A 199,299-nucleotide genomic window follows, 5' to 3' on the forward strand; every position below is an offset into this window, starting at 1 on the left:
GCCGATGGTACTGCAGGGGGGACCCTGTGGGAGAGTAGGACGCCGCCGAACAATCATTGTGGGAAAGCCCCGCACCTTATGGTGCGGGGCTTTTCCGCGTTCACGGGCCGACCCGGTGGGCGGAGCCGGTCGTGGCGAGAGGTAAGGTCAGGGGTCAACGTCGGTACGGTTCCGAGCAGGAGGCCCCCCGGTGGAGGTCCAGGAGACCGAGGTCCAGACGGACCGGGTCCTCACCATCCCCAACATTCTCAGCATGGCACGGCTTCTCGGCGTGCCGCTGTTCCTGTGGCTCATCCTCCGACCGGAGTTCGGCGGGCCCAACAGCGATGTGTGGGCGCTGCTCGTGCTGATGCTCAGCGGCGTCAGCGACTACCTCGACGGCAAGCTCGCCCGGAAGTGGAACCAGATCAGCAGCCTCGGCCGGCTGCTGGACCCGGCCGCGGACCGGCTCTACATCCTGTCCACGCTCGTGGGACTCACCTGGCGCGAGATCCTGCCACTGTGGCTGACCGCCGTACTTTTGGCGCGGGAGCTCATGCTGCTCGTCATGGTGGGAATCCTGCGCCGGCACGGATACCCGCCGCCGCAGGTGAACTTCCTCGGGAAAGCTGCCACTTTCAACCTCATGTACGCCTTCCCGCTGCTGCTTCTCAGTGACGGAAACGGATGGCTGGCGTCACTCGCTGAAGTTTTCGGATGGGCTTTCGCTGTTTGGGGTACAACTCTGTATTGGTGGGCAGGGATCCTCTACGTGGTCCAAGTCCGCCGACTCGTGAAGGCGGATACCGCGGCCGATTGAGCCCGTCCGCCCCGTGCCGTGCAACGTCGCCGGCAGTAACGAGGGCGTCCGAGGCCCAGTGACCAGACTGGTTCGGCCGGCAGGACCGTCGTCTCTTCAAGGAGGACGCTTCCGACATGAAGGCCGTCGTGATGGCCGGTGGCGAAGGAACCCGCCTTCGCCCCATGACCTCGAGCATGCCCAAGCCCCTGCTGCCGGTGGTGAACCGGCCGATCATGGAGCACGTCCTGCGACTGCTCAAGCGGCACGGTCTCAACGAGACCGTCGTCACCGTGCAGTTTCTAGCGTCGCTCGTCAGGAACTACTTCGGGGACGGCGAGGAGCTCGGAATGGAGCTCACGTACGCCAACGAGGAGAAGCCGCTCGGCACAGCGGGCAGTGTGAAGAACGCGGAGGAGGCGTTGAAGGACGACGCCTTCCTCGTGATCTCGGGGGACGCCCTCACCGACTTCGACCTCAGCGACCTGATCCGTTTCCACAAGGAGAAGGGCGCCCTCGTCACCGTCTGCCTGACGCGCGTGCCGAATCCGCTGGAATTCGGCATCACGATCGTCGACGAGGAAGGGAAGGTCGAGCGCTTCCTGGAGAAGCCGACCTGGGGGCAGGTCTTCTCCGACACCGTGAACACGGGCATCTACGTGATGGAGCCCGAGGTCTTCGACTACGTCGAACCCGACGTCCCGGTCGACTGGTCCGGCGACGTCTTCCCCAAGCTCATGAAGGAAGGCAAGCCGATCTACGGCTATGTCGCCGAGGGCTACTGGGAGGACGTCGGCACCCACGAGAGCTACGTCAAGGCGCAGGCCGACGTGCTCGAGGGCAAGGTCCAGGTCGACATCGACGGCTTCGAGATCTCGCCCGGCGTGTGGGTCGCCGAAGGGGCGGAGGTGCACCCCGACGCGGTGCTGCGCGGGCCGCTGTACATCGGCGACTACGCCAAGGTCGAGGCCGGCGCCGAGATCCGCGAGCACAGCGTCGTCGGCTCCAACGTGGTCGTGAAGACCGGAGCCTTCCTGCACAAGGCCGTGGTCCACGACAACGTCTACATCGGGCAGCAGAGCAATCTCCGCGGCTGCGTGATCGGCAAGAACACCGACGTCATGCGCGCCGCCCGGATCGAGGACGGCGCCGTCATCGGCGACGAGTGCATGATCGGTGAGGAATCGATCGTGCAGGGCAACGTCCGGGTCTACCCCTTCAAGACCATCGAGGCCGGTGCCTTCGTCAACACCTCGGTGATCTGGGAGTCCCGCGGCCAGGCCCATCTCTTCGGCGCGCGCGGGGTCACCGGCATCCTGAACGTCGAGATCACCCCCGAACTGGCCGTGCGACTGGCCGGCGCGTACGCGACGACGTTGAAGAAGGGCTCCACCGTCACCACCGCGCGTGACCACTCACGTGGCGCGCGTGCCCTCAAGCGGGCCGTCATCTCCGCGCTCCAGGCCAGCGCCATCGACGTGCGGGACTTGGAGAACGTGCCGCTGCCGGTGGCCCGGCAGCAGACCGCGCGGGGCAGCGCCGGCGGGATCATGGTGCGTACCTCCCCAGGAGTGCCCGACTCCGTCGACATCATGTTCTTCGACGAGCGGGGCGCCGACCTGTCGCAGGCCGGGCAGCGGAAGCTGGACCGGGTCTACGCGCGGCAGGAGTACCGGCGGGCCTTCCCCGGCGAGATCGGCGACCTGTCCTTCCCGGCGAGCGTCTTCGACTCGTACACCGGCTCCCTGCTACGGAACGTCGACACCACCGGCATCGCGGAAGCGGGCCTCAAGGTGGTCGTGGACGCATCCAACGGAAGCGCCGGCCTCGTCCTGCCGAGCCTCCTGGGACGGCTCCAGGTCGATTCGCTGACCATCAACCCCGGGCTCGACGAGTCGCGGCCCACCGAGTCCGTGGAGCGGCGGCGGGCCGGGCTCGTGCGGCTCGGGGAGATCGTGGCCTCGGCGCGGGCGGCGTTCGGTGTGCGGTTCGACCCCGTGGGCGAGCGGCTGTCGCTCGTCGACGAGCGGGGGCGGATCATCGAGGACGACCGGGCGCTGCTGGTGATGCTCGACCTGGTGGCGGCCGAGCGGCGGTCGGGCCGGGTGGCGCTGCCGGTGACCACGACCCGTATCGCCGAGCAGGTGGCGGCGTACCACGGCACCCAGGTGGAGTGGACGACCACCTCGCCCGACGACCTGACGCGGGTCGGCCGGCAGGAGTCGACGATCTTCGGCGGGGACGGGCGCGGCGGGTTCATCGTGCCCGAGTTCAGCAGCGTCTTCGACGGGGCCGCGGCCTTCGTGCGGCTCATCGGGCTCGTGGCGCGGACGCAGCTCACGCTGAGCCAGATCGACGCCCGCATCCCCCGGGCGCACGTGATCAAGCGGGACCTCGCGACGCCGTGGGCCGTCAAGGGCCTGGTGATGCGGCGGGTGGTCGAGGCGGCCGGCGGCAGGGCGGTGGACACCACCGACGGCGTGCGGGTCGTGGAGGCCGACGGACGGTGGGTCATGGTGCTGCCGGACCCGGCCGAGGCCGTCACCCATCTGTGGGCGGAGGGGCCCGACGACACCTCCGCGCAGGCGCTGCTCGACGAGTGGTCGCGGGTGGTCGAGAGCGCGGGCCGCTGACCGGAAGGCGGAGAGAGGCCGGGCGGTGCCGTCGTGGCGCCGCCCGGCCCTTCGTGGGGGCCATTCGGCGGTAGGGCGCGCGACGTGCGACGATGTGCGGCATGTCGCAGCAGCCCCCCGTTCGGAGCACCGGTTCTCCGCCCCCGCGCCCGGACGCGTCGATGTCGCTGCTGAACAACGTCATCGACCACGCGCTGGACGACGGGTACGCGGAGGCGACCGCGCGGCGCAAGGCGGAGGGCGGCGCCCTGCCCAAGCCGCTGCGGGCCAAACTGGGGTTCGCGGCGGGGCTGGTGCTGGCCGCCGCCGTCGTGACGGTGGGCGCGGCCGAGGCCCGCGTCTCGGCTCCCGTCGTCGCCAAGGAACGGCAGGAGCTCATCGACCGGATCGAGGACGCCAACGCGACGGCCGACGGCCTGGAGCGTGACGTCGAGCGGATCCGCGTGGAGGTCGGCGACCGGCAGCGGGCCGCGCTGGAGGAGCACGGCGGCGACCAGGCGGAGCTGGTCGCCCTGCTCTCCGGTGCCACCGCCGTGGAAGGCCCCGGGGTGAAGCTCGTCGTCGACGACGCCAAGGGGTCGGACAGCGGGGGCGGCGGGCCGCGCGAGAGCGCCGGCTTCTCCGACACCGGGCGGGTGCGCGACCGTGACATGCAGCGGGTGGTCAACGGACTGTGGGAGTCCGGCGCGGAAGCCGTGTCGATCAACGGCCAGCGGCTGACGACGCTCTCCGCCATCCGGGCCGCCGGTGACGCCGTGCTCGTCGACAACCGGCCGCTCGTGCCGCCGTACACCGTCCTCGCGATCGGGGACGGGCAGCGGTTGAGCACGGCCTTCCAGGACAGCGCGGACGGACAGTACCTGCACGCGCTGGTGGAGAACTTCGGGATCCGCAGCAGCATCTCGGTCGAGGGCCGGCTGAGCCTGCCGGCCGCGCCGAGCCTGATCGTACGTACAGCAGAGCCGAGGGGGGCCGGGGCGGCGACGCCCAGCGGTCGGGCCACGGCCGACAAGGGGAAGGCAACATCGTGATCGCCGTACTGGGCCTGATCGTCGGAGTCGTGGCGGGACTGCTGGTCCGGCCCGAGATCCCGGCGGTCGTCGAGCCCTATCTCCCGATCGCCGTGGTCGCCGCCCTCGACGCGGTCTTCGGCGGCCTGCGGGCCATGCTCGACGGGATCTTCGTCGACAAGGTCTTCGTCGTCTCCTTCCTCTCCAACGTGGTCGTGGCCGCGCTGATCGTCTTCCTCGGCGACAAGCTCGGCGTCGGCGCGCAGCTCTCCACCGGTGTCGTGGTCGTCCTCGGCATCCGCATCTTCTCCAACGCGGCCGCGATCCGCCGCCATGTCTTCCGGGCGTGAGGCCGATGAGTGTGAACCCGAACGAGAAGCCGGAAGCGGGCGGCGAGAAGCCGGAGGCCCCCGGAACGCCGGGGAGGCCCGAGACGCCGGCCGTGCCCGCGGCACCGGCGAAGCCCCAGGCGGCGGCGAAGCCCGAGGCGTCCGAGAGACCGGTGCTGCCCGAGAAGCCGGTGGCGCCGCCCGCGGAGGGCGGTGAGAGCGCTCCCGGGGCCGCTGGGGGCGCCCAGGGCGGCGGAGCGGGTGCCGGGGCGCCGAGCGGCCGTCGGCGGCTCGCGGACGCCCTGTGGCCGCCGCGGGTGACGCGTGCCCAGCTGGTGGTGGCGCTGCTGCTCGCCTGTCTGGGCTTCGGCCTCGCCATCCAGGTCTCCTCGACCAGCGAGGGCAGCGCGCTGCGCGGGGCGCGGCAGGAGGACCTGGTACGGATCCTCGACGAGCTCGACGACCGTACGCAGCGCCTGGAGGACGAGAAAGCGCGGCTGGAGAAGCAGCGGTCGGAGCTGGAGTCCAGCTCCGACCAGGCCGAGGAGGCCCGCCGGCAGACGCAGGAGAAGGAGCGGCAGCTCGGGATCCTGGCCGGCACGGTGGCGGCCGAGGGGCCGGGCATCACGCTGACCGTGACCGACCCGGTCGGCGCGGTCGAGTCCGACATGCTGCTCGACGCGATCCAGGAGCTGCGGGCGGCCGGCGCGGAGGCGATCCAGGTCGACGGCGTGCGGGTGGTCGCCAACAGTTATTTCACCGGTGGCGGTGAAGACATGCGGATCGATGGAACGCCGGTGACCGCTCCGTACGTCTTCAAGGTCATCGGCAAGCCCGAGGATCTCGAGCCCGCGCTCAACATCCCCGGTGGAGTCGTCCAGACCCTCGAGAAGGAGCAGGCCACGGCCACGGTGGAGCGGTCGGCGAAGATCGTCGTCGACGCCTTGCGACCCGCGAAGCGGCCTGACTACGCTCGGTCGTCCTCTCCGTGAGAGCGGTGACGAGGGGTCCCGCGACATGGGCTGGAGCGTTGCGGGGGGTCGGCGCACCACAACGGTGGTGCGTGGTGGAAACTGTCCGGAGGATACGGACGTTGTGAAGGTGTCCGGGTCGGCAGGTGTGATGGATCTCGGTTCGTCCTGCCCCACGGGCGGGTCTGTTTCGGTCAAGGGGAATCGCCCGTGAAGTTGTTTGCGAAGTTGTTCGGCAAGAGCGCACGCGAGGACGGCGGCAACGCCAGGCACCGTGCGCCGCGCCACGCCCAGAGCGAGGAGCAGGGCGGCGAGCGTCCGCTCTTCCGTGACGAGGTGGGTGGTCAGGGCGCGTCGTCTGTTGACCCCGCCGGTGCCGCGCGCATAGGTTTCGGTGAACCATCAACCTCAGGTACGGGTGGAGGGTCGACCCCCGATCCGTACGCGACCCAGACCTCCGCGGGGCAGCCGCGGCAGGAGGACGCGTCCATGCCGGTGTGTACGAGGTGCGGTCACCGCAATACGGCGGACAGCCGGTTCTGCTCCCACTGCGGCACGCCGCTGCGGGGCGGGGTCGCCGCCGAGCGTCCCTCCGAGACGACGTCGACGATCTCGATCTCGGGTCTCGAGGCGTACGACGCGGAGACCACCGGCCAGATCGCGATGCCGGCGCTGTCCGCCGAGGCCCTCGCGGCCGTCGAGGCGCTGCCGCCGGGCTCCGCGCTCCTGGTGGTGCGCCGCGGTCCGAACTCGGGCAGCCGCTTCCTCCTGGACGGCGAGCTGACGACGGCCGGCCGGCACCCGCAGAGCGACATCTTCCTGGACGACTTCACGGTCTCCCGGCGGCACGTGGAGTTCCGCCGGCGCCAGGACGGCAGCTTCACCGTCGCCGACGTGGGCAGCCTCAACGGCACCTACCTCAACCGCGAGCCGATCGACACCGACGTGGTGCTGAACAACGGCGACGAGGTGCAGATCGGCAAGTACCGCCTGGTCTTCTACGCGAACCAGCGGGGCGTCTGACACGCCTGGCGGAGATCCTTCAGGAAAGGTCCATGGTGCGAACACCGACGGGCGGTGCCGGATCCGGCACCGCCACCGCGGGCGACCGGCTGGTGAGTATCGGCACCGTGCTGACCCAGCTGCGGGACGAGTTTCCCGAAGTGACGATCTCCAAGATCCGCTTCCTGGAGGCCGAGGGGCTCGTCGAGCCCCGTCGTACGGCCTCCGGGTACCGGAAGTTCAGCCCGGAGGACGTGGAGCGGCTCGCCGCCGTCCTGCGGATGCAGCGGGACCACTACCTTCCGCTGAAGGTCATCCGGGAGCACCTCGACGCCCTCGCCCGGGGCGAGCAGGTGAAGCTCCCGGCCCCCGGTCGGCGCCGTGACCTGCTGGACGGGCTGCTCGACGGGCCGGTGGCCGAGGAGGCCGACGAGCGGCCGACCGCGGCGCGCCTCGGCCGGGCCGAGCTGGTCGCCGCGGCCGGGGTCACCGACGCGGACTTGACGGAGTGGGAGTCGTACGGCCTGATCGCCGAGAGCGAGGGCGGCGGCTACGACCCGGAGAGCGTCACGGTCGCCAGGATCGTCGCCGACCTCGGCCGGTTCGGCCTGGAACCCCGGCACCTGCGGTCCGTGAAGGCCTCCGCGGACCGGGAGGCGGGGCTGATCGAGCAGGTCGTGGCGCCGCTGCGCCGGCACCGCAATCCGCAGACCCGGGCGCACGCCGAGGAGACGGCCGCCGATCTGGCGCAGCTCTCGGTGCGACTGCACGCCGCGCTGGTGCAGACGGCGCTCGGAATCCGCCTCCAGTGACGGCCTCGGAGCGCTTCGCGGCGGGGTGCGGAGGCCGCTGAGCGGGGGCCCGACTATCCAAACCGGTCGGCCACGTCCTAGGGTTGCTGTGTGAACGAGCTCGACGTTGTGGGTGTCCGGGTGGAAATGCCCTCCAACCAGCCGATCGTGCTCCTGCGCGAGGTGGGGGGCGATCGGTACCTGCCCATCTGGATCGGACCCGGCGAGGCGACCGCGATCGCCTTCGCCCAGCAGGGCATGGCCCCGCCGAGGCCGCTGACGCACGACCTGTTCAAGGACGTGCTGGAGGCCGTGGGGCAGGAGCTGACGCAGGTCCGCATCACCGATCTGCGGGACGGGGTCTTCTACGCCGAGCTGGTCTTCGCCAGCGGTGTGGAGGTGAGCGCGCGGCCGTCGGACGCGATAGCGCTGGCCCTGCGGACCGGTTCGCCGATCTTCGGCAGCGACGGCGTCCTCGACGACGCCGGCATCGCGATCCCCGACGAGCAGGAGGACGAGGTGGAGAAGTTCCGCGAGTTCCTCGACCAGATCTCTCCGGAGGACTTCGGAAGCCAGTGAGGGCCCCGCTCCCGGGCCCCGTGGGCGGCGCTCCCGACGGGGGCGCGCGCCGGGCGGACCGGGGCGGCCGGAAGGCTCCGTCGGCGCATTCGAGTAGCCTTTCCCCGGAGTGGGTCACGTGAAACCACTCTCTGGGTGATTATCACTCGGCGTGCCGAGTGTGGCGATCGTTGACGCACCCCTAGCGACTGCCTACCTTCGAGTGGGCAGGTCAAGGACGGAGGGTCGGCGTGATGAGCAGCGCGGACGGTACGGCAGGGAGCTCGCTCGGACGCACGTCCGGGGAGAGCACCGCGTATCCGCTTCACGGCAGTGTGGGCGACTTCGGTGGCTTCGGGACGGAGGCGGCGAGCGTCGGGGTGGCGGACGAGGCGATCGGATACCGCGGTCCCACGGCCTGCGCGGCCGCCGGCATCACCTACCGCCAGTTGGACTACTGGGCGCGTACCGGGCTCGTCGAGCCGAGCGTGCGGCCCGCGTACGGCTCCGGAACCCAGCGGCTCTACAGCTTCCGGGACGTCGTCGTCCTCAAGATCGTCAAGCGGTTCCTCGACACCGGCGTCGCGCTCCAGAACATCCGGGCCGCCGTGCAGCACCTGCGCGCCCGGGGGTTCCGCGACCTGGAGCGGATGACGCTGATGAGCGACGGCGCGACCGTCTACGAGTGCTCCTCGCCCGACGAGGTCGTCTCGCTGCTCCAGGGCGGCCAGGGCGTCTTCGGCATCGCGGTGGGCGTCGTGTGGCGGGACGTCGAGGCGGCGCTCTCGCAGTTGCACGGGGAGCGCGTCGACACCGGGGAAACCCTGGTGGGGCACAACCCGCAGGACGAGCTGGCGAGACGCCGGCGCGACCGGGCCGTCTGACGGCCTCGGGCGGTACGCAGGCGCGCGGACGCGGGTCGCTTCTCCGGACGGTCTCGGTTCCGACGGTCTCCTTTCCGGATGGTCTTCTTTCCGGACGGCCGCGCGCGGGACCCTTGCGCAGCGGCCTTTGTCAGTGGTGTGGGGGAGGATCGGTGGTGTGAGAGCCGCCCCCACGATCCTCCATCTCGACATGGACGCCTTCTTCGCCGCCGCCGAGCAGGCGTCGAAGCCGAGCCTGCGCGGCAAGCCGGTGGTCGTGGGCGGTCTCGGGCCGCGCGGAGTGGTCGCCACCGCCTCGTACGAGGCGCGGCGCTTCGGCGTGCACTCGGCGATGCCGATGGGGCAGGCGCGGCGGCTCGCGCCCCACGCCGCGTACCTCGTACCGCGCTTCGCCTTCTACCGGGCGATCAGCGGGCAGGTGATGGAGCTGCTCGGGCGGCTGTCGCCGCTGGTGGAGCCGCTCAGCCTCGACGAGGCCTTCGTGGACCTGGAGGCCGGCGGGCTCGCGGACGACAGCGCCAGCGCCCGGGCCGTGGGGGAGCGGCTGCGCGCCGAGATCCTGGCGACCACGGGGCTGACGGGCTCGGTGGGGCTCGCCGGCTCCAAGATGCTCGCGAAGATCGCCTCCGAGGAGGCCAAGCCGGACGGCCTGGTGCTGTTCGAGCCCGGGACCGAGCGGGCGCTGCTCGCACCGAGGTCCGTGCGCATCATCCCGGGGGTGGGCCCGGCGACCGGTGACCACCTGCGGCGGGCCGGGATCACCACGGTCGCCGACGTCGTGGAGGCCGGCGAGGACGAGCTCGTACGGATCCTGGGGCGGTCGCACGGCGCCTCGCTGTACCGGATGGCGCTGGGACACGACGGGCGGCCGGTGGTGGCCGAGCGGGACGCGAAGTCGGTCTCGGTGGAGGACACCTTCGACATCGACCTGCACGACCGGACGCGGATCCGCCTGGAGGTCGAGCGGCTCGCGGAGCGGTGCGTGGAGCGGCTGCGGCGCTCGGGGCACTCCGGGCGGACGATCGTCCTGAAGGTGCGGCGGTACGACTTCTCGACGCTGACGCGGTCCGAGACGCTGCGGGGGCCCACGGACGACCCGCTGGTGGTGCGGGAGGCGGCGGAGCGGCTCCTGGAGCTCGTGGACACCACGGGAGGGGTGCGGCTCCTGGGCGTGGGGGTCAGCGGGCTCGCGGACTACACGCAGGAGGACCTCTTCGCCCAGGCGGAGGCGGGCGCGGAAGCGGAGGCAGAGGCAGAAGTGGGCGCCCGGGCCGAAGCGGGGGGCGCGGAGGGTGAGGGCGGAGGACGCCCGGTGGCGTCGCCGACGGCCGCCGCGCCGCCCACCGCGACCGAGACCGCCACCCGGCGGTGGGCGCCGGGGAACGACGTGCGGCACGCGGTCCTCGGGGCGGGCTGGGTGCAGGGCAGCGGGCTCGGGCGGGTCACCGTCCGCTTCGAGGAGCCCGGGAGCACGGCTCCCGGGCGGGTGCGCACCTTCTCGGTGGACGACCCGGAACTGGAGCCGGCCGATCCGCTGCCGCTGGTCCCGGGAGGGGCGACGGGGGCGGAGCCCGCCGCGCGAGCGCACGCACCGGGAGCCGCTTCCTGATCCGGCTTGATCCGGCGCCTCCCGGCCTGTTCGGCCTGGTCCCGCCCGGAGCGGCCTGATCCCGGCCCGATCCCGCCCGGACGGCCTTCGGCCGGCGTGATCCGGCGATCCGGCCGGATCTCGTCCGATGCGGAGGACGCGATCTAGGCGGGGTCCTCCTGGCCCGCGATCCGGCCGAAGTCCGGGATCGCCTCCGAGGGGGGCGGGAGGGTCAGTTCGTAGTGGCGGTAGAGCTGGAGCTCCTGCTCGGGGGAGAGGTGGCGGCCCACGCCGAAGTCCGGGGCGTCCTTGATCAGGGAGCGCTCGAAGGGGATGTGGAGGCCGTCGTCGGTCAGCTCGCTCGGTTCCAGGGGGACGAACGCGTCCCTGCCGAACAGGCCGGTGCGGACCGCGGCCCACTCGGGGATGCCGGTCGCGTCGTCCAGGTACACCTCGTCCACGGTTCCGATCTTGTGTCCGTGACGGTCGAACGCCTTGCGGCCGATCAGGCTGCGCGGATCGATGTCGGTCTGCACGGTCCCTCCAACTGGTCGCAACTGCTCTACACCCCTACGAAAGTGCACATCTGGGATGTCGGCCACTTGAGCGAAGGGACCGACAACCGCGCTGGTAGGCTGGCTGTGGCTGTCGACACCGTGCGGGAGAGTCCATCGGAGAGGTTTCCGGTGGCGCCGAAGGAGCAAATCCTCCCCGGAATCTCTCAGGCACCCGGTACCGCGCGGGCGAGGTCACTCTGGAAAGCAGGGCGGGCGTCCGACGGCATCCGCTCTCACCGACGGTGAAAGCCGGCGTGCCCCCGGGCGTGCCGGTGAAGCTCTCAGGTTGAGATGACAGAGGGGGAGGCCGTCCGGGCACCCGCGCCGTGGTGCCCCTCGCAGGTCGTGACGACCAGGAGGCCCCCGCATCATGACCGCCAACCGCACCCCGCTCTCCGAGCTCGAGCAGGGCATCCCCTTCGAGCAGCGGCACATCGGACCCGACGCCGAGGCGCGGGCCAAGATGCTCGCCCAGGTCGGCTTCGGCTCGCTCGACGAGCTGACGGCCGCCGCGGTGCCGGACGTCATCAAGAACGCCGAGGCGCTGGCCCTTCCCGGCGCCCGCACCGAGGCCGAGGTCCTCGCCGAGCTGCGCGTCCTCGCCGGCCGCAACGAGGTGCTGGCCCCGATGATCGGCCTCGGCTACTACGGCACCTTCACCCCGCCGGTGATCCTCCGCAACGTCATGGAGAACCCGGCCTGGTACACGGCCTACACGCCCTACCAGCCGGAGATCTCGCAGGGCCGCCTGGAGGCGCTGCTCAACTTCCAGACGATGGTCGCCGACCTGACCGGTCTGCCGACCTCGGGCGCCTCCCTCCTCGACGAGGGCACCGCCGCCGCCGAGGCCATGGCGCTCGCGCGCCGTGTCGGCAAGGTCAAGAACGGCGTCTTCCTGGTCGACGCCGACGCCCTGCCGCAGACCATCGCCGTCATCGAGACCCGCGCCGAGCCGACCGGCGTCGAGGTCGTCGTCGCCGACCTGAGCCACGGCATCCCCGCCGAGATCGCCGAGCGCGGCGTCTTCGGCGTCCTCCTCCAGTACCCGGGCGCCTCCGGCGCGGTCCGCGCCATCAAGCCGCTGATCGACGCCGCCCACGAGCTCGGCGCGATCGTCACCGTCGCCGCCGACCTGCTCGCGCTCACCCTGCTCGAGTCGCCCGGCTCGCTCGGCGCGGACATCGCCGTCGGCACCACCCAGCGCTTCGGCGTCCCCATGGGCTTCGGCGGTCCGCACGCCGGCTACATGGCCGTCCAGGACAAGCACGCCCGCTCCCTTCCCGGCCGCCTCGTCGGTGTCTCCGTCGACGCCGACGGAAACAAGGCGTACCGCCTCGCTCTCCAGACCCGCGAGCAGCACATCCGCCGCGAGAAGGCCACCAGCAACATCTGCACCGCCCAGGTGCTCCTTGCCGTGATGGCCGGCATGTACGCCGTCTACCACGGTCCGGACGGTCTCAAGCAGATCGCTCAGCGCACCCACCGGTACGCCGCCATCCTCGCCGCCGGCCTCACCGCCGGGGGCGTCGAGCTCACCCAGGGCGCCTTCTTCGACACCGTCACCGCCCGCGTGCCGGGCCGCGCCGACGCCGTCGTCGCCGCCGCCCGCGCGGCCGGCGTCAACCTGTACCGCGTCGACGCCGACCACGTCTCCGTCTCCTGCGACGAGACCACCGGCCGCGAGCAGCTCGCCGCCGTCTGGGCCGCCTTCGGCGTGACCGCCGACATCGAGGCCCTCGACGCCACCACCGAGGACGCCCTCCCGGCCGCGCAGCTGCGCTCCGACGCGTACCTCACCCACCCGGTCTTCCACGCGCACCGCTCCGAGACCTCGATGCTGCGCTACCTGCGCCGCCTCGCGGACCGCGACTACGCGCTCGACCGCGGCATGATCCCGCTCGGCTCCTGCACCATGAAGCTGAACGCGACCACCGAGATGGAGCCGGTGACCTGGCCCGAGTTCGGCCAGATCCACCCCTTCGCGCCGATCGACCAGGCCCAGGGCTACGTCACGCTCATCACCGAGCTGGAGGAGCGCCTGGCCGAGGTCACCGGCTACGACAAGGTCTCCATCCAGCCGAACGCCGGTTCGCAGGGCGAGCTGGCCGGTCTCCTCGCGGTCCGCGCCTACCACCGCGCCAACGGCGACGAGCAGCGCACCGTCTGCCTCATCCCGTCCTCCGCGCACGGCACCAACGCCGCCTCCGCCGTGATGGCCGGCATGAAGGTCGTCGTCGTGAAGACCGCCGAGGACGGCGAGGTCGACGTCGAGGACCTGCGCGCCAAGATCGCGCAGCACCGCGACGAGCTCTCGGTGCTGATGATCACCTACCCGTCGACGCACGGCGTCTTCGAGGAGCACGTCGCCGACATCTGCGCCGAGGTCCACGAGGCCGGCGGCCAGGTGTACGTCGACGGCGCCAACCTCAACGCGCTGGTCGGCCTCGCCAAGCCGGGCCACTTCGGCGGCGACGTCTCGCACCTCAACCTGCACAAGACCTTCTGCATCCCGCACGGCGGCGGTGGCCCCGGCGTCGGCCCGGTCGGCGTCCGCGCCCACCTCGCCCCGTACCTGCCGAACCACCCGCTCCAGCCCACCGCGGGCCCGGAGACCGGCGTCGGCCCGATCTCGGCCGCTCCGTGGGGCTCGGCCGGCATCCTGCCGATCTCCTGGTCGTACGTCCGCCTGATGGGCGGCGAGGGCCTCAAGCGCGCCACCCAGGTCGCCGTCCTCGCGGCGAACTACATCGCCAAGCGCCTGGAGCCGCACTACCCGGTCCTCTACACCGGCCCGGCCGGGCTCGTCGCCCACGAGTGCATCGTCGACCTGCGCCCGCTGACCAAGGCGACCGGCGTCACCGTCGACGACATCGCCAAGCGCCTGATCGACTACGGCTTCCACGCCCCCACCATGTCCTTCCCGGTGGCCGGCACGCTGATGATCGAGCCGACCGAGTCCGAGGACCTGGCCGAGCTGGACCGTTTCTGCGACACGATGATCGCGATCCGCGCCGAGATCGAGAAGGTCGGCTCCGGCGAGTGGCCCGCCGAGGACAACCCGCTGCGCAACGCCCCGCACACCGCGGCCGCGCTCGGCGGCGAGTGGGCCCACGCCTACGACCGCGACGTGGCGGTCTTCCCGGCCGGCGTCTCGACCGCCGACAAGTACTGGCCGCCGGTCCGCCGCATCGACGGCGCCTTCGGCGACCGGAACCTGGTCTGCTCCTGCCCGCCGCTGGACGCGTACGACCACTGAGCGACGGCATGACAGAGGGCCGGTCCGGGGTCACCTCCGGGCCGGCCCTCGGCGCTCTCCGAGCTCCCGCTCAGGCCGCCGTCGTCACCCGGCCCGCCGTCAGCGGCCGGTGCGGAGCGATGATCTGCCCGTCCGGCAGCAGTTCGCCGGTGTCCTCGAAGAGCAGGACACCGTTGCACAGCAGGCTCCACCCCTGCTCCGGGTGGCACGCCACCGGAGCGGCGGCCTCACGGTCGGCGGAGTCGGCGGTGGGACAGGCAGGCTGGTGCTGGCACATGGATGGGTTCTTTCGCTGCGTCGTGGTGGATGTCCTGCGGCTCTGCGCGCTCATGGCCGCCCCCGTCGGTCGGTTCGGTTCCGGTCCCAGTCTTGCCGCACGGACGGTCTTCCGCAGGTATTTCGCGTCAGCTCGTCCGCTCCTGGGAAGACGCATCACCCGCAGGGGCGGTTCACGTCAACGACCCCGTCCTTTCGGGTGGTTCGGGGTGGCCCGACCGGGCTAGTCCGTCCGGGAGGGCTGTTCGGGTACGACGTTCGGGCAGCGATCGCGGACAGCTGTGCGCCCCGTGACCCGGGCGGGCGGGTCACGGGGCGCGGCAGCCGGGCTCCGTCAGGCGGACGCGGCGGAGCCGAGCAGCGGCGGCGGGGCGAGGCGGGTGCTGAGCACGGGCAGCAGGTCGGCCACCCGGTAGGGGCGGTTGGCGGCGATGCCGGGCGGCGCGGGGGCGAGCGGGAGCAGTACGTCGGCGGATTCCGCGCCCGGCTCGGTGCCGTCGGGGTCCGGTTCGGCGTGCAGCCAGAGCGTGAGCATGTACAGCTCCGGCACCGAGAGGAGCCGCGGCTCGTACGTGCCGGGCAGCGCTTCGGCCTGGACCAGCGCCCGTTCCGTGGCGGCGACGTACGGCCCCTCGAAGAAGTGCGAGAACGACCAGCCGTCCGGCGTGAGCATGGTGTCGGCGGCGGCCACCGCACGGTCCCCGCTGCGGATCAGGAACCGCCAGCCGACGAGCCGGGTGCCGGGCTCGTGCCCCGGGGCCCCGGAGATGCGCAGCACGTGGACGGGCAGCGGGAGTTCGGGGCTCAGCGGTCCCGCGGCGGCCCGCAGGGCCGGGGTGCGGGCCTCTCGGACGGCCGTGGGCGAGCCCAGTGCCGCGAGGACACTGCGCAGGGCGGGCGCGGGGGCCGGGGAGGATCGGAGCATCGTGTGGGTCGCCTCTCGCTCAGGAGACACGGGGATACGGATACGGGTGCGGGTTGCTGGTACCGGTCTCGGTACGGCTCTCGTGCGGTGCTGGTACGTACCGGTCTCGGTACGGGTACGGCCATGCGCGGCGGCGGGGCCGGGTACGACGGCGCTGTCGCGACGGGGGCGGAGCGGGGGGCCACGGGTCGTGGCCGTACGCCGGCGCTCTGCCTCGTCCGCGGAGTTTATACGACACGTGTTCAGAGATTGTTTCCGCTAGACCCCGCCGATATTCCTGACAAGGCGTCATCAGGTCGTATCCCGCGCGCGATGCGGCGGAATCGGAGCGGGGACAGGATCTCCGTCCTCACATTCCCCGGCGAGCCGGACGCCAGAATTCCGAAAGCCCCGACCCGGCCGCGCCGGGAGGCAATATGACATTGGTATATGTCCACGACCGGTCCGATGGCGGAGATCCCCGCGGGAGCCGGCAGGTTCGTACCAGACTATCCGTGGAGCGGCCGGAAACGCAGGCGTTGTCGATCAGTGGCGTGGGCATCATCGTCCGTACGCGCGGCCCCGCCCGGTGGCCGCCCACGCGGGAGGGAAGCCTCGATGGGGGAGAAGGTCGTGACGGACGGGTTCGGCCCGGCCGACCGGCAGCGCTACCGGCGCAAGCTCCAGCAGTGTCTGGCGGGGCTCGCCCGGCTCCTCGCGGAACAGCGCTTCGACCGACCGCGCAACCTCATGGGCGTCGAGATCGAACTCAATCTCGCGGGCTCCGACGGACTCCCGAGGATGCTGAACGACGCCGTCCTGGAAAAGATCGCCAGCACCGATTTCCAGACCGAACTCGGAATGTTCAACCTGGAAGTGAACATCGCCCCGCGCCGGCTCGGGGGCCACGTTTTCGACCGGCTCGCGGAAGAGCTGCGCACGGGCCTGGGATATGCCGACCGGCAGGCCGCCGAACTCGACGCCGGGGTCCTCATGATCGGGATACTGCCGACCCTCACCCAGCGCGACCTCGTCTTCGAGAACCTTTCCGGGGCCGACCGCTACGCCCTGCTCAACGACCAGATCCTGGTCGCCCGCGGGGAGGAGATCACCGTCGACATCCAGGGCGTCGAAAGGCTCCGGCACACCTCGGAGTCGATCATCGCGGAGGCCGCCTGCACCTCCGTGCAGCTCCACCTCCAGGTGACGCCGGCCCGCTTCGCCTCCGTCTGGAACGCGGCCCAGGCGGCGGCCGGAGTGCAGATAGCCCTCGGCGCCAACTCGCCCTTCGTCTTCGGGCGGGAGGTGTGGCGCGAGTCCCGCCCGCCGCTCTTCACGCAGGCGACCGACACCCGTCCGCCCGAACTCCAGTCCCAGGGCGTCCGGCCGCGCACCTGGTTCGGCGAGCGGTGGGTGGACTCGGTGTACGACCTCTTCGAGGAGAACGTCCGCTACTTCCCCTCGCTGCTGCCGCTGTGCGACGAGGAGGACCCCCTGCGCGTCCTCGACGACGGCGGGGTGCCGCAGCTCAAGGAGCTCGTCCTGCACAACGGCACGGTCTACCGCTGGAACCGGCCGGTGTACGGCTGGGTCGACGGCGTCCCGCACCTGCGGGTGGAGAACCGGGTCCTGCCCGCCGGCCCCACCGTCACCGACGTCATCGCCAACGCCGCCTTCTACTACGGGCTGGTCCGCTCGCTCGCCGACGAGCCGCGCCCGCTGTGGAAGCGGATGGACTTCGCGGACGCCGAGGCCAACTTCGACGCCGCCTGCCGCCACGGCATCGAGGCGGAGCTGCGCTGGCCCCGGCCGGGGCGGGCGGGCGGCGTCGCGAGCCGGCCGGCCGCGCGGCTCGTCCTCGACGAGCTGCTGCCGCTGGCCGCCGCCGGGCTGGACGCCTGGCACGTCGACCCGGCCGACCGCGACTTCTACCTGGGCGTCATCGAGCAGCGGTGCCGCCGCCGGGTCAACGGCGCGTCCTGGCAGGCCGCCACCTTCCACCAGGCACTGGAGGGCGGCCTCGACCGGGACGCGGCCCTGGCGGCCACCACCCGGCGCTACCGGGCGCTGATGCTGGAGGGCGAGCCGGTGCACACGTGGCCGGTGGGGGTGGCGGGAGCCTGAGCCCGCCCTGGATGGCGTTCCGGGCGGGGCGTCGCGCATGATCGTCGTACGGGGGCCGCGGTCCGGTCCCCGGGACGGTCGTGACGCGAACGGGAGACGGGTGTGGTGGCGGAACAACGGGTGGTGGACACCGGCCCGCCCGGAGGCGGTCTGTCGCGCCGGGTGCTGGGCTCCGAGACCCTCATCGTGCTGGCGCTCTCCCTCGGCGCGAGCGCGGTCTCCTCGCTGATCAGCTTCGTCGGCTCGCTGACCCGGCCCGGCGCGCTCAAGGAGCAGGCGGCCACCCTCAACGGCTCGTACGCCCCCGGGCGCCCCTGGCTCGACCTCAGCTGGCAGCTCTTCGGCATCGCCACGGCGCTCGTCCCGGTGGTGCTCGTCGCCCATCTGCTGACGCGTGAGGGCTCCGGACCGCGGGCCATCGGCTTCGACCGGACCCGGCCCTGGCCCGACCTGGGGCGCGGAGCGCTGGTGGCGGCCGGCATCGGCAGCGCGGGCCTCGCCTTCTACCTCGCGGCCCGGGCCTCCGGCTTCAACCTCACGGTGGTCCCCGAGTCGTTGCCGGACGTGTGGTGGAAGTACCCCGTCCTGATCCTCTCGGCGATCCAGAACTCCGTCCTGGAGGAGGTCATCGTCGTCGGCTATCTGCTGCGCCGGCTGGACCAGTTGGGCTGGACGCCGATGCGCGCCCTGGTGGCGAGTTCGGTGCTGCGCGGCTCGTACCACCTCTACCAGGGCATCGGAGGCTTCATCGGCAACATGGTGATGGGCGCCGTCTTCGTGCTGCTCTACCGCCGCTGGGGTCGGGTGGGGCCGCTGGTGGTCGCCCACGCGCTGCTCGACATCGTGGCCTTCGTCGGCTACGGGCTGCTGGCCGGGAAGGTGGACTGGCTGCCCACCGTGTGAGCGTGGGACGAGGCGGGGCCGGAGGGGCGTACGGAAGGATCGTGCGCCCCTCCGGCGTTCCGGGCGGAGACTGCCGGCGTTCCGGGCGGGTCAGGCGTGCAGTTCGCCCTCGATGACCGTCACGGCGTGTCCGGTCAGCAGGGTGCGGTCGCCGCGCAGTCGGGTGCGGACCAGGCCGGTGCGGGCGCCGCCCTGGAAACCGGTCAGCTCGTCGCGGCCGAGGCGGGCCGACCAGTACGGGGCGAGCGCGGTGTGGGCGCTGCCGGTGACCGGGTCCTCGTCGATGCCGACGGCGGGGAAGAAGCCGCGCGAGACGAAGTCGTAGCCGCCCTCGGGGTCGCCGGCGAGAGCGGTCGCGATCACCCCGCGCGTGGCGAGGGCCCGGAGCGCCGCGTGGTCGGGGGCGAGGCCGCGGACGGTGGCCTCGTCGCGCAGCTCGACGACGAGGTCGCCGATGTGGGCGGCGGTGTCGTGGACGGCGACGATCTCGGCGCCGAGCGCCTCCGCCAGGCCGTCCGGGACCGGGACCGGGGTGAGCGAGGAGGTGGGGAAGTCCATGGTGATGCCGCCGTCGGCCCCGGTGACGGCGCCGAGGACGCCCGAGCGGGTGGCGAAGCGGACCGGTCCGGTCGTGGCGCCGGTGGCGTGCAGGACGTGGGCGGTGGCGAGGGTGGCGTGGCCGCACATGTCGACCTCGGTGGTCGGGGTGAACCAGCGCAGCGCCCAGTCGGCCTCGCCGCCGGCGGGCAGCGGGTGGGCGAAGGCGGTCTCGGAGAGGTTGACCTCGGCGGCGACCTTCCGCAGCCAGTCGTCCTCCGGGAAGGCGGTGGCGGAGTCGAGGAGGAGGACTCCGGCGGGGTTGCCGGAGAAGGGGCGGTCGGTGAAGGCGTCGACGATTCGGATGCGCATGGCACGGACCGTACCCGCGGGTGGAGGCGGCGGGCGCAGGCCAATCGGGGATCCCTGGCCCGGTCCGCGACAGTCGGCGCCTTGCTCGACGAACAGTTCCGATATATCGTTGAAGCATCGCGACAGTTCGTCGATGAATCCCACGGAAGGAGCGTTGCGATGCGTACTCATGGACACGGTCACGGTCACGGACACGGCTGCGAGGGCGGCGCCGGGCGCGGTTTCGGCGGGCCCGGACCGGGGGGCGAGTTCGAGGGGCGGCGTGCCGCCTTCGGGCCCTTCGGCCCCGGTTTCGGCGGCGGTCCCGGCTTCGGCGGCGGCCCCTTCGGGCGCGGCCGCGGGGGCGGCCGGGGAAGGGCGCGCCGCGGTGACGTGCGCGCCTCGATCCTGGCGCTGCTCAACGACCGCCCGATGCACGGCTACGAGATGATCCAGGAGATCGGGGAGCGCAGCGGCGGGGCCTGGAAGCCCAGCCCCGGCTCGGTCTACCCGACCCTCCAGCTGCTGGAGGACGAGGGGCTGATCGTCAGCGCGAGCGAGGGCGGCAAGAAGCTCTTCTCGCTCACCGACTCCGGACGCGAGGAGGCCGAGGCCGGCGCCGAGGCGCCCTGGGAGGAGGTCGGTCGCGGTGTCGACCGGGAGGCGATGAACGAGGTCCGGCAGGCCGGCTTCGGGCTGATGGAGGCCTTCGGTCAGGTCTGGAGGACCGGCAGCGCCGAGCAGCGGAGGAAGGCCGTGGAGGTCATCAACGAGGCCCGGAAGAAGCTGTACCTCATCCTCGCCGACGAGCACTGAGCCGGTCGGTGCGGAGGGAGGGGGAGGGTCCCTCGCTGGTGTGCCGCCGAGGGGCCCTTCCGTGTGTGCGGGGTCGGGCGACCGGTCCGGCGAGCTTGCGCGGCGACTCGTTCAGGGCCGCCGTTGCCGAGTCCTTCAGCCTGCCGGCCATCAGGGAGACCGCCGCTCCGGTGAACTCGCCGTCGATGCGGACCGTCGTCCCCCCGTCCGCGTCCGCCAGTGAGTAGCGGGTTCCGACCGTCTCGCCCATCGGGCCCTTGCCGCGGATGGCGAGGATCCGGCCGTCGTCCAGCTCCTCGACCGTCCACAGCACCTCGGCCGGGAAGCCCATGAGCTTCGTTTTCTCGGTGAAGGTGGAGCCGGCGGTCAGCGTCTCGGGGCCGCCGTGCGGGAAGCCGGTGTGGGTGGCGTTCCACTCCCCGTACGAGCCGAGGTCGACGAGGCGTTCCCACCCCGTCCGGCCGGTGCCTCGATCCGTGCCTCCGCGGTGACTTCGGCCATGACGACCACCCCTTCACGCGTGCCCGCTGGGTTCTCGTGTCGCGGAACGTAGCCGGAGGAGCGTGAACATTCAATACTGATGAACCGTCAGTTCCGCGGTGGCCGGACCCGTACCGCCGACCCACCGGATCTCGGCCGCGTCGAAGCAGTCCGAGACCCGCGGACCGCCGTCCTCCTCGTGGCAGTGGAACGCGGCCCAGAACAGATCGCCCGGCAGCGCCTCCCGGGGTGCGTACACCCGGTACACGAACTGCCGGCCGTCACGCGCGGGGAGACCGACCATCCAGAACACATGGGAAGGACGCTCGACGGCGGCTCGTGGTTGCGGTCGGGGCGCGAGGCAAGGCGGCGCGCGCCGGTCGAGCAGGATCAGCCGGATCTCCTCCCCGAGGAGGAGGAGTCGCCCGGGTACGCACGACTCCGGTGGGACGCGGACATGGTTCTCCCGTGTGATGACCCGCGCGGGCGCGGCTGATGAGGTGGGAGGGTGCACCCTTCCGTCCCGTCCCGCCCCTTCGCGCCCCCGGCTTCCGTCGGCCCGCCGCCGCTCCTCGCCACCGTCCTCGGTGCCGCCCGCCGCCGGGCCCTGCGGGACGGCGACCGCCAGGTCGACACCGCCCATCTGCTGCACGCCCTCGTCGAGTCCGACCCCGCGACCCGCGCCGCCTTCGACGGCGAGGAGCGGGTCGCCCGGGTCCTCGGCTACCTCGTCCAGCGCTCGATCGGATACGGGCTCCGCTGGCAGCGCTCCGCCGAGGGCGACGCCGCCCCGCGTCCGCTGCCCGCCGTACGGGCCGGGGAGGATGCGCGCCGTCGCACCTCCCGCTGGTCGCCCGCGGCGGCGGCCGCCCTGGAGGAGGCCCTGCGGCGGGCCGCCGCGCGCGGCGAGCGGCAGCCGCACGGCCTCGACCTGCTGGCCGGGCTCGCCGCCGACCCCGCCAGCCGGGCCGGCGAGGTGCTGCGGCACGCCGGGATCGACCCTCCGGCGCTCGGCGCCCGCGCCGCGGCGCTCGCCCCGGTCGTCGCGCCGCGCGGGTCCGCGGCCGACGTGCTCGACGGCGAGGGGCCGGCCGCCGGGGAAGGGGTGGCGGAGCAGATCGCGGAGGGGTGAGTTCCGAGGCGGGGGCGGGTTTTCCCGGGGCGCCGTCTCAACAGGTGCGACAGGGGTTACGCGCCTGACCGGCTCCTGTCATCATGGCCCGATGCACGCGTCTCAGGGGAGAAGCGCCGGCCTGGGACTCGCCCTGGCCTCGGCCTTCGCATTCGGTGGTTCGGGAGTGGCGGCCAAGCCGCTGATCGAGGCGGGGCTCGATCCGCTCCACGTCGTCTGGCTCCGGGTGGCCGGCGCCGCGCTCGTCATGCTGCCCGTGGCCTGGCGCCACCGGGACCTGCTGCGCCGCAAGCCCGGCCTCCTGATCGGTTTCGGCCTCCTCGCCGTCGCCGGCGTCCAGGCCTTCTACTTCGCCTCGATCTCCCGGATCCCGGTCGGCGTCGCCCTCCTCGTCGAGTACCTCGCCCCCGCCCTCGTCCTCGGCTGGGTCCGCTTCGTCCAGCGGCGGCCGGTCACCCGCGCCGCCGCCCTCGGCGTGGTGCTCGCCGTCGGCGGTCTCGCCTGCGTCGTCCAGATCTGGTCCGGACTGAGCTTCGACCTCCTCGGACTGCTGCTCGCGCTCGCCGCCGCCTGCTGCCAGGTCGGCTACTTCGTCCTCTCCGACCAGGGCGCGGACGAGGCCGAACCCGCCGATCCGCTCGGGGTGATCGCGTACGGACTGCTCATCGGCGCGCTCGTGCTCACCGCGGTCGCCCGCCCTTGGGGCATGGACACCTCCGTCCTGACCGGCCGCGCCGACCTCGGCGGGAGCTCCGTGCCGGCCTGGACGCTGCTCGGCTGGATCGTCCTGATCGCCACCGTCCTCGCCTACGTCACCGGCGTCGTCTCCGTGCGCCGGCTCTCGCCGCAGGTCGCCGGGGTCGTCGCCTGCCTGGAGGCGGTCGTCGCGACCGTCCTCGCCTGGGTGCTGCTCGGCGAGCACCTGGCCGCCCCGCAGCTCGCCGGCGGCGCGCTCGTCCTCGTCGGCGCCTTCATCGCCCAGTCCACCGCCCCCAAGGCCTCGCCCGGCGGGCCGGTCGCGGGTTCCGACGGCGAGGGCCTCCCGGCGGGACACGAGGCGAGGTTGTCCGGGGAAAGGACCGCCCCGTAGGGTGACGGCCATGCACTCGACCGTACTTCCGCCGCCCGTCGCCTAGCGCGCGCGGCTCCTTCCTCCCGAAGACGACCGACCGGGCTCGGGGGGCGACCTCACGCCCCCGAGCGGGCCGGCGCTGCCCGCGCGCGGAGCAGGCGACCACCCTTCACCCCGGTCCGTCCGCACGGACGACCGTCTTCACGGAGAAACCGCGTGTCGAACCCCCAGTCCCTCCCTGCCGCGCACCCCGTCCCCGTCGGACGGAGCCTGGTCTACCTCGTCGTCGCCGGCGTCGCGTGGGGCACCGCCGGCGCCGCCGGCTCCCTCGTCTTCCGGAACAGCGACATGGGCCCCCTCGCGCTCTCCTTCTGGCGCTGCGCCGGCGGACTCCTGCTGCTCCTCGCCGTCCCGGCGCTGCGCCGGCTGCGGAAGCGGCGGCCGCGCCCGTCCGGACGCACCGGCGCGGCGGTCGCCGAGACGCGCCGGACGCGGCTGATCCGGATCGTCGCCACCGGCGTCGGGCTCGCGGTCTTCCAGACCGCGTACTTCGCCGCCGTCGAGTCCACCGGGCTCGCCGTCGGCACCGTCGTGACCCTCGGTGCCGGGCCCGTCCTCATCGCGGTCGGCGCGCGCGTCACCATGGGCGAGCGCCTCGGCCTCGGCGGCCTCGGGGCCGTCGTCGGCGCGCTCGCCGGGCTCGTCGTCCTCGTCCTCGGCGGCGGGGGAGCGGAGGTCCGGCCCGCCGGGGTCGGGTACGCGGTGCTCTCCGCCGCCGGATTCGCCGCCCTCACGCTGCTGACCCGGTGGCTCGGCCGGGATGGTGCCGGTGAGGCCGGCTCGCTCGCGAGCACCGCGTGGACCTTCGGGGTCTCCGCGCTCGTCGTGCTGCCCCTGGCGGTCGTCGAGGGGCTGCTCCCGCACACCGAGGACATCGTCCGGCTGCTGCTCCTGCTGCTGTACGTGGCGGCCATCCCGACCGCCCTCGCCTACGCGCTGTACTTCGCGGGCGCAGCGGTCGTCCGGGCCGCCACCGTCTCCGTGATCATGCTCCTGGAGCCGGTCAGCGCCGCGCTGCTCGCCGTCACCCTCCTCGACGAGGAGCTGACGGCCACCACCGTGCTCGGCACCGTGCTGCTGCTCGCGGCGGTCACCGGGCTCGCCCTCGCGGAGGCCAGGACGGCGGCGGAGCGGCGCAGGACCGTCGAGCCCGCGGCGGTGTAGCCGCCCCCGCCGACCGCGCGGGCCGACGCCTCAGCCGTCGGCCCGCGAGGCCAGCCGGCGGAGCTGATGGGCCCGTGCGGCGAGGTCGCCCGGCCCGGCCCGTTCCGCGAGCCGGGCCGCGACCCGGCGCTGCACCTCGGGCGCCTTGTTGCCCGCGTACTTGAACTTGGCGCGCACCTCCGCCACGTCCAGGACCAACCCCCGGATCCCGGCGAGCATCCGCCCGAAGGGGGCCTCGCCGGGCGCGACCGGCGCGGTGCCGCCGTCCGGCTGGAAGTGGCCGACCTGCCGGTTCAGCAGCTCCGCCTTCTCCGCCGGGTCGTCCACCACGCGGGCGACGCAGTGCAGCTGCACGGCGGCGTAGTACGAGGTCGGCGTCCCGTGCTCCGGCGGCGTGCCCTCGGGTGCGGTCCAGGTGCCGGGGACGTACACGTAGTCGTCGACGACGCTGAGCAGCACCCGGTGGTTCGCCTCCAGGGCGCCCCACAGCGGGTTGGGGCGGGCGAGGTGGGTGAGGACGCGGCCGTACGGGCCGGGCTCCGGCTCGTACCGGAAGTGCGCGGGCTGCACCAGGGGCGGTTCGCCGGGCAGGCCGTTGACGGCGATCTGGCCGAAGTCGTGGCGGGCGAGCCACTCCCGCCACTCGGTCTCGTCGGCGGCGGCGTCCCAGGGGTGGATGAGCATCGGGTGGTCCTCAGAGCGCGGTCAGGTAGGCGGGCAGGGCGATCGACGGGTCCAGGTCCGCCGACGGGACGGGGGTGCCGGTGCGGGGAGCGACCGGGACCACGCCCGCCCAGTGCGGCAGGTCCAGGTCCGCGGGGTCGTCGTGGGGGCCGCCGGTGCGGATCTTCGCCGAGACCTCCTCCAGGTCGAGCCGGATGACGGCGGTGGCGGCCAGTTCCCTGGCGTCGGCGGGCCGCGCGTCGGCGGCGCGGCCGGGGAGGACCTGGTCGACGAGCGCGTCGAGCGCCGCGCGCAGCTCCTCGGGGTCGGTGACCTGGTGGGCGGTGCCGTGGACGACGACCGAGCGGTAGTTGAGGGAGTGGTGGAAGGCGGAGCGGGCGAGGACCAGGCCGTCGACGTGGGTGACGGTCAGGCAGACGGGGAGACCGGGATCCGCGGTGGCGGTGGCGGCCTTGGCGGCGGCGGCCATGCGGAGCGGGCGGGAGCCGGTGGAGCCGTGGACGTACAGCCGCTCGCCTATCCGGCCGTAGAGGGTCGGGAGCACGACGGGGGCGCCGTCGCGGACGAAGCCGAGGTGGCAGACGTACCCCTCGTCGAGGATCGCGTGCACGACCGCCCGGTCGTAGGAGCCGCGCTTCCGGGAGCGGGTGGGCACGGTGCGGTCCGTGGGGGTGTAGCGGTCGTCGGTGGAGGTGTGGCCGTCGATGGCGCTCATGCTTCTGCTTCCCTTGCCCCTCTTATTGCACTAGTGCATAATGTCGTTTGTGCTAGGAGAATATCGGATCGAGGGTCGTCGCGCATCGGAGATCGCCGCCAGCGTGGAGCGGGGGGTCGGGACCGGGGCGCTGGAGCCGGGGCATGTGCTGCCCCCCATGCGGGAGTTGGCGGCCGCGCTGGGGGTGAACCCGAACACCGTCGCCGCCGCCTACCGGACCCTGCGGGAGCGCGGGGTCATCGAGACCGACGGGCGGCGCGGCAGCCGCGTGCGCCCCCGGCCGGCCACCACCGCGCGCAACTCGCTGCGCGTCGAGGCGCCGCCGGGCGTCCGGGACCTCAGCGGGGGCAACCCGGACCCGGCCCTGCTGCCGCCCCTCGGCGAGGCCTTCGCCGAGGCGGCCCGGCGGTACGCGGTACGGCCCGGCCTGTACGGCGAGGCGCCCCTCGACCCCGACTTCGCACGGCTCGCCCGGGCCGCGTTCGACGCGGACGGGGTGCCCGACGGGCCGGTCGGCGTCGCCTCCGGCTCGCTCGACGCGATCGAGCGGGTCCTCGCCGCGCACCTCAGGCCCGGGGACGCCGTCGCCGTCGAGGACCCCGGCTGGGGCAGCCTCCTCGATCTCGTCCCCGCCCTCGGGCTGCGTCCCGTCCCGGTCGCCGTCGACGACGACGGGCCGCTCACCGACCGGGTCGAGCAGGCGGTCACGCGCGACGGCGCCCGCGCGGTGATCGTCACCGACCGGGCGCAGAACCCCACCGGTGCCTGCCTCGGCGCGGAGCGGGCCGCCGAGCTGCGGCGGGTGCTCGCCGCGCACCCCGGGGTGCTGCTCGTCGAGGACGACCACGGCCACGGCATCGTCACCCGTCCGCTGCGGCCGCTCGCCGGCGTCACCGACCGCTGGGCGCTCGTCCGCTCGGTCGCCAAGGCGTACGGCCCGGACCTGCGCATCGCCGCCTTCACGGGCGACCCCGAGACCGTCGACCGGGTCCTCGGCCGGCAGCGTCTCGGCCCCGGCTGGGTCAGCCGCCTCCTCCAGCAGGCCGTCGTCCACCTGTGGACCACGGGCGCGGTCGACGCCGAGACCGTCGCCGACGCCTACGGGGAGCGGCGCGACGCCCTCGTCCGGGCGCTCGCCCGGCGGGGCGTCGAGGCGCACGGGCGCAGCGGGATGAACGTCTGGGTGCCCGTCGCCGACGAGACCGGCGCCGTCGCGCGGCTGCTCGCGGCCGGCTGGGCGGTCGCCCCCGGCGCCCGCTTCCGCATCGCCTCCGGACCCGCCGTCCGCCTCACCGTCTCCCCCCTCGCCCCCGACGACGTCGACCCCCTCGCCGACGCCGTCGCGGCGGCCGCGGGCCCGGCCCCGGCCCGCAGCTACGGCTGACGGCGGCCGTCCCGACGGGTCACGTCACCGTGGAGCTCGGCAGCCTCGGCTCCGCCGGGTTCCCCGCGGCGGCCGCGGCGGGGGCCGGCGGGGTGCTCGCGACCGGCTGGGACAGCGCGGGCGCGGGCGCCGTGCGGCGGGAGGCGCGGGTCTGGGTGAGGGCGGCGCCCAGGAGGACGACGGCGGCGCCGACGGGCGTGTTCCAGGCGAGGTGCTCGTCCAGGAAGGCGACGCCCGCCGCCGTGGCGATGACGGGGATGAAGTACGTGACCATCGAGGCCGTCGTCGGCCCGACCTCCGCGACCACGCCGTACTGGAGCAGCATCGCGTAGCCGGTGCCGAGGGCGCCGAGGGCGATCACCGCGAGGAGCGGCAGGAGTTCGACCGAGTCCGGGAGCGTGGTGAAGAAGGGGGTGACGAGCGCCAGTTGCAGGGTGGCCGTGCCGACCTGGGCGGTCGCCAGGGACAGGTGCGAGGCGCCCGTGCCGCTCAGGGTGCGGCGCACGTAGATCCAGCCGACCGCGTAGCTGAAGGAGGCGAGCAGGGCCAGCGCCGTGCCCGTGACGTCGAGGCCCGAGAAGCCCTGCCACGCGCCGAGCACCGTCAGGACGCCGACGAAGCCGATGCCGAGGCCCGCCGCCCGCACCCGGGTGGGCCGGTCCTCCGAGAGCGCCACCAGCGACAGGACCATGCCCCACAGCGGGGTCGTCGCGTTGCAGATCCCCGCCAGCGTCGACGGGATCGTCAGCTCCGCGTACGCGAAGAGCGAGAACGGCAGCGCGTTGAGCAGGAACGCCGCCACCGCCAGATGCCCCCAGGTCCGGGCGCCGCGCGGCAGCCGGTCCCGCTTCGCGACGAGGGCCAGGGCCAGCACCGCCGTACCGAACAGCAGCCGGCCGAAGGTCACCTGGAAGGGCGCGAAGCCGTCCGTGCCCACCTTGATGAAGAGGAAGCTGAAGCCCCAGATCAAGGCCAGCAGGCCGAAGCGGACGCGCCAGTCCAGGAGGGGCGAGGGGGAGCGGGTGGGGACGGCTTCTCGGGTCATGCACTCAGGGTGACGGCGGCGATCTCGTAGGACAAGCGAGATTGTGTCGACCCTTTCGCTTAGCATTGCTTACATGTTGAACCTGGAGCGCCTGCGCACCCTCGACGCCGTCGCCCGGCACGGCTCCGTCAGCGCCGCCGCCGACGGTCTGCACGTGACGACCTCCGCCGTCTCCCAGCAGCTGTCCAAGCTGGAGCGCGAGGTGGGCCAGCGGCTCCTCGCCAAGAACGGGCGCGGGGTCCGGCTCACCGACGCCGGTCTGCTGCTCGCCGAGCACGCCGCCCGGATCCTCTCCCACGTCCAGCTCGCCCAGGCCGACATCGAGGCCCGGCGCGGCCAGGTCGTCGGCGAGGTGCGGCTCGTCGGCTTCCCGACCGCCGCCCGCGGTCTCTTCCCCGCCGCCCTCGCCGCGCTGCGCGCCCGCCACCCCGACCTGCGGGTCCGCACCGCCGAGTTCGAGCCCGAGCAGGGGGTCCGGGCGGTGCTGCGCGGCGACGCCGACCTGGCGATCGTCCTGGACTGGAGCAACCGCCGGGCGCCGGTCCCCGGCGAGCTGGAGCGGGCCCATCTGCTCGACGACGCCGCGGACGTGGCCCTGCCGGCCGGCCACCGGCTCGCCGACCGGGAGGCGGTGGACCTGGCGGACTTCGCCGACGAGGAGTGGGTGTCGTGGCCGGAGGGCGAGTTCTGCCACGACTGGCTGATGTTCACCCTCCGCTCCCAGGGCATCGAGCCCCGCATCGCGCACTTCGCCGGCGAGCACCACACCCAGCTCGCGCTGGTCGCCGCAGGGCTCGGCGTCTGCGTCACGCCCCGGCTCGGCCGGCCGCATCCCGAAGGGGTCGTCTGCGTGCCCGTACGCCAGCAGGTGCGCCGGCACATCTACGCCACCTGGCGCACCGACGCCGGCCGCCGGCCCTCCTTGCGCGCGGTCGTCGAGGCGCTGCGGGAGGCGGGGCATCCGCACGCCGACTGACCCCGGCCTCGGAGCGGGGACCCCGAGCGGTGTCGGGGCGCCGCTCCCCGCGTCTACGGCGTCGCGAGCTTGCGGAAGTCCCAGGAGGCGACGGCGTCGGGGGTCAGCCGGAGCCAGGCGTGCCGGCCGTCGTGCGGCATGGCGTCGAGGCCGAAGTACTTCGCCGCGAAGAGGCGCTCCACCGGGTCGAGTTCCGGGCACCGTTCACCTGTGCGCGGGGCCTCGCCGACGAAGACCGCCGTCCCCGACAGCTCGGCCCCGCGCAGGTCGCCGTACTCCTCGCCGTCGTCGACCAGGACCGAGATCCTGGGGTCCGCGCTCAGCTCGGCCCAGCGGCGGCTGCGGGTCAGCGAGTACAGCCAGAGCGAGGTGCCGTCCCAGGCGTACCACAGCGCGCTGAGGTGGGGGCGGCCGTCGGCGGAGACGGTGGCGACCCGGCAGGTGCGCTGCTCGGCGAGGAAGGAGTCGAGATCCTCCGGGGACATCATGATCCTGCGGCCATGGCGCTGCGCGACGGTCATCGTCCGCACCCTTCTGGGTTTCTGATGAGACGTCAGAAATCATGGGTCCCTCTTGCGCACCCGTGCAAGAGGCGGGCGGACGCGAGGGGCAGCGATGGGACGCGGGGAAGAGCGCGACGAGCGGCTCGGCCCGGACGGGGCCGTCCTGCTCACCGTCGAATGCCGGCGAGGGGTCGTCGGCGTGGAGAGCGCCCTGCCGAAACTCGCCGCCGTCGCCCGGAGGTCGGGGGCCCTCGCCAACGTGGCCCGGCTGGTCGACGCCACCCACGGCGTCGGCGTCCAGGTGGTGCACGCCGTCGCCGAGCGGCGACCCGGCGGGCGCGGCTCCAACGGCAACGCCCGCCTCTTCCGGGCCGCGGCCCGGCTGCCCGTGCGGCAGAACCGCGGCTCCACGGCGGTACGGATCGCGGAACCGATCCAGGTGGCCGACGAGGACCTGGTGGTGCGGCGGCTGCACGGCCTCTCCCCGCTGGCCGGCACCGGCCTGGACGCGCTGCTGCGCAACCTCGGCTGCCGGACCCTCGTCGTGACCGGGGTCTCCGCCAACGTGGCCGTGCCCAACGCCGTCTTCGACGCGGTGAACCTCGGCTACACCGCCGTCGTGCCCCAGGAGGCCATCGCGGGGGTACCGGCCGACTGCACCCCCGCGATGATCCGCCACACCCTCTCGCTCGTCGCCACCCTCACCACCACCGACGCGCTGCTCACCGCGTGGCAGGCACCGAGGCGGCCCTCCGCCCGCCCGTGAGGGACGGGTGGCGGGGTGCCGGTCAGCCGAAGGAGATGTCCTCGCCCTTCACCTCGATCGGCTCCGGCGGCAGGGACGTCGTCGCCGGGCCCCCCTGCACGCTGCCGTCCGAGATGTCGAACCTGCTCTGATGGCACGGGCAGACGATGGCGCCGTCCTTCACCTCGCTCACCGCGCACCCCGCGTGCGTGCACTTCGACGAGAAGGCCTTGAACTCCCCGGCCTTCGGCTGGGTGATGACGACCCCCTTGCCGGCCAGGACCTTGCCACCGCCCACCGGGATGTCCCCGGTCTTGGCGAGCGGGCCCTCCGGAACGCCGTCCGCGCCGCCCGTGCCGGTGTCGCCCTCGGAGTCCGTGCCGCCTCCGCAGGCGGTCAGCGCCGCCGCCGCGAGCCCCGCCCCGCCGGCCGCGACCACGGTCCGCCGTGCCACTCCGCTCATGCCTGCCCCTCTCGATGCGCCGCTGGAGTCCTCCGGAAGCGACGGTAGACGGAGTTCCTGTGACGTGGGCCCTCTTCGGCGCAGAGTCCCCCCAACGGCCTTACAGTTCACATTAGAGTGTCCGAATCTGGACAACCATCAGGCGAAGTGTCAACGCGCCGAACGGAGGCGACGGGCATGCGGACGGGATCGGTCGGCGCCCACCACGTACGGGCCGTCGTCCTCGGCGCCGAGCGGCGCGGGGTGGACACCGGGCCGCTGCTCGCGCGCGCGGGTCTCTCCCCCGACCTCCTCTCCGTCCACTCGGCGGACCGGGTCCCCGCCGCGCGGTTCGGCCGCCTCGTCCGGCTGCTCTGGGCGCGCCTCGACGACGAGCTGCTCGGCTTCGGCGGTGCGCCCACCAAGGTCGGGTCCTTCGCGATGATGGGCCACCTCGTCGTCCACGGCAGCCGCGACCTGCGCGAGGCCCTGCACCGGGCGCGGACCTTCTACTCCCTCTTCCCCGGCGGACCGAGCTTCCGGCTCGTCGAACCGGCGCCGGCGGGGGAGCCCGGCGGCCCCGACGAGGCGCGGCTCGAATTCGACGTCTCCGGTTACGACGACCCCCTGCACTTCGGCGCCGAGGCCACCGTCCTCGTCGCCCACCGCTTCGCCGGCTGGCTGGTCCGCCGCCGGATCGGGCTGCGCCGGGTCGAGTTCGCCCACGCCGAGCCCCACCACTCCGCCGAGTACGCCCTGCTCTTCGGCGCCCCCTGCGTCTTCGGCGCCGGGCGCACCGCCGCCGTCCTCGACCGCGCCGACCTCGACGAGCCCGTGCTGCGCGACGCGGCGGCGCTCCGGGACTTCCTGCGCCGCGCCCCCGACGGCGTGCTGGTCTGCTCGGAGTGGGGCAGCACCGTCACCGGGCGGGTGCGCCATCTCATCGGGCGGGCCCTGCCGACCGGACCCGTGCCCACCCCCGAGGAGCTCGCCGAACGGCTCTCGGTCAGCCCGCAGACCCTCCGCCGCCGACTGGCCGCCGAGGGCACCACGTACCAGCGGCTGCGCGACCAGGTGCGACGCGATCACGCCTTCGCCGAGCTCGCCGCGGGGCGGGTCTCCATCGAGCGGCTCTCCCGGCGGCTCGGCTTCTCCGAACCCAGCGCCTTCCACCGGGCGTTCCGCCGCTGGACCGGCGAGACCCCGCGCGCCTACCAGCTCCGCGGGATCACCGCGCCGGGACCGGGGCCGGGGCCGGGGGCAGGGCCTGCGCCTCGACCCTTGTCGACGCGCGGTCAACAAGGCTGAGCGGTACGGTCACGGACCCCGCCCGCCGCCCGGCCTACCGTCCCGCCATGACCGAATGCGACCGGTCCGGGGCCGTACCGCGCCCCGGTCGACACGGCGGCCGAAGGGGTCGCCGATGAGGGCGGGGCGCGTCCTCGGCGCCGTCCTCGGGACCGGGACCCTGCTCTGTCTCCTCGCGGGCGTGGCCGTGACCGCCCTCGGCGTCCGGGTCGACGGGTCCAGCATGGACCCGACCCTGCGCCCGGGCGACCGGGTCCTCGTCTCGCCGGGCTCGGAGGGGCGGGTGGACCGCTTCGACGTGGTCCTGCTGCGCGGCGGCCGACAGGACTCCCTCATGGTGAAACGGGTGATCGGCCTGCCCGGCGACCGGGTGGCCATCGTGTCGACCGGCGCGGAACCCTTCCAGGTCCTCCTCCAGGAGGGCGGCACGGGACCCGTACGCCGCGTGGTCGCCGCCCAGTGGAACGACCGCGCCCACCGGGCCGGCGCCTGCTGCTCGCCGGAGGGCACCCGGTCGGCGCGCGCGGAGCTGCGGACCGTGCCCGAGGGCGGCTTCTTCTACCTGGGCGACAACCCGGACCTCTCGGACGACTCCCGGCAGTACGGCTGGGGCGCGATCGACCGGGTGGAGGGGAGGGTCGGGGTGCGGGCGTACCCCCTCACCACCGCGCCGGGACTCGGCAACCGGCCCGTCCTGGAGGAGTACGAGGGGCCCCCGCCGCCGTAGGAGCGGGAGCGGGAGCAGCGGCAGGGGAGCCGAGCCGGAGTCGGCCGTCGGGCCGGGACCGGCCGTCGGGTCGCGACCGGAGTCGGCGCGGCGGCGCGGGGTCAGGCGCGGGTGGTGCCCGCCGGGAGGCGTTCCGCGCCCGTGCTGAGGGCGACCCGGACCGTCGTGTCCGCGATGCGGCGGGCCGACTCCTCGGGGGAGGCGGCGGACTGCACCACGTGGCTCGCCGTCAGCCGGACCGCCGTGTCCACCGCCAGCTCGCGCGCGACCGGGTCGATCGAGGGCCAGGTCTCCGCCACGTACGTCCCCAGCGTCGTCGTCGCCAGGTCGAAGGCGGCGGCGGAGCGGGTCGTGAGATAGGGGAGGAGGCCGCCCTCGCCGGTGCTCGTCAGCATCGCCCGGATGAGCGGGTTGCGGCGGGCCAGCGTCAGCGTGAAGCCGACGGCCGCCTCCACGGCCGCGCGGAGGTCGCCCGGGTGGGCGTCCAGGCCCTGCTGGATGCCGACCAGGCAGCGTTCCAGCTCGCGCCGGAAGAGCGCCTCGCCGACCGCCTCCTTGGAGGCGAACTCGGAGTACAGCGTCTGCCGGCTGACGCCCACGTCGCCGGCGAGGTGGGCCATGCGCAGCTTGTCGAAGCCGTGCTCCGCGACGCGCTCGAAGGCGGCGTCGAGGAGCCGTTCGCGCAGGAGTGTCCGGACCGTCTCCCTGAAGCGTGCCATCGCGCCAGCCTAGAGCAGCGCCGGAACCCCTCAGAGCGGTGACAGAACTACTGAGTTTGTCCGCACTCTTGACACAACTTCTCGTAGTGTCCAATTCTCGAACGGGCAGCCGCAGAATGTATTCCGTCCGCGGCAACCGGCCCCGGACGCACGGCTGTCCGTCATCCCACCCCGCGCCCCCGGCGCGGACCCACGGTTGGAGAACCCTCATGCAGAACGAGCCCAGAGGCGTCACCCGCTGGCGGAGATCGGCCTTCCTCGCCGTCCCCGCCGGCGCGGCGGTCGCGGCCATGGCCACCGCCATGGTCCAGGGCGCCCTCGCGGCGAACCTCTCCCTGACCAGCGTGCCGTTCACCCTCAGCTCCAAGACGGTGGCGGCCCCGCAGGGCATCGGCGCGGTCATGCACACCATCGACGCCGGCGGCCCCAAGGGCGCCGCCCAGGTCGGCATCGCCAAGGCCGGCCTCGACGGGATCTGCGTCCACGCCACCCAGTCGGTCGCCCTCCCGGTGATCGGCAGCCTCGGCACCTGGTCGCTCAACATCTCCTCGCCCGCCGCCGCGACCCCGCTCACCAGCGACCAACTGGCCAACGGCGCCGGACTCCAGGCGAACAAGCTCGTCCTCGACGCCCAGGCGCTCAAGGCGGCCAAGGCCACCCTGAACGCCGGCGACGCCACCCCGAACGTCATCGGCGCCGCGGCCGACGGCGCCGGCATCAAGGCCACCGGCATCCAGGACGGCGCCGCGGGCCAGTTCGGCCTCGACGCCACCGGCGGCCGCACCGACATCAGCAACCTGAACGCCGACGCGAACGGTGCCACGATCGCCGGGGCCATCACGCTCCCCGACCTCGCGATCGCCATCAAGCACGGCGACACGGGCTGCTGACACCCCCTCCGCACCACATGAGCCCCACCGCACGACGGCACCACCGCACGACCCGGACCGGGACGGCGCGCCACCGCGGGGCGCGCCGCCCCGGACCGGCCCACCGCCCGCCCCTTCCGGACCGCTCCTGCGAGGCCCCCGTGACCAGCACCGATCCACCCGCCCCCGAGGCACCCGAGGCACCGCCCCTCCAGCCCTCGCCCGCCGAGGCCACCGGGCCCCGGCCCTCCGCCCCCGCCCGCGCCCGCCGGGGCTTCCGCCGCTGGCGCCGCACCCGCCCGTTCTGGGCCGCGCTGTGGATGACCCTCGGCGGCTTCGTCATCTTCTTCCTGCCGATGGCACCGCTCGGCCGGATCCTCCAGGTCGGCGTCGGCGGCATCGCCGGCATGGCGGGCGGCATCGTCATCATGGCGATGGCCCTGCTCGTCCTCACCCTGCCGAGCCAGCGCCACACCGCCGGAACGATCGCCGTCATCGCGGGCGTCGCCTCGTTCCCGCTCTCCAACCTCGGCGGCCTCTTCATCGGCATGGGCCTCTCCGTCCTGGGCGGTGCCATGGCCTTCGCCTGGCTGCCCGAGAAGCCCGCCAAGCGCCCCGGCCGCCTCGCGCGCCGACGCGACCGCGCCACCGACGGGACCCCCGTGTCCGTGGGGAGCGGCTCCGCATGAACCCCCTCCACGCAGCGCCCCGCACGACGGGCGGACCGCTCGCCCGACTCGGCGCCGAAGGCGTCCGCGCCGCCGCCGGATGGAACGCCCGGATGCTCGCCGAGGCCGCCGACGGCACCCGGCGCGGCACCCGCTGGGGCCGCGGCGCCCTCGCCCTCGTCCCCTCCTGCCTGGTGATCGGCGCGCTCGGCGCGGCCCTCGCGCAGGGCGCCCTCGCCGCCAACTTCAGCGTCACCGGTCAACCGTTCACCCTCACCTCCAACGGCGTCTCCGGAAGCGGCTTCGGCGCCATCGTCAACACCCCCTCCGTGGGCCGCCCGGACGGCACCACGACGACCGACACCGCGATGGCACGCGTCGGTTTCGCCAGCGCGGGACTCGCCGGACTGTGCGGGATCGTCCACCAGTCGATCGGCGGCGTGCCGTACTCGCTCCTGCTCACCGGCGGCCAGCCGGTGACCGCGACGCCGCCCGCGAGCTTCACCACCGACATCGACGCCTCCAACCTCTACATCCAGGCCACCGAGCTCCAGGCCTACGGCCCCACCACGCTCCAGAACGCGGTCCTCGGGCAGTCCGCCGACCAGGTCACCGTCGCCGGCAAACCGCTCACCGGCGCTCTCCCCGGCGGCTTCGGCCTCGGCTCGGCGGGCGGCGAGGGCGGCAGCTCCATCCGGCTGCACGGCCTCAACGCCACCGCCTACGACGCCGAGATGGCCGGAGCCCTGGTCCTGCCGAACCTGAAGCTCAGGATCGTCGCCGGAAAGGCCACCACGTGCTGAGCCGGACCCGGGCGGCGTACATGTGGTTCCGGGCCTTCCGGCGCACCCGCCCCTTCTGGGGCGCCGTGTGGATGGTCGCCGGCGGCTGGACCGTCCTCAAGTTCTCGCTCAGCTCCGTGCAGCTCATCGTCAGCACCGGCTTCGGCGGCGTCGCGGGCTACCTCGTCGGCGGCGGGATGATCCTCTGCGGACTCGTCCCGCTCGCCGCACCCCGCCAGCGGTACACCTTCGGTCTCATCGGCTGCGTCCTCGCCGTGGTCTCCCTCGTCGTCTCCAACCTCGGCGGCTTCCTCGTGGGCATGGCCCTCGGGGTCCTCGGCGGCTCGATGATGATCGGCTGGGGCGCCAAGCGCCCGCGCGGAGCGGTGCGGGCCGCCGCCGGAGCCGTACCCGAGGCGGTGGAGGGATGACGGCCCGGGCGGGCGTACGGGGGCGGCGCAAGGCGGTAGCCGTCGTCGCCGCGCTGCTGCTCGCCGTGGCCACCGCGCTCGTCTCCGGCCGGCCGAGCAACGCCGCCGGCCGCCCGCCCGCCGCCGTGGAACCCCTCGGCATACCCTTCCTGCCCAGCCCGTACCCGCTCCGGGTGAGCATCGACAGCATGGTCGCCGTCTCCCTGACCGTCGAGAAGAACGTCACCATCCGGCTGTCCGACGGCACCACCGTCGTGACGAACAAGTACACCTTCACCAAGCTGAAGATCCGCTCCCACATGAACGTCACCCAGCGGGCCGACGGCCACACCCTCGTCATCGACGTGCCGAACGAGGGCTCGCTCGGCGGCTACGACAGCGCCGGCAAACCCGAGACCACCACGATGTGGGGGAAGATCGACCGCGTCTGCGTCCGCGTGATCTTCCAGATCTGCGAGGTCCAGGGGCTGCTCGACTTCTTCGGCTCCCTCATCCCGCTCACGGCCGGAGCGGAGGAGTTCGAGGGCGACATCTACGCCATCCGGACCGTCGACGACCACGCCGCGCTCGACTCCACCGACAACCCCGTCCACCTCCCCGGAACGATCACGGTGACCACGCCATGAGCAGCTCCGCACCGCTCCGCCCCGAAGGGCGCACCCACTGGCGGCGCGCCCTCGCCGTCGCGGCCCCCGCGCTCCTCGCCGCCGGCGGGCTCGGCTCGGCGATGGCCACCGGGGCGCTCGCCGTGGGCCTGAGCGTCCAGGACCGGCCCGTCGACTTCACCACGAGCAGCCTGTACGGCACCCAGTACGGCGCCGCCGTCGTCGACCAGGCGGTCGTCCGCCCCGACGGCACGGCCGGCAGCGTGCGGGTGCTGCGGATGGGCTTCGCCGACGGAGTGCTCAACGGGCTCTGCCTCAGCCGGCGCCAGCAGATCGCGGGAGCCACGTACACCCTGCTGCTCACCCTCGGCGACGACGACCCCGGCTCCTGGGAGATCCGCACCCGCAACACCGTCCTCGACCTGAGGAACGCCACCGGCGAGCTCGACATGGACGGCATCGTCGACCTCAACGTCAACGGCGCCGACGTCCGCACCGTCAAGGACGCCTCCGGCGCGTACGTGCCGAACCCCCTCGGCGCCCCGCAGCACCGCTTCGGCATCCAGGCCCGCTACGCCAAGTTCGACCGGATCACCGGCACCGCCCAGGACTTCCAGATCCCCGGCCTGCTCACCACGCCCCGGCTCAAGCTCTCCGTGAAACCCGGGGCGGTGGCCTGCCCCGCCCCCGCCGCCCCCGTCGGGACCCCGGGCACGCCCTGACGGACGGCCCGGGCCCGCGCCGTCCCCGCCCGGACGTCGGCGTTTCCGAACCGGGGGCGCCGGGACGAGTGAGCCCCGGCCGAGGGGGCATGCGCAGACCGGGTGCGCACCCCACAAGGCCGTCGCCCGGCTTCCCCCCCTCCGGGCGGCGGCGCTCGGCCGTTCCACGGAAAGGGCGTACGCCATGAAGGCCGTCACATGGCAGGGCCGGCGGAAGGTGTCCGTCGAGACCGTGCCGGACCCGCGGATCCAGGAACCCACCGACGTGATCGTACGGATCACCACGAGCGGGCTCTGCGGCTCCGACCTGCACCTGTACGAAGTGCTCGGACCGTTCCTCGACCCCGGCGACGTACTCGGCCACGAGCCCATGGGGGTGGTCGAGGAGGTCGGGCCGGAGGTGCGCCGGCTCGCCCCGGGGGACCGGGTCGTGGTGCCGTTCAACGTCTCCTGCGGAACCTGTCCGATGTGCGAGCGCGGCCTGCACTCGCAGTGCGAGACGACCCAGGTGCGCGCCTACGGCTCCGGGGCCGCGCTGTTCGGCTACACCAAGCTGTACGGGCAGGTGCCGGGAGGCCAGGCGGAGTACCTCCGGGTCCCCTTCGGCGACACCCTGCCCATCCCCGTCCCCGAGGGGCCACCGGACGACCGCTTCGTCTACCTCTCCGACGTGCTGCCCACGGCGTGGCAGGCCGTCGAGTACGCGGACGTGCCGCCCGGCGGCACGGTCGCCGTCCTCGGCCTCGGACCCATCGGCGACATGGCCGTCCGCATCGCGGCGCTGCGCGGCGCAGGCCTCGTCATCGGCATCGACCCCGTGCCGGAACGACGCGCCCGCGCGGCGGCCCGCGGCGTGCACGTCCTCGACCCGACCGACTCCGACGCCGGACCGCTCGAACGGGTCCGCGACCTCACCGGCGGACGCGGTCCCGACGCGGTCGTCGACGCCGTCGGGATGGAGGCCCACGGCGCCCCGGTCGCCCGCGGCCTGCAGTCGGCCGTCGCCCTCCTGCCGGACGGCGTCGCCCGCGGGCTCATGCGCCGCTACGGCGTCGACCGGCTCTCCGCCCTGCACCTGGCCGTCGAACTCGTGCGCCGCGGCGGGACGGTGTCGCTCGCCGGGGTGTACGGGGGACAGGCGGACCCGATGCCGCTCCTCACGATGTTCGACAAGCAGCTGACGCTCCGCATGGGGCAGGCGAACGTGCTGCGCTGGGTCGACCAGCTGCTGCCGCTGCTGACCGACGACGACCCCCTGGGCGTCGACGACTTCGCCACCCACCGGCTGCCGCTCGCGCAGGCGCCGGACGCGTACGAGATGTTCCAGAAGAAGAACGACGGAGCCGTCAAGATCCTCTTCAAGCCCTGACGGACCCGACGCGCCCGCCGCCCGTGATCACCCTCGGTTACTATGCTCTCTTCATGCCGGAGACCGGCGCAGGGGCGCGGCACCCCCGACGCACGGCTCGGGGAGCGGGAAGACCGGCACGCCGGCCGGGACTCTCCCGACGCCCGTCGGCGCCGTCGACCGGTGGCTCCGCCTCCGCGCCCCGGAGCAGACGTCCGTGGCGCAAGGGGCTGAAGAGATGGGTGGCCTGGGAAAGTGTTGGAAGAGGTCGTAGCGACCCGCTATGTCACGCCCCTGCGTGAGGGCGGCTCGCTCCCGGGGATCGTCGAGGCCGACGATCTCGGCACGTACGTCATGAAGTTCACCGGCGCCGGGCAGGGGCGCAAGACCCTCGTCGCGGAGGTGATCTGCGGGCAGCTCGCCCGGCGGCTCGGGCTGCGCGTGCCCGAGCTGGTGACCCTCCAGCTCGACCCGGTCATCGGGCTCTCCGAGCCCGACCAGGAGGTGCAGGAGCTGCTCAAGGCGAGTGGCGGGCTCAACCTCGGGATGGACTTCCTGCCCGGCTCGCTGGGCTTCGACCCGCTGGCGTACGAGGTCGATCCGGCGGAGGCCGGGAAGGTCGTGTGGTTCGACGCGGTGATCAACAACGTCGACCGGTCCTGGCGCAATCCGAACATGCTGGTCTGGCACGGCGACCTCTGGCTCATCGACCACGGCGCCACCATGATCTGGCACCACAACTGGCCGGGCGCCGCCGCCTCGGCCGCCAAGCCGTACGACGCCTCCGACCACGCCCTCGCCCCCTTCGGCCCCGACGTGGCCGCGGCCGCCGCCGAACTGGCGCCGCTCGTCACCCGGGAACTGCTCGACGAGGTGGCCGCCGACGTGCCGGACGCGTGGCTGGTCGACGAGCCCGGTTTCGACTCCACCGACGCCCTGCGCGCCGCGTACGTCGAGGCGCTGCTGCCGCGCGCCGCCACCATCCACGAGCGGATCACCCTCGGCCCCCGCACCGACCGCCGCCCGCAGCAGCCGCCCGGCTGGCTCGCCGAGCGCCTCGCCCCCCGCCCCGCCGAGAAGGACGCCACCACGTGACCGACCGCGATGTCTTCGAGTACGCGCTGCTGCGCGTGGTGCCGCGCGTCGAGCGCGGCGAGTGCTTCAACGCGGGCGTGGTCGTCTACTGCCGCGCCCGGTCCTTCGTCGCCGCCCGCACCCACCTGGACGAGGCCAAGCTGACCGCGCTCGACCCGGCGGCGGACGTCACCGGTGTCCGCGCCGCCCTGCGGGCCGTCGAGGGCGTCTGCCTCGGCGGCGACGCGGCCGGGCAGGCCGCCGGGGACGACGCGGGCCGGCGCTTCCGGTGGCTGATCGCGCCGCGTTCCACGGTGGTCCAGCCGGGCCCGGTGCACACCGGCCTCACCGGGGACCCCGAAGCCGAGGTGGAACGCCTGCTCGATGTCCTGGTCCGTTAGGGCCTGTCCCAGGGGACGCCGTCCCTCCGCCGGGTGACGGCGGAGTGACGGGGTGCACCCGGTGGGCCGTTGACACCGGGTGCCAGGGCTTCTAGCGTCTCGTCCAGCGGTCGTACTAAGCGGTCGCTCATGTCCCGGGGAAGAGCCCGGGAACCCCCTGAGGGCGAGGAGAAGCAACCATGTCCACCACCGAGCAGCGCGTAGCCGTCGTCACCGGTGCCGCACGGGGCATCGGCGCCGCCACCGCGATCCGCCTGGCGGCCGAGGGCCGCGCCGTCGCCGTCCTCGACCTCGACGAGGCGGCCTGCAAGGACACCGTCGAGAAGATCACCGCCGCCGGCGGCCGCGCCCTCGCGGTCGGCTGCGACGTCTCCGACGGCGCCCAGGTGGAGGCCGCGGTCGCCCGTGTCGCCGCCGAGCTCGGCGCGCCCACGATCCTCGTCAACAACGCCGGCGTGCTCCGCGACAACCTGCTGTTCAAGATGTCCGAGGCCGACTGGGACCTCGTCATGAACGTCCACCTCAAGGGCGCGTTCCTGATGGCGAAGGCCTGTCAGAAGCACATGGTGGACGCGGGCTTCGGCCGCATCGTCTCCCTCTCCTCCTCCTCGGCGCTCGGCAACCGCGGCCAGGCCAACTACGCGGCCGTCAAGGCCGGCCTCCAGGGCTTCACCAAGACCCTCGCCAAGGAACTCGGCAAGTTCGGCATCACCGCCAACGCGGTCGCCCCCGGCTTCATCGTCACCGAGATGACCGCCCAGACCGCCGAGCGCGTCGGCATGGGCTTCGAGGACTTCCAGGCCGCCGCCGCCTCCATGATCCCGGTCCAGCGCGTCGGCCGCCCCGAGGACGTCGCCAACGCCATCGCCTTCTTCGCGGGCGACGACGCCGGCTTCGTCTCCGGCCAGGTCATGTACGTGGCCGGCGGCCCGCTCAACTGACCCGGCGACGAGAGAGGAGGAGAGCGGGATGACCGCACAGCAGCTGCCGGAGCTCTCCGGCAAGGTCGCGCTCGTCACCGGCGCCAGCCGGGGCATCGGCTTCGGCATCGCCGAGGCGCTCGTCGCCCGGGGCGACCGGGTCGTCATCACGGGACGCGGCGAGGAGGCCCTCAAGGAGGCCGTCGAGCGCCTCGGGGCCGAGCGGGCCGTCGGTGTCGCGGGCAAGGCCCACGACACCGCCCACCAGGCCGCCGCCGTCGAGGCCGCGATGGACGCATTCGGGCGGATCGACCACCTGGTGAACAACGCCGGCACGAACCCGGTCTTCGGCCCCATCGCCGATCTGGACCTGGACGTGGCCCGCAAGGTCTTCGAGACGAATGTGGTCTCGGCGCTCGGATTCGCGCAGCGGACCTGGCACGCGTGGCAGAAGGAGAACGGCGGCACCATCGTGAACATCGCCTCCGTCGCCGGAATCTCCGCCTCGCCCTTCATCGGCGCCTATGGCGTCAGCAAGGCCGCGATGATCAACCTGACCCAGCAGCTGGCGCACGAATTCGCGCCGGTGGTCCGGGTGAACGCCATCGCCCCGGCCGTGGTGAAGACGAAATTCGCCCAGGCGCTGTACGAGGGCCGTGAGGCCGAGGCCGCCGCCGCGTACCCGATGGGCCGGCTCGGCGTGCCCGAGGACATCGGCGGCGCGACCGCCTTCCTGACCTCGGACCAGTCCGGATGGATCACCGGTCAGACCCTGGTCGTCGACGGCGGCATTTTCCTGAACGCCGGAGTCGGGTGACCGATTACCGGACACTTTCCGGAATTTCCTGTCCGGATTGGCCCCGGTTGCGACTCGATCGTCTCAAGTGCCCCGCCGGTCTCGCCCATTGACCTGGCGGGGTACTGCGGTATCGTCGGCCGACCCCAGGCTGAACGAGGAGCGTGCACGTGTTCAACCGGACGAGTCTGCAGGCCGCTGCAGCCCTTGCGTCCATATCCCTGGTATCCGGATGCGGTGTTTTCTCGGATACCGAGTCCGCCGGGGAGCAGAGGATCACCATCGGGACGACGAGTTCCCCCACGACGCTCGATCCCGCGGCTTCCTGGGACAATTCCTGGGAGATCTTCCGGAACGTCTACCAGACCCTGGTGAGCTTCCCCACGGGATCCAATGTGCCGAAGCCCGACGCGGCCGAATGCAAATTCACCGACGCGTCCAGCCGGGTCTTCGAGTGCACGCTCTTCGAGGGTCTCAAGTTCTCCAACGGCCACAAGCTCGACGCCGAGGCCGTGCGCCACTCCATCGAGCGCATCCGCACCATCGACGCCGAGGGCGGCCCCAACGGCATGCTCGGCTCCCTCGCCTCCGTCGAGACCGTCGGCGAGCGCACCGTCGTCTTCAAGCTGAACAAGGCCGACGCGACCTTCCCCTTCGTCCTCGCCACCCCCGCGATGTCGATCGTGGACCCGGCGGAGTACCCGGCCGACAAGCTGCGCCCGAAGGACGGCAAGATCGCCGGCTCCGGCCCGTACGTCCTCGACGCCTACGAGGTGGGCAAGCGCGCCGAGCTGACCCGCAACCCGAGCTACAAGGGCTTCGCCGACCCCAAGAACGGCGGCGTGACCATCAAGTACTTCGACGAGTCGGAGGCGATGGTCAAGGCCCTGCGCGACGAGGAGATCGACGCCACCTACCGCGGTCTGACCGCGGAGGAGGTGACCTCCCTGGAGTCGGACAGCGAGGAGAACAAGGGTCTCCAGCTCGTCGAGTCCACCGGCGCCGACATCCGCTACCTGGTCTTCAACACCCAGGACGAGTCGGTGGCAAACCCGGCCGTCCGCCGCGCCATCGCCCAGCTCGTCGACCGCGACCAGCTGGTCAGCAAGGTCTACCGCGGCACCGCCGAGCCGCTGTACTCGATGGTGCCCAAGGGCATCGCCGCCCACACCACCAAGTACTTCGACACCTACGGCCACCCGGACAAGAAGAAGGCCGCGAAGATTCTGCAGAAGGCCGGGATCACCGAGAAGGTCGAGCTGAACTTCTGGTACACGACCGACCGGTACGGCTCCGCCACGGCCGCCGAGTTCACCGAGCTGAAGCGCCAGCTGGAGGAGTCCGGCCTCTTCGAGGTCACCATCCAGGGCAAGCCGTGGACCGAGTACCAGGCCGCCTACCAGAAGGGCGAGTACGCCGTCTTCGGGCGCGGTTGGTTCCCCGACTTCCCGGACCCCGACAACTTCATCGCCCCCTTCCTGGGCAAGAAGAACGTGCTCGGCACCCCCTACCTGAGCCCGCGCATCACCGACGAGCTGCTGCCCAAGTCCCGCCGCGAGAGCGACCGGGGGGCCGTCACCGACGAGTTCGAGGAGGCCCAGGCGATCATGGTCGAGGACGTCCGGCTGCTTCCGCTGTGGCAGGGCAAGCTGTACATCGCCGCCCGCGAGGACATCGGCGGCGGCGAGCGCGCCCTCGACCCGCAGACGGTCATGCAGCTGTGGGAGCTGCACCGCCGCGCCAGCTGGTAGCAGGCCGCCGGGGAGGGGCCGCCGGGGCCCGCTGTCAGTGGGCCCCGGTAGGTTCCGTATCCGGAAGTGCCGAACCACCGGAGGTTGTGGACCGTGACCGACATCAACATGCTGCCCGAGTCCTGGCAGGGCGTCCTCGGCGAGGAGCTGGACAAGCCGTACTTCGCCCAGCTCACCGAGTTCGTCGAGCAGGAGCGGGCCGCCGGGCCGGTCTACCCGCCGAAGGACGAGGTCTTCGCGGCGCTCGCCGCCACCCCCTACGACAAGGTGAAGGTCCTGATCCTCGGTCAGGACCCGTACCACGGCGAGGGTCAGGGCCACGGCCTGTGCTTCTCCGTCCGCCCCGGCGTGAAGACCCCGCCGTCGCTGCGGAACATCTACAAGGAGATGCACGCCGAGCTCGGCCACCCGATCCCGGACAACGGCTATCTGATGCCGTGGGCCGAGCAGGGCGTCCTGCTGCTCAACGCGGTCCTCACCGTCCGCGCCGGCGAGGCGAACTCGCACAAGAACAAGGGCTGGGAGAAGTTCACCGACGCCGTCATCAGGGCCGTCGCCTCCCGCCCCGACCCGGCCGTCTTCGTCCTGTGGGGCAACTACGCCCAGAAGAAGCTGCCGCTCATCGACGAGGAGCGGCACATCGTGGTGAAGGGTGCCCACCCCTCGCCGCTGTCCGCGAAGAAGTTCTTCGGCTCCCGGCCGTTCACCCAGATCGACGCGGCCGTCGCCGCCCAGGGCCACGAGCCGATCGACTGGCGCATCCCGGACCTCGGCTGAGCCTCGGCGTGATCGGGGCCGTCGCCGGTTAGCGTCGGATCTCCACGCAGGGTGAGCGCCGGGAGGCCGCGGTGACCGAGCAGCAGCGGACGTCGGACGAGGGGGTCCTGACCAGGATCGGCCAGGCCAGGATGCTCCTCCACGGCGGCGACCGGGAGGAGGCCCGCAACCGCCTCGGCGAGCTGTGGCAGCAGCTCGACCCCGACGGGGACCCGCTCCACCGCTGCACCCTCGCCCACTACCTGGCCGACACCCAGGACGACCCCGACACCGAGCTCGCCTGGGACCTGCGCGCCCTCAGCGCCGCCGAGGGCCTGGAGGACGGACGCCTCGCCGCGCACGACTCGGCGGCCGCCCTCCGCGCCCTCTACCCCAAGCTCCACCTCGACCTCGCCGCCGACTACGCCAAGCTGCGCAGGCCGGACGCCGCCCGGGCCCACCTGGAGCGGGCCCGCGCCGCCTCCGACGCCCTCGACGACGACCGGTACGGCCGGGAGGTCAGGGCCGCCATCGAGCGCCTCGACCGGCGGCTCCGCGAAGCCTGAGGCGGCCCCGGACGCCCGGCTCAGCGCCCGTACGCCTCCCGGCAGAGGTCGCCCCGGACACCCGCGGGGTCCAGGCCGCCGTAGCGCTCGCCGAGCTCGCAGACGTCCTTCCCGGTGACCGGCGGCGCCTTCCGCAGCCGCTCCGCCAGCCGCTCCAGCTCCCGGGCCTCCGGCGCGGCGGGCGGCGACACCCGCGCCACGCGCCCGGCGGGCGGCCGGGCGACTGCGGGGGAGGCGGAGGGCGAGGGGGCCGCGGGGGACGGGGTGCGGGACGGCGCCGCGTGACCGGTGGCGCGGCGGGTCTCGCCCCGCGGCGGGGCGGCCGCGCTCCGGGCCGGCGCGGGGAGCGCCGCTTCGAGGGCCTCCCTGGCCGGGCCCTGCAGGACGATCTGCGGCTCCGCCCCCTGGGGAGGGCGCACGGGGTCGGTGGCGGGCGCGGGAGACGGCGCGGGCGCCGGGGGCGGCCCGTCGACGGCGACGCACCCGGTCAGGGCGGCGGCGACGGCGGCACCGGCCAGCAGCCGCGCGGGGATTCGGGTTCCTTGCACCCGCGTCACTCTGCTGGTCCGGCGCCGATCTTCGAACCCCTACCGGCGGGGAATGCCCCGCACGGGTGAGCGGCCGGTCACCCTCCTTGACCGGTCGGTCAGTCGCCGGTGGCGCCGTCGATGCGTTCGCGGATGAGGTCCGCGTGGCCGTTGTGCCGCGCGTACTCCTCGATCATGTGGAGGTAGATCCAGCGCAGGTTGAACAGCTCCCCGCTGCGGTGGACACCGGCACCGAGGTCGTCCAGGGAACGCTCGGCCGCGAGCGCGCGGGCGTGGGCGATCTCCTCCTGCCAGGTGGCGTACGCCTCCGCGTAGCCGTCCTCGGCGGTGACGTGGAGGTCCCGGTCGAAGTCCTCCTCGGTGGCGTAGAGCCACGGGGCCTCCTCGCCGGCGAGGACCCGGCGGAACCAGCCGCGTTCGACCTCGGCCATGTGCCGGACGAGGCCGAGGAGGCTGAGGTCGGAGGGCGGGGCGGAAGCGGTGCGCACCTGCTCGTCGGTAAGGCCGGCGCACTTCTTCGCCAGGGTCGCGCGGTGGTAGTCGAGCCACTGCTCCAGGGCCTGGCGCTCGTCCGCGGTGGTGGACGGATCGACGCGCTCGGGTGCTGCCATGTGATCGGTGGTCATGCGGACATCGTGGCGGACGCCCGCCGCGGCGCGCCAGGCATTTGAGTGCGACGGGCGTCCCGGGGCGACGGGCGGTTCCGTGCGCCCGGTGTTCCGGTGCGCTCGGCCTTCCCTTGTGCCCGGCGTTCCGGTGCGCCCGGTGTTTCAGTGCGACGGATCGCCGAGCATCCCGCGCAGCAACTCGTCGAAGCCGGTCCGCAGTTCCTCGCGGCTGGGCACGGCCGCGTGGAAGGAGCCGGCCGCGCAGGAGAACATCACCCCCTCGCACCAGGCGATCAGCGAGAGGGCGTGCCGCTCCGGGGAGGACGAGCCGGCGCCGCGCATCATCGCGATCACCGGGCCGTGGAAGGCGGCGCCGGCGCGGTCGAAGAAGCCGCGCAGCTCGGGGCGGCGGGTCGCCTCCAGGGCCAGCTCGTAGCGGGAGACGAGCAGCGAGCGGTGGTCGGTCAGATAGCGGTGCAGGGCGAGCGCGAGGGCGTCGGCCAGCAGCTCGGGGCTCGCGCCGGCCGACGGCAGCTCGTCGGGGGCGAGGACCCGCGCCTCGCGCTCGGCCTGGCGGCGGACGGCCGTCTCCAGGAGCGCCTGGCGGGTGCGCGCGTGGTTGGAGGTGGAGCCCTGCGGCAGCCCGGCCCGCTCGTCCACCGCGCGGTGGGTGAGCCCGCGCATCCCGCGCTCCACCAGCAGGTCGAGGGCCGCGTCGCCGATCCGCTCGGCGCGGGTCGGGGCGGGTTCCGGGGCCGGGGCGGGGAGGTGCGCGGTCATGGGGACCAACCTAGGCCAGGGGACCTCCCCTCCGCCCTCCGCCTTCCCGCCCGACTACGTCTGTAGTACGGTCGGGACGTCCGGTCACTACAGCTGTAGTCGACGGCTCCGCGGTCCGTGGCGCGGCCGTCGCACCGAGGAGCAGTCATGACACAGCACCGTGCCGTCGTCCTGGGAGCGGGCATCGGCGGCCTCACCGCCGCCGTCGGACTCCACCGGCGCGGCTGGGACGTCACCGTCCTCGAACGCGCCGCCGGCCTCGCCCCCGTCGGCGCCGGCATCGCCCTCGCCCCGAACGCCCTGCGCGCCCTCGACACCCTCGGCCTCGGCGACCGCGTCCGCGACCTCGCCGCCTGGCAGGGCGACGGCGGCATGCGCACCCCCGACGGCCGCTGGCTCGTCCGCACCGACGCCCGGGCCGCGGCCGAGCGCTTCGGCGACCCCCTCGTCCTCCTCCACCGCGCCACCCTCGTCGAGATCCTCGCCTCCGCCCTCCCGGCCGAGACGGTCCGCACCGGCACGACCGCCGCCCTCGCCCACCCCGGCGACCCCCGCACCCCCGCCCGCGTCACCACCCCCGACGGCGACCTGGAGGCCGAACTCGTCGTCGCCGCCGACGGCATCCGCTCCGCGGCCCGCGCGTTCCTCTTCCCCGGCCACCCCGGGCCGCGCTACTCCGGATGCACCACCTGGCGGATCGTCACCCCCGCCCCCGCCCGCCCCTTCGCCCCGCACGAGACCTGGGGACCCGGCCGCCTCTGGGGCACCCAGCCCCTCGAGGACGGTCGGATCTACGCCTACGCCATGGCCGCCGCACCCGTCGGAGCCCAAGCCCCCGACGGCGAGCTCGCCGAACTCCGCCGGCTCTTCGGCGACTGGCACCACCCCGTGCCGGAGATCCTCGCCGCGACCGACCCGGAGGGGGTGCTGCGCCACGACGTCCACCACCTCACCGACCCGCTGCCCGCCTTCCACCAGGGCCGTACCGCACTGCTCGGCGACGCGGCGCACGCGATGATGCCCAGCCTCGGGCAGGGCGGGAACCAGGCCGTCGAGGACGCCGTCGTGCTCGCCCACCACGCCCGCGTCCCCGCCGCGTTCGACCCGGGCCCGGCCCTCGCCGCGTACACCGCCGACCGGCTGCCCCGCACCACCGCCCTGGTCCGCAAGGCGGCCCGCACCGGCGCCCTCACCCTCGTGTCCGCCCGCCCGGCCGTCGTCCTGCGCGACACGCTCGTGCGGACCGTCTCCCGCTTCGGCCCCGGATTCGTCCTGCGCGGCTTCGACGGCATCGCCGACTGGCGGCCCCCGGTCGCGGAGCCCTCCCGCGTAAGCTGACCGGCGCGAACGGCCCCCGCCCCACGGGCCGTCGGACCACCCCAGAGGGAGAGAACCCGTGAAGATCGGCTGCATCGGACTCGGCGACATCGCGCAGAAGGCGTACCTGCCCGTCCTCGCCACCCTCCCCGGCGCCGAACTCCACCTCCAGACGCGCACCCCCGCCACCCTGGACCGGGTCGCCGACACCTTCCACGTCCCAGCCGCCCGCCGCCACCGGGACCTCGACGGGCTGCTCGCCGCCGGACTCGACGCGGCCTTCGTGCACGCCTCCACCGCCGCCCACGCCGAGATCGCCGGCCGCCTCCTCGACGCCGGCGTCCCCACCTACGTCGACAAGCCGCTCGCCTACGAGTACGCCGACTCCGAGCGGATCGTCGAACTGGCGGAGAAGCGCGGCGTCTCCCTCGCCGTCGGCTTCAACCGCCGCCTCGCCCCCGGCTACGCCCAGTGCCTCGACCACCCGCGCGAGCTGATCCTGATGCAGAAGAACCGCATCGGACTCCCCGAGGACCCGCGCACCTTCGTCCTCGACGACTTCATCCACGTCGTCGACACCCTCCGCTTCCTCCTCCCCGGCGAGGCCGACCACATCGACGTCCGGGCCCGCGTCCGCGACGGCCTCATGCACCACGTGGTGCTCCAGCTCTCCGGCGACGGCTTCACCGCCATCGGCGTCATGAACCGGATGAACGGCTCCACCGAGGAGGTCCTGGAGGTCTCCGGCCAGGACACCAAGCGCCAGGTCCTCAACCTCGCCGAGATCGTCGACCACAAGGGCCAGCCCAGCGTCCGCCGGCGCGGCGACTGGGTCCCGGTGGCCCGCCAGCGGGGCATCGAGCAGGCCGTCCACGCCTTCCTCGACGCCGTCCGCGACGGCACCGTCCTCAGCGCCCGCGACGCGCTGCTCACCCACGCCCTGTGCGAGCGCGTCGTCCGGGACGCCCTGGAGCAGGCCTCCTGAGCCCACCCGAGCCCGCCGCCGCGCACACCGCGCCGACCACCAGGCAGGCGCCGTACAAGGGCCAGTCGCCCCAGCGGACGTACCCCGTCGCCGTCCCCGACAGCGGCAGTTCGCGGACGACGGCCGTGCTCGCGTCCGTGCCGACGGGCGGTCCCACGCGCCGGCCGTCGGGACCGTAGGCGGCGCTGACGCCGGTCAGCGTCGCGTGCACCACCGGGCGGCCCGTCTCGGCCGCCCGCAGCGCCGCGAGCGAGGCGTGCTGCGCGGGCGCCCAGCCGCCCTGGAAGGTACTCGTCGAGGACTGGACGACGATCACGTCCGCCCCGTCCCGGGCCAGCCGCCGGCCCATGTCGGGAAACGCGGACTCGAAGCAGACCAGCGGCCCGACCGCCGGCCGCCCCGCGCCTGGCAGCGGCATCACCACCGGCGCCGTGCCCCGCCGCCGGTCCTCCTCGGCCGCCTTCCCCACCGAGGTCGCCCAGCCGAGCAGCTCCCGGGCAGGCACGTACTCGCCGAACGGCACGAGCCGCATCTTGTCGTACCGGTCACCCGTCGGCCCCTCGGGCGCGAAGAGCAACGCGCTCTTGTGGATGCCGGGGCGGTCCGCCCGGCGCGCGTCCACGTTCACCAGGAGCGGCGCGTCGACCGTCCGGGCGAGCGCCGTCAGCCGGGCGGTCAGCGCCGGATCGCCGGCCGGGTCCCGGCCCACCCCGCTCTCGCCCCACACCACCAGGTCGAGCCGCTGCCCGGCGAGACCCCGCGTCAGCTCCGCCGCCCGGGCGAGACGCCGCTCGGCGCCGTCCGGCCCGCCGTGGACCCCCGGCTGCACCATCGCCACCCGCACCACGCCCGACGGACGCGGCGCCGCGACGCCCCACGCCGCCGTCCCCGCCACCAGGGCGCATGCGGCGAGCCCCGCCACCCCCACGGACCGCAGTCCCGGCGCGGCGGCGACCACGAGCACCACCGCCGTGTTCACCGCCACCACCAGCAGGCTCACCAGCCACACCCCGCCCACCGAAGCGAGCCGCAGCGCCGCCGGCACCTCCCACTGGCTGGCGCCGAGCAGCCCCCACGGGCCGCCCAGCCCCTCCCACGACCGGACCAGCTCGATCAGCAGCCACCCCGACGGCACCGCGCACAGCGCCACCGCGGCCCGTCCCGGAGCCGGTTCCCCGCCGAGCAGCGCCCGTACGAGCACGCCCCACGGAGCCCAGAGCAGCCCGAGCAGCACCGCCATCACCAGCAGGAACACATGGACGCTCGGCAACAGCCAGTGGTGCACGGCGAGCAGGAAGCCGACGCCCCCGCACCACCCGTCCAGAGCCGCCCGGCGCGCCCCGGAGCCGTGCGGACCAGGAGCAGCCACGGCACCAGGCAGACGTACGCCCACCACCACAGGCCGGGCGCGGGGAAGGCGAGGGCAGGCAGCGCGCCGCAGGCGACGGCGAGCAGGGACCGCACCGGCCCCGCGCGCCCCAGGGGGTTCCGCATGGTGTGCCTCCCGACCGTCGCCTCCAGTCTCCGCCCGGCAAGATCCGAGGGAAACCGGCTAGGGGAGCCGGCGCCAGCGCTCCTCCACGACGACCGAGCGCAGCCGCCAGCCGTCGGCGGTGCGGCGGGCCGCGAAGGCGTACCGGCCGCCGCAGACGAAGTCGTCGCCGGAGGCCGTCCGCATGGGGTTGACGTAGTCGGCGCGGACCTCGGCGGCGTCGCCGGTCTCGGCGAAGCCGCCGGGCCGGTGCACGGTCACCCGGCGGTTGACGATCAGGTGCTGGCGCACCGGGAAGCGGGTCATCGTCGCCGCCAGCCAGTCGGCGACCTCGGCGGCGGGCCCCTCGATGCCGCCGGAGCCGGAGTAGTCGGCGCGCCCGTCCGGGGTGAAGAGGGCGCGGTAGCCGGGCCAGTCGGCGTCGTCCACGGCCGCCGCGTACCCGGTGACCAGGTCGTCGACGGCGAGCCGGTCCATCACGTCCGCGAGGTCCACGCGCTGCGTCATCGCCTCAGTGTCGGGCAGCGGGCGCACGGCGCCAAGAGGCGTGCGCCCCCGGTCTCCGGCCGCGGTCATACTGGCCGGATGCGCATCGACGTCGACCCCGCCCTGACCGACCCCACCGCCGTCTACCGGCTGCTGACCGCGACGGTCGTGCCCCGGCCGATCGCCTGGGTCTCCACGCGTTCCGCCGACGGCACGGACAACCTCGCCCCGCACTCCTTCTTCACCATCGCCTCGGTGAACCCGCCGGTCGTGCAGTTCACCTCCGTCGGCCGGAAGGACTCGCTGCGCAATGTCGAGGAGACCGGCGAGTTCGTGGTGAACCTCGCCCCCGAGGGGCTCTTCGAGCAGATCAACGCCACCGCGACGGACTTCCCGCGCGGCACGAGCGAGTTCGACGCCTGCGGAGTGGAACGCGAGCCGGGCCGCCGGGTGAAGGCGCCCCGGGTGGCCGCGTCACCGGTGGCCCTGGAGTGCGAGCTGCACAGCACGCTGCGGATCGGGGACTCGACCGTGGTCTTCGGCAGGGTCGTGCACGTCGCCGTCGACGAGGCGTTCCTGGACGACGGCCACCCGGAGATCACCCGGATGCGCCCGCTGACCCGGCTCGGGAAGAACGAGTGGGGCACCCTCGGCGGCGTCCGGGAGATCGCCCGGATCCCCTACCAGGGCTGAGGAGAACGCGTCGGGGGCGGGCCCCGCGTCCCGCGGAACCCGCCCCCGACGGGGTTCTCCGACCCCGGGGGTCAGTGGCCGGACTCGCCCGCGTGGGGGCTCAGGACGTCCGTGCCGACCAGGACGAACAGCAGGACGCCCAGGGCGATGCGGTAGTACACGAACGGCATGAAGGACTTCGTGGTGATGAACTTCATGAACCAGGCGATCACCGCGTAGCCGACGCCGAAGGCCACGATCGTCGCGAAGATCGTCGGACCCCAGGAGACGTGCCCGCCCTCGGTCGCGTCCTTCAGCTCGAAGACGCCCGAGGCGAGCACCGCGGGGATCGCCAGCAGGAACGAGTAGCGGGCGGCGGACTCGCGGGTGTAGCCCATCAGCAGACCGCCGGAGATCGTCGCGCCCGAGCGGGAGACGCCCGGGATCAGCGCCATCGCCTGGCAGAAGCCGTAGATCAGGCCGTCGCGGACGCCGAGGTCCTTGAGCGTCTTGCGTTCCCTGACCACCCGGTGGCGGCCGCCGATCTCGTCACGGGCGGCGATCCGGTCGGCGATGCCGAGGACGACGCCCATCACGATGAGCGTGGTGGCGATGAGCCGCAGATCACGGAAGGGCCCCTCGATGTGGTCCTTGAGCGTGACGCCGAGGACGCCGATCGGGATGGAGCCGACGATCACCAGCCAGCCCATCTGGGCGTCGTGGTCGGACCGCATCGACCTGTCCGTCAGCGAGCGGAACCACGCCGAGACGATCCTGCCGATGTCCTTGCGGAAGTAGATCAGGACGGCGGTCTCCGTGCCGATCTGCGTGATCGCCGTGAAGGCCGCGCCCGGGTCCTCCCAGCCGGCGAAGGCAGCGGTGAGCCGGAGGTGCGCGCTGGAGGAGATGGGAAGGAACTCCGTCAGCCCCTGGACGAGTCCGAGGATGAACGATTCGAACCAACTCATGGGGCTTGGGCCGTCCCGTATGTACGTGTGCGGTCAGAAGGTCGAGCGCAGCGTACCGCCCCGAGGTGACGTGTTCGTGATCAGGTGGCGTCGGCCGTCGCGGGCACGGCGGGCCGGCGCAGGGCGTGCCGCTTCCGCCAGGCGACCGCCGCCGCCGCGAGTCCCGAGACGACGATGAACCCGGCCGAGAACAGGAACGCCGGCGAACCGGGCTCGTCCGCCCGCGCGCCGGCCACCACGTACGCCGCCGTGTTCGGCACCGTGCCGACGGCCGTCGCCAGCAGGAACGGCACGTACCCCATCCGCGAGACCGCCGCGCAGTAGTTGGCCGCGGCGAACGGCACGCCCGGGAAGAGCCGGATCGCCAGCATCGACCGGAAGCCGTGCCGGCTCAGCTGCCCGTCCGCCGCCCGCAGCCAGCGCCCCTTGAGCAGCGGCCGCAGCGCGTCCTGGCCGAGGACCCGGCCCAGCGTGAACGAGATCCCGGCGCCCAGCACCGTCCCCGCCACCGCCGCCGTCAGTCCGTACGCGGTCCCGAAGAGCGCACCCGCCGCCAGGTTCAGCACCGGGCGCGGCACGAACGCCGCCGTGCACAGCCCGTACGCCGCCCCGAACAGCAGCACCGCGCCCGCACCGCCCGTCCGCGGCCACCCCGCGGCCAGCAGGCGCTGCGGCTCGAACAGCACCACCAGGGTGCCCGCGGCCAGCAGGACCAGCGCGAGCAGCGCGAGGCGCGACCGGGGCGCGAGCAGGGCCCGGGAGCAGCGGACGGCGAACGGGGCCATCGGCCGGGGCGCGGGAGCGAGCATCCGGGGAGAGTAACGGAGACCTCCGTATGATCGCCGTAATGTGCGCCATGTCCGACCCCGGCCGGCCGCTCCCCGGCGGACCGGGGCAGCCCCCGTACCCCGTGCCCGGGCCGCTCCCCGACGAGGCCTCCGGGTCGCTGCCGCGCGTCGGCCCCGCGCCGGTCCCCGGCGAGGCCCCCGGGCCGCTCCCGCGCGTCGGCCCCGCGCCGGTCCCCGGCGACGTCCCCGACAGCGGGCTCGCCGACACCGTCCTGACCCGGCTCACCACCCTCTACCCCGCCGCAGGGAACCCGTTCCGGGCGCAGGAGATGGTCGCGTACATGAAGGGCGTGGCGCCCTTCCTCGGCATCCGGTCGCCGGAGCGCCGCGCCCTCTCCCGGGCCGTCCTCGACGGCACCCCCCGCCCCGCCGAGGACGACTGCGCGGCCGTCGCCCTGCGCTGCTTCGCCCTCCCCGAGCGGGAGTACCACTACTTCGCCGTCGACTACCTCCGCCGCCACGTGAAGCGGTGCTCGTCCGGCTTCCTGCCCGTCGCCCGGCGGCTCGTGACCACGGTCTCCTGGTGGGACACCGTCGACCACCTCGCCGCCCACGTCGTCGGCGGGCTCGTCGCCGCCGACCCGGCGCTCGGCTCCGAGATGGACCGGTGGATCGACGACGCGGACCCGTGGATCGCCCGCGCCGCCCTCCTCCACCAGCTGCGCTTCAAGGAGGCCACGGACGCCGACCGGCTCTTCGCGTACTGCCTGCGGCGCGCCGCCGACACCGACTTCTTCCTGCGCAAGGCGATCGGCTGGAGCCTGCGCGAGTACGCCCGAACCGCCCCCGGCGAGGTGCGCGCCTTCGTCGACGGCCACCGCCCGCTCCTCTCCCCGCTCTCCGTCCGCGAGGCCCTCAAGCACCTGTGACCCCCCTGCCGGGAGAGCCGTCGGGCGGCTGCGCCAGACTCGGGCCATGAGCGACAAGGACACGACCGGGGGCGGCACGACGGACGGCGGGACCGCACTGGTCCTCGGAGCGGGCGGGCTGGTCGGCGCCGCCTGGGAGATCGGGATCCTGCACGGCCTCGCCGAGGCGGGCGAGGACCTCTCCGACGTCGACCTGGTCGTCGGCAGCTCCGCCGGGGCCGTCGTCGGCGCCCTCCTCACCGCCGGCACCACCCCCCTCGCCGAGCTGTACGCACGGCAGCTCGACGGCACCGACACCGAACCGGCGGTCCGCTTCGGCGCCGCGACCCTCCTCCGCTACACCCTCGCCGTCCTCACCTCCCGCACCCCGGAGGCGTACGGCCGCAAGCTCGGCCGGCTCGCCCTGCGGGCCCGCACCGTCGACGAGGCCGCCCGGCGGGCCGTCGTCGCGAAGCGGCTCGGCGGGGCCACCGACTGGCCCGGCGCCGGCCGGCTGCGGATCACCGCCGTCGACGCCGAGAGCGGCGCCCTCGGCGTGTTCGACGGCGGCCCGGACGGAGTCGGGCTCGTCGACGCGGTGACCGCCAGCTGCGCCATCCCGGGGGCGTGGCCGCCCGCGAGCCTCACCGGGCGGCGCTGGATCGACGGCGGCGTCCACTCCACCGCCAACGCCCACCTGGCCTCCGGCCGGCGACGCGTGATCGTCGTCGCGCCCAGCGCCATGGGCAGCAGGGCCGTGCACTCCCCGGCCCGCCAGGCCGCCGACCTCACCGCCGCGGGCAGCCGCGTCGTCGTGATCACCCCGGACGCGGACGCCAAGGCCGTGATCGGAGCCCGGGCGCTCGACCCCGCCCAGCGGGGCGCCGCCGCCCGCGCGGGTCGTGCCCAGGCCGCCGCGCACGCGAAGGCGGTCGCCGCCCTCCGAGCGCGGTGACGGGAAGGCGCGGGCATGATCCGCGCGGGAGGACAATGAAGGGGTGAACGAGCAGATTCCCGTCCTGCGCGAGGTCGATTTCGGCACCGCCCGCCTCATGCCCGACGTGGACCGGGAGCGGGCCTGGCTCCTCACGGTCGACGGGGCGCCGCAGTCGTACGTCGACCTCGACGAGCCCGGCCACCTGGAGTTCGAGTACGCCCGGCGGCTCGGGCACGTCGTCGACGGCGCCGCGGCCGAGGGGGCGCCGCTGGACGTGCTCCACCTCGGGGGCGGGGCGCTCTCGCTGCCCAGGTACGTCGCCGCCACCCGGCCCGGCTCGCGCCAGGACGTCGTCGAGGCCGACGGCGGGCTCGTCGCCCTGGTCGCCGAGCACCTGCCGCTGCCGAACGGCTCCGGCGTCACCGTGCACACCGCCGACGCGCGCGCCTGGCTGGAGGCGGCGCCCACCGCCTCCGCCGACCTCGTCGTCGGCGACGTCTTCGGCGGGTCGCGCGTCCCCGCGCACCTGACCTCGCTCGCCTACGCGCGCGAGGTCGGGCGGGTGCTGCGCCCGGGCGGGATCTACGCGGCCAACCTCGCCGACGGGGCGCCGTTCGACTTCCTCCGGGGCCAGCTCGCCACCTTCGCGGCCGTCTTCCCGGAACGGGCCCTGATCGCCGAGCCGGCGGTGCTGCGCGGCCGGCGGTTCGGGAACGCGGTCCTGGTCGCCTCCGACGCGGCCCTCGACGTGGCGGGGCTCACCCGCCGTTCGGCCGCGGACGCCTTCCCCGCGCGCGTGGAGCACGGGGAGGCGCTGGCGCGGTTCACCGGGAGCGCGGTGCCGGTCGGCGACGCGGAGGCCGTCGGGTCACCCGCGCCGCCCGAGGGCGCCTTCGGCATCGGCTGACCCGGGCTGCGCGGGGAGGGCGTCGAGCGTCGTGCCGCCGTCCGCCCCGGCGGTGCCGGCCGGGTGCGGGCGCCGCGTCAGGTTGCGCACGTCGGGGACGAGCAGGACGAGCGCGGTGACCACGGTCATCAGGGCCGCCGCGCCCCACAGCGAGGCCGTCCGGCCGAAGGCCGACTCGGCGGGCCCCGCGAGGGCGGTCGTCAGGGGCAGCAGCGCCGTGGAGCCGAACCAGTCGTAGGCGGACACCCGGGAGAGCTTCTCCTCCGGGATCTCCTGGTGCATCGTCGTCATCCACGAGACGCCGAAGATCTCCATCGCCACCCCGCTGGCGAACATCACCAGCGTCAGCCCGATCGCGGGCAGCGGGACGGCGAGCGCCGCAGAGGGCAGCGCGATCGGGAAGACGCCGAGGGTGCCGACGAGGAGCATCCGGCGGGGTTTCCAGCGGGTCATCAGGACGGCGCCGGCGACCGTGCCCACGCCGTACCCCGCGAGCGCGACGCCCCAGGGGGTCGCGCCGCCGAGCTCGTCCCGGGCGACCAGCGGCCCGTACACCGACTCGACCGCGCCGATGAGCCCGACGACGACGGAGAACTGGGCGACGATCGACCACAGCCACGGCCGGCCGACGAACTCCTGCCAGCCCTCGCGCAGATCGGCGAGGAGTCCGCCGCCGGGCTTGCGCTCCGGTATCCCGCCGACGTCGAGGAAGGCCCGCAGGGCGCCGGCCACGGCGAAGGCGGCGGCGTCGACGGCGAGGACCCAGCCGGGGCCGACGAAGGCGACGAGCGCGCCGCCGAGCGCGGCGCCGCCGATGCCCGCGCCGTGCATCGCCATCCGGTAGAAGGCGAAGGCCCGGCTCGCCTGCTCGCCCGAGACGCTGGACATGAGCATGCCCTCGGCGGCCGGGTTGAAGAAGGCCTGACCGGTGCCGCAGAGCCCGGTGAGCACCATCATCTGCCAGATCTCGGCGGTGCCGGAGAGGACCAGGGCGGCGAAGACCGCCTGGGAGGCGAAGTTCAGCGCGTTCGCCGCGACCATCACGCGGTGGCGGGGGATGCGGTCGGCCACCGCTCCGCCGATGAGCAGGAAGAACACGAGGGGCAGGAAGCGCGCCATCGCGACGAGGCCCACGTCGCCCGCGTCGCCGCCGGACTCGAAGACGGCCCAGGTGGTGGCGATCAGGGCGCCGTGCGCACCGAGGCTCGTCACGATGGTGGCGGCGGTGAGCAGCACGTAGTTGCGCCCGGCCCACGCGGGGCGGCGGGTGGAGCGGGGGGAGGCGGAGCGTTTCGTCACTGGGGGACTATCCCCGCCGCCTCCCCGAACTGCCAAACCGGTGACCGGATGCCGCCCCGGACCGCCGGACCGGTGACCGGTCGTCCCGCCGGAGGCTCAGGAGCTCTTCGTGAGGCGGACCGTGGAGAGGATCTTCCGCATCGTCGCGTCCGGGAGCTCGTCCTTCACGCCGTCCGCCGCGTAGAGCACGAAGGTCGAGAGGTCGTGCTTGGCGTTGAGGAAGGTGAAGGCCATCGACTTGCCGTCGGTCTCGCACTTGTTGCGCTTCTTCACGCCGGGGGCGGTGGCCGTGGCCATGCTCCCCTGGAGACCGGACTCCGTGGTGTACGGGACGGGCGTGCTGATCTTGATGCTGCTCTCCGGCATGTGCTGGGCGAACGCGGCCCACACCCACATGCCGGCCTGCCCGCGCGCGGCGGAGGCGGTGTCCTTGGCGCCCTGGGCGCCCTTGGTGCCGGCGCCCGCCAGTCCCGAGTACTCGGGGCTGCCGTTCTTGTCGGAGTCGACGGCGCACCACTTGCTCTTGAAGTCGGCGGGCCCGGACATGACGACGAGCGGGCTGCCGTCGCCCTTCTTGGCGTCCTCGAAGCCGACGCTCATCGTGGGCTTGCCGACCTCCCACTCCGGCGGCACGTCGAAGAGGGTGCCGTAGGAGGGGTTGTGGACGACCTTCCAGCCGGGGATCGTCGGCTGGAACTCCTCACCGGCGCCGCGCGGGTTGTCGAGCTCGGAGGTCGGCGCCCCCGAGGGCTCGTCCGAGGCGGTCGCGGGGGAGGAGGGGGCCGAGGAGGAGACGGCCGGCTTGTCGGCGACGACCTTCTCGCCGTCGTCCTCGCCGAGGACGAGGAAGGCGGTCGCGCCGCCCGCGACGATCACCGCCGTCGCGGCGACGATCGCGACGAGCGTGGTCCGCTTCCGGCCGTCGCCGCCCGGGCCCTGCGGCGGGACCGGGCCGGGCACCTGGTACTGCGGCACGGTCGGCTGCTGGTACGGGTTGGGCTGCGCGTATCCCTGCTGCGGGTACTGCGGGTAGCCGCCCTGCTGCGGGAACGCCGGCTGCGTCGGCTGCTGGTAAGGGTTCGGCTGCTGGTACCCCGGCTGCTGGTACGGGTTCTGGTTCTGGTCCTGCGGGTTCTGCTCGCCCCCGGGCGGCTGCTGTCCTGGCCACATGGGCCGTAACGATAGAGGGGCGGCGCCGGACCGGCCATGCCCGGGCCCGCCCCGGACGCCCGGGCTCCGCTCCGCGCAGGCATGGCCAAGACATCTACTCGCGGGTAACATCACGGCCCATGAGCGCAGACCAGAAGTCCGTCGGCGAGATGCTCGCCGCCACGGTCCCCATGGCCGGAACCCTCAACCTGGAGTTCCTGGAGGCCACCGCCGAGCGCGCCGTCGTGCGCCTGCCCGACCAGCCCGCGTACCACAACCACGTGGGCGGCCCGCACGCCGGCGCGATGTTCACCCTCGCCGAGTCCGCCAGCGGCGCCATCGTCCTCGCCGCCTTCGGCGACCAGCTCGGCCGCGCCGTGCCGCTCGCCGTCAACGCGGAGATCGCGTACAAGAAGCTCGCGATGGGCGTCGTCACGGCGACCGCGACCCTCGGCCGTCCGATCGCCGACGTCGTCGCCGAACTCGACGCCGGGGAGCGCCCCGAGTTCCCGGTCCGCATCGACATCACCCGTGAGGACGGCGCCGTCACCGGCGAGATGACCGTCCTGTGGACGCTGAGGCCCCACGCCCCCGCCAAGTGAGCCACCCGGCCGGGACCGTCCCCCGCCCCCGCACCTTCGGGTGCGGGGGCGTTCGCGTTCCGGCACGCCCCCTGACCGGCGCCCCGCGCTCCCGGCGCCCACGCCCCCCCGGGACGCTCAGGGGGCCGGTCGGCCGCGGACCCGGGGCCCCGGCCGACCGCGGGGCCCGACCACGCCGACCGGGTAGGCTGCCCCGGCGTGCCCGACGCGGGGCGCGCCACCGCAGCGGCCCGCGACCGGGGCCGAGCCGGCTCAACGGGAGGAACCCGCGTTGCACGTCCAGGAGTGGCTGGAGACGATCCCGGCCGTCGCCGTCTACGCGCTGGTGGGGGTGGTGATCGGACTGGAGAGCCTGGGCATCCCGCTCCCCGGCGAGATCGTCCTCGTCAGCTCGGCCCTGCTCGCCTCGCAGCACGGCGACATCGATCCGTGGGTGCTGGGCGGCTGTGCCACCGCCGGCGCGATCATCGGCGACTCGATCGGGTACGCCATCGGCCGGAGGGGCGGCCGTCCGCTGCTCGCCTGGCTCGGCGGCAAGTTCCCCGGACACTTCGGCGAGGCGAACATCGCGCTCGCCGAGCGCTCCTTCCAGAAGTGGGGCATGTGGGCGGTCTTCTTCGGCCGGTTCATCGCCCTGCTGCGGATCTTCGCCGGCCCGCTGGCGGGCGTCCTCAAGATGCCGTACTGGAAGTTCCTCATCGCCAACGTCTTCGGCGGCATCCTCTGGGCGGGCGGCACGACCGCCGTCATCTACTCCGTCGGCATCGTCGCCGAGGCGTGGCTGAAGCGCTTCTCCTGGCTGGGTCTGGTGCTCGCCGTCCTCGTCGGCGTCACCTCGATGCTCGTCATCAGGAACCGCGCCAGGAAGGCCGCCGCCGAAGCCCGGGCGGAGGCGACGCCGGCCGCACCGGAGGCCCCGAGGGAGCCGGTCGCGGCGGAGTGAGCGCGCGACGCGTCCGTACGTGACGGAGGGCGGCACCCGGGGGCGTCCCGGGCGCCGCCCTCCGTCGTCACCCGTGGCGCCGCCCTCCGTCGTCACCCGCGGAAGCGGGGGACGGGCGCGGTCAGTCCCGGTACGCCTCGGCGTGCGTCTTCGCCAGGTGGAGGTACATCTCGGCGTTCAGCCGGATGCCGGCCCGCTCCTCCTCGGTCAGCGCCCGGCGGACCTTCGCGGGGACGCCGGCCACGAGCGATCCGGGCGGGACCTCCATGCCCTGCGGCACCAGCGCCTGTGCCGCGACCAGCGAACCCGCGCCGATCCGCGCGCCGTTGAGCACCGTCGCGCCCATGCCGACCAGGACGTCGTCCTCGATGACGCAGCCGTGGACGGTGGCGTTGTGCCCGATCGTGACGCGGTCGCCGATCGTGACGGGGAAGCCGGGGTCGACGTGGACGGTGCAGTTGTCCTGGACGTTGGAGTCCTCGCCGACGGTGATGGGGCCGCAGTCGGCGCGCAGCACCGCGTGGTACCAGATGCCGGCGCGCGCCCCGAGCGTCACCTCGCCGAGTACGACCGAGGTGGGGGCCGTGAAGGCGGTCGGGTCGACGTCCGGCTCCTTGCCGCCGACGGCCTTGATCAACGCCTCTGCCATGGGGTCTCACTCCTGGGGTCCGTACGGCCCGTGCGGCCGTGGTGGTGTCGCGCCGGTGTTCTGCCCGCACCCTATGCCGGGCCCATGACGGACATCACAGGGGAGGGCGCCGACCCGTCCGGACGCCGCCGACTACGGTGTCGGGGTGCCCAGAAACGGAAACACGTTCTCATCCCTGGCCGCGTGGCGGCGCCGGATCGTCGCCCACGCCCTCCAGGGCGGTCTGCGCTGGGCGCAGCAGGCGGGCGCGGTGACGGCGGAGCACCCGGGGCGGCTGCGGTTCCGGCGGCTCGGCGCGGGCACCCGGCTCGCCTTCCCGCAGGGCACGGTCTTCGGCGAGCGGTGGATCGAGATCGGCGAGTGCTGCATCATCGCCGAGCAGGTGACTCTGACCGCCGGGATGCTGCCGGGGCTCGACCTCGGCACGGAGACGGTGCTGACCCTCGGCGACGGAGTGGTCCTCGGCCGCGGCAGCCACGTCATCGCCGACACGACGATCACCATCGGCTCGGACACCTACTGCGGCCCGTACGTCTACATCACCTCGACGAACCACAGCTACGACGACCCGCACGAGCCGATCGGCCGCCAGTGGCCCCGCTCCGAACCCGTCTCGATCGGCCCCGGCTGCTGGCTGGGCACCGGCGCGGTGATCCTGCCGGGGGCGCGGATCGGCCGGAACGTCGTGGTCGCGGCCGGCGCGGTGGTGCGCGGCGAGGTGCCCGACCACGCGGTGGTCGCGGGCGCCCCGGCCAGGGTCGTACGCCGCTGGGACCCGGAGCTCGGCTGGCAGCCGCCGCTGCGCACGCCGACCCCGCGGCCGATCCCGGAGGACGTCACCTCCGAGCAGCTGGCGGCGCTGGCGGCGTGGGAGGTCGAGCAGGAGCAGGCCGAGGCGCCGTCGGCCTGAGGCCCGCGGGCCGGCCACCCCGGGCCCGCGGTGCCTTCGGCCCGGGGCCGGAGGGTCAGCCGCCCGCGATGAGGACCGTGCCGACGAGCGCGAGTCCCGCTCCCGCCGCCTGGACGGCGCGCAGCCGTTCGCGGAGCACGCCGAAGGCGGCGAGCGCGGTCACCACCGGGTACAGGCTGGCGAGGACGGCGGCCACCAGGACCGGGCCGCGCTGCGCGGCGAGCGCGTACGTGCCGTTGGCGGCGACGTCGGCGAGGCCCACGAAGGCGAGCGCCGGCAGCGCGCCGCGGATCACCCCGAAGCCCTCCTCGGGCAGCGCCCGGCCGCCGCGCCGCACGGAGAGGTACAGCGCGCCGCCGCCGACGGCGACGTTCGTGACGCGCTGCACGAAGAGCGCGAGGAAGAGGCCGGTGACCGTGGTCGAGGCCTCGGCGATGAGCGCCATGACGGCGCCGAAGCCGAAGGCGGCGAAGAGGGTGAGGAGGACGGCCTGCCGCCGGACGGGGGCGCCGCGCAGCTCCGGGCCGCCGGCGAGGACGATGCCCACGATCGCGGCGACGATGCCGCCGACCTGGAAGAGGCCGGGCCGGTCGCCGAGGACGAGGCCCACCGTGACGGGGACGACCACACCGAGCGAACCGAGCGGCGAGACGACGCCCATCGGTCCGAGCGCGAGCGCCTTGTAGAAGGCCAGCATCGCGGCGGGACCGACGACGCCGGCGGCGACGGCGTACCAGAGGTCGGGCCCCGCCTCGGTCCAGGCGCCGGTCGCGAGGACGACCGCGCCGAGGACGAGGACCGCGAGGACCTGCGAGACCACGACGACGGTGAGGGCGGGGACGCGCCGGGTGAGCAGTCCGCCCCCGAAGTCGGCGAGCCCCCAGAGGAAGGCGGTGGCCAGGGCGAACACGGCGGTCATGGGGTTCCTCGCAGGCGGGTACGGGGCGGGGCCGGGGCAGTACAGTGCAGTGCACGCTCGGGTGCGCTTCACCGTAGTGCAATCAACTGAACTCTGTCATCCAGGATATTGGACGGAATGTGTCGGACCTCGACCAGCTGACCCAGTCGCTCGCCCGTAACCTCAAGCGCTGGCGCAACGAACGGGGCTTCACCCTGGACGCGCTCGCCGCCCGGGCCGGCGTCAGCCGCGGCATGATCATCCAGATCGAGCAGGCCAGGACAAACCCGAGCGTCGGCACCACCGTGAAGCTGGCCGACGCCCTCGGCGTCTCCCTCACCACCCTCCTCGACCACGAGCAGGGCACACACGTGCGGCTCGTCCCGCCGGAGCAGGCCGTCCGCATGTGGTCCACCCCGGCCGGCAGCCACACCACCCTGCTCGTCGGCACCGAGGCCAGAGGACCCCTGGAACTCTGGTCCTGGTCCCTCGTGCCCGGCGAGGGCAGCTCCTCCGACCCGCACCCGCACGGCACCACCGAGCTGCTGCATGTCACCGCGGGCGTGCTCACCCTCGTCGTCGACGGCGTCGAGCACGCCGTCCCCGCCGGCACCTCCGCCGTCTTCGAGGCCTCGGCCCCGCACACGTACCGCAACGACGGCGACGAGACCGTCGAGCTGACGATGGCCGTCTCGGTGCCGCCCGCCCGCTGAGACGCCCGGCGGAGTGACGCCCCGGCGGGCCGCTCGCCGGGCTCAGCCGAGGCGCGGGATCTCGATCGCCGGGCAGCGGTCCATCACCATGTCCAGGCCCGCCTCCGTCGTGCGGGCGTACGCGGCCTCGTCCACGACGCCGAGCTGGAACCAGACCGCCTTCGCACCGATCTCGCGCGCCTCGTCGGCGACCGCGCCGGCCAGGGAGCTGTTGACGAAGACGTCCACGACGTCGACGGGGAAGGGGATCTCGGCGAGGGAGGCGTAGCCCCGCTCCCCGTGGACCGTCTCCGCCTTCGGGTGGACCGGCACGATCCGCTTGCCGTGACGCTGGAGCAGGGCCGCCACCCCGTACGCGGCGCGCTCCCGGTTCGCGGAGAGCCCCACGATCGCCCAGGTGTCGCCCGTGCCCGTCAGGATCCGGCGGACGGTCTCCTCCTCGGAGTGCTCCGCAGCCTCGGTGGTCGTGGTGTCGACGCTCATCCCTGATGCCTTCCTTCGTTCCGTACGGGCCTTTCTCCCGGTACGAACCCGCCGTGCCCCCGGATCCTTCCCGCCCCGCCCCGGGGGGCGCCGGCCGCGACCCGGGCGCCACGTAGGCTGGCGGGATGCAGGAGCAGTACCGCACGCCGGCCCGCGAGGGCGTCCACGAGACCGAGATCAACCGCTCGCGCTTCCTCTGCTCGCTCGCGCCGGTCGCCGACGAGCAGGAGGCCCAGGAGTTCGTCGCCCGGATCCGCCGCGAGCACCCGACGGCCACCCACAACTGCTTCGCCTACGTGATCGGCGCCGACGCCTCCGTACAGAAGGCCAGTGACGACGGCGAACCGGGCGGCACCGCGGGCGTCCCCATGCTCCAGATGCTGCTGCGCCGCGACATGCGGTACGTCGCCGCCGTCGTCACCCGCTACTACGGCGGGGTGAAGCTCGGCGCGGGCGGCCTCATCCGCGCCTACGGCGGCGTCGTCGGCGAGGCGCTCGACGCCCTCGGCACCCTCACCCGGCGGCGCTACCGGCTCGCCACCGTCACCGTCGACCACCAGCGGGCCGGAAAGCTGGAGAACGACCTCCGCTCCACCGGCCGCGCCGTGCGCGAGGTGCGCTACGCCGAGGCCGTCACCCTGGAGATCGGACTCCCCGACGCCGACGTGCCCGCCTTCCGGGCCTGGCTCGCCGACGCGACCGCGGGCACCGCCACCGTGGAACTCGGCGGCGAGGCGTACGGCGACGCCTGAGCCCGCTTCCCGCCGCCGACTCCCCGGTGTGGCCCCGGCCACCGCCCCGGCCGGGTTAGCGTGGTGGGCGGACGACAGAGGATCGGCACCAGGGGCGAGGAGCGGTACGCGCATGCGGGGTGGGACGACGACGTGAGGTTCCTGCACACCTCGGACTGGCACCTCGGCCGGTCCTTCCACCGCGTCGGCCTGCTCGACGCCCAGGCCGCCTTCCTCGACCACCTCGTCGCCACCGTCCGCGACCGCGAGGTGGACGCCGTGCTCGTCGCCGGGGACGTCTACGACCGGGCCGTGCCGCCGCTGCCCGCCGTCGAGCTGTTCGACCGGGCCCTGCACCGCCTCGCCGAGGCCGGGGTGCCCACGGTCATGATCTCCGGGAACCACGACTCGGCCCGGCGCCTCGGCGTCGGCGCCGGACTCCTCGGCCGCGCCGGCATCCACCTGCGGACCGACCCGGCCGGCATCGGCACCCCGGTCGTCCTCGCCGACGCCCACGGCGAGGTCGCCCTGTACGGCCTGCCGTACCTGGAGCCCGCGCTCGTCCGGGAGCAGCTCGGCGCGGCGCGGTCCGGGCACGAGGCGGTACTGGCCGCCGCCATGGACCGGGTCCGCGCGGACCTCGCCGGCCGCCCCGAGGGCACCCGCTCCGTCGTCCTCGCGCACGCCTTCGTCGCGGGCGGCGCGCCCAGCGACAGCGAGCGCGACATCACCGTCGGCGGCGTCGCGGCCGTCCCCGCCGCCGTCTTCGACGGCGTCGACTACGTCGCCCTCGGCCACCTCCACGGCTCCCAGACGCTCACCCCACGGGTGCGCTACTCCGGTTCGCCGCTCGCCTACTCCTTCTCCGAGGCCGACCACCGCAAGACCATGTGGCTGGTCGACCTGGACGCCGAGGGCGCGATCGCCGCCGCCGAGCGCGTCGACTGCCCGGTGCCCCGCTCCCTCGCCCGCCTCCGGGGCCGGCTCGACGAGCTGCTCGACGACCCCGCGCACGAGCGGCACCGGGACGCGTGGGTCGAGGTCACCCTCACCGACGCCGTCCGGCCCCACGACCCGATGGCACGGCTCGCCGCGCGCTTCCCCCACACGCTCAGCCTCGTCTTCGACCCCGAACGGGCCGACGCCGACTCCCTCGCCTCCTACGCCCAGCGGCTCCGCGGCCGCAGCGATCAGCAGATCGCCGAGGACTTCGTGAGCCACGTCCGGGCCGGCGGCGGCCTCGACCCGGCCGAACGGTCCGTGCTGCACGGGGCCTTCGACGACGTCCGCGTCGAGGCCGCCACCACCGAACGGGAGGCCGGCCGATGAGGCTCCACCGGCTGGAGATCACCGCCTTCGGCCCCTTCGGGACCACCCAGACCGTCGACTTCGACACCCTGTCCGCCGCCGGGCTCTTCCTCCTCCACGGACCCACCGGCGCGGGCAAGACCTCCGTCCTCGACGCGGTCTGCTTCGCCCTGTACGGGAGCGTGCCCGGCGCCCGCCAGACCTCCGGCTCCACCCTCCGCAGCGACCACGCGCCCGTGGACACCCTCACCGAGGTGCTGCTCGACCTCACCGTCGGCGGCCGCCGCCTGGAGATCCGGCGCAGCCCCGCGCAGCCCCGCCCCAAGAAGCGCGGCGGCGGCTTCACCACGGAGAAGGCGCAGAGCACCCTGCGCGAGTACGACCCCGCCACGCGCGCGTGGACCGGGCTCTCCCGATCCCACCAGGAGATCGGCGAGGAGATCACCCAGCTCCTCGGCATGAGCCGCGACCAGTTCTGCCAGGTCGCGCTCCTCCCGCAGGGCGACTTCGCCCGCTTCCTGCGCGCCGACGCGGAGGCCCGCGGCAAGCTGCTCGGCCGCCTCTTCGACACCCGTCGCTTCGCCGCCGTCGAGGAACGCCTCGCCGAGCTCCGCCGCGCCGCCGCCCACCGCGTCGAGGAGGGCGACGCCCGCCTCCTCGCCCTCGCCCACCGCATGGCGCAGGCCGCCGAAGGCCTGCCGGCCACGCGGACCCCGGTGGACGGCAAGCCGGGCGAACCGGGCCTCGCCGACGCCGTCCTCGGCTGGGGCGCCGTCGCCCGCACCGAGGCCCGCGAGGCCGCCGACATCGCCGGGGTACGCCTCGCCGCCGCGGAACGCGCCGAGGAACTCGCCCGCGCCGCCGCCGCGGAGGCCCGGGACCTCGCCGCCCGGCAGGCCCGGCACGCCGAGGCGGTGCGCCGCCGGGAGGCGCTCGCCGCCCGCGTCCCGGAGCGCGACCGGGACCGGCGCGCCCTCGACCTCGCCCTCAAGGCCGAGCGGGTCGCCCCCGCGCTCGCCCTGCGCCACGCGGCCGCCCGCGAGCACGCCGCGGCGCTCGACGACCGCGACGCGGCCCGCGCCGAGCTGCCGCCCGAGCTCGCCGAGTCCGGGGCCGAACACCTCTCCACCCTGGAGAACCGGCTCCGCGAGCAGCTCGGTGGGCTCGCCGCCGCCCGCCGCGCCGAGGCCCGCGCCGCCGAACTCGCCGCGGAGCGCGCCCTCCTCGACCGGGAGGCCCGTGCCGACGAGGAGGCCCTCCAAGAGGCGGCCGGCTGGCTCGCCGACTGGGAGCCCCGGCGCGCCGCGCTCCAGCAGGCCGTCGACGCCGCGCAGGAGGCCGCCGCCCGCGCCGAGCAGCTCGCCGGCCGGCTCGAACCCCTCCGCCTCCGGCTCGCCGCGGCCCGCCGCCGCGACGCCCTCGCCGAGGACCTGGCCCGGGCCGAGGAGCGGTACGCGACCGCCCGCGAGGTCCGCAACACGGCCCACGAGACCTGGCTCGACCTCAAGTCACGGAGGCTGCGCGGCATCGCCGCCGAACTCGCCGCCACCCTCACCGACGGCGACCCCTGCCAGGTGTGCGGCTCCACCAGCCACCCGGCGCCGACCGCCCCCACGGCCGACCACGTCGACCGGGCCGCCGAGGAGGCCGCTTACGCCCGCTACACCGAGGCCGACGAGCGCGGCCGGGCCGCCGAGCGCACGCTCGCCGGCACCCGCGAGGCTCTCGCCGCGGCCCGCGACGAGGTGCGCTCCCTGGGCGCCTCCGGGCCCTCGGACGGTCAGCCCACCGTCGCCGAACTCGCCGAGGAGGCGGCGGAACTGGCCGCGCGGCACGCCGACGCGCACGCCCTCGCCGGCCGCACCCACGCGGCGCGCGAGGCGCTCGCCCGGGCCGAGCGCGAGCACGAGGAGCGGGTCACCGCCCAGCGGGACGCGGAGCGGCGCGTCGCCGCCCGCACCTCCCACCGCGAAGGCCTCGAACGGCAGCGGGCCGAACTCGCCGAGGAACTGGCGCGCGGCCGCGGCACCTTCGCCACCGTGGCCGAGCACGCCGGGCTCCTGGAGCGCCGCATCGCCCTCCTGGTCGGCGCGGCCGGGGCCGTACGCGCCGAGGAGCTGGCCGCCGACCGCCTGAAGAAGGCGGACGCCCAACTCGCCGACGCCGCCTACCGGGCCGGCTTCCCCACCCCCGCCGAGGCCTCCGCCGCCCTCCTCGACGAGCACGGCCGCCGCGCCTGCCAGCACCGGCTCGACGTCTGGCAGGCCGAGGCCGCCACCGTCGCCGACCGGCTCGCCGAACCCGGCGTCGCCGAGGCCGCCGCCCTGCCGCCCGCCGACCCGGCCGGGGCCGAGGCCGCCCACGCCGCCGCCGAGCGTGCCCTGCGGGCCGCGGGCGCCGCGCTGACGGCGGCCCGCGAGCGCGTCACCGGACTCGCCGCCCTGGCCCGGCAGGCGGAGGCCGAGGCGCGCCGCCTCGGCCCGCTGCGCGCCGAGCACGACCGGGTGGCCCGGCTCGCCGGCCTCACCGCCGGCACCTCCGCCGAGAACGAGCGCCGGATGCGCCTGGAGTCGTACGTCCTCGCCGCCCGGCTCGAACAGGTCGCCGCGGCCGCCTCCGCCCGCCTCCAGCGGATGTCCTCGGGCCGCTACACCCTCGTCCACTCCGACGCGCGCGCGGGTGCCCGCCGCAGCGGCCTCGGGCTGCACGTCGTCGACGCCTGGACCGGCAACGAACGGGACACCGCCACCCTCTCGGGCGGCGAGACCTTCTTCGCCTCGCTCGCCCTCGCGCTCGGCCTCGCCGACGTCGTCACCGACGAGGCGGGCGGCGTCCGGCTCGACACCCTCTTCATCGACGAGGGCTTCGGCAGTCTCGACGACCAGACCCTCGACGAGGTCCTCGACGTCCTGGACTCGCTGCGCGAGCGGGACCGGAGCGTGGGCATCGTCAGCCACGTCGCCGACCTGCGCCGGCGGATCCCGGCCCAGCTGGAGGTCGCCAAGGACCGCCACGGCTCCTCCGTGCGCCTGCGCGCCGGCGGGGACGGGCTCAGCGACTGACGGACCGCCGGGGCAGCGGCGAGGAGTAGACGACGCTGGTCGTCACCGAACCGAGCGTGCCGATCTTCCCGGAGATCTCCTCCAGGTGGCGCATCGACCGGGCGGCGACCTTGATCACGAAGCAGTCGTCGCCGGTGACGTGGTGCGCCTCCAGGACCTCGGGGGTGACGGCGACCAGGTCGTGGAAGGGCTTGTAGTTGCCGGTGGGGTAGCGGAGCCGTACGAAGGCGAGGATCGGGAGCCCGAGCCGTTCGTGGTCCACCACGGCGGTGTAGCCGGTGATCACCCCGGCGTCCTCCATGCGCCGCACCCGCTCGGTCACCGCCGAGGGCGACATCGAGACGGCGCGGGCGAGGTCGGCGTAGCTGGCCCGGCCCTGCGCCTGGAGGGCGTCGAGGATCCGCCAGTCGGTGGCGTCCGGCGCGTAGTCGTTCAGGGGACCGTTCATGGCACCAGAGCCAACAGGGGATTCCCCGGCGGATCAAGCCGCCCGCCGGGGAAACCGCCCGGAGGTCCGGTCAGAGCCGGGAGATCTCGTCCACCAGGTCGTCCAGGCCCAGCGGCCCCAGGCTGAGCGCGGCCATGTGCCAGGCCTTCGCGTCGAAGGCGTCGCCGTGCGCCTCGCGGGCCCGCTCGCGGCCCAGCAGCCACGCCCGCTCGCCCAGCTTGTAGCCGATCGCCTGCCCCGGCATCGACAGGTAACGGGTCAGCTCGCTCTCCACGAAGGCCGGCGGCCGGCTGCTGTGCCGCTGGAAGAACTCCTGCGCCAGCTCCGGGGTCCACCGCTCGCCCGGGTGGAACGGCGAGTCCGCCGGGATCTCCAGCTCCAGGTGCATGCCGATGTCCACGATCACCCGGCAGGCCCGCATCATCTGCGCGTCCAGGTAGCCGAGCCGGCGCTCCGCGTCCGGCAGGAAGCCGAGCTCGTCCATCAGCCGCTCCGCGTACAGCGCCCAGCCCTCCGCGTTGGCGCTGACCATGCCGATGGTCGCCTGGTAGCGGGAGAGGCTGTCGGCGACGTGCGCCCACTGCGCGATCTGGAGGTGGTGGCCGGGGACGCCCTCGTGGTACCAGGTCGACACCAGGTCGTAGACCGGGAAGCGGGTCTGACCGTCGACCGGCAGCCAGGTCCGGCCGGGGCGCGAGAAGTCCTCGGACGGGCCGGTGTAGTACGGGGCGGCGGCGCCGCCCGCCGGGGCGATGTGGGACTCCACCTTCCGCACCCGCTCGGCGAGTTCGAAGTGGGTGCCGTCGAGCGCGTCGATCGCCTCGTCCATGAGCCGCTGGAGCCACGCGCGGACCTCCTCGACGCCCTCGATGTGGGTGCCGTGCTCGTCGAGGTGGGCGAGCGCCTCCCACGGGTCGGAGCCGGGCAGGATCCGGTCGGCCTCGGCCACCATCTCGGCGCGCAGCCGGTGGTACTCGGACCAGCCGTACGCGTAGGCCTGGTCGAGGTCCAGATCGGTGCCGTTGAAGTAGCGGCTCCAGCGCCGGTAGCGCTCGCGGCCCACCGTGTCGGGAGCATCGGCGACGGCGGGGGCGTACACGTCGCGCATCCAGTCCCGCAGCGCGGCGAGGGCGGCGCTCGCCTCCGCGGCGGCCTCGGCGAGCTCGGTGCGCAGCTCCGCCGGCAGCGCCTCCGGGCGCTCGGCGGCGTACTGCTCGAACCAGCCCGGCCCGCCGTCCCGGCCCGCCCAGTCGGCGAGCTGCTCCACGAAGGTGGCGGTGGCCCGCGGCCCGCCGTACAGCTTGCGCTCCAGGCCGAGGGCGAGCGAGGCCCGGTAGCCCTCCAGGGCGGCCGGGACGGCCCGCAGCCGCCGCGCGACGGCCGCCCAGTCGTCCTCGGTCTCGGTGGGCATCACGGTGAAGGCGATGCGGACGCTGTGCACCGGCGAGCGCATGTTGCTGACCGCGCACAGGCCCTCGTCGGCGTCGTGCACGGCCAGTTCGGCGGTGAGCCGCTCCCGGAGCAGGCGCGCGCAGCGCCGCTCGGCGTCGCTGTCCGCGCCCGGGGTCCGCTCGGCCTCGTCGAGCAGGGCGAGGGTCCGGCGGGCGAGCGCGGCCACGGCCTCCTGGCCTTCGGGCGAGAAGTCGGGGAGGCGGCCGGCGCACTCCCGGACGCCCAGGTGGGTGCCGGTGATCGGGTCGAGGGCGATGAGGTCGTCGACGAAGGCGTCGGCGACCTGACGGGGAAGCTGGCTGCGGGAACTCTCTGGCATGTGACTCATCCTGATGCCTGCGGCCTGCTCCCGTCACCCTCGTCCGGACTCACACGGCTGACAAGGACGCCCCCGCCCCGGGCGGCAACAGGGGCCCGCACTCCCACTGCTGGAAGATCAGCCGGGTCTCGACCCGCGCCACCTCGCGCTGCGAGGTGAACTCGTCGAGCACGAGTCGTTGCAGGTCGGCGGGGTCGGCGACGGCCACGTGCACGAGGTAGTCGTCGGGTCCCGTCAGGTGGAAGAGCGCCCGGGACTCGGGCAGGGCCCGGATCCGGTCGACGAACGGACCGATCAGTTCCCGCCGGTGGGGCCGGACCTGGACGAGCAGCAGCGCCTCCAGACCACGGCCGAGTTTGGCCGGATCCAGTCGGAGCTGGTGGCCCAGGATCACCCCCGTGCGGCGGAGCCGGGCCACCCGGTCCAGGCAGGTCGAGGGCGCGACGCCGACCTCGGCGGCGAGCTCGCGGTAGGTGCTCCGGGCGTCGTTCTGCAGAAGGCGGAGAATGTGCAGATCGACCGGGTCCAGTACGACAGATTCGGCCATCTGCCGAACGTAGCACGGAGATCTGCCGCTACTTCCCGGTATCCGTTCACAGTGCGGCCCATGGACGCCATGCATCACGCGCCTTCGGCCACCCCGAAGGCGCTCGCCACCGAAGCCGTGCACGCCGGCCGGGAAGACCTCGCCGCGCTCGGACTGCACGCCCCGCCGCTCGACCTGTCCACCACCTACCCCTCGGCCGACGCCCGCGGGGAGGCCGCCCGCATCGACGAGTTCGCCGCGACCGGCGCCCGGCCCGACGGCCCGCCCGTCTACGCCCGGCTCGACAACCCGACCACGGCCCGTTTCGAGGACGCGCTCGCCCGCCTGGAGGGCACCGAGGCCGCCGTCGCCTTCGCCAGCGGCATGGCCGCGCTGACCGCGGTCCTCCTGGCCCGCGCGAGCCAGGGCCTGCGGCACGTCGTGGCGGTCCGCCCGCTCTACGGCTGCAGCGACCACCTCCTGGACGCCGGCCTGCTCGGCACCGAGGTCACCTGGACCGACCCGGCGGGCGTCGCCGACGCGATCCGCCCCGACACCGGCCTCGTGATGGTGGAGTCCCCGGCCAACCCGACGCTCGCCGAGGTCGACATCCGCGCCGTCGCCCACTCCTGCGGCTCGGTGCCGCTGCTGGTCGACAACACCTTCGCCACCCCGGTCCTCCAGCGCCCGGCCGGCCTCGGCGCGCGGATCGTGCTGCACAGCGCCACCAAGTACCTCGGCGGCCACGGCGACGTCATGGGCGGCGTCGTCGCCTGCGACGAGGAGTTCGCCCGCGAGCTGCGCCGGGTCCGCTTCGCCACCGGCGGGGTCCTCCACCCCTTCGCCGGCTACCTGCTGCTCCGCGGGCTCTCCACCCTCCCGGTCCGGGTGCGCGCCGCCTCGGCGACCGCAGCCGAGCTGGTCCGCCGCCTGGCCACCGACCCGCGGATCGCCCGCGTCCACTATCCGGCGATCGGCGGGGCGATGATCTCCTTCGAGGTGTACGGCGACCCGCACGAGGTGATCGCCGGCGTCCGGCTCATCACCCCGGCGGTCAGCCTCGGCAGCGTCGACACCCTGATCCAGCACCCGGCGTCCATCAGCCACCGCATCGTCCACGAGGGCGACCGCAGGGCGGCCGGCGTCAGCGACCGGCTGCTGCGGATGTCGGTGGGCCTGGAGGACGTCGAGGACCTGTGGCGCGACCTCACCGAAGCGCTCAGCGCTCGCTCCGACGCGCCGGCGGCCGGGACGGCTCGCTCCGTCGCGGTGCCGGGTCCAGCCGGGCGGTGATCACCAGGGTGCCCTCCTCGATCTGGTAGTCGAGGGGCAGACCGAGCGCCCGCATCGCCGCGACCATGCCGGTGTTGGAGGCCTGGGTCACGGCGTAGACGCTCTCGCATCCGGCCTCCCCGGCCATCGCCACCAGCCGGCCGAGGAGTTCGGAGCCGATCCCGCGGCGCTGCCAGTCGTCCTCGACGAGCAGCGCCACCTCGGTCTCGTCGCCGTCCCACAGCAGGTGGCCGAGGGCGACGAGCCGTCCGGAGGCGGTCTGCACCGCGAGGGTGCGGCCGAAGCGGGGGCTCAGCAGGTGGTCGAGGTACCGGTCCGCGTCGCCGACGGGACCGTGGTAGCGCAGGCCCAGGGTGCGCGCCGAGCAGCGCTCGTGCAGGGCGCGGGCGGCCGGCAGGTCGCGCTGGTCGGCGCGGCGGACGGTGATCTCGTTGCCCTCGGGGAGGGTGAACACGTCCTGGCTGCGGGGCACGCGGGGGCCGAGCCGCGCGTCGAGTTCGACGAGGGCGCGGGCCCGGGCGAACTCGGTGGGGGTGAAGGGGAGGTGGGGCCGCTCGATGAGCAGCGTGCCCCCGCCGGGGTCGCGCAGCTTCATCACGGTCTCCTCCAGGACGCCCTCGGCGGGGGTCTCCTCGCCGGTGGGCCGCCCGGTGAGGGAGACCGCCGGGATCGAGTGCAGGGTGCACCGGCCGAGGAGCCGGCGCAGGGCGAGGGGGAGTTCGGCGGCGTCCAGCGCGGTGCGGGTGGCGAGGCCCAGGACGCGGGTGGGGGTGTCCACGAGGTCGTGCGCGTCGGCCCGTTCGGTCCAGGTGTCGCGTCCGCCGGCGGCGGCGGTCTCGCGGGCGAGGTCGGCGGCGGAGAGGCCGGCCGGGGCGCGCAGCAGGAACTCGTCGACCGTGCCCCGGGTCAGCGGGTGCGTCTGGAGGGTCAGGATGTCGACGCCGAGCCGTGCCAGCACGGTGCACAACGCGGCCAGGCTGCCGGGGGTGTCGTCGACGGTGGTCCTCAGCCGCCACAGCGCGGTCCCGCTGGACCCGGGAGCCCCGTCCGGGGCCCCGCCCTCGGCGGGCGGGGGAGTGGGCGTGGGGAGGGGAACGGGGGCGGGTGCCGGTGCGGGTGGGGCATGGCTGTGCCTCCGTGCCCACCACGTGTGGAAGCCCGCGGTGGCGACCAGCGCGATCGCGGAGAAGACCAGCAGGTAGGGGCCTTCGGGTCCCTTGACGATGGTCTTGGCGATCGTGTCGGCCACCACCACGGCGGTGAACAGGGCCGCGAGCTCGATCAGGTCGTGCCGCCAGTGGTGCGGGCGGCGGGTGCTCTTCGAGGACGTCACGTCGGTCATGACTTCACTGTGACCGAGTGGTGTTGCGTGATCACGAACGCTTTGTGACTGGCGGGTTAAGTGGCGATCTGGCGCATTTCTGACCGATTCGGTCCACTTCTGTCACGCCGTGATCGCTCTCCTGACGGAGCCCTTTCCCGCCGGAGTCCGCCCGCACCGGAGTCCGCCCGCACCGGAGTCCTCTCCCGATGGATCCTCTTCCCCACGGCCTCCTCGCCCGGGAGGCTACTGCCCCACCAGCCCTGGCCGCAGCACCTTCGTGAACAGGACCGCGTCGTCGTCCGCGCGCAGCCGCACCGTCAGCTCCCCGCTCCCGCCGTCGATGTCCACCTCGCCGAAGTACTGCGGACTCTCCATCGGCGACACGTTCGCCCGCTCGGGCGCCCGCACGAAGACCCGCTCCGGGCCGAAGGTGCCGTCGAGCCGGTTGGCCGGGAAGCCGCCCGCGGCCAGCGGGCCCGACACGAACTCCCAGAAGGGCGCGAAGTCCTGGAAGGCGGCCCGCTCCGGCGCGTAGTGCTGTGCCGAGGTGTAGTGGACGTCCGCGGTCAGCCACACGGTGCCGGTGATCCGCCGGTGCTTGACGAAGCGCAGCAGCTCGGCGATCTGGAGCTCCCGTCCGAGCGGCGCCCCGGGGTCGCCCTGCGCGATCGCCTCGAATGCGGTCGCCCCGTCCGGGACGACGAGCCCGATCGGCATGTCGGCGGCGAGCACCTTCCACACCGCCCGGGAGGCCGCCAGCTCCCGCTTCAGCCACGCGAGCTGCTCCGCCCCGAGGATGCCGGTGGTGTCGTCGGCCTGCCGGCCGGGCGAGTTGGCGTTGCGGTACGAGCGCATGTCGAGCACGAAGACGTCGAGCAGGGGCCCGTACCGCACCACCCGGTGCAGCCGGCCGCCGCTCCCGGTGCCGGCGCCGGGCCGCAGCGTGGAGACCGGGTAGTACTCGGAGAACGCGCGGGACGCCCGCGCGGCGAGCACGTCCACGTCCTTCTCGGTGTAGCGCGGGTCGTCGAGGATCTGCCCCGGGTACCAGTTGTTCCGCACCTCGTGGTCGTCCCACTGCGCGACCGTCGGCACCTGCGCGTTGAAGGCCCGGACGTTCCGGTCGAGCAGGTTGTAGCGGAAGGTGCCGCGGTACTCGTCGAGCGTCTCGGCGACCTTCGCCTTCTCCGGCGTCATCAGATTGCGCCACACCCGCCCGTCGGGGAGCGTCACCGACGGCTGCAGCGGACCGTCGGCGTAGACGGCGTCGCCGCTGCACAGGAAGAAGTCGGGGTCGAGGCGGCGCATCGCCTCGAAGGCGCGGAAGCCGCCGATGTCCGGGTTGATGCCCCACCCCTGTCCGGCGATGTCGCCGGACCAGAGGAACCGCACGCCGTCCCGCCGCCGCTCCGGGGCCGTCCGGAAGGTGCCGGTGACCGCCCGGCTCGTCCGCCGCGGGTCGTGCGGGTCGGCGAGGACGACCCGGTAGTGGATCTGCTCGCCGGCCGGCAGGCCGTGGAGGGGCGTCGTCCCCGTGAAGTCGGTGCCCGGACCGAGCAGGGGGCCGACGTGCCGGCGGACCCGTCGGAACGACTCCGTCGCGGAGGTCTCGACGATCATCCGGGCCGGCCGGTCCGACCGCACCCACACCAGCCCCGAACGGGCGGTGACGTCGCCGGTCTGGACGCCCCACCGCGCCTCCGGGCGCCCGGAGAGGGCGAAGGCCGGCACCGCGAACCCGGCCCCGCCCAGGGCGAGTCCGGCGGAGACCGCGAGGGAGCCCCGCAGCACACCGCGGCGCGCGGGCGCGGACGGGAGAGCCGCCTCGGGCGCGGACGGGGACGTGGAGGTGGACGAAAGGGCGGCGGGATCGACGCCGGGCGGGTGCGGGGTCATACGGAGCCTCCGAGGGCACGTCGGGGCGACAGGACGTCACGAAGGGCGGACGTCGAGGCCGGTCTCCGGTGCGCGGGCGCGCACCGGCCCCCTGCCTAGCCGCCGGGAGCGGCGCCCGCGCGAACCCCGCGTGAACAGCTCGCCCCGGCGCCCGCTCACCGGCCGCCGAGCGCCTCCGCCGCCCGCCGCATCCCCTCCGCGATCACCGCCGGCGCGAGATGCGCGTAACCGATCACGAGCCGCACCGCCCCGTCCGCCGGCCGCGCCGTCCCGTACTCCTCCAGCGGACGCAGCACCACTCCGGCGGCCGCCGCCCGTGCCACGAACCGCTCCGGGGGCCCGTACCGGGCCGGCAGACACGCGATGACGTGCAGTCCCGCCGCGATGCCGGTCACCGACGTCCCGGGGAAGTGCCGCGCGAGCGCGGCGAGCAGCGCGTCCCGCCGTTCGCGGTACGCCCGTTGGCAGCGGCGCAGCTGCCGGTCGTACCCGCCGCTCGTCACCAGGTGCGCCAGCGCCGCCTGGTCGAGCGCCGGGTGCCCGAGGTCCATGGTCCGCTTCCGTTCGACGACCTCGTCGACGAGCGCCTCCGGCAGCACCATCCAGCCGAGCCGCAGCCCCGGCGCGAGCGACTTGCTCACCGAGCCCGTGTAGACGACCCGTTCGGGATCGAGGCCCTGGAGCGCGCCGACCGGCGCCCGGTCGTAGCGGAAGTCGCCGTCGTAGTCGTCCTCCAGGACGTGGCCGTCCACCGCCCGCGCCCAGTCGAGGAGCATTCCGCGCCGCTCCGCCGACCACGCGATCCCCGACGGGAACTGGTGCGCCGGAGTCACCACCACGGCCCGCACGTCCGCCGCGGCGAGCGGCCCCGGGCGCAGCCCCTCCCCGTCGAGCGGCAGCCAGGCCGTGTCCAGGCCCGTGGCGGCGAAGAGCCTGCCGTGCTCCGGGCTGCCGGGGTCCTCCACGCCCACGGCGCGGTGCCCGCGCGCCCGCAGGACCGTGCCGAGGAGCGTGGTCGCCTGCGCCACCCCGGAGCACACCACCAGCCGGTCGGGGTCGGCGACCACGCCCCGCCGCCGGGCGAGCAGCGCCGCGAGGGCGGCGCGCAGCACGGGCAGCCCGCGCGGGTCGGGGTAGCCGAGCGCGCTGTGCGGCAGCTCGGCGAGGACCGCCCGCTGCGCCGCGGCCCAGGCCGCGCGCGGGAAGAGCGACAGGTCGGGGGTGCCCGGCCGGAAGTCGGCGCACACCCCGGACGCGGGCACCGGGGCGCCGTCCGGCGGCGCGGCCACCGCCCGCCCCGTACGCACCGTGCCGCCGACCCAGGTGCCCGAACCCCGGCCGCTGCGCAGGTAGCCCTCGGCCGTGAGCTGCTCGTACGCCTCCGTCACCAGCCCCCGGGACACCCCCAGGTCGGCGGCGAGCGCCCGACTCGACGGCAGCCGGGTTCCGGACGCGAGCCGCCCCGAGCGCACCGCCTCGCGCAGCGCCTCCTGGAGGGCCCGGCCCCGCCGCCGCGCGGGCGCCCCGGAGGCGGGAAGCAGCAACTCCCAGGCGGGCTGCGCCCCGCCGTCGCGGACGCGCGTTCCCGCCGCGGCGGCCCCGGTCCCGGCCGGACCGTCTTCCGGCGGGGTCACGGCCGGAGTGGCCCCGGAAGGCGTCACGGCCGCAGCCGCCCCCGATGGCCTCGCGGCCGGACCGTTTTGCGGTGGCGTCGCGGCCGGAGTGGCCCCGGTAGGCGTCACGGCCGGACCCTTCCGCGCTCGCGTATCGGCCGAAGCGGTTCCGGAACGCGTCACGGCCGCAGCCACCCCCGATGGCGTCGCGGCCGAAGTGGTCCCCGATGGCGTCATGGAAGTGGACCTTAACCGGGACCGCACGGCTCCCTAGCGTCAGGAGCATGAACGCGAACGCCTTGCGCGGGGTCCTCCTCGTGACCCTCGCCTATGCCCTCGTCGGAGCCTCCTTCACCGCCAACGGCCTGCTCGGCGACTACCCCTACGCGGGCGGGCAGGCGCTGCGCTACGGCGCCGCCTGTCTCCTCCTCCTGCCGCTCCTCGGCCGCGGCGGACTCGCTCCGCTGCGGCTCCTCGACGCCCGCCGGTGGGTGCGGATCGCGGCCCTGGCCGCCGTCGGCATGGTCGGCTTCAACCTCGCGGTCCTCGCGGCCGAGCGCACCGCCGAACCCGCCGTCCCCGGGGTCGTCGTCGGCTGCGCGCCGATCGTGGTCGCCGTGCTCGTGCCGCTCCTCGAAGGACGGCGGCCCGCGCCGCCCGTGCTGTACGGGGCGCTGCTCGTCGCCGCCGGTGCCTTCACCGTGCAGGGGTGGGGGCGCACCGACCCGGCCGGGCTCGGCTGGTCGCTGGCGGCCCTCGCGGGCGAGGTCGGCTTCACCGTGCTCGCGGTACCGGTGCTGCGCCCGCTCGGGCCCCGGCTGCTCACGGTCGCCGTCTGCGGGGTCGGCGCGGTGGAGGCCGCCCTGCTCGGGCTCGCCGTGGACGGGGCCGGCTTCGTGCGGATGCCGACCGGGGTGGAGGCGGGGGCGCTGCTGTGGCAGGCGGCCCTGGCCACCGTCGTCGGCTTCGTCCTCTTCTACATGGGGGTCCAGCGCATCGGCATGGAGCGCGCCACGCTCTACACCGGCGCCATCCCGGTGGCGGCCGCGCTGAGCGCGGCCGCGGTCGGCCAGGCCGGGCTCGGGCTGCCGCAGGCGGCCGGCGGTCTGCTGGTCGGCGCCGGGGCCGCGCTCGGCACCGGACTGCTCACCCGGCGGAAGGTGCCGGCCGGCTCAGCCGGCGGCGCTGCCGTCGAGGACGACGCGCGCCACGAGCGCGGGATCGTCGTTCATGGGCACGTGACCGCAGCCGGGCAGCCGCACGAGGCGCGCGCCGGGCAGGTTCCGCTTGGCCCGGACGCCCTGGCGGGGCGGGAGGAGCCGGTCCCGGCTGCCCCAGGCGACGGTGACCGGCAGCGCGGGGAGGTCGTCGCGGAAGAGGACGGTGCGGCCGGCGGCGAGGGTCTCGTGGAAGCCGGTGGCCTCGCGCAGCGCCATCGTCTCGGCGACGGCCGCGTCGGGTGAACGGCGCCCGGGCCGGGCGTAGATGGTGCTGGTGAGCAGGGTCCGGCCGGCCGGGGTCCGGGAGAGCCGGCCGATGAGGGGGACGGGCATCGCCCGGGCCGACGCGCGCATCGCGCGCAGGGTGGTGAAGGCGTACCTGCGCTCGGCCTCGGACCAGAATCCGGCGGGGGAGAGGGCGGTGACCGAGCGGACCGCCTTCTCGCGGCCCAACTGGAGGGCGAGCAGTCCGCCGAGCGAGTTCCCGGCCACGTGCGGGCGCTCGGCGCCGACGGCCGCGCAGAAGGCCGTGAGCACCGGCGTCACGGTCGACAGGTCGTAGGCGCAGCCGGGCGGGAGCCCGTCGGAGGCGCCGAAGCCGGGCAGGTCGACGGCGATGACGTCGCGCTCGGCGGCCAGCACGTCGAGGACGGGTTCCCAGGCCTGCCAGTGGTGTCCGATGCCGTGGAGCAGGAGCAGCGGTTCGCCCGCTCCGCGGCGCTCGTACGTCAGGGTCGTGGTGCGCGGTCCCCGCGGGGTCTCGAACTCGAACGTGATCCGTGCAGGCATGCCGGCTCCCTCGCACATCCTCTTAGACGTCCTGTCAGCAAGGATTACCGGTCGGTAGCCGCGAGTTCAAGAGCCGTGCACCACCCCCTTCGGGCCTCGTCCGCCGATCCGGCGTACGGGGCCCTCGTGCTGCGCGCGGCTCACCAAGGTGCGAACGTCCTGTGAACGATCAAGGCCAGAGGGTCATATTTCCGGACGTTCGGCGGAGGATTGGTCTTGACCAAGGTGGTGGCTCGCCTTATCGTCGCAGAGTTAGTGCAGGAACCTTTAATAAACAAGGGCGCGGAAACGCCGCGGGACACGGCGAATTCGGAGGACAGGGTGGGGACCACGCAGCTGGAATCGGTTCAGGAACCGAAGTACCAGCACCTCAAGACGGTGATCGGCGAAGCTCTCGACTCCGACTTCGCGGTCGGCGAGATCCTGCCCAACGAGCGCGAGCTCGCGGCCCGCTTCGGCGTCGCCAGGGCCACGCTCCGCCAGGCCCTGGAGCAGCTGGAGCTGGAAGGACGCCTCCAGCGCCGGCGCGGAGTCGGCACCACGGTCGCGCCCCCGCGCGTGGGGGTCGACGTCTCGACCACTCAGCAGGCCTGGCCCGGTGTCGGCGACGACGCCTGGCAGGCCCAGGACTCCGTCCTCGGCACGGCGCCCGCCGCCGTCGCCCGGCTCCTGGAGACCCCGGCCGGCGAGTCCGTGCACGTGGTGCGCCGGGTGCGCCTCGGCCAGGGGCAGCCGGTCGCCGCCGAGCTGCTGTACGTACCGGCCGCCTCGGTCGCCGGACTCACCGCCGACGCCGACGGCTCCGCGAGCGCCCCGGCCGTGCTGCGCGAGCTCCAGCACCTCGCCCTGGACGGCCAGGACCGCTCCGTGGAGCTGGGGTCCGCGCGCGCCGAGGACGCCAAGGAGCTCGACCGGCTCCCGGGCTCGCCGGTCCTCGTCGTGACGACCCGCTACCTCTCCGGAGGTCGTACCGCCGCCGTCTCCGTCGCCACCTACCGGGCCGACACCTGCCGCCTCACCTTCGGCGACACCACCGACCTGGCGATGGCCTCCTGACTCCCGCACCGCCGCCGCCGGCGGTACGACGAGGACCCGGCCTCCCCGAGGCCGGGTCCTCGTCGTGAGGGGACCTCGTCGCGCGGGTCCTCACGCGGGCGGGCCGTTCAGCGGCGGGCCGTCACTCCGCCCTCGACCGCGAACAGCTGCTCCTCGACGTGGTCGAGGGCGAGGCGCAGGGCCCCCGTACCGACGGCGGCCTCGCCGAGCAGGGAGAGGACGACCCGCGGGGGGCGCAGGCAGAAACGCGCCAACTCCTCGCGGAGCGGCGGGAGCACCCCGTCCAGGCCGGCCGCCCAGCCGCCGACCACGACCAGTTCCGGGTCGAGCGCCAGGACGAGCGCGCCGACGTCGTGCACCAGGCGCTGGGTGAACCGCTCCACGGCGGCCTGTGCCCGGGCGTCGCCCCGCCGGGCCAGCGCGAAGACCTCCGCCACCGCCTGCTCGTCCAGCGGGTGCAGCGGCTCGTCCGTCGTCGACAGCAGGTGCTCCGGGGTCACGCCCCGCCCCAGCAGGTGCAGCGCGCCGATCTCGCCGGCCGCGCCGCCGTAACCGCGGTGCAGCCGACCGCCGATCATCGAGCCCGCCCCGGGGCTCAGTCCGGCGAGGACGAAGACGATGTCGTCGGAGTCGGTCGCGGCGCCCTTCCAATGCTCGGCGACGGCCGCCGCGTTGGCGTCGTTCTCCACGATCACCGGGCAGCGGAAGGAGCGGCGCAGCCGCTCGCCGAGGGCCAGGCCCGTCCAGCCGGGGAGCGCGGTGCCGAGCCGCACCGTCCCGTCGGCCTCCACGATGCCGGGGGTGCCGACGCCGACCGCACGCAGACTGGACCGGGGCACCCCGGCCCGGCGCAGCACGTCGGCGACGACCGCGCGCACCTTGTCGAGCCGCTCGTCCGCGGCCGCGGTCTCCGACACCTCACGGGCGCCGGCGCCGATGATCCGGCCGTCCAGGCCGGAGAGGAGCGCGGCCACGCGGTGCGGACCGATCTCGACGCCGAGCAGATGGCCGGCCTCGGCGCGGAAGCGGAACCTGCGGGCCGGGCGGCCCTGACGGCGGGCCTCGCCCTCCTCGGGCGCCACCTCGACGACCAGACCGCCTTCGATGAGGCCCTCGACGACGCCTTCGACGGTCGGCCGCGACAGGCCGGTGATGCGGGTCAGGTCCGTCAGCGTGCGGGCGTCGGAGCCCCGCAGCGCATGGAGCACCACGGCGGAATTGATCCGCCGCAGCAGAGACGGATCCCCGCCGGTCAGCCGCCCCACCGTGTGTCCTCCCAGCTCGTGCCCGTCTCAGCCGGATGGTACTCAATGGTTCCGGAAGCGGCGACAGTCGCCCCCGGCCCGTGTCCGCGACGTGTCCGCCCCGAGATCCGCGCCGGGCCCCGTCCCGGCACCCGGAGGCGGCTGACGCGGCGCCAACTGTCGGTGGGGGGCGGTTTACTGGGGTCATGACCACGACGCGGTTCCTGTCGGAGCTCGACTTACTGCGATCGCGCGCGTTCCCCGCGTCGCCGGAGCGTTCCGGCGACCTCGACAGCGGGCCCGGCTACCACGTCGCCGCGCTGGCCACCAGCGAGGACTTCTGGGAGACAGGTCCCGACCGCCGCGAGACGGTCGAGGAGCAGTACGAAGCGGAGCGCGACGGAGTGACCGCCGTGCTCACGGCCCGCTGGGGCGAGCCCGACCGGATGAGCCTGTGGTCGCTGCACGCCCGGAGCACGGAGGGGGAGGAGCTGCCCGGGCCCTGGGGGGACCTCTGCGCCCACGTTCCCGACCTGGTGCTGTGGCGGGTCGGTGCCCGCTGGATAGGGCTGGGGGTCTCGCAGTGGGACAAGGAGCTGCCGTTCCAGCTCCTCGCCGTCGTCACCGAGGTGGATCCGCCGTAGCGGTGGCCGGCGGGAGACCCGCGGCCTCCCGGAGGCGGGCGTACTCCTCGGCCATGGTCCGCGCCGTCCAGTGCGCGTTGAGCCCGCTGGGGTTGGGCAGCGCCCAGATCCGGGTGGTGCCGATGGTCCGCTCCTGCGGGCCGATCGCCGCCTTCGGTTCGGCGAAGGCCGTGCGGTAGGCGGTGACGCCGACGACCGCGAGCCAGCGGGGCTTCAGCCGCAGGACCTTCGCGGTGAGGATCCGGCCGCCCTCGACGTACTCCTCGCGGCTCAGCTCGTCGGCGCGCGCGGTCGGCCGGGCCGCGACGTTGGTGATGCCGAGCCCGTACGCGAGCAGTTCGTCCTGCTCGTCGGGGCGCAGCAGGCGCGGGGTGAAGCCCGACAGGTGCAGCACCGGCCAGAAGCGGTTGCCGGGGCGGGCGAAGTGGTGACCGGTCGCCGCGGTCATCAGGCCCGGGTTGATGCCGCAGAAGAGCACGGCGAGGCCGCCCTCGGCCACGTCGGGGACGACGCGGTCGCGGGCGGCCTCCAGTTCCTCGCGGGTGAACCGGCGGGGCGGGGTCAGAGGATCGCCCCGGGGGTGTACGCGGCGGCCTCCGGGTGCTGCTTGACGAGCTCCTCGATCCGGGAGACGACGGTGGCGACCTGGTCGGCGGCGGCGCCGGTGAAGGAGAGCTTGTCCGCCATCAGCTCGTCGAGCCGCGCGCGGTCCAGCGGGATGCGCTCGTCCGCGGCGAGCTTGTCGAGCAGCTCGTTGCGCTCGACGCCCTGCTCGCGCATGGCGAGGGCCGAGGCCACCGCGTTCTCCTTGATCGCCTCGTGGGCGAGCTCGCGGCCCACGCCGGCGCGGACCGAGGCCATGAGGACCTTGGTGGTGGCGAGGAAGGGGAGGTAGCGGTCGAGCTCGCGGGCGACGACGGCCGGGAAGGCGCCGAACTCGTCGAGCACGGTGAGGAAGGTCTCCAGGAGGCCGTCCAGCGCGAAGAAGGCGTCCGGCAGGGCCACGCGGCGGACCACGGAGCAGGACACGTCGCCCTCGTTCCACTGGTCGCCGGCGAGCTCGCCGGTCATCGACGCGTAGCCGCGCAGGATGACCATGAGGCCGTTGACGCGCTCGCAGGAACGGGTGTTCATCTTGTGCGGCATCGCGGAGGAGCCGACCTGGCCGGGCTTGAAGCCCTCGGTGACCAGCTCGTGGCCGGCCATCAGGCGGACGGTCTTGGCGAGGGACGACGGGGCGGCGGCCAGCTGCACCAGGGCGGTGACCACGTCGTAGTCGAGCGAGCGCGGGTAGACCTGGCCGACCGAGGTGAAGGCGTGCGCGAAGCCGAGGTGACCGGCGATCCGCTGCTCCAGCTCGGCGAGCTTGCCGGCGTCGCCACCGAGCAGGTCGAGCATGTCCTGGGCGGTGCCGACGGGGCCCTTGATGCCGCGCAGCGGGTAGCGGCCGAGGAGCTCCTCCAGGCGGGCGTACGCCACCAGCAGCTCGTCCGCGCCGGTCGCGAAGCGCTTCCCGAGGGTGGTGGCCTGCGCGGCGACGTTGTGCGAGCGACCGGCCATGACCAGCTCGCCGTACTCGGCGGCCAGCTTGCCGAGGCGGGCGAGGACGGCGACCGCGCGGTCCCGCATCAGCTCCAGGGAGAGGCGGATCTGGAGCTGCTCGACGTTCTCCGTGAGGTCGCGGGAGGTCATGCCCTTGTGCACGTGCTCGTGGCCGGCGAGGGCGTTGAACTCCTCGATGCGGGCCTTCACGTCGTGCCGGGTGACCTTCTCGCGCTCGGCGATGGAGCCGAGGTCGACCTGGTCGAGGACGCGCTCGTAGTCGGCGATCGCCGCGTCCGGAACCTCGATCCCGAGGTCCTTCTGGGCGCGCAGCACGGCGAGCCACAGCCGGCGCTCCAGCTTCACCTTCTGCTCGGGGGACCAGAGGACGGCGAGCTCCGCGGAGGCGTAGCGGCCGGCCAGGACGTTGGGGATACGGGGCTTCACAGTCGCAGCAGTCACGTGTCCAGAGTTTACTGGTGATTTCTGCAGGCCAGCGCCGTGGTCCGGGCTGGAGCTTGCTACGAGACCCAGGTCACGCCGCCGGCCGTCCCCGCCCGGGTCAGACCTCGGACCGGGTCTCGTACGGCAGCAGCTCCGGCCGCTTCGGCGGGCGGCCGTCGCCGGACGACCTTCCGGTGAGCCGGCGGCCGATCCACGGGCCCAGGTGCTCCCGCGCGAACCGGGCGTCCGCGACGCGCCGGGTCACCCAGCCGGGCCGCACAGCGGCGGGCAGCGGCTCCCGCCAGTCGTGGCCGGGGTCGAGCCCGAGCGTCTGCCACACCGCCTCGGCCACCCGCCGGTGTCCCTCGGCGGTGAGGTGCAGCCGGTCCACGTCCCACACCTGGGGGTCGGCCAGGACGGGCGCCCCGTACAGGTCGACGACGAGGGCGCCGTGCCGGGCGGCCAGCCCGTCGATGTGGTCGAAGAGCTCCTCCATGCGGGGGCGGAAGCGGTCGAGCACCGGGCCGTTCCGGCCGGGGCTGCGCATCAGGACGAGCTGCCCGCAGGCCGGTGTGAGGCGTTCCACGGCCTCGGTGAGGAGGCCCTTCACGCGGCCCATGTCGACCTTGGGCCGGAGGGTGTCGTTGAGTCCGCCGACGAGGGTGACGACATCGGCCTCCATCCGTGCGGCCAAGGGGACTTGCTCCTCGACGATCTGGCCGATGAGCTTGCCGCGCACGGCGAGGTTGGCGTAGCGGAAGCCGGGCGCCCGGGCTGCGAGCCGGCCCGCGAGGACGTCCGCCCACCCGCGGTAGGAACCGTCGGGCCTCAGGTCCGACATACCCTCGGTGAAGCTGTCCCCGACAGCGACGAGACTGTTGTACGTGGCATTGATCTCCATGGCGGAGCCGATCATACCGCGCGGTATGCGTGGCCGCCGAGGGGAACCCGGGAGGGGAAACCCGATGAGCGACGCGCTCCTGACCACCCTGGCCGAGGCGCTGGCCGGGCTGGTGACCGCGGTCGAGACCAGCGACGAGGACGTCCTCGACCCCGACACCGCCGTGAAGTGGCTGGAGGACACCGGACACGTCCTCGGCGGCCTCGGCGCCGCCGACCGGCACACCCTCGACCGGCTCTTCCGCGAGGCCGCCCTCCGCCAGCCGCCCGGGCCCTGGCGCGCACACCTCCTCCAGGTCTCCGAGAGCTTCGGACTCGACGGGGACCCCCACCTCGCGACCGTCGACGCGGTCGCCGACCACGCCCTCCGGTACGCGCACACCGTCCGCGGCGCCGACCCGGCGACACCCGTCCCCACCTGCCCCGGCTGGACGCTCGGCGACCTCACGCGCCACCTCGGCACGATCCACGGCTGGGCCGAACACCTGGTGACCGCCCGCCCCGCCACCCGGGTCCGCCCCGGGGACCTCGCCCTCGACCCGCCGACCGACCCGGCCGCGTACCCCGGCTGGTTCGCCGCCCGCGCCGAGGGCTTCGCCGCCGCCGCCCGCGCGGCCGACCCCGCGGCACCGGTCTGGTCGCCGGGAGCGGAGCCGTACGTCCGCCACTACCCGCGCCACGTCCTCGCCGAGACGGTCGTCCACCTCGCCGACGCCGAGATCGCGCTCACCGGCACGACCCGGCCGCTCGCCCCCGGCCCGGCCGCGGAGGCCCTCGACCACCACCTCGCCACCGCGCCCCACATCCCCTGGATCGCCGAGCCGCTCGCCCACCTCGACCGCGACGGCGCCGTGCTGCGCCTGGTCGCGCGCGACAGCGGCGCCGCCTGGACGCTGGTCCTCGGCGGCGGCGGCTTCGCCTGGAGCCGGGGCGGCGGCGGCACCGGACCGACCGCGACCGTCACGGCGGACACGGGCGACCTGCTCCTTCTGATGCACCGGCGGTACGACGCCGACGACCCCCGCTTCACCCTGGCCGGCGACCGCGGCCTCCTCGACGACTGGCTCGCCGCCGGCGCGCTCTGACCGGCGCCGTACGACGCGAAGGGCCCCGGGAACCGAGTTCCCGGGGCCCTTCGCGCGCGGCGGTGCCGCTGCCGGCGTCACGGAGCCAGAGGGCGCCCCACCAGCTCGCGGAGGACGTCCTCCATCGTGACGAGGCCGGCCAGCTTGCCGTCCTCGCCGAGCACGCCGGCCAGGTGCGTCCGGCTGCGGCGCATCGCCGTCAGCACGTCGTCCAGCGGCGTCGCCGCCCGCACCCGGGCGATCGGGCGCAGCGCCGACACCGGGAACGGCAGGTCGCGCGGGGTGACGTCCAGGGCGTCCTTCACGTGGAGGTAGCCCAGGATCCGCCGGTCGGAGTCCACGACGGGGAAGCGGGAGAAGCCGGACTCCGCCGACAGCGCCTCCAGCTCCTCCGGGGTGGTGCCCACCCGCGCGTACCGCACCTTCTCCACCGGCATGACCACGTCCCGGACCGGGCGGCGGCCCAGCTCCAGGGCGTCGTGCAGCCGTTCCGTCGCACGGTCGTCGAGCAGCCCGGCGTCGCTCGCGTCGGTGACCATCCGGGCCAGCTCGTCGTCCGAGAAGGTCGCCGACACCTCGTCCTTCGTCTCCACCCGCAACAGCTTGAGCAGGGCGTTCGCGAAGGCGTTGATCGCGAAGATCACCGGCCGCAGGGCGCGGGCCAGGGTGACCAGCGGCGGACCGAGGAGCAGCGCCGTCTTCGCGGGCTCGGCGAGCGCGATGTTCTTCGGGACCATCTCGCCGAGCAGCATGTGCAGATAGGTGGCCACGGTCAGCGCGATCACGAAGGAGATCGGGTGGACCAGGCCGTGCGGCACGCCGACGGCGTCGAAGACGGGCTCCAGGAGGTGCGCGATGGCAGGCTCGGCCACGATGCCGAGCACCAGGGTGCACAGCGTGATGCCGAGCTGCGCCGCCGCGAGCAGCGCGGAGACGTGCTCCAGGCCCCAGACGACGCTGCGGGCGCGCCGGTCGCCGGACTCGGCGAGCGGCTCGATCTGGCTGCGCCGGACCGAGATCAGGGCGAACTCGGCGCCGACGAAGAAGGCGTTCACGACCAGCGTGAGCAGGCCGATCAGCAGCTGGATCGCGGTCATCGGTGGTCCTCCCCGGTCCGGTCCTCGTCCTCGGGGAGCGGCGCGTGCAGCAGGACGCGCGCGGCCCGCCGCCCGGAGGCGTCGACCACGTCGAGCCGCCAGCCGCCGATCTCCACCGCGTCGCCCACGGCCGGGATCCGGCCCAGGCCGGTGGCGAGGACGCCGGCAAGGGTCTCGTACGGCCCGTCCGGCACCCTCAGGCCGATGCGCTCCAGCTGGTCGGTGCGGGCGGCTCCGTCGGCCGACCACAGCAGGCGGCCGTCCTCGTCCGCTCCGGCGCGCGCCAGGTCGGGGGTCTCGTGCGGGTCGTGCTCGTCGCGCACCTCGCCGACGACCTCCTCGACGATGTCCTCCAGGGTCGCGACACCGGCCGTGCCGCCGTACTCGTCGATGACGACGGCCATCGTCTGCTTGCCGGAGAGCCGGTCGAGCAGCTTGTCCACGGTCAGCGTCTCGGGCACGAGCAGCGGCTCGCGTGCGATGTCCCCGACGCGGCGCAGCCGCCGCTCGTCCGCCGGTATGGCCAGGACGTCCTTGATGTGGGCGATGCCCACGACGGTGTCCAGATTGCCCCGGTAGACGGGGAAGCGGGAGAGGCCGGTGGCGCGGGTGGCGTTGGCGACGTCCTCGGCGGTGGCCTGGACCTCCAGGGCGGTCACCTGGACGCGCGGGGTCATCACGTTCTCGGCCGTCAGCTCGGCGAGGTTGAGGGTGCGGACGAACAGCTCGGCGGTGTCCGCCTCCAGCGCGCCCTCCCGCGCCGAGTGGCGGGCGAGCGCCACCAGTTCCTGCGGGGAGCGGGCGGAGGCCAGCTCCTCAGCCGGCTCCATGCCGAGGCGGCGCAGGATCCGGTTGGCGGTGTTGTTGAGGTGGCCGATCAGCGGTTTGAACGCGGCGGTGAAGACGCGCTGCGGCGTCGCGACGACCTTGGCGACCGCGAGGGGCGAGGAGATCGCCCAGTTCTTGGGGACCAGCTCGCCGACCACCATGAGGACGACGGTGGACAGGGCCGTGCCGATGACCAGGGCGATCGAGGAGGCCACCGACTCGGAGAGGCCGAGCGCCTCGACGGGACCCTTGATCAGCGCGGCGATCGAGGGCTCGGAGAGCATGCCGACGACGAGGTTGGTGACGGTGATGCCGAGCTGGGCGCCGGAGAGCTGGAAGGTGAGCGACCTGACGGCCTTGAGGGCGCCGGCGGCGCCGCGCTCGCCGCGCTCCACGGCGGCTTCGAGCTCGCCCCGTTCGACGGTGGTCAGCGAGAACTCCGCCGCCACGAACGCGCCGCACGCGATCGAGAGCAGCAGGGCCACCAGGAGCAGAAGCACTTCGGTCATCGGTTCACCTCCGTCCCATGATCAGTCAGCGGGGTACGGAGTGCGCGATGTCGGCCGCGTCGATGTCGACCGCGTCGATGTCGGCTACTGGGAGGCTCGCCCATGGGCGGACGTTCACACCTTTCGGTCGTCTCGGACGGTCTCTGGCCGTCCGAGGGAGATCTCATGGTAAAGGATCGGCAAAACGGTCGGCGGATCGCCCGGTGAGCGGTGCGTCACCCCGCGAGGGGCTTCACCCAGCGGCGCCACTGGTCCTGCCGCTCGTACCCCGCCGCGCCCCACGCATGACGCGCCCGCTCGTTCCCCTCCAGGACCATCGCGTCGGCCCGTCGCCCGCCGAGGGCGGCGAATCGTTCCTCCGCCGCCGCGAGCAGCGCCTTGGAGATCCCGCGCCTGCGGTACGAGGGGAGCACCGCCAACCGGTAGAGGGACGCCCGCCAGCCGTCCCAGCCGGCGATCACGGAGCCGGCGATCCGGTCGCCGTCCACGGCGAGGATCAGCGCCTCGGGGTCGCGGGCGAGGAGCCGCTTCACCCCGTCGAGGTCGTCGGAGATGGAGGTGCCCTCGGCGGACTCCCGCCAGAAGGCGAGGACGGCCTCGGCGTCGGAGGGCACGGCGGCACGGAGCGCTATCTCGATCATGGCTCGATCCCATCACGCGGGTACGGAGCCCAGCCAGCACGTTCCGCACCGTGGACGCGGCCCCGTCACCCCGTGACGAAGCAGAACTCGTTGCCCTCCGGGTCCCGCATGACCTGGAAGGAACCCTGCTCGTCGGTGACGGGACCGCCCACCCGGACCGCGCCGAGCGGCTCCACCTCGTCGGCCGCCGCCTCCGGATCGTCCACCTCCACGTCGAGGTGGAGCCGGTTCTTCACGGCCTTGCCCTCGGGCACCCGCTGGAAGGCGACCCGGACGAAACCGGGCGGCTCCACGTACGACCAGTCGGGACTCCGGTCGACCGGCTCCCCGCCGAGCAGCCCCGCCCAGAACCGGACCAGCGCGGCCGGATCACCGCAGTCGAAGACGAGCTCCTGTACCTGTGCGCGCATCCCCTCACCCTAGGGGAGGGGACACGCGCGGGGCGGGGGACGCGCACCGGGAGGACGGGACGCGCCCCGCGGAGGGAACGGCCCCGCGGAGGGTACGTGTCCCGGAACGGCACGCGTCCGGGGATACGCGCCTCGGGACGGCACGTGTCCGGCGGGAACCCCCCCGAGGTGGGCAGCCTCCCCGGGGGATACGTGCCCCGGAACGGCCACCTCCCCGGAAGGGCCCCCTCTTCGGGGATACGTGCCCCGGGGTGCGCGCCCTCCGGCGCGGCGCGCACCCGTCAGGCGCCGGACGTGCGGCGGAACGCCTCCGCGTCCCACGTGCCGCCGAGGGCCGGGGCGAGCCAGTCGACCGCCCCCGCGCGGAAGGCCGCCGGGGCGAGCGCGCCCGAGCCCTCCGGCACCGCGCCGAGCAGCGGCGCGCCGGCCGCCTCCGGCAGGTCGGCGAGGTTGCACCGCGCGGCGAGGTCCGGCTCCGCCGGCCAGCTGCCGACGACGACACCGAGCTGCTCGATCCCGCGCGCCCGCAGCGCCTCGGCCGTCAGCGCGGTCGAGTTCAACGTGCCGAGCCCGGCCGGTGCCACCACGAGGACCGGCGCGCCGAGCAGGCGTGCCACGTCGGCGAGCGTGCCGCCGTCCTCGTCGAAGCGGACGAGCAGTCCGCCGGCGCCCTCGACGAGCACCAGGTCGTGCTCGGCGGCGAGCGCCCGGGCCGCCTCCGCGGCCCGCTCGGGGCCGACCGGGGCCATCCCCGCCCGCCGTGCGGCCGTGCCCGGGGCCAGCGGCTCCGGGTAGCGGGCCAGCTCGGCGGAGGTCTTCGCGCCCGAGAGCCGTACGGCCTCGTCCGCGTCGCCCCGCTCGCCGGGCGCGAGCCCGGTCTGCGCCGGCTTCAGAACCGCCACCGACCGACCCGCGGCGACCGCCGCGGCGGCGACGGCCGCCGTGACGACCGTCTTGCCGATCTCCGTCCCCGTCCCGCTGACGACGACGATGCCCATGTCGTTCCTCTCTCCTGCCTCAGCCCGCGGCCGCGGCGGCGCGGACCGCCGCGCAGATCCGGGCCAGGTCGGCGTCCTCGGTCACGTACGGCGGCATCGTGTAGACGAGGTCCCGGAAGGGGCGCAGCCACACGCCCTCCCGGACCGCCGCCCGCGTGGCCGCCGCCATGTCGATCTCGTGGTCGAGCTGGACGACGCCGATCGCGCCGAGCACCCGCACGTCGCGGACGCCCGGGATCGACTCGGCGCCGGCGAGGCCCTCGCGGAGCCCGCCCTCGATCCGCTTGACCTCCAGCGCCCAGTCCCGGGACAGGAGCAGGTCGATGGAGGCGCAGGCGATCGCCGCGGCCAGCGGGTTGCCCATGAACGTCGGCCCGTGCGCGAGCACCGGCACCTCGCCCTGGGAGATGCCGTCGGCCACCGCGCTCGTGCACAGCGTCGCCGCCAACGAGAGGTAACCGCCCGTCAGCGCCTTGCCCAGGCACATCACATCGGGGGAGACCCCGGCCTGGTCGGCGGCGAACAGCGTCCCGGTGCGGCCGAAGCCGGTCGCGATCTCGTCGAAGACGAGGAGCACGCCGTGCGCGTCACAGGCCTCCCGCAGCACCCGCAGGTACCCGGGGTGGTGGAAGCGCATGCCGCCCGCGCCCTGCACCACCGGCTCCACGATCACCGCGGCCAGCTCGTCGGCGTGCCGCGCGACGGTGGCGCGGAGGAGCTCCGCGTACGACTCCTCGTACGCGGCCGGCGGCTCGTCCACGAAGAGCTGCTGCTGGAGCACGCCGGACCACAGCTGGTGCATCCCGCCCTCGGGATCGCACACCGACATCGGCTGCCAGGTGTCGCCGTGGTAGCCGCCGCGCCAGGTGAGCAGCCGCCGCTTGCCGGGGCGGCCGAGCGAACGCCAGTACTGCAGGCACATCTTGGCGGCGACCTCGACCGCCACGGAGCCGGAGTCGCTGAGGAAGACGTGCCGCAGCGGCTCCGGCGTGATCTCGACGAGCCGGGCCGCGAGCCGTACCGCGGGCTCGTGGGTGAGCCCGCCGAACATCACGTGGCTCATCCGGTCGAGCTGCCCGCGCGCCGCCTCGTTGAGCACCGGGTGGTTGTAGCCGTGCACGGCCGACCACCAGGAGGACATGCCGTCGATCAGCTCGGCGTGTCCCTCGGCCGGTTCGGCGAGCCGCAGCCGCACCCCGGACGCGGACGCGACCACCAGCGGCTCCGCACGGCCCGGCATGGGGCTGTACGGATGCCACACGTGCGCCCGGTCCAGGGCGAGGAGTTCGTCGTTGCGCATCGTCGTCCGTTACGCGTTCGGGGCGAGGTCCGTGCCGGCGCCGCGGCGGCGCACCGCCACCAGGTCGGTGCGGGCCTCCGAAGCCCCGGCCGGCACCTCCGCGGGGGCGTCGGCCGGAGCCGCCGCGTGGCCGCCGCAGGGGCCGCAGCCCCCGGCCGTCTCCCCGTGGCCGCCGCACCCGGCCGCCGCCTCCGTACCGCAGCCGCCGGCCGCCCGGTCGTGCGAACCGCAGCCGCCGCCGGCCGCCGCGAGCGCGTCGGCGCGGTGGGCCGGGAGCGTGGTGGTGCCCGCGCCCTCCACCTCGAAGCCGGCGTCGGCGATCATGTCGAGGTCGGCCTTGCCGGCCTGGCCCTCGCTGGTCAGGTAGTCGCCGAGGAAGATCGAGTTGGCGATGTTCAGGGCCAGCGGCTGCATCGACCGCAGGTGCACCTCGCGGCCGCCCGCGATCCGGACCTCCACGTCCGGGCAGACGAAGCGGACCATGGCGAGGATGCGCAGACAGCGCTGCGGGCTGAGGTTCCACTCCTTCGCCAGCGGCGTGCCCTCGAAGGGGATCAGGAAGTTCACCGGCACCGAGTCCGAGTCGAGCTCGCGCAGCGCGAACACCACGTCGACCAGGTCCTCGTCGGTCTCGCCCATGCCCGCGATCAGGCCCGAGCAGGCCGAGAGGCCCGCCGCGTGCGCCTTCTGCACGGTGTCCACCCGGTCCGCGTAGGTGTGGGTGGTGGTGATCTCGCCGTACGTGCCCTCGGAGGTGTTGAGGTTGTGGTTGTACGCGTCCGCGCCGGCCGACTTCAGCCGCTCGGCCTGGCCGTCGGAGAGCAGACCCAGGCAGGCGCACACCTCGACGCCCTCGTTCTGCTCCTTGATCGCCTCGATGGTCCTGCCGACCCGCTCGACGTCCCGGTCCGTCGGGCCGCGGCCGCTCGCCACCAGGCAGACGCGCTTGGCGCCGCCGGCGATGCCGGCCGCCGCCGCCTCGGACGCCTCGTCGGGCTTCAGCCAGGTGTACTTGAGGATGTCGGCCTTGGAGCCGAGCCGCTGAGAACAGTACGAGCAGTCCTCGGGGCACAGCCCGGACTTCAGGTTGACGAGGTAGTTCAGCTTCACCCGCCGCCCGAACCACCGACGGCGTACCTTCCCGGCCGCCGCCACCACATCGAGCAGCTCGTCGTCGGAGGTCGCCAGCACGGCGAGCGCTTCTTCACGGGTCGGCGTCTCGCGCCGCAGCCCCTTCTCCACCAGCGTGTTCAGCAGGTCCATAAGGGCTGATCCTTGCCTACGGCACACCCCCGGGCCAAGGAGGATCTGAACAAACGGGCGTGATCGAGGTGTGTGTATGACCACATCCCGACCTTGGCCTCCTGCCGTTAGGGTCTGTGCGCTGCCTACAAAAGGCGTCGATCCCTGGCGCCGTGAGGGCGTGGGCCCGAGGCGCCCGCGCCCGGTGCCGACCGAAGGAGCGCCGCATGCCCCAGGCCCAGCCGACCCCGCCCGCGCGCCGCGCCGCCTTCGACTGGACCGGGGTGGAGGCCCGCCGCCGGGCCGAGGCCGGCCTGGTCAGGACCCTGCGCCCGCGCCCGGCCGACTCGGACCTCCTCGACCTGGCGGGCAACGACTACCTCGGTCTGACCCGGCACCCCGAGGTGACCGGCGCGGCCGCCGAGGCCGCCCGCCGCTGGGGCGCCGGCGCGACCGGTTCACGGCTCGTCACCGGCACGACCCGGTTGCACACCACGCTCGAAGAGGAACTCGCCGCCTTCTGCGGCTTCGAGGCCGCCCTGGTCTTCTCCTCCGGCTACACCGCCAACCTCGCCGCGCTCACCGCGCTCGGCGGCCCCGGCGCGCTGATCGTCTCGGACGCCGCCAACCACGCCTCGATCGTGGACGGCTGCCGGCTCGCCCGCGCCGAGGCCGAGGTCGTCCCGCACGCCGACCCCGACGCCGTGCGCAAGACACTGGACGCGCACGAGGGGCGGCGGGCGCTCGTCGTCAGCGACTCGGTCTTCTCCGTCGACGGCGACCGCGCCCCGCTGGAGGAGCTCGCCGCCGCCTGCCGCGCGCACGGCGCGGGTCTCGTCGTCGACGACGCGCACGGCTTCGGCGTCCTCGGCGCGGGCGGCCGGGGCGCGCCGCACGGCGCCGGCCTCGCGGGCGACGAGGACGTGGTGGCCACCCTCACCCTCTCCAAGTCGCTGGGCAGCCAGGGCGGCGCGGTCCTCGGCCCGGCCCGGGTGATCGAGCACCTGGTCAACGCGGCGCGCACCTTCATCTTCGACACCGGTCTGGCCCCGGCCGCCACCGGCGCGGCGCTCGCGAGCCTGCGGCTGATCGCCGCGGAGCCGGGGCTCGCCGAGCGGGTCCGGGCGGTCGCCGGGACGCTCCACCGGAGGCTCACCGAGGCCGGGTTCGTCTCGGCCCGACCGGACGCGGCCGTGGTCTCGGTCCACGCGCCGGGCCCCGAGGAGGCCCTGCGCTGGGCGGCCGACTGCCGCGAACAGGGTTTGTCCGTGGGGTGCTTCCGGCCCCCGTCGGTGCCGGACGGCATCTCGCGGCTGCGGCTGACGGCCCGCGCGGACCTCACGGACGCGGAGGTCGAGCGCGCGGTCGCCACGATCGTGCGGACCGCGCCGGCCGGGACCCGCTGAGCACCGGACGCACGGCGATCCCCCTCTACCACCCACGCGCCGTCGACAGGGCGGGAGTTCACCGCATCGGGCGACAGAACGGGGCATATCTCGGGAGAACGACCCACCCGGGTACCCGATCGGTGGCAGGCTGACGCGGAGCGCGAGCCGGGGCGACGTCCCCGGCGGGAAAGGGACGACGTCGCCATGGCTGATCAGCAGGAAGCATCCGTCACTCTGCCCAGCGAACCGGCAGCGGTCGCCACGGCGCGGAGGTTCGTGGCGGAGGTGCTCGGCCGCTGGGGTCTGGAGGACGGCGGCGACGCGGCGGACTCGATCCGGCTGATGGTCTCGGAACTGGCCACCAACGCCGTGCTGCACACCTTCGGGCAGTCGCCCACCTTCACCGTCGAACTCCGCCTCGACCGCGAGGAGGTGCTGCGGATCGGCGTCACCGACAGCCATCCGCGCTTCCCGCGCCGGCTCCCGGCCGCCGTCCAGCAGGACAACGGCCGCGGCATGGCGATCATCCGGGTCCTCGCGGCGGAGTCCGGAGGACGCCTCTCGGTGACGGCGACCGCCGAGGGCGGCAAGACGGTGTGGATCACCCTGCCCTGGGCCGCGGCGGCCGTCCCGGCCTGCTGAACCGGCGCGTCGGGAATGCCCGGCTCGGTCCGCGCACGTGGGTCGGGAGCCGCCGGGTTCCTGGAGGGACCGGCGGCGGTCCGGCTGGGCGATGGAGGTATCCACGAGAGCCTGATTCGAGGGTCATCGCCGCGTTCTGGGGAGACGGCCCGTGGACGTGGGCCGGTGGGAAGAAGGAGCGCCCGCGGTGAAAGGTGCGGCGGCGCCACCGCACCTGGGGACACCACCGCGGGCGCCGGGGGGTCAGCGCACGCGGCCGTAGGAGACCTTGGAGGACCAGATCCGGTCGAGCTTCACCCAGGAGCCGGTCTTGGGGGAGTGCCAGATCTTGCCGCTGCCGGCGTAGATCCCCACGTGGTAGACCCTGCCGCCGGAGTGGAAGAAGACCAGGTCCCCCTTCTGCCGGCTGCCGGCGGAGATGTGCCGGGTCTTGTTGTACTGCTGCTGCGCGGTGCGGGGCAGCGACTTCCCCGCCTTCTTGTACGCGTAGAGCGTCAGCCCGGAGCAGTCGAAGCGGGAGGGGCCCGCCGAGCCGTACCGGTAGGGCGCGCCCTTCTTGGACGCCGCCACGTTCAGGGCCTTCGTCGCGTGGGAGGTGGCCGCCTGGGCCTCGGGTGCGGCTCCCGGTGCGAGGAGCGTGCCGCCGAAGGCGGCGAGGGTGAGAGCCGAGACGGCTCCGGCCCGGGACAGCAGGGACGGGACATGCATCTGCGCAGTCATGCGCAACCCTTCGTCAGCCGCCTGTGAAGGATGACCTGTCGGGTTCGGGCAGGCGAAGATGCCCGGCCGCGGCTGCGGCTTCACCCCAAGGGACGGTCGCGCCGGGGATACGGCGCGATCGACCCGTACTGCTCGGGTCCTCCACTCCTGCCGGTCCAATCCTGTCGACCAGACGTCCGGGACGGCGGCAGGACTCGGCGTCCGCCCGGGCCGCCCCGCCTGGATGGCGGGGGCTTGTCGTCGACGAGGATCTTGACCCACAGTCAGGTCGAAAACCGAGCGGAAACGACGTTTTGTGAGGCTCCTCACGACTGATCCATACGGGTGGACAAGTAGGTTTCGTGATCGTCGTAGGTTTGACCGACGAGCCCCGTACCAGCATCGAAATGTCCGATTCCGCCAGATGTGTACACCTGTTGTGCAACTCGCACACTTCATCTGTCGATCGCGCGACTACGCCGGACGGGGGAGCGATCCTGCGTGCCGTGTCGGCCGTACGGGGCTCGACACGACACGTCGGAATGTCAACTCGCGCGGGGATCGGGCAGTGTGACGCGGGCGGCCCGCCGCTCGCCGTCCAACACCCGCAGCGCACACGCCAATGTCGTGGCGTGGACCTCGCTCTCGCCCCGCGCGTGCATGAGGGTCAGGGCCTCGCGCAGCGCCTCCGCCCGTCCGACCAGCGCCTGCGCCGCCCGCAGCGCCCCGTAGGTGTGCGAGCCCCGGGAGGGGTTGATCCTTCCCAGGAGGTCGACGACTTCGAGGTAGGCGTCGATCAACTGCCCTTCGGCGCGGGTCAGGGCGGGCAGCGGCGGAAGCTCCGGCACCATCGCGACCTCACCGCGCCGTGGACGTGCCGGAGCCGGCCCGGCGCGTCCCGATGACGGCGTCGACCAGGCCGTACGCGAGCGCCGCCGAGGCGTCCAGGACGGTCAGGCGCTCGGTGTCGGCGGCGACCTCCGCCGCCTCCCGGCCGGTGTACGCGGAGAGCAGCTCAGTCATCACGCCGCGCAGCCGCAGCAGTTCGCGCGCCTGGAGGTCCAGGTCGGAGAGCTGTCCGGTGAACGGCTCGTCGAGGACCGGCTGGCGCAGGGTCACCCGGGCCCCGGGCAGCATCATGCGCTTGCCGGGCGCGCCCGCCGCGAGCAGGACCGCCGCCGTGGAGCCGGCCTGGCCGAGGCAGGTGGTCTCCACGTCGCTCGCCAGGCTGCGCATGGTGTCGTGGATCGCGGTCATCGCGGTGATCGAGCCGCCGGGGGAGTTGAGGTAGAGCGCGATGTCCCGCCCCGGATCCGCGTGGTCCAGGTGGAGGAGCTGGGCGATCACGTCGGTGGCGGCGACGTCGTCGACGGCCGTGCCCAGGAAGACGATCCGGTTCTCCAGGAGCTTGGCGTACGGATCGAGGGTCCGGGTGCCGTACGGGGTCCGCTCCGAGAACTCCGGCAGAACGTGACGTGCCTCCATCGGGGGCTCCTCCTTCTGTCAAAAATGTACAGGACGTACAGACCGTAAGATGGGGAGCATGACCTACGAGATCCCGGTGACGCAAGCGCGGGCGGAGCTCGCCGACCTCATCAACCGCGTCGTGTACGGCGCTGAGCGCGTGGTCGTGACCCGGCACGGAAAGCCGCTCGTGGCCCTGGTCTCCGCCGCTGACCTGGAGCGACTCGAAAAACTGGAGGCCGAGGCGCGGGACGTCGCCGAGGAGCCGGTGCTCCGCTCCGTCTCCGGGACGGGGCTCGCCGGCGGGCTCGGTTCCGCCACCGGTGAACAGCGCCGCTTCGGCATCGCCGCCCACCATGGCGATCCGGGCACCGGCTGACGCGTCCCGGCGCGCCGCCGCTCGCCACGGCGATCCGACGATCCGACGATCATGGAATCGCAAAGCAGGAGTTAACGCGCCGGAAAAACTTCCGCCCTAACGTGCAATGTCCGGCCGTCCACCGCATCTCCGCCGTTCAACAGCGTGTTGACGGTCGGTAGGGTCCGCAGCTGTCCGGGTGCGGCCCGGTGGACGACTGTGAGGTGGAAGAGTGCAGCTGAGCCCGCACGAGCAGGAACGCCTGCTCATTCACGTGGCCGCCGACGTGGCGGAGAGGCGCCGTGCGCGCGGGGTGCGGCTCAACCACCCCGAGGCCGTCGCCCTCATCACCGCCCACATCCTGGAAGGCGCCAGGGACGGTCGCACCGTCGCCGAGCTCATGGCCTCCGGGCGCAAGGTGCTCTCCCGCGCGGACGTCATGGACGGCATCCCCGAGATGATCCACGACGTCCAGGTCGAGGCCACCTTCCCCGACGGCACCAAGCTCGTCACCGTCCACGACCCGATCGTCTGACGGGGGCCGCCGCCGATGATCCCCGGAGAGATCCTCCACGGGGACGGGCCCGTGTCCCTCAACGAGGGCCGCACCGTCACCCGCCTCACCGTCCTCAACGCCGCCGACCGGCCCGTCCAGGTCGGCTCCCACTACCACTTCGCCGAGGTCAACCCCGGTCTCGACTTCGACCGGGCCGCCGCGCGGGGGCTGCGCCTGCACATCGCCGCAGGCACCGCCGTGCGCTTCGAGCCCGGCATCCCCGTCGAGGTCGAGCTCGTGCCGATCGCCGGCCGCCGGATCGTCCCGGGCCTGCGCGGCGAGACGGCCGGCCCCCTGGACGTGACGACCCCGGAAGGCCCCTCGGGCGCCGCGGTCCCGAACGGAGACACCCGTGCCTGAGCTCCACCGTGCCGTCTACGCCGACCTGTTCGGCCCCACCACCGGCGACCGCGTCCGGCTCGCCGACACCGACCTCCTCGTCGAGATCGAAGAGGACCGCTGCGGCGGGCCCGGCCGGGCCGGCGAGGAGGCCGTCTTCGGCGGCGGCAAGGTCATCCGCGAGTCCATGGGCCAGGCCCGCACCACCCGCGCCGAGGGCGCCCCCGACACCGTGATCACCGGCGCGGTCGTCATCGACCACTGGGGGATCGTCAAGGCCGACATCGGCATCCGCGACGGCCGGATCACCGCCCTCGGCAAGGCCGGCAACCCCGACACCATGGACGGCGTCCACCCCGCCCTCGTCATCGGCCCGGAGACCGAGGTGATCGTCGGCAACGGCCGGATCGTCACGGCCGGCGGCGTCGACACCCACGTCCACTTCATCTCCCCGACCGTCGTCGAGCAGGCCCTCGCCACCGGCATCACCACCCTCGTCGGCGGCGGCACCGGCCCCGCCGAGGGCACCAAGGCCACCACGGTCACCCCCGGTCCCTGGCACACGGCCCGGATGTTCGAGGCCCTCGACACCTTTCCCGTCAACATCGGCCTCCTCGGCAAGGGCAACACCACGTCCCGCGAGGCGATGCACTCCCAGCTGCGCGGCGGCGCCCTCGGCTTCAAGATCCACGAGGACTGGGGGGCCACTCCCGCGGTCATCGACGCCTGCCTCGGCGTCTGCGAGGAGACCGGCGTCCAGCTGGCCATCCACACCGACACCCTCAACGAGGCCGGCTTCGTGGGCGACACCCTCGCCGCCATCGCGGGCCGGACCATCCACGCGTACCACACCGAGGGCGCGGGCGGCGGGCACGCGCCGGACATCATCACCGTGGTCTCCGAGCCCCACGTGCTGCCCAGTTCGACCAACCCGACCCGGCCGCACACCGTCAACACCGTCGAGGAACACCTCGACATGCTGATGGTCTGCCACCACCTCAACCCGGCCGTCCCCGAGGACCTCGCCTTCGCCGAGTCCCGGATCCGGCCCTCCACCATCGCCGCCGAGGACGTCCTCCACGACCTCGGCGCGATCTCGATCATCTCCTCCGACTCCCAGGCCATGGGCCGCGTCGGCGAGGTGATCCTGCGGACCTGGCAGACCGCCCACGTCATGAAGAAGCGGCGCGGCGCCCTCCCCGGCGACGGCCGCGCCGACAACCACCGGGCGCGCCGCTACGTCGCCAAGTACACGATCAACCCGGCCGTCGCCCAGGGCATGGACCACCTCATCGGCTCCGTCGAACCCGGCAAGCTGGCCGACCTCGTCCTGTGGGAGCCCGCCTTCTTCGGCGTGAAGCCGCTCGTCGTCCTCAAGGGCGGCCAGATCGCGTACGCGCAGATGGGCGACGCCAACGCCTCCATCCCCACGCCCCAACCCGTGCTGCCCCGGCCGATGTTCGGCGCGCTCGGGCGGGCGGCCGCCGCCGGCTCCGTCAACTTCACCGCGGAGGCCGCGATCGAGGACGACCTGCCCCAGCGGCTCGGCCTCGCCAAGGAGTTCACCCCGATCCGCTCCACCCGCCGCGTCACCAAGGCGGACATGCGGGAGAACGACGCCCTGCCCCGCGTCGAGGTCGACGCCGACACCTTCACCGTCACCATCGACGGCGAAGCGGTCGAACCCGCCCCCGCCACGGAACTTCCGATGGCCCAGCGCTACTTCCTCTTCTGATGACGCGCTCGGCCCTCCTCGTGCTCGCCGACGGCCGCTTCCCCGCCGGCGGGCACGCCCACTCGGGCGGCGCGGAGGCCGCCGTCAAGGCCGGCCGCGTCCACGACGCCGCGAGCCTGGAGGCCTTCTGCCGCGGGCGGCTGCGCACCGCCGGTCTCACCGCGGCCGGCCTCGCCGCCGGCGCGGCCCTCGGCCTCGACCCGCACGAGCTCGACGCCGCCGCCGACGCCCGCACCCCCTCGCCCGCGCTCCGCGCCGCCGCCCGCCGGCTCGGCCGGCAGCTGATGCGGGCCGCCCGGGCCACCTGGCCGGGACCCGGACTCGACGCGCTCGCCGCCGCGTTCCCGCGCGGCGCGCACCAGCCCGTCGTCCTCGGCGTCACCGCGCGGGCCGCGGGCCTCGGCCCGGAGGACGCCGCGCACTGCGCCGCGTACGAGGCGGTCGGCGGGCCGGCCACCGCGACCGTACGGCTCCTGGGCCTCGACCCGTACCAGGCGACGGCCGTCCTCGCCCGGCTCGCCGCCGAGATGGACGAGGTCGCGGCCAGGGCGACCGCCGCCGCTCACGAAGGCGTCGACGCGCTGCCCGCGGCCTCCGCGCCGCTCCTCGACATCACCGCCGAACAGCACGCGGCCTGGCCCGTGCGCCTCTTCGCCTCGTAACACGGGAGTACGCCCATGCACCTCGACCACGGCCACACCCACCACGGCGCCGTCTCCGCCGACGCCCACCGGCCCGACGGCACCCGGCGCGCCCTGCGCGTCGGCCTCGGCGGCCCGGTCGGCTCCGGCAAGACCGCCACCGTCGCCGCGCTCTGCCGCGAATTGCGCGACACCCTCTCGCTCGCCGTCGTCACCAACGACATCTACACCCGCGAGGACGCCGAGTTCCTGCTCCGCGAGGCCGTGCTGCCGCCCGAGCGGATCCGGGCCGTCGAGACCGGCGCCTGCCCGCACACCGCCATCCGCGACGACATCTCCGCCAACCTGGAGGCGGTCGAGGAGCTGGAGGACGCGGTCGGCCCGCTCGACCTGATCCTCGTCGAGTCCGGCGGCGACAACCTCACCGCGACCTTCTCCCGCGGCCTGGTCGACGCGCAGGTCTTCGTCATCGACGTCGCCGGCGGCGACGACATCCCCCGCAAGGGCGGCCCCGGCGTCACCACCGCCGACCTCCTCGTCGTCAACAAGACCGACCTCGCCCCGTACGTGGGCTCCGACCTCGGCCGGATGGCCCGCGACGCGGCCGAGCAGCGCGGCGGACTCCCCGTCGTCTTCACCTCGCTGCGGTCCGAGGAGGGCGTCGGGCCGGTCGCCGCCTGGGTGCGCGAGCGGCTCGGCGCCTGGACGGCCGCCCCGGCGCCCACCGCATGAGCCTGCGCGCCACCGCCCGGATCGCCGCCGGGGCCGACGGCTCCCTGCCGGTCCTGGAGAGCGACGGTCCGCTCGCCGTGCGCCGCACCCGTGCCGCCGTCCCCGGCTGGGCGCGGGTGACGGTGGTCGGCGCGATGAGCGCCCCGCTCGGCGGCGACCGGCTCGCCATCGAGACCGAGGTGCGGGACGGGGCACGGCTGCGGGTCGACTCGGCCGCCGCCACGCTGGCCCTGCCGGGTCGCGACGCCGGTCCGGCGGCGTACGACCTCCGGCTCCGGGTCGGCGCGGACGCCTCCCTGCGCTGGCTCCCCGAACAGCTCGTCAGCGCCCACGGCTCCCACCTGCGGGTGCGCACCGCCGTCGAGCTCGCCCCCACCGCCCGCCTGGTGCTGCGCGAGGAGCAGGTCCTCGGCCGGCACGGCGAACCGCCCGGCACCCTGGTCTCCCGGCTCACCGTCCGCCGCGCCGGCCGACCCCTGCTCGACCAGGAGCTCGCGTACGGCCCCGGCGCCCCCGGCGGCTGGGACGGCGGCGCCGTCCTCGCCGGTCACCGCGCCACCGGCCAGCTCCTCGTGGTCGAACCGTCCTACGGGGAGGAGCCGCCGGCCGCGCGTCCGCTCGGCGAGCACGCGGTGCTCACCCCGCTCGCCGGGCCGGCGGCGCTCGTCACGGCCGTCGCCCCCGACGCGCTCGTCCTGCGCCGGATCCTGGACGCCGCCCTGGCCGAACTCGCCCCCGAATGAGACGGATCGGGGTGTACCGCTCAGCGGACACCCCGATCCGGTTATGGGTTCGGCAAAGAAACTGGTGTTCGGACTGTCGTCGCGCGCCCGTTGACGAAAGGATCACTCGAACAGACGACCACCGACAGGGGGAGGACCTTTGAGACGACGTACGGCAGTGCTCGGCTCCGCCGGCACGCTCATCGCCGCCACGCTCGTCGCGGGCGCGCTCGCGGCACCGGCGGCCAATGCCGACAGCGGCGAGCGCCACGGCCGCGACGCCGAGGCCCGCGGAGTCGCGCTCGCCGCGGACCGGGCCGCCCGCGCCGGGATCGACTGGCAGGACTGCCCCGAGGACTGGGGCCTGGAGAAGCCGATCCAGTGCGGCTGGGTCACCGTCCCCGTCGACTACGCCCGCCCCGACGGCAAGAAGATCAAGCTCGCCGTCGACCGGATCGGCGCCACCGGCACCCCCGCCGAACGCCAGGGCGCGCTGCTCTACAACCCCGGCGGCCCCGGCGGCTCCGGCCTGCGCTTCCCGCGCCGCGTCACCACGAACCACAAGGTCTGGACGAACGTCGCCAAGGCCTACGACTTCGTCGGCTTCGACCCGCGCGGCGTCGGCAAGTCCGCCCCCATCTCCTGCGTCGACCCGACCGAGTTCGTCAAGGGCCCCAAGCTCGACCCGGTCCCCGACAGCGAGGCCGACAAGCGGGCGCAGCGCAAGCTCGCCGCCGAGTACGCCGCGGGCTGCGCCGAGAAGAGCGGCGACATGCTCCCGTACATGACGACGCCCAACACCGCCCGCGACCTCGACGTCATCCGCGCCGCCCTCGGCGAGAAGAAGCTCAACTTCGTCGGCGTCTCCTACGGCACCTACCTCGGCGCCGTCTACGGCACCCTCTTCCCGACCCACGTCCGCCGCATGGTCCTGGACAGCGTCGTGAACCCCTCGACCCGGTCGATCTGGTACGAGGCCAACCTCGGCCAGGACATCGCCTTCGAGGGCCGGCTCGCCGACTGGATGACCTGGGTCGCCCAGAACGACGCCACCTACCACCTCGGCTCCACCCTGGCGGAGGTCCGGCAGCAGTGGGACACCCTGCGCGCCGCCGCCAAGAAGGAGCCGCTCGGCGGCAAGGTCGGCCCGGCCGAGCTGATCGGCTTCTTCCAGAACGCCCCGTACTACGACTCCATGTGGGCCCCCGTCGCCGAGGCGTGGAGCGCGTACGCCGCCGGTGACCCGCAGCCGCTGATCGACAACGCCGCCGCGGACCTCACCGACACCGCCGGCAACATCGCCTCGGAGAACGGCAACGCCGTCTACACCGCGGTCGAGTGCGCCGACGCCCCCTGGCCCACCAGCTGGAAGAAGTGGGACCGGGACAACTCCCGCCTCCACGAGCAGTACCCGTTCATGACCTGGGCCAACGCCTGGATGAACCTGCCCTGCGCCACGTGGAAGGCCCCGAGCCAGAAGCCCGTGCAGGTGAAGACCGGCAAGGGCCTGCCGCCGGTGCTCATCGCCCAGGCCGAGCGCGACGCCGCCACCCCCTACGAGGGCGCCGTCGAACTCCACAAGCGGTTCAAGGGCTCGCGCCTGATCACCGAGAAGGACGCCGGGTCGCACGGCATCACCAGCCTCGTCAACCCGTGCCTCAACTCCAAGGTCGACGCCTACCTGCTCGCCGGGAAGCTCGACGCCACGGACCAGACGTGCGCCCCGCACGCCGCCCCGCGGCCGTAGCAGCGGACTGACCCGAGGAGGGGCCGTCGCCACCCGGCGGCGGCCCCTCCGCCGTGCTCAGGACCCGGCGGCCTTCACCACGGCCGCGTACTCGTCCACGTACTCCTGCCCCGACAGCCGCATGATCGCGTACATGATCTCGTCCGTGACCGCCCGGACCACCGCCCGCTCGTCCGCCGAGTCCGCGAAGCGCGAGAAGTCCAGCGGCTCCCCGAAGCGGATCGTCACCCGCCGGATCCGCGGCACCACGCGCCCCGGCGGCTGGATCTCGAAGGTGCCGACCATCGCGCACGGCACCACCGGCACCCCGGCCGTCAGCACCATCACCGCCACTCCCACCTTGCCCTTGTACAGCCGCCCGTCGTGCGAGCGGGTGCCCTCCGGGTAGATCCCGAGGAGCTCGCCCTCCGCCAGCACCCCGAGCCCCTCGCGGATCGCCGCCTGCCCCGCCTCCTTGCCCGAGCGGTCCACCGGGATCTGCCCGGCCGCCCGGAAGAACGCCGCCGTCAGCCGCCCCCTGAGCCCGGGCCCGGTGAAGTACTCCTGCTTCGCCAGGAAGGTGATGCGCCGGTCGAGCACCGCCGGCATCAGGAAGTGGTCCGAGAAGGAGAGGTGGTTGCCCGCGACGATCGCCGCACCCTCCTCGGGGACGTGCTCGATCCCCTCCACCCTCGGCCGGAACAGCAGCTTGAGCAGCGGCCCGAGCAGTACGTACTTCAGCAGCCGGTAGAACACCGGGAACCCCCGTTCGTCGTCCGTCCCGCCCGTTGTAACCCCCCGCCCGCCCGTGGTCCACTGGTCGGAGTGGCCCGACTCACCCGGGAGGCCGAAAATGCCCGGCACGCCCGCACCCCGGGGACCCCGCCGCCTGCTCGCCGCGCTGCTCTGCGCGACGGCCGCGGCCGGTCTGTACGGCTGCTCGGACTCCGGCCCCCGGGACCCGGACCGGACCGGCACCGCCCCGAGCGCCGTCTCCCCGCTCACCGGCCTGCCCGCCCGCACCGGCCCGGTCCTCGCCGTGAAGATCGACAACGTGGCCGCGGCCCGCCCCCACACCGGCCTCGGCGCCGCCGACCTCGTCTACGTCGAACAGGTCGAGGGCGGTGCCACCCGCCTGCTCGCCGTCTACTCCTCCCGCCTCCCGGACAGCATCGGTCCCGTCCGCAGCGCCCGCGAGTCCGACATCTCCCTGCTGCGCCCCTTCGGCCACCCCGCGCTCGCCTACTCCGGCGCCCAGCGCGCCCTGAACCCGCTCCTGGAAGCCGCCCCGCTCGACCTCGTCCAGCAGTCGAGCGCCCCCGGAGCCTTCCGCCGCTCCCCGGATCGGCCCGCCCCGCACAACCTGTACCTGCGCCCCGAGCGCGCCCTGGCCGCCGCCCCGGACGCCTCCGACGTCCGGCCCGTCGGGTTCCGCTTCGGCGCCGCGCCCGCCGGCGGCACCGCCACCACCACCACCGAGACCGTCCGCTTCCCGGCCGCCCGCTACGCCTTCACCTGGTCCGCCGCCGACCGCGGCTGGCGCGTCGCCATGGACGGCCGCCCCGCCGCCACCACCGACGGCGGCCCGCTCACCCCCGCCACCGTCGTCGTCCAGCGGGTCACCGTCCGCCCCTCCGCGTTCCGCGACGTCAACGGCGCCGTCTCCCCGTACACCGAGACCACCGGCACCGGCACGGCGACCGTGCTCCGCGACGGCCGGGCCCACGAGGCCCGCTGGTCCCGCCCCGACCCGGCCGGCGGCACCGCCTTCACCACCCCCGACGGCCGCCCCCTCGCCTTCGCGCCCGGACAGCTCTGGATCGTCCTCGCCCCGCGCTGACCGGGGGACGAAACGCTGCGCGCCCGCCGAGCGGCACGACGCGGAACGGCACAGACGAGAACGGCCCGGGCCGTCAGCGCGGCGCGGGGCCCGCCCCGCCCGCCCGGGGCCCGCGCGGCGCCGCCATCGACTCGGCGCCGTCCGCCGCCGCCATCCCGATCGTCGCCACCACCAGTACGATCCAGCCGAACCAGAGCCAGCCGCTGCTCCCGAGCGCCACCGTGTACGCGCTGATCAGCACCAGCGCGGCACAGGTGACGATCGTCATCGCCTTCGTGGAACCGGACATCTGCCCGCCCTCCTCGCGACCGGGGCCAGGGAAGCCTCCCTGCCATGGTGACTCCCCACGAGCGGCGGGCGCTACTCCCGTGCGGGCACGGGGGCGGTTCAGCGTCCGCGGGCCTGCAGCGAGGCCAGGTACGCGTTGTACTCCGCCAGCTCCTTGTCGCCGTCCCGGTCCGCCTGCCGGTCCTTGCGGACCGCCTGCCGCTGCTCGGAGTGGTACCACTGGTAGACCAGGGCGATCAGCACCAGCACCGAGGGGATCTCGCTGAACGCCCAGGCGATGCCGCCCGCGGCGTTCTGGTCGGCGAGCGCGTCGATGCCGAGCGAGGCCGGCGGGTTCTCGTACGCCTTCACCATCGGCTGGGACGCCATCATCATGGCGATGCCGAAGAAGGCGTGGAACGGCATGCCGGCGAAGAGCTCCAGCATCCGCATCACGTAGCCGGGCCGGTGCGGCCCCGGGTCCACGCCCATGATCGGCCAGAAGAAGACCACGCCCACGGCGAGGAAGTGGACCATCATCGCGATGTGCCCCGGCTTCGACGCCATCAGCGTGTCGAAGAGCGGGGTGAAGTAGAGGCCGTAGAGGCTGGCGATGAAGATGCCGATGGTGAAGACCGGATGCGTGATGATCTTCATGTACCGGCTGTGCAGCAGCTTGAGGAGCACCTCGCGCGGGCCGAGCGCCCCCCGCCCGGCCACCGGCAGCGCCCGCAGCGCCAGCGTCACCGGCGCGCCGAGCAGCAGCAGGATCGGCGAGACCATGGAGATCACCATGTGCTGCACCATGTGCACGCTGAACATGACCATGCCGTAGTCGTTCAGCTTGGTGCACATCACCAGGGCGACGGTCAGCACGCCGACGGTGAAGAGCACCGTCCGGGAGACCGGCCAGGCGTCCCCGCGCCCGCGCAGCCGGGCGACTCCCCAGCCGTACAGGCCGAGCGCCACCAGGCACCCGACGAGGAAGAACAGGTCGGGAGAGAACTCCAGGCCCCGCCCCAGCGTGAACGGCGGCAGATCCGTGGTCATGCCGTGCCCGCTGTGATCCATCGCTTACTCCTGGAGCCCATTGCGCGCCGAGCCCGTTTCGCGCTTGTCGTCCGCACCAGACTAGAACCGCCCCCGGTCGCGCTCGCGACCGGGGGCGGCTGTCGGGCGCACGGGGCCCGAGGCGGTGCTCAGAGCACGCACTCGGCCTCGTCGTAGCGGTCCTCGGGGACCGTCTTCAGGGTCTCCACGGCCTGCGCGAGCGGCACCATGACGATGTCGGTGCCGCGCAGCGAGGTCAGCATGCCGAACTCGCCGCGGTGCGCCGCCTCGACGGCGTGCCAGCCGAAGCGGGTGGCGAGGACGCGGTCGTACGCCGTGGGGGTGCCGCCGCGCTGGACGTGGCCGAGGATGACCGGGCGGGCCTCCTTGCCGAGCCGGCGCTCCAGCTCGACGGAGAGCTGGTTGGCGACGCCGGTGAACCGCTCGTGGCCGTAGATGTCGGTGCCGGCCGTCTTGAAGTCCATGGACGAGCCCTCGCGCGGCTTGGCCCCCTCGGCGACGACGACGATCGCGAAGCGCTTGCCGTCCTCGAAGCGGGCGCCGACCCGGGAGGTCAGTTCGTCGATGTCGAAGGGGCGCTCCGGGACGACGACGGCGTGGGCGCCGGCGGCCATGCCCGAGTGCAGGGCTATCCAGCCGGTGTGCCGGCCCATGACCTCGACGACGAGGACGCGCTGGTGGGACTCGGCGGTGGTCTTGAGCCGGTCGAGGGCCTCGGTGGCCACGGTGACGGCGGTGTCGAAGCCGAAGGTGACGTCGGTCGAGGCGATGTCGTTGTCGATCGTCTTGGGGACGCCGACGATGGGGAGGCCCGCCTCGGAGAGGAGGTGGGCGGCCTTGAGGGTGCCCTCGCCGCCGATCGGGATGATCGCGTCGAGGCCGAGGTCGGCGACGTGGCCCCTGGCCCGCTCGACGCCGTCGACGAGGTGCGCGGGCTGGACCCGGGAGGAGCCGAGGATGGTGCCGCCGCGGGCGAGGATGCCGCCCACCGCGTCGAGGTCGAGCTTCCGGTAGTCGCACTCCAGGAGGCCCTTCCAGCCGTCGAGGAAGCCGATGACCTCGTCCCCGTGGTCGACCACGGCCCGGTGCACGACGGACCGGATGACGGCATTCAGACCGGGGCAGTCTCCGCCGGAGGTGAGCACACCAATGCGCATAGCCCAAAAACCTTTGCAACGTGGGCCGACTCCCGGACCACGTCGTCCGGCTGGATCCCCGCCACCCTATCGTTGCCGGATGGCGGGGCCGAACCGGATGTCCGCAGATTGGACACCGTATTCACTTACGAATCCCCTGTGCGCGGACCCGCTCAGACGTGCGCCGCGGCGGGCCTCCTGGCGGAGGGTCAGGCGGGCTGCGTGGCGGCCGAGATGCGCTCGGCGCGCAGCGCCTCGTACCAGCGGTCGTCGGTCGGCGGCAGCGCGTTCACGTCGAGGGCCAGCTTCAGGAGCAGGTCCGCGATCTGCGGGTTGCGGGCCATCACGGGACCGTGCATGTAGGTGCCGAAGACGGTGTCGTTGTACGCGCCCTCGGTGCCGTCCCCGGTGCCGTTGCCCCGGCCGATGACGGTCCGCGCGAAGGGGCGGGCCGTCGGGCCGAGGTGGGTGATGCCCTGGTGGTTCTCGAAGCCGGTCAGCTGGGGGAGGCCCAGCTGCGGGTCGATGTCGGCGAGCACGTCGCCGACGCAGCGGGCGCCCTCGCCGCGGACCGTGGTCACGTCGAGCAGGCCGAGGCCCGGCTCGCGCTCCCCGAGGTCGTTGACGAACTCGTGGCCCAGGATCTGGTAGCCGGCGCAGACCGAGAAGATGATCGCGCCGTTGGAGGCCGCCCGGGGGAGGCCGCCGTCCCGGCGCAGCCGCTCGGCCGCGAGCCGCTGCGGCCGGTCCTCGCCGCCGCCGATCAGGTAGATGTCGCCGGAGGTGGGGATGGGCTGGTCGCTGCGGACGTCGACGCGCTCGACGGCCAGGCCGCGCTGGCGGGCGCGGCGCTCGACGACGAGGACGTTGCCCTGGTCGCCGTAGGTGCTGAGCAGGTCCGGGTAGACCCAGACCACACGCAGGCTGCTGTCACTCATGCTGCAACTCCTTCTGCGAGTCGGGGCGGGTCAGTTGCCCACGCGGCGGCGGACGTCCTGGAACGCGGTGTAGTTCGCGATCAGCTCGATCTGCCCGGGCGGGGCCATGGCGACGGCCTCGTCGAGGGTCTCGCAGACGCGGAAGTCGACGCCCGCGACCTCCAGGCGGACCGCCAGGTCGAGCCGCCGGTCACCGATCACCATGATCGGGTGGCCGGCGAGCCGCCCGTAGTCGACGTCCCACAGCCAGGAGGTGTCGGTGCCGTCGGCGCCGCGCGCGTTGACCGAGAGGATCACCGGCGTCGGCGGCCGGTCGATCAGCGAGAAGGTCTCCAGCCAGCCGGCCGGGTTCTTCGCGAGCAGCAGCCGCAGCTGACGCTCCTGGAAGGTGACCACGTCGTAGCGGCCGGCCACGGCCTGCACCTGGTACATGCGCTCCAGGGCGACCTGCGGCGGCACGCCGAAGACGGCGGCGACGGCGGCCGAGGTGGCGGCGTTCGCCTTGTTGGCGCGGCCGGGCAGCTGGAGCCGGATCGGCCAGGCCGAGCCGTGCGGGTCGAGCACGTGGTCGCCGCTGAGCGCCCAGCTCGGGGCGGGGCGGCGGAAGCCGCACTCGCCGCAGAACCAGTCGTCGCCCGGACGCTGGAGGACACCGCCGCAGGAGGGGCACGACCAGGCGTCGTCCTTCCACTCCTGGCCGACCGCGACCCACACCACGTTGGGGGAGGAGGAGGCGGCCCACACGATCAGCGGGTCGTCGGCGTTGGCGATGACGACGGCCTTGGAGCCGTTGAGGCCCTCGCGCCACTTCTCGGCGAGCATCCGCGTCTCGGCGGCGCGGTCGAGCTGGTCGCGGGAGAGGTTGAGCAGCGCGATCGCCTTGGGGGTGGTGTCGCGGGCGACGCCGGCGAGGTACTTCTCGTCGACTTCGATCACGCCGTACCGGGCGTCACTGCCGCCGGCGAGGGCGGAGGTGATGCCGGCGGGCATGTTGGCGCCCAGCGCGTTGGAGACCACCGGGCCGGCGGCCCGCAGGGCCTCGGCGATCAGCCGGGTCGTGGTGGTCTTGCCGTTGGTGGCGGACACGAGGACGACGTCCAGGTGCTGCGCGAGCCGTCCCAGCAGGTCGGGGTCGAGCTTGAGCGCCACCCGGCCGCCGATCACCGATCCGCTGCCGCGGCCGGCCGCCCGCGACACCGCGGCGGCCGCCCGGCCCGCGGTCACGGCCAGCTTGGCGCGGGGCGTCAGCGGCTCTGGATTACCGGGGTGTCCTGACATCGTCCTTGATCCTCCTTGCGTCGGTCGGGGCTCAGCCTATCGAGAACCGGCCAGGAGCCCGAACCGCGGCACCGTGCCGACCGTATGAAACGGCGAGGTCACGGCGGACCGTACCCTTACCGCCATGCGAAACCGCCCCATCCCCGGCAGCTCCGGAGCCGTCCGGACGATGACCCTGCTCGGCGACCCGGTGCTCCACGCGCCCTGCGCCCCCGTCACCGAGTTCGGCCCCGGACTCGACCGGCTGGTGGAGTCCATGTTCGCCACGATGTACGCGGCGCACGGCGTCGGCCTCGCCGCGAACCAGGTGGGCGTGGGGCTGCGGGTCTTCGTCTACGACTGCCCGGACGACGAGGAGGTGCGCCACCTGGGGCACGTGGTGAACCCGCGCCTGGTCGAGGCGGACGGCGACGTGTACCGGGGCCCCGAGGGGTGCCTCTCGCTGCCGGGCCTGGAGGCGCCGGTGGCCCGCTTCGACCGCGCGGTGGTCGAGGGCGTCCGCACGGACGGCACCCCGGTCCGGATCGAGGGCACCGGCTTCTTCGCCCGCTGCCTCCAGCACGAGACGGACCACCTGGAGGGCCGCGTCTACGCGGAGCACGTCACGGGGTGGCGGAGATCACGCCTCCTGCGCGCCATCCGCCAACAGCCCTGGGGCGGGGGCGCGTCAGCCCTGGAGGCGTAGCGCGCGCTTCACCGGTACGGCTCCGAGGGGGAGCGCCCGGACGCGGCGGCCCCCGCGGCCCGGGGCCCGTGGCCCCCACGGGGTCGCTCCCGTCCCGGCCCCCGGCCGGCGGTGGCCGCGGGGAAGGGGGCACCGCTCGGAAGCCGGAGCGCCCGGGTGGCGCCCCGGGCCTGGGCGGGTGCGGTCAGAAGCCGGGGCCGTCCGGGCGGTCGTCGGCCTCGGCGAGGCGGCCCCAGAGGAGGTCCGCCAGGGCGCGGACGAGTTCGGCGCGGGAGCAGGGGCGTTCGCCCAGCCACCAGTCGCCGGCTGCGTGCATCATGCCGACGATGCCGTGGCCCCAGATCCGGGCCTGCGCCTCGGCGGCCGGGCCGAGGTCGACGCGCTCGGCGATGACCTGGCCCAGCTCCTCGCCCATGCGGCGGAGCAGCGGCGCGGAGTGGCGGCCGACGTCGAAGCCCTGCTCGGCCTGGTGGGACTCGTCGGCCGGGTGCATGAGGAAGCGGTAGACCTGCGGCATCGCCTCGATGGAGGCGAGGTAGGTGTCGAGGGTGGACTCGACCCGGCGGCGCCGGTCGGCGGGCGCGTCGAGCGCGGCCCGCAGGGAGGCGAGGAGGGCGTCGGTGTGGCGGGTGGCGAGGGCCCGGTAGAGGCCGCCCTTGTCGCCGAAGTGGCGGTAGAGGATCGGCTTGGTGATGCCCGCCTCGGCCGCGATCGCGTTCATGGATGCCTTGGGGCCGTCGCGGAGCACCACCCGGTCCGCCGCCTCCAGCAGTTCGCGCCGCCGCTGCTCGGCGCTCTTCTGCTGGTCGGTGGTCCGGTGTGCGATGTCCATAAGCGTCTCCCCGCCCGTGCGATGACCTGAGGCTGTCGCAACGTAACACCCGACCGGCATGCTGTGCCGAACCGCCCGATCGGGCCGTGCGGGGAAGGATCCGCAGGTTGACAGCTGTACCCGACGGTAACAGACTGGGTGTTACCGCAAGTAACGTACTGCTGGGAGGGAACATGGCCGACTTCACGTTCGAGCTCAACGACGACCAGAGGGAAGTCCGTGACTGGCTCCACGGCTTCGCCGCGGACGTCATGCGGCCGGCCGCCGCCGAGTGGGACGAGCGTGAGGAGACCCCCTGGCCGATCATCCAGGAGGCGGCCAAGCTCGGAATCTACTCCCTCGACTTCTACGCCCAGCAGTTCTTCGACCCGACCGGCCTCGGCATCCCGATGACCATGGAGGAGCTCTTCTGGGGCGACGCCGGCATCGCCCTCTCCATCGTCGGCACCGGCCTCGCCGCCGTCGGCGTCCTCGCCAACGGCACCGAGGAGCAGATCGGCACCTGGGTGCCGCAGATGTACGGCGACGCGAACGAGGTCAAGGTCGCCGCCTTCTGTTCCTCCGAGCCCGACGCCGGCTCCGACGTCGCCTCCATGCGCACCCGGGCCGTCTACGACGAGGCCAAGGACGAGTGGGTGCTCAACGGCACCAAGACCTGGGCGACCAACGGCGGCATCGCCAACGTCCACGTCGTCGTCGCCGTCGTCGACCCCGAACTCGGCTCCAAGGGCCACGCCTCCTTCATCGTGCCGCCGCACACCCCCGGCCTCTCCCAGGGCCAGAAGTTCCAGAAGCACGGCATCCGCGCCTCGCACACCGCCGAGGTCGTCCTGGAGGACGTCCGCGTCCCCGGCTCCTGCCTGCTCGGCGGCAAGGAGAAGCTCGACGAGCGGCTCGCCCGCGCCCGCGAGAAGGCCCGGTCCGGTGGCGAGCGGGTCAAGAACGCCGCCATGGCCACCTTCGAGGCCTCCCGCCCGGCGGTCGGCGCCATGGCCGTCGGCACCGCCCGCGCCGCGTACGAGGTCGCCCTCGACTACGCGAAGACCCGCGTGCAGTTCGGCCGCCCCATCATCGAGAACCAGGGCGTCGCCTTCCAGCTCGCCGACATGGCCACCCAGATCGACGCGGCCCGCCTGCTCGTCTGGCGCGCCTCCTGGATGGCCACCGCCGGCAAGCCGTTCACGAACGCCGAGGGCTCCATGTCCAAGCTGTACGCCAGCGAGGTGGCCAAGTCCGTCACCGCCCAGGCCATCCAGATCCTCGGCGGCAACGGCTACACCCGCGAGTACCCGGTGGAGCGCATGCACCGCGACGCCGCCATCTACACCATCTTCGAAGGGACCAGCGAGATCCAGCGCATGGTCATCAGCCGCGCCGTCGGCAGGTAGTCCTCAGCCGAACCAGACGACCAGGCGGACGTTCTCGTCACCGTGGACGGCCGCCAGGTCGCGCATCAGCGCCCAGACCGGGCCCCAGCGGTCGCCGTCCGGCGGGGCGAACATCCGCGCCGTGTACACCACCGGCCGGTACACCGCCCCGTCCAGCGCGACCTCGCCGCCGGGCGGCCACTCGTACGGCCACAGGTCCTCGCCGAACAGCTCCTCCGCCGCGTCCAGGACGGCGAGCGGCGTCCGGGCGACGTGGTCCAGGACCAGCTCGCCGTCCGGCCCCGGCACCCACACCCCGACGTGGTTGCCGTCGGCGCGGTCGTTCAGCGGCGCGTCCCAGTCGACCGCCGCCACCTCGGCCCAGGTGGCGTGGGAATGGCTGTGGTTGATCTCGTCGTCCGGGATGTCCGCGGAGGCGTCCGGCGGGAGGCCCCGCGCGTCCCACAACGGCCGGTCGACCTGGAGCCCGCCGCCGTACCCGAAGAGGACCTCCCTCGTCTCCCGGTCGCGCACCAGCGCGGCGTCCGGCAGCCACTCCCGGATCTCCCAGCGGCCCCCGGCCCCGCGCACCTCTATCGCGCCCTCGATGTCCGCCCCCATGAACCGGATGCTAAACGGCGGGCTCGGACGATCGCGCGGAATTAACGGGTCCGCAAGGGGGCCTCCACCCTGCCTCCGTAGCGTCGCCCCGTCCGAGAACGCTACCGAGGAGTACCGTGAGCGCCTCCGCTCTGACCGCCCTGGCCGCCGCACTCAGCGTCGTGGCCGCGGCCCCCGCCGCCCCCCAGCCCGTCACCGTCACCGCCCGCGTCGAGACGCCCGTCGTGTACGACGACGAGGCCGGCGGCAACGCCGACGCGGACGACCCCGCCGTCTGGGTCGACCCCACCCGGCCCGGCCGCAGCCTCGTCATCGGCACCCTCAAGGAGGGCGGCCTCGACGTGTACGGGCTCGACGGCCGCCGCCTCCAGCACATCGCCGCCCCGCCCGCCCCCGGCGAGGACGCCGCCCCCGGACGGTTCAACAACGTCGACCTGGTCTACGGCTTCGAGCTCGACGGCCGCCCGACCGACCTGGCCGTCGTCAGCGACCGCGGCCGCGACCGGATCCGCGCCTACGCCATCGACCCGGCCGCCCTCGCCGCCGGCCGCGCCCCGCTGCGGGACGTCACCGCCGCCGACGTGACCCCCGTCTTCGCCGCGAGCGAGGCCGAGGTCGACGAGCAGACCACCTCCTACGGCCTCTCCGCCTACCGCGACGGGGACGACGCCTACGTCGTCGTCTCCCAGCGCGAGCGCAGCCGGCTGCGCCTGCTCGAACTGGAGGACCGCGGCGGCCGGGTCGGCTACCGCACCGAGGACACCCTCGACCTGCCCCGGACCTTCACCCTCCCGAACGGCACCTCCTGGCGGCCCTGCGCCGATCCCGGCGAGCTGCCGCAGGTCGAGGGCATGGCCGTCGACCAGGAGGAGCACGTCCTCTACGCCGCGCAGGAGGCCGTCGGCCTCTGGCGCGTCGAGATCGACGACGAGGAGTTCGAGCGCCCCGAACTCCTCGACCGCGTCCGCCAGTACGGCACCCCGTGGACGTACGACGAGGCCGAGGAGGAGTGCGTCCTCGACACCGCGAACGACCCCGGCTTCGGCGGCGAGCACCTGAGCGCCGACGCGGAGGGCGTCACCGTCTACCACGGCGACAACGGCACCGGCTACGTCCTCGCCTCCAGCCAGGGCGACGACACCTTCGCCGTCTACGCGCGCGAGGGCGCCCACCCGTACCTCGGCTCCTTCTCCGTCACCGACGGGACCGCCACCGACGGGGTGCAGCACTCCGACGGCGCCACCGTGGTGAACGTGCCGCTCGGCTCCGCCTTCCCCAAGGGCCTGCTCGTCACCCACGACGGCGAGGCCACCCCGGCGGACGGCGACCGCGAGGGCACCAACTTCAAGTTCACCCGCTGGGACGACGTCGCCGGGGCCTTCCCGGAGCCGCTGACCGTCGACACCGACTCCTTCGACCCCCGCGACGCCGACTGACCGGCCGGTCGCACCGCGCGGAACCCACCGCTCCCCGGGTTCCGGAGCGCCACCCCGCGTCCACCTCCGACCGTCAGGCCGAGGTGGACGCGGTTCCTCACCGCCCCCGGCTCCGCGAACGGAAGCTACCCTTCGGTCACTTGGTGCGGGACAATCCCCTCGGCGCCGCGACCAAGGGGGAACACCACATGGCCACCGAAGCACCCGTCCTCACCGGACTGCCCGTCCTCGGCTCGATGTTCGACCTCAGGAACGACTCGCTCGGCACCTTCATGCGCGCCCGGCGCGAACACGGCGACGTCGTCCGCATCACCGCAGGCCCGCCCGGCGCCCGGGCCGAGGTCTACGCCGTCTTCTCCGCCGAGGGCGCCCAGCAGGTCCTCGCCGGCGAGTCCGCCAACTTCCGCAAGGACAACGCCTTCTACCAGGAGCTCCGCGAGTCCTTCGGCAACGGCCTGCTCACCAGCCAGGACGAGGACTACCTGCGCCAGCGCCGGCTCGTCCAGCCGCTCTTCACCAAGCGCCGCGTCGACGGATACGCCGACGCCATCGCCGCCGAGGTCGCCACCCTCACCGCCGAGTGGGAGACCTCCGGCGCCACCACCGTCGACGTCCTCCACGAGTCCACCCGGCTCGCCCTGCGCGCCGTCGCCCGCATCCTCTTCGGCACCGACGTCGACTCCGCCGTCGAGGTCGTCGAGCGCTGCTTCCCCGGCGTCGGCTCCTACGTGCTCAGCCGCGGCTACGCCCCCGTCAAGGTCCCCCGCGACTGGCCCACCCCCGGCAACCGCCGCGCCGCCGCCCTGCACCGGGCGCTCTACCAGGAGTGCGACCGGATCATCGCGGAGCGCAAGGCCGCCGACCGGGCCGAGGAGGACGGCGACGACCTGCTGTCCCTGCTCGTCCGCGCCGAGTCCGCCGAGGACGGCGCCTTCGACGCCACCGAACTCCGCGAACAGGTCCTCGTCTTCCTGCTCGCCGGCCACGAGACGACCGCCACCTCCCTCGGCTTCGCCCTCCACCTCCTCGCCCGCCACCCGGAGGCCCAGCGGCGCGCCCACGAGGAGGTCGACCGGGTCCTCGGCGACCGCGCCCCCGGCGCGGCCGACCTCGACCGCCTCCCGTACGTCACCCGGGTCCTGAAGGAGGCCATGCGGCTCTTCCCCGCCGCGCCCGTCATCGGCCGCCGGGCCGTCGCCGCCACCACCATCGGCGGCGTCGCCGTCCCGGCCGGCGCCGACGTCGTCGTCGCCCCCTGGGTCACCCACCGGCACCCCGCCTACTGGGAGGACGCCGAGCGCTTCGACCCGGACCGCTTCACCCCCGAGGCGGAGGCCGCCCGCCCCCGCTACGCCTGGTTCCCCTTCGGCGGCGGTCCCCGGGCCTGCATCGGCCAGCACTTCTCGATGCTGGAGTCGGTGATCGCGCTGGCGGCGATCCTCCGGCGCCACGGCTTCGAGGCCGTGGACACCGAGGTGCCGGTCGCCCCCGCGATCACCCTCCAGGCCGCCGGACCGGCCCGCTGCCGGCTCGTCCCCCGGACCGCGTGAGCCCCGCGGGTCAGTCGGCGGACCTCCGGCCGTGGAGGTGGAGCGCGCGCAGCGCCGCCTCCAGGGCGAAGCGGCGCTCGGGGTCCAGGAGCCGGTCGCCGAAGTGGGTGTCGAGGTTCCGCAGCCGGTAGCGGACCGTCTGGGCGTGCACCCCGAGCAGCTCGCCGACCTGCTCGGCCGGGGCCCTGGTGGAGACGTGCACCCGCAGCGTCTCGACGAGGCGCTCGCGGCGAGTGCCCGACAGACCGTCCAGCGGCGCCAGTTCACGCTGCGCCAGCTGGGCCGTCAGCGCCGGGTCGGAGAGCAGCCACAGCGTCGTCAGATGGTCCTCGCACGCCACGACGGGCGCGTCCGCGATGACGCCGTCGTCGACGAGCTGCAGGACCCGCCTCGCCCAGCGCAGCGAGTGGGCGGCCTGCGCCGGCGGCACGGTCAGCCCGAGGACGGCCGGGGTGCCGGCCAGGGCCGCGTCGAGCATCTCCCGGCGCTCGGCGGTCAGCGGCCCCGGCACCAGCAGGTGCGGGTGCGGCAGACTCAGGTCGGCGAGGACGTCCCGGTCGAGCCGGTCGGGCACCACCCCGGCGGCCGGCGGCCGCAGGACGACCAGGGTGCACTCGGCGGGGAGCTGCCAGGACGCCTCCCGGCACAGCTCGGCGACCGCGGCCCGGGGCAGCGGCGGCCCGGCGACGACGAGATGCAGCAGCTTCCTGCGCAGCGCCGCCACGTCGGAGACCGCCCGGGTCCTGACGGAGACGTAGCCCTCGCGGGAGAGGGACTCTAGCTCGTCCACGTACGCGAAGAGGGCGTCCGCGAAGGCGAGGATCAGGGTGGGCGACAGGTTGTAGGTGCGCCCGATGCTCTTGGCGCGCCGCAGGGCGACGCGGGCGCCGAGGCGGTAGGCGCCCAGTAACGAGTCCAGGGCGCGCCCTTCGTACGCCTCCACCCGGCCGAACTGGCGGAGCAGCTCGTCGCGGAGGGTGGAGTCGGTCTCCGGGGTGTCGACCCGGTCCACGAAGGCGGCCAGGGCCTGCTCGACGCCCTGGCGGATGGCGTCGCAGTGGGGGCCGTTGAAGAGGTGCGTGTACACGGGGTAGGCACGCTCGATCTCGAACCCGATCTCCTTGACGAGACCCGGGATCTCCGGTCGCATCAGGGCGGCGAACTCCCGCGGCAGCGGATCGAGCGGCTCACCGAGCTCCGGTGACTGTGCGATGGAGGGCATGGACCGATCCCTTGCTCTGCTACGTGACCGGTGGGGGAGCGGCGCTGCGGCGCCCGGCCGGGTTGGCGGACGCCGCAGGAGCCATCAGGTACGTACCGATGTGGATTCGCCGAAAAGCTAGGACACCTCGTATGTGCTGTACACAACTTGAGCAAGAGTCATGTACGCGAGGCGGTCGTACGGGGCCGAGTCGGCCGGTAATGACTCCTGGGTGGCCGTTAGTTGACGGCCGAGTGCCAGTTGCGGGAGAAGATCTTGCCGGCGTCGGGGGCGAGGACGCCCGGGGCGAACAGACCGGTGAGGTGGGTTCGGGTGTCGTTCAGGAGGAGCTTGTTCTTCCCGGCGGCGGCCGGCAGCCCGGTCTTGAGGTTGACCGCCGCGTCGATGATCCCGAACCAGCCGAGGCCGCAGCCGCTGGCGCCGGGCACGGCGAAGCTGTTGTCGTACTGGGTGGCGCCAAGGAGGTCGAGACGGCTCATCTCGCCTTCCTCGTTGGCGGTGCCGTCGCCGTCGAACCGCTGGACGCCGAACCCGGGTGCCGTGAGGTTCTTGGGGCGCAGCAGGATGGGGTCGGACTTGGAGCCGATGTAGCAGTTGTCGCCGAGGAACGGGTTCTGCAGGCGGATGCGGACCGGGATGGTCACGATCGGCTGGTCGGTGACCACGCCGGCGATCTGGTCGAACTGGGAGGGCGTGCCGACCGACTCCATGGTGGCGGTGATCTTGTTGAGGTTCGCGTCCGACAGCTTCCGGCAGATGTCCGTGATGAACGGGATGTCGCTCGGGCACATCAGCCCCATGAGGCCGCCGGGGACGGTGGCGGAGTCGGCGATGAGCGCGCCTCCGGCCGGGGCGACGACGGAGTTGGTGCCGTCGGCGTTCTGCACGACGCCGATCTGGAGGTTGGTCTTCCCGGTGGGCACCGTGGTGTTGCCGAGCTTGATGGAGCCGCTGAGGGAGTACGACACGACGCACTGCGGCGAGGTGTCGAGTCCGTCCGTGGAGACCATCGCGGTGGCGTCGACGGGACACCGGGTGGACGGCGCCCAGCCGCCGTTGAGCACCGGGGCGGCGGCCGTCGCCGTGCCCATGGAGGCGAAGGCGCCGAGCGCGGTGAGCGCGGAGACGGTGGCGAGCTTGGTGCGGGCGGTGACGAGGGGCATCGCGGGGCCTTTCGGTCGGGGGTGGTGCCCGGGGCTCAGCGCTCGGGCTTGGGGATGACGAGGGGCTGGCGGTCCTCGGTGCACTGGTCCGGAGGCGGCGTCTCGATGCCCACGGAGCAGGTCTGGCCCTGGATCTGCTTGACGTGGTTGTCCGGCCCCGAGATGGCGGCGGTCAGCAGCCGGTCGAGGTCCTCACCGCCCGCGCCGCAGTCCTTGAAGGGCGGGATGGTGACGGTGCCGGTGAGGGGGCCGCCGCCGGTGAGGACGTAGCCCTCGGCGTCGGTCCCGTTGATGAGCTGCCCCTTGCCCACGAGGACGAGGTGGTCTCCGGGGTACGTGGCGGGGTCGGGCTCCGGCGAGGTCAGCGGCTTCTCGGTGCGGCAGTCGGGTCCGACGTCCAGCGGGGTGCCGTTGACCCGGACGTCCAGGACGCGCAGGACCAGGGGGGCCCTGACGTACGTCTCGGCGATGTTGTCGGGGAAGATCAGGAGGACGTCCGAGTCGATGCTCATGGGCCCGGTCTGCTCCAGGACCAGGGTCGCCGTGGTCGGGGTGAAGCCGAAGGTCAGGAAGGTGGCCCGGAAGGGCGGGGTCTGTGCCCGTCCCTGGTAGGAGAGCCTGGCCGTCGACTTGGTGATCAGGTGGGCCCCGTCCTCACGGGGATCGAACTGCGGCTGGCCCTGTTCGATCAGGGCGCACGACACCGGGATGACGTTGGCGCCGTTCAGCTTCCGCACGTTCGAGTAGCCGGTGATGTACGCGGACAGCGACATCGTCGTCGGCTTCTCGGTGACGCAGGGCGGCGCGTCCGGCCGGGGCGCCGGCGTGCCCGGTGGCTCCTCCTCGGCCGTCGCGAGTCCCCTGCCGTCCGGCGGCGGCTCCGCTCCGGGGGGCGTCGGGAGGTCCGGCGTCGCGCGGGTGGCTCCCGGCGCGGTCGGCGGGGCCGGCCGGTCCGTGGGGAGCGACGGGGACGGCGAGGAGGGCGCCGTGGTCGAGGGCGGCGGGGCCGACGGCGTACCGGTCGAGGCGCCGGCACCGACCGGGACCCGGGCGAGCACCGTGCGGCCCTCCGCGTCCGGGGCGGGGACGCACGCCACGGCCAGCGACGGGGGAGCGGTGGCCGCCCCGTCGGCCGCGCTCGGCGCGAGGTCCACGGCGAGCGCCCCGGCGGTGAGGACCAGCTCGCCCGCGGTGCCCGTGGTCAGGGACGGTACGTCGCCGGTCGTGGTGAGGACGAGGGGCCCCTCGGCGGGCACGGCGACGGGCTGCCCCGTGCCGCTCCAGGTGGCCTCCGTGCGCTGCTCGTCCTGCGCCGCGCCGACCGCGAGGCGCCTCTCGGCCCGTACGGTGGCGGCCCGGGGCGTGGTGAGGTCGGCGACGGCCGAGGCCGGGAGCTCGACGGTCGTGGCGACGTCGGCGGGCCGGATCTCCTCGCCCACGGAGGCCCGTTCGGGGAAGGCGGCCGTGATCCGCACCGTCGCCGGCTGGGGCCCCGAGGGCAGGGTGCAGACGTATGGCAGCGCGGCGTCGACCCGCACCGTGCCGACGGCGACGGCGGCCGCGGGGAGCAGCGGGGCGAGCGCCACGAACGCGGCGATCGTCGCCCCGCGCACGCGCGCGCGGGAGAGGCGTGGGGTGGGCCGGGGGCCTGGCATCTGGTGCTCCGCTCGGAGGGGACTCAACGGGTGGTGCCGACGCTCGCCGGGCCGGTGGTGGTGCCGGTCGTCGCGACCCGGCAGCTTCCCTCGAGGCCCGGCCGGGATCCGGCGGCGCGACCGCCGAGGCTCAGGACGACGTCCCGGCCGTTCACCGCGGTGAAGCCGCCGGACGGGGCCACCGTCCGGGCCGCGGAGGGCGCCGCCGTGGCCGGCGGGGCGGCGGGGCCGCGCGCGAGCGGGGCCGTCGCGGTCGCGGCGGGTCTTCCGGGAGGCTTCTGCACGGTGCGGGTCTCCTCGGGCGCGGGGCGCGGACAGGCCCGCGTCCGCCCGGCCGGGGGCCGGCCGGACGGACGCGGAGCCCTGGTGCCTTACGGGTTGGAGCCGACGATCGTCGGGATCGCCGTGCCCACCTTGAAGAGGTACGTGCCCTTGAAGGTCGGCTTGGCGCCGAGCGGGACCGCCGAGCCGCAGCCGGCCGACTCGACGACGGTGAGCTCGCCGGCGAGGCTGTTGACGGCGAGCGCGCCCGTCGAGTTGGTGTACGAGGCGGACGCCTTGCCCGTGACGCGGAAGACACAGGCTCCGACGGTCACCTTGGCGTTGACGTTGCCGACGTACCCCTTGGTGACGCCCGCGGTGTAGTCCTGCGCGACGATCGTCCACGGGGTGGTCGGGACCGTGGTCACCGGGCCCAGGACGCTGGTGCAGGGCGCGCCGGAGGCGCCGAAGGCGATGGAGTTGATCTTGCCGACGGTGGCCGGGTTGCCGGTGGTGCTCGCGCCGGTGCCCGCGCCGTTCGACTTCGTACACGTCATCGCGATGCCGTTGACGCTGAGGACGATGTTCCCGCTGTTGACGGCGGTGATGTTGGCCGGGTTGGGGCTGACGGTCCAGACCGTCGAGGCCGCCGCGGTGGCGGGGCTGAGGGTGAGGGCGAACGCGGCCGACGCGGCTCCCGCGACCACGGCGATGTTTCTGATCGGCTTCTTCATGACTCTGGGACTCTCCTTGGGGATTGACCGGCAGAGGGTGCTTCGTGGGGGTGCTGCGGTGGAAGCGGAGAGGCCGACGGCCCGACGCTTTCCCTGCCGCGAAACGAGACGTTACTTGCGGGAAACTTAGCCGAACAATGGCATGAACCATGATTCTTTGAACTTGTTGTATTGCCTGTCAAGAGGGTGAGCGGTGGCGGGAATCCGCTTGGTTCCGGAGTGCGCAATGTCGACAATTCTGATCGATCATGCAAGGTCGGACGGGCTTCCCCGGTCCCCGTACCGCACATTTCTCCAGCCGGTGACAAGTCGCCGTCCCGAATTGTCTCGCGCCTGATAAAAAGCCCCGGTCGGGTGCCTGTTCCGCGAAAACTCCGGATCCGGTATTGCCCCGCGAGGTTACTCGGCCGTAGCGTTCCCGGGAGCCGACGCCCAGTCGCAGGTCGGCGCCCTCATCTGTCGCCCAGGAGACAAGTTCGGGAGACCGCCTTGTCTCCGCGGTGACAAACGCGGAAGCGGATCAATGAGTTTGCGCCACAGCTATTGTCCGGGTGATCCGGAACGGCCTACCGTGCGCCCGCGGCGCACGCGTCACGCACGCCTGCTGGAGGTGGTATGGGAATCGAAGTAGCCGTCGAGGGGCTGACCATGTCCTTCGGCAAGCAGAACATCTGGCAGGACGTTTCGCTGACGTTGCCGGCCGGAGAGGTGAGCGTCATGCTCGGCCCCTCCGGAACCGGGAAGACGGTCTTCCTGAAATCGCTCATCGGACTGCTCAAACCCCAGCGGGGCCGCGTCCTCATCAACGGCGTCGACATGGTCGGCGGCCGGGAGCGGGACATCTACGAGACCCGGAAGCTCTTCGGCCTCATGTTCCAGGACGGCGCCCTGTTCGGCTCCATGACGCTCTTCGACAACATCGCCTTCCCGCTGCGCGAGCACACCCGCAAGCGGGAGTCCGAGATCCGGCGCGTCGTCATGGAACGCATCGAACTCGTCGGCCTGCTCGGCGCCGAGGGCAAGCTGCCGGGCGAGATCAGCGGCGGCATGCGCAAGCGGGCCGGCCTGGCCCGCGCACTCGTCCTCGACCCGCAGATCGTGCTCTGCGACGAACCCGACTCCGGCCTGGACCCGGTGCGCACCGCGTACCTCTCCCAGCTGCTGATCGACCTCAACGCGCGGATCGACGCGACGATGCTGATCGTCACCCACAACCTGGACATCGCCGCCACCGTCCCCGACAACATGGGGATGTTCTTCCGGCGGAACCTCGTCACCTTCGGACCGCGCGAAGTCCTCCTCACCAGCGACGAACCGGTCGTGACCCAGTTCCTCGCCGGCCGCCGCGAGGGCCCCATCGGCATGTCCGAGGAGAAGGACGCCGCCGCCCTCGCCGCCGAGGCCGGCAGCGCCGCGGGCCGCCCCGACGTCCCCCGCGTCATCGTCCCGCAACTGGAGCCCTCACCGGGACTGCCGCCGCGCGCCGCCGTGGTACGCCGCCGGGAGCGGGTCCTCGGCATGCTGGACACCCTGCCGCCCGCCGCCCGCGCCGCCATCGAGGACACCTACGCGCGGCAGGCCGCCACGCGGACCGTGCCGATGCCGACCCCCGGGAGCGGCGCGTGATCGGCGGGGCGCTGCGGCAGACCGGCCGCCTCTTCGCGCTCGCCGCCGAGGTGAGCCGGGCCGTCTTCCGCAGGCCCTTCCAGTTCCGGGAGTTCATCGAGCAGTTCTGGTTCGTCGCCGGCGTCACCATCCTGCCGGCCGCGCTCGTCTCCATCCCGTTCGGCGCCGTGATCGCCCTCCAGGTCGGCTCGCTCACCCAGCAGCTCGGCGCCCAGTCCTTCACCGGCGGGGCCTCCGTCCTCGCCGTCATCCAGCAGGCCAGCCCGCTCATCGTCGCCCTCCTCATCGCCGGCGCGGCGGGCTCCGCGATCTGCGCCGACCTGGGCTCCCGGAAGATCCGCGAGGAGCTCGACGCGATGGAGGTCATGGGCGTCTCGCCGGTCCAGCGGCTCGTCGTCCCGCGCGTCCTCGCCACCATGGCCGTCGCCGTCCTCCTCAACGGCATGGTCTCCGTGGTCGGCACCCTCGGCGGCTACTTCTTCAACATCGTCCTCCAGGGCGGCACCCCCGGCGCGTACCTCGCCAGCTTCTCCGCCCTCGCCCAGCTGCCCGACCTCTACATCAGCGAACTCAAGGCGCTGGTCTTCGGGTTCATCGCGGGCATCGTGGCCTCCTACCGGGGACTCAACCCGCGCGGCGGACCCAAGGGCGTCGGCGACGCCGTCAACCAGGCCGTCGTCATCACCTTCCTGCTCCTGTTCTTCGTCAACATGGTGCTGACGGGCATCTACCTCCAGATCGTCCCGCCGAAGGGAGGCTGACGGTGGCCTCGCCTCTCGGCTGGCTCGACCGCTCGGGCGACCAGCTCCTCTTCTACGTCAAGGCCCTGCTCTGGGTCCCCCGCACCCTGCGCCGCTACCTCAGGGAGGTGCAGCGGCTGCTCGCCGAGGTCGCCTTCGGCTCCGGCGGCCTCGGGGTCGTCGGCGGCACCATCGGCGTGATGGTCGCCATGACCCTCTTCACCGGCACGGTCGTCGGACTCCAGGGCCACGCGGCCCTCGAACAGATCGGCACCGCCGCGTTCACCGGCTTCGTCTCCGCGTACTTCAACACCCGCGAGATCGCGCCGCTCGTCGCCGGTCTCGCCCTCTCCGCGACCGTGGGAGCGGGCTTCACCGCCCAGCTCGGCGCCATGCGCATCAACGAGGAGGTCGACGCCCTCGAAGGCATGGGCGTCCGCTCCATGCCCTACCTGGTCACCACCCGCATCATCGCGGGCGTCGTCGCCATCGTCCCGCTCTACGCGGTCGGCCTGGTCTCCTCCTACCTGGCCTCCCGGACCGTCACGGTCCTCTTCAACGGCCAGTCCCAGGGCACGTACGACCACTACTTCAACCTGTTCCTCTCGCCGACCGACGTCCTGCTCTCCATGCTCAAGGTGCTGATCTTCAGCGTGATGGTGATCCTCGCCCACTGCTACCACGGCTTCCGCGCCTCCGGCGGCCCCGCCGGCGTCGGCATCGCCGTCGGCCGCTCCGTCCGCAACGCCATCGTGCTGATCAGCGTCACCGACTTCTTCCTGTCGCTGGCCCTCTGGGGCGCGACCACGACCGTGAAGGTGGCGGGGTGACATGAACGCTCCACGAGGCCAGACCCTGCGCCGCCGCTCCGCCGGTGTCGTCTTCCTGCTGGTCCCCGCGCTGCTCGCGTGGCTGGCGGTCGCCGTCTACGACAAGAGGTTCACCGCCTCCGACCCGGTCACCGTCGAGACCGGCAGCGTCGGCAACGAGATGCACCTCGGCGCCGAGGTGAAGCTCCGCGGCGTCGTCGTCGGCGAGGTCCGGGCCATCGACACCACCGACACCGGCGCCCGCCTCACCCTCGCCATGAAGCCCGGAGCCCTCGACCACGTCCCCTCCGACGTCCGCGCGCAGATGCTGCCGACCACCCTCTTCGGCGAGCGGTTCGTCGCCCTCGTCCCGCCCGCGAACCCCTCGCCGCGGCCGCTCGGCCCCGGCGGCGTCATCCCCGAGGACCGCTCCGGCAACGCCATCGAACTCCAGCAGGTCCTCGACGACCTGATGCCCCTGCTCACCGCCGTCCAGCCGCAGAAGCTCTCCGCCACCCTGTCGGCCGTCTCCCAGGCCCTCGAAGGCCGCGGCGAGAAGCTCGGCGACACCCTCGCCCGGCTCGACGCCCACCTGAAGAGGTTCAACCCCCAGCTGCCCGCCCTCACCCGGGACCTCAAGGAACTCGTGAAGGTCAGCCACCTCTACGCGGACGCCGCCCCGGACATCCTCACCGCGCTCACCGACTTCACCACCACCAGCGGCACCCTCGCCGAGCAGGAGGCCGCCCTCGCCGGCACCTTCGGCGCCACCACCCGCACCGCCCAGGACCTCACCGCCTTCCTGCGGAAGAACAAGGACACCGTCATCCGGCTCAGCGCCACCAGCCGGCCCACCCTGGAGCTGCTCTCCGAGTACTCCTCGTCCTTCCCCTGCACCCTGGGCACCCTCGCCCGGTTCGTCCCCGCCATGGACAAGGCGCTCGGCAAGGGCACCGACCGGCCGGGACTGCACGTCGAGGTCACCGCCGTCCCCTCCAGGGGCGCCTACGTCCCCGGCCGCGACACCCCCCGGTACGGCTCCGGCGGCGGCCCCCGCTGCCACCCGGTGCCCTACCTCGGCGTCCCCGTCGCGCCCGCCGCCCGCGCCTCGGCGGCGGCCGACCAGGACCTGGGCCCCGCCAACTCCCCGCAGGAGAACGACCTCGTCACCGAACTCCTCGCCCCCGCCGCCGGCAAGCACCCCGGCGAACTGCCGGAGTGGAGCAGCCTGCTCGCCGGCCCGGCCTTCCGCGGAACGGAGGTGACCCTGCGATGAAGGCGAAGGAAGCGGCGTACTCACGCCGCCGCGGCCTCACCGGCACGGTCCTCAAGTCCCTGGCGTTCGTCCTCGTCACGGCGGTGGCCACCACCGTCCTCGGCTTCAGCATCGCCGACACCGGCGTCGGCTCCGCCACCCACGCCTACAAGGCGCTCTTCACCGACGTCACCGGCCTCGTCGCCGGCGACTCGGTGCGCGTCGCGGGCGTGAAGGTCGGCGAGGTCACCGACGTCCGCGTCGTCGACCGGCGCCTCGCCCAGGTCACCTTCGAGGTCCGCGAGGACCGCCCGCTGCCCCGCTCCGCGACCGCCGGCATCAAGTACCTCGACATGGTCGGCCAGCGGTACGTCTCCCTCGGCCGCGGCAGCGGCGAGCTCACCGGCACCCTCGGCGACGGCGAGACCATCCCGCTCGACCGCACCACCCCCGCCCTCGACCTCACCCTCCTCTTCAACGGCTTCAAACCGCTCTTCGAAGGCCTCTCGCCCGCCGACGTCAACGACCTCGCCGGCTCCCTCGTCCAGGTCCTCCAGGGCGAGAGCGGCACCGTCGACAGCCTGCTGCGCCACATCGGCTCCCTCACCACCACGGTGGCCGCCAAGGACAAGGTCGTCGGCGAGGTCGTCACCCACCTCAACACCGTCCTCACCACCCTCAACGACCGCGAGGCCGGCTTCGAGGACCTCGTCGTCACCCTCCAGAAACTCGTCACCGGCTTCAACACCGACCGCAAGCCCCTCGGCGAGGCCGTCCGGGCCATGGGCGACCTCACCGCCACGACCGCCGGACTCCTCCACGACGGGCGCGCCCCGCTCAAGAAGGACATCCGCGAACTCGGCAGGCTCTCCACCACCCTCGGCGACCACACCCCGAGCATCGAGCGGTTCCTGGAGCGCACCCCCGGCAAACTGACGGCCCTGGCCCGCCTCTCCTCCTACGGTTCCTGGTTCAACCTCTACCTCTGCGAGGCGCGCGTGAGCGGCGTCACCACCTCCGACGGCTCCAAGCCGCCCACCGGCATCGCCGTCACCGAACCGAGGTGCCGCGGATGAGCCTCTTCGGCCGGATCAGACCGATGAAGGAACGCAACCCCGTCGGGGTCGCCGTCGTCGGACTCGTCCTCCTCGGCCTCCTCGCCACCCTCGCCTACAACGTCGACCGGCTGCCGCTCGTCGGCGACGACACCACCTACAGCGCCGACTTCTCCGAGGCCGCCGGGCTCGACGCCGGGGACGAGGTCCGCGTCGCCGGCGTGAAGGTCGGCGAGGTCACCGGCGTCGCCCTCGACGGCCCCAAGGTCAAGGTGACCTTCGAGGTCGGCGACGCCTGGGTCGGCGACCGGTCCACCGCCGCCATCGCCATCAAGACCCTCCTCGGCGAGAAGTACCTCGCCCTCGACCCGCTCGGCTCCGCCCCCCAGGACCCCGGGACCCGCATCCCGCTCTCCCGCACCACGTCCCCGTACGACGTCACCCAGGCCTTCCAGGACCTCAGCGGCACCATCGACGACGTCGACACCGGCAAGCTCGCCGAGAGCTTCCGCACCATCTCCGACACCTTCAAGGACTCCCCGCCGCACGTGCGCAGCGCCGCCGACGGCCTCTCCCGGCTCTCCCTGACCGTCTCCAAGCGGGACACCGAACTCGCCCGCCTCCTGGAGAACAGCGCCACCTTCACCCGGACCCTCAAGGACAAGAAGTCCAGCTTCGAGGTGCTCCTGGAGGACGGCGGCTCCCTCCTCGGCGAGCTCCAGAAGCGCCGCGACGCCGTCCGCGCCCTCCTCAAGGGCAGCCGCGCCCTCGGCACCGAACTGAGCGGCCTCGTCGGCGACAACGACAAACAGCTCGGCCCCACCCTGAAGGCCCTCGGCCGCGTCACCGACGTCCTGGAGAAGAACAGCGGACAGCTCGACAAGACGCTCGCGCTCGTCGGCCCGTACTACCGGCTCGTCGGCAACACCCTCGGCAACGGCCGCTGGTTCGACAGCTACCTCTGCGGAGTGGTCCCCCGGAACTACCTGCCCGAGGGCTCGCAGCCCACGACCGGATGCATGCCGCCGAAGCAGCAGGCCACGGCGAAGGGGAACGGCACACGATGAGCAGCACCAGGAAACCCCTCGTCACCGGGCTCGCCCTCGCGGTCCTCGCCGCCTGCGGCCTCGCCACCGTCCGCGCCCTCGACGAGGACGGCATCCGCGTCACCGCCTGGTTCGACCGCGCGATCGGCGTCTACGCCGGCTCCGACCTGCGCGTCCTCGGCGTCCGCGTCGGCGAGGTCGAGTCCGTCGAACCCCAGGGCACCCGGGTCCGCGTCGCCCTCCGCCTCGACGAAGGCGTCCGCGTCCCCGCCGACGCCCGCGCCCTCGTCGTCGCCCCCAGCATCGTCGCCGACCGGTACGTCCAGCTCAGCCCCGCCTACAGCGGCGGCCCCGCCCTCGGCGACGGCGCCGAACTCCCCGCCTCCCGCAACCGCACCCCGATCGAGATCGACCAGCTGTACGCCTCCATCACCGACCTCGGCGAGGCGCTGGGCCCCGAGGGCGCCAACGCCGCCGGAGCCCTCACCGAACTGCTCGACACCGGGGCGAAGAACCTCAAGGGCAACGGCGCCGCCATCGGCACCTCCATCGACCGCTTCGGGAAGGCCGCCAAGACCCTCGACGGCAGCAGCGAGGACCTCTTCGCGAGCCTCGGCCGGCTCCAGACCTTCACCACCATGCTCAAGGAGAAGGACACCGAGGTCCGCACCGCCCAGGAACGCCTCGACGAGGTCGTCGGCTACTTCGCCGAGAACAAGGACGACCTCGCCGGCGCCCTGAAGGAACTCGGCAGGGCCCTCGCCCAGGTGAAGACCTTCATCAAGGACAACCGCGGCGAACTCAAGAAGAACGTCGACCGGCTCGTCCCCCTCACCCGGACCCTCGTCGACCAGCGCGCCTCCCTCGCCGAGGCCCTCGACGTCGCCCCGCTCGCCGCCGGCAACCTCGTCAACGCCTACGACCCGGCCACCCGCACCATCGACGGCCGCGCCAACCTCAACGAGATCAGCATGGGCGGACCGCCGCTCCCGCTGCCGGTCGCCGGAGGCTCCGCGACCGGCCCCACGCCCACCACCCCCGCAGAGGAGGACCGGTGAGACGCCCCCGTCTGCCCTCGGCCAGGGCCGCCGGCGCCGGAGCCGCCGGCGCCGTCGCGCTCGGCCTCGGCCTGGCCCTCGCCGTCGGCGCGCTCCCCACCCCGTCCGTACGCTTCGACGGCATCCAGGACCTGCCGCTGCCCGGCGGCGCCGACCTCGGCGACCACCCCTACACGGTCACCGCCGAGATCGCCGACGTCCTCAGCCTGGTGCCGCAGTCCGCGGTCAAGGTCAACGACGTGGCCGTCGGCCGCGTCACCGCCATCGAACTCGACCCGGGCACCTGGACCGCCCGCGTCACCCTGAAGATCAACGGAGACGTCCGGCTGCCCGCCGACTCCGGCGCCCGCGTCGAGCAGTCCAGCCTCCTCGGCGAGAAGTACGTCCAGCTCGTCGCCCCGGCCGCGGCCGCGCCGCGCGGCGGGGTGCGGCCGGCCGCCGCCCGCCGGGAGACCGGCGCCCGGCTCACCGACGGCAGCGTCATCCCGCTCGCCCGCACCAGCCGCAACACCGAGGTCGAGGAGGTGTTCGGCGCCCTCTCCCTCCTGCTCAACGGCGGTGGGATCAACCAGCTCAAGACCATCACCCGCGAACTGAACGCGGCGCTCGGCGGACGCGAACCCCAGGTCAGGTCGATGCTGCGGCGTGTCGACACCCTGGTCACCACCCTCGACGCGCACCGCGGCGACATCACCCGCGCCCTCGACGGCCTCAACCGGCTCTCCACCACCCTCGCCGGCCGCAAGAAGGACGTGGGCACGGTCCTCACCGACCTCTCGCCCGGACTGAAGACCCTGGAGAACCAGCGGGGTTCCCTCCTCACCATGCTCCGCGCCCTGGACACCCTCTCCGGAGTCGCCGTCTCCACCGTCGAGGCGAGTAAGAAGGACATGATCGCCGACCTCAAGGCCCTCGCCCCCACCCTGACCGCCCTCGCCGACGCGGGCGCCGACCTCCCGGACTCGCTCCAGGTTTTGCTCACGTACCCCTTCACCGACGAGGTCATGAAGGGCGTCAAGGGCGACTACCTCAACACCTACCTCCACCTCGCCGCCGCCCCCGGCACCGAGGTGATCCCGCCCCTCGTGCCGAAGGCCGACCCGACGCCCACCCCGAGCCCCACCCCCACCCCGACCGACCCGCTGCCCCTGCCGGCCCTCACGCCGAACCAGGCGAACGAACCGAAGGACGGAGGCGCACGCCGGTGATCACCCGTGCCGTACGGCTGAAGAACCTCGCCTTCCTCGTCATCGCCGTCACCGTCCTCGCCTTCGTCGGCGTCCGCTACGCCGACCTCGGCCACTTCGCCGGAGTCGCCGACCACTACACCGTCCGGGTCCACCTCGCCCGCACCGGCGGCCTGTTCACCCACTCCGACGTCACCTACCGGGGCGTCTCCGTGGGCCGCGTCGGCGCCCTCGACCTCACCGCCGACGGCGTCGTCGCCGAGCTCCGCATCAAGAAGTCGGCGCCCAGGATCCCCGCCGACGCGCAGGCCGTCGTCGCCGGGCTCTCCGCCGTCGGCGAGCAGTACATCGACCTGCGTCCCGAGAGCGACGGCGGCCCCTTCCTCGCCGACGGCGCCCGCATCGAACAGTCCGACACCCAGGTGCCCGCCCCCGTCACCGACGTCCTCGGCAGCATGAACGCGCTCACCCGCTCCGTCCCCCTGGACTCGCTGCGCACGGTCGTCGACGAACTCGGCAAGGCCTTCGAGGGCCACGGCGACGACCTCCAGGTCCTCCTCGACAGCGGAAGCGCCTTCGTCGAGGCCGCCGACCGCTCCCTCCCGGCCACCACCCGCCTCATCCGGGACGGCGAGGTCGTCCTGCGCACCCAGGCCGACGAGAGCCGCGCCATTCGGGACTTCGCCACCGGGGCCCGCGAACTCGCCGCCACCCTCAAGGGCTCCGACGCCGACCTGCGCCGGCTCCTCACCGTCACCCCCGACGCGGCGGGCCAGGTCAGCGGCCTCCTCGACGACCTCGACCCGAGTCTGAGCGTCGTCCTCGCCAACCTCCTCACCACCTCCGAACTCGCCCTCACCCGGCAGCGCGGCATCGAGGAACTCCTCGTGAAGTACCCGGCCGCCGTCTCCGCCGGCGCCACCGTCATCGACGACGGCCGCCTGAACATCGGCCTGGCCGTCACCTTCTTCAAGCCGCTGCCCTGCACCTCCGGCTACGGCGGTACGCGCTACCGCAACGGTCTGGACCTCGGCACCGCGCCGGCCCTCAACACCGGCGCCGCCTGCACCAGTCCCGCCGCCTCCGGGACCAACGTCCGCGGCTCCGCCCACGCGCCCAAGGGCGACGCCGCCCCCGCCCCGGCGCGGGTCCCCGGCTCGCTCCTCCGGCTCCCCGACCGGGCCGTGGGCGAACGGCCGCTGCCCGGCGCCCTGGCCCTGCCGGGCCAGACCGGCGGCCCGACCGACCTGGCCGGACTCCTCGGCGTGCCCGGGAGCGCCCGATGAGGCGGGGCCGACTGCTCGCCGCAGGCGCGCTCACCCTCGCCGCGGGCTTCTGCGCCACCGGCGCCTGGACCTACACCGAGGCCCGCACCGACCAGGAGCTCGCCTACGGCCGCGAACGGGACGCCGCGCTCGCCGAGGGCCGGCAGCGCCTGACCGTCCTCCACACCCTCGACGCCACCACCCGCGAGCGCGCCGCCGCGGGCATCGAGGCCTGGCGCGACGCCTCCACCGGCCCCCTCCGCGGCGAACTGGCCCGCACCGAGCCCACGGTGGGGCCCTCGGCCCGCGCCACCGTCACCGAGGCCGCCCTCACCGCACTCGACACCCGGGCGGGCACGGCGAAGCTCATCGCGACCGTACGGGTCGACGTCACGCCCCGGTCCGGCGCGGCCACCAGCGACCGCAAGCGCCTGGAGGCCGTCCTGACCCGCACCGGCGCGTCCACCTGGCGGGTGTCGGCGCTCAGCGCCGTCCCCGTCGCCGGAACCGAGGAGGCCACCCCCGAATGACCGCGACACGGACGGCCCCGGAGACGGAGCCCGCCGCCACCGAGGAAGCCGCGCCCGAGCCCCGCGCCTCCCGGTGGCGCACGGCCGCCCTGGCCACCGCGCTGACCGTGCTCCTCCTCGGCGGCGGCGCCTTCTTCCACGGCGCCCACCAGCTCCGTACCACCCCCTCGGCCAGGAACCAGGCCCTCACCGACGCCGCCGCCACCACCCGCGTCGGCGGCGACGTCGGCGAGGGGCTCGCCCGGATCTTCTCCTACACGCCGACCAGTTCGGACGCCGCCGAACGCAGCGCGGCGACGGTCCTCGCCGGCCGCGCCGCCCGCCAGTACACCGAGCTCTTCGCCCAGGTCCGCGAGAGCCTCGTCGAGCAGCGCATCACCCTCTCCACCCAGGCCGTCCGCACCGGCGTGATCGAACTCGACGGGGACGGCGCCCGCCTCCTCGTCTTCCTCGACCAGGTCTCCCGGCGGGACAAGGGCGCCGCCACCACCGCGGCCGCCCAGCTCACCGTCACCGCCCGGTTCCAGGACGACCGCTGGGTCATCACCGACATCAGGACCCGCTGACGATGAGCGGGAGACGGGAGCACCCCATGACACGCGCCGTCCGCACCCGGGCCGGCGCCCGGCCGGCCCTGGCCGCGGCCCTCGTCCTGACCCTGGTCGCGGGCGGCTTCGCGGCCTGGACCGGCCAGGCCTGGTACGCCGCCGCCCACGACGACTCCGCCGCGTACGCCGCCGAACGCGACCGGGCGCTCGCCGCGGGGGAGCAGGCCGTGCAGAACCTCAACACGCTCGACCACCGGCGGACGGACCGCGGGCTCGACCTCTGGGAGTCGTCCACGACGGGCGAACTCCACCGACAACTCGTCGACGGGCGCGCGGAGTTCGAAGGACAGGTGAAGGCGGCGAAGACGGTGACGACGGCCCGGGTGCTCGCCGGGGCCGTCACGGAGCTCGACGACCGCGCCGGACGCGCCCGGCTGCTCGTGGCCCTGCGCGTCACCGTCACCACGCCGGACCGCAAGAGCACCGACAAGGACAGCCGCATGCTCGGCGAACTCACCCGCACCGACGGGCAGTGGAAGCTCAGCGGACTGGGGCAGGCCCCCGTCGGCGGCACCGCGACCGGCTGACCGGGACAGGGCCCGGGCCGCACCGCGAGAGCCGCCAGCACCCGAAAGGAACCGCACCATGCCGACGCCCCGCCACCACCTCAACCGCGAGCGCCGTCGCCAGGCCCGCGCCGACCAGCCGGGCACCGACCCCCGGGGCCCCGTGGGCCTCCTGACCGAGCCCGCACCGGCGACGCGACGGCGAACGGCGGCGAAGCCCGTACAAGAACAACAGAACGAGAAGACGGACGCGAAGACGAGCCGGAAGACGCGCGGGCAGGTCGGGGAGAAGCGCAAGGGGAGGAGCGAGGCGGCGGCGGGTACGCGGCACCGCGCCCCCCTCCTCGTCCTCTGCGCCCTGACGCTCCTGCTCGGCGGCTTCGCGGGCTGGGCGCACAGCAGGGCCGGCGAGCTGCGCGACGACCCGGCCCGGGCCAACACGGCCCTCACCGACCCGGCGCGGACCAGCGAGATCAAGGGCCGGACGGCCGAGGCCGTCGCCGCCCTCTTCTCCTACGACCACACCGACGCGGCCGCCTTCGACCGGGCCGCGAAGACCTTCCTCACCGGCAAGGCCGTCGAGCAGCACCGCACCCTCTTCGCCGGGGTGCTCGCGCAGGCCGCCGAGCAGAAGTCGGTCATCACCACGACCGTCACCGACAGCGCGGTCGAGCGGATCGACGGCGACCGCGCCCGCGTCCTCGTCTACGCCGACCAGAGCAGCGTCAGCACGGCCGGGACGCCGAAGAAGAAGGCCCAGGACCAAGGCGTCTACGCGGGCGCCATGTTCGCCGTGGACGTCGTGCTGCGCGACGGGAGCTGGCTGGTCGAGGGTATCGACACCTTCGGCCGCTGAGCGGTCCGGGCGGCTCAGTCCTCCCGGGTCGCGACGAGCACGGTCGCGTACCGCTCCTCGCAGACCTCGAACCGGGGCGTCAGTCCGTGCGCGGTGACGGCCTCGGCCGCCGCCCCGGTCTGCCGCTCGCTCGTCTCGACGAAGAGCCGCCCGCCCGGCGCCAGCCACTCCGGCGCCCCGGCGGCCACCCGCCGCAGCACGTCCAGTCCGTCGGCGCCGCCGTCGAGCGCCACGAGCGGCTCGTGCTCCCGCGCCTCGGGCGGCAGCAGCGCGACCTCCTCGGTCGGCACGTACGGCACGTTGGCCACCAGGATCTCCACCCGGCCGCGCAGCTCGTCCGGCAGCGGTGCGAAGAGGTCGCCCTCGTGGACCCGGCCGCCGCGCGGCTCGACGTTCCGGCGGGCGCAGCGGACGGCGGCGGGCTCGATGTCCGCGGCGTGCACCCGGGCGTCGGGGACGGCGGAGAGCAGTACCGCGCCGGCGGCGCCGGAGCCGCAGCACAGGTCGACGCAGAGGGCGCCGGGCGCGGCGAGCGCGACGGCCCGCTCGACGAGGAACTCGGTGCGCCGCCGGGGCACGAAGACGCCGGGGTCGACGGCGATCCGCAGCCCGCCGAACTCGGCCCAGCCGACGACGTGTTCCAGGGGGAGCCCGGCGGCGCGCCGTTCGACGAGCAGGTCGAGTTCGGCGGTGTCACGGGCGGCGGAGAAGAGGAGTTCCGCCTCGTCCTCCGCGAAGACGCACCCCGCGGCGCGGAGCCGGGCGACAGTGGTGGAGCGGAGGGGGACGGTGGGGTCGAGCGACATGAGAGACCTTCCGGGAAGCCGTGTGGAGGCTCCCGCGGCCGCTACGACCGAGCTGGTGGTACGGCCGCCGAGGGGGAGCTTCCATCCTGCGTGGTGCGGATCGAACCCACCTCCTCCGGTTGCCGTGTGCAGAGCCCGATGATCATACCCCAGGGGTGCGGGGGGGGGGGGGGGCGCCCCGCCCCCCCCCCCCGGGGGGGGGGGGGCCCCCCCCCCCCGCCCCCCCCCGGGGGGGGGGGGGGGGGGGGGCCCCCCCCCCCCCCCCACCCCTGGGGGCGGGCTCAGACGAGGAGCGCCTCGATGGCCGCCACGACCTCGGGGGCCTCCGGCTCGGTGCGGGGCCGGAAGCGGGTCACGGTGCCGTCGGCGGAGATGAGGAACTTCTCGAAGTTCCACTGCACGTCACCGGCCTCGCCCTCGGCGTCGGCGACCTGCGTCAGCTCGGTGAACAGCGGGTGCCGGCCGTCCCCGTTGACCTCGGTCTTCTCCAGCAGGGGGAAGGTCACGCCGTACGTCGTCGAGCAGAAGGACTGGATCTCCTCTGCCGACCCCGGCTCCTGCCCGAGGAACTGGTTGCAGGGCACGCCGACGACGGTCAGGCCGCGCTCGCCGTACGTCTTCTGCAGCCGCTCCAGGCCTTCGTACTGCGGGGTGAGACCGCACTTGGACGCGACGTTCACGACCAGCACGGCCTTGTCACGGTAGTCGGCAAGGGAGACCGGCTCGCCGGCCAGGTTCTTCAGCGGGATGTCGTACAGACTCATGGGGGAGCTCCTCGTCGAGACTAGGGTGTGATGACAACATGAGTGAAGAACCGCTGGCAATCGCGGTCGATTCCGCCGCCGGCGCGTCGCCGCGCACGGTCCGCTGCCGCCTCTGCGGCCGCCCGCTGACCGGCGCCGACTCCCGCCGCACCGGCCTCGGCCCCACCTGCGACGCCAAGCTCCATCCCCCGGCCCCCGACATCCGCACCCGCCGCCACGAGGTCGACCAGGACACGCTGCCGGGCCTGGACCCCTAGTCGGTGCCGGCGACCAGCTCCGAGTAGGCGGACCACCGCTCCTCCTCCGCGAGCGCCAGCAGCGCGACCTTGCGGGCGAGCAGCGGATCGGGGTGGCCGGCGAGCCGGGCGTGGGCGTGCTCGACGAGCCAGGCCTGGAGCTCGGGCAGGAGGACGCCGTCCAGGTCCACGTACCAGGGCAGGACGGACGAGTCGTCGTTGAGCAGGTCTTCGATCCGGTGCGCCACCCAGTCGGCGAGGTGCCGGTCCGCCGTCCCGCCCCGGGGCGCGGCCGCCCAGACGTCGTGCACGGGCGCGAGCGACTGGTGGATCTCCACGCACAGCTCCCACACCGCCCCCACCCCGTACGGGGGCTCGGGGTCGGCGAGCGTCTCCCGCCACCACACGTCGAGGAAACCGGTGATCGCCCCGGCCTGCTCGGCGGGCCATTCCTGCCACCGCACCCGGCCGAGGCCGGCGGGTGCGTATCCCATGCCGGAGAACCTGCCGTCCGCGAGGTAGCGGAGGAACTCGGGCAGGACCCGGCGCAGCACCGCCGGGTGGTCGCCGAAGTGCCCGGGCTCCTTGTGGAAGAACTGGCGTGCCAGGTCGTCGCCCAGCGGCGCCCGGGGCATCGCGAGGAGCGCCAGCTCCTCCGCCCCGTAGCAGTGGAGGCACCCCTCGGCGGGAGCCGTCAGGCCGCCGAAGACGGCGTCGACGCGGCGGAGGGCGGCGGTCAGCGGGGGAGAGGCCACGGTGTGGTCCTGACGGGACTCCGTCCGGGCCCGGCCCGGCGAAGATCGCGACGATACCAGTGCGGAAAAGCGATGGGCAGGGATTTCACGGGACGTCAGGGTGGGTCGCGATGAGACCGAGACCCGAGCATCCGGAGCCCTGACCATGTCCACCCTGCGCGTCACCGCCGAAGTCCTCACCGTCCACCCCCACCCCGACGCCGACGCCCTGGAACTGGCCCAGGTGGGCCTCTACCGCGCCGTCGTCGCCAAGGGCGCCTACCGGACCGGCGACACCGCCGTCTACATCCCCGAGCAGGCCGTCCTGCCCGCCGCGCTCGTCGAGGAGCTGGGGCTGACCGGGCGGCTCGCCGGCAAGGCCTCGGACCGGGTGAAGGCGGTGCGCCTGCGCGGGGAGCTGTCACAGGGAATCGTCTGCCGGCCTGCCGCGCTCGCCGGGGTCGACCTGGACCGGGCCGCCGCCGACGGCACCGACTTCGCGGAGACGCTCGGGATCACCAAGTGGGTGCCGCCCGTCCCGCCGACCATGAGCGGGGACGTGGAGGCGGTGCCCGACCTGCTGCCGTGGGTGGACATCGAGAACCTGCACCGCTACCCCGGCATCTTCGAGCCCGGCGAGCCGGTCGTCCTCACCGAGAAGATCCACGGCACGGCCTGCCTGCTGACGCACGTCGCGGAGGAGGGCCGGACGCACGTGTCCTCCAAGGGCTTCGGCGCCAAGGGACTCGCCCTCCGGGAGGACCCGCGCAACCTGTACTGGCGGGCCGTCCACGCGTACGGCCTGCCCGCCGTCGCCGAGCGGCTCGCCGCCCGCCTCGGGGCGACCCGGGTCGGCCTCTTCGGGGAGGTGTACGGCTCCGGCGTCCAGGACCTGGCCTACGGCGCCGACGCCCGCCGCGAGGCGATCGGCTACGCGCTGTTCGACGTCTCCGCCGAGATCGACGGCCGGGTCCGCTGGCTCGACCCGGCCGAGGTGCTGGAGCCGGGCGAGGTGCCCCTCGTACCGCGCCTGTACGAGGGCCCCTACGACCTGGACACCGTCCTCGCCCACGCGAGCGGCTCCGAGACCGTCTCCGGGCGCGCCGCCCACCTCCGGGAGGGCGTCGTCGTCCGGCCCGCCGTCGAGCGGTACAGCCCCGTCACGGGCGGCCGGGCCGTCGCCAAGGCGGTCAGCCCGGCCTACCTGACCCGCAAGGGCGGCACCGAGTACGAGTGACCCCGGCCGGCCGGGGCCGGGGAAGCCCGGCACCGGCCGTCAGCCCAGGGAGCGGAACAGGCCCTCCTGGACCACCGAGACGAGCATCCGGCCCTCCCGGTCGTAGATCCGGCCCCGGGCCAGTCCCCGGCCGCCGGTCGCGACCGGGGACTCCTGCTCGTACAGGAACCACTCGTCGGCCCGGAACGGGCGGTGGAACCACATCGCGTGGTCCAGCGACGCCATGTCGAAGCCGCGCGGGCCCCAGAGCGGTTCGACCGGGATGCGTACGGCATCGAGCAAGGTCATGTCGGAGGCGTACGTCACCGCGCAGGTGTGCACCAGCGGGTCGTCGCCCAGCGGGCCGACCGCCCGCATCCACACCGCGCTGCGCGGATCCGCACCCTTGACCTCGTCCTTCGTCCAGCGCAGCCGGTCGACGTACCGGATGTCGAACGGCATGCGCCGCGCCATCCGCTCCATCGACTCCGGCAGCCCGCCGAGGTGGTCGCGGACCTCGTCCGCGAGCCTCGGCAGGCTCTCCGGGTCCACCAGGTGCCGGGGCGGCAGCTGGTGCTCGAAGCCCGCCTCCTCCGGCAGGTGGAAGGAGGCCGTCAGATTGAAGATCGTCCGCCCCTCCTGGACCGCCGTGACCCGCCGGGTGGTGAACGACCGGCCGTCCCTGACCCGCTCCACCTGGTACACGATCGGCACGCCCGGGCGGCCCGGCCGCAGGAAGTAGGCGTGCAGCGAATGCACCGGCCGGTCCGCGTCCACGGTCCGCCCGGCCGCCACCAGGGCCTGCCCGGCGACCTGCCCGCCGAAGACCCGCTGCAGCGACTCCTGCGGGCTGCGGCCGCGGAAGATGTTCACCTCGATCCGCTCCAGGTCGAGCAGGTCCACCAGCCTCTCGGCGGGATTCGTCACCACTGCGCTCCTCTACAGCTGTCCTACCGACGTGACGCGGACGACCGCCCGGCCCTCCTCGTCGGAGGCCGCCAGGTCCACTTCCGCGCTGATGCCCCAGTCATGGTCGCCCTTGGGGTCGGCGAAGGTCTGCCGGACCCGCCACAGGCCGTGCGCCGCGTCCTCCTCGATGGCGAGCAGCCGCGGGCCGCGCGCGTCCGGGCCGGTGCCCAGGTCGTCGTACTCGTCCCAGTACGCGTCCATCGCGTCGCCCCAGGCGTCCGCGTCCCAGCCGGAGTCGGCGTCCATCTCGCCCAGCTCGCCGACCTTGTCGAGCGCCGCCAGCTCCACCCGCCGGAACATCGCGTTGCGCACCAGGACGCGGAAGGCGCGGGCGTTCGCCGTGACCGGCTTGACCTGGTCCGCCTTCTCCTGCGCCTCCTCGGCGGTCTGGACCTCCGGGTTGGCGAGCTGCTCCCACTCGTCGAGCAGCGAGGAGTCCACCTGGCGCACCATCTCGCCCAGCCAGGCGATCAGGTCCTCCAGGTCCTCCGTCTTCAGGTCGTCCGGGATGGTGTGGTCGAGCGCCTTGTACGCGCTCGCCAGGTAGCGCAGCACGATGCCCTCGGTCCGGGCGAGCTCGTAGTGGGAGGTGAACTCCGTGAAGGTCATGGCCCGTTCGTACATGTCACGGATGACCGACTTCGGGGACACCGGGTGGTCGCCGACCCACGGGTGGGACGTGCGGTAGACGTTGTACGCGTGCCAGAGCAGCTCCTCCAGCGGCTTCGGGTACGAGATGTCCTGGAGCCGCTCCATCCGCTCCTCGTACTCGACGCCGTCCGCCTTCATCTGCCCGACGGCCTCGCCGCGCGCCTTGTTCTGCATGGCGGCGAGGATCTGGCGCGGGTCGTCCAGCGTCGACTCGACGACCGAGACCATGTCGAGCGCGTACGAGGGGGACTCCTGGTCGAGCAGGTCGAAGGCGGCGAGCGCGAAGGTCGACAGCGGCTGGTTCAGCGCGAAGTCCTGCTGGAGGTCGACCGTGAGCCGGATGTGGCGGCCCTCCGCGTCCGGGGTGTCCAGCTGCTCCACCACACCGCCGTCGAGCAGCGAGCGGTAGATCGCGATGGCCCGGCGGATGTGCCGCAGCTGGTTGCGGCGCGGCTCGTGGTTGTCCTCCAGGAGCTTCCGCATCGCCTCGAAGGCGTTCCCCGGGCGGGCGATCACCGAGAGCAGCATGGTGTGGGTGACCTTGAAGCGGGAGGTCAGCGGCTCCGGCTCGGCGGCGATCAGCTTCTCGAAGGTGGTGTCGCTCCAGGCGACGAAGCCCTCGGGGGCCTTCTTGCGGACCACCTTGCGGCGCTTCTTCGGGTCGTCGCCGGCCTTGGCGAGGGCCTTCTCGTTCTCGATGACGTGCTCGGGGGCCTGCGCCACCACGAAACCGGCGGTGTCGAAGCCGGCCCGCCCGGCCCGGCCCGCGATCTGGTGGAACTCCCGGGCCCGCAGGGTCCGCACCCGGTTGCCGTCGTACTTGGTGAGGGCGGTGAAGAGCACCGTGCGGATCGGCACGTTCACGCCGACGCCGAGGGTGTCCGTCCCGCAGATCACCTTCAGCAGACCGGCCTGCGCCAGCTTCTCCACGAGCCGCCGGTACTTCGGCAGCATGCCCGCGTGGTGCACGCCGATGCCGTGGCGGACGTACCGGGAGAGGTTCTGGCCGAACTTGGTGGTGAAGCGGAAGTTGCCGATCAGCTCGGCGATCCTGTCCTTCTCCTCGCGCGTGCACATGTTGATGCTCATCAGCGACTGCGCCCGCTCGACGGCCTGCGCCTGCGTGAAGTGCACGATGTAGACGGGCGCCTGCTTGGTCTCCAGGAGCTCGGTCAGCGTGTCGGTGATGGGCGTGAGCCGGTACTCGTACGAGAGCGGCACCGGCCGGGTCGCCGAGCGGACCACCGAGGTGGGCCGACCCGTGCGCCGGGTCAGGTCCTTCTCGAACATCGACACGTCGCCGAGCGTCGCCGACATCAGGACGAACTGCGCCTGCGGAAGTTCCAGCAGCGGGATCTGCCAGGCCCAGCCCCGGTCCGCCTCGGCGTAGAAGTGGAACTCGTCCATCACGACCTGGCCGATGTCGGCGTCCTTGCCGTCGCGCAACGCGATCGACGCCAGCACCTCGGCGGTGCAGCAGATGACGGGGGCGTCCGCGTTCACGGACGCGTCGCCGGTCAGCATGCCGACGTTCTCGGTGCCGAAGATCTTGCACAGGTCGAAGAACTTCTCCGACACCAGCGCCTTGATCGGCGCCGTGTAGAAGGTGACCTGGTCGTTGGCGAGCGCGGTGAAGTGCGCGCCCGCCGCCACCAGCGACTTCCCGGACCCCGTGGGGGTCGACAGGATGACGTTCGCCCCCGACACCACCTCGATCAGCGCCTCCTCCTGCGCCGGGTAGAGCGAGATGCCGCGCTCCTCGGCCCAGGCGGAGAAGGCCTCGAAGAGGGCATCGGGGTCGGCGGTCGGCGGCATCTGATCGATAAGGGTCACCCTCCCATCTTGCCTGCATTCCGCTCGGATGAGGGAACCGGCTGCCGGACGTGAAGATCACGCCCGATAGGCTGATCCGTCGACCGGTCGTCAACTCGGCGCCGGCAGGGGAGAAACGGGGCGACACCGACCATGATGGGACCGGCGCACTCGCTGTCCGGAGCGGCGGCCTGGCTGGGCGTCGGCGCCGCCGCGGCCGCCTTCGACCACCCGATGCCCTGGCCGGTGCTGCTCGTCGGCGCGCTGCTGTGCGCGGGCGCGGCCCTCGCCCCCGACCTGGACCACAAGTCCGCGACCATCTCGCGCGCCTTCGGCCCCGTCTCCCGGGGCCTGTGCGAGATCGTCGACAAGCTGTCGTACGCCGTCTACAAGGCGACCCGCAGCCCCCAGGACCCGCGCCGCTCCGGCGGCCACCGCACCCTGACCCACACCTGGCTGTGGGCGGTCCTCATCGGCGGCGGCTGCTCGGTCGCGGCCGTCACCGGCGGCCGCTGGGCGGTCCTCACGATCCTCTTCGTCCACCTCGTGCTCGCGGTCGAGGGCCTGCTGTGGCGGGCCGCCCGGATGTCCAGCGACATCCTGGTGTGGCTGCTCGGCGCGACCAGCGCGTGGATCCTCGCGGGCGTCCTCGACCAGCCCGGCAACGGCTCCGACTGGCTCTTCACCGGCGCCGGGCAGGAGTACCTGTGGCTGGGCCTGCCGATCGTCCTGGGCGCCCTCGTCCACGACATCGGCGACGCCCTCACCGTCTCCGGCTGCCCGATCCTCTGGCCGATCCCCATCGGCCGCAAGCGCTGGTACCCCCTCGGCCCCCCGAAGGGCATGCGCTTCCGCGCCGGCAGCTGGGTCGAGCTGAAGGTCCTCATGCCGGCCTTCATGCTCCTCGGCGGCGTAGGCGGCGCCTCGGCGCTCGGCTTCCTCTAGGGCGGCCGCGGGGGATAGCACGGTGTTATGGACGAACGGGAGTACCCCGGGGTCCGACGCGTGACGACGCTGGTTCCACCCACCCCCCCACAGGCGGCGCGTCCGTGCGCCGTCGGAGACGAGGAACCTTGCGCACGCACCGCATATGGGCGTCCGCCGCTGCCGCGGCGCTCTCCGTGCTCGCCCTCTTCGCGCCCTCCGCCACCGCGGCGGAGCCGGCCCCCGCCCGCGCCGGCGCCGCGGCCGTCCAGCCGATCATCGGCGGCGGTTACGCGCAGAGCGGTCCCTGGGCGGCCCGGCTCTTCTCCAACGGCCGCGAGACCTGTTCCGCGACGATCATCGCCCCCACCTGGATCCTCACCGCCAAGCACTGCGTCACCGGCGGCGGACTGTCCTTCCGGATCGGCAGTCTCGACCAGCACAGCGGCGGGACCGTCGCCAACGGCGTCCAGACCTACACCCACAGCTCCGACCTCGCCCTGGTCCGCCTGGACCGCTCGGTGACGGCGACCTACGCCCGGCTCGGCCAGCCCGGTTCCGTCAGCGTCGGACAGACCGTCCAGGTCTACGGCTGGGGCGCCACCTCCCAGTGCGGCTCCGAGGCCACCTGCCAGTCCCGCTACCTGAAGGTCGCCAACGTGACGGTGACCGGGGGCTGCCGCGACGCCTACAACGGCTCGGCCATCTGCGCCCGCCGCGGCGACGGCATCACCGCCGGCGGCGACTCCGGCGGCCCGATGATGGCGAACGGCGTCCAGGTCGGGGTCGCCTCCACCAGCGACCGCCAGACCACGACCGCCTACACCAACGTCACGGCCTACCGGTCCTGGATCCAGTCGATCGCGGGCGTCTGACCCCACCCCGGCCGGGCCGCCCTCCGACGGCCCGGCCGGCACCGTGTCCCGGCGGGCCGGCCGGCCCCGTGCCCCGGCGGTCGGCCGGTCAGCCGTGCCAGGACCGCCACAGCGCCGCGTACGCGCCGTCCGCCGCCACCAGGTCGTCGTGATGGCCCAGCTCGCTGATCCGGCCGTCCTCGACCACCGCGATCAGGTCGGCGTCGTGCGCGGTGTGCAGGCGGTGGGCGATCGCCACCACCGTCCGCCCCTCCAGGACCTGCCCCAGCGACCGCTCCAGATGACGGGCCGCGCGCGGGTCGAGCAACGAGGTCGCCTCGTCCAGGACCAGCGTGTGCGGATCGGCCAGCACCAGCCGGGCCAGCGCGATCTGCTGGGCCTGCGCCGGGGTCAGCGCCCGGCCGCCCGAACCGACCTCCGTGTCCAGGCCCGCGTCGAGCGCCCGGGCCCAGCCCTCCGCGTCCACCGCCGCGAGGGCCGACCACAGCTCCGGGTCCCCGGCCTCCGGGCGGGCGAGCAGCAGGTTGTCGCGGAGCGTGCCCACGAAGACGTGGTGCTCCTGATTGACCAGCGCCACGTGCTCGCGGACCCGCTCGGCCGGCATCCGGGCCAGCTCGGCCCCGCCGAGCGTCACCTCGCCCGCCCGCGGGCCGTAGATCCCCGCGAGGAGCCGGCCCAGCGTCGACTTGCCCGCCCCCGACGGCCCGACCAGCGCGAGCCGCGTCCCCGGTGCCACCGCCAGGGACACCCCGTGCAGCACGTCCACGCCCTCCCGGTACCCGAAGCGCACGTCGGCCGCCTCGACCGACCGCCCCTCGGGCCGCACCGACGCGTCCCCGGGCTCCGGCTCGATGTCCCGCACGCCCACGAGCCGGGCCAGTGACACCTGCGCCACCTGGAGCTCGTCGTACCAGCGCAGCACGACCCCGATCGGGTCCACCAGCATCTGGGCGAGGAGGGCGCCGGTGGTCAGCTGCCCGACGTCCATCCAGCCCCGGAAGACGCAGAAGCCACCGATGGCGAGGACCCCGCACAGCACCAGCGTGTGCGTCACGTTGACCACCGGGAAGAGCACCGCCCGCAGGTGGAGCGTGTACCGCTCCCATCGGGTCCACTCGCGCACCCGCCGGTCCGAGAGCGCCACCCGGCGCGCCCCGAGCCGGTGCGCCTCGACCGTGCGGCCCGCGTCGACCGTCTCAGCCAGCGCGGCCGCCACCGCCGCGTACCCCGCCGCCTCCGAACGGTAGGCCGACGGCGCCCGCTTGAAGTACCAGCGGCAGCCGGCGATCAGCAGCGGCGCGGCGATCACCACGGCCAGCGCGAGCGGCGGCGCGGTGAACGCGAGCCCGCCGATCAGCAGCCCCGCCCACACCACGCCGACGACGAGCTGCGGCACGGCCTCGCGCATGGCGTTGGCCAGCCGGTCCACGTCGGTGGTGATCCGGGAGAGCAGGTCGCCGGTGCCCGCCCGCTCCAGGACGCCCGGCGGCAGCCCGACCGCGCGGACCAGGAAGTCCTCCCGGAGGTCGGCGAGCATCTCCTCGCCGAGCATCGCGCCGCGCAGCCGGACCAGGCGCACGAAGAACGCCTGCACGGCGAGCGCGACGGCGAAGAGGGCGACCGCCGAACCCAGATGGAGCTCCCGCGCGCCTTCGGCGAGCCGGTCCACCACCTGGCCGAGCAGGTACGGCCCCACCATGGAGGCGATCACGGCCACCGTGTTCACGCCGACGAGCACCGCGAACGCCGTGCGGTGCCGGCGCAGCAGCTCGCGGACGTAGGCCCGCACGGTCGCGCCGGCGGCGACGGGCAGGGTGGTGGCGGTCGTCGGGGCCGCCGGGTCGTACGCGGGCGGCGCCAGGCCGATCATGCCGTCTCCCCTTCTCGTGCTTCGTGTCCCGCCGCGGTCGTCGCGGCGAGTGCGGAATCCGCCCCGCCGGCAGATCCGTCGGCCGTCCCGGCGGCCGTCCCGGCGCCGGTCCCGTCGTCCGTCTCCCGGGTGACGACCGCCCGGTAGCGCGGCTCGCGGGCGAGCAGCTCGCGGTGGGTGCCGTGGGCGACGGCCCGGCCCTCGTGGACCAGGACCACCCGGTCCGCCAGGTCCAGGAGCAGCGGCGAGGAGGCCAGCACCACGGTGGTGCGGCCCGCCCGCAGTGTGCGCACGCCGTCCGCCACCCGCGCCTCGGTGTGCGAGTCGACCGCCGAGGTCGGTTCGTCGAGGACCAGCACCTGCGGGTCGGTCACCAGCGAGCGGGCCAGCGCGAGACGCTGCCGCTGGCCGCCGGAGAGCGAGCGGCCCCGCTCGGTGATCCGGGTCCGCATCGGATCGCCTTCGGTGTCCACCGACGCCTGCGCCAGCGCGTCGAGGACGTCCCCGCACCGCGCCGCGGCGAGCGCCTCCTCCGGCCGGACCGCGCCGGACGACGGCACGTCGAGCAGCTCCTGGAGGGTGCCGGACAGCAGGACCGGCTCCTTGTCCTGGACCAGGACGGCCGTCCGGGCCGCGTCCAGCGACAGTTCGTCGAGCGGCACCCCGCCGAGACGGACGGAGACGTGGTCGTCGTCCGGTTCGGCCGGATGCCCGCCGAACCGCTCCGCGAGCCGGCCGGCCGCGTCCGGGTCCCCGCACACCACGGCGGTGAACTGCCCGGCGGGCGCGATGACCCCGCTCACCGGGTCGTACAGGTCGCCGGCCGCCCGCCGGTCCCGGGAGTCCCCGGCCGGTCCGCTCGTCCGGGTCAGGGCGAGCACCCGGGCGGCGCGCTTCGCGGAGGGCCGCGAGAAGGCGTACGCCATCGCGATCTCCTCCACGTTCCGCAACGGATGATGGGTGAGCGCCACCGCGCCGTAGACGGTGACCAGCGCCCCGACCGTGATCCGCCCGTCGAGCGCGAGCCCCGCCCCGTACGCCACCACGGCGATCAGCAGCAGCCCGGGGAGGAGCACCTGGACGGCGGCGATCAGCGCCCACATCCGGGCACTGCGCACGGCCGCCCGGCGGACCTCCTGCGAGGCGGCCCGGTAGCGGCCGAGGAACAGCTCCTCGCCGCCGATGCCGCGCAGCACGCGCAGTCCGGCGACCGTGTCGGAGGCGAGTTCGGTGGCCTTGCCGGCCTTCTCCCGCTGCTCGTCCGCCCGCCGGGTGGCGCGCGGCAGCAGCGGCAGCGCCGCCAGGGCGAGCGCGGGGACGCCCACCGCGACGACGACGCCGAGCGCCGGCTCGTACACGATCAGGCCGACGCAGACGGCGAGGAGGGTGAGGACGGCGGCGGCGAACCGGGAGAACGCCTCCACGAACCAGCCGATCTTCTCGACGTCGGCCGTGGAGACGGAGACGACCTCTCCGGCCGCGACCCGCCGTGTCAGCAGCGACCCGAGCTCGGCGGTCCTGCGGGCGAGGAGCTGCTGGACCCGCGCGGCGGCGGTGATCCAGTTGGTGACGGCCGTGCGGTGCAGCATGGTGTCGCCCACGGCGATCCCGGCACCGAGCGCCGCCACCGTCCCGCAACCGGCCGCCAGCCGCCCGCCGTCGCCGTCGACGACGCCCTGGACGGCGATGCCGACGCCGACCGGCAGGCCGGCGATCGACAGCTGGAGCAGCAGCCCCCAGAGCAGCGACCTCACCTGCCCGCCGAGCTGCATGCGCCCCAGCCAGAGCAGGAAGCGGGTGCCCGAACGGACGTCGGGCACCCCCGGGTCGGCATAGGGAAGGTCTTGGATCTGCATGGCGTCCCACGGTCTCCGGGGGTGGCTGGGGGCGGGCCGCCGGTGCGCGGCGCCGCCGGGGAAACCGTTCCAGCCTGGCCCCCTCCGCCGGAGAGGGGCAATCGATTTTCGTGCCGGCGGCTCAGGCGGGCCGGGGCGAGTCCATCCCCGGGCGGGCCCGGCGCCACTCGCCGCGGGTGAAGTCGGGGATCTGCTGCGGAGCGCCGTTCGCCCGGATGGAGGCGTGGCTCAGCGGCACCGGGGCCGTCCACGTCGCCGCGTCGTACACGTCGAAGTCGGGCACCAGCCCCAGCCGCATGCACTGCGTCAGCCGGAAGACCATGATGTAGTCCATGCCGCCGTGCCCGCCCGGCGGGTTGGCGTGCTCCTTCCACAGCCAGTGGTCGAACTCGTCGGCGTAGGCGGAGAAGTCGGCCCACCGGTCGTCCGTGTGGTCCGGCTCGATGTAGATCCGGGCCGGGTAGTCCTCGAAGACGCCCTTCGTGCCGCCCAGGCTGTTGATCCTGCTGTACGGGTGCGGGGTGGACACGTCGTGTTCGAGCCGGATGACCCGGCCCTTGGCGGTCTGCACCATGCTGATGGTCCGGTCGGCCCCGATGTACGACTCCTTCCAGCTCGGGTCGCCGGCCGGCATGTGGGCGGCGCGGTACTCGGCCAGCCCGAGGGCCGGGGTGCCGAAGCTGCTGATGCTGACCACGCGGTCGCCCCGGTTGACGTCCATGTAGTTGGCGACCGGCCCGAAGCCGTGGTTGGGGTAGAGGTCGCCGCGCAGCCGGGTGTGCCACCGCCGCCGCCAGGGCCCCTCGTAGTAAGTCGGCGAGAACATCAGGCCCCGCAGGTCGTGGTTGTACGCCCCCGCGCCGTGCAGCAGCTGCCCGAACTTCCCGGCGTGCGCCATCCGCAGGACCCGCAGCTCGTTCCGTCCGTAGCAGCAGTTCTCCAGCTGCATGCAGTGGCGCCGCGTCCGCTCGGAGAGGTCGACCAGCTCCCACAGCTCCTGGAGCTCCATGGCGACGGGACACTCGACGCCGACGTGCTTGCCGTTCAGCATCGCCGCCCGGGCCATCGGGAAGTGCAGCTCCCAGGGCGTGGCCACGTACACGAGGTCGAGGTCGGTGCGGGCGCACAGCTTCTCGTAGTCGTTCTCGCCGTGGGTGTAGACGGCGGGCGCGGGCTGCCCGGCGGCGGTGACCTTGGCGGCGGCCCGTTCGGCCTTGGCGCGCACCGGGTCGCAGAGGGCGACGACCCGGACGCCCGGCACGACGAGGAAGTTGTCGATCATGCTGCTGCCGCGGTTGCCGAGGCCGATGATCCCGACCCGGACGGTGGAGCGGCCCTCGAAGGGCACGCCGGCCATGGTGGCGCCCTGGCGCCTCGGTGCCGCGGTGGCCCCGCCCTCGGCGGCGGGGGCGGTCGTGGCCGGTGCGGCCGCGTGGGCGGTGCCGGCGGCGAGGGAGCCGAGGCCGAGGCCCGCGGCACCTGCGGCTCCCGCGGTGGTCCTGAGCACCGATCGGCGGCTGGGGTCGTGGGGCGACTGCGCGTTCATGGAACCTCCAGGGGCTGTCCGGGCGGCTGGTTCATGAATCCCGCTCAGGACCCTGGCCCCTGTGACCCCTGACGCGCAAGGACGCCGGTTTGGACTCCCGCGGCGGGTCGTTGGACTTTGTTGTTCCGGATCGGCCGCCGCCGCGCGGCACCGCGGGAGCGGGAACCGGACCCGGTGAAGGCCCCTCACCCGTGGGGCGAGGGGCCTCGGTTCCGCCGACGGTCGCGTGCGACGGCCCGGCTCCGCGGCCGGCCCCGACGGCCGCCGGCCCCGACGGCCGCCGGGCTCGCCACGGCCGGGGGCGCCTCAGGGCCGGGTGGCCTCTTCCAGGGCGAGGAGCGCCGAGCGGTAACGGCGGCCGGTGGCGCGGTCCATGCCGATCTCGCACATGCGGTTGGCCGAGAGGTGGGCGTCGAAGGGGCGGGCGGTGACCTCGGCGGCCTCCCGGGCCGTCGCCGAGGCGGTGAGCTCAGGATGGAGCATGCCCCGGTCGCCGGCGAAGGCGCAGCAGCCCGCGTCGACCGGCACGACGACCTCCTCGGCGCAGAACCCGGCGAGCTCGGTGAGCCGGTCGGCGTCCCCGAGGTGCAGCATCGAGCAGGTGGGATGGACGACCGCGGAGGCCACCGTCCGGCGGGCCTCCAGGCGGGGGAGGAGTTCCTCGGCGGCCCACACCAGGGAGTCCACCACGGTCAGTTCGGCGTGCAGCGCGCGGTTGTCCTCGGTGAGGTACGGGACGACCTCGTGGGCGATCCCGAGGGTGCAGGAGGAGGCGTCCACCACCAGCGGCAGCCGGCCCCCGGCGGTCCAGCCCCAGGCGGCCTCGACGATCCGGTTGGCCATCACCTCGTTGCCCCGCGCGTACCCCTTGGAGTGCCAGATCGTGGCACAGCAGGTGCCGGCCACGTCGTCCGGGATCCACACGGGCTTCCCGGCCCGGGCCGACACGGCGACGACGGCCTCGGGGAGGGAGGGGCCGGGCGTGCCGTCCGGCCGGCCGAAGATGCGGTTGACGCAGGCCGGGTAGTAGACGGCGACGGCCGCCGGACGGTGGGTGCGGGGCAGCCGCCGGGGCGCCGCGCCGGGGACCTCCGGCAGCCACTCCGGTACGAGGTCGGGCCGGACGGCCTTGCGGGCGAGGCCGGTCACCCGCTCCAGGAGGCCGTCCCCGACCCGGTCGGCGGCGCCCACCGCGAGCCGCGCGGAGGCCTCGACGGCCCGGAAGTGCCGCGCGGCGAGGGCGGCGATCCGCTCCTCGCGCGGGGAGTGCCGCTCGTGCCGGAACTCCCTCATCAGCGCGCCGGTGTCGATGCCGACGGGGCAGGCCAGCTTGCAGGTGGAGTCGCCGGCGCAGGTGTCGACGGCGTCGTGGCCGTACGCCTCCAGGAGCCGGTGCTCCACGGGGGAGCCGTCGGCCTGGCGCAGCATCTCCCGGCGCAGCACGATCCGCTGGCGCGGAGTGGTCGTCAGGTCGCTGCTGGGGCAGGTCGGTTCGCAGAAGCCGCATTCGATGCAGGGGTCGACGAGGCGCTCCACGGACGGGATGGTCTTCAGGCCCCGCAGATGCGCCTGCGGGTCGTGGTCGAGCACGATCCGGGGGGCGAGGACCCCGTCGGGGTCGACGAGCTCCTTGGTGCGCCACATCAGCTCGGTCGCCTTCGGGCCCCACTCCAGCTCCAGGAAGGGGGCGATGTTGCGGCCGGTGGCGTGCTCGGCCTTCAGCGAGCCGTCGAACCGCTCGACGGTGAGCTTGCAGAAGTCGGCCATGAAGGAGGCGTACCGCTCGACGTCCGCGGGGTCGGCGGCGTCGAAGGCGAGCAGGAAGTGGAGGTTGCCGTGGGCGGCGTGCCCGGCGACGGCGGCGTCGAAGCCGTGCCGGGCCTGCAGGTCCAGCAGTTCGGCGCAGGCCTCGGCGAGCCGCGCCGGGGGCACCGCGAAGTCCTCGGTGATCAGGGTCGTGCCCGGGGGGCGGGAGCCGCCGACGGCCGTCACGAACGCCTTCCGGGCCTTCCAGTAGCCGCCGATGGTGCCCGCGTCGCGGCTGAAGGCGTTGGGGACGGAGGCCACCGGGGCGACGAGGTCGAGCCCGGCCATGACCTCGCCCGCCGCTTCCTCGTACGCGGTGAGCGCCGCCTCGTCCGGGGCGCGGAACTCCACGAGCAGCGCCGTGGTGTCCTGCGGCAGCTCCGCCCAGTCGGCGGGGACGCCGGGCACGCTCACCGAGGCCCGCAGGGTGTTGCCGTCCATGAGCTCGACGGCGAGCGCCCCGGCCTCGTTGAAGCGCGGCACGGCCGCGGCGGCGGCGGGCAGGGAGGGGAAGAGGAGCAGCGCGGTGGAGACGAGCCGGTCGAGCGGCAGGGTGTCGAAGACGACCTCGGAGAGGAAGCCGAGGGTGCCCTCCGAGCCGACCATCAGGCCGCGCAGGATCTCCACCGGTGTGGCCCCGTCCAGGAAGGCGTCGAGGCGGTACCCGTTGGTGTTCTTGATCTGGTGCTTGGCGCGGATCCGGGCCGTCAGCTCCGCGTCGGCCTCGATCTCGGCCTTCAGCGCGAGGAGTCCCGCGCAGAGCCGGGGTTCGGCCCGGGCCAGTTCCTCGTCGGCGGCCGGGTCGGCCGTGTCGACGATCGTGCCGCTCGGCAGCACGAAGGTGAGGGAGGAGACCGTCCGGTAGGAGTTCCGGGCGGTGCCGGCGGTCATCCCGGAGGCGTTGTTGGCGACGACCCCGCCGATCGTGCAGGCGACCGCGCTGGCCGGGTCGGGGCCGAGCACCCTGCCGTACGGCGCGAGGGCCGCGTTGGCGCGCACGACGGTGGTGCCGGGGCGGATCCGGGCGCGGGCGCCGCCGTCCAGGACCTCCACGCCGACCCAGTGCCGGCGGACGTCCACGAGGATGTCCTCGCCCTGCGCCTGCCCGTTGAGACTCGTCCCGGCGGCGCGGAAGACCACCTCGCGGCCCTTGCCGTGCGCGTAGGACAGCACGGCCGAGATGTCGTCGACGTCCTCGGCGACCACGACCACCTGCGGCAGGAACCGGTAGGGGCTGGCGTCGGACGCGTACCGCACCAGATCGGAGACGCCGGAGAGGATCTTCTCGGGTCCGACGAGCGCCGCCAGCTCCTCCCGCAGCCGCCGCGGCGTGCCCCGGGCCTGGAGGTCCGGGACCCGGTCGGGAGCCGGGGTCCGCTTCCGGCCCGGGCGGAGGGCCCGCGGCTTCGGTTCCAGCAGCGGCATGGCACGGCTCCCCTCGGCGCGGGCGCCGGCGGCGTCAGCAGCCGCTCTCCGGGAGGGGCCCGGTCAGGGCGGTCAGCAGATCTCCGAGCACCTCGCGCTGTGCGACGGTCAATGGAGCCAGGATGTCCTCTGCGGCGGCCCGGCGCGCGCTGCGCAGCTCCCGCAGCGTGGCGCGCCCCTGGTCGGTGAGCTCGATCCGGATCACCCGGCGGTTGCTCGGATCGGGCACCCGGCGCACCCGCCCGGCCGCCTCCAGGCCGTCGACGAGGGTGGTCACGGCGCGGGGGACGACTTCGAGGCGGGCGGCGAGGTCCGCCATCCGGGGCGGGGCGTCCCCGAAGTGGGCGACCGTGCGCAGCAGCCGGGACTGGGCCGGGGTGATGCCCACCGGCTCCAGGTGGCGCTTGTGGATGCGGTGCAGCCGGCGGGTGAGCCGCAGCAGCTGCTCGGCGAGGAGCCCGTCGGGGTCGGGGGCGGGGTCGGGGGCGGACGGGGAGGGGCTGGTCATGCGGGAACATTATCAGGACCAAGCTCATTGTGAACATAGGTAAGAGTGGGCTACAGTCCTCCGTGCACACTTGTACGCGCGTGCACATCCCTGTACGCGCCCCATCGAAGGAGCTCATGCGCCCCCACGACGAGTCCACCTGGACACCACCGCCGCGCGATCCCGCGCGCCCGAAGGAGCCCGCCCAGCTGCGGCGCATCCTCGGTCTCTTCCGTCCCTACCGCGCCCGCCTCGCGCTCGTCGGCCTCCTGGTCGCCGCCGCCTCGCTGGTCTCGGTCGCCTCCCCCTTCCTCCTGAAGGAGATCCTCGACACCGCGATCCCCCAGGGGCGCACCGGGCTGCTCAGCCTGCTCGCCCTCGGCATGATCGTCACCGCCGTGCTCACCGGCGTCTTCGGCGTGCTCCAGACCCTGATCTCCACCACGGTGGGCCAGCGGGTCATGCACGACCTGCGCACCGCCGTCTACGGCCGGCTGCAGCGGATGTCGCTGGCCTTCTTCACCCGGACCAGGACCGGCGAGGTCCAGTCCCGGATCGCCAACGACATCGGCGGCATGCAGGCCACCGTGACCTCCACGGCCACCTCCCTGGTCTCCAACCTCACCGCCGTCGTCGCCACCGTCGTCGCCATGCTCGCGCTCGACTGGCGGCTCACCCTCTTCTCCCTGCTCCTGCTCCCCGTCTTCGTCTGGATCAGCCGGCGGGTCGGCGCCGAGCGGAAGCGGATCACCACCCAGCGCCAGAAGCAGATGGCCGCCATGGCCGCGACCGTCACCGAGTCGCTCTCCGTCAGCGGCATCCTGCTCGGCCGCACCATGGGCCGCGCCGACTCGCTGACCGAGTCCTTCTCCCGGGAGTCCGAGCGCCTCGTCGACCTCGAAGTGCGCTCCTCCATGGCCGGACGCTGGCGGATGTCCGTCATCGGCATCGTCATGGCCGCCATGCCCGCCCTGCTGTACTGGGCGGCCGGCTTCGCCGTGCGGACCGGCGGCGCGATATCCCTCGGCACCCTGGTCGCCTTCGTCTCGCTCCAGCAGGGACTCTTCCGGCCCACCGTGAGCCTGCTCTCCACCGGCGTCCAGATCCAGACCTCGCTCGCGCTCTTCCAGCGCATCTTCGAGTACCTCGACCTCCCGGTCGACATCACCGAACCCGAGGAGCCCGTCCGCCCCGACGCCGTCCGGGGCGAGATCGGCTTCGAGGGGGTCCGCTTCGACTACGACCCCGAGGGCGCGGGCCGGCCCACCCTGGACGGCATCGACCTCACCGTGCCGGCCGGGGGCAGCCTCGCCGTCGTCGGCCCCACGGGTTCCGGTAAGTCCACTCTCAGCCACCTCGTGCCCCGGCTCTACGACGTCACCGAGGGCCGGGTCACGCTGGACGGCGTCGACGTCCGCCGGCTCGGCTTCGACACCCTCGCCGAGGCGATCGGAGTCGTCTCCCAGGAGACGTACCTCTTCCACGCCTCCGTCGCCGACAACCTCCGGTTCGCCAAGCCCGACGCCACCGACGAGGAGCTCGAGGCCGCGGCCCGCGCCGCCCAGATCCACGACCACATCGCGTCGCTGCCCGCCGGGTACGACACCCTGGTCGGTGAGCGCGGTCACCGCTTCTCCGGCGGCGAGAAGCAGCGCCTGGCCATCGCCCGCACGATCCTGCGCGATCCGCCGGTGCTCATCCTCGACGAGGCGACCAGCGCCCTCGACACGCGTACCGAGCACGCGGTCCAGCAGGCCATCGACGCCCTCTCCGCGGGCCGCACCACGATCACCATCGCCCACCGCCTCTCCACCGTCCGCGACGCGGACCGGATCGTCGTCCTCGACGCGGGCCGGATCACGGAGAGCGGCACCCACGAGGAGCTGATGGCGAAGGGCGGCGCGTACGCCGCCCTCGTCCGCCGCGACGAACAGGCGAACGCACGAGCGGTTGTTCCCGCGAACGTGTGATCGTTCCCAAATTCACCGCCCAACTCCCGTACGGCGTCGGAAGATTACGGTGCGCAAGCGACGGGCTGCAGACCGCGACTGCGCTGTCCCACGAAACACCTGTACGAGGAGAAGCATCACCATGAACGTCATCACCGATCTGCTCGCCGGCGTCCTCCACTTCCTGGGCTGGCTCGTCTGACGCACGCAGTTCCCGGCGCCGCCGGTTCCCCGTCCCAGGGAACCGGCGGCGCCGCCGTGTGCGCGGGTTCCCCGGAATCCCCGCGCCCCCGGGTTACGGTGCGCGCATGCCGTACCGGCCGTCCTCCCCGTACGCACCCCGCCGCCGCCCCCGGCTCACCCGCCGCGGCCGACGGGCCGTCCTCGCCGGGGCCCTGCTGGCGCTCGCCGTCGCCACCGCCGTCCCCCTCCTGCTCCTCCTCCCGCGCGACGAGCCCACCACGCCGCCCGTCCCGCCCGCGCCGCCCACGCTGCTCGTCCCCGAGGGCTGGCGCTCGACCCAGGTGTACGAGGCCGTCGACCGCGCCCTCGCCCTGCCCGACGGCACGGCCCGCAAGGCCGCCACCGCCCCCGGGGCGGCCCTCGGACTCCCGCGCGAGGCGGCCGGAAACCCCGAGGGCTACCTCTTCCCGGCCACGTACCCGCTCCCCGAGGGCACCACCGCCGAGAGCCTGCTCCGCTACATGGTCGCCACCGCGGGCCGCCGCCTCGGCACCCCGGCCACCGCCGAGGCCGCCCGGGCCCAGAACCTCACCGCCCACCAGGCGCTGATCGTCGCGAGCATCGTCCAGGCCGAGGCGGACACCCCCGAGGACATGGCCAGGGTCGCCCGCGTCATCCACAACCGCCTCGCCCGCGACATGCCCCTGCAGATGGACTCGACCCTCCATTACGCCCTGGGCCGCAGCACGGTCGACACCACCGTCGAGGACACGCGCGACACCAGCCCCTACAACACCTACGCCCACAAGGGCCTGCCGCCCGCCCCCATCGGCAATCCCGGCGAGCAGGCCATGGCCGCGGCACTGCGCCCGCCGGCCGGCGACTGGCTCTACTTCGTCACCGTCGCTCCCGGCGACACCCGCTTCACCGCCGACTACGCGACCCACCAGGAGAACGTCGCCGCGTTCAACGAGCGACGACGGGAGCAGGACGGCGACTGACCGGGTTCCGAATCGCCTCGATGTCGTCGGAGTTCGCCTGAGCTGCCGGGGTACGCACCCGAGCGCGCGCGACGGCTCGCTCACACCGTGACGGTCTCCCGCGCGCGCTCCGACCCGCGTGCCAACAGCCGGCGGACCTCGGCCACCGCGGCACGCCCCGCCCGGTTGGCGCCGATCGTCGAGGCGGAGGGGCCGTAGCCCACGAGGTGGACGCGCTCGTCGAGGACGGCACGGGTCCCCTCCAGCCGGATGCCACCACCCGGATCCCGCAGCCGCAGCGGCGCCAGGTGGTCGATGGCCGGCCGGAAGCCGGTCGCCCACAGGATCACGTCCGCGTCGACCGTACGGCCGTCCGGCCAGACCGCCCCGGTCGGCGTGATCCGCTCGAACATGGGCTGCCGGTCGAGCACGCCGCTCGCCAGGCCGGCCCGGACGGCGTCGTTGAGCGGCAGCCCGGTCACCGACACCACGCTCCGCGGCGGCAGGCCCCGCCGGACCCGCTCCTCGACGAGGGCCACGGCCGCCCGCCCCTCGGCCTCACCGAACGACCCCTCCCGGAAGACCGGCTCGCTCCGCGTCACCCAGGTCGTCCCGGCGGCGTGCTCCGCGATCTCCAGGAGGTGCTGCGTCGCCGAGGCCCCGCCCCCCACCACGATCACCCGCTGCCCGGCGAAGGCCTCGGGGCCCGGGTACCGCGCGGTGTGCAGCTGGCGCCCGAGGAAGGACTCCTGACCGGGATACCGGGGCCAGAAGGGCCGGTCCCACGTCCCGGTCGCGTTGATCAGCGCCCGGGTCGCGTACACCCCCTCCGAACTCTCCACCCGCAGCAGCCCGCCGGCGCCCTCCCGGACGGCGGTCACGTCGACCGGCCGGTGCACCCGCAGCCCGAACCGCTGCTCGTACGCCTCGAAATACCCCGCGATCACCTCGGACGAGGGCCGGGCGGCGTCGGCACCGACCAGCTCCATCCCCGGCAGCGCGTGCATCCCGTGCACCTTCCCGTACGTCAGGGACGGCCACCGGAACTGCCACGCCCCGCCCGCGCGCGGCGCGTGGTCCAGCACCACGAAGTCACGCTCCGGCTCCAGCCCCACCCGCCGCAGATGGAACGCGGCGGACAGCCCCGCCTGACCGGCCCCGACCACCACCACGTCCACCGAAAAATCGTTCACGTTTCTACCAACTCCGCCCACCCCCGGGATCTTCCCCGCCTCCGGCGCCCCGGACGCCGACACCCGCCCCGTGGCCGCGCGCCACCGCCGCCCGGACGGCAGGATGGCCCCATGTCCCACTCCTTCACCACTCGCGTCCTCAGCCTCACCACCGGCTCCAAGGAGAAGGTCACCGACCTGACCCGCGCCTGCGAGGACTTCCTGACGGAGGCGGCCACCGGCCGCGACGGCCTCCTCAACCTCTTCGTCCCCCACGCCACCGCCGGCCTCGCCGTCCTGGAGACCGGCGCGGGTAGCGACAGCGACCTCCTCGCCACCCTCCACCACCTGCTCCCCGCCGACGACCGCTGGCAGCACCGCCACGGCAGCCCCGGCCACGGCCGCGACCACGTCCTCCCCGCCTTCCTCCCTCCCCACGCCACCCTCCCCGTCGTCGCGGGCAGCCTCGCCCTCGGCACCTGGCAGTCGGTCTGCCTGGTCGACACCAACAAGGACAACCCCAACCGCCAGGTGCGGTTGAGCTTCCTGGGCTGACCGAGCCGATCGAGATCGTTCACCCGCGCTGCCCGTCCTCCTCGCCGGCACCGACCCCCTGCTGCACCTCCAGAACGAGACAGAGCCCGCCGACGGCCCCGGCGCGACCCGCTGCCGCAGCCACCCGCACGAGCTGGCCCTCGCCGGCATCCCCACGATGTGCTCGGGCTGCCGGGCCCGACGCGACTGGCTGCTCATCAACCACGGCCGCTGGGTCTGCTGCCGGTGCGGTGACCATCAGCCGCGCCGACTTCGACGCTCTGATCGGCACCTCGGACGTCATGAACTACCCCAGTCGGTGGCGCTCCTCGGCGTTTTACCTCTCGCTCGTCTACTTCAGGTAGACGCCCGCGAAGGCGCCGTCGAAGCCGAGCGCGGTGAGGGCATGCTCGACGCACCGGAGTCCATAGGCGTGCGTGCGCGTTCGCGTGCAGGCATGCCTGCCGGGTAACGCGTGGTCAGGACTGCGGCGAGCGATGCCGCAGCGACCGAGAGCAGGATGGTGAGAGCGCCGCCGACCAGGAGCGGGTCGTAGGGGGCGTGGTCCTTGTCGGTGATGCTCGGCAGGATCGGGCGTGCGGCGATGACGAGCAGGCTTCCGGCGAGCCAGTCGGCGGTGCGGGGCAGCGCTCCGCGCCACCCCGAGTGCGCCGGGATCGGCGGCACCAGCCGCACCCGCTCCCGCTCGGCCGCAGTGCGCAGACGCCGTCGTCCTGGCCGCGCCCGTGCTCCTGGCGGTGACAGCGGTACAGAGCAGGGGTTCCGCCGGCCTTTCTGCGATGCCCGCGCAACGGGCTTACGGAGCGCTGCTCGCGGGTGGAGGCGTGAGGGACGGTTCGATGGTCGACCGGACGTAGATCCGCGTGGTGCCGGGTGTGAACTCGTGGGCGAAGAGGTCGACGCAGCGCTGGAGGTATTTGCCCTCCGGGGACGCCAGGTCGTCCGGGCACAGGCTGGCCTTCCGGAGGCCCTGGACGAGCGTCTCGGGTTCGGGCAGTCCGAGGTGATCAAAGGCGGCGGCGGGCCGGTAGCCCTTCTCCTCGGGGTGCACGTTCCCGATCATCTCGGTGCCGCTCCGGATGAGTCTGCCTGTGTACCGCTCCGCGTCCTGGCTCGGCAGGACGAAGGAGAGCAGGCCGGTGTCGTAACGCCGGCCGGTCTTGTAGCCCGACCGCCGGTCCGAGGCTCCCTCCGGAATGCGGATGCCGAGCTGGTCGCTCATCCAGGCGGGCGTGGCCCCTTCTTCCCAGCAACACGTCATTTCCTGGTCCGTCAGATCTGACGACACGTCATCGGCGACCCAGGACACCACGCCGATCGCGGTGGCGACGCAGCCGAGGAAAACCGCAACGACGACGACTGCGACCGGCACACGACGGCGGCGCACGGGCCGGGTGTCGGCAGCGGTCCGGGGGGAGGTTTCCATCCGTGATCCTCTATCGCGCTTCCTGTTGCTCACGACCCGGATCCGTCCGGTCGCCCTCGCGGCCCGGCTGGTCCGGCTGCGGCAGAGAGCCCTGGTTCGGCGCGGGTCCGCCCAGATCGTAGTGTTTGACGGAGCTGCTGCCCGCCATGTCGAACTCCTGGGCAATGCCTGTGGTGTGGAGGCGGGCCATCTGACCGTCCGGAATGCTCATTTCGCTGCCCCACGGGAGATCGATGGTCACGCCTTTGCTCTCGTCCCAGTTGTAGCGGTCCCAGGCGTTGGCCTGGTAGTCGAGACCGACCTTGGGCTGCCCGTTCTCGTCCGGTGTGACGGTGACCACCCCGGTCACGTTCGACCGGGTGGACCCGACTGCGTAGAACCAGTTGTTGTTGACGTCCGGTGTGAAGGAGAAGTCCCGGTTTGCGGTCTCCACCGGTATCGAGACGGGTTGTCCGCCATTGCGCCGGAACTCCGCGAGGGCGTCGTCGCGCCAAGCCGCCTGATGTTCCCTGATGCTGTCCTCGATGTGCGCGTTGAAGCCGGGCACGTCCGACATCATTTTGTCGACGGGCAGATCCATGTCCGTCCCGCTGTTCCCGAGGTAGTGCGCCATGTGCCGCGCGGCGTCGTTGTCGCCCTTCCAGTCGGCGGCCTCGGCGATCATGTTCATCTTCTCCCGGGTCCTGCGCTCCTCGACTCCCGGATCTTCGACACCGTGGGGCCCGGAGCCCCGGTCGGGGGCGGCCTTCTTGATGGTCGGAGCGAGCAGTCCCGCCGCGAGAAGGCCGTCCCTGTGCCCGGTCCACAACTCCGCACGAGCCTGGGGGCTCAGTGATGTCCACAGCCGCCGCAGCTCGGCCCGCTGCGCCGTGTCCGCATCGCCCCCGAGGGAGGCGAGCTTGGTGGCGCGGGGGAGTTGGTCCTCGTCGAGCGACGTGTACGTTGCGTGCCCCGCGTTGTGCGGGTCGCCGCCGTGGCTTCGCTTCAGCGCCCGGGTCACGGCGGCGTCGATCTCGGCCGCGTGCGCCACCAGACCCGTGAGGGTATCGGCGTACCACTGCATCAGATCCTTGGTCCGCTGGGACGTGCCCTCCACACCGCAGAAGGCCTCCACGACCTTCACTGTCCCGTTGGGACCATCCGACACCAACAGCCCCGGATCAGGGCCCGCCGACCGGTCAGGATCACCCTTGCGGGCTTCCGCGGAAAGCTCGCGAGCCCGCTTCTGCACGTGCTTCAGCTCCGCGTGCCCGTCCCGGAGGACCGACGCGATGCTCTGCGCCTCCATCTGGAGATCCGCGAGCTCCTTGACCGACTTGCGGACGAACTCCTTGGTGACGGTCGCATTCAGCCCAGCCCAGTCGGCCCCGTCGGACAACTGCAGGAGACCGCTGTAGACCTCGGTCGTCAACCTTTTCAGACCGGCCGCCGTCGAGGACCAGTCCTCGGCCGCCGAGCTCAGCTTGTCCAGGTCGGCTTCCATCAGATCCGTGTACGAGAACGCCCCCATGCTGTCCCGCTCCCCCTGATCACTTCACGTACTTCTGCAACTCCGACACCGGCACCGCAGAGCCGTCCCGCCCTCTGAGCGTGGCGGCGATCTCCACGTCGTCGTTGGCGTGCGACTTCTTCGAGTAGTCCAGGTGGTTGGAGATGTGCGCGAACATCTGTAGAACTGTCTTCACCTGCGAAGTCCAGACTTCGAGCGTGGTGTACAACTCGCCACCCGCGCTGAAGTTGTGACCCTGCAACTCCGCCGCAGCCCGCGCAGTGGTCCCCGCGCCGGCCTTGTCGGCACCGGCACCCGCCACGTCAGCACGCTTCCGCAGCTCGCCGTGGATCCGGAAGGCCTCGTTACCGACCGCCCCCAGCTCGTCCCGGTGCACCACGAGGTCGGAATCGGCACCGGATGCCGGAACACCGGGCTGGGCCCCAGCCGTGTTGAGGCTCATCTGCGCCGACTGCCTGTCTCGCGCGTCGGACTTGAGCGCCGCCCACTCGTCGTCGAACGTCATGGGTCCCCCACCCCTGATCGAAGCCAACGGTCCACCCTAGCAGCGGGGTTGGAGTCGCGCTCCGGGACCAGGGCCTGATGGGTCCGGGCCCCTCGCGGCGGGGTGGCCGGTGCCGCTGCCGTGGGAGGTGAATGCCCGTCCTCGGCCCGACCCTCTGTGCCGCACGGTCGGCGCGGTGATCTCCCGCCGCCTTAAGAAGTTGTCCTGGGCGGCGGCGGCGGTGGTGACCGCGCGCCGAAGCGACACGAACCTCCAGGTCCCCCGTCCCGAGATACCCGATACCGCGCATGTCCCGGGTAAGCCCTCCTCCAGCACGACCGTGTCCGGGTCGAGTCTGAGATCGCCCGGGGGGCCGCCGCCGCGCCGCATCGCCGGAGCGTAGGGACCGCCGGCCGGGTCGCCTTCGCCGCCTCCGGTCGGAGACCCGCGCGCACGGCCGGCGCCGGCGCACGGGGACGGTGCCCGGGGACGTGGCGCAGGCCCGCATGGAGCGGTTCCTCGCCTCGTCACCGCCGTGGACGTACCGCTTGCGGGGGACGGTCCTGCCGTTCGTGTCCGGGGTCGGGAAGCCGGCGGTCGGCCGTGTGCCGGTGCCCGGCGCGGTGGGGGACGGTTCAGCGCCTGTCACGCCGGGTCAGCCGAGGCGCCACCGCTGGTTGCCGCCGCCGTGGCAGTCCCACAGCTGGACCTTCGCGCCGGGGGTGGTGGCGGCAGCGGCCACGTCCAGGCACAGGCCCGAGCCGGCGTTGGTGAGACTGCCGTCGGCGTTGAGGTTCCACTGCTGCCGGGTGCCGCCGTTGCAGTCCCAGATCGCGACCGCGGAGCCCGCCGTGGTGCCCGTGCCGTCGAGGCACTTCGTGCCGCCGTAGACGGTGAGCTGCTTGGACGCTGTCCTGGTCCAGGTCTGGTTGCTGCCGCCGTGGCAGTCCCAGATCTGTGTCTGCGTACCGTTGGCGGTCGAGAAGCCGGGCACGTCGAGGCACTTGCCCGCACCGGTGGCCTGGACCGGACCCGTGGTGGCCTGGCCGGATCCGTCGAGTCCGAAGAAGGCGATGGCCCGGGCCGCCATGCCGGCCCCGGGCAGCGAGTGCCCGGTGCCCTGGATGCCGATCGCCTCGACCGGTGCCTGCGCCCCGGCGGAGCCGTAGCGGGTGCGGGTCCAGTTGGGCTGCGGGGAGTCGGTGAGGACCGGGGTCTGGCTCACCCCGAGGACGTTGGTCCACTGCTTGATCGACTCACCGAGGTTCGGGTAGCGCAGTGTGTCGTCCTCGGTGCCGTGCCACAGCTGCATCCGCGGCCGGGGGCCGGTGTACCCGGGGTAGGCGCCCCGGACGAGGTCGCCCCACTCCTGCGGGGTCTTGGTGATCCTGCCGTTGGCGCATTCGGTGTTCCAGCCCGAGCCGTTGGTGGTGGCGAAGCAGCCGAACGGCACGCCGGCGAATGCCGCACCGGCCTTGAACAGGTCGGGGTAGTCGCCGAGCAGGACATTGGTCGTCATCGCGCCGGACGAGGCGCCGGTGACGTAGACGCGGCCCGGGTCGGCGTTCATGTTCCGCAGCGTGTACCGGACCATCGAGGCGATGCTCGTGGGGTCGCTGCCCCCGTCGTGCTTGAGCGCCTGGGGCGAGGAGACGTCGAAGCACTGGCCGCTGACGTTCGCGTCCGGGTAGACGACGATGAAGCCGTGCTGGTCGGCCAGGCGGGCGAACTCCGTGTTGGCGTGGAACGTGGGTGCCGTGCCGGTGCAGTAGTGCACCGCCACCACCACCGCCGGACGTGCCGGAGCGCTGTCGGGCCTGTAGACGTACATCCGCAGGTTGCCGGGGTTGCTGCCGAAGTCGGTCACCTCGGTCAGTGACGCGGCCGACGCGGTGGTGGCCGTGGCGCCGGTCAGTACGAGCGCCGCGATCAGTGGCGAGATCGCCATCAGCAGGGCCACCAGTACATCCGTGACGCTTCTTTTCGTGGACTTCCGGGACATGACGGTGCCCTTTCTGGAATCCGGTGCAGCTGGGGACGACCCGGTGGTGAAGCGCTTCGACGCTTCCATCGACCCGGACGTGCTGTCAATGCCCCGCGCTCCGACTCGGGCTGCTCCGGCCGAAGTTGAACGCCCGGACGGCTGGGCGGGCTCGGTCGCGCCGCGTCTGTGGATGAGGCCGTCCGCACGACCGCCGCGCCGTCTTCCGTCGAGGACACGGCGCCGCCCCACGTGCGCCGCTTGACCAGGTCGTTCGAGTGCGGGACGGCCATGCCGGGCGCGTACCCGAACGTGCTGTCGGCCGGTCCCGCGACCCCACTCCGCTGGGCGGCGGCCGGGGCCGGGCGATGGGCGAGAACCGTCCTTCCAGAAGTCATGGGGTGAACGGGAGGTTCTCCCGCGGAACACCGCCCGGATATCGGCCGAAGGGTGCCCGGACCCCGGCGACCTCGCGTATTCGATATACCGAACAGGCCGAATGGGTCGACACGGCCGACGCTGAATGTCAACGGCGCCCCCGGAAAGTAGCCCTCTTATTTTTCGGTTCAGATTTTTGTTATCCGGGCGGGGTGCAAAACGCCGGAGGAGTTCGACTCGTCGGAATCATTGACGGAGCCTCAGCGCGTATCTATCTTCTGCACGAAGTTCCGTGCGCCGTTCGCCATTCCGAACGTGCAGGTCCCGTCGCAGCGGTCGACCGCGCGGATCGGGGATCTCCTGTCACCGCACCCCAGAAGGGGCCCGTTCCGGGCCGGGGCGCTCGAAACCACTTACTCAAGGATGTGAGAGGCCACCATGCGCAGACGCCGAATCCGCCGCGGACACCGGTTCCTGGCGCTCCCCGCCGTACTCGCGGCTCTGGTCTCGCTGGCGGCGATGCTCGTCGCCGGACCGGCCCACGCGGCCACCAGCGGGGCCTTGCGGGGTGTCGGTTCCGGCCGGTGTCTCGATGTGCCCGGCGCCGGCCAGGCCGACGGCACGAACCTGCAGATCTGGGACTGCCACGGCGGGACCAACCAGCGGTGGACGCTGACGGACGACGATCGGCTGACCGTGTACGGCGGCAAGTGCCTGGACGTTCCGGGCCACGCCACCACGGCCGGGACCCGGCCGGTGATATGGAGCTGTAACGGCGGTACGAACCAGCGGTGGCGGGTCGGCGCCGACGGCACGATCGTCGCCGTGGAATCCGGCTTGTGCCTGGACGTGTCGAGCGGCGGTGCGGCCAACGGCACCGCGGTGCAGCTGTGGAACTGCCACGGCGGCGACAACCAGAAGTGGACCGGCCCGTCCGGGCCGGGCGGCACGTGTGCGCTTCCGTCGACGTACCGGTGGACCTCGACCGGCCCGCTGGCCCGTCCGGCGAACGGGTGGAGCGCGCTGAAGGACTTCACGACCGTGCCCTACAACGGCCGGAACCTGGTCTACGCGACCACGTCCGACGGTTCGTCGTGGGGCACGATGGCGTTCCGTCCCTTCACCGACTGGTCGGACATGGCGACGGCCACCCAGAGCGGGATGAACCAGGGCCTGGCGGTGGCGCCCAAGCTGTTCTACTTCGCGCCCAGGAACATCTGGGTCCTGGCCTCGAACGGGTGGGGCACCGCCTGGCCCTTCACCTACCGCACGTCCAGCGACCCCACCGACCCCAACGGCTGGTCCGCCCCGCAACCGCTGTTCACCGGCAGCCTCCCCGAGTCCGGCCCCATCGACCCGACCCTGATCGGCGACGACCGGAACATGCACCTGTTCTTCGCGGACGACAACGGCAAGATCTACCGGTCGACCCTGCCGATCGGGAACTTCCCGGGCAGCTTCGGTTCGTCGTACACGACGGTCATGAGCGACACCGCGAAGAACCTGTTCGAGGCGCCGGAGGTCTACAAGGTCCAGGGACAGAACCAGTACCTCATGATCGTCGAGGCCCGGGGGGCGAACGAGGACCGCTACTTCCGTTCGTTCACCGCCTCCGACCTGACCGGTCCGTGGACCCTCCAGGCCGGCAGTGAGAGCAGCCCCTTCGCGGGCAAGGCCAACAGCGGTGCCACCTGGACCGACGACATCAGCCACGGGGACCTGATCCGCGTCAACGCCGACCAGACCATGACCATCGACCCCTGCGACCTGCGGTTCCTCTACCAGGGCTACGACCCCGCCACCCCCCAGGACACCCCCTACCAGCGACTGCCCTACCGACCGGGCCTGCTCACCCTGCAGCGCTGACCCTCGCGGGCACCGGGCACCACAGCCCATGACCACGCCGATCCGGCCCGCACGGCAGCCCACGCCGTGCGGGCCAGGAAGGAAGAACCCCCATGGTTCCCCTGCACCGACGGTTACCGCGCCTCCTCGCGGCCACCGTGCTGACGTTCGCCGCCTGCGTCACCGCCACCGTCACCGCCTCCGTCGGCACGACCGCCGAGGCCGCGCCGGGCAGCCCCGCGCTCACCCCGCCGATGGGCTGGAACAGCTGGAACAGCTTCGGATGCGGGATCACCGAGACACAGGTCCGCCAGGCCGCCGACACGATGGTGTCCTCGGGCATGAAGGACGCCGGATACCAGTACGTGGTGGTCGACGACTGCTGGTTCGACCCGCAGCGTGACGCGGCCGGCAACCTGCGGGCCAATCCGGCCACGTTCCCCAGCGGCATGAAGGCGCTCGGTGACTACATCCACGGCAAGGGCCTGAAGTTCGGCATCTACCAGGCGCCCAACGAGAAGACGTGCGCCCAGGGCGTGGGCACCTACCCCGGCTCCACGGGCAGCAAGGGCCACGAGGCCCAGGACGCCCGCACGTTCGCCTCCTGGGGCGTGGACTACCTCAAGTACGACTGGTGCTCCGGCAGCGGCACCCTCAGCGAGCAGATCGCACGCTTCACCCTCATGCGTGACGCCCTGCGCGCCACCGGCCGCCCGATCGTCTACAGCATCAACCCCAACAGCTTCCACGCCCCCACCGGCGACACGTACGACTGGGGTGGGGTCGCCGACCTGTGGCGGACGACCGAGGACCTGCTCGACATCTGGCAGAACACCAACACCAACAGCTACCCGATGGGCGTCGGCAACGTCCTCGACGTCACCGCCCCCTTGGCCGCGCAGTCGGGCCCGGGGCACTGGAACGACCCGGACATGCTGGTCGTCGGCCGCCCCGGCCTGTCCCTGACCGAGTCCCGCTCCCACTTCGCCCTGTGGGCCCTCATGAGTGCCCCGCTCATGGCCGGCAACGACATCCGCACCATGTCCGCCGACGTGAGCGCCATCCTGCGCAACCCGCGCCTGATAGCGGTCGACCAGGACCCGCTGGGCGCGGGCGGACGCCGAGTCCGCGACGACGGCGACACCGAGGTGTTCGCCAAGCCCCTGGCCGACGGCTCGGTCGCGGTCGGCCTGTTCAACCGGGGCGGCACCACCGCGACCGTCAGCACCACGGCCGCGCAGATCGGCCTCGCCGGGCAGTCGTTCACCCTCACCGAGCTGTGGACCGGCGCCACGTCGAGCACCTCCGGGCAGATCTCGGTCGGCGTGCCCGCGCACGGTGTCGCCGTGTTCAAGGTGACCGGCGGCAGCCCCCTGGCCTCCACCACCGCACGCCTGCGCGGCGCCGGGTCCGGCCGCTGCCTGGACGTGGACCGCGCCGCCACCGCGGCCGGGACCAAGGCACTGATCTGGGACTGCCACACCGCCGCCAACCAGCTGTGGACCACCTGGGCCGGCGGCGAGATCCGCGTCTACGGCGACAAGTGCCTGGACGCCTCCGGCCAGGGCACCACCAACGGCACGCCGGTCGTCATCTGGCCCTGCAACGGCCAGGACAACCAGAAGTGGACCAGGCAGGCCGACGGGTCGATCCGCAACGTGCACGCCGGTCTGTGCCTCGACGCGAACGGCGCCGGCACCGCCAACGGGACCCCCGTCGTCCTGTGGACCTGCAACGGCCAGAACAACCAGAAGTGGACCACGCTTCCGTAACGCGAGAGAGGAAAGCACATGAGCAAGTCCTGGATGCGCCCGTTGATCACGCTGGTCGCCGCCGCCCTCGGGGTGACCGGGGTGACGGCGGCGGGGGCGACCCCGGCCGCCGCGGCCTCCGCCGCCTCCGACACGCCCCTACGGGTCATGCCGTTGGGCGACTCGATCACCTGGGGCGTGGGAAGCAGCACGGGCAACGGCTACCGGGGCCCGCTGGGGGACAGGCTCGCGGCGGACGGCCATCCGCTGGACTTCGTGGGTACGGGGCGGGCCGGTTCGATGTCCGACCCCGACAACGAAGGCCACTCCGGATACCTGATCGAGCAGATCGCCGCGCTCGCCGACGCCTCGCTGACCCGCTACCGGCCCAACGTCGTGACGCTGCACATCGGCACCAACGACCTGAACCGATCCCACCAGGTCTCCACGGCCACCGCCCGGCTGAAGTCCCTGGTCGGCCAGGTCACCGCCGCCGCCCCCGACGCCACCGTCCTCGTCGCCTCCCTGGTCGTGTCCACCAGCGGATCCGAGGAGCAGTACCGCGCCGCCTACAACCGGGCCATTCCCGGAATCGTGAGCGAGGCACAGGCCGCGGGCAAGCGCGTCGCCCACGTCGACATGAGCGGCCTGACCACGGCCGACCTGGCCGACGCCCTGCACCCGAACGACGCGGGCTACCGGAAGATGGCCGACGCCTTCCACCGCGGCGTCCGGGCCGCGGACGGCGCCGGGTGGCTGAGGAACCCCGCCCCCGCCCCCGCTCACGTACGGTCCGGCATCACCGGCAAGTGCCTGGACGTCAGCGGCGCCGGCACCGCCGACGGGACCGCCGTCCAGACCTGGAGCTGCGCCGGCGGCGCCAACCAGCACTGGTCCGCCTACACCGACGGCACCCTGCGCTCCCTGGGCAAGTGCCTCGACGCCGCCGGCTGGGGCACCGCCAACGGCACCAAGGTGCAGCTCTGGGCCTGCCACGGCGGCGCCAACCAGGTCTGGCAGCCCTACAACGGCGCTTACCGCAACCCCGCCTCCGGCCGTTGCCTCGACGTCCCCGCTTCCTCCACCGCGGACGGCACACAGCTCCAGCTGTGGGACTGCCACAGCGGTGCCAACCAGAAGTGGACCGCTCTGACCGCCGGATGACCGCCGCTCCCGGGGTCCGAACCCTGTCCGGGCTCGGATCCCGGGAGGGTTCAGGCCGGGTACGGCAGGTCGGTCTCGAAGGTGCCGGCCGGCCGGGCGTGCAACGTCGCGTCCGGGCCGCCGATCCGCACCTGCCACGGGCGCGGGCTGTCGGTGGTCACATGGAGGCGGTCGTCCTGGCGGCGCAGGTGGAAGCGGGCGGTCTCGCCGGGGCCTTCGGTGCCGGGGATCACGAGGGTGCGCTCGGAGCCGTCGGCGAAGGCGTGCACCCGTAGTTCGACGCCGTCCGCCCAGGCGGAGACCGGGCGCTGGTCGTCCGCGGCGAGCGGGATGACGGAGTCGGGGCGGGCGAGCAGCGGCAGAGTGCGGAAGCCGTGCCGCTCGCGCACCCATCGGGGGCCGGTGACCCGGACGCCGGTCAGGACGTTGGTCCACGTCCCCTCGGGCACGTAGTAGTCGACCGTGCCGTCGTCGGTGAAGACCGGGGCGACGAGGAGGTCGTCGCCGAGCATGTACTGCCGGTCGAGCGTGGCCGCGGCCGGGTCCTCGGGGAACTCCAGCACCATCGCGCGCATCACCGGGACGCCGGTGGCGTGCGCCTGCTGCGCGGCGCGCTGGAGGTACGGTGCGAGGCGGTGCTTGAGCAGGGTGAACTCGCGGGTGACGTCGACGGCCTCCTCACCGTAGTCCCACGGCACGCGGTAGGACTTGCTGCCGTGCAGGCGGCTGTGCGAGGAGAGCAGCCCGAACTGCACCCAGCGTTTGAAGACGGTGGGGGTCGGGGTGCCCTCGAATCCGCCGATGTCGTGGCTCCAGAAGCCGAAACCGGACAGGCCGAGGGAGAGTCCGCCGCGCAGCGACTCGGCCATGGCGTTGAAGTGGGACTCGCAGTCACCGCCCCAGTGCACCGGGTACTGCTGGCCGCCGGCGGTGGCGGACCGGGCGAACACCAGCGCCTCGCCCTCGCCGCGCACCTCGCGCAGCAGCTCGAAGACGGCCTCGTTGTAGAGGTGGGTGTAGTAGTTGTGCATCCGCTCGGGGTCGGAGCCGTCGTGCCAGACCACGTCGGTGGGGACGCGCTCGCCGAAGTCGGTCTTGAAGCAGTCGACGCCCGTGTCGAGGAGGGTGCGGAGCTTGGCGGTGTACCAGTCGCGGGCGGCGGGGTTGGTGAAGTCGACCAGGGCCATGCCGGGCTGCCACAGATCCCCCTGCCACACGCTGCCGTCCGGGCGCCGCACCAGGTGGCCCAAGCGCATGCCCTCCTCGAACAGAGCCGACTTCTGCGCGATGTAGGGGTTGATCCAGGCGGAGATCCGCAGCCCCTGCTCCTTGAGGCGGCCGAGCATGCCGGCCGGGTCGGGGAAGGTCTCGGGGTCCCAGTCGAAGTCGCACCACTGGTAGCCGCGCATCCAGAAGCAGTCGAAGTGGAACACGCTGAGCGGGATGCCGCGTTCGGCCATGCCGCCCACGAAGCGGTTGACGGTGGCCTCGTCGTAGTCGGTGGTGAAGGAGGTGGTCAGCCACAGGCCGAGGGCCCAGGCCGGCGGCAGCGCGGGCCGGCCGGAGAGGGCGGTGTAACGCTCCAGGACCTGCTTCGGGGTCGGGCCGTGGACGACGAAGAACTCCAGCGATTGGTCCTCGACGCTGAACTGGACCTGGCCGACCGCCTCGGAGCCGACCTCGTAACTCACCTTGCCGGGATGGTTGACGAAGACCCCGTAGCCGCGGTTGGTCAGATGGAAGGGGACGTTCTTGTACGCCTGCTCGCTGCTGGTGCCGCCGTCCGCCTGCCAGATGTCCACGGACTGGCCGTTCTTGACGAACGGGGTGAAACGCTCACCGAGCCCGTACACCAGCTCGCCCACGCCCAGGGCGAGTTGGCCCAGCATGTGGTGACGGCCGTCGGCGTCGGTGACGAAGCCGATGCCGCGCTCGCCCACGGAGGTCAGCACCCGGCCCCCGGCCGAGAACTCCAGGCGCCACGGCCCGGAGGTGTCCACCCGCAGCGACAGCTCACCCGCACCGAGCTCGACCACCGCGCCGTCCCGGCGCACCTTGCCCGCGTCCGGTTGCGCGCCGGGCAGTACGAACTCCGGCCCGCGGCGCACCGAGCCGGCGTGGTGGGTGGCACGCACCCCGATCACGCCCTCGGCCGGCGACCAGCACTCGACCGTCAGCAGAGCGCTGTTGAGCGTGTCGCCGCGGCCGCGCACGTGCTTCACCGGCGCGTACAGGGTTACCCGGTGCTCGTCGGCCCGGACGTCAGCGACCTCGGTGGCGTAGCGCGCGGTCACTCCGGGACGCATCAGCCAGTAGCCGTCGGTGAACTTCATCGGGTGGTTTCCTCCGTCCGCGCACGGTGCGCGGTGATCAGGCCCCGATACCAGGGGCGGCGGTCCTTGGGCAGGTGCTCCTGGTGGGCGGGGAGGGCGAGGGGCGTACGGTCCTCGGTCTCGCGTCCGGCGAGGTGTGGATCGTCGCCCGCGAACGCCACCACCACGTCCGCCTGTGAGGCGACCCCGTGCACCGCGTCCTCGCCGCTCTCGACGACGGCCTCGAAGATCTCCCCGTTCCCGTCGGCAACCTTCAGGCCGTCGGCGGCGACAGAGAGGGGGCGACCCGTACCGATGTGCCGAAGGAGGTGGCCGTTCCCGTGCGGTTCCCGTCGGAACGTCTCCTGGACGAACCAGCCTCCGAACTGGTCGGCCGAGGCTCGGACACGGCCGTCCTCGGCGACGGAGAGATGGCGGCCGTCGGGGTGCGCCGGCGGCGTGCGGCGCCGCAGGAGCGTGCCGCTGTACCGGTCGGGCTCGCACTCGCCGGCGAGCGGGCCGACCGCGGTGCGGAACGCGGCGACGCCGAGCCGTTCCACGGCGGGCGCGAACGGGTGCGGGAAGCCGTTCCTCCCGTCGAGGGCGAGCCGCGACAGGAGGTCGTCGACGCGCTTCGTCGTGGGCGGCCGCCGACCGCGGAAGGGCGGCGGTGGGTGCGAGGTGCGAGCGGACACGTGGGATCCCCTTGAGATCGGGCGGCCAATGCTCTTGAAGCGCTTCGATGCTCATCAGGTCACCGGGCACGTGTCAAGAGAGCGGCATCCACGCATGACACAGGGTGGAAAGGGAGCGGCTGGAGTCGCCGCCCGGCCCCGAAGGAATCTTGGAAGCGACTCTTGTGCGCCCCTGGGTGTTCACTTAACCTCACTGCAACATCGAAGCGCTTCGACTGCGCATCGCGTCGCAACGGTCGGATGTCCGCTTTCAGCTCAGCCAGTTCCCGTCACGACACCGCAGCCGACGGCCCACCGCCGGGTGTCCAGGTGCGCCACGAAGGGTTGACGCAATGACGCCGAATGCCGCCTCCTCCGGACTGAGCCGGAGAAGCTTCCTCGCCTCCACGGCGGTCGCCACAGCAGCAGTGGCCGGGGGAATGCCGCTCCTCACCGCCTGCGGCGATTCGGAGAGCGGCGGGTCGCGAGAGGGCGCCACGTCGGGCAAGGCCGCGGACAAGCTGCTCCCGGCCTACGTCGCCAGCACGGTCGCCAAGCCGGACATTCCGTCGAAGAACGGCTCGTCAGCGGGCTACACCAGCAAGGTCGACCTCGCGACCCTCGCCTCCTCGGTCCCGACGAGGCTCGGCACCGGCGCTCCCGTCGAGGTCATGGCCCCGCTCTGGGGCACCCCGCCGAAGCCCGACTGCGCGTACTACACGGCGCTCGACGCCGCGGCGGGCACCAGGATCACCTGGCAGAACCAGGACGGCAACACCTACGGTGAGAAGCTCGGCGCCGTGCTCGCCTCCAGCTCCATACCCGACGTGGTGGTCGTGCCGAGCTGGGAGCTGGTCGGCAAGATCTCGACCGCGGTCACCGCGAAGTTCATGGACCTCGGCCCCTACCTGGCGGGCGACAAGGTCAAGAAGTACCCGAACCTGGCCGCGATCCCGTCCGACTCCTGGCGCATGAGCATCTTCGGTGGCGCGCTGCGCGGCATCCCGATGCCCGCTGCCGCCGTGCCCAACATCGTGCCCTTCTACCGCAAGGACGTCTTCGACGAGAAGGGCTACACCGTTCCCGCGTCGGCCGACGAGTTCCTCGGCTGGGCCAAGGAGGCCACCAGCGCCAAGGCCAAGGTGTGGGCCTGCGGTGACATGAGATGGACGGCCGCGGGCGTCTTCGGTGTCCGCCCTGCCGGGTCGCTCGGCTGGAACATCGGGGACGACGGCAGGCTGACGTACCGCATCGAGCACCCCGAGTACCTCGAACACCTGGAGTGGGTCCGCAAGCTGTTCGCCGCGGGCGTCGTCCATCCCGACGACAAGGCGAACACGGGGAACCCGAGCCAGCGGTTCGCCTCCGGGCAGATCCTCGTCTACAACGACGACATGTCCTCCTGGTACGGCAAGACCGCCGAACAGGCCCGTTCCAACCCGGACTTCGAGATATCCGGCATGGACTACTTCGGCGCCGACGGCGGCAGCCCGACGCTGTACGGCGGCCAGCCCGCCGGCATCTGGTCGATGATCCGCAAGGGCGCCTCGAAGGAGACGGTCGAGAACGCGCTGGCCGCCGCCAATTTCGCGGCGGCCCCCTACGGCACCAAGGAGAGGATGTTCGTCGACTACGGCGTCGAGGGCACCCACTACACGGTCGAGAACGGCGCCCCGGTCAAGAACGATCGGGGCGTCCAGGAGGTGAACAACGCCTGGGTGCTGCTCGCGGCCCCGGCCCCCTACACCGCCCACCCCGACCTCCCCGACATCACCCGCATGCAGGTCGAGTGGCAGCAGCGGCAGGGCGCCTTCGTCAAGAGGACGTCCACCTACGGCATGAACATCGTCGAGCCGACCCGATACGCCACCCTCTCCAGCCAGTTCGAGCAGCTGGAGATCGACTTCGTACGCGGCAACAAGAAGCTCTCCGACATCCAGCAGGCCATCTCCACCTGGAAGTCCTCCGGCGGCGACAAATTGCGCGACTGGTACAAGGAGCTCCTCGACAAGAACGGCAGCGGCAACTGATGTCCCTCACGGCCGGGAGCAGGCCCGACGGGGCGCGTCCCGCCGCGGCCGTCGAAGAGCCGAGTGCCGCGGTCGCCGCGGCCACCGTGAAGCAGAGCGTGCCGCCGAGGCCCGCCAAGGCCGCCAAGGCCGGCAAGGTCCCCTTCCGGGTCCGGTGGCGCCGCGACCGCGCGCTCATCCTGATGACGTCGCCCGTCATCGCCCTGCTCCTGCTCTTCAACTACGTCCCGCTGCTGGGCAACGTCGTCGCCTTCCAGGAGTACGACCCGTACGTCTCCGGCAACGGCATCACGGCGATCCTCCACAGCCCGTGGGTGGGCCTGGACCAGTTCTCACGGATGCTCGACGACCCGCTGTTCTGGAGCGCCACGAAGAACACCCTCGTCCTGTTCGTGCTCCAACTGGTGCTGTTCTTCCCCGTCCCCATCGTCCTCGCCCTGGTCATCAACAGCGTGATCCGGCCCCGGGTACGGGCCGTGGCACAAGCGATCATGTACCTGCCGCACTTCTTCTCGTGGGTCCTCGTCGTCACCGTCTTCCAGCAGATCCTCGGCGGCGCGGGCATCATCGCGCAGACCCTGGAGAAGCACGGGTGGAGCGGCTTCGACCTGATGACCGACGCGGACCTCTTCAAGTACCTGGTCACCGCGCAGGCCGTGTGGAAGGACGCCGGCTGGGGGATCATCGTCTTCCTCGCGGCACTGTCCGCCGTCAGCACCGACCTGTACGAGGCCGCCGCCATGGACGGCGCGGGGCGCTGGCGACGCATGTGGCACATCACGCTGCCCGCGCTGCGCCCGGTGATCGCCCTGCTCCTCGTCCTCAGGGTGGGCGACGCGCTGAGCGTCGGGTTCGAGCAGTTCCTGCTCCAGCGGTACGCGGTCGGCGCGGGTGTCAGCGAGGTCCTCGACACCTACGTGTGGAACATGGGCATCCAGAACGGCGACTTCAGCTACGCGGCCGCCGTCGGCCTGGCCAAGGGACTCATCGGAGTCTGTCTCGTCCTGGGCGCGAACAAGTTCGCGCACCTGCTGGGCGAGCAGGGGGTGTACAAGAAGTGAGCCTCGACACGCAGCTCATCCGCAGCCTCAGGGCTCCCGCCCGCCCCGTGTGGGAGGAGCCGCCGAGCAAGGCGGGACTCACCGCCAAGGGCGGCTTCCTCGTGCTCTGCTGCCTGGGGGTCCTCGGTCCGCTGTGGATCGTGATCGTCACCAGCCTCTCCCCGAAGCCCGTGATCGACGAGGTCGGCGGCCTCGTCGTGATCCCCCAGGGCATCACCTTCGTCAACTACACGGAACTGCTCAGCGGAGGCCAGGTCAGCCGGGCGATCATGGTCTCGGTCGGTGTCACGCTCGTCGGCACCCTGTTCTCGATGGCGGTGTCGGTGCTGGCGGCCTACGGCCTGTCACGGCCGGGGAGTCTGGGCCACCGGTTCCTCCTGATGGCCATCATGGCGACCATGTTCTTCGGGGCCGGCCTCATTCCCACGTACCTCCTGGTGCAGTCGCTGGGCCTCACCGACACCTATCTGTCGCTGATCCTGCCGAGTGCGGTCAGCGTCTTCAACATCCTCGTCCTGCGGGCCTTCTTCATGGGGATCTCCCCCGAACTCACCGAGTCCGCCCGCATCGACGGCGCCAGTGAGACGCGCATCCTGCTGACCATCGTCATGCCGCTGTCGCGCGCGGTGCTCGCCGTCATCTCGCTGTTCTACGCGGTCGGGTACTGGAGCGCCTGGTTCAACGCCTCCATCTACCTCAGCGACCAGCAGATGATGCCGCTGCAGAACGTGCTCATCCAGCTGGTCCAGAAGAACACCGAGGCGCCGACCGGCCTCCAGCAGGCGGTCCGAACCGGCCAACTCTCCTCCCTGGGCCTCCAGATGGCCGTCATGGTCCTCGCGCTGATCCCGGTCGCCGTGGCCTCCCCGTTCGTCCAGCGGCACTTCAAGAAGGGCATGCTCACGGGGGCCGTCAAGGGCTGACGCCCTCCGGCCGCGCCCGCGCGCGGAGCCGCACGTCGACGCGCCCCGCGCCCCCGATCCAGGCTCGATCTCCCCCCTTCCGTCTCAGGACCGAGGTATGTCATGGGCTCGTTCCCCCTCAGCAGGCGCTCCGTTCTCGCCGGTTCCGCGGCCGCCGCCGCGGCCGTCTCCCTGCCCGCGGTCGCGGGGCAGGCGCACGCCGCCGCCCCCTCTCCCGCCGCCGGGAGCGGCTACCGATGGCGCGGCGCCGTCATGGGCGGCACCGGGTTCATCAGCGGGGTGTTGTTCCACCCGGCGGTACGAGGGCTCGCCTACGCCAGGACCGACATCGGGGGCGCCTACCGCTGGGACGACCGCACCGACCGCTGGATCCCGCTGACCGACCACCTCGGCTGGGACGACTGGAACCTCCTCGGCGTCGAGGCCATGGCCGTCGACCCGACCCACCGGAACCGGCTGTACCTGGCCCTCGGCACGTACACGCAGCCCTGGGCCGGCAACGGGGCGGTGCTGCGGTCCGAGGACCGGGGCGCCACCTGGCAGCGCACGGACCTCGCCGTGAAGCTCGGAGCCAACGAGGACGGGCGCGGATGCGGCGAACGGCTTCTGGTCGACCCGCGCAACTGCGACACGCTGTGGCTCGGCACCCGGCACGACGGGCTGCTCACGTCCACGGACCGAGGCGCCACGTGGCAGCCCGCCGCCTTCCCGGCCACCCCCAGCGCCACCGGCCAGGGCATCACCCTCCTGGTCGCCGCGGGCCGTACCGTCTACGCCGGCTGGGGCGACTCCGACGGCACCGCCGACCGCCCCAACCTGTACCGCACCTCCGACGGAAAGACCTGGGAGCCCGTCCCCGGGCAGCCGGCCGGCACCGCCGCCAGGGTGCCGATCCGTGCCGCGTACGACCGTCTCACCCGCGACCTGTACGTGACGTACGCCGACGCCCCCGGGCCCAACGGCCAGTCCGACGGCAGTGTGCACAAGCTGCGGACGACGAACGGCAAGTGGACCGAGGTCACCCCCGTGCAGCCCGGCGGGGTGACGGGCGACGGGGGGACCGACGCCTTCGGCTACGGCGGCGTCGCCGTCGACGCCCGCCGGCCGGGGACGCTCGTCGTGTCCACCAACAACCGGTGGGCCGAGATCGACACCGTCTTCCGGTCCACCGACGGCGGCCGCACCTGGACGTCCCTGAAGGACGAGGCCGTCCTCGACGTCTCCGAGACCCCCTACCTCAAGTGGGGTGCCGACAAGCCCAAGTTCGGCTGGTGGATCCAGGCCCTCGGCCTCGACCCTTTCGACTCCCGGCACGTCGTCTACGGCACCGGCGCGACCCTGTACGGCACGCGCGACCTCAAGTGCTGGGCGCCGCAGATCCGCGGCCTGGAGGAGACCGCGATCCTCCACCTGATCTCACCGCCGGTCGGAGAGGCGCACCTGATCAGCGGCAACGGCGACATCGGCGTGATGTACCACGAGTCGCTCACGGCATCCCCCTCACGCGGCATGGCGTCGAACCCCGTGTTCGGTTCGACGACGGGACTCGCCCAGGCCGCGGCCCGACCCTCGTACGTCGTGCGCACCGGCTGGAGCGGGAGCGCCAACGGCGCCTGGTCGAACGACGGTGGGCAGACCTGGTCGCCCTTCGCGTCACAGCCGGCCGCCGCCAAGGACGCGCCCGGCCCGATCGTCACCAACGCCGACGGCAGTGTGCTCCTGTGGTCCCTCGGCTCCCCGAACGGCACCGCCGCCCCGGCGTACCGCTCGACGGACAACGGCGCCACCTGGTCCGAGGCCACCTCCGTCCCCAAGGGCGCCGTCCTGGTCGCCGACCCCGTGGACCCGAGCCTCTTCTACGCCTACGACACGACCGCCGGCACGGTCCACGCCAGCACCGACAGCGGCCTGACCTTCACCGCCACCGCGACCGGCCTGCCCTCGGGCGACGCGCAGTTCCAGCTGACCGCGGCACCGGGGCGCTCCGGTGATCTGTGGCTCAGCGCGAAGGAGGCCGGGCTGTACCGCTCCACCGACGGTGGTGCCACCTTCACCAAGGTCGGCAGCTGCCGGGCCTCGCACACCCTGGGCTTCGGCAAGGCCGCCCCGGGCGCCACCTACCCGGCGATCTACCTGGTCGGCGCGACCGAGGGCCCCAACGCCGTGCACCGCTCCGACGACGAGGCGAGGAGCTGGGTGCGGATCAACGACGACCGGCACCAATGGGGTTGGACGGGCCGGGTCGTCACCGGCGATCCGCGCGTGTACGGCCGGGTCTACCTCGGCACCAACGGGCGCGGCGTGCAGTACGGGGAGCCCGTCTGATGCCCGGCCTGAGCGACGCGACCCGCGGCCGCCTCCTCTTCGGCGGCGACTACAACCCGGAGCAGTGGCCCGAGGAGACCTGGCACGAGGACGTCCGGCTGATGAAGGCGGCCGGGGTCAACTCGGTCACGCTCGGCGTCTTCTCCTGGTCGGCACTGGAACCGCGGCCCGGTGCGCGGGAGTTCGCCTGGCTGGACACGCTGATGGACCTGATGCACGAGCACGGCATCGGCGTCGTCCTCGCCACCCCGACCGCCTCGCCTCCGCCCTGGATGGGCCGGCTGCACCCGGACACCCTGCCCGTCACCGAGGACGGCCGCACCGAGTGGTGGGGCGGCCGACAGCACTTCTCGCACTCCAGCGCCACCTACCGGCGCTACGCCGCCGCCATCACCGAGGACCTCGCCGCCCGCTACGCCGGTCACCCCGCGCTGACGATGTGGCACATCAACAACGAGTACTGCACCTTCGACTACGGCGACGAGGCCGCGACGGCGTTCCGTCGCTGGCTGCGCGCGAGGTACGGCACCCTCGGCGCCCTCAACGAGGCCTGGGGCACCGCCTTCTGGAGCCAGGGTTACGACACCTGGGACGGCGTCCTGCCGCCCCGCCTCGCCCACTACATGCGCAACCCCACCCAGGTGCTGGACTTCAGGCGCTTCACCTCCGACATGCTCCTGGAGTGCTACGTCGCCGAGCGGGACATCGTCCGCCGCCACACCCCGGACATCCCGGTCACCAGCAACTTCATGCCGCTGTGGATGGGGCAGGACGCCTGGCGCTGGGCCGAGGAGGAGGACGTGGTCTCCGTCGACATCTACCCGGATCCGCGCGACCCGCTGGGCGCCCAGAGCGGCGCCCTCGTCCAGGACATGACCCGCTCCCAGGCGCGCGGGCCGTGGATGCTCATGGAGCAGGCCGCCGGACCCGTCAACTGGCGGGGCGTGAACCACCCCAAGCCCCGGGGCCTCAACCGGCTCTGGTCCCTCCAGGCCGTGGCCCGGGGTGCCGACGCCGTCTGCTACTTCCAGTGGCGGCAGTCCCGGCAGGGCGCGGAGAAGTTCCACTCCGGCATGGTCAGCCATGCCGGGGAGGAGGGCCGGACGTACCAGGAGGTCAAGCGGCTCGGCGCGGAGCTGGAGCGGATCGCCGCCGAGACGGCGGGCCGGACCGTCACCGCGGACATCGCGATCCTGCACGACTGGCACGCCTGGTGGGCCGGCGCCCAGGACGGCCGCCTGTCCGGCCAGGTGGACTACCCGGACGTCCTGCGCGCCTGGCACCGGGCCCTCTGGCAGGCGCACCTCACCACCGACTTCGCCCACCCCGAGCACGACCTGACGCCGTACTCGGTGGTCGTCGTGCCGCAGCTCTACGCCCTCACCGACGCGGCGATCGACCGGCTCCTCGCCCATGTCCGCCGGGGCGGCACCCTCGTCTGCGGCTTCCAGACCGGAGTCGCCGACGAGGACGACCGGGTCCGCGCCGGCGGCATGGACCACCGGCTGCGCGAGCTGTTCGGCATCCGCACCCTGCACGAGTGGTGGCCGCTGGACGTGGGGGAGACCGTCACCTGCGGGGGCTTCACGGCGTCCCTGTGGTCGGAGGAGCTGGAGGCCGACGGCTCCGCCGACGAGACCGTGCCGTACGAGGGCGGTGAACTCGACGGACTGCCCGCCGTCCTGCGCAAGGGCCGGGCCTGGTACGTCTCCACGCTCCCGGAGCCGGCGGCGTTGCGCGACCTGCTGGCCCGGATCGCCTCCGCCGCGGGGGTCCGGCCGGTGCTCGACGGCCTCCCTGAGCAGGTCGAGGCCGTCCGCCGGGGCGAAGCGCTGTTCGTGCTCAACCACGGCCGTGAGCCGGTGACCGTCGAGGTGCCCGGCACGCACCACGATCTCCTCACCGGGAAGGTCGTCGGCGATCGGGTCACCCTCGGCCGCTACGGCGTGGCCGTGCTCCGGCCGTGACCGCTCTCGGCCCGGAGCCGGGCACGAGACGGGGGCGGCGACCTTCACGGTCGAACCGCCCCCGTACTCTCCCCGGTCCACGCGTCAGGGCGCCGATCCGGTACTCGCCCGCACCGTCAATTCGGGTGCGATCAGCGAGACGTCGTCGGTGGCGTGACCGTCGATCTTGGCGATCAGGCGCTCCACCGCCTGCCGGCCCATCTCCTGCGCGGGGATGGAGACCGACGTCAGCCGCACCGAGGCCTGGACGGCCACGAGCTCCGGGCAGATCGCGACCACCGACACGTCTTCGGGGACGGCGCGGCCCTGCCGGCGCAGCAGGGCGAGCAGGGGTTCGACCGCCTGCTCGTTCTGCACGACGAACCCGGAGGTGCCCGGGCGCTCGTCGAAGACGCGGGTGAGGACGGCGTCTATCGCGTCGTAGCCGCCACCGCACGGCCGGTGCAACATCCTGACGTCCAACTCTCGCGCCCGGGCGCGGAGTCCGTCGAGGGTGCGCTCGGCGAAGCCGGTGTGGCGTTCGTAGACCGCGGGGGCCTCGCCGATGACGGCGATGTCACGATGGCCGAGCGCCGCGAGATGCTCGACGCACAACGCGCCGGTCGCCCTGAAGTCGAGGTCGACGCAGGTCAGTCCCGAGGGGTCGGCGGGCAGGCCGATCAGCACGGACGGCTGGTCGGTGCCGCGCAGCAACGGCAGCCGCTCGTCGTCGAGTTCGACATCCATGAGGATCATCGCGTCGGCGAGCCCGCTGCCGGTGACGCGACGGACGGCTTCGGGCCCCTCCTCGCCGGTCAGCAGCAGGACGTCGTACCCGTGCGTCCTGGCCGTGGTGGCGACCGCGATGGCGATCTCCATCATCACCGGCACGTACACGTCGGTGCGCAGGGGAACCATCAGCGCGATGATGTTCGACCTGCTGCTGGCCAGCGCCCGCGCGCCCGCGTTCGGGTGGTATCCCAGCTCGCGGATGCTCTGCTCGACCTGCAGCCGGGTGGCCGCGGAGATGGGCCGCTTGCCGCTGAGGACATAGCTCACCGTGCTCGCCGACACTCCGGCGTGCCGGGCGACCTCGGCGAGGGTTACCATCCAGCTCTCCCAGCCCTATGAAGCGCTTCGATCATGCGGGCGTATCGCTCCCGCGCGAAATGTACGGCGACCCTATCCCTGGCATGATGCGTTGTCCATCCCTCGTTGAAGCGCTTCGATGGTCACGGGGTAGGGGCCTCCGTTCGGCCGTCGAGGGGCTCGTAGTCGAACCAGTCGAAGTGGGCGGTGCCTTCCGTGGCGTACATGCCGATGACCCGGCCCGTGAAACCGCCGGCGACCTCGGTCGACAGGTAGCGGCCGTCGAGGGCGGCGAGTTCCGCGATCGTGCCGTCGGGCTGCTCGACGCCGAGGGAGACGACGTCGGGCCCCGTGCACGGTCCGTGCGGGGCCGGCGGTTCCGTGATCGTGACGGCCAGGACCACCGGTCCGGCGGGCACGGACCGCGTGGCCACGACGGTGCGCAGGGAGCCGGCGCGCGCGACGGCCCGTACCTCCGTGCCGGACACCTCGATCGCGTAGTGGTGCCGCTCGTCGAGCCGGACGGCGAGGCCGCCGCACCCCTCCGCGGCGTCGACCAGCGTGCGCGCCCGGCACGCGAGGTGCTGCTGGCGCCGACCGGTGAACACCACGTCGGGCTCGTCCAGGGAGCCTCCCCGCGCGCGGAGGGTCAGCCAGCCGGGGCGCTCCTCGGTGGTGCAGTGCTCCGCCGGCCGGTCGCGGAGGGAGATCCAGGGCGGTCGCAGTGCGGCGAGGTCGAAATCGTCCCGCCGCTCCTCGGCGGGGCCGGGGGAGAGCGGCCATGGGAGCTCGGGCAGGTCCAGGGCCACCTCGCCGACGACCGGCCATGCGTCCACCCAGGTCACGGGGGCCAGGAAGGTCTCCCGGCCGAGCACGTGCCAGCCCGGTGTGCCGCCGCCGGGCCGGACGCCGAGCAGCACCATCCACCAGGAGCCGTCAGGGCCCTGCACCAGGTCGGCGTGTCCGGTGTTCTGGACGGGGTGGTCGGTGCCGCGGTGGGTGAGGATCGGGTTGGCCGGGCACGGCTCGAACGGGCCGGCGGGCGTACGCCCGCGCGCGATCGAGACGCCGTGGCCGCGCTCCGTGCCGCCCTCGGCGATGAGGAGGTACCAGTAGTCGCCGATCCGGTAGAGGTGCGGCGCCTCCGGGGCCTTGGCGCCGGGCCCGCCGGACCAGAGCCGGTGCGGTGTCCCGTACGTCCGCCCGGTGGACGGGTCGAGACGGACCTGCGAGACCCCGGCGACCGTGCACCAGCAGGTGCCGTCCTCCTCCCACACCAGGTCGGGATCGATTCCGGGGACGCCCGGCGCCCAGATGGGGTCCGACCACGGTCCGGCGGGGTCGGTGGCCGTGACGATCAGATTGCCGCCGCCCTCGCTGCAGTTGGTGACGACCAGCCAGAAGCGGCCGTCGTGGTGGCGCAGGGCGGGGGCGTAGATCCCGCCGGAGGACGGCATGGAGGGGGGCAGGCGCAGTTGGTCAGGGCGGTCCAGGGCGTTGCCGATCTGCGTCCAGTGCACCAGGTCGCGGCTGTGGAAGAGGGGCACGCCGGGGAAGTACTCGAAGCTGGAGCAGGCCAGGTAGTAGTCGTCGCCCACGCGGCAGACGCTGGGGTCGGGGTGGAAGCCGGGGATCACGGGATTGCCGGGGCGTGGGTCCGGCCGGCGCGGTGGTGGCATCCGAGGGGTCCTCTCGTCGGTTCGTGTCGTCGATTCGTGAGGGAGCCGGGCGTGGTCGGGAGGTTCAGGCGGTGCCGGGGGTCCGCGGGGGCGATGCGGAGCAGGACGGCGGACGACGGCGCGGTGGGCTGCGCAACGTCACTTCACCGCGGAGCACGGGGACGCCGTCCGGCGACCGGTACGTCACCTCCGCGGCCAGCCCGGTCTCCGGGTCGTGGAGACGCACGGTCAGCGCGTGCCGGACCCCCGGTTCGCGGTCCCGCGGGCCGGGCGGCGGCGGTCGGTTGTCGAAGCGCTTCGCTCCCGGTCGTAAGGTAACGGAAAGGTTTCTTGAGAGACAAGGACTCCTCACGGGCGAAGCGATTCGACGACGCCGCACTTCACCGTCGTCGTCCGCTGTGAACGTGGGCCGTTCCCGGGTGGCTCAGAGCCCGCGGCCGTGTCGGAACCGCGCCGGGGTGGTTCCGCACGCGTCGGTGAAGACCCGGTAGAAGCGGCTGACCGAGCCGAAGCCGGCGGCCGCGGCCACCTGGCTCGCGGGAAGGTCGGTGGTCACCAGCAACCGGCGTGCCTCAGCGAGCCGGTACAGCCTCACGTAGTCGCCGATCGTGGTCCGCACGACCTTGCGGAACTGGGTCATGGCGTAGGTCGGATGGACCTGCGCCGCCGCGGCGACGTCCGCGACGGTGATCGGCTCGCGGAAGTGACGGGCGATGTACCGCGCCATGGACACCGCCTGGCGCAGGGCCGGATCGTCACCGGCGTGCCGACGCGCCGGATCGCCGACCGCAGCAAGCGCCAGGCGTCGGACGCGCGCTTGTATCTCCAGCATCGCGATGCGGTGCAGTTCCTCGTCGCCCGCGGCCAGGTCCGCGGCCCACTGGGTGAACTTCGCCGGATCGCTCGCGTCGGCACGGTCCGCGGGAGAGACCATCGGCACGCCCGAGAGCACACGGGCGAGGAGCCGCTGGGGCAGCCCCCAGGCGAGAAGCCGATCGAAGGGCACGTGCAGCCAGTGGACACGCGTCGCCCGGCTCGCCACCAACTGGTGGGGGATCGCGGCCCAGAACACGGCGAGGCCGCCCACCCCGACTTCGAGGAGTTCGCCGCCGTAGAGATAGAGCAACGAACCCCCGCCGACCACGAAGTTGATCTCCAGGTCGTCGTGCCGGTGCGCTGCCGCCATCAGGGTCGGGCGTCCGGACCAGCCGCGCAGAGAGGAGGGTTCGTCGACCAGGGCACCCTGAGGATCCAAGAAGTTCTCGCTTCGAAACGGTGCAGACATCGCGTGTACGCGGACCCTACCGTCATGGAGCGGTGCCGAAGCCCGCACCGTCGTGCGACCGGCACCGGCTCGGACCCACTCCTACGCTCTGATGGAGATTTCGCGTGTTCTCACTCGGCATCGTCGGAGCCGGCCAGTTCGCCGGCTCGTTCGCCACACTCTGGCGGCTTCACCCGAACGTCGGTGACATCGAGGTCACCGACCTGCTCCCCGAGCGCGCCGAGCGGCTCGTCGCCGAGCACGACCTCGCCGGCACGCTCCCCTCGTTCGAGGCCATGCTCGACTCCGATCTCGACGCCATCGCGCTCTTCACCCAGCGCTGGACCCACGGCCCCCTCGCCGTCCGGGCGTTGCGCGCGGGCAAGGACGTCTACAGCGCGGTCCCCATGGGCGTGACCGAGGCGGAGATCGCGGACATCATCGCGGCGGTCGAGGAGACCGGCCGGATCTACATGATGGGCGAGACGAGCCACTACCACCCGGCGACCGTCTACGCGCGCGCCCGGATCGCCGCGGGAGACTTCGGCCGGATCTTCTACGCGGAAGGCGACTACGTCCACGACATGGACTGGGGCTTCTACGACGCGTACAAGTACAGCGGCGGTGCGGACTGGAAGTCCACCGCCAGCTACCCGCCGCTGCTCTACCCCACGCACTCGATCGGCGGAGTCCTCGGCGCCTGGCGGACGCACGCCGTGAGCGTCTCGGCGATCGGCGTCCCGGACGAGCGCGGCGACGGCGTGTTCGACCGCGAGATCAGCCGGTTCGACAACGACTTCTCCAACGCGACCGCCCTGTTCGAAGTCGCGGGTGGCGGCAGCTTCCGCACGAACGAGTTCCGTCGGGTCGGATACATCGGCAAGGAGTCACGCTTCCGGTACTTCGGTACGGAAGCGGTCCTCGAACAACTCGGCTCGATCAGCCTGTGGCAGGACAAGAAGGGAGAGCGCGACGTCAGCGCGCACCTGCACCCCGCACCCACCCTCGCGCCGGACGACCCGGCGCTCTCCCACGTCGCCCCGGAACTGCGCGGCGCCTTCGCCTCCGGCACCGCGCCCGTCCACGACCGCTCCCGGCTCCCGCGTGAGTTCGCGCACGCGCCCAACGGTCACGAGGGCAGTCACCACTTCCTCGCCGACGACTTCGCCACCGCGGTCACGACACGGACGCCTCCGCCGCTGCACGCGTGGACCGCCGCCCGCTACACCCTCCCCGGCATCATCGCCCACCAATCCGCCCTCCGGGCCGGCGTGCGCCTCCCCATTCCCGACCACGGCGACGGACCCCGCGCCACGTCGTAGCCGCTCGACCACGGGGCGGTCGAGGCCGGGCCGGTCCGGGTCTACCGGGGCGTGCCGCCGCGCGGGGCGGGACCGGCGCCGCGGATGCCGCGCGGTGACGCCCCGAGTTCGCGGCGGCAGGCCTTGTTGAACGCCTGGAGGTCGGGGATGCCGACCGAGGCGGCGACGGCGGGGATGGAGAGCGTGGTGGCCCGCAGGAAGTGGCGTGCGCGCTCCATCCGGCGGGCCCGGATGTAGCCGACGACGGTTTCCCCGGTGGCGGCGCGGAAGAGCCGGGTCAGGTGGTTGTGGGAGACGCCGGCCGCCTTCGCGATCTCCGGGACCGTCAGGGACTCCGCCAGCCGCGCCTCGATCAGGGCCGTCGCGGCCGCCACCGCCGGGTGGACGGCGCGGTCGTTCCGCTCCCGCGGCGGAGTGAGCCGGGCGATCCGCCACAGGGCGGCCCACACCTCGGCGGTGGCCCGGGCCGGGGTGTGCGGCCAGGCGGTCAGCGCCTGCCGCAACTGTGCGGTGAGCGGGTCGAGTTCGAGTCCGGTGTGCTGGATGACGGGGACGCTCCGGGGTGTTCCCGCCGGGCCCAGGCGGAGGTGGACGTAGAGGTGTTCCGAGCGGCCCCGGTAGCGGTAGCGCACTTCGGTTCCCGGCGGTACGAGGCTGACCCGCCCGGGGCGGATCGCGTGTTCGGTGCCGTCGACCGTCAAGTCGGCGTCGTAGCCGTACAGATGGAGCTGCCACAGGTCCGGCAGCGAGAACACGTCCACCTGGCCGGCCGGGCCGTGCACGCCGATGCCGACGGCGGCGAGGGCGGGAGGGTGGTCGAGAGGGGCGAGGACCGTCTGCATGGGCAGGTGTTCTACCACGGCGGACGCGGCCGGCCGGCGGAGGCGGTCGTCGGCGTGCGTGGTGGAGGGCAGGGTGAGAATCGACCAGTGGAGGGTGAACGCGGCCCACGCGGTGCGGGGTGCCCGGCCCTAGCGTGGCCCGTCATGGAGAACAGGCGAGAACTGCTGGACTCGGTGCAGATGGCGCGCTTCGTGGCCCGTGGGTCACTGCGGCTGGACGCGGTGGTCCCGACGGAGATGAACGCCGAGGGCCTGACGGTACTGGCGGGCGGCGTGCCGCCGGTGCCGTACGGGACACCGCTGTCCGATGCGTACGCGAAGGGCTCGTTCGTCCGCAGGCTGCTGGAACTGCCGCGGGTGGCAGGGGCCCTGTGCAGCCTGGTCGGCCCGGAGCCGTGGGTGGACCACCACTTCGTGCACACCCGCGAGCCGCACGGAGGTGACGCGCAGGCGCTGCACGGGGACGCCATCATCGACGTCCGGCCGGACGCGTTCGACGTCCAGTTGATGTACTACCCGCAGGCCGTGACACTGGAGATGGGCGGGACGCTCAGCGTGCCGGGCAGCCATCTGCGGCGGATCAACGAATCGGACACCGGCCGCTACCAGAACCTCCGCGGTCAGGACAGGCTGGTCTGCCCGGCCGGCACGGTGGTGCTTCTGCACCACGGCATCTGGCACGGGGGCCGGCGCAACGACAGCGACACCCCCCGCTACATGTTCAAGATCCGCTTCAATCCCCGGGTGCGTCAACGACGTCTGTGGAACACCTCGGACCTGGACGACCCGCAGGTGAACGCGGAGCTGGACGCGATGTTCCCGTGGTACGAGGGAGCGACCGGCCGACTGGAGCGCTACAACCGCATCCTGCTGTGGCGGGAGCTGACCGGCGACGACGGCTTCGACCTCGACCGCTGGGTGACCAGGGTCTCCAACCGCCCGAAGGGGGCGGGGAAATGACGATCGAGGCGATCCCGCCCGCGTCGGCGGACAGCGAGGACGCCGCACCCCCGGTGCTGCGGCAGCAGGTGCTCGTGCTGTACCTGGCGAGCTCGGCGCTAGACTCCCAGGTCGTCGGCTGGTCGCGCTACGACGGCACCGGCCGCACCTCGCCCACCACGGGCGACAGCGACGAGCCGCCGTACGAGTCGGGGGTGGCCGCGCTGCGGGACGGCTGGCGGCTGTTCCAGGCCGCTCAGCTGATCCCGCCGTACCCGGGTCACGAGTACGACGTCTCCTTCCTCAAGCACGAGTTCTTCTTCGAACGGGTCGTCGACGCGCGGGCATGGACCGGGTCCTGACGTCGAACCGCTTCCCTCGACACGGGAGGTCGATCCGGTGGGTCCGCGGGACACGAGGGAGTTGATGGAGAAGTAGTTTCCCTGCGCTACCGGATCCGGCGCCCGCGCGGCCGGCACCGCCGGGAAGCCCACCGCGGACGGGGGCGGCCTCGGTGGAACACGTACCTGGACTTCATGGAGGCCGACAACGTCGAACCCGGCACCTACAGCCGGCACGACCTGCCGGGTGACCCGGTCGCCGACGCCGGCGACTCCGCGCGCAACGCCAGGATCCCGCTGGGCGGCGACGGTGACACCGGCCATGTCATCGTCGACCTCGCGTCAGGTGCGGTCGAGCTTCCTCGGACGGTCCGCGAGCGGTCGCGCCGACGGGGGTTCTTCCCGGTCGTGCGGAGCGAGCGGCTCCACGTCCCGCCCGCCCGCAGGCCGGAACGCGTCCTTCCCGCCCCGCGCCCCGCGCACCGGCCACCACATGCCCCGGCCCAGCAGCGCCGCGGCGGCCGGGACCAGCAGGAGCGACAGGACGAAGGCGGAGAGGAGGATGCCCAGGGCCGTGGCGAAGCCCAGCTGGCGGGTGGAGGCGTCCGCGTTCACCGCGAGGCTGCCGAAGGAGGCCGCGAGGACCACGCCCGCCGTGGCGATGGCCGGCGCCGTGTGCCGCACCGCGCGGGCCACGGCCGCGCGGACCGGGCCGCCGTCGGCCATCTCCTCCCGCAGCCGGTCGCTGATGAGGATGTTGTAGTCGGTGCCCAGCGCCACGACGAACAGGAACAGCACCAGCGGCAGGACGAAGTTGACCCCGGGCTCACCGCCGAGGTGCTGGAAGACCAGGGCGGAGGCGCCGAGCGTCGCCGCGAAGCAGAGTCCGACCGACAGCATCAGCACCACCGGGGCCGCCAGGCTGCGCAGCAGCACCACCAGGATCAGCGCGATCAGCGCCGCCGCCACCGGGAACACCGTCCGGAGGTCCCGGTCGACGGCCGTCGCCACGTCGGCGAACACGGCCGCGGTGCCGCCCACGTGCGCGCTCGTCCCGGTCGGCGAGGCCTCCCGCACGGCCTGGCGCACCGGTCCCGCCACGAGATCACGGGCCTCCTGCGACGAGGAGTCCACCGTCAGATACGTGTCCAACCGGGCGGCGGTGCGGTCGGCGCCGAGCACGGGGGCGGCCACCTCGCCCACCCCGGGCACCCGGGTCAGGGACCGGCGCACCGCCTCCAGACCGGCGGGGTCGAGCGTCCGGCCGTCGTCCGCCGTGACGTACACCGTCGTCGGGTCCGACACCCCCGCGGGCAGGGCGCCCGCGATCTCCTTCGCCGTCGCGGCGGCCGGCGTGTCCTGCGGGGTGCCACCGGTGCCGAAGTCCATGCGGACGCCCGCCACGCCGACCGCGAGAGAGCCGAGGAGGGCGACCGACGCCACGAGTACCAGCAGCGGACGCCGCGCCACCAGCTCGCCGGTACGGGCGGCCGTGCCGGACCGCTCGGCCTTCGACAGGTTCCGCGAGGGCCAGAACATCTTCCGGCCGGTCACCGCCAGCAGCGCCGGCATCAGGGTCAGGCTCGCCACCAGCATCACGAGCACCGACACCGCCACCGAGGGCCCGAGCACCCGGAACTGTCCGAACGACGCCACGCCCAGCGTCGCGAACGCCGCCACGATCGTCAGCGCCGCCGAGGTCACCGCCGTGCCCACGCGTCCGGCCACGTCCGCGGCCACCACCCGGTGGTGTTCCTCCGGCCGCCGCCGCAGCTCCTCACGGAAGCGGAACAGCAGGAAGAGGAAGTAGTCCACGCCGATGCCGATCAGCACCGTGCCGATCATGCCCGGGGTGCCCGGGTCCAGCTCGAAACCGGTCAGGAGGGCCGCTCCCACGACCGTGCCGATGGCGGCGCCGCCCACCACGGACACCGCGAACAAGGGGATGAACGCCGCCAGGACGCTGCGGAACACCGCCACGTTGATCAGCACGATCAGTCCGACCATCACGAGGCCGACCACCGTCTGCGTGGTCTCCTCCGCGTCGGCCCGGTCCACCACGTCGGCCAGGCCCCCGGTGAACCCCGTGCGCAGTCCGGCCTCGGCGAACTCCCGCTGGGCCAGGTCGTGGAAGCCCCGGTACACGGAGTGCATGCCCGGGTCGGTGGAGTTGCCCCGCAGCCGGACGCCGAGCAGCGCGAACGACCCGTCGGGGGCGGTCGTCACCAGGGCCACGCGCGGAACCTGCGAGTAGTCCTCGGAGATCCCCCGTATCTGCTCCTCCGTCCACGGCATCTCCACGCGGGTGGCGCTCAGCCCACGCGCCACGTCCTCCACCCGCCTCCTGTCCGCGGCCTCCAGCGGCTTGCCGTCACGGCGCGCCACCAGCACCGTCACCGCGTCGGTGTCGGGCTCCGCGCCGAACTCCTCCCGGGCGACCCGCAGCGCCGCGGCCGCGTCGTACTCGGCCGGCAGGAAGCCGGCGCTGTCGGTGTGCGTCACCCGGAAGACCAGCGCTTGGCCCATGAGCGTCAGGAAGATTCCGAGCACTCCCCACACGGCGATGACCCGCCATGGTCTGCGGGTCGAGAAACCGGTCAGGGCACGGATCACGGGAGTCCTCCAAGAGGGGTACGGGCGAGGGGAGCCGCGGCGACCGCGCGGGTCCGCCGGGCTCCCCGTGCCGGCTCGTTTCCGGCACCCGTCCAGCACATCAGCGGCCCGCGGCCCCCACCTCGGAGCCGGGGAGGAGAAACCGCCTGGGAGCACGGGCCCGCCCGGCCCGGCCCCTGGGAGCCTGCTCCTGGTCCCGCCTCCCTCCCGGTCCCGACGCCCTCCGCCCCGTACACCGGCACCATGGGACACTCGGCGGACGAACCGCAGGTCACAGCCGCTGCGGCGACTCCGGGAGAGCGTGGATGGGCAGGGGGTCTGAGATGGGACGGCGCGCGGACGGAACGCGCCCCGGTGACCGGGCGGACGGAACGCGCCCCCGGCGGGACGGGGACCGGGGGGACGCGCCGGGCGCCGGGCTGCCGGACGAGACGACCGGGGCCCTTCCCGGTGGTGGGGCCGGGGCGGGGAGCCGGCGTGGAAGGCCGGCGCTGTGGAGCCAGCACGACGGGCTCGTCGCCGTCGGCGCCGCGGCCCTCGACCTCGTGGGCTTCACCGTCACCAGCCAGATGGACCGGGGCCACGTGCCGGTGACCGGCTGTCTGCTCGTGGTCGCCGCCGCCCTGTTCCTGCTGGCGCGCCGCCGCGCGCCCCTGTGCGTCCTCGCGTGCGTCCTCGCCGGGAACCTGGCGCTCAGTTGGTCCAACACCGTGGGTCAGCACTACGGGGCGGCCACCGTCGTGGCCCTCTACGCCGCCGTACGCCACCACAGGGCCGCGGTCGGCACGGCGGCCGTCGTCGGCTGCGTCGCGGTGCTCCAGTTCCCGCGCCCGGGACTGCCCGAGCCCTCCCTGATGGAGCTCGTCCCCAACGCGGCGTCCGCGCTGCTCGTGGCCGGCGCCGCCGTCGTGGTCGGGCGCTGGCAGCGCAGGGCCGAGACCCAGCGGCAGCTGCTCGCCGAGCGCGCCGTCTCCGAGGAGCGGCGCCGCATCGCCCGGGAACTGCACGACATCGTCGCCCACCACCTGACGACGATGCAGCTGCTGGCCGGAGGCGCCCGGGCCAACCTCGACCGGTCCCCGGAGACGGCCCGGGAGGCGCTCGTCACCCTGGAGGGCTCCGGCCGCACCGCCCTGCGCGAGATGCGCCACCTCCTCGACGTGCTCCGCGCCGGAGACGAGAACGACGAGGGCGAGACGACCGCACCGCAGCCCGGCATCGGAGACCTCGACCGCATCGTCGGGGACAGCCGCCGCGCGGGCCTCCCCACCACCCTCACCACCGACGGCGACCCGCGCTCGCTCCCGCCCGGTGTCGAGCTCACCGTCTTCCGCGTCGTCCAGGAGGCCCTCACCAACGCCCGCAGGCACGCGGGCGACGGCGCGCACGTCGACGTGCGGCTCGCCTTCGCCGCCCACGAGGTGCGGGTCACCGTCGTCGACGACGGCCCGCGCCCCGGCCGTCCCCCCGTACGCGGCTCGGGCCACGGGCTCATGGGGATGCGGGAACGCGTCGCCCTCCACGGCGGCACCCTGCGGGTCGGGCCCGAGGGCGAGGGGTTCGCCGTCCGGGCCAGGCTCCCGCTCCCCACCGACCGTCAGGAGGCGTACGCGTGAGCGCGACCGTGAGAGTACTCATCGCCGACGACCAGCCGCTCGTCCGCCGCGGCCTCGCCCTGATGCTCGCCCCCGAACCCGGTTTCCAGGTCGTGGCCGAGGCCGCCGACGGCGCCGAGGCGGTCCGTCTGGCCCACGAGCACCGGCCCGACGTGGTCGTCATGGACATCCGCATGCCGGTCCTGGACGGCATCGCGGCCACCGAGCGGCTCACCGCCGAACTCCCCGACTGCCGGGTCCTGGCCCTGAGCACCTTCGACATGGACGACCACGTGGTGGGCGCCCTGAGGGCCGGCGCCTGCGGCTTCCTGCCCAAGGACATCTCGCCCGAGGACCTCGTCGCCGCCCTGCGCGTGGTCCGCGACGGCGAGGCGATCCTCGCCCCGAGGCTCCTGACCCGGCTCATCTCCCGGCACGTCACCGCCCCGGACCGCCGGACGGCGCCCCCCGAACCCACCGGCGCCGAAGGGCTCACGCCCCGGGAACGGGAGGTGTGGCGCCTGATCGCCCGCGGCGCGGACAACACCGAGATAGCCGACCGGCTCGGCCTGAGCGCCTCCACCGTCAAGAACCACATCACCGCCCTCTTCGCCAAGCTGCGGGTCCGCGACCGCGCCCAAGCGGTCATCGCCGCCTACGAGACGGGCCTCGTGACGGCAGGGCGGGAGACCTGAGCCACCGGACCGGGACGGAGGCCGCCGCGCGACTCGCGCCCGGCCGGATCGGGGTTGGCCATGCCACCGACCCCGGCCGCCCCGGGACGGCGCCGCGTCGCCCGCGCCGCCGTGGCCGCCGTCCTGGCGATCCCGGGCGCCCACCGCTGGAGGCCGCGGCCCCCTGAGACGCGTTCCGCCGTTCGGTTAGGGTGGCCTATGTCGGCAGAGACGGAACGGGCAGAGGCGGACCGCAGGTGAGAGTCGGAGAGCGGGATCGTGGCCGTCATCGGCCCACCGGGGCCGACCACCCCGGCCACAGCCTGACCGCCGACCACCCCCGGCACGGGGTCCCCGCCGGCCGCGCCCGATACGGCGTTCCCGTCGCTCGCGTCCGGTACGACGTCCCCGTCGCTCGCGACCGCTACGGCGTCCCCGTCGGCCGCGCCCGGTGCGGCGTCCCCGTCGGTTGTCCCCGGCGGAGCAGTACCGGCGTCGGCGCCCGGTGCGGCGTCCCCGCCGGCCGTCCGTCGTGCAGCGTCGCCGACGCGTACGCCCCGCACAGCCTCCCTTCCGGCCGCCTCCGGTACGCCCCTTCCTCCGGCCGCCCCCGACACACCCCCACGGCCCACCGCCCCGGACCCACCACGGCGCGACGCCTCGCTCCCGCGAGGGCGGGACGGGTCGGAGGGGGCACCAGGACCGCGGGTCTCCGGCCACCGACGCACGGAACGAGGCGGCATGGATAAGGTCGCGCTCACCGCCGGCGCCCTGTACGTGATCGTGCTGCTGCGCGCCGGAGGGACGTTCGCCGTCGGCTGGCTCGCCGGCGCGGGCGCCCGGCGCAGCCGGTTCGCCGGGCGGATGTCCTCGGCCAGGTTCCAGCGCGTGGAGCGGGCGATCCAGCGGTGGGGCGCGCCCGTGGTGGCCGTCTCCTTCCTGACCGTCGGTTTCCAGACCGCGGCCAACTTCCTCGCGGGCAGCATGCGCATGCCGCTGCCGCGCTACCTCCCCGCCCTGTTCCTCGGCGGAGCCGCCTGGGCGGTGCTTTACGCGACCGTCGGGCTCGGGGCGCTCGAAATGCTGGGCAGGGTGTTCGCCGGGAGTACGACGCTCGGCGTCGCCGTGGTCGCCGCTCTGATCCTCGGCGTCGTCGGCGCCGTCGCGTACCGCAGGTCGAAGTCCGCGCGGCCCGTCGGCGACGCCGAGACCGACGGCCCGGCCGCCCACGAGGCCTGAACACTGCCCGCTCGCGCCTTACCCCATTCCCCTTCCGTCCCGCGCCTCCCCGCCTTCCCCCTTCCCCCGCCGCCCCGTCCCGGTGAAATCGCCTGCGGGCGATGATCATGGGATGCGAGAGTCTCGTCATGCGCAGCGACGAGGCCGACGTGCAGGGTTCCGTCATCGACCTGGTCCGGGAACGCTGGGGGGTAACGCCGGGCGGTGAGTTCCCTGAGCGGTTCACCGAGCCGGGGTGGAGCTACGAGGCGACGGTCGAGCGCCCGTGCCCCGACTGCGCCGGCGAACTGCACGCCCTGCGCCGGCCGTACGAGTCCCAGGGCCGGACCTACCGGTACACGGCGCTCGTCTGCCCCGCCTGCCCCGCCGCCTTCACCCTCGCGGACCTGGGCGCGAAGCGCTACGACGAACTGACGGGCACCGGGCGGAAGCCCGCGCCACGGCGTACCGCCCGCCGGGAGGGTGAGCCGGCGCCCACCGTGCTCGTACGGCTCCGGGTGCCGGCGCAGCAGCGTCCGGAACCCGGCCCGGGCTGGCCGGAGGACCTGCCGGAGCCCGACGCCACCGAGCCGCGCGCCCTGCTGTGGTGCAAGGTCGCGGATCCCGGTTGGCGCCCCTCGGAGGCGGCGCTCACCGCGGCCGAGGACGTGCGGGTGATCCTTCCCGACGGCCCGGCGTACGCGCCCCTGCGGGCATGGCTGGCGGAGCGGGGCGTCCCGTACCGCGTGAGCCGCTACTGGGAGGAGACCGGCCGGGTCGGCACCGTCTCCGACACCGGAGGCCGTACGGACCTGGTCGCCGTCGCCACCGAGGGCGCCGCCCCCGCCGCAGGCCCGTGGGCGGCGGCGGCCAGGGACGCCTTCGCCGCCCAGTGGGACGCCCTGGAGGACCTCCCGGACGTCGACGGTGACGCCCGGGCCGTAGCCGGGGCCGGGGAAGCGGCTGGGGCCGGAGCTGGGGCCGGAGCTGGAGCGGGGGTCGAAACCGGGGCCGGGGCCCGGGAGGGGGCCGTGGCCGTGGCCGGGCCCGAAGAGAGTGGAGCAGCCGGAACGTACGTCCCCGTCGCCGACCTCGTGCCGGCCGACTGGGCCCGCCTGCTGCCCCACCCCACCTTCAACCCCATGCAGGCCGCCGCCGTCCCCGCCGTCCTGGAGGACACCGGACACCTGGTCGTCGTCGCCCCGACCGGCGCGGGCAAGACCCCGGTGGGGATGGTCGCCGCGCTGGAGGCGCACGCCCGGGGCCGCAAGGCCGCCTGGCTCGTGCCGCAGCGCTCCCTCACCGACGAGCTCGACCGCGAACTGCGGCTGTGGCGGAGCCACGGGCTGCGGGTGGTGCGGCTGACCGGCGAGTCCGCCGTGGACACGGAGCTGATCCGCTCGGCCGACGTGTGGGTGGCCACCACCGAGAAGTTCGAGGCGATCTGCCGCACCGGTTCGCTGCGGGACGCGCTCGCGGAGGTCGGCTGCCTCGTCGTCGACGAGATCCACCTCCTCGGCGACCCGAAGCGCGGAGCCGTCCTGGAGGCGCTCCTCACCCGCGTGAGGGAGGACGGCACCGCCACCCGCATCGTCGGCCTCTCGGCGACCGTCGCCAACGCCGACGAGGTCGCCCGCTGGCTCGGCGCCCGCCTGGTCCGCACGGCCTGGCGGCCCACCCGCCTCACCTGGCAGCTGCCCCTCCTGCCCCCGGTCGACGCGAACGACCGGGCGGCGCGGGCCGCCGTCCGCACGGCCGCCGCCGTGCGCATCGCCCGGCAGGTCACCGAGGACGGCGGCAGCGTCCTCGTGTTCTGCGGCAGCAAGCGCGCCGTGCGGATCACGGCACTCGCCCTCGCCGCCGACCGCGGCGTGCCCACCAGGGGCGTGGACGCCGACGACGCCGAGGCCGTGGAGCGGCTCTGCACGAAGGCCGGGGTACGCCTCCACTACCGGGACTGGCCCTACAAGCACGAGGCCGAACGGGCCTTCCGCGCCCGCGAGGCGGAGGTCCTGGTCGCCACCTCCACCGTCGCGGCCGGCGTGAACCTCCCCGCCCGCGCGGTCGTCGTCCGCGACACCACCCTCGGCCTCGACCGCGTCGAGGTGTCAATGGTCCAGCAGATGTTCGGCCGCGCCGGGCGCATCGGCGCCGGGGAACGCGAGGGCTGGGCCTTCCTCCTCACCGATCCCGTGGAACGGCCGCACTGGCAGGCCCGGTTGGTCGCCGGGTACGCCGTACGGTCCCGCCTGGACGAGCACCTGGCCGACCACCTCCTCGCCGAAGCCGTCCAGGAACGGGTGTCGACCGTCGAGGAGGCGGAACACTGGTGGGCCGGGACCTTCGCCGCGCACCAGGGACACGACAGCGTCGAACCCCTGCACCACGCCGCGCTGTTCCTCACCGCCGCCGGCTGCCTGCGCCCCACCGAGGAGGCGGGCCATCTGGAACCCAGCGCGCTCGGGCGACTGACCAGCCGCTTCATGGTCGACGCCGACACCGCCCACGACCTGGCGGCGGCCCTGCGCCGGGCACCGGTCCCCGACGGCCCGCTCGCCGCCGAGCGGCTGCTCACGGCCCTCCTCTGCGCCCACCTCCCGGCCCTCGTCCAGGCGCCGTTCACCGAACGCGCCAAGGCCACCCTGCGCAAGGCCCTGCGCGAGACCGAACGCGAGGACATCCCTCCCGCCGGCCTATCCGACGACCCGTGGGGGCTGGGCCCGGTGGGGGAGGACCCGGCCGGCGACGACGACGAGTCCGGAGAGCGCGCGCGCAGGACCGAACCGGGCGACCACGCCCGCGCCGTCCTGCTGCTCGCCGCCACCCGCCCCCACCTGTTCCGCGACCGACGCCCCTACGTCCTCGGCATCCCCGTGGACTCCATGACCGGCATCCTGGACGAGGCCGAGCGCTATCTGGCCTGGCTCGGCGCACAAGGCCCCCTCGGCACCGTCCACCCGTGGGCGGGCGTCGTCGCCGCCGACCTCGCACCCCGCATCCGCTGGCGCGCCCTGGGCCCCGGCCGGGGCGCCGGACGGCTCCTGTGGATGTGCGAGCGCATGGCCACCGCCCCGCTCGCCTTCGACCTCGTCCCCCGCATGTGGAACGCCGCCCGGGCCCGGGGCATCGACGCCCCCGACTGGCCCGGCACCACCCCGCCCTCCGACTGCGCCCTGCCCTCGGAGGCGTACCGGTCCCTGCTCGCCGAACGCGCCACCGGCACCCGTCTCACCGTCGACGACGACACCGTCCGCGTGTCGGCCCCGCCGGGCGCGGTGATCCGCCTGTGGAACGGCGCCACGACCTCCCTCCACCATGCCGACGCGGAAAGGACCACCTTCCCCCTCCCGCCCGCCGACCCGTCCGACCCCTCGGCGGGACGCCGCGGCGCGGCCGTCTTCACCCGCGGCGACCGGCTCGCGGCGGGCTGGCTCGACGCGTACGCGGCCGTGCGCCCGTGACGTCCCCCGCCCTGCCCGCCGCCCCCGAAGCGGACCCGGATCGTCAGGAAGCCCGGCCCCCGGGCCCCGGGGCCGCTACCGTGGGGGGATGCCACGGGAAATCCGCATCGAGATCAGCGACGACGCGTACGAGGCGCTTCAGCGGGCCGCCGCCGAGCGGCACCTGGCGGCCGAGGACTACGCCGGCGACGTCCTCCACGCCGACCTCACCCGCACCCGCTTCATCGAGGGCGCCCGCTCCTTCGTCCACGAGCACGGTGACGCCTTCGCCGCCCGGTACGGAGTCCGCCCCAGCGGCGCCGCCTGACCGGAGGAGCGGCCCGTGACCGTCCACGTCGACCTGGCCTGGCTCCTCGGCATCGCGCAGAAGATGATCCCCAGCGATCCCGAGATCACCGACTGGGGCTCGCTCGAAGCCGCCCGCGCCCGCCATGCCTTCCACGTCATGGGCACCCCCGTCTACGACCTGCCGCACCACCGCGCCGCTGCCCTCCTCCACCAGCTCGTCCGGGTCCCCGCCCTGGAGCACTCCAACGAGCTCTTCGCCGTCGCCGTGGCCGCCGCCTACCTCCACGCCTCCGGCCACCCCGTCGACGTCACCAGCGAGGACGCCTTCGACCTCGTGGACCGCGTCCTGACCGGCGAGGCCGACGCCCGCGAAGTCGCCGCCACCCTGAAGGCCTGGGCCGCACCGGACTCCTGAGCCCCTGCGGATCGAGAACCGCCCGCCCCCGGGAGGGCCACGACGACAAGAAGCACCCTCCGGGTCCGACACGGCGTCGCAGCCGCCACGGAATTCCGCAGGGGCCGTCGCCCGGCTCGCGCGCGTGACGTCGACGAGAGCCCGAGGACCGAGGACCGAGGACCGAGGACCGAGGACCGCGCGGTGAACCGCGTCGGCGCCGGCCATGACTCCCCGGTCCTCGCCGGGGCGTACCCGTTCCTGCCGCGCAGCGCCGAAGGCGGCGACCTGCTCCTCAGGCGAGTGGTCCGCGGCGACGGGAGCGATACCGATCCGCTCGCTCCAGTCCAGCGCCACCTCCCGCACCACACCCGGTACCTCGCCCTGCTGACAGGGCAGCGTCGTCGTCCTCGTCGCCCCACTGGTCGGCGTCGCCCCGACTCCACGACCGCCCCACCGACGACACCCCCTTCGCCCCGCCCCGCCCGCCGTCGCCGTCGGCGCGGACTCCGATCGGTTCGCCCGCGGGCAGCGCCGACGACCGGGCCGTGTCAGGCCGGGCAGGGAGGAGAGAGCCGAGGGCGCCCGCAGCGGTGACCACACGACACCAGCACCGCCCCACTGGAGTTGCCCGTGCCGCCGCCCGGACCGTCCAGCGCACGGCACCCAGGAGCTCCCCGTGCGGTGGCCCATGCAAATGGCGAACGTCCCTGAGCCCCGCGTGAACGCGTCAGCTACGCCTGCCAGAGCGGCAACCTCTTGACCGGCCCCGCCGCCGAGAAGCAGCTCCCCGTCGTCGCCTCCGTCGCAGGAGGCAGCCGCCGCGCCACGAGCCGGACGACGTCGCCACCCTCGTCACCACGTGCGGTCGCGACCCTGTGGCGACGCTCGCCACCGAGCGGGGGTTGACATGCGTTTTCCCGATACGTAATGTCCTCCGGGTTGTCCGACGTGAGCACCGACTCCGGTCGGCCCCGGACAGCCGCTCCGCAAGATCCGCACCACCTGCCTGTCGGCCGCGATCCGTCGCGCCGTCGTGCTTTTCGTGCGCGTCAAACGGAATGTGGATTCGAAACCCTCGATTCGCATCGGGGGCGGGGAATCCGCTAAAGTCTCACTCGTCGGAACGGCCCGAAAGGCCGGAAAGACAATCCCCTCCGACGGGGAATCGGACGCCGAAAGGGTCTGATAGAGTCGGAAACGAAGGAAGCGCCCGGAGGGCCTGGAAACAGGAACGAAGGAAGCGTCCGCACCTTGAGAACTCAACAGCGTGCCAAAA

The 199,299-nt window shown here is 73.5% G+C and carries 183 protein-coding genes, 4 pseudogenes and 2 riboswitches; of the genes and pseudogenes, 106 read left to right on the top strand and 81 right to left on the bottom strand.

Translation table 11 applies throughout. From position 1 onward, the window contains the following. The first annotated feature begins 190 nt into the window (after positions 1-190). From ACFZCF_RS26895 to ACFZCF_RS26940, 10 genes are all read left to right on the top strand, one after another. Positions 191-799 carry a CDP-alcohol phosphatidyltransferase family protein gene (locus ACFZCF_RS26895; RefSeq protein WP_382810682.1) on the top strand — a complete coding sequence of 203 codons (609 nt, stop codon included), beginning with the start codon at positions 191-193 and terminating at the stop codon, positions 797-799. Positions 800-915: 116 nt separating this feature from the next. Next, positions 916-3,411 (top strand): sugar phosphate nucleotidyltransferase, encoded by a 2,496-nt coding sequence (locus tag ACFZCF_RS26900; protein ID WP_388450044.1) that lies wholly within the window; start codon positions 916-918, stop codon positions 3,409-3,411. Positions 3,412-3,512: 101 nt separating this feature from the next. Beyond that, complete coding sequence (locus ACFZCF_RS26905) at positions 3,513-4,442, top strand: DUF881 domain-containing protein (RefSeq protein WP_388450046.1); 930 nt, start codon at positions 3,513-3,515, stop codon at positions 4,440-4,442. Next, a complete protein-coding gene (locus ACFZCF_RS26910; protein WP_030492461.1) occupies positions 4,439-4,771 on the top strand; it encodes a small basic family protein in 333 nt (110 codons plus the stop codon). The genes ACFZCF_RS26905 and ACFZCF_RS26910 overlap by 4 nt, the downstream gene beginning before the upstream one ends. 5 nt (positions 4,772-4,776) lie before the next feature. Further along, positions 4,777-5,742, top strand: a complete 966-nt coding sequence (locus tag ACFZCF_RS26915; RefSeq protein ID WP_388450049.1) for a DUF881 domain-containing protein — start codon at positions 4,777-4,779, stop codon at positions 5,740-5,742. An 81-nt stretch (positions 5,743-5,823) separates the two neighbouring features. Next, positions 5,824-6,744 (top strand): FHA domain-containing protein, encoded by a 921-nt coding sequence (locus ACFZCF_RS26920; RefSeq protein ID WP_388450207.1) that lies wholly within the window; start codon positions 5,824-5,826, stop codon positions 6,742-6,744. Between the two features lie 32 nt (positions 6,745-6,776). Beyond that, positions 6,777-7,535, top strand: coding sequence for a MerR family transcriptional regulator (locus ACFZCF_RS26925; protein WP_388450051.1), 759 nt, complete (start codon positions 6,777-6,779; stop codon positions 7,533-7,535). Positions 7,536-7,625: 90 nt separating this feature from the next. Continuing rightward, complete coding sequence (locus ACFZCF_RS26930) at positions 7,626-8,093, top strand: bifunctional nuclease family protein (protein ID WP_030492457.1); 468 nt, start codon at positions 7,626-7,628, stop codon at positions 8,091-8,093. A 233-nt stretch (positions 8,094-8,326) separates the two neighbouring features. Beyond that, positions 8,327-8,956, top strand: coding sequence for a MerR family transcriptional regulator (locus ACFZCF_RS26935; protein WP_391289389.1), 630 nt, complete (start codon positions 8,327-8,329; stop codon positions 8,954-8,956). 157 nt (positions 8,957-9,113) lie between these two features. Continuing rightward, positions 9,114-10,565, top strand: a complete 1,452-nt coding sequence (locus ACFZCF_RS26940) for a DNA polymerase IV (protein WP_391289391.1) — start codon at positions 9,114-9,116, stop codon at positions 10,563-10,565. A 143-nt stretch (positions 10,566-10,708) separates the two neighbouring features. On the opposite strand, the gene ACFZCF_RS26945 is transcribed toward ACFZCF_RS26940, so the two are convergent. Continuing rightward, positions 10,709-11,080: a PRC-barrel domain-containing protein gene (locus ACFZCF_RS26945; protein WP_391289392.1), complete on the bottom strand. Its 372-nt coding sequence runs from the start codon at positions 11,078-11,080 to the stop codon at positions 10,709-10,711. A gap of 113 nt (positions 11,081-11,193) precedes the next feature. Continuing rightward, positions 11,194-11,292: riboswitch (glycine riboswitch) on the top strand. Between the two features lie 179 nt (positions 11,293-11,471). On the opposite strand from ACFZCF_RS26945, the gene gcvP reads away from it, so the two are divergent. Further along, positions 11,472-14,357: an aminomethyl-transferring glycine dehydrogenase gene (gene gcvP, locus ACFZCF_RS26950; protein ID WP_391289394.1), complete on the top strand. Its 2,886-nt coding sequence runs from the start codon at positions 11,472-11,474 to the stop codon at positions 14,355-14,357. Positions 14,358-14,427: 70 nt separating this feature from the next. Here the strand turns inward: gcvP and ACFZCF_RS26955 are convergent, their stop codons facing one another. After that, on the bottom strand, positions 14,428-14,634 hold the full coding sequence (locus tag ACFZCF_RS26955; RefSeq protein WP_189954598.1) for a DUF5999 family protein: 207 nt from the start codon (positions 14,632-14,634) through the stop codon (positions 14,428-14,430). Positions 14,635-14,967: 333 nt separating this feature from the next. Then, a complete protein-coding gene (locus ACFZCF_RS26960) occupies positions 14,968-15,558 on the bottom strand; it encodes a hypothetical protein (RefSeq protein ID WP_388450061.1) in 591 nt (196 codons plus the stop codon). A 597-nt stretch (positions 15,559-16,155) separates the two neighbouring features. On the opposite strand from ACFZCF_RS26960, the gene ACFZCF_RS26965 reads away from it, so the two are divergent. Together ACFZCF_RS26965 and ACFZCF_RS26970 are read left to right on the top strand one after the other, a co-directional pair. Then, a complete protein-coding gene (locus ACFZCF_RS26965) occupies positions 16,156-17,661 on the top strand; it encodes a glutamate-cysteine ligase family protein (RefSeq protein WP_388450063.1) in 1,506 nt (501 codons plus the stop codon). Between the two features lie 102 nt (positions 17,662-17,763). Next, positions 17,764-18,564 carry a CPBP family intramembrane glutamic endopeptidase gene (locus ACFZCF_RS26970; protein WP_388450065.1) on the top strand — a complete coding sequence of 267 codons (801 nt, stop codon included), beginning with the start codon at positions 17,764-17,766 and terminating at the stop codon, positions 18,562-18,564. 90 nt (positions 18,565-18,654) lie between these two features. Here ACFZCF_RS26970 and ACFZCF_RS26975 read toward each other — a convergent pair whose 3' ends face one another. After that, positions 18,655-19,473 carry a PhzF family phenazine biosynthesis isomerase gene (locus ACFZCF_RS26975; RefSeq protein ID WP_391289396.1) on the bottom strand — a complete coding sequence of 273 codons (819 nt, stop codon included), beginning with the start codon at positions 19,471-19,473 and terminating at the stop codon, positions 18,655-18,657. 159 nt (positions 19,474-19,632) lie between these two features. On the opposite strand from ACFZCF_RS26975, the gene ACFZCF_RS26980 reads away from it, so the two are divergent. Then, entirely contained in the window at positions 19,633-20,268 is a 636-nt protein-coding gene (locus ACFZCF_RS26980) for a helix-turn-helix transcriptional regulator (protein ID WP_391289398.1), read from the top strand. Positions 20,269-20,344: 76 nt separating this feature from the next. On the opposite strand, the pseudogene ACFZCF_RS26985 reads toward ACFZCF_RS26980, so the two are convergent. Further along, a pseudogene (locus ACFZCF_RS26985) lies at positions 20,345-20,769 on the bottom strand (SRPBCC family protein); the annotation flags it as partial. Between the two features lie 70 nt (positions 20,770-20,839). Further along, entirely contained in the window at positions 20,840-21,061 is a 222-nt protein-coding gene (locus tag ACFZCF_RS26990; protein ID WP_391289400.1) for a hypothetical protein, read from the bottom strand. A gap of 195 nt (positions 21,062-21,256) precedes the next feature. Here ACFZCF_RS26990 and ACFZCF_RS26995 point away from each other — a divergent pair, with 195 nt between their 5' ends. From ACFZCF_RS26995 to ACFZCF_RS27005, 3 genes are all read left to right on the top strand, one after another. Then, on the top strand, positions 21,257-21,880 hold the full coding sequence (locus tag ACFZCF_RS26995; protein ID WP_391289402.1) for a Clp protease N-terminal domain-containing protein: 624 nt from the start codon (positions 21,257-21,259) through the stop codon (positions 21,878-21,880). 91 nt (positions 21,881-21,971) lie between these two features. Then, positions 21,972-22,970 carry a DMT family transporter gene (locus tag ACFZCF_RS27000; protein WP_388450074.1) on the top strand — a complete coding sequence of 333 codons (999 nt, stop codon included), beginning with the start codon at positions 21,972-21,974 and terminating at the stop codon, positions 22,968-22,970. 198 nt (positions 22,971-23,168) lie between these two features. Beyond that, positions 23,169-24,176: a DMT family transporter gene (locus ACFZCF_RS27005; RefSeq protein WP_388450076.1), complete on the top strand. Its 1,008-nt coding sequence runs from the start codon at positions 23,169-23,171 to the stop codon at positions 24,174-24,176. A gap of 30 nt (positions 24,177-24,206) precedes the next feature. Here the strand turns inward: ACFZCF_RS27005 and ACFZCF_RS27010 are convergent, their stop codons facing one another. Together ACFZCF_RS27010 and ACFZCF_RS27015 are read right to left on the bottom strand one after the other, a co-directional pair. Then, positions 24,207-24,860, bottom strand: a complete 654-nt coding sequence (locus ACFZCF_RS27010; RefSeq protein WP_391289405.1) for an FMN-binding negative transcriptional regulator — start codon at positions 24,858-24,860, stop codon at positions 24,207-24,209. Positions 24,861-24,870: 10 nt separating this feature from the next. After that, positions 24,871-25,575 carry a pyridoxamine 5'-phosphate oxidase family protein gene (locus ACFZCF_RS27015; protein ID WP_391289407.1) on the bottom strand — a complete coding sequence of 235 codons (705 nt, stop codon included), beginning with the start codon at positions 25,573-25,575 and terminating at the stop codon, positions 24,871-24,873. Positions 25,576-25,624: 49 nt separating this feature from the next. On the opposite strand from ACFZCF_RS27015, the gene ACFZCF_RS27020 reads away from it, so the two are divergent. Further along, entirely contained in the window at positions 25,625-26,959 is a 1,335-nt protein-coding gene (locus ACFZCF_RS27020) for an aminotransferase class I/II-fold pyridoxal phosphate-dependent enzyme (protein ID WP_391289409.1), read from the top strand. 19 nt (positions 26,960-26,978) lie between these two features. Here the strand turns inward: ACFZCF_RS27020 and ACFZCF_RS27025 are convergent, their stop codons facing one another. Then, positions 26,979-28,004, bottom strand: coding sequence for an EamA family transporter (locus ACFZCF_RS27025; RefSeq protein WP_391289411.1), 1,026 nt, complete (start codon positions 28,002-28,004; stop codon positions 26,979-26,981). Between the two features lie 73 nt (positions 28,005-28,077). Between ACFZCF_RS27025 and ACFZCF_RS27030 the strand changes: the two genes are divergently transcribed. Beyond that, a complete protein-coding gene (locus ACFZCF_RS27030) occupies positions 28,078-28,980 on the top strand; it encodes a LysR substrate-binding domain-containing protein (RefSeq protein WP_391289413.1) in 903 nt (300 codons plus the stop codon). Between the two features lie 53 nt (positions 28,981-29,033). On the opposite strand, the gene ACFZCF_RS27035 is transcribed toward ACFZCF_RS27030, so the two are convergent. Continuing rightward, positions 29,034-29,501, bottom strand: a complete 468-nt coding sequence (locus tag ACFZCF_RS27035; RefSeq protein WP_391289415.1) for a pyridoxamine 5'-phosphate oxidase family protein — start codon at positions 29,499-29,501, stop codon at positions 29,034-29,036. A gap of 94 nt (positions 29,502-29,595) precedes the next feature. Between ACFZCF_RS27035 and ACFZCF_RS27040 the strand changes: the two genes are divergently transcribed. Beyond that, complete coding sequence (locus ACFZCF_RS27040; protein WP_391289417.1) at positions 29,596-30,249, top strand: isochorismatase family protein; 654 nt, start codon at positions 29,596-29,598, stop codon at positions 30,247-30,249. 22 nt (positions 30,250-30,271) lie between these two features. On the opposite strand, the gene ACFZCF_RS27045 is transcribed toward ACFZCF_RS27040, so the two are convergent. Beyond that, positions 30,272-30,691 (bottom strand): Rieske (2Fe-2S) protein, encoded by a 420-nt coding sequence (locus ACFZCF_RS27045; RefSeq protein WP_388450090.1) that lies wholly within the window; start codon positions 30,689-30,691, stop codon positions 30,272-30,274. A gap of 177 nt (positions 30,692-30,868) precedes the next feature. Between ACFZCF_RS27045 and ACFZCF_RS27050 the strand changes: the two genes are divergently transcribed. Both ACFZCF_RS27050 and lepB read left to right on the top strand, forming a co-directional pair. Beyond that, positions 30,869-31,978 carry an AraC family transcriptional regulator ligand-binding domain-containing protein gene (locus tag ACFZCF_RS27050; protein WP_391289419.1) on the top strand — a complete coding sequence of 370 codons (1,110 nt, stop codon included), beginning with the start codon at positions 30,869-30,871 and terminating at the stop codon, positions 31,976-31,978. 115 nt (positions 31,979-32,093) lie between these two features. Further along, entirely contained in the window at positions 32,094-32,705 is a 612-nt protein-coding gene (lepB, locus tag ACFZCF_RS27055) for a signal peptidase I (RefSeq protein WP_391289421.1), read from the top strand. Positions 32,706-32,806: 101 nt separating this feature from the next. Here lepB and ACFZCF_RS27060 read toward each other — a convergent pair whose 3' ends face one another. Beyond that, positions 32,807-33,424 (bottom strand): TetR family transcriptional regulator, encoded by a 618-nt coding sequence (locus ACFZCF_RS27060; protein WP_388450097.1) that lies wholly within the window; start codon positions 33,422-33,424, stop codon positions 32,807-32,809. Between the two features lie 209 nt (positions 33,425-33,633). Between ACFZCF_RS27060 and ACFZCF_RS27065 the strand changes: the two genes are divergently transcribed. The 14 genes from ACFZCF_RS27065 to ACFZCF_RS27130 all read left to right on the top strand — a co-directional run bounded on the left by ACFZCF_RS27065 (position 33,634) and on the right by ACFZCF_RS27130 (position 45,113). Further along, complete coding sequence (locus ACFZCF_RS27065) at positions 33,634-34,314, top strand: DUF6230 family protein (protein WP_391289423.1); 681 nt, start codon at positions 33,634-33,636, stop codon at positions 34,312-34,314. Positions 34,315-34,454: 140 nt separating this feature from the next. Further along, positions 34,455-34,982 carry a DUF6114 domain-containing protein gene (locus ACFZCF_RS27070; protein ID WP_391289425.1) on the top strand — a complete coding sequence of 176 codons (528 nt, stop codon included), beginning with the start codon at positions 34,455-34,457 and terminating at the stop codon, positions 34,980-34,982. Beyond that, a complete protein-coding gene (locus ACFZCF_RS27075) occupies positions 34,979-35,764 on the top strand; it encodes a DUF6230 family protein (RefSeq protein WP_388450103.1) in 786 nt (261 codons plus the stop codon). The genes ACFZCF_RS27070 and ACFZCF_RS27075 overlap by 4 nt, the downstream gene beginning before the upstream one ends. After that, positions 35,758-36,174, top strand: coding sequence for a DUF6114 domain-containing protein (locus tag ACFZCF_RS27080; protein ID WP_388450105.1), 417 nt, complete (start codon positions 35,758-35,760; stop codon positions 36,172-36,174). Before ACFZCF_RS27075 ends, ACFZCF_RS27080 begins: the two co-directional genes overlap by 7 nt. Further along, a complete protein-coding gene (locus tag ACFZCF_RS27085; protein WP_388450107.1) occupies positions 36,171-36,800 on the top strand; it encodes a hypothetical protein in 630 nt (209 codons plus the stop codon). Before ACFZCF_RS27080 ends, ACFZCF_RS27085 begins: the two co-directional genes overlap by 4 nt. After that, positions 36,797-37,501: a DUF6230 family protein gene (locus tag ACFZCF_RS27090; protein ID WP_388450109.1), complete on the top strand. Its 705-nt coding sequence runs from the start codon at positions 36,797-36,799 to the stop codon at positions 37,499-37,501. The genes ACFZCF_RS27085 and ACFZCF_RS27090 overlap by 4 nt, the downstream gene beginning before the upstream one ends. A gap of 184 nt (positions 37,502-37,685) precedes the next feature. Further along, the gene (locus tag ACFZCF_RS27095) at positions 37,686-38,870 is read left to right on the top strand and encodes an alcohol dehydrogenase catalytic domain-containing protein (protein ID WP_391289428.1); all 1,185 of its coding nucleotides are present in this window, start codon (positions 37,686-37,688) and stop codon (positions 38,868-38,870) included. Positions 38,871-39,104: 234 nt separating this feature from the next. After that, positions 39,105-39,944: a HipA family kinase gene (locus ACFZCF_RS27100; RefSeq protein WP_388450113.1), complete on the top strand. Its 840-nt coding sequence runs from the start codon at positions 39,105-39,107 to the stop codon at positions 39,942-39,944. Further along, positions 39,941-40,324 (top strand): DUF3037 domain-containing protein, encoded by a 384-nt coding sequence (locus tag ACFZCF_RS27105; RefSeq protein ID WP_388450115.1) that lies wholly within the window; start codon positions 39,941-39,943, stop codon positions 40,322-40,324. The genes ACFZCF_RS27100 and ACFZCF_RS27105 overlap by 4 nt, the downstream gene beginning before the upstream one ends. A 179-nt stretch (positions 40,325-40,503) precedes the next feature. Next, complete coding sequence (gene fabG, locus ACFZCF_RS27110) at positions 40,504-41,265, top strand: 3-oxoacyl-ACP reductase FabG (RefSeq protein WP_189947116.1); 762 nt, start codon at positions 40,504-40,506, stop codon at positions 41,263-41,265. A gap of 28 nt (positions 41,266-41,293) precedes the next feature. Beyond that, positions 41,294-42,061: an SDR family oxidoreductase gene (locus ACFZCF_RS27115; RefSeq protein ID WP_388450119.1), complete on the top strand. Its 768-nt coding sequence runs from the start codon at positions 41,294-41,296 to the stop codon at positions 42,059-42,061. Between the two features lie 149 nt (positions 42,062-42,210). After that, the gene (locus tag ACFZCF_RS27120) at positions 42,211-43,791 is read left to right on the top strand and encodes an ABC transporter substrate-binding protein (RefSeq protein WP_388450121.1); all 1,581 of its coding nucleotides are present in this window, start codon (positions 42,211-42,213) and stop codon (positions 43,789-43,791) included. 93 nt (positions 43,792-43,884) lie between these two features. Further along, entirely contained in the window at positions 43,885-44,568 is a 684-nt protein-coding gene (gene ung, locus ACFZCF_RS27125; RefSeq protein WP_391289433.1) for a uracil-DNA glycosylase, read from the top strand. A 71-nt stretch (positions 44,569-44,639) separates the two neighbouring features. Further along, positions 44,640-45,113, top strand: coding sequence for a hypothetical protein (locus tag ACFZCF_RS27130; RefSeq protein ID WP_388450125.1), 474 nt, complete (start codon positions 44,640-44,642; stop codon positions 45,111-45,113). Between the two features lie 20 nt (positions 45,114-45,133). On the opposite strand, the gene ACFZCF_RS27135 is transcribed toward ACFZCF_RS27130, so the two are convergent. The 3 genes from ACFZCF_RS27135 to ACFZCF_RS27145 form a co-directional block, all read right to left on the bottom strand. Further along, positions 45,134-45,661, bottom strand: coding sequence for a hypothetical protein (locus ACFZCF_RS27135; protein ID WP_391289435.1), 528 nt, complete (start codon positions 45,659-45,661; stop codon positions 45,134-45,136). A 98-nt stretch (positions 45,662-45,759) separates the two neighbouring features. Then, a complete protein-coding gene (locus tag ACFZCF_RS27140) occupies positions 45,760-46,272 on the bottom strand; it encodes a DinB family protein (protein WP_388450209.1) in 513 nt (170 codons plus the stop codon). Positions 46,273-46,431: 159 nt separating this feature from the next. Then, positions 46,432-47,049, bottom strand: coding sequence for a TetR/AcrR family transcriptional regulator (locus ACFZCF_RS27145; RefSeq protein ID WP_391289437.1), 618 nt, complete (start codon positions 47,047-47,049; stop codon positions 46,432-46,434). A 147-nt stretch (positions 47,050-47,196) separates the two neighbouring features. Here ACFZCF_RS27145 and ACFZCF_RS27150 point away from each other — a divergent pair, with 147 nt between their 5' ends. Together ACFZCF_RS27150 and ACFZCF_RS27155 are read left to right on the top strand one after the other, a co-directional pair. Next, the gene (locus tag ACFZCF_RS27150; RefSeq protein ID WP_391289439.1) at positions 47,197-48,387 is read left to right on the top strand and encodes an FAD-dependent monooxygenase; all 1,191 of its coding nucleotides are present in this window, start codon (positions 47,197-47,199) and stop codon (positions 48,385-48,387) included. A gap of 58 nt (positions 48,388-48,445) precedes the next feature. Further along, positions 48,446-49,351 (top strand): Gfo/Idh/MocA family protein, encoded by a 906-nt coding sequence (locus ACFZCF_RS27155; protein ID WP_388450133.1) that lies wholly within the window; start codon positions 48,446-48,448, stop codon positions 49,349-49,351. Here the strand turns inward: ACFZCF_RS27155 and lnt are convergent. Together lnt and ACFZCF_RS27165 are read right to left on the bottom strand one after the other, a co-directional pair. Next, a pseudogene (lnt, locus tag ACFZCF_RS27160) lies at positions 49,296-50,845 on the bottom strand (apolipoprotein N-acyltransferase). The gene ACFZCF_RS27155 and the pseudogene lnt overlap by 56 nt on opposite strands. A gap of 58 nt (positions 50,846-50,903) precedes the next feature. After that, complete coding sequence (locus ACFZCF_RS27165) at positions 50,904-51,350, bottom strand: nuclear transport factor 2 family protein (protein ID WP_388450137.1); 447 nt, start codon at positions 51,348-51,350, stop codon at positions 50,904-50,906. 78 nt (positions 51,351-51,428) lie between these two features. Here ACFZCF_RS27165 and ACFZCF_RS27170 point away from each other — a divergent pair, with 78 nt between their 5' ends. Next, positions 51,429-52,022: a flavin reductase gene (locus tag ACFZCF_RS27170; RefSeq protein WP_391289442.1), complete on the top strand. Its 594-nt coding sequence runs from the start codon at positions 51,429-51,431 to the stop codon at positions 52,020-52,022. 71 nt (positions 52,023-52,093) lie between these two features. On the opposite strand, the gene ACFZCF_RS27175 is transcribed toward ACFZCF_RS27170, so the two are convergent. Both ACFZCF_RS27175 and ACFZCF_RS27180 read right to left on the bottom strand, forming a co-directional pair. Next, the gene (locus tag ACFZCF_RS27175) at positions 52,094-52,969 is read right to left on the bottom strand and encodes an undecaprenyl-diphosphate phosphatase (protein ID WP_388450141.1); all 876 of its coding nucleotides are present in this window, start codon (positions 52,967-52,969) and stop codon (positions 52,094-52,096) included. An 80-nt stretch (positions 52,970-53,049) separates the two neighbouring features. Continuing rightward, positions 53,050-53,778, bottom strand: coding sequence for a TVP38/TMEM64 family protein (locus ACFZCF_RS27180; protein WP_388450143.1), 729 nt, complete (start codon positions 53,776-53,778; stop codon positions 53,050-53,052). A 47-nt stretch (positions 53,779-53,825) separates the two neighbouring features. Between ACFZCF_RS27180 and ACFZCF_RS27185 the strand changes: the two genes are divergently transcribed. From ACFZCF_RS27185 to ACFZCF_RS27195, 3 genes are read left to right on the top strand one after another with little or no spacing between them, the layout of a single operon-like run. Then, positions 53,826-54,686, top strand: coding sequence for a DNA alkylation repair protein (locus ACFZCF_RS27185; protein ID WP_391289609.1), 861 nt, complete (start codon positions 53,826-53,828; stop codon positions 54,684-54,686). A 46-nt stretch (positions 54,687-54,732) separates the two neighbouring features. Beyond that, positions 54,733-55,620 (top strand): patatin-like phospholipase family protein, encoded by an 888-nt coding sequence (locus tag ACFZCF_RS27190; protein WP_391289444.1) that lies wholly within the window; start codon positions 54,733-54,735, stop codon positions 55,618-55,620. Between the two features lie 43 nt (positions 55,621-55,663). Continuing rightward, on the top strand, positions 55,664-56,509 hold the full coding sequence (locus tag ACFZCF_RS27195; RefSeq protein WP_391289447.1) for a fused MFS/spermidine synthase: 846 nt from the start codon (positions 55,664-55,666) through the stop codon (positions 56,507-56,509). On the opposite strand, the gene ACFZCF_RS27200 is transcribed toward ACFZCF_RS27195, so the two are convergent. After that, on the bottom strand, positions 56,471-57,808 hold the full coding sequence (locus ACFZCF_RS27200) for an MFS transporter (protein ID WP_391289449.1): 1,338 nt from the start codon (positions 57,806-57,808) through the stop codon (positions 56,471-56,473). The two genes, ACFZCF_RS27195 and ACFZCF_RS27200, sit on opposite strands and share 39 nt — an antisense overlap. A gap of 96 nt (positions 57,809-57,904) precedes the next feature. Further along, entirely contained in the window at positions 57,905-58,978 is a 1,074-nt protein-coding gene (locus tag ACFZCF_RS27205) for a hypothetical protein (RefSeq protein ID WP_391289451.1), read from the bottom strand. A gap of 119 nt (positions 58,979-59,097) precedes the next feature. Here ACFZCF_RS27205 and ACFZCF_RS27210 point away from each other — a divergent pair, with 119 nt between their 5' ends. Next, on the top strand, positions 59,098-59,559 hold the full coding sequence (locus ACFZCF_RS27210) for a DUF4442 domain-containing protein (RefSeq protein WP_391289453.1): 462 nt from the start codon (positions 59,098-59,100) through the stop codon (positions 59,557-59,559). 271 nt (positions 59,560-59,830) lie between these two features. Further along, entirely contained in the window at positions 59,831-60,502 is a 672-nt protein-coding gene (locus ACFZCF_RS27215; RefSeq protein ID WP_391289454.1) for a VTT domain-containing protein, read from the top strand. A 121-nt stretch (positions 60,503-60,623) separates the two neighbouring features. Here ACFZCF_RS27215 and ACFZCF_RS27220 read toward each other — a convergent pair whose 3' ends face one another. Beyond that, positions 60,624-61,151, bottom strand: coding sequence for a gamma carbonic anhydrase family protein (locus tag ACFZCF_RS27220; protein WP_388450157.1), 528 nt, complete (start codon positions 61,149-61,151; stop codon positions 60,624-60,626). Positions 61,152-61,296: 145 nt separating this feature from the next. Here ACFZCF_RS27220 and ACFZCF_RS27225 point away from each other — a divergent pair, with 145 nt between their 5' ends. After that, the gene (locus ACFZCF_RS27225; protein WP_388450159.1) at positions 61,297-62,061 is read left to right on the top strand and encodes an acyltransferase; all 765 of its coding nucleotides are present in this window, start codon (positions 61,297-61,299) and stop codon (positions 62,059-62,061) included. A 55-nt stretch (positions 62,062-62,116) separates the two neighbouring features. On the opposite strand, the gene ACFZCF_RS27230 is transcribed toward ACFZCF_RS27225, so the two are convergent. Further along, positions 62,117-62,980 carry an EamA family transporter gene (locus ACFZCF_RS27230; RefSeq protein ID WP_391289457.1) on the bottom strand — a complete coding sequence of 288 codons (864 nt, stop codon included), beginning with the start codon at positions 62,978-62,980 and terminating at the stop codon, positions 62,117-62,119. Between the two features lie 119 nt (positions 62,981-63,099). Between ACFZCF_RS27230 and ACFZCF_RS27235 the strand changes: the two genes are divergently transcribed. Beyond that, positions 63,100-63,672 (top strand): helix-turn-helix domain-containing protein, encoded by a 573-nt coding sequence (locus ACFZCF_RS27235; protein ID WP_388450163.1) that lies wholly within the window; start codon positions 63,100-63,102, stop codon positions 63,670-63,672. Between the two features lie 42 nt (positions 63,673-63,714). On the opposite strand, the gene ACFZCF_RS27240 is transcribed toward ACFZCF_RS27235, so the two are convergent. Beyond that, positions 63,715-64,155: a CoA-binding protein gene (locus ACFZCF_RS27240; protein ID WP_391289459.1), complete on the bottom strand. Its 441-nt coding sequence runs from the start codon at positions 64,153-64,155 to the stop codon at positions 63,715-63,717. Positions 64,156-64,280: 125 nt separating this feature from the next. On the opposite strand from ACFZCF_RS27240, the gene ACFZCF_RS27245 reads away from it, so the two are divergent. The 3 genes from ACFZCF_RS27245 to ACFZCF_RS27255 all read left to right on the top strand — a co-directional run bounded on the left by ACFZCF_RS27245 (position 64,281) and on the right by ACFZCF_RS27255 (position 69,256). Continuing rightward, a complete protein-coding gene (locus ACFZCF_RS27245; protein WP_388450167.1) occupies positions 64,281-64,907 on the top strand; it encodes a YigZ family protein in 627 nt (208 codons plus the stop codon). 132 nt (positions 64,908-65,039) lie between these two features. Further along, entirely contained in the window at positions 65,040-66,215 is a 1,176-nt protein-coding gene (locus tag ACFZCF_RS27250) for an exonuclease SbcCD subunit D C-terminal domain-containing protein (RefSeq protein ID WP_391289611.1), read from the top strand. Continuing rightward, entirely contained in the window at positions 66,212-69,256 is a 3,045-nt protein-coding gene (locus ACFZCF_RS27255) for an AAA family ATPase (protein ID WP_391289461.1), read from the top strand. Before ACFZCF_RS27250 ends, ACFZCF_RS27255 begins: the two co-directional genes overlap by 4 nt. On the opposite strand, the gene ACFZCF_RS27260 is transcribed toward ACFZCF_RS27255, so the two are convergent. The 3 genes from ACFZCF_RS27260 to ACFZCF_RS27270 form a co-directional block, all read right to left on the bottom strand. Next, a complete protein-coding gene (locus tag ACFZCF_RS27260; protein WP_391289613.1) occupies positions 69,246-69,692 on the bottom strand; it encodes an AsnC family transcriptional regulator in 447 nt (148 codons plus the stop codon). The two genes, ACFZCF_RS27255 and ACFZCF_RS27260, sit on opposite strands and share 11 nt — an antisense overlap. Before the next feature lie 82 nt (positions 69,693-69,774). Continuing rightward, complete coding sequence (locus tag ACFZCF_RS27265) at positions 69,775-71,484, bottom strand: DUF885 family protein (protein WP_391289463.1); 1,710 nt, start codon at positions 71,482-71,484, stop codon at positions 69,775-69,777. Between the two features lie 40 nt (positions 71,485-71,524). After that, positions 71,525-72,022: an AsnC family transcriptional regulator gene (locus tag ACFZCF_RS27270; RefSeq protein WP_391289465.1), complete on the bottom strand. Its 498-nt coding sequence runs from the start codon at positions 72,020-72,022 to the stop codon at positions 71,525-71,527. A 60-nt stretch (positions 72,023-72,082) separates the two neighbouring features. Here ACFZCF_RS27270 and ACFZCF_RS27275 point away from each other — a divergent pair, with 60 nt between their 5' ends. Next, on the top strand, positions 72,083-73,294 hold the full coding sequence (locus tag ACFZCF_RS27275) for a PLP-dependent transferase (protein ID WP_391289467.1): 1,212 nt from the start codon (positions 72,083-72,085) through the stop codon (positions 73,292-73,294). Here ACFZCF_RS27275 and ACFZCF_RS27280 read toward each other — a convergent pair. From ACFZCF_RS27280 to ACFZCF_RS27290, 3 genes are all read right to left on the bottom strand, one after another. After that, positions 73,221-74,636: a GNAT family N-acetyltransferase gene (locus ACFZCF_RS27280; RefSeq protein ID WP_391289468.1), complete on the bottom strand. Its 1,416-nt coding sequence runs from the start codon at positions 74,634-74,636 to the stop codon at positions 73,221-73,223. The two genes, ACFZCF_RS27275 and ACFZCF_RS27280, sit on opposite strands and share 74 nt — an antisense overlap. Before the next feature lie 225 nt (positions 74,637-74,861). Then, a complete protein-coding gene (locus ACFZCF_RS27285) occupies positions 74,862-76,514 on the bottom strand; it encodes an alkaline phosphatase D family protein (protein WP_391289470.1) in 1,653 nt (550 codons plus the stop codon). Between the two features lie 155 nt (positions 76,515-76,669). Further along, positions 76,670-78,148, bottom strand: coding sequence for an aminotransferase class I/II-fold pyridoxal phosphate-dependent enzyme (locus ACFZCF_RS27290; protein ID WP_391289472.1), 1,479 nt, complete (start codon positions 78,146-78,148; stop codon positions 76,670-76,672). Positions 78,149-78,411: 263 nt separating this feature from the next. Here ACFZCF_RS27290 and ACFZCF_RS27295 point away from each other — a divergent pair. After that, a pseudogene (locus tag ACFZCF_RS27295) lies at positions 78,412-78,816 on the top strand (EamA family transporter); the annotation flags it as partial. Positions 78,817-79,299: 483 nt separating this feature from the next. Here the strand turns inward: ACFZCF_RS27295 and ACFZCF_RS27300 are convergent. Continuing rightward, entirely contained in the window at positions 79,300-80,136 is an 837-nt protein-coding gene (locus tag ACFZCF_RS27300) for an alpha/beta fold hydrolase (protein WP_391289474.1), read from the bottom strand. 321 nt (positions 80,137-80,457) lie between these two features. Between ACFZCF_RS27300 and ACFZCF_RS27305 the strand changes: the two genes are divergently transcribed. Continuing rightward, positions 80,458-81,192: a GntR family transcriptional regulator gene (locus tag ACFZCF_RS27305; protein ID WP_388450185.1), complete on the top strand. Its 735-nt coding sequence runs from the start codon at positions 80,458-80,460 to the stop codon at positions 81,190-81,192. 107 nt (positions 81,193-81,299) lie between these two features. Here the strand turns inward: ACFZCF_RS27305 and ACFZCF_RS27310 are convergent, their stop codons facing one another. Further along, positions 81,300-82,457 carry an ROK family transcriptional regulator gene (locus ACFZCF_RS27310; protein WP_388450187.1) on the bottom strand — a complete coding sequence of 386 codons (1,158 nt, stop codon included), beginning with the start codon at positions 82,455-82,457 and terminating at the stop codon, positions 81,300-81,302. 185 nt (positions 82,458-82,642) lie between these two features. Here ACFZCF_RS27310 and ACFZCF_RS27315 point away from each other — a divergent pair, with 185 nt between their 5' ends. Next, the gene (locus tag ACFZCF_RS27315) at positions 82,643-83,080 is read left to right on the top strand and encodes a hypothetical protein (protein WP_391289476.1); all 438 of its coding nucleotides are present in this window, start codon (positions 82,643-82,645) and stop codon (positions 83,078-83,080) included. Here the strand turns inward: ACFZCF_RS27315 and mug are convergent. From mug to ACFZCF_RS27330, 3 genes are all read right to left on the bottom strand, one after another. Next, entirely contained in the window at positions 83,058-83,579 is a 522-nt protein-coding gene (gene mug / locus ACFZCF_RS27320) for a G/U mismatch-specific DNA glycosylase (RefSeq protein WP_388450191.1), read from the bottom strand. The two genes, ACFZCF_RS27315 and mug, sit on opposite strands and share 23 nt — an antisense overlap. 62 nt (positions 83,580-83,641) lie before the next feature. Beyond that, on the bottom strand, positions 83,642-85,084 hold the full coding sequence (gene purB, locus ACFZCF_RS27325) for an adenylosuccinate lyase (protein ID WP_391289478.1): 1,443 nt from the start codon (positions 85,082-85,084) through the stop codon (positions 83,642-83,644). A gap of 100 nt (positions 85,085-85,184) precedes the next feature. Beyond that, positions 85,185-85,967 (bottom strand): GDSL-type esterase/lipase family protein, encoded by a 783-nt coding sequence (locus tag ACFZCF_RS27330; RefSeq protein ID WP_391289480.1) that lies wholly within the window; start codon positions 85,965-85,967, stop codon positions 85,185-85,187. A gap of 64 nt (positions 85,968-86,031) precedes the next feature. Here ACFZCF_RS27330 and ACFZCF_RS27335 point away from each other — a divergent pair, with 64 nt between their 5' ends. Further along, positions 86,032-87,051, top strand: coding sequence for a maleylpyruvate isomerase N-terminal domain-containing protein (locus ACFZCF_RS27335; RefSeq protein ID WP_391289483.1), 1,020 nt, complete (start codon positions 86,032-86,034; stop codon positions 87,049-87,051). A 77-nt stretch (positions 87,052-87,128) separates the two neighbouring features. Here ACFZCF_RS27335 and ACFZCF_RS27340 read toward each other — a convergent pair whose 3' ends face one another. From ACFZCF_RS27340 to bioB, 7 genes are all read right to left on the bottom strand, one after another. After that, on the bottom strand, positions 87,129-88,148 hold the full coding sequence (locus ACFZCF_RS27340; RefSeq protein ID WP_391289485.1) for a CNNM domain-containing protein: 1,020 nt from the start codon (positions 88,146-88,148) through the stop codon (positions 87,129-87,131). Beyond that, positions 88,145-89,485 (bottom strand): hemolysin family protein, encoded by a 1,341-nt coding sequence (locus tag ACFZCF_RS27345; RefSeq protein ID WP_388450201.1) that lies wholly within the window; start codon positions 89,483-89,485, stop codon positions 88,145-88,147. Before ACFZCF_RS27345 ends, ACFZCF_RS27340 begins: the two co-directional genes overlap by 4 nt. Positions 89,486-89,700: 215 nt before the next feature. Beyond that, a complete protein-coding gene (locus ACFZCF_RS27350) occupies positions 89,701-90,126 on the bottom strand; it encodes a GNAT family N-acetyltransferase (RefSeq protein ID WP_391289488.1) in 426 nt (141 codons plus the stop codon). A gap of 65 nt (positions 90,127-90,191) precedes the next feature. Beyond that, positions 90,192-90,536, bottom strand: coding sequence for a VOC family protein (locus ACFZCF_RS27355; protein WP_391289490.1), 345 nt, complete (start codon positions 90,534-90,536; stop codon positions 90,192-90,194). Between the two features lie 281 nt (positions 90,537-90,817). Further along, positions 90,818-91,534, bottom strand: a complete 717-nt coding sequence (gene bioD / locus ACFZCF_RS27360) for a dethiobiotin synthase (protein ID WP_391289492.1) — start codon at positions 91,532-91,534, stop codon at positions 90,818-90,820. A 19-nt stretch (positions 91,535-91,553) separates the two neighbouring features. Further along, on the bottom strand, positions 91,554-92,834 hold the full coding sequence (locus tag ACFZCF_RS27365; protein ID WP_391289493.1) for an adenosylmethionine--8-amino-7-oxononanoate transaminase: 1,281 nt from the start codon (positions 92,832-92,834) through the stop codon (positions 91,554-91,556). 9 nt (positions 92,835-92,843) lie between these two features. Then, positions 92,844-94,097, bottom strand: coding sequence for a biotin synthase BioB (bioB, locus tag ACFZCF_RS27370; RefSeq protein ID WP_391289495.1), 1,254 nt, complete (start codon positions 94,095-94,097; stop codon positions 92,844-92,846). Between the two features lie 206 nt (positions 94,098-94,303). Between bioB and ACFZCF_RS27375 the strand changes: the two genes are divergently transcribed. Both ACFZCF_RS27375 and ACFZCF_RS27380 read left to right on the top strand, forming a co-directional pair. After that, positions 94,304-95,482 carry an aminotransferase class I/II-fold pyridoxal phosphate-dependent enzyme gene (locus tag ACFZCF_RS27375; protein ID WP_391289497.1) on the top strand — a complete coding sequence of 393 codons (1,179 nt, stop codon included), beginning with the start codon at positions 94,304-94,306 and terminating at the stop codon, positions 95,480-95,482. A 186-nt stretch (positions 95,483-95,668) separates the two neighbouring features. Continuing rightward, on the top strand, positions 95,669-96,106 hold the full coding sequence (locus ACFZCF_RS27380; protein ID WP_391289499.1) for an ATP-binding protein: 438 nt from the start codon (positions 95,669-95,671) through the stop codon (positions 96,104-96,106). A gap of 243 nt (positions 96,107-96,349) precedes the next feature. Here ACFZCF_RS27380 and ACFZCF_RS27385 read toward each other — a convergent pair whose 3' ends face one another. The 3 genes from ACFZCF_RS27385 to ACFZCF_RS27395 form a co-directional block, all read right to left on the bottom strand. After that, positions 96,350-96,826, bottom strand: coding sequence for a C40 family peptidase (locus ACFZCF_RS27385; protein ID WP_388450311.1), 477 nt, complete (start codon positions 96,824-96,826; stop codon positions 96,350-96,352). A gap of 3 nt (positions 96,827-96,829) precedes the next feature. Then, a riboswitch (cyclic di-AMP (ydaO/yuaA leader) is annotated at positions 96,830-97,023 on the bottom strand. A 327-nt stretch (positions 97,024-97,350) separates the two neighbouring features. Beyond that, positions 97,351-97,656, bottom strand: coding sequence for a hypothetical protein (locus tag ACFZCF_RS27390; protein WP_388450309.1), 306 nt, complete (start codon positions 97,654-97,656; stop codon positions 97,351-97,353). Between the two features lie 7 nt (positions 97,657-97,663). Beyond that, entirely contained in the window at positions 97,664-98,290 is a 627-nt protein-coding gene (locus ACFZCF_RS27395) for an ATP-dependent Clp protease proteolytic subunit (RefSeq protein WP_391289502.1), read from the bottom strand. A gap of 58 nt (positions 98,291-98,348) precedes the next feature. Between ACFZCF_RS27395 and ACFZCF_RS27400 the strand changes: the two genes are divergently transcribed. The 8 genes from ACFZCF_RS27400 to ACFZCF_RS27435 all read left to right on the top strand — a co-directional run bounded on the left by ACFZCF_RS27400 (position 98,349) and on the right by ACFZCF_RS27435 (position 105,099). Beyond that, the gene (locus ACFZCF_RS27400) at positions 98,349-98,648 is read left to right on the top strand and encodes a type II toxin-antitoxin system Phd/YefM family antitoxin (protein ID WP_388450305.1); all 300 of its coding nucleotides are present in this window, start codon (positions 98,349-98,351) and stop codon (positions 98,646-98,648) included. Positions 98,649-98,859: 211 nt separating this feature from the next. Next, the gene (locus ACFZCF_RS27405) at positions 98,860-99,162 is read left to right on the top strand and encodes an urease subunit gamma (RefSeq protein ID WP_189947170.1); all 303 of its coding nucleotides are present in this window, start codon (positions 98,860-98,862) and stop codon (positions 99,160-99,162) included. 15 nt (positions 99,163-99,177) lie between these two features. Next, a complete protein-coding gene (locus tag ACFZCF_RS27410) occupies positions 99,178-99,543 on the top strand; it encodes an urease subunit beta (protein ID WP_391289505.1) in 366 nt (121 codons plus the stop codon). Beyond that, the gene (locus tag ACFZCF_RS27415; RefSeq protein WP_388450300.1) at positions 99,536-101,257 is read left to right on the top strand and encodes an urease subunit alpha; all 1,722 of its coding nucleotides are present in this window, start codon (positions 99,536-99,538) and stop codon (positions 101,255-101,257) included. Before ACFZCF_RS27410 ends, ACFZCF_RS27415 begins: the two co-directional genes overlap by 8 nt. After that, positions 101,257-101,919 carry an urease accessory UreF family protein gene (locus ACFZCF_RS27420; protein WP_391289507.1) on the top strand — a complete coding sequence of 221 codons (663 nt, stop codon included), beginning with the start codon at positions 101,257-101,259 and terminating at the stop codon, positions 101,917-101,919. Before ACFZCF_RS27415 ends, ACFZCF_RS27420 begins: the two co-directional genes overlap by 1 nt. A 15-nt stretch (positions 101,920-101,934) precedes the next feature. Next, entirely contained in the window at positions 101,935-102,630 is a 696-nt protein-coding gene (ureG, locus tag ACFZCF_RS27425) for an urease accessory protein UreG (protein ID WP_388450296.1), read from the top strand. After that, complete coding sequence (locus ACFZCF_RS27430) at positions 102,627-103,373, top strand: urease accessory protein UreD (RefSeq protein ID WP_388450294.1); 747 nt, start codon at positions 102,627-102,629, stop codon at positions 103,371-103,373. Before ureG ends, ACFZCF_RS27430 begins: the two co-directional genes overlap by 4 nt. A 139-nt stretch (positions 103,374-103,512) precedes the next feature. Next, positions 103,513-105,099: an alpha/beta fold hydrolase gene (locus ACFZCF_RS27435; protein WP_391289510.1), complete on the top strand. Its 1,587-nt coding sequence runs from the start codon at positions 103,513-103,515 to the stop codon at positions 105,097-105,099. A 57-nt stretch (positions 105,100-105,156) separates the two neighbouring features. Here the strand turns inward: ACFZCF_RS27435 and ACFZCF_RS27440 are convergent, their stop codons facing one another. Then, positions 105,157-105,834 (bottom strand): 1-acyl-sn-glycerol-3-phosphate acyltransferase, encoded by a 678-nt coding sequence (locus tag ACFZCF_RS27440; protein WP_391289512.1) that lies wholly within the window; start codon positions 105,832-105,834, stop codon positions 105,157-105,159. Between the two features lie 97 nt (positions 105,835-105,931). Here ACFZCF_RS27440 and ACFZCF_RS27445 point away from each other — a divergent pair, with 97 nt between their 5' ends. Beyond that, positions 105,932-106,918: a DUF3048 domain-containing protein gene (locus ACFZCF_RS27445; protein WP_391289514.1), complete on the top strand. Its 987-nt coding sequence runs from the start codon at positions 105,932-105,934 to the stop codon at positions 106,916-106,918. Between the two features lie 73 nt (positions 106,919-106,991). On the opposite strand, the gene ACFZCF_RS27450 is transcribed toward ACFZCF_RS27445, so the two are convergent. From ACFZCF_RS27450 to ACFZCF_RS27470, 5 genes are all read right to left on the bottom strand, one after another. Continuing rightward, positions 106,992-107,207 (bottom strand): hypothetical protein, encoded by a 216-nt coding sequence (locus ACFZCF_RS27450; protein ID WP_388450287.1) that lies wholly within the window; start codon positions 107,205-107,207, stop codon positions 106,992-106,994. 98 nt (positions 107,208-107,305) lie between these two features. After that, the gene (locus ACFZCF_RS27455; protein WP_388450285.1) at positions 107,306-108,256 is read right to left on the bottom strand and encodes a cytochrome c oxidase assembly protein; all 951 of its coding nucleotides are present in this window, start codon (positions 108,254-108,256) and stop codon (positions 107,306-107,308) included. Positions 108,257-108,384: 128 nt separating this feature from the next. Then, complete coding sequence (locus tag ACFZCF_RS27460; protein WP_388450283.1) at positions 108,385-109,413, bottom strand: 6-phosphofructokinase; 1,029 nt, start codon at positions 109,411-109,413, stop codon at positions 108,385-108,387. 188 nt (positions 109,414-109,601) lie between these two features. Continuing rightward, the gene (locus tag ACFZCF_RS27465) at positions 109,602-110,330 is read right to left on the bottom strand and encodes a type 1 glutamine amidotransferase (protein WP_388450281.1); all 729 of its coding nucleotides are present in this window, start codon (positions 110,328-110,330) and stop codon (positions 109,602-109,604) included. 30 nt (positions 110,331-110,360) lie between these two features. Then, on the bottom strand, positions 110,361-111,608 hold the full coding sequence (locus ACFZCF_RS27470; RefSeq protein ID WP_388450279.1) for a MurT ligase domain-containing protein: 1,248 nt from the start codon (positions 111,606-111,608) through the stop codon (positions 110,361-110,363). A 124-nt stretch (positions 111,609-111,732) separates the two neighbouring features. Between ACFZCF_RS27470 and def the strand changes: the two genes are divergently transcribed. After that, the gene (gene def, locus ACFZCF_RS27475; protein WP_391289517.1) at positions 111,733-112,293 is read left to right on the top strand and encodes a peptide deformylase; all 561 of its coding nucleotides are present in this window, start codon (positions 111,733-111,735) and stop codon (positions 112,291-112,293) included. Between the two features lie 184 nt (positions 112,294-112,477). Here def and ACFZCF_RS27480 read toward each other — a convergent pair whose 3' ends face one another. Beyond that, a complete protein-coding gene (locus ACFZCF_RS27480; protein WP_388450275.1) occupies positions 112,478-113,125 on the bottom strand; it encodes a TetR family transcriptional regulator in 648 nt (215 codons plus the stop codon). A 173-nt stretch (positions 113,126-113,298) separates the two neighbouring features. Between ACFZCF_RS27480 and ACFZCF_RS27485 the strand changes: the two genes are divergently transcribed. After that, positions 113,299-114,513: an acyl-CoA dehydrogenase family protein gene (locus ACFZCF_RS27485; protein ID WP_391289520.1), complete on the top strand. Its 1,215-nt coding sequence runs from the start codon at positions 113,299-113,301 to the stop codon at positions 114,511-114,513. Between the two features lie 3 nt (positions 114,514-114,516). Here the strand turns inward: ACFZCF_RS27485 and ACFZCF_RS27490 are convergent, their stop codons facing one another. Further along, positions 114,517-115,113 carry a hypothetical protein gene (locus ACFZCF_RS27490; RefSeq protein ID WP_391289522.1) on the bottom strand — a complete coding sequence of 199 codons (597 nt, stop codon included), beginning with the start codon at positions 115,111-115,113 and terminating at the stop codon, positions 114,517-114,519. A gap of 116 nt (positions 115,114-115,229) precedes the next feature. Between ACFZCF_RS27490 and ACFZCF_RS27495 the strand changes: the two genes are divergently transcribed. After that, positions 115,230-116,549 (top strand): phytase, encoded by a 1,320-nt coding sequence (locus ACFZCF_RS27495; RefSeq protein ID WP_391289523.1) that lies wholly within the window; start codon positions 115,230-115,232, stop codon positions 116,547-116,549. Positions 116,550-116,737: 188 nt separating this feature from the next. Continuing rightward, positions 116,738-118,099, top strand: coding sequence for a cytochrome P450 (locus tag ACFZCF_RS27500; RefSeq protein WP_388450267.1), 1,362 nt, complete (start codon positions 116,738-116,740; stop codon positions 118,097-118,099). A gap of 10 nt (positions 118,100-118,109) precedes the next feature. Here the strand turns inward: ACFZCF_RS27500 and ACFZCF_RS27505 are convergent, their stop codons facing one another. The 5 genes from ACFZCF_RS27505 to ACFZCF_RS27525 all read right to left on the bottom strand — a co-directional run bounded on the left by ACFZCF_RS27505 (position 118,110) and on the right by ACFZCF_RS27525 (position 123,134). Then, positions 118,110-119,321: a helix-turn-helix domain-containing protein gene (locus ACFZCF_RS27505; RefSeq protein WP_391289524.1), complete on the bottom strand. Its 1,212-nt coding sequence runs from the start codon at positions 119,319-119,321 to the stop codon at positions 118,110-118,112. A gap of 218 nt (positions 119,322-119,539) precedes the next feature. Further along, positions 119,540-120,484 (bottom strand): hypothetical protein, encoded by a 945-nt coding sequence (locus tag ACFZCF_RS27510; protein WP_391289526.1) that lies wholly within the window; start codon positions 120,482-120,484, stop codon positions 119,540-119,542. Positions 120,485-120,519: 35 nt separating this feature from the next. After that, complete coding sequence (locus ACFZCF_RS27515) at positions 120,520-122,139, bottom strand: DUF6801 domain-containing protein (protein WP_391289528.1); 1,620 nt, start codon at positions 122,137-122,139, stop codon at positions 120,520-120,522. A gap of 23 nt (positions 122,140-122,162) precedes the next feature. Further along, positions 122,163-122,423: a hypothetical protein gene (locus ACFZCF_RS27520; RefSeq protein ID WP_388450259.1), complete on the bottom strand. Its 261-nt coding sequence runs from the start codon at positions 122,421-122,423 to the stop codon at positions 122,163-122,165. A gap of 87 nt (positions 122,424-122,510) precedes the next feature. Continuing rightward, a complete protein-coding gene (locus tag ACFZCF_RS27525; RefSeq protein ID WP_388450257.1) occupies positions 122,511-123,134 on the bottom strand; it encodes a hypothetical protein in 624 nt (207 codons plus the stop codon). Positions 123,135-123,749: 615 nt separating this feature from the next. On the opposite strand from ACFZCF_RS27525, the gene ACFZCF_RS27530 reads away from it, so the two are divergent. Genes ACFZCF_RS27530 through ACFZCF_RS27590 form a run of 13 tightly spaced genes read left to right on the top strand, consistent with a single transcriptional unit; the run spans position 123,750 to position 135,675 of the window. Continuing rightward, positions 123,750-124,760, top strand: a complete 1,011-nt coding sequence (locus ACFZCF_RS27530; RefSeq protein WP_388450255.1) for an ABC transporter ATP-binding protein — start codon at positions 123,750-123,752, stop codon at positions 124,758-124,760. After that, positions 124,757-125,521, top strand: coding sequence for an MlaE family ABC transporter permease (locus ACFZCF_RS27535; RefSeq protein ID WP_388450253.1), 765 nt, complete (start codon positions 124,757-124,759; stop codon positions 125,519-125,521). The genes ACFZCF_RS27530 and ACFZCF_RS27535 overlap by 4 nt, the downstream gene beginning before the upstream one ends. Before the next feature lie 2 nt (positions 125,522-125,523). Then, complete coding sequence (locus ACFZCF_RS27540; protein WP_388450251.1) at positions 125,524-126,330, top strand: MlaE family ABC transporter permease; 807 nt, start codon at positions 125,524-125,526, stop codon at positions 126,328-126,330. A 1-nt stretch (position 126,331) separates the two neighbouring features. Continuing rightward, positions 126,332-127,585 (top strand): MCE family protein, encoded by a 1,254-nt coding sequence (locus ACFZCF_RS27545; RefSeq protein ID WP_388450249.1) that lies wholly within the window; start codon positions 126,332-126,334, stop codon positions 127,583-127,585. After that, the gene (locus ACFZCF_RS27550) at positions 127,582-128,640 is read left to right on the top strand and encodes an MCE family protein (protein WP_391289533.1); all 1,059 of its coding nucleotides are present in this window, start codon (positions 127,582-127,584) and stop codon (positions 128,638-128,640) included. Before ACFZCF_RS27545 ends, ACFZCF_RS27550 begins: the two co-directional genes overlap by 4 nt. Continuing rightward, positions 128,637-129,686 carry an MCE family protein gene (locus ACFZCF_RS27555; RefSeq protein WP_388450245.1) on the top strand — a complete coding sequence of 350 codons (1,050 nt, stop codon included), beginning with the start codon at positions 128,637-128,639 and terminating at the stop codon, positions 129,684-129,686. The genes ACFZCF_RS27550 and ACFZCF_RS27555 overlap by 4 nt, the downstream gene beginning before the upstream one ends. Next, positions 129,683-130,723, top strand: coding sequence for an MCE family protein (locus tag ACFZCF_RS27560; RefSeq protein ID WP_388450243.1), 1,041 nt, complete (start codon positions 129,683-129,685; stop codon positions 130,721-130,723). The genes ACFZCF_RS27555 and ACFZCF_RS27560 overlap by 4 nt, the downstream gene beginning before the upstream one ends. Next, on the top strand, positions 130,720-131,931 hold the full coding sequence (locus ACFZCF_RS27565) for an MCE family protein (RefSeq protein WP_391289535.1): 1,212 nt from the start codon (positions 130,720-130,722) through the stop codon (positions 131,929-131,931). The genes ACFZCF_RS27560 and ACFZCF_RS27565 overlap by 4 nt, the downstream gene beginning before the upstream one ends. Then, positions 131,928-133,196 (top strand): MCE family protein, encoded by a 1,269-nt coding sequence (locus ACFZCF_RS27570; RefSeq protein WP_391289537.1) that lies wholly within the window; start codon positions 131,928-131,930, stop codon positions 133,194-133,196. Before ACFZCF_RS27565 ends, ACFZCF_RS27570 begins: the two co-directional genes overlap by 4 nt. Further along, complete coding sequence (locus tag ACFZCF_RS27575; protein WP_388450237.1) at positions 133,193-133,705, top strand: hypothetical protein; 513 nt, start codon at positions 133,193-133,195, stop codon at positions 133,703-133,705. Before ACFZCF_RS27570 ends, ACFZCF_RS27575 begins: the two co-directional genes overlap by 4 nt. Then, positions 133,702-134,271, top strand: coding sequence for a hypothetical protein (locus tag ACFZCF_RS27580; protein ID WP_391289539.1), 570 nt, complete (start codon positions 133,702-133,704; stop codon positions 134,269-134,271). The genes ACFZCF_RS27575 and ACFZCF_RS27580 overlap by 4 nt, the downstream gene beginning before the upstream one ends. Before the next feature lie 26 nt (positions 134,272-134,297). Then, positions 134,298-134,840, top strand: a complete 543-nt coding sequence (locus ACFZCF_RS27585; RefSeq protein WP_388450233.1) for a hypothetical protein — start codon at positions 134,298-134,300, stop codon at positions 134,838-134,840. A gap of 58 nt (positions 134,841-134,898) precedes the next feature. Continuing rightward, positions 134,899-135,675, top strand: coding sequence for a hypothetical protein (locus ACFZCF_RS27590; RefSeq protein WP_388450231.1), 777 nt, complete (start codon positions 134,899-134,901; stop codon positions 135,673-135,675). 14 nt (positions 135,676-135,689) lie between these two features. Here ACFZCF_RS27590 and ACFZCF_RS27595 read toward each other — a convergent pair whose 3' ends face one another. Both ACFZCF_RS27595 and ACFZCF_RS27600 read right to left on the bottom strand, forming a co-directional pair. Next, positions 135,690-136,481, bottom strand: a complete 792-nt coding sequence (locus ACFZCF_RS27595) for a putative protein N(5)-glutamine methyltransferase (protein WP_391289541.1) — start codon at positions 136,479-136,481, stop codon at positions 135,690-135,692. A 281-nt stretch (positions 136,482-136,762) separates the two neighbouring features. Beyond that, on the bottom strand, positions 136,763-137,245 hold the full coding sequence (locus ACFZCF_RS27600) for a redoxin domain-containing protein (protein WP_391289542.1): 483 nt from the start codon (positions 137,243-137,245) through the stop codon (positions 136,763-136,765). 38 nt (positions 137,246-137,283) lie between these two features. On the opposite strand from ACFZCF_RS27600, the gene ACFZCF_RS27605 reads away from it, so the two are divergent. Continuing rightward, a complete protein-coding gene (locus ACFZCF_RS27605; RefSeq protein WP_388450225.1) occupies positions 137,284-137,502 on the top strand; it encodes a DUF6011 domain-containing protein in 219 nt (72 codons plus the stop codon). Here the strand turns inward: ACFZCF_RS27605 and ACFZCF_RS27610 are convergent. After that, positions 137,499-138,236, bottom strand: coding sequence for a hypothetical protein (locus ACFZCF_RS27610; protein ID WP_388450224.1), 738 nt, complete (start codon positions 138,234-138,236; stop codon positions 137,499-137,501). The genes ACFZCF_RS27605 and ACFZCF_RS27610 overlap by 4 nt on opposite strands. A 145-nt stretch (positions 138,237-138,381) precedes the next feature. On the opposite strand from ACFZCF_RS27610, the gene ACFZCF_RS27615 reads away from it, so the two are divergent. Then, positions 138,382-139,452, top strand: a complete 1,071-nt coding sequence (locus tag ACFZCF_RS27615; protein ID WP_391289545.1) for an RNA ligase (ATP) — start codon at positions 138,382-138,384, stop codon at positions 139,450-139,452. A gap of 39 nt (positions 139,453-139,491) precedes the next feature. On the opposite strand, the gene ACFZCF_RS27620 is transcribed toward ACFZCF_RS27615, so the two are convergent. Both ACFZCF_RS27620 and ACFZCF_RS27625 read right to left on the bottom strand, forming a co-directional pair. After that, positions 139,492-140,358 (bottom strand): acyl-CoA thioesterase, encoded by an 867-nt coding sequence (locus tag ACFZCF_RS27620; RefSeq protein WP_388450220.1) that lies wholly within the window; start codon positions 140,356-140,358, stop codon positions 139,492-139,494. Positions 140,359-140,370: 12 nt separating this feature from the next. Continuing rightward, positions 140,371-142,884: a DEAD/DEAH box helicase gene (locus tag ACFZCF_RS27625; protein ID WP_388450218.1), complete on the bottom strand. Its 2,514-nt coding sequence runs from the start codon at positions 142,882-142,884 to the stop codon at positions 140,371-140,373. Positions 142,885-143,016: 132 nt separating this feature from the next. Here ACFZCF_RS27625 and ACFZCF_RS27630 point away from each other — a divergent pair, with 132 nt between their 5' ends. Continuing rightward, complete coding sequence (locus tag ACFZCF_RS27630; RefSeq protein WP_391289548.1) at positions 143,017-143,808, top strand: metal-dependent hydrolase; 792 nt, start codon at positions 143,017-143,019, stop codon at positions 143,806-143,808. Between the two features lie 128 nt (positions 143,809-143,936). After that, positions 143,937-144,662 carry a S1 family peptidase gene (locus ACFZCF_RS27635; RefSeq protein WP_388450323.1) on the top strand — a complete coding sequence of 242 codons (726 nt, stop codon included), beginning with the start codon at positions 143,937-143,939 and terminating at the stop codon, positions 144,660-144,662. An 88-nt stretch (positions 144,663-144,750) separates the two neighbouring features. Here ACFZCF_RS27635 and ACFZCF_RS27640 read toward each other — a convergent pair whose 3' ends face one another. The 5 genes from ACFZCF_RS27640 to ACFZCF_RS27660 form a co-directional block, all read right to left on the bottom strand. Continuing rightward, entirely contained in the window at positions 144,751-146,532 is a 1,782-nt protein-coding gene (locus ACFZCF_RS27640) for an ABC transporter ATP-binding protein (RefSeq protein ID WP_388450324.1), read from the bottom strand. Then, the gene (locus ACFZCF_RS27645; protein ID WP_391289551.1) at positions 146,529-148,388 is read right to left on the bottom strand and encodes an ABC transporter transmembrane domain-containing protein; all 1,860 of its coding nucleotides are present in this window, start codon (positions 148,386-148,388) and stop codon (positions 146,529-146,531) included. Before ACFZCF_RS27645 ends, ACFZCF_RS27640 begins: the two co-directional genes overlap by 4 nt. Positions 148,389-148,509: 121 nt before the next feature. Further along, on the bottom strand, positions 148,510-149,934 hold the full coding sequence (locus ACFZCF_RS27650; RefSeq protein ID WP_391289552.1) for a Gfo/Idh/MocA family oxidoreductase: 1,425 nt from the start codon (positions 149,932-149,934) through the stop codon (positions 148,510-148,512). 306 nt (positions 149,935-150,240) lie between these two features. After that, complete coding sequence (locus ACFZCF_RS27655) at positions 150,241-153,165, bottom strand: FAD-linked oxidase C-terminal domain-containing protein (protein WP_391289554.1); 2,925 nt, start codon at positions 153,163-153,165, stop codon at positions 150,241-150,243. A 34-nt stretch (positions 153,166-153,199) separates the two neighbouring features. Next, positions 153,200-153,673: a MarR family transcriptional regulator gene (locus tag ACFZCF_RS27660; protein ID WP_391289556.1), complete on the bottom strand. Its 474-nt coding sequence runs from the start codon at positions 153,671-153,673 to the stop codon at positions 153,200-153,202. A gap of 116 nt (positions 153,674-153,789) precedes the next feature. Here ACFZCF_RS27660 and ACFZCF_RS27665 point away from each other — a divergent pair, with 116 nt between their 5' ends. Continuing rightward, positions 153,790-155,622 (top strand): ABC transporter transmembrane domain-containing protein, encoded by a 1,833-nt coding sequence (locus ACFZCF_RS27665; RefSeq protein WP_391289557.1) that lies wholly within the window; start codon positions 153,790-153,792, stop codon positions 155,620-155,622. Between the two features lie 287 nt (positions 155,623-155,909). Next, complete coding sequence (mltG, locus tag ACFZCF_RS27670) at positions 155,910-156,785, top strand: endolytic transglycosylase MltG (RefSeq protein ID WP_391289559.1); 876 nt, start codon at positions 155,910-155,912, stop codon at positions 156,783-156,785. Between the two features lie 80 nt (positions 156,786-156,865). Here the strand turns inward: mltG and ACFZCF_RS27675 are convergent, their stop codons facing one another. Then, a complete protein-coding gene (locus ACFZCF_RS27675; protein WP_391289561.1) occupies positions 156,866-157,957 on the bottom strand; it encodes an NAD(P)-binding domain-containing protein in 1,092 nt (363 codons plus the stop codon). Between the two features lie 111 nt (positions 157,958-158,068). Between ACFZCF_RS27675 and ACFZCF_RS27680 the strand changes: the two genes are divergently transcribed. Then, positions 158,069-158,491: a YjbQ family protein gene (locus tag ACFZCF_RS27680; protein ID WP_391289563.1), complete on the top strand. Its 423-nt coding sequence runs from the start codon at positions 158,069-158,071 to the stop codon at positions 158,489-158,491. A 336-nt stretch (positions 158,492-158,827) separates the two neighbouring features. On the opposite strand, the gene ACFZCF_RS27685 is transcribed toward ACFZCF_RS27680, so the two are convergent. From ACFZCF_RS27685 to ACFZCF_RS27705, 5 genes are all read right to left on the bottom strand, one after another. Beyond that, entirely contained in the window at positions 158,828-159,166 is a 339-nt protein-coding gene (locus tag ACFZCF_RS27685; protein WP_391289565.1) for a hypothetical protein, read from the bottom strand. A 121-nt stretch (positions 159,167-159,287) separates the two neighbouring features. Next, a complete protein-coding gene (locus ACFZCF_RS27690) occupies positions 159,288-159,713 on the bottom strand; it encodes a hypothetical protein (RefSeq protein ID WP_391289566.1) in 426 nt (141 codons plus the stop codon). Between the two features lie 214 nt (positions 159,714-159,927). Continuing rightward, complete coding sequence (locus ACFZCF_RS27695) at positions 159,928-161,400, bottom strand: hypothetical protein (RefSeq protein ID WP_391289568.1); 1,473 nt, start codon at positions 161,398-161,400, stop codon at positions 159,928-159,930. Positions 161,401-161,446: 46 nt separating this feature from the next. After that, positions 161,447-161,932: a hypothetical protein gene (locus ACFZCF_RS27700; protein ID WP_391289570.1), complete on the bottom strand. Its 486-nt coding sequence runs from the start codon at positions 161,930-161,932 to the stop codon at positions 161,447-161,449. 634 nt (positions 161,933-162,566) lie between these two features. Continuing rightward, positions 162,567-163,913 carry a PHB depolymerase family esterase gene (locus tag ACFZCF_RS27705; protein ID WP_388450343.1) on the bottom strand — a complete coding sequence of 449 codons (1,347 nt, stop codon included), beginning with the start codon at positions 163,911-163,913 and terminating at the stop codon, positions 162,567-162,569. A gap of 795 nt (positions 163,914-164,708) precedes the next feature. Here ACFZCF_RS27705 and ACFZCF_RS27710 point away from each other — a divergent pair. The 3 genes from ACFZCF_RS27710 (at position 164,709) to ACFZCF_RS27720 (ending at position 169,030) form a co-directional block, all read left to right on the top strand. After that, positions 164,709-166,136, top strand: coding sequence for a non-reducing end alpha-L-arabinofuranosidase family hydrolase (locus ACFZCF_RS27710; RefSeq protein WP_388450345.1), 1,428 nt, complete (start codon positions 164,709-164,711; stop codon positions 166,134-166,136). Between the two features lie 92 nt (positions 166,137-166,228). Then, on the top strand, positions 166,229-167,887 hold the full coding sequence (locus ACFZCF_RS27715) for a ricin-type beta-trefoil lectin domain protein (RefSeq protein WP_391289573.1): 1,659 nt from the start codon (positions 166,229-166,231) through the stop codon (positions 167,885-167,887). 18 nt (positions 167,888-167,905) lie between these two features. Beyond that, complete coding sequence (locus ACFZCF_RS27720; protein ID WP_391289575.1) at positions 167,906-169,030, top strand: ricin-type beta-trefoil lectin domain protein; 1,125 nt, start codon at positions 167,906-167,908, stop codon at positions 169,028-169,030. 50 nt (positions 169,031-169,080) lie between these two features. Here the strand turns inward: ACFZCF_RS27720 and yicI are convergent, their stop codons facing one another. Together yicI and ACFZCF_RS27730 are read right to left on the bottom strand one after the other, a co-directional pair. Then, on the bottom strand, positions 169,081-171,363 hold the full coding sequence (gene yicI / locus ACFZCF_RS27725; RefSeq protein ID WP_391289577.1) for an alpha-xylosidase: 2,283 nt from the start codon (positions 171,361-171,363) through the stop codon (positions 169,081-169,083). A gap of 56 nt (positions 171,364-171,419) precedes the next feature. Next, positions 171,420-171,788 (bottom strand): annotated as a pseudogene (locus ACFZCF_RS27730) (sugar hydrolase); the annotation flags it as partial. A gap of 581 nt (positions 171,789-172,369) precedes the next feature. Between ACFZCF_RS27730 and ACFZCF_RS27735 the strand changes: the two are divergent. The 5 genes from ACFZCF_RS27735 (at position 172,370) to ACFZCF_RS27755 (ending at position 180,322) form a co-directional block, all read left to right on the top strand. Then, on the top strand, positions 172,370-174,046 hold the full coding sequence (locus tag ACFZCF_RS27735) for an extracellular solute-binding protein (protein WP_391289579.1): 1,677 nt from the start codon (positions 172,370-172,372) through the stop codon (positions 174,044-174,046). Further along, a complete protein-coding gene (locus ACFZCF_RS27740) occupies positions 174,046-175,107 on the top strand; it encodes an ABC transporter permease (RefSeq protein ID WP_388450355.1) in 1,062 nt (353 codons plus the stop codon). Before ACFZCF_RS27735 ends, ACFZCF_RS27740 begins: the two co-directional genes overlap by 1 nt. After that, a complete protein-coding gene (locus ACFZCF_RS27745; protein ID WP_391289581.1) occupies positions 175,104-176,030 on the top strand; it encodes a carbohydrate ABC transporter permease in 927 nt (308 codons plus the stop codon). Before ACFZCF_RS27740 ends, ACFZCF_RS27745 begins: the two co-directional genes overlap by 4 nt. 102 nt (positions 176,031-176,132) lie before the next feature. Beyond that, a complete protein-coding gene (locus tag ACFZCF_RS27750; RefSeq protein ID WP_391289583.1) occupies positions 176,133-178,355 on the top strand; it encodes a 1,4-beta-glucanase in 2,223 nt (740 codons plus the stop codon). After that, positions 178,355-180,322 carry a beta-galactosidase gene (locus ACFZCF_RS27755; RefSeq protein ID WP_391289585.1) on the top strand — a complete coding sequence of 656 codons (1,968 nt, stop codon included), beginning with the start codon at positions 178,355-178,357 and terminating at the stop codon, positions 180,320-180,322. Before ACFZCF_RS27750 ends, ACFZCF_RS27755 begins: the two co-directional genes overlap by 1 nt. An 84-nt stretch (positions 180,323-180,406) precedes the next feature. Here the strand turns inward: ACFZCF_RS27755 and ACFZCF_RS27760 are convergent, their stop codons facing one another. The 3 genes from ACFZCF_RS27760 to ACFZCF_RS27770 all read right to left on the bottom strand — a co-directional run bounded on the left by ACFZCF_RS27760 (position 180,407) and on the right by ACFZCF_RS27770 (position 184,324). Beyond that, on the bottom strand, positions 180,407-181,411 hold the full coding sequence (locus ACFZCF_RS27760; protein WP_391289587.1) for a substrate-binding domain-containing protein: 1,005 nt from the start codon (positions 181,409-181,411) through the stop codon (positions 180,407-180,409). A gap of 122 nt (positions 181,412-181,533) precedes the next feature. Beyond that, positions 181,534-183,069: a family 43 glycosylhydrolase gene (locus ACFZCF_RS27765; RefSeq protein ID WP_391289589.1), complete on the bottom strand. Its 1,536-nt coding sequence runs from the start codon at positions 183,067-183,069 to the stop codon at positions 181,534-181,536. A gap of 424 nt (positions 183,070-183,493) precedes the next feature. Beyond that, the gene (locus ACFZCF_RS27770; protein ID WP_391289591.1) at positions 183,494-184,324 is read right to left on the bottom strand and encodes a helix-turn-helix domain-containing protein; all 831 of its coding nucleotides are present in this window, start codon (positions 184,322-184,324) and stop codon (positions 183,494-183,496) included. Between the two features lie 134 nt (positions 184,325-184,458). Between ACFZCF_RS27770 and ACFZCF_RS27775 the strand changes: the two genes are divergently transcribed. Continuing rightward, on the top strand, positions 184,459-185,655 hold the full coding sequence (locus tag ACFZCF_RS27775; protein ID WP_388450369.1) for a Gfo/Idh/MocA family protein: 1,197 nt from the start codon (positions 184,459-184,461) through the stop codon (positions 185,653-185,655). 41 nt (positions 185,656-185,696) lie between these two features. Here the strand turns inward: ACFZCF_RS27775 and ACFZCF_RS27780 are convergent, their stop codons facing one another. Continuing rightward, positions 185,697-186,497 carry a helix-turn-helix domain-containing protein gene (locus ACFZCF_RS27780; protein ID WP_391289593.1) on the bottom strand — a complete coding sequence of 267 codons (801 nt, stop codon included), beginning with the start codon at positions 186,495-186,497 and terminating at the stop codon, positions 185,697-185,699. A gap of 144 nt (positions 186,498-186,641) precedes the next feature. Between ACFZCF_RS27780 and ACFZCF_RS27785 the strand changes: the two genes are divergently transcribed. After that, the gene (locus ACFZCF_RS27785; protein WP_391289594.1) at positions 186,642-187,457 is read left to right on the top strand and encodes a phytanoyl-CoA dioxygenase family protein; all 816 of its coding nucleotides are present in this window, start codon (positions 186,642-186,644) and stop codon (positions 187,455-187,457) included. Beyond that, the gene (locus tag ACFZCF_RS27790) at positions 187,454-187,798 is read left to right on the top strand and encodes a hypothetical protein (protein ID WP_391289596.1); all 345 of its coding nucleotides are present in this window, start codon (positions 187,454-187,456) and stop codon (positions 187,796-187,798) included. The genes ACFZCF_RS27785 and ACFZCF_RS27790 overlap by 4 nt, the downstream gene beginning before the upstream one ends. A gap of 321 nt (positions 187,799-188,119) precedes the next feature. Here ACFZCF_RS27790 and ACFZCF_RS27795 read toward each other — a convergent pair whose 3' ends face one another. After that, positions 188,120-190,390 carry an MMPL family transporter gene (locus tag ACFZCF_RS27795; protein WP_391289598.1) on the bottom strand — a complete coding sequence of 757 codons (2,271 nt, stop codon included), beginning with the start codon at positions 190,388-190,390 and terminating at the stop codon, positions 188,120-188,122. 323 nt (positions 190,391-190,713) lie between these two features. Here ACFZCF_RS27795 and ACFZCF_RS27800 point away from each other — a divergent pair, with 323 nt between their 5' ends. The 6 genes from ACFZCF_RS27800 to ACFZCF_RS27825 all read left to right on the top strand — a co-directional run bounded on the left by ACFZCF_RS27800 (position 190,714) and on the right by ACFZCF_RS27825 (position 198,041). Next, positions 190,714-192,006, top strand: coding sequence for a histidine kinase (locus ACFZCF_RS27800; protein ID WP_391289600.1), 1,293 nt, complete (start codon positions 190,714-190,716; stop codon positions 192,004-192,006). After that, on the top strand, positions 192,003-192,680 hold the full coding sequence (locus ACFZCF_RS27805; RefSeq protein ID WP_388450381.1) for a response regulator: 678 nt from the start codon (positions 192,003-192,005) through the stop codon (positions 192,678-192,680). The genes ACFZCF_RS27800 and ACFZCF_RS27805 overlap by 4 nt, the downstream gene beginning before the upstream one ends. A gap of 720 nt (positions 192,681-193,400) precedes the next feature. Further along, on the top strand, positions 193,401-193,898 hold the full coding sequence (locus ACFZCF_RS27810; protein ID WP_391289603.1) for a DedA family protein: 498 nt from the start codon (positions 193,401-193,403) through the stop codon (positions 193,896-193,898). 128 nt (positions 193,899-194,026) lie between these two features. Then, positions 194,027-197,338 carry a DEAD/DEAH box helicase gene (locus tag ACFZCF_RS27815; protein WP_391289605.1) on the top strand — a complete coding sequence of 1,104 codons (3,312 nt, stop codon included), beginning with the start codon at positions 194,027-194,029 and terminating at the stop codon, positions 197,336-197,338. 88 nt (positions 197,339-197,426) lie between these two features. Next, entirely contained in the window at positions 197,427-197,645 is a 219-nt protein-coding gene (locus tag ACFZCF_RS27820) for a hypothetical protein (RefSeq protein ID WP_388450387.1), read from the top strand. A gap of 15 nt (positions 197,646-197,660) precedes the next feature. Further along, the gene (locus ACFZCF_RS27825; protein ID WP_391289607.1) at positions 197,661-198,041 is read left to right on the top strand and encodes a fic family toxin-antitoxin system, toxin component; all 381 of its coding nucleotides are present in this window, start codon (positions 197,661-197,663) and stop codon (positions 198,039-198,041) included. Positions 198,042-199,299: the final 1,258 nt, after the last annotated feature.

Source organism: Streptomyces sp. NPDC007945 (assembly GCF_042958885.1).
In the GTDB taxonomy this organism is placed as follows: domain Bacteria; phylum Actinomycetota; class Actinomycetes; order Streptomycetales; family Streptomycetaceae; genus Streptomyces.

Coding starts and splice junctions, on each gene's coding strand:
- ACFZCF_RS26900 (WP_388450044.1), top strand. CDS start 916: ATGAAGGCCGTCGTGATGGCCGGTGGCGAAGGAACCCGCCTTCGCCCC.
- ACFZCF_RS26905 (WP_388450046.1), top strand. CDS start 3,513: ATGTCGCAGCAGCCCCCCGTTCGGAGCACCGGTTCTCCGCCCCCGCGC.
- ACFZCF_RS26915 (WP_388450049.1), top strand. CDS start 4,777: ATGAGTGTGAACCCGAACGAGAAGCCGGAAGCGGGCGGCGAGAAGCCG.
- ACFZCF_RS26925 (WP_388450051.1), top strand. CDS start 6,777: ATGGTGCGAACACCGACGGGCGGTGCCGGATCCGGCACCGCCACCGCG.
- ACFZCF_RS26935 (WP_391289389.1), top strand. CDS start 8,327: ATGAGCAGCGCGGACGGTACGGCAGGGAGCTCGCTCGGACGCACGTCC.
- gcvP (WP_391289394.1), top strand. CDS start 11,472: ATGACCGCCAACCGCACCCCGCTCTCCGAGCTCGAGCAGGGCATCCCC.
- ACFZCF_RS26955 (WP_189954598.1), bottom strand. CDS start 14,634: ATGTGCCAGCACCAGCCTGCCTGTCCCACCGCCGACTCCGCCGACCGT.
- ACFZCF_RS26960 (WP_388450061.1), bottom strand. CDS start 15,558: ATGCTCCGATCCTCCCCGGCCCCCGCGCCCGCCCTGCGCAGTGTCCTC.
- ACFZCF_RS26965 (WP_388450063.1), top strand. CDS start 16,156: ATGGGGGAGAAGGTCGTGACGGACGGGTTCGGCCCGGCCGACCGGCAG.
- ACFZCF_RS26975 (WP_391289396.1), bottom strand. CDS start 19,473: ATGCGCATCCGAATCGTCGACGCCTTCACCGACCGCCCCTTCTCCGGC.
- ACFZCF_RS26980 (WP_391289398.1), top strand. CDS start 19,633: ATGCGTACTCATGGACACGGTCACGGTCACGGACACGGCTGCGAGGGC.
- ACFZCF_RS27000 (WP_388450074.1), top strand. CDS start 21,972: ATGCACGCGTCTCAGGGGAGAAGCGCCGGCCTGGGACTCGCCCTGGCC.
- ACFZCF_RS27010 (WP_391289405.1), bottom strand. CDS start 24,860: ATGCTCATCCACCCCTGGGACGCCGCCGCCGACGAGACCGAGTGGCGG.
- ACFZCF_RS27015 (WP_391289407.1), bottom strand. CDS start 25,575: ATGAGCGCCATCGACGGCCACACCTCCACCGACGACCGCTACACCCCC.
- ACFZCF_RS27025 (WP_391289411.1), bottom strand. CDS start 28,004: ATGACCCGAGAAGCCGTCCCCACCCGCTCCCCCTCGCCCCTCCTGGAC.
- ACFZCF_RS27030 (WP_391289413.1), top strand. CDS start 28,078: ATGTTGAACCTGGAGCGCCTGCGCACCCTCGACGCCGTCGCCCGGCAC.
- ACFZCF_RS27035 (WP_391289415.1), bottom strand. CDS start 29,501: ATGACCGTCGCGCAGCGCCATGGCCGCAGGATCATGATGTCCCCGGAG.
- ACFZCF_RS27040 (WP_391289417.1), top strand. CDS start 29,596: ATGGGACGCGGGGAAGAGCGCGACGAGCGGCTCGGCCCGGACGGGGCC.
- ACFZCF_RS27045 (WP_388450090.1), bottom strand. CDS start 30,691: ATGAGCGGAGTGGCACGGCGGACCGTGGTCGCGGCCGGCGGGGCGGGG.
- ACFZCF_RS27050 (WP_391289419.1), top strand. CDS start 30,869: ATGCGGACGGGATCGGTCGGCGCCCACCACGTACGGGCCGTCGTCCTC.
- lepB (WP_391289421.1), top strand. CDS start 32,094: ATGAGGGCGGGGCGCGTCCTCGGCGCCGTCCTCGGGACCGGGACCCTG.
- ACFZCF_RS27060 (WP_388450097.1), bottom strand. CDS start 33,424: ATGGCACGCTTCAGGGAGACGGTCCGGACACTCCTGCGCGAACGGCTC.
- ACFZCF_RS27065 (WP_391289423.1), top strand. CDS start 33,634: ATGCAGAACGAGCCCAGAGGCGTCACCCGCTGGCGGAGATCGGCCTTC.
- ACFZCF_RS27075 (WP_388450103.1), top strand. CDS start 34,979: ATGAACCCCCTCCACGCAGCGCCCCGCACGACGGGCGGACCGCTCGCC.
- ACFZCF_RS27085 (WP_388450107.1), top strand. CDS start 36,171: ATGACGGCCCGGGCGGGCGTACGGGGGCGGCGCAAGGCGGTAGCCGTC.
- ACFZCF_RS27090 (WP_388450109.1), top strand. CDS start 36,797: ATGAGCAGCTCCGCACCGCTCCGCCCCGAAGGGCGCACCCACTGGCGG.
- ACFZCF_RS27095 (WP_391289428.1), top strand. CDS start 37,686: ATGAAGGCCGTCACATGGCAGGGCCGGCGGAAGGTGTCCGTCGAGACC.
- fabG (WP_189947116.1), top strand. CDS start 40,504: ATGTCCACCACCGAGCAGCGCGTAGCCGTCGTCACCGGTGCCGCACGG.
- ACFZCF_RS27115 (WP_388450119.1), top strand. CDS start 41,294: ATGACCGCACAGCAGCTGCCGGAGCTCTCCGGCAAGGTCGCGCTCGTC.
- ACFZCF_RS27140 (WP_388450209.1), bottom strand. CDS start 46,272: ATGGCAGCACCCGAGCGCGTCGATCCGTCCACCACCGCGGACGAGCGC.
- ACFZCF_RS27145 (WP_391289437.1), bottom strand. CDS start 47,049: ATGACCGCGCACCTCCCCGCCCCGGCCCCGGAACCCGCCCCGACCCGC.
- ACFZCF_RS27150 (WP_391289439.1), top strand. CDS start 47,197: ATGACACAGCACCGTGCCGTCGTCCTGGGAGCGGGCATCGGCGGCCTC.
- ACFZCF_RS27165 (WP_388450137.1), bottom strand. CDS start 51,350: ATGACGCAGCGCGTGGACCTCGCGGACGTGATGGACCGGCTCGCCGTC.
- ACFZCF_RS27170 (WP_391289442.1), top strand. CDS start 51,429: ATGCGCATCGACGTCGACCCCGCCCTGACCGACCCCACCGCCGTCTAC.
- ACFZCF_RS27175 (WP_388450141.1), bottom strand. CDS start 52,969: ATGAGTTGGTTCGAATCGTTCATCCTCGGACTCGTCCAGGGGCTGACG.
- ACFZCF_RS27180 (WP_388450143.1), bottom strand. CDS start 53,778: ATGCTCGCTCCCGCGCCCCGGCCGATGGCCCCGTTCGCCGTCCGCTGC.
- ACFZCF_RS27185 (WP_391289609.1), top strand. CDS start 53,826: ATGTCCGACCCCGGCCGGCCGCTCCCCGGCGGACCGGGGCAGCCCCCG.
- ACFZCF_RS27190 (WP_391289444.1), top strand. CDS start 54,733: ATGAGCGACAAGGACACGACCGGGGGCGGCACGACGGACGGCGGGACC.
- ACFZCF_RS27205 (WP_391289451.1), bottom strand. CDS start 58,978: ATGTGGCCAGGACAGCAGCCGCCCGGGGGCGAGCAGAACCCGCAGGAC.
- ACFZCF_RS27210 (WP_391289453.1), top strand. CDS start 59,098: ATGAGCGCAGACCAGAAGTCCGTCGGCGAGATGCTCGCCGCCACGGTC.
- ACFZCF_RS27220 (WP_388450157.1), bottom strand. CDS start 61,151: ATGGCAGAGGCGTTGATCAAGGCCGTCGGCGGCAAGGAGCCGGACGTC.
- ACFZCF_RS27230 (WP_391289457.1), bottom strand. CDS start 62,980: ATGACCGCCGTGTTCGCCCTGGCCACCGCCTTCCTCTGGGGGCTCGCC.
- ACFZCF_RS27240 (WP_391289459.1), bottom strand. CDS start 64,155: ATGAGCGTCGACACCACGACCACCGAGGCTGCGGAGCACTCCGAGGAG.
- ACFZCF_RS27245 (WP_388450167.1), top strand. CDS start 64,281: ATGCAGGAGCAGTACCGCACGCCGGCCCGCGAGGGCGTCCACGAGACC.
- ACFZCF_RS27255 (WP_391289461.1), top strand. CDS start 66,212: ATGAGGCTCCACCGGCTGGAGATCACCGCCTTCGGCCCCTTCGGGACC.
- ACFZCF_RS27265 (WP_391289463.1), bottom strand. CDS start 71,484: ATGAGTCACATGCCAGAGAGTTCCCGCAGCCAGCTTCCCCGTCAGGTC.
- ACFZCF_RS27270 (WP_391289465.1), bottom strand. CDS start 72,022: ATGGCCGAATCTGTCGTACTGGACCCGGTCGATCTGCACATTCTCCGC.
- ACFZCF_RS27275 (WP_391289467.1), top strand. CDS start 72,083: ATGGACGCCATGCATCACGCGCCTTCGGCCACCCCGAAGGCGCTCGCC.
- ACFZCF_RS27280 (WP_391289468.1), bottom strand. CDS start 74,636: ATGACCGACGTGACGTCCTCGAAGAGCACCCGCCGCCCGCACCACTGG.
- ACFZCF_RS27285 (WP_391289470.1), bottom strand. CDS start 76,514: ATGACCCCGCACCCGCCCGGCGTCGATCCCGCCGCCCTTTCGTCCACC.
- ACFZCF_RS27300 (WP_391289474.1), bottom strand. CDS start 80,136: ATGCCTGCACGGATCACGTTCGAGTTCGAGACCCCGCGGGGACCGCGC.
- ACFZCF_RS27315 (WP_391289476.1), top strand. CDS start 82,643: ATGACCACGACGCGGTTCCTGTCGGAGCTCGACTTACTGCGATCGCGC.
- ACFZCF_RS27330 (WP_391289480.1), bottom strand. CDS start 85,967: ATGGAGATCAATGCCACGTACAACAGTCTCGTCGCTGTCGGGGACAGC.
- ACFZCF_RS27335 (WP_391289483.1), top strand. CDS start 86,032: ATGAGCGACGCGCTCCTGACCACCCTGGCCGAGGCGCTGGCCGGGCTG.
- ACFZCF_RS27340 (WP_391289485.1), bottom strand. CDS start 88,148: ATGACCGCGATCCAGCTGCTGATCGGCCTGCTCACGCTGGTCGTGAAC.
- ACFZCF_RS27345 (WP_388450201.1), bottom strand. CDS start 89,485: ATGACCGAAGTGCTTCTGCTCCTGGTGGCCCTGCTGCTCTCGATCGCG.
- ACFZCF_RS27350 (WP_391289488.1), bottom strand. CDS start 90,126: ATGATCGAGATAGCGCTCCGTGCCGCCGTGCCCTCCGACGCCGAGGCC.
- ACFZCF_RS27355 (WP_391289490.1), bottom strand. CDS start 90,536: ATGCGCGCACAGGTACAGGAGCTCGTCTTCGACTGCGGTGATCCGGCC.
- bioD (WP_391289492.1), bottom strand. CDS start 91,534: ATGGGCATCGTCGTCGTCAGCGGGACGGGGACGGAGATCGGCAAGACG.
- ACFZCF_RS27365 (WP_391289493.1), bottom strand. CDS start 92,834: ATGCGCAACGACGAACTCCTCGCCCTGGACCGGGCGCACGTGTGGCAT.
- bioB (WP_391289495.1), bottom strand. CDS start 94,097: ATGGACCTGCTGAACACGCTGGTGGAGAAGGGGCTGCGGCGCGAGACG.
- ACFZCF_RS27375 (WP_391289497.1), top strand. CDS start 94,304: ATGCCCCAGGCCCAGCCGACCCCGCCCGCGCGCCGCGCCGCCTTCGAC.
- ACFZCF_RS27380 (WP_391289499.1), top strand. CDS start 95,669: ATGGCTGATCAGCAGGAAGCATCCGTCACTCTGCCCAGCGAACCGGCA.
- ACFZCF_RS27385 (WP_388450311.1), bottom strand. CDS start 96,826: ATGACTGCGCAGATGCATGTCCCGTCCCTGCTGTCCCGGGCCGGAGCC.
- ACFZCF_RS27390 (WP_388450309.1), bottom strand. CDS start 97,656: ATGGTGCCGGAGCTTCCGCCGCTGCCCGCCCTGACCCGCGCCGAAGGG.
- ACFZCF_RS27395 (WP_391289502.1), bottom strand. CDS start 98,290: ATGGAGGCACGTCACGTTCTGCCGGAGTTCTCGGAGCGGACCCCGTAC.
- ACFZCF_RS27400 (WP_388450305.1), top strand. CDS start 98,349: ATGACCTACGAGATCCCGGTGACGCAAGCGCGGGCGGAGCTCGCCGAC.
- ACFZCF_RS27410 (WP_391289505.1), top strand. CDS start 99,178: ATGATCCCCGGAGAGATCCTCCACGGGGACGGGCCCGTGTCCCTCAAC.
- ACFZCF_RS27420 (WP_391289507.1), top strand. CDS start 101,257: ATGACGCGCTCGGCCCTCCTCGTGCTCGCCGACGGCCGCTTCCCCGCC.
- ureG (WP_388450296.1), top strand. CDS start 101,935: ATGCACCTCGACCACGGCCACACCCACCACGGCGCCGTCTCCGCCGAC.
- ACFZCF_RS27430 (WP_388450294.1), top strand. CDS start 102,627: ATGAGCCTGCGCGCCACCGCCCGGATCGCCGCCGGGGCCGACGGCTCC.
- ACFZCF_RS27445 (WP_391289514.1), top strand. CDS start 105,932: ATGCCCGGCACGCCCGCACCCCGGGGACCCCGCCGCCTGCTCGCCGCG.
- ACFZCF_RS27450 (WP_388450287.1), bottom strand. CDS start 107,207: ATGTCCGGTTCCACGAAGGCGATGACGATCGTCACCTGTGCCGCGCTG.
- ACFZCF_RS27455 (WP_388450285.1), bottom strand. CDS start 108,256: ATGGATCACAGCGGGCACGGCATGACCACGGATCTGCCGCCGTTCACG.
- ACFZCF_RS27460 (WP_388450283.1), bottom strand. CDS start 109,413: ATGCGCATTGGTGTGCTCACCTCCGGCGGAGACTGCCCCGGTCTGAAT.
- ACFZCF_RS27465 (WP_388450281.1), bottom strand. CDS start 110,330: ATGAGTGACAGCAGCCTGCGTGTGGTCTGGGTCTACCCGGACCTGCTC.
- ACFZCF_RS27470 (WP_388450279.1), bottom strand. CDS start 111,608: ATGTCAGGACACCCCGGTAATCCAGAGCCGCTGACGCCCCGCGCCAAG.
- def (WP_391289517.1), top strand. CDS start 111,733: ATGCGAAACCGCCCCATCCCCGGCAGCTCCGGAGCCGTCCGGACGATG.
- ACFZCF_RS27480 (WP_388450275.1), bottom strand. CDS start 113,125: ATGGACATCGCACACCGGACCACCGACCAGCAGAAGAGCGCCGAGCAG.
- ACFZCF_RS27485 (WP_391289520.1), top strand. CDS start 113,299: ATGGCCGACTTCACGTTCGAGCTCAACGACGACCAGAGGGAAGTCCGT.
- ACFZCF_RS27490 (WP_391289522.1), bottom strand. CDS start 115,113: ATGGGGGCGGACATCGAGGGCGCGATAGAGGTGCGCGGGGCCGGGGGC.
- ACFZCF_RS27500 (WP_388450267.1), top strand. CDS start 116,738: ATGGCCACCGAAGCACCCGTCCTCACCGGACTGCCCGTCCTCGGCTCG.
- ACFZCF_RS27505 (WP_391289524.1), bottom strand. CDS start 119,321: ATGCCCTCCATCGCACAGTCACCGGAGCTCGGTGAGCCGCTCGATCCG.
- ACFZCF_RS27510 (WP_391289526.1), bottom strand. CDS start 120,484: ATGCCCCTCGTCACCGCCCGCACCAAGCTCGCCACCGTCTCCGCGCTC.
- ACFZCF_RS27515 (WP_391289528.1), bottom strand. CDS start 122,139: ATGCCAGGCCCCCGGCCCACCCCACGCCTCTCCCGCGCGCGCGTGCGC.
- ACFZCF_RS27525 (WP_388450257.1), bottom strand. CDS start 123,134: ATGAAGAAGCCGATCAGAAACATCGCCGTGGTCGCGGGAGCCGCGTCG.
- ACFZCF_RS27530 (WP_388450255.1), top strand. CDS start 123,750: ATGGGAATCGAAGTAGCCGTCGAGGGGCTGACCATGTCCTTCGGCAAG.
- ACFZCF_RS27545 (WP_388450249.1), top strand. CDS start 126,332: ATGAACGCTCCACGAGGCCAGACCCTGCGCCGCCGCTCCGCCGGTGTC.
- ACFZCF_RS27550 (WP_391289533.1), top strand. CDS start 127,582: ATGAAGGCGAAGGAAGCGGCGTACTCACGCCGCCGCGGCCTCACCGGC.
- ACFZCF_RS27555 (WP_388450245.1), top strand. CDS start 128,637: ATGAGCCTCTTCGGCCGGATCAGACCGATGAAGGAACGCAACCCCGTC.
- ACFZCF_RS27560 (WP_388450243.1), top strand. CDS start 129,683: ATGAGCAGCACCAGGAAACCCCTCGTCACCGGGCTCGCCCTCGCGGTC.
- ACFZCF_RS27575 (WP_388450237.1), top strand. CDS start 133,193: ATGAGGCGGGGCCGACTGCTCGCCGCAGGCGCGCTCACCCTCGCCGCG.
- ACFZCF_RS27580 (WP_391289539.1), top strand. CDS start 133,702: ATGACCGCGACACGGACGGCCCCGGAGACGGAGCCCGCCGCCACCGAG.
- ACFZCF_RS27585 (WP_388450233.1), top strand. CDS start 134,298: ATGACACGCGCCGTCCGCACCCGGGCCGGCGCCCGGCCGGCCCTGGCC.
- ACFZCF_RS27590 (WP_388450231.1), top strand. CDS start 134,899: ATGCCGACGCCCCGCCACCACCTCAACCGCGAGCGCCGTCGCCAGGCC.
- ACFZCF_RS27595 (WP_391289541.1), bottom strand. CDS start 136,481: ATGTCGCTCGACCCCACCGTCCCCCTCCGCTCCACCACTGTCGCCCGG.
- ACFZCF_RS27600 (WP_391289542.1), bottom strand. CDS start 137,245: ATGAGTCTGTACGACATCCCGCTGAAGAACCTGGCCGGCGAGCCGGTC.
- ACFZCF_RS27605 (WP_388450225.1), top strand. CDS start 137,284: ATGAGTGAAGAACCGCTGGCAATCGCGGTCGATTCCGCCGCCGGCGCG.
- ACFZCF_RS27615 (WP_391289545.1), top strand. CDS start 138,382: ATGTCCACCCTGCGCGTCACCGCCGAAGTCCTCACCGTCCACCCCCAC.
- ACFZCF_RS27630 (WP_391289548.1), top strand. CDS start 143,017: ATGATGGGACCGGCGCACTCGCTGTCCGGAGCGGCGGCCTGGCTGGGC.
- ACFZCF_RS27640 (WP_388450324.1), bottom strand. CDS start 146,532: ATGATCGGCCTGGCGCCGCCCGCGTACGACCCGGCGGCCCCGACGACC.
- ACFZCF_RS27645 (WP_391289551.1), bottom strand. CDS start 148,388: ATGCAGATCCAAGACCTTCCCTATGCCGACCCGGGGGTGCCCGACGTC.
- ACFZCF_RS27650 (WP_391289552.1), bottom strand. CDS start 149,934: ATGAACGCGCAGTCGCCCCACGACCCCAGCCGCCGATCGGTGCTCAGG.
- ACFZCF_RS27655 (WP_391289554.1), bottom strand. CDS start 153,165: ATGCCGCTGCTGGAACCGAAGCCGCGGGCCCTCCGCCCGGGCCGGAAG.
- ACFZCF_RS27660 (WP_391289556.1), bottom strand. CDS start 153,673: ATGACCAGCCCCTCCCCGTCCGCCCCCGACCCCGCCCCCGACCCCGAC.
- ACFZCF_RS27665 (WP_391289557.1), top strand. CDS start 153,790: ATGCGCCCCCACGACGAGTCCACCTGGACACCACCGCCGCGCGATCCC.
- mltG (WP_391289559.1), top strand. CDS start 155,910: ATGCCGTACCGGCCGTCCTCCCCGTACGCACCCCGCCGCCGCCCCCGG.
- ACFZCF_RS27680 (WP_391289563.1), top strand. CDS start 158,069: ATGTCCCACTCCTTCACCACTCGCGTCCTCAGCCTCACCACCGGCTCC.
- ACFZCF_RS27690 (WP_391289566.1), bottom strand. CDS start 159,713: ATGAGCGACCAGCTCGGCATCCGCATTCCGGAGGGAGCCTCGGACCGG.
- ACFZCF_RS27695 (WP_391289568.1), bottom strand. CDS start 161,400: ATGGAAGCCGACCTGGACAAGCTGAGCTCGGCGGCCGAGGACTGGTCC.
- ACFZCF_RS27700 (WP_391289570.1), bottom strand. CDS start 161,932: ATGACGTTCGACGACGAGTGGGCGGCGCTCAAGTCCGACGCGCGAGAC.
- ACFZCF_RS27705 (WP_388450343.1), bottom strand. CDS start 163,913: ATGTCCCGGAAGTCCACGAAAAGAAGCGTCACGGATGTACTGGTGGCC.
- ACFZCF_RS27710 (WP_388450345.1), top strand. CDS start 164,709: ATGCGCAGACGCCGAATCCGCCGCGGACACCGGTTCCTGGCGCTCCCC.
- ACFZCF_RS27715 (WP_391289573.1), top strand. CDS start 166,229: ATGGTTCCCCTGCACCGACGGTTACCGCGCCTCCTCGCGGCCACCGTG.
- ACFZCF_RS27720 (WP_391289575.1), top strand. CDS start 167,906: ATGAGCAAGTCCTGGATGCGCCCGTTGATCACGCTGGTCGCCGCCGCC.
- yicI (WP_391289577.1), bottom strand. CDS start 171,363: ATGAAGTTCACCGACGGCTACTGGCTGATGCGTCCCGGAGTGACCGCG.
- ACFZCF_RS27735 (WP_391289579.1), top strand. CDS start 172,370: ATGACGCCGAATGCCGCCTCCTCCGGACTGAGCCGGAGAAGCTTCCTC.
- ACFZCF_RS27740 (WP_388450355.1), top strand. CDS start 174,046: ATGTCCCTCACGGCCGGGAGCAGGCCCGACGGGGCGCGTCCCGCCGCG.
- ACFZCF_RS27750 (WP_391289583.1), top strand. CDS start 176,133: ATGGGCTCGTTCCCCCTCAGCAGGCGCTCCGTTCTCGCCGGTTCCGCG.
- ACFZCF_RS27755 (WP_391289585.1), top strand. CDS start 178,355: ATGCCCGGCCTGAGCGACGCGACCCGCGGCCGCCTCCTCTTCGGCGGC.
- ACFZCF_RS27760 (WP_391289587.1), bottom strand. CDS start 181,411: ATGGTAACCCTCGCCGAGGTCGCCCGGCACGCCGGAGTGTCGGCGAGC.
- ACFZCF_RS27765 (WP_391289589.1), bottom strand. CDS start 183,069: ATGCCACCACCGCGCCGGCCGGACCCACGCCCCGGCAATCCCGTGATC.
- ACFZCF_RS27780 (WP_391289593.1), bottom strand. CDS start 186,497: ATGCAGACGGTCCTCGCCCCTCTCGACCACCCTCCCGCCCTCGCCGCC.
- ACFZCF_RS27785 (WP_391289594.1), top strand. CDS start 186,642: ATGGAGAACAGGCGAGAACTGCTGGACTCGGTGCAGATGGCGCGCTTC.
- ACFZCF_RS27790 (WP_391289596.1), top strand. CDS start 187,454: ATGACGATCGAGGCGATCCCGCCCGCGTCGGCGGACAGCGAGGACGCC.
- ACFZCF_RS27800 (WP_391289600.1), top strand. CDS start 190,714: ATGGGACGGCGCGCGGACGGAACGCGCCCCGGTGACCGGGCGGACGGA.
- ACFZCF_RS27810 (WP_391289603.1), top strand. CDS start 193,401: ATGGATAAGGTCGCGCTCACCGCCGGCGCCCTGTACGTGATCGTGCTG.
- ACFZCF_RS27815 (WP_391289605.1), top strand. CDS start 194,027: ATGCGCAGCGACGAGGCCGACGTGCAGGGTTCCGTCATCGACCTGGTC.
- ACFZCF_RS27820 (WP_388450387.1), top strand. CDS start 197,427: ATGCCACGGGAAATCCGCATCGAGATCAGCGACGACGCGTACGAGGCG.